Genomic DNA, 230,686 nt, shown 5'->3' with positions numbered 1-230,686 from the left:
AAATAAATTTCTCCAAAAAAGTTACGTTTGGAAAATGCAAATTCTGATGCCAAAATGACAAAGGTTCCAGCTTCTTCTTCTGTGCTTTTGCGCCCTCGCGAATAGGTGTAACCCATTTCATTCGCAGTATCGATAATTAATTGTCTCGTTTCCTCACTCACACCGTCTTTACCGGACAGAGCCTGAGAAACAGAGTTCTTCGATATATTCAATCGATCGGCGATATCTTGCATTGTTACCTTCACCTTCATGCGAAGATACGTCCTTTCTAATTAGAAGTGTAATGAATATTCTTCCATACTGTCTCTCATAATACTAAAGATTATGCTGTAAAACTACATTACAACTATAAATTATTTTAACATTACAAACTATTTAAGTAAAGTTAATTTGTAATGTGATTAATTGTGTCTTTTTCATTAATACTCGAATAACAGGTTGACATTTTCGCTGAAAACTATAATAATAGCAATTGTAACGCTTACAAAGTCGCTTACAGGTATATATTCATCTAATTTTGTAACGTTACAAAACTATATCTAGGAATTACAAAATGCTGCACTGATGTGCATCGATACTCAGGGAGGGTTTATTTTATGAAGAAGAAGCTTTCAGTAATGCTTGCACTTACGCTTGTATTCACGATTCTTGCCGGTTGTGGATCAAAGAGCAGTAATTCAGGCACGTCAGCAGATGGAGTAACAACTATTGAGTTCTGGGCTGCACCTAACCCGACTCAACAAGCATATTGGCAGAAAATCGCCAAAGAGTATGAGACTGTTAACCCTAAGGTGAAAATTAACGTAAGTGCCATCAAGGAGTCCCCTACTTCTGAGGCAAGTATCCAAGCCGCAATCGCAGGTGGAAGCGCTCCGACGATGACTGAGAATATTAGCCGTGGTTTTGCAGCACAACTTGCGAACAGCAAGGCGTTAGTTCCATTGGATACGATTGCTGGCTTCAATGATATTGTGACAAAACGTAATATGACCAAAACGATTGAGCCTTGGGAATTTGCCGATGGCCATCAATATGTTCTTCCAATCTACTCCAATGCAATGTTGTTCGGATGGAGAACGGATATTTTGAAAGAAGCTGGTGTGAACGAAGTTCCAAGAACATACAGTGAAGTGATTGAGGCAACGAAAAAATTAAAAGCAAAATACCCGGATAAATATCTTTGGGCGAAACCTGACTTAGCAGACCCTACCTCTTGGAAAAGATGGTTCGACTTCTTTATGCTGTACAATGCCGCTTCAGATGGCAACAAATTCATTGAAGGCAGCCAGTTTGTTGGCGATGAAAAAGCTGGTGTAGACGTTCTTACTTTCGTGGACAATCTTCGTAAGGAGAAAGGGCTGCTGTCTCAGAATGTAACAGAACCTTTTGAAAATGGAGTGGGCGTATTTACGGATGTAGGACCTTGGACATTCAGCACATGGGCTGAGAAATATCCAGAGCTTCAGTACAAGGAGAACTTTGAAGTAACATTGCCTCCTGTACCTGACGGTATGGATCCAGCGAATGCAAAAACATTTGCGGATGCTAAAGGAATTGTTATCTATGCATCGGCAAGTCCAGAGCAACAAGCTGCTGCAATAGAATTCATCAAGTGGGTATATTCGGATGACCAAAACGATGTTGCCTTTTTCCAAGAAACAAACTTGCCTCCAGCACGTGATGATGTAGGTACAAATGAAGTGTTTAAACCAGTATTTGAAAAAACGCCTGTATTGCAAGAGTATGCAAAAGCAATCCCGAATGCTGTTCCATCCATGGACAATCCAAAATTCAACGAATTGCAAACCTTTATTGGTCAAGAGGCCTTTAACAAAATCGTTCGTGGTGAGATTGATCCAAAAACGGGTTGGGACAATATGAAGAAGGCGATTGAAGGGGAACTTCAATAATGATTGAAAAAAATAATAATCGGTTAGGCTGGCTTTTTGCCAGCCCTTACCTTATTTTTTCGACTGTGTTTTTCTTGGGCCCGCTTATTTGGTCTCTATATTTGTCTTTTACTAACTGGGACTTGATTTCACCAACTTATGATTTTGTAGGGTTCAAGAACTTTACCAAAGCATTAGGCACACCAGGGGTAAGATCGGCATTTTGGGTAACGTACAAATTTATGATCGTATTTGTACCGATTGTCACAGCCATGTCGCTTTTTGTAGCGGTAATTGTAAAAGGCTTACCTAAATTAAAAACCGTATTTCTTATTGGATTCTTCTTGCCTTACCTATCCTCAGGGGTTGTTGCATCCCTTATTGTTAAAGGCTTTTTGTCACATACAAGTCCTGTTCAGACGTTTCTAAGGGATCGGTTAGGTCTTGATATTGATTGGCTCGGCGGATCTTTCTCGGCATTGTTCGTCGTTGCGATGATTATGGCTTGGAAATTTACAGGTTACTATGCGTTAATTCTTACTTCAGGTTTAGAAAGCATTGATCAGGAAGTATATGAAGCAGCGGCAATTGATGGCGTGAAGGACAGCCAAAGGTTCTGGAGAATTACGTTACCTTTGCTTTACCCTGCGATTTATACAACCTTAATTTTATCCTTTGGTGCAACATTCGGTATCTTTACTGAGGTCTACCAATTAACAGGCGGCGGACCGAACTATGCAACGAATACATGGCAAATGGAAATATACAGTCAAGCATTTAAGAACCTGCAGGCAGGTTACGCATCAGCTATCGCGATTATGGCTGCGGTTGCGACATTTATATCTATATTCGTAATCCGAAAAATTCTGGAAATGTGGGGTAAGCGCAATGGTTGGGTCTAATTCAAACATCAAGCTCCGGCTGTCGATCCGCTATCTGATTGCGATCGTACTGCTCGTGATTATGGTATTCCCCTATTTATATATGGTATTGAACTCACTTGCAGATTGGTCACAGGTAGACCGGAAGCTGATACCGACGAAATTTACGCTGCGCTCGTATCAATGGCTCTTTACAGGTGGTGAGACCGGGATTACAAGACCATGGATTCACGCCTTCTTTAACAGTGTGTTCGTTTCCCTGGTATCTACAGCCTTAATGATGATGTTCGCGATTATGGTCGCTTATGCGTTGGCGAAGCTGAAATTCCGCGGGAGAGACTCTATTAACAACTTTGTGTTGTTTCATATGTTCTTTCCGGCAATCATTCTGATCATCCCTAACTTTTTGATTATTCAAAAAGTAGGATTGTTCGATACGTATTGGGCGCTCATTATTCCCAAGGCAATGAGTTTATGGGGGATCTTCATGTACACCAACTTCTTTAAGGCGGTACCCGATGCCTTCATTGAAGCCGCCAAGCTGGATGGGGCATCCGATTTCAAAATCCTGTATAAGATTATGATGCCGATGTCGAAGTCCATTACGACCGTTGTATTCCTATTCCTTTTAATGGAACGCTGGACAGAGCTCTTATGGGATATGATCGTTGTCCGAAGTGACGGCATGTTAACATTGAACGTTTTATTATCTCAGATGTTCGGTCCGTATCAATCGTATCCGGGTCCGATGTATGCCGGTGCAGTGATGCTCACCTTGCCAATCATTATTTTGTTCATTATTTTCGGCAAGAAGTTCCAGGAAGGCATGCAATTTAACTTGAAATAGGTCTGCACAGGAGGGGTTATCGGTTGGAACAGCCGTGGTGGAAAGGGACGGTATTCTATGAAGTGTATATGCCAAGCTTCTGTGATAGTAACGGGGATGGGATTGGTGATTTCGGCGGTCTTACTTCCAAGCTGGATTATTTGCGGGAACTTGGTATCGGAGGGATTTGGCTGACGCCGTTCTATAAGTCTCCAAAAGTAGATAACGGGTATGACATTGCAGATTATTGTCAGATTGATCCAGACTTTGGAACGATGGAAGATTTCGAACGGTTTATTCAGGAAGCGAAGGCTCGCGGGATCAGAGTGATTGCCGATCTTGTCCTGAATCATACGTCTTCAGAGCATGCATGGTTCAAGGAATCCCGATCTTCAAGGACGAACCCGAAGCGGGATTGGTACATTTGGAAGGACGCTGTGAACGGCAGCGTACCTAATAACTGGGAATCGTTTTTTGGTGGAACCGCGTGGGAATGGGATGCTGCAACAGAACAGTATTACTATCATGGGTTTGCGAAAGAACAGGTCGATTTGAACTGGGCGAATCCCGAAGTTAAAGAAGCGATGAAGGATGTTATGGCTTATTGGCTGGGCAAAGGCGTAAGTGGCTTCCGGTTAGATGTTATCAACTTCTTATCGGTGTCCGATCAATTCCCGGATAACCCGATGGATGAAGTAACGGGTGAGCAGAAGCATGTACATGATCAGAATCAAGATGGAATTATGGATGCCATCGAGGAGATTAGCAGGTTTGTTCATGCGCATAGCGGAATGTTCATGGTAGGTGAAGTCGGCTCTGAAGATATGGATATGCTGAAGCGTTACAGCGGAACGGGTAAGTTTGATGTGGTCTTTAACTTTAATCTGGGAAGCCAGAAGGAATTTAGTCCAGAGAATTTGTTCGCCGAGCTTAAGACGATGGAGAAGGTGCACCGTGCAGATCAGGTTCCAACGTTATTCTTCGGTAGTCATGATATGGACCGCGTAATTTCGCGTTTTGGTGAAGGGGACGCGGAGATTGAGGAAGAACGGGCCCGCCTTATGGCAACGCTGGCCTTGACCGCAAAAGGGGTACCTTTCTTATATTTCGGTGAAGAGATTGGGATGCGGAATTTCGTAGCCCATAAGCTGGAAGATATGCGGGACATCCAAGGATTGAAGGCATATGAAATCGCACTACAGCGGGGGATAACCCGGGCGGAAGCCCTGAAAATTGCGAATGCAAAGGGAAGAGATGCGTCTCGCTCACCAATGCAATGGGACGCAAGTCCACATGGCGGGTTTACGTCAGGAACACCATGGATTGGCATGGGCCCAAATTATCAGCAATTAAACGTGGAGTTCGAATGCAATCAACCGAATTCATTATTACATTATTATAAAAAGCTTCTCCACTTGCGCAATACACAGGATGTATTTCAATTCGGGGATTATGACGTACTGGAACGCAGAGGCAATCTTATTTTATATGTAAGAACATTGAAAGAAACCAATACCAGAGCGCTCGTAGCCTTGAATTACGATAATCAGAGCATACAGATTGATCCTAGTGAGCTGCTGGATGGGCAAGCAACTAATATATTATCAAGCCGCCGAGACATAGTGAGCGGTACAGACTTGGTAACTCTGTTGCCGAATGAAGCCGCAATATGGATGCGTGCGCCGCTATTATTTGACTAGAGAGGAACTTTATTATTATGAAACTGCTCAAGAATGCTGTGAAGACATGTGAACAACTGCTCATGGAATACGCGATGAAAGACGTATCCGTAACCAATACACAGAAATTAACATTCACAGGTGTAGATCATAAAGATGTCTACAATATTACAGCTCCATTCCAAGATGAGGGTGAGTGGGTGATTGCGGGTCGGGTTGAATCCCGTGACAGCGAGCATTCCGATGTCGTTTTTTTTGTCGAACGTGATGGACAATGGGTACCCCGTGAAGGAGCGCCTACCCTTGAACTTCAAGATCCTTTTTTCACGAAAATTAATGGCGAATTGATAGTTGGAGGCGTTCAAATTTATCCACATCCAGTAAAGGCTGATGCCTTAATGTGGCGTACAGTATTCTACCGCGGGAAGAACATCGCGAGCTTAGAACCCTTCTTTAAAGGACCGGATGGCATGAAAGATCTACGCCTAGTGGATCTGAAAGATAGCATCGGAGTACTGACCCGCCCTCAAGGAGATAAAGGAGGACGCGGTAAAATCGGCTTTACCCGCATTGCATCGTTAGAAGCGTTATCCATTCCATTGATCGAAGAAACACCGTTATTGGATGGACAGTTTGTTGATGAAGAGTGGGGCGGTGCGAATGAAGCACACTTGCTAAAGAACGGACTGCTCGGTGTTCTTGGGCATATCGCATCTTTTGATGATTCGGGCGATCGTCACTATTACCCGATGGTATTCGCTATCGATCCGGCAACAGGTGAGTACTCGGATATTCAATTAATCGCTGTACGCAATCAGTTCTTGCCAGGCGTTGCCAAACGTCCTGATTTGGAGGATGTCGTGTTCAGCGGCGGGCTCGTACGTCATGAGGACGGTACAGCTAACATATATGCAGGAATCAGCGATGCGGAAGCACAACGAGCAACAATCCCTGATCCTTTTGCTCAATTTGAAATTTTATAAGTATGAAATCCATTTGGTTAAGGGAGTTATTACAACATGAAAATCTATCGTTATGAACAAAATCCACTTATTACACCGGCTGACGTTAAGCCGTATCACGATGACTTTGAAGTGATTGGTGCATTTAATGCCGGTATTGCTAGCTATAATGGTGAAATATTAATGTTTCTCCGTGTAGCAGAACGCCCAATTAGTAAGGATCCAAAAATTGTGAAAGCTCCGATTTATAATCCGGAGACCAATGAATTGGATATTTTGGATCTGAATACAGATGATGAGCGCTTCGACTTCTCTGATCCGCGTGTGATTAAGAATAAATCCGCTAGTGCTACATTTCAGTACTTGACTTCATTATCTTATATCCGAATCGCTCGAAGTAAGGATGGACATCATTTTACGGTGGATGAGAAGCCATTTGTGTACCCTTCCAATTCACTGGAGACCTTCGGGGTAGAAGATCCTCGGGTAACCCAAATTGGGGATACCTACTATATTTATTTCTCGGCAGTCTCCCCTGTGGGCGTTGGAGAATCGCTGGTATCAACTAAAGATTTCGTGAATGTAACTCACCACGGCATGATCTTTGGGCCGGATAATAAAGACGTATTGATTTTCCCAGAGAAAATTAACGGCAAATATTATGCATTGCACCGTCCAACAACGAAAAGTACGGGAGATCCGGAAATATGGATCGCAGAATCGGACAACTTATTATATTGGGGTAACCATAAGCATCTGATCGGTTTGCGTGAGGGGATGTGGGATAGCGGCCGGATTGGCGGCGGTGCGGTTCCATTCAAGACCGATAAAGGCTGGCTGGAGCTGTATCACGGAGCCACGCTGGAACATCGTTATTGCATGGGAGCAGTCTTGTTAGATCTAAATGATCCCTCGAAGGTGATTGCGCGCTCCAATGCTCCTATCATGGAGCCGGAAGCGGATTATGAGAAGAACGGATTCTTCGGCGATGTTGTATTCTCTTGCGGTGCACTCGTGGAAGGCGATGTTGTTAAAATGTATTACGGAGTCGCGGATACATCAATGGCTTGCGCAGAACTTAGTGTACAAGAAATTTTAGATAGCTTGATATACGTATAACAATAAAACGTCAAAACCGAAGTGGTTTTGGCGTTTTAATTTGGGAGAGAGGATGAAGAGAATGAACATTAAATTAACTGAAAACTGGAAACTTCGTGATTTTCATGTGGGGGAAGCCCGGGATCTTGAAGTTGCATCGCCAGAGTTTATTGATTATTTCTGGATGACCACCTCAGTGCCCGGTGACATCCATACGACGCTTCGGGAGAAAGGCATTATTGATGATCCTTTCTTTGGCCACCAAGATCAGAAATGCCGTTGGATTGAAGAAAAGGTATGGTGGTATCGTACGGTCTTTTCATACGATTCTGATCTTAAACCTGGTGAGAAGATGGAGCTATTATTCGAAGGGTTAGATACCTATGCAACCGTATATCTCAACGGTGTGGAGCTTGGATCGACAGATAATATGTTCATTAGCCATTCATTTGATGTAACCCGTGAATTAAATAAAGGGAAAAATACGCTTGCCGTAAAATTTGATCCTATTCATGTACACGCTGGCGATAAAGTCCAATATTATTGGTCGGGCTATAGTAAGAAGCGGATTTGGACACGTAAAGCGCAGAGTCATTTTGGCTGGGACTGGGGTCCGCGTCTGGTCTGTGCAGGCATATGGAAAGAGGTACAGTTGATCAAACGGCGTCATGCACATTTAGATCATGTGTTTGCCCGTACAACTTCGATAGAGGGTCAAGTAGGTGTTGTTGATGTGGATTTATGCGCACATGCCTTTGATCGCGGATGTTCGTATACGGCGCGTGTGGAACTATTAGACGGGACGGAACGTGTTGCGGAAGCGAATGTTGCTTTGGACAGAGCTTCAGGGATTACAGTTGACGGGGCGATTACTGCGCGTACGCTTCATCATTCAGTTACCTTGCAGGTGATGGATCCAAAGTTATGGTGGACCCATGATCTAGGAACGCCTTTCTTATATCATCTACGCGTTACGCTATTTGCTGATGGGGAGCTAATAGATACCTATGAGCAGCCATTTGGGATTCGAAAGATCGAATTGATGCAGCTGGATGAAGAAGGGCACCATGCTTTTACTTTTGTATTGAACGGCGTAAAAGTTTTTGCTAAAGGTGCAAATTGGATCCCTATTGATAGCTTTATTGCGACCGTGCCAGACAGCCGCTATACACATCTGCTTCAGATGGCCAAGGATGCCAATATGAATATGATTCGCGCTTGGGGTGGAGGCATTTATGAGCGGGATATTTTCTTTGATGAATGTGATCGGTTAGGAATTTTAATCTGGCAGGACTTCATGTTCGCTTGTGCACTGTATCCAGATTACAATCGTAATTTCATGAATAATGTTCACCGCGAAATTGAGCAGGTCGTAAAACGTCTTCGCAGTCGTACGAGCCTTGCTCTATGGTGTGGGAATAACGAGAATGATTGGTTGTATGAGGCACTGTCCTCTAACGGCGAGATTACACATCCCTTCTATGGAGAAAAAATTTATCATGAGCTCATGCCTGCAGTACTAGAGCAACTCGATCCCACACGAACGTTTTGGCCTAGCTCGCCTTTTGGCGGCAATGATCACAATTCACGTGATGTGGGCGATACCCATAACTGGCAAGTCTGGCATGGGAATAATGAGCCGCGTCAGTTTGGTGAACCGCAGACACAGGATTATAGTGTTGAAGGGATATCATTCAAACGATTCAAGTCAGACTTCACGAAATTCGCCAGTGAATTCGGGCTGCATGCCGCTTCCAATCGTTACACCCTAGCAAAGAACATGCCGGACAATCAGTTCTATTGGGATAGCGATGAAATGAAGTATCGTAATAAAGATGTCCATTATCCTAAGGGCATTATGCTCATGGAAGGTTATACAGGAGTTCCAAAGGATATCAATGAATATATTCAATTCTCGATGCTGACCCAGGCAGAGGGATTGAGGTATGGCATTGAGCATTACCGCCGTAATAAGCCGGATACAAGCGGGGCTTTATTCTGGCAGTTCAATGATTGCTGGCCGGGAACAAGCTGGTCTGTTATCGATTATTATGGTTTACCAAAGGCGAGCTACCACTATGCGCGTAAATTCTTTGCACCGGTACTCTTATGTGTGGATCATGATCCGAATGGACTGCTGCAGTTATGGGCTCTCAATGATCGCCGCGAAGCTTATCAGGATGAGGCGGAATTAACGATCTATCGGATGGATGGTACAATTGTATATCAGCGTGCATTCGACGTTACCGTTGATTCGAACAGTAAAGTTAATTTTGCCAAGTTAACTGAAGCTGAGGTACTGCAGCAACATAGCGCTTGCGAGGTTGTGGTCGTACTTCGTTCGAAGAAACGGTTAACAGAAGATTATGTACTCTATTTAAGAGACTATAAGGATATGGATTATCAACCCGCTCATGTTCAGATCTCCGTGGATGAAGCGAAAGGACATATCCACTTGATCTCAGATCGCGTTGCCCGGATGGTGATGATCGAACTAGATGCACCCTGGGTGATTATGGACGATAATTTCTTTGATCTGATTCCGGGTGAGGAGAAGACGGTTCGTGTGCATCATGTGGATGCCGGGGCACTGCCTTGGGAGACTTTACGTGTAACGGCAATGAATGATGCGGGTTAACAAAAACTTGGATTTAAGGAGATGAGTTAAGATGAAGGCGGCTGTATTTCAAGGAACTAAGCACATTGAATTTAAGGACTGGGAAGCTCCGGCTGTTGGCTCCAAAGAAGTTAAACTTCGTGTGAAATGCTGCGGGATCTGTGGTACAGATCAGCATATTTATCATGGATACCCAGGGTCTGCGGAGGTGACAGCTCCGATTGTGTTAGGACATGAGCTTGCGGGCGAAATAGTGGCTGTAGGTAATGAGGTTACGACCTTACAAGTGGGGGACCGTGTATCGGTTGATCCGAACATCTATTGTGGAAACTGTTATTTTTGCCGGAATGGAAAAGTACATTTATGCGATAACTTGCAGGCTGTTGGGGTGACTCGTGACGGTGGTATGGGCGAGTATTGTGTTGTTCCTGTAGCGAACTGTTACTTGCTACCTGATGAAATGAGCTGGATCGAAGGGGCGATGATTGAACCTTTAGGTTGTGTACTTCACGGTTATAAGAAGCTGGATATCCGTAAGGCACACCAAGTCCTGATTATCGGCGGAGGTTTTATTGGTCAATTGTTCTTGCAGCTCGTCAAGGCTGCGGGTGTTAAAGGGATTATTGTCAGTGAGCCAGAAGTGTTCAAACATGACCGATTAGTCGAATTAGGTGCGGATGAAGCCGTATCTCCTGCAGCAGAAGGTGTGATGGAAGCTCTCCATCATCAATTTGATATTGTGATCGAATGTGTAGGCCGGGCGGATTCCATGGAGCTGGCGGTTAAGGCATCGCGTAAGGGTGGACAAGTCTTAATGTTTGGAGTTGCTTCCCCGGACACGTTGATTCAAGTCTCACCATTCGAAATTTTTACAAAAGAGTTGAACATCATGGGCTCTTTCATTAATCCATATACACATGAGGAATCGATTGCGTTAATTGAGAAGGGAATCGTTCAAATTGAGTCGTTGATTAGCCATCAGTTTTCGCTGAAAGATATACCGGAAATCATGGGCGAATATCCGAAACTGCTTGTTTCTAAAGGGATTATTGTGCACGAGAAGTAGTATTTAATCATAGTAAGCGTACAACAACGATGACTATTGGCTATTTGCCATAGGTCATCGTTTTTTTGTGGGCAAAAACTGGCTGCGACGAGGTCTCTCTTTATAAAATATTGAAATTAATATTCAGTTAAGAATCCCTTTACTATCAGTTTACGATTCAGAGTTAGAGTTAAAGGAGGCCATGAGAAAAAGGAGCTTTGTCATGAACACAGATCCTAAAGTACTTATTGTTACGTCGGCATTTGGGGACGGGCATATGAAAGTGGCTGAGGCCATCGAACATTCATTTAGACGTCGGGGGATTAATCGGATTACAACTCTGGACCTATTCGCTGCAGTCCACCCTACCTTGAATGAGCTATCCCGAAGGTTCTATTTAAACAACACGGGGTATACGCAAGAATTTTATGGATTCTTGTACACAATGACGAGCAAGATGAGACCAGAACAGTTCATGGGTAGACTCATCCATTCTATGGGCAAACGAAAAGTACAAAGGATCATCGACGAGATACAGCCGGATATTATTATTCATACCTTTCCTTATTTGGCTGCTGCTGAACTAGCTTCAACAACAGGAAGTCGAATACCTCTGTTCACGGTTATGACGGATTATGTAGTTCATGGCAGGTGGCTTCACCCACGAACGACGAAATATTTTATCGCTTCAGAAAGCATGAAGGCGACTCTGATGTCAGCAGGGATCGCTGAAGAGAAGCTTGTGGTCAGTGGGATTCCCATTCGCGAGGCTTTTGAACAGTCTCAGGATCGTGAAGCGCTTTTGCGCAAACATGGGTTAAACGGAAATCGTCAAAATCTATTACTAGCGGCAGGAGCTTACGGCGTATTAAGTGACATTGGCGGTTTAATAAAACGAGTACTGCTTCAATCAAGCTTCGATGTCATCGTATTGTGCGGGAATAATCATAAGCTTCGAGAAGCTACGGGGGAGCTTTTTCAAGAGAACTCTCGAGTTCACATTTTGGGATATACCGAAGAAATGCAGGAGCTGATGTGCATAGCTTCCTGTCTATTGACCAAGGCTGGCGGGATTACCTTGACTGAGGCGATGGCTCAAACACTTCCAGTTATCGTCTACCGACCTCTCCCCGGTCAGGAGGCAGGCAATGCAGAATGGTTATCTGGGCAGCATTTGATAGAGATTGCACGAAATGAGGAGCAGGTAGTAGAGCAACTCCAGCGATTGGAGCATATGGCGTACAGAGATGAAAGGGAACAGCATATGAAGGTCTTTTCGCGGAAATCAGCCTCGGATGCTATCGTTACCGAAGCTTTAGAGGCTATTAAATTGCGTCAGCCCTCTGTTCCCGCAGCAAAATCCATGCTTGTTGAAGGGCAGGCGAAGACGATTCATGGATATTATTAGGAAGAAAGAAAGACAACAGCAGACGTTTACCCGCCTCGCAATGATTCTCTTTTTTATAGAGTGGATAAGAGGGGCTGTCCTAATCACGTTCTTACCCACTTATATATTGACGAGCTGGGGGCTTACAACGTCAGTAGTTGGCATTGCGGTCTCCGTACACTATTTAACGGACAGCTTGATCAAAAGCTTCATCGGCTATCTCTTGGATAGATATCCTGGGCGTACCGTGCTTCATGGAGGGTTCTTTCTTGGGTTCGTTGGACTGTTATTGATGGTGACAACGCATAGTCCGTGGATGCTTATTGTAGCCTCTGCTTGCTTAGGTGCTGGATTCTCACCGATCTGGATCCTATGTATGAGCCAGGTATCAGAGGAAAAACGAGCACAACAGATGGGAACCTTGTACGTATACTGGATGGCTGGTCTAGGTCTGGGTCCCGTTATGATGAATTTGTTAATTGGTGGTGGGCTGTCACTGTCCCTTGCTGTCATTGGATTATTTTTCGTAGCGGGCTGGATCATGGTAGGTCTTGTAAAGATGAACAAGGTCTCGGTGCAGAGTGTGAATATATCCGTAGGTGAGCAGTTTGTATCTCTATGGAACAAAGTAAAAAAGGGAGGATTTCTGGTCCCTGGCATGCTGCTGCAGACTACAGCGGGCGGGATACTAGTTCCTTTTCTAACAAGCTTTGCTATTTCGCATCTGGGTCTGTCTCATTCTCAGCTGTCTATCGTGTTATTTATGGGAGGAGCAGGCGTAGTTCTATTTCTTGTGCCCATGGGAAAATGGTTTGATCAAGTCGGAGGGAAGTGGTTCCTTGTCATTGGGTTCGGCGTATTTGCGGTTGCCTTGTTCGGCTTAACTTCTATTAATTCCTTCTCCGCCGCCATTGGGCTCTCGCTTCTGCTAGGGTGTGCTTATGCTGCTTTGCTTCCCTCTTGGAATGCTTTAATGGCCAGTTACATTCCTGAAGATTCTGTAGGGATCAGCTGGGGACTATTGTTTTCCATAGAGGGTTTAGGGGTGGTTATTGGTCCGCTAATTGGAGGCTGGCTGGGAAGCTCAGGAAATCAATTGCTGCCTTTTCAAGTCAGTGCCTGTTTGTTTGGATTGATTAGTGTTGTCTACTTGCTATCCCCAGCCCGATTATTTATTCACAGAAACAGAGGGATGGAGAAGCTTCCAAATGTATCGTAGTTAAGATTTATTTAATAGACTCTTCACAACGAATTTAGGAATTGCACCTAAGCTTAATATACAAGACTAAATAAGTAATGAAGGGAAGGAACAAAGAATTTCAATAAAATTATTAGTATATCTTCCTTAGGACAATCAAACAGACATTTTAGTAAAGTCGATAATACACTATAAAGTAAACCATTCCTTCCATAATGTAGAACTGATCTTTCTCAATACGCTCAATCACGCTTCAGTATTTATATAGGATTTTTATGTAAAGGGAACATGAACCGATACGAAATCGAATTCAAATTCTTTCGGAAAGGAGGGAATAAAGGAATGGTAATTTTGTCGACTGGTCCCATTTCCAATAATCTCATTGGTGGTGTTAGACCGTCCAGCTTCGTTACGATTAAAATAGATAATCGTAACGAGGCGGATTATTCAACGATCTTAATTGAGGGATTTTATTTAAACGGTACGAGAACTATATATGTTCAAGAATTGATGTTAGTACTAACAAACACTGTAATCACTCGTAACTATTCTGTAGAATTTGACGCTTTCGAATTTGTGTTTACGATCATAGGTCCAGCTGAAAATGAAACGCAGGTTTCCTTATGGGGTAAAGATGAATCCCGGGAATTGGTAGCAGCCCATCGTATTCTATCGGACGAACTTTTAGGTAGCGTTGAAGTTGTAACGGGAGCAACGGGAGCAACGGGAGCAACGGGAGTGACTGGAGCAACCGGAGTATCGGGAGCAACAGGAGCAACGGGAGCAACGGGGGCAACGGGAACGACTGGAGCGACAGGAGTAACGGGAGCAACGGGAGTGACGGGAGCGACAGGTGCAACGGGAACAACCGGAGTGACGGGAGTGACTGGAGCAACGGGAGTAACGGGGGCAACAGGAGCAACGGGAGTAACTGGAGCGACAGGAGCGACAGGAGCAACGGGAGCAACGGGAGTGACTGGAGCGACAGGAGCAACGGGAGCAACGGGAGTGACGGGAGCAACGGGAGCAACAGGAGCAACGGGAACAACCGGAGTAACGGGGCCTGTACCTGTATCGGCATTTAGAGTTAATAAAGATGATCAGCAACAATTAATTGGAGACACTGTTATCACCTTCCAAACTGTAGAATTTGATTTAAATGGTGAGTTTAACCCACTAACCTCAACGTTTACGCCTATTCAGAATGGTATATATTTAATTATCGGATCGATATTCTTCGTAAATAATCTAGTTGCTGATTTCAAAGCATCTGTTCGTATTGAGAAAAACGGAGTGGTTGTTGCTGAAGATTCAGAAGTAAGTCTCGGTTCCTTTGGTAACGCAATTTACGTGGAAGTCTCTTCTATACTTTTATTACAGGCTGGTGATCAAGTACGTATCAGGGCTAACGCGTTGTCTGGCACAATATTTGCACAAGGGGGTATCGGTCTACCAGAACGTTGCCACTTTGAAGCTGCGAGATTTCCCTCGCCCACATAGAATCTTTTCTGTATCCCACTACCTGCCCATCGGAAGATAATGCAATAGGGTACTTGCTTAACGCGGGGGATTTGCTCTCGCTTTTTTTGCGGTTCACTGAGAAATGTCTATTTATTGAAGGCAAAGTTAAGCAACATCTGAGGTAGTTCTATGGTTTTTGAAGTATAAAAAATGTATTCGACTCTTATCCGGATATGCGGGACTATTTGGAGTAATTAATCAATTTATCCTCTCCTGCAACTCCCCTGACTTCCGGCGCCGCCGACTCATGAATACCAAAGACAATGCAATGATCGTGAGAATAATCCCAAGTACTTGAAATCCCTCAAAGCTGAACTTGCCTCTCATTACGATGCCTATCAACAAGGAAGAGAGAATGGTTCCCAAATATCTTGAAGTATTAAATAAACCCGATGCTACGCCGATCATTTCCTTGGGTGAACTTTGGAACAAAGTTGCTTGCATACCTACATTATTCAACCCATTGCTAATCCCGAATGCAGCCAAAGCCAGGCACACGCTAATAACCGGTGAAGATTGATTCAAAGTCACGAGCCATACCGATCCCGCAGTCATCAATATTGCAGACACTAGTAGTGCCGGTCCTGGTCCGGATTTATCGATCCATCGTCCTGCTATTGGAGAAGTAACTAGAGAGCATAGGCCTAAGGTTAGCATAAGTATCCCTGTTTGATACTCGCTGACATGGCGAACCATTTGCAAGTAGGACGGAACTCCGAAAAAGAGTGAGTAAAAGAGTACATTAACGAGCATGAATTCCACATTAACCCACGTCATTGCAGGATATTTGGCGAATGTGCGTAAAGGGATAAAAGGCGAAGTCGCTTTTAACTCATGTCGTACGAATACCCCTAGCAGAGCGAGTCCTATCAGTGAAACAATGACATTTCCTACAGCGATGTGCCCGGATGATTTTGCTGAGAGTAATCCAATGAGCAGGGCAACCAGTCCCACTGTGAAGAGCAGGATCCCTGATCCATCTATCCAATTGAACCATTTGCGAAGGGACATGCCCGATGAAACGGTTAATGACGAGTTTTCCTTAGGGATATTTCTCCAAGACAATAGAAAGCTCACTACCACAAATGGAATATTAACGAAAAAGATAGCGGGCCAGCCCCACCAGTGTATAATAACCCCGCCAATAAAGGGTCCAATGGCTGCCGCACCAGATAGGAAGATGGATAAAACAGACAGCGCTGTCGCTTGTTTTTCCGTTACATGAATTCGCACTATAGCCATACCGACGGCAACCATCATGCTTGTTCCAATGGCTTGCACAATGCGGAACACGAGGAGCCATGCGAAGCTTGGTGTGAATGGAGCTAATAATGAGGCAATGAAGGCTACTACAAGCCCGGTAAGAAATATCTTCCTCCTACCAAATAAATCGCTGGCCTTTCCCATGACGGGTTGAGCGATGCTACTAGCGATGTAGAAAGAAAAAATAATCCAGGAAACACCTGTATAGTCAAGTTGGAATACATTTTGCAATCTTGGAATAGCAACAGAAACCATTGAAGAGTTTAATGGGTTCAATAGTATCCCTAGCCCCACTGAAATCATTAACCACCAATTCCGAGCACTCATTTTGTGTCCCCCTAAAGCGTATTAATGTCATCCTACTTGATTTTAATTATTCATTCCAACGCATTTTATGTTATATTCTCATTGACTTAAAGGAATGAATGGGGTGCGAAATGGAACTTCTACAGCTGCAATATTTTCTCGCGGTAGCTCGGTTGGAACATGTGACCGAAGCTGCGCGAAATCTGCACGTTACTCAATCATCACTTAGCAAAACAATACAGCGCTTGGAGGAGGATCTAGGGGTCCCTTTATTCGATCGAGTAGGGCGGAACCTTCGTCTGAATGAGTTCGGAAGCAGATTCCTTCGCCGTGCAGAAAGAGCTTTGTTTGAATTGGAGCAGGGGAAGCAGGAGCTTAGCGATTTATCTCACCCGGAACATAACACGCTTGAATTAGCAGTGACCACCGCCAGTACATTACCCAATATCCTTCGCGAGTTTCGAAAAAAGCGACCTGATATTCAATTTCATGTGCAGATGCTGACTACGAAGGAAATGGTTACACTTTTGGATAGAGGAGAGGTGGATTTCTGCTTGTCCTCACCCCCTTTAGAAGGGGACGACATCGAATGCCAAGTCGTATTTATCGACCCAATCCTTGTAGCCGTTCCTAAGGGGCATCGGTTGGCAGATCGAAGCAGCGTATCTTTGATAGAGCTGAGAGATGAATGGTTCGTCGGGGTTAAGAGTGGTTATGGAACTCGGGATTTAATAGACTCTGTGTGCCAATCGGTTGGATTTACGCCTAAATATGTGTATGAGGGGGATGAACCTGCAAGGTTAATCACGCTTGTGGAAGCTGAGATTGGTCTTGCCTTCATACCAAGTACAGCAAGAAATTCACGAGAAGACATCAAATATCTCCAAATAGAGAATCACGAATTGGTACGGGAAATTGCTTTAATATGGCACAAGAGTCGGTACATTTCTCGGGCTGCCTTGGAATTTCGTGAGGTAGTTGTAGAATATTTCGGATCGTTATCCAAAGAGGCTTAAGACAATTGGGGATGGATATCTAGAGGTATTTAACTGGATGCAAAAGAACAATTGCATCCAGCTCAAGGACGCATAGTCTATAGAAATATTTTATAATGAGGATGTAGAAAAATCTGGTAGTGTTTAGTTATCTGATGTTGGTTCTTCCATAAACCATGAGATATGGGTGCATCTCTTACAAATAAGTATAGCAGCGTTTTTATTCGCCCAGTCAAATCCTAGAAAGGATGCTCCGCTTGTGTTAAGCAGTTTATAATCCAGATGAAAGGTATCGTTTTGACAACAAGGACAGGTTATTCGCGCGCCTGCAGCACTGTATCTCATTTTAAAAACCTCCTGTGAATTTGTATAGTTCTTTAACGCATCTGAGGTTATTAAGGTTTCATGTACTCGAACTTACTAGTCAATTTGGGGTGGAATTATGAATAGCTGGGAAATAGCTTTGTCAAAGGTATGTGAGCTTTATTTTTCATCGAAAGTGAATTCGAAATTAGAATGGATCTTGGTTGGCTCGGTGGGTTCGGTTTTACAGGGCTGTGAAATGACTCCGGGAGACGTTGATATTTATACAAAAAATAAAGAAGGGATTGCACAATTTGCAGAACTTCTGAAGGAATATTCCTTGCTGGGTAAATGTGAATTCCCTCATGGAGAGAACTGGTTATCCTCTTTAGAAGAACCTACATACACTCAGACCTTTTCTTCAGGCTTTTCATGGACAAAAGGGAGTTGGATCATCGATGGGTTTAAAGTGGAAGTCGTTCATATCTCCAACTCAGCGGGAATTCCTGATTCTATGGATGGCGATGGGATATGGGAAGGTGGACAATTCATTTGGAATCATTTTAGGAATGTGACAATCGGACGGTACACTATTCCTACGGTTCCTCTAGAAATACAGCTAGAATCAAATTTAAGAAGACAACGATCAGACAGGACACAAGCGATTATTACTGCATTGCAAAAATATGGATACGATCAAGAACTAATGGAAAAAGCTCTATCAAAGAAACACTTACCTTATTTTTATTCTCAAATGAATTGAGCAAAGGATATTATTTTTAAAAAGGGAATTAACTGGTATAATATGGTTTATAATCGAGAAAGGTGTTGATTTCTATGTCTGACTTTTTTGATCCAGGACCTAATCCAAATGTGACGGACCCTGGCGGTCATAAAGCAAACCATGATGTCAATGCGCAAAAATATCATACACAAGGTGTTCCTGGATTTTGGAGCGAGGTAACCAATCTGTTCATCGTGGTGGCAATAATTGCAGTTATTTTCTTACTCATATGGATCTTCTAATGGCCTTGTAATGAAAAAAATGACAGCCCTCATTTAACTTGAGGGCTGTCATTATCGTTATTGAGCTGAGTATCCTCCATCGATGGAATTAATTTTCTGCCAATCCTCATCTGAGACAACATGCAATTTCATTCCATAAGCATTCTGTTTCTGGCTTACTTTCTCTAGCGCTACCTCATCAATGTCTGCGGCAATAACGATATGATCATTGTTAGTGTCAAAATAGCCCGCCTGCGGTCATAACGCCACTTTTTGCAACTCTAACCATTAAAGCAAGTCCTACTAATACCCACCACGCAAAATGGATTTTTTCTTGTTGTGATTCAAGTTGTCCGCCTCGTTTTCTATGATGAAATAACCTACATTTGCTCCATGCCGGACATTCACCCAGTGATTCTTAAAAATTGCGATATTTCCTATAGACTTATCATAGTTGTCGTCTATACAAATCTCATTCCTCAGACGGAGAAAGTATCCATCTGGAGCCAGTTATCTAAATTTAGATACTCAAATAAAATAAATTTAACAATGGAATCACTCTTTTAAATCGTACGGGAGAGGATGGTTATAAGGTGGAGAAAATTATAGAAGTACGAGGGATTAGCAAGGTATACGAGAAAAGAAAGACGAAAGAGAAGATCCATGCCGTTCGTGATGTTTCTTTTCATGTAAATCGTGGAGAGGTTCTCGGTTTACTAGGCCCCAACGGTGCTGGGAAAACATCAACAATAAAGATGCTCTGTGGTTTGTTAGAATCGGATGGGGGTTCTATATCCATTAATGGCTTAGATATTTGTAAGAAGAGACTCAAAGCGCTAGAGCATATTAGTGCTGTATTAGAAGGGAACCGGAATTTATATTGGCGTCTTACGGTTCGGGAAAATTTAGAATATTTTGCAGGTAACCGGGGGTACTCTCGGAAGCAAATTGCCGATCAGACAGATAAATTATTAGAGCAATTCAACCTTAAAGAAAAGGAGAATGAGCTGGTTAATGGATTATCTCGTGGGATGCAGCAAAAGCTGGCAATCGCTGTGGCGTTATTAGCTAATACGGATGTCATCTTGCTGGATGAGCCAACGCTCGGTTTGGATGTTGAGGTTAGTTATGAATTACGAAATATTCTAAAAACGATAGTGAGGGAAGAGAAACGTACGATCATTATTAGCTCACATGATATGCCCGTCGTTCAGGAGCTGTGTGACCGTGCCATTATCATTAACAAAGGTGAAGTTGTGATTGACGACAGGGTGGAGAATTTACTTAAGTTATTTGAAACAAGGGCATATTCCATTAAATTAGGTGAGCAATTAAGCCCTGAACAGGAGAATAAACTGTTGAGTATATTCCCTTTAAGTACTTATAAAGCAAGCTCTCATGAAACGATCGTGGAAGTGAATTTAGAGCATGGTCAGGATATCTACGAGTTGTTCGATCTTCTGAAAGAGGAAGGAACGATGGTGGAAAGTATTGATCGAATAACCATTGATTTTGAACAAGTGTTTATTCAGATTGTGAAGGGAGGTAAGACTCATGAAATGGCTCCATTTATTTAATGCTAATTTTCGTAAGGAATATATTGAGTTGAAACGATATTTACCGAACACGATTGCATTAGTAGTCACTTTTTATATTATATTTCTGGCTGCATTTTTTGGAATTATGTTCATAGGAGATCCAGCCAGTTTTGATACGAATGTTCAATATTCAATTGTAAGTGTGGTCTTTTGGAGCTTAACGATGATGACGATGAACTTTATTGGTTATTCGGTAATCACAGAAGCGACGCGTGGAACGTTAGAGCAGTTATATATGTCTCCCATGGGTGTGTGGAAAATTATGCTCACGCGGATCGTCAGTCAATTGGGCTTACAGTCCGTCATTATGATTCTCTTGCTGTTTGGAGCGATGCTAACCTCGGGACAATGGTTGAGTCTTAATCCCATGACAACGATCCCAATCATTATAGTTACTATGATAAGTATGGTAGGCGTTAGTTTTATGATTGCTGGTTTGGCTATTATTGTGAAACAAATTCAAGCATTTCTACAGATTTTTCAATTTGTCTTGATGGGACTTGTATTTGTTCCGATCACTGTAGCTCCGTTTTTAGCTTTTGCCCCATTCGTTAAAGGCGTGAATATGGTAAGAACGGTGATGCTTGAGAATCTAACGTTAACGGATCTATCTTTATCTGACTATGGCGTATTAATATTAAATTCGCTGGTTTATTTGATTCTAGGGCTCGTTGTGTTTGATCGCTGTGAGAAAATAGCCATGAAGAAAGGTCTTCTGGGGCAATACTAGCGTACACAATCGTTTATTTATTAGGTATAACTAATACTTATAACCTGCCATAACTCATTGGTGTAACGGTATAGGCAATCGGATATGCTATATTAATTTTAATAATTTGTTCACGAGGAGATTAATATATGAGCACTCAAACCGAACCTAAAAAGCGAACCGTTACTCCATTTCGATATGATATTGTTGGCAGCTTCCTGCGCCCTCAAGCGTTGAAAAAGGCTAGATTAAAATTCAAGAACAGCGAAATTACTGCCGAGCAGTTGAAGGAAGTAGAGAACGACGAGATCGTCAAGCTCGTGCAAAAACAAAAAGAGGTAGGTCTTCAAGCTGTAACCGACGGCGAATTCCGCCGCTCTTGGTGGCATCTCGACTTCTTCTGGGGTTTTGATGGTGTAGAGCGGACCATTATTGATCAAGGCTACCAATTTAATGGTGCAGAATCCAGACCAGAAACCGCACGACTGACCGGAAAAATAAGCTACAGCAGCCACCCTTTTGTAGCGCATTATGAATTCTTAAAAGGCGCTGCTGGTGAGGATGTTGTTGCGCGCCAATCGATTCCTGCAGCAGCGCAGTTCCTGTTTGAGCTGGATCGGGTAGAAAATAAGGAAAGCACGAATGAATTATACCCGAATCGTGAAGAGCTAATTTCGGATATTGCCAAAGCATACAAAGCGTCAATTCTTGCCTTTTATGCAGCGGGCTGCCGCAGCATTCAAATTGACGATTGCACGTGGGGAGCGCTGTGCGACGAACAGTTTATAGCATTTATGAATCAGGTTGGTGTGAATGTAGCTGAATATGCGAACGAGCTTGCGAAGTTGAACGAAGAAGTGGTATCCGGACTGCCGGAAGATCTCGTTGTAACGACACATGTATGCCGAGGCAATTATGTTTCTACTTATGCTGGTGTAGGCGGAGGTTATGAACCTATCGCGCAAACACTTCTGAACATCAATAACTACTCAGGTTACTATCTGGAGTTTGATACTGAACGTGCTGGTGACTTCAAACCATTACGCTTCCTAAAAGACAATCAGCAGGTCGTGCTTGGCCTGTTCTCTTCCAAATTTGGTGAGCTTGAAAGCAAGGAAGATATTCTGAAGCGTATTGAGGAAGCGAAGCAATATGTCGATCTAAACCGGATTTGCCTGAGCCCGCAATGCGGCTTTGCTTCCACGGAAGAAGGTAACCACCTTACAGAAGAGCAGCAATGGCGCAAGCTTGCTTATATCAAAGAGATTGCTGAAGAGATCTGGTATTAACTCTAATTAAAAAGTAGACAGAGACAATACACCTTTAACCATTCGGATGTTCATCCGTACGGTTAAAGGTGTATTTTGATTTAAAGAGTGTACATGGATTTACTTGGCGTGCTGACACTATACCAGTGGATTGTGAGTAATTAGGGAAAAGCTCCCTAATAAAAGCCGATAATTGCTTTAAATGAATGGAATCAGGGAATTCCTCCCTAAAAATCGGGCCGAAATATACTTTTACCGCTAAATTAGTTGAATTATAGGGAGGAATTCCCTAATTATTAGTCTGATGACCAGAATCCTCTGATAATAAGGGAGTAATTCCCTAATTATCTCCAGGGCGAGCATATGATTGAGCTTTACGGAGCAGAGAGACAGAGAATTAATTTGGAATTATTAACTAGCGGCACTTGTTGAGTTGCCCACGCTTGTGGTTGCAGTGGCAGAAAATTGTGAGTGTTCAGTAAGTAGAGGAAGCTTGGAATGCTCCTTCTGACCTTGGAGAACGAGTTGTTTTTGTACCATCCTCAGCATAAAAGAAATCACCCCCGTTTATTAAACAGGGGTGATTTAGTCTAAGTGGTATGAGGTGCCACTTATTAATTGTCTTTAGAATGTCTTTCCCCAACCTGAAATTCATCGGCATGTTCAAACATGTATTTCACGGTCAGTGGCTCTTGCCCCGTCAAATTTTTAAAGTCGTCTGTGAAAATATCCATTTTCCCTTCACGGATAGCCTGTCCAAAAGTAACCATGCCTTCGGAAGAAAAGGGTGCTTCGGAACCTTCTTTAAATGCACCGTCGGTAGTTCTAGGCACACCCATGGCTTCGAATACGGCATAATTCTCTTCATCCGTATTTTCTTTGTAGGTGATATGATTACCGGTTACTACATTCCCGATCTTAATGAAGTCAGTAATCGTCATTAATTCTTGTCCATTGATATCAAGGATCGCTTCATGATAATTTTTGGAGGCCAGGGCATGAGCAACGGCCTTTGCACAATCCTTCCGCGAAATATAAGCCATTTTACCGTCACCCTGATTGTTTGTTAATACCCCGTCACCCTTCACATAAGTGAAGTAATTGGTAATCATCGCTTCCGCGTATTGGGAATTACGAAGGAAAATATAATCGAGCCCTACGCTTTGAACATAACGTTCGGTATAAATATGATCGATTTTTTCAACGCTTGGATTGGTTTCATCAGCCGCGTTTACTAGAGAAGTATAAATGATCTGTTTGACTCCGGATTTTTTGGCAGCATCGACCACATTTCTGTGTGCATTTTGGCGTTTCTCCCCAACAAAAGGCATGGAGATCAGAGCTAGTTTATCAGCATGAGCAAAAGCTTCGGCAAGGCCTTCCTTGTTATTAAAGTTGGTCACATGTGTTTCAATCCCTTGTTCCGCATATTCTTTCAAACAGGCTGGATCGTAGGCGCAAAAAATGATTTGGTCTTTATCTACTAGCTCTAACAAATATTCCGCAGCTTGCTTCCCTAGATTTCCATCGACACCCGTCAACAATAATTTACCCATGATCATCGTCACTCCTTGTGGATATGATTTATACCCTTATAGTATGTGAAAAAATGAACATAGTCTAACGCATAAAACTTATGGTCGATTGCTAAAACCAATGTGGATCTGCTGAAGGAAGGAGGGCAAGGCAGGGTTTGTATTATTTCTGAGATAACCAGCTTCGATTGCAAAGGTATGATGTGAATCCTCTAATGGGATTAACCGGACTTTATCTTGAAGATAGGCGAGCTGATAGTTATCCGGAAAAAAACCAATTAAATTCTCCGTTATGATATAAAACAATTCTGTCTCCACATCGTCTGCGGTTCGAAGGATGTTAGGCTGATAGCCGTCTTCAATTGCATGCTGGATCATTAGATGATAAGAGTTTCCAATAGCTGTTGGATTCAACATGACTAGTGGATGTTCATATAACTCCTCTTTGGCGATCGATTCATGATGAAAAAGAGGATGGTGATGACTCACAGCCGCACAATAACGTCCCTTATATAAGGGATAGGTTACAATGTCCTCTTTTCCCTGAAACTCGGAGTCAAAGGCAATAGCTACGTCGTAGATCCCTTTTTGCAAGTATTCTGCAATATCTTTTAGCAATACTTTATTCAGTTCCAGCTTAATATTCGGATGATGATCCTGAAATGAGGGAATCAATTTCAACAAACTTTGGATATCCGTCATCGCCGCATATTCGATATTCAGGGATTGTGTATTATATTTTTGAAAGTTTTCCATGCTCATCTTCATATGGTTATATTGTTTCCAGAGAATGAGAGCTTCGCCATAGAAAAGCCATCCGGCTTTGGTTGGTTCGATAGGGATCTGCTTTCTGTCAATCAATTGAATGTTGAATTCCTCTTCAAGCGCGGCGATTTGTTGACTAATGGTGGTCTGCGATACATAGTTCTTTTTAGCTGTTTCGGTAAAATTTCTGCATTCAACGAGATCAATAAAATATTTAATCCTTCTTATGTTCATAGGATCCTCCGCTTACCGCTGTTTGCTTTATTATATCCCAGATAGCAAGAAGAGAGCCTCATTTACGAGACTCCCTGTTTGTACTCATCTTATTTTGTATAGTTATCGAAGTAACCTTGAATATAAATCATCGGTGTTCCTTTATCGCCACTACCAGAAGTCAAATCAGATAATGAACCAATCAAGTCCGTTAATCTACGAGGAGTAGTCCCTTGTGCTTCCATCGCACCAACCAGGTCATCATTTTTATTCTGGATGTATTTAGAAATGGCTTGTTTCAGCTCTTCACCACGAAGATGAGAGAAGTTGTTATCGGCCAAATATTTCAATTTCACTTCATTTGGTGTTCCATCAAGTCCGGCAGTGTAAGCAGGGGATACAACTGGATCTGCCAGTTCCCATATTTTACCGACTGGATCTTTGAATGCTCCATCGCCATAAACCATAACTTCTACAGTTTTACCTGTAATTTCTTTGATTTTTGCTTGGATACCATCTACGATAGGTTGGCAGTTGTTTGGAAATAGCTTTACACTTTCTTCTGTAGCTTTGTTTGATCCTAGCAGACCATAGGCTTCGTTAAAGCCGCTGCCATCGATTGATTGTGTAAGAATATCATCCAGACCAAACACTTTTTCAGCACCATTGCTCATGAGAATGCGTTTGGTTCTGAACCGTGTGTGAATATCGCAAGTTAATACATTTTTTGTATAGTTTAAAATGGTTTTTGGGTTGTTGGAGAAGATGACTTCGCAAGCCACACCTTCAGCTTCAATCAAACCTTTATAATATTCGATATAGTCAACACCTGTGAATGGGTGCTTAATATAGCCGAAAAGCTCACGGAATTGAGCCTCTGTTAACACATCCGTCCATGGATTAACGCCCTTAGCATCTAATTCGTCGATGTCTACAAGATGGTTGCCCACTTCATCAGCTGGATAGCTTAGCATTAAGACTACTTTTTTTGCCCCTTTGGCAATTCCACGCAAGCAGTTAGCAAATCGGTTACGGCTAAGGATTGGGAAGATGACACCCACGGTTTCCTCACCGAATTTTGCTTTAACATCAGCTGCAATATTATCAATTGTCGCATAGTTTCCTTGTGCCCGAGCTACAATGGATTCCGTTACGGTTACAATGTCACGATCCTCGATCGAGAAACCTTCGACTGTTGCTGCATTCAATACGGTCTGAACTACGATTTCTTCAATGTTATCCCCATTGTTAATGATAGGCCCGCGGAGTCCACGTACCACTGTTCCAACTACTCTTTCCAATATGATCTCTCCTCTAATAAGGGTATACTCTCTATATAAGTAATGGTTATAATCCCTATATTACTATACCCTTTTAGAGCGATATAAGTAAAATTAATGTTTATAATATCTAATATAAAAATGGTTTATAGATATAGAAGTTTTTAGAGGTTTTTTACATTGCCGTTTGAGATATTAAAACAATTTATCGGGGAGGGAGAGCCGTATGAACAAAATGGACCGTTTGTTAGCTATAGTGCTTGAACTGCAGCGTAACAAAATGTTACGGGCGGAGGATTTGGCTGCTACGTTTGAAACGAGCGTGAGAACTATTTATCGGGATATTCAGGCACTGAGTGAAGCAGGCGTATCCATAATAGGAGCGCCAGGGCAGGGCTACTCCTTGATTGAGGGGTATTTCCTGCCACCCGTTAGTTTCACGCTGGACGAAGCAGTGACATTGCTTATCGGGACTGACTTTATCGAGCAGTGGTTTGATGCCCATTATGGCAATAAGGCTAGAAGTTCTAAAGCAAAAATAGAAGCTATCCTGCCAGAAGCCATCCGCAGTGAAGCAGCACAGATCCGCAAAAGTTTTCGTTTATTTGCATCCGCAGCAGATATAGCACCAATACAAGAAAAGGCATGTCTGGAAGCCATTCGTCGAGCGATATTGGAGGAAAGGAAAATAAGATTTCGTTATTCCAAAAGAATCGCCGAAGCCGATGGGAACCGTCAAAGTATTCGTACGGTTGCTCCTTACGGACTTGTGCTTCATCAAGGATCATGGGTACTCGTCGCCTGGTGTGAATTGCGTCAAGACATCCGTCATTTCCGGTTATCCCGAATGAGGGAGCTTATTGAACTGGAAGATAAATTTATACGGCCAGCGGATTTTCAATTGGAGGTATACCAACCTCCTGATGATCGTAACGTTCATGTGGTTATCTTAGTCCATTCTGACATAGCTGATAAGGTAAGGGAATCGAACAATTTCTATATGGAAACTATAGAGGATCATGCGGAAGGCTTACGGGTTACTTTTCGAGTTCGAGAGCCAGCGGAATTGCTGCAATGGGTGCTGGGCTGGGGAGGCGGCATGGTTGTGCTAGAGCCGGAATCTTTTCGCCAGCAAGTTAGAAACGAACTAGAAATAATGTTAAAACGCTACTGACATAACGCTGTCAGTAGCGTTTTTGTATACTTGGATAATTAATGACTACAGGAGCTGATATATAATGATTACAACAAAAGAAGCCTTACAACGTTTTGAAGAAACTGCGACATACTATATTCATGAAGTAGGGCGATTCAATCTGGAGCAGCTGAAGCAAAAGCCAAGTGAAAACGAGTGGTCCATCGGACAGATGGTTCAACATCTCATTAACTCGGCACTGTATATGCAGCTTCGTAATATTGATCAATGTCTGGTGCTCAACCAAGATCCCTTGGTATCTCATGTGGGGAAAACCGAGGATGGTGTGGCTATATTTGCACAAGGCAGTTTTCCGCCCATTCGTATTCAGGTTCCGCCTTCCGCCCAATATACGCCGGAGCAGCCGGAGAGCAAAGAACAATTAATTCAAGGGTTACACACAGTCATCCAAAGGATGAGAGAAATCGAACCGTCTCTTGAAAAAGCGTCCAAACAAAATACCGTATCTCACCCACGATTCGGTGGACTATGCGCGGAGGAATGGTTCCTGCTTATTGAGATGCACTATCGTCATCATCTTCTGCAGCTGGAGCGATTAAACAATGAATTGTTTCGGAAAGTGCTGTAATACCAAAAAAGAGGCCGTTGCTGATCTACAGCAACGGCCTTTCGTCGTAAAAGAAAGGATCTTAATTTCCTGAGCCAAGCGTCGCTTGAACATAATCTTTATATTCACTCGGATTAACTCCAAAATGCTTCTTGAAAAGTCTGGTGAAATAAAATTGATCATGTATACCGATTTGCGTAGAAATCTCTTTGACATAAGGGTTGCCCTTTAGAATTAACTCTGCGGCTTTCTCCATTTTTACGGTGTTAATGTAATGAATGATACTTTGGCCGACTTCTTCTTTAAAGATTCTGGATAGATAGTTCTCACTTAAGTTGACCTGCTTGGCAATCAGAGATAAGGTCAGCTTTTTCTGATAATTTGCATTGATATAATCAATTGTTTGTTTAACATCCCTATTATGGGTAGTCACAATCTGTTGTTTTTGATGTGAGAATAATTGAAATAAAAGCTCCATCTGCGTTAGAATCTCAGCACTTCGTTTACTGTTTGCAATATTCTCAATAGTTGTTTTCAAAAGCTTTGGATCTTCAACGATAATGTGAGCATCGCATAATGGAAGATAGTGCAGACAATTGACGATGAATGTTTTGGCTTCAGCCGGCTTTATTTGTTTCGATCTGCAGGTTTCAAGGAAATTTTGAGTGGCTTGATTAACGGCTTCAACGCCCGAACGTTTCCAGGCCTGTATTAAATTCGTAGAGAACTCATGAACGTTTTCGAAATCGAGCGTATCATTTAAATGGACAATCTCGGGATCAATAATCGTTATTTCGTTGTAAAATTGGATTTCCAAGGATTCTTTACATCGCTCTAGCATTACTTTCGCCTCAGCGTATCCTCTAATGGGCTGGGAATAAACAATGGTAGGGGTAATGGAAATATACATTTTGATCAACTGAATGACTCTATGGATAAAGTCGGTACGGATAATCTGCTGATTGTCTAAGGTATCAGTGGAGATTAGCAGCAACAATGCATTCGATTCAAGCTGAATAATTTCGAATCGGTCTACGGTTTCCAGGATATCTAAGATGATGTTTTCAATGAAGGATACCGATAGCTGGTTTTTACGTGCGCTAGGGCTGGCGGTATTTTGCTCAAAGGTGATGTAGAACAAGTAGCAGCTATTTTCACTAAAAGCGAGTGTTATAGAATTTTGCTGCTCAAGCTGATTCATATCATAATATGGGTCGGTAAAATAATCTTTTAAAATCGCATTCTTCACACTCTTTAAATTGTGTTGCAATAGCTGAGATTGTGTCTCTAGCTGCTGCTTGGACTGAAGCTGTTCTTGGATTAGCTGCGCGGATTTCTCCAGCAACTGGATGAGGTCCGCAGTCTTCATACTAATCTTAAGCATATAATCTACAGCGCCAAGAACTAATGCTTCACGAACCAACTCATACTCCCCGTGGTTACTTGCCACCAGGATTTTCCCGGCAAATCCTCTGTTATTCAGTTCTTTTATCAGCTGCAAACCATCCATATTGGGCATTTTGAGATCTGTAATGATGATATGGGGATTAAACTTCTCAACAAGGGTTAAAGCTTCAACTCCGTCAGAGGCTGTAGCACAGATCATATATCCAAGCTCTTCCCATGGAATCATGGTTCTGAGCGCGACTTTTACAATAGGTTCATCATCCACCAGCATTACATTATACATTGGATACACTAGTATCACCCCTTATCTTCTTCGTAGGTTTGTTTGGGGATAATCAGGCGGCAACAGGTTCCTTGACCCACCAAGCTTGTGATGAATAGTCCGTAGCTCTCACCATATTGAAGCTTAATGCGATCGGCTACATTAGAAATTCCGATACCGGACAGCGTATCAGCCTTTTCCGATTTTTTCGTATCAAAGCCTTTTCCGTTATCAATGATTTCTATAACAAGTGTGTATTCATTTTTTGCGTAAGCCTTAATGCGGATAAGAACTTTTCCTCCAATATCCGTAACCCCATGGATGATAGCGTTCTCAGCGATCGGCTGCAGAATAAGTTTAGGGATCAGACTATGTAATACCGATTCATCTAGATCATATTCAACGTCAAATCGATCAGCATAACGTATTTTTTGAATAGCAAAGTAATTGTCCAGATTATTAAGCTCTTGTTTGATGGTTATTTCCTCATCTTGATCGATGATGGTACTGCGAAGTAATTCTGCGAGAGAGGAGATACCATCACTTAGCACCGGAACCTGGTTAATCATTGCGAGCCATCGCAAGGAATTTAGAGTGTTGAATAAAAAATGAGGGTTAATCTGTGATTGCAGCATTTGTAATTCAAGCGAACGCTGCCTCTTTTGATCTTTCTGCTGATCCTCTATCAGTTGCTCAATCCGGCTGACCATGCTATTAATCCTATTAGCCAGAACACCCATCTCATCGTTGCTGTGATCTTCTATACGATTGGATAAATTGCCATAAAAAATTTGATTACAGAAGACAATAATTTGTTTGATAGGCTTTAGGATACTTTTATACAAGACGATGATAATTAGGATACAAAGGATTACAATGATGCTGACGACGATAAGGAGTCCAGTGGTGATTTTACTTGTCTCAGAATTAATATAAGAGAAAGGAACCGTAGAAATCATGTACCAGCCTAATTGATTATTATTGATATAGGAGATCTGATGCATTTTGCCATTGACTAAGCCTTGAAAGGAATGGTTCTTCTGTGCCTCTTGTTCCTTGATTTGCTTAAACAGTTGACCTTTATCATACGCTTCTCCAAGTGTTGTACCCTTTAGGTTGGAGGACATCACTATTCCTTCTCTATTCATGATAAGCAGATTAGAACCTGTTCCTAAGTCCACACTGGAAAGAATGACTTTTGAGAATAACTCCCCGCCGATAAAAACAAACACATAACCTAATGGAACGCCAATGTCTTCTTGATCAAAAATTTTACGCCCCAGGACAATCGTATGGGAAGCACGATAGCTTTTTACATAATTAAGACTGTCATAAGGGGCATTCAGATCTACCTGTTTCATGATTTCCCCATACTTTGGATTGGGAATGCCATCATAGCCTAATTCATAAATAGGTTCGTTCTTGGAATCTATGATCCGAACGTTCTGAACATATCCCGGATAAATGGTTCTGTACACATTATCCATAGCGTGGTTAATGGTAGCATTGCTAGGAGCGGGTTCATTAGGTGCTGCCGTTAAACGCTCCTGAATAATAGGATTGGTAGAAACAGATCCGGCAAGATATTGATAGTTATTAAGCTCGCTTAACATCGTTCGATTGAGCAGTGTCAAAGCCTGAAAGGTAGATTTGCTTAATTTATTGTTAATGGATTTGGAGTAGATAGTATAGGAATAGAAACCTATAAAGATGATTGGAATCACGGAAACGATTAAGAAGATAACGGTTAAGCGATTTTGAATTTTAATTTTTCGTATGATTTGTGGGGGACTAGGAAAATACCGCTTCCCTTTGTTATGACTCAGGTGGATGACCTCCCATTCGATATCCTTTACTTACAAGTTAACATAAAAAGAAGAATGGAATATATATGCATGGGCGAAAAGCAAGAATAATCTATGGAATCGTTAGTATTATCCATTCCTTTAACCGCTAAGTTTACAGGTCATGTGATTCTGATGAATAAGCATATCTGAAGCCTGAATGATAGATGGATAAAATAATACATAGGTAAGTTTGTATTGTAAATGTAAATAAAACGTAAACACTTCTATACTTAATTTATCAGATAAAGCGTTTTCAATATTTAATCTGTGGTTGGGTCATTAGCAAGAACATCTTAAGGAGGGCGTTTATGAGAAAGACAATGAGTACGTTATTAGCAGTTACGCTGCTGGGTGTGGGGTTGATTGGTTGTGGGAATAGCACGAATACACCAGCTGCCTCAAAGGATTCGAATTCTACAAAAGCTACGAGTACGGCGGAAGCGACAAGTACAACGAACGCCGAGAATACTTCTAAAGAGGATGCTAAGAAGGATTTTGATAACAAGGAACTGAGTATTGCTGTATTCCAAGGTGGATATGGCGCCGATTATTGGAATGAAATTGTCAGTAAATTCGAGAGTACTTATCCAGGGGTAAAAGTGAATATGACGATCAACCCTAAGGTTGGTGAAGTGATCAGACCACAGATTGTTGCCGGTAATCCTCCTGACTTCCTATCTGTTACGGATACAGAGCAAAGTGGGATTATGCTTTCCCTGATTAAAGAAAAAGGACTTCTAGACATCACTGATGTATTCGAAAGCAAGGCCTTAGATAAAGATGAGACGCTAAAGGATATGATTCTTCCAGGAATGCTGGACAGCACAAGATTTCAGCCGTATCAAGACGGGAAGATCTATCTGGCACCTTTTAACGCTGGACCGATGGGCTTGATTTACAACAAAACTTTGTTCGCGGAAAAAGGCTGGAGTGTTCCTGAGACTTGGGACGAGTTCTTTGCATTAGGCGATGAGCTGAAAAAAGAAGAGAACTTCTTGGTCAATGCAGATGGAACGAAAACGAAAAGAGCGTTGTTCACTTATCAAGGTATCTATCCGGACTATTTGGAAGAAATTCTGTATCCTGCGATTGCTAGTGCGGGCGGTAAAGAAACGTTAGATAAAGTCTTTGCTTATGAGGAAGGTTCATTTAAGAACGACACGATCAAAAAAGTATTGGATATATTCTACAAAATATCTAAAGACGGATATCTGATGGATGGCACAGTTGCCTTGAACCATACCCAATCGCAGACTGATATGATGATGGGGAAAGCGTTGTTTATTGTAAACGGCAACTGGATGGAAAATGAAATGAAGGATTCACCAAGGGAGAATGGCTTTGAATTTGGGATGACAACCGTCCCTGTATTTAATAAAGGAGATCAGAAGTACGTACTTTCCAGCTATGAGCAATTCTCCATTCCAGCAAAAGCTAAAAATCCAGAGCTGGCTAAAGAATTCTTAAAGTTCCTGTATACGGATGAGTCCGTTAAATTATTCGCGGAAAAAGCTAATGGTGCGTACGCACTTAATGGTGCGAAGGAGCTGTCGAAGCCATACTTGACCAAAGGTGTATATGACATGTTTGAGGCTTACAATGGTTCCATTTCAATTCTGCAAGGCTGGCAATCCTTACCGAAGGGCTCCAAAGTTAGTGTAGTCACTGAAATGTTCAAGAATACGATGACGCCAGTCATGACAGGTCAAATGACCACTGACCAATGGATGGATAATGTTGAAAAAGCTTTTGCACAGATTCGTAAAGAGAAAGCAGCTAGTAAATAATTTATAGCATCTCATGCCAATGCATCCTGTTAAGAATGGATACAGACATCTATGAACAGGATGCATTTTGCATGAAGAGGAGTGAGAAAGATGTCTGAGATGCAACTAACGGAAGTAGCTCCTAGAAACAGAAAATTAAAGACTAAGTCAACGAAAACTAAAAATCCGAAGCTATTCATAGCCGTATGTACCATTCCTGCGCTCCTGTTGACTCTCGTATTTATGATCATTCCTACCTTTCGGGCATTCTTTATGTCTTTTACGGATGCAACCGGGATGAGTGATGAGAACAAGTTTATCTTTCTGGATAACTATAAATATATGTTCCAAGATGAGATGTTCCTCAAAGCGCTTAGTAATACGTTCAAGCTGATGCTGGTCGTGCCGGTGGTTACCTTAGCCTTTGGCTTAGTGCTTGCTTTTCTATTGACGCAGACGAAGCTGAAAGAGAGAGGCTTTTACCGGACGGTATTCTTTTTCCCCAGCATTATCTCTTTGACGGTAGTCGGGATCATATGGTCCTTTGTGTTTCATCCGAACATGGGGATCTTGAACAATATTCTCTCAAGTATTGGGCTGGATCAACTGACTATGACTTGGCTTGGGGATAGCCGAACTGCATTATGGTGCGTAGCGGTCACTCTGATCTGGCAGGCGGTTGGTTACTATATGGTGATGTATATCGCTGCAATAGATGGGATTTCTGCGGATGTGTTCGAGTCGGCGACCATTGATGGTGCAGGATATTTCCGGAAGCTTGTCAGCATTACGATCCCACTGTTAAAAGAAATCATTGGTATAACCTTCGTGCTGTCCCTGGCGGGTACGATCAATTTAAGCTTTATCGTCGTAACAATCATGACCGGGGGTGGGCCGGCAGGTGGTACTACTGTATTGCTCCATTACATGTACACTCAAGGGTTCCAAAATGCGAATTTTGGTTATGCCATGGCTATCGCAATCTTTACGCTTGCGTTTGCCTTTGTCCTTTCTTTTCTGTCTAGACTACTTACAAATCGAGCAGAAGGGTAGGGGAGAAGGGTGAATAGTAATCAACAGAGTCTTATAAAAATAAACATTATCAATTGGATCACTCGGCTGTTTCTGATTGTAGCTACTATTGTTTTGTTATATCCGTTTGTATGGAATCTTTTAGCCTCATTTAAGAGCAATACGGAATTTCTAACCGATCCTTTCTCCTTTCCACAAGCCTTACACTTGGATAACTATGTACGTGCTTTTCAGAAATCCAAGATGGGAAGTTATTTCCTGAATTCTATCTTTCTAGTGGTGCTTTCCACTGCGATTCTAGTTATTTTTGTGGTCCCTATAGCTTATGTATTAACGAGATTTAAGTTTTGGGGTTCCAAAATGATTCTTAATATTTATATGGCCTGTATCTTTCTCCAAGCTTCTTATATCATGGTTCCTTTATTTATTCAGGTGAATTCTTTCGGGATGCTGGACAATCGCGGGATGCTCGGTTTGATCTATGCTGTCCTTCAGTTTCCTTTTGCGATCTTTGTGTTAAGCGGATTTCTGCGATCTGTCCCTAGAGATTATGAAGAGGCCGCCAAGATTGACGGTTGCGGGAATACAGGGGTACTCGTCAGAATCATTGCGCCACTAGCTAAGCCGGGAATTGTAACGGTCTGTATGCTGGCAGCGATGGGCTTTTGGAATGAGTATCCACTGGCATTAGTTCTAATTCAAACGGATAGCAAAAAAACATTACCGGTGGGTTTAGCCAATCTGTTTGAGGTTCAAAGGTATGCTACAGATTGGAGCGCACTATTTGCCGCATTGATCTTGGTACTCATTCCAACGATTCTCCTATATGTGGTAGGACAAAAACAATTGCTCCAAGGAATAAGCGCTGGTGGAATTAAGGGCTGAACTACAAAGTCATGGAGGGAATTTGTGTGGACAAAGGAAGATTTACACTACCTGGTGAAACAGGAATGGAAGAGGTCATAGCCGATCTTGTAGAGAGATGGGGCGTAGATGCTGTACGTGACAGTGATGGCACGAGTCTATCGCAGGACATTCTTGATATGGGTCTGCAAATCTATTCAACGCTTTGTCTGGTACGTGAGGACAACGAGTGGGCAAAGCAGCATCCACAGTATAGACAGCAGATTTATCTGATGTCTGCACCATTGATTGTGACACCGAAGGTGAAGACCATCGATATTATGGCAGATTTTTTTGCAGATCAATTTGTTCCTAATACAGATGTGGATATTAAAAAGTATTGGCAGGTTGTAAACCGGACCACAGGAGAAATAGTACCTTCGGCACATTGGAGTTATGCAGAGGGGATCGTCACGCTTGAGCAGGCGGAACAGTTTCATAAATATACCGTCAGTTTCTTGGCCTATCAGATTTGGGAACCGGTCTCTATGTACAATCACATCACGAATAACTGGACGGAAGAGCATCGCTTACCACTGGATGTTCGCTATCCCGAGGCGCAAGAGCATGTATTGAAGGTGCTGAAAGATTGGCTAGCAAAGCATCCGAAGACTGATATCGTTCGTTTTACTACCTTCTTTTATAATTTCGACTTGATTTTTAATAAGGAAGGTAAGGAGAAGCAAGTTAATTGGTTTGGCTATCTAAGCTGCGTAAGTCCATTAGCTTTAGATCAGTTTGAACAAGCTTATGGATATCGTCTGACTGCGGAAGATTTTGTGGATCAAGGACGATATAACACACCGTTTATGAATCCGACGCCAAGGTATTTGGACTGGATGGAATTTAATCAGAAATTCATTGCAGGTTATGCCAAACAATGTGTTGATATGGTGCATGATTTCGGTAAGAAAGCCATTATGTTCTTTGGAGATCACTGGGCAGGGACAGAGCCTTATGGTAAATATTTTTCCGAGATTGGGCTAGATGCAGTGGTCGGGGCAGCCGGAGATGGGGTTACGACCCGTATGATCGCGGATATTCCTATTAAGGATACCGAAGCCCGGTTCTACCCGTACTTCTTCCCAGATGTATTCTTTGAAGGTGGAGATCCTGTTGGAGAGTCCATGCCGATCTGGATAAAATGTCGCCGGGCACTTATGCGTAAATCGGTTGGAAGAATGGGGTATGGTGGATATCTAAGTCTGGCGTACCAATTCCCTAATTTTATTGATCATGTGACGGAGATTGCGACTCAGTTTAAAGGAATTCATGCAAATGCTGAAGGGACTCAGCCGTATAAGGCATCGTTTAAAGTGGCGATTCTTAATACTTGGGGCTACATTCGCAGCTGGCAGACGCACCAAGTGGCTCACTCTTTATGGAATCAAAGATGTTATTCCTACATAGGGGCACTGGAGTCACTCGCAGGCTTGCCTTTCGACATTGAATTTATAAGCTTTGATGATATTAGACAACACGGGATTGATCCTAGTATCGGTGTGATCATTAACGCGGGTGATGTCCATACTTCTTGGAGTGGCGGAGATCATTGGAGCGATCCAAAAGTGGTGTCTAGCATTCGTGAATGGGTGCATCAAGGCGGCGGTTTTATTGGAATTGGTGATCCGACGGCATATGAGCATCAAGGGGTTCTTTTTCAACTAGCGGATATTTTAGGTGTTCAAAAGGAAATGGGTTTTACAGCAAGCGTTAATAAGCCTAAGGTAACGCCAGTAAAGGAGCATTTCATTACGGAAGATCTGGAAGGCGACATTGATTATGGTGAAGGGATGACCATGATTTATCAAGCGGAGATTGGAGCACAAGTCTTGGATATACACGACAATAGCTGCAATCTTGCAGTGAATTCATTTGGGCAGGGTCGAGGCGTTTATATTGCAGGGCTGCCGTATAGTATCCAGAATACTAGATTACTGAGCCGGGCGATCTTTTGGGCTGCACATCAAGAGGAACAATTGTATTCTTGGTTCTCATTGAATCCGAATGTAGAGTGTCATGCTTACCCTGAGACTGGCCGCTATTGTGCTGTAAATAACACAGCGGAGACCCAAAAGACGACAATCCTGATGGAGAACGATTTGAGAATAGAGCTGGAATTGAACGGAATGGAAAGTGTGTGGCTGGATATGAATATGTAACTTCACTTTAAGACATACATTTAAGGAGTCAGTCGTAACTACGGAGAATATTTGGACTTGCGGCCGCTGTTGTCTCAAACTTTCCTGAATTGTACCGCTTCGATAGAGTAATTGGGGGATTTCTCCCTGAAATTCCGGGATTTTTGGTCATTAGATTAAAAATCAGGGAAAACCTCCCTAAAGTTTTGCTGATTCGATAGCAATTAAAGGAATCCCCCTTATTATTAGGGAGGAATTCCCTGATTTCGTTCGTTTAGAGCGAATTTTGATTATTTTCAGGGAGTTTTTCCCTAATTAGTTTTAGAGCCGCCCCCTTCTTCGATTTTTCAGGGAAGATGAAGGGGGCTTTTGCTTTTTAATCATAAGCATGAATCCATCAACCGCAATGTTTTTGGCGAGTTCTTCTTACTTGGATTGAGATGTTCTGGGGTTTCCGTATCTAGAGAATCCGGGACAACTTGCGATACGCCCGCGGAGAAATCCCCTCATTCGACGTGAACACCCTGCTGAAATAATGGATATCGGGATAACCGACCTGATCTCCCACCCGTTCAATCGGCCAATCCGTTTCTCGCAGCAGCTTACGCGCTTCCCTATGCCGGATCGAGCGGAGGTATTCTCCGGGGGGCATACCTGCGACCTCACGAAAGAGCTTGGCAAAGTGGTCCTCATGCATATTCATGGATGTGGCCATGGATTTATTGGTCCAGCGTTCTGCTAACCGCTCTTCTATCTCGTCTATTAATGCCCTGATCCGCTCGGTGTGAACTGATGACTTAGCTGCATCTCGGGAGCTTTGCGTTCGAAGCAGCGAAGTCAGAATACCAAGTAGTAGCCCTCGACAGACCCACTCATAGCCGGCAGGCCGCATAGTGAATTCATGTACGAGCTGTTCCATGGCATGAACACATTCGGGTGGCGGGGAGTAGATCGGTTCTTGTGACAATGGCATGAAGGGGACAGTTACGGCTTCAAAGGCGAATTTATCGTGTATGACTTCATCCTCATTAACTACCATATCTTCATCATGTGTAATAATTGATTCCCCAAAGAAATCAAAATGGATTCCAATAAGCTTAGTATCTGAATCTGACAGGATAACATTCTGATGATATACCCCAGATGAGAGGAAAATTAGCTGCCCAGCGTTCAGTATATATTCTTCCGTATCCATCTTTGTTAATAATTTGCCCTGGCGAACATATAGTAGCTCGAAGTCATATAGCCTTCTTCTTTGGAAGGTGCAAGGCGGAAGTGTCTGCAATTGTGCATAGTGAATTCCGGGTGCCCAATCACGAGAGGGTACCTGCTTTCTCAGTGGGTAAGAGGGATCTTTGTCAGACATGTCACTGCCTCCTGAATGTTTAATAGAATAGACCGGAATAGTGCAAAAAGTCTCTTCTTCGCCTAAATAAATCGAATTTTCAATCTAGTATAATATAAATAATTAAAGGATACAAAGTTCATCTAAGCCTAGGAAGTGGAAAACGGAAAAGAACAAATAGGAGGAGGATTCAAATGAAAAAGGGAATAAACATCTGGTCGTTTCGCGAAGGAACTGAAATTAAAGAATGCGTACGTCTAGCCAAAGCGGCTGGATTTGAGGGGATCGAGCTGTCATTAAATGAGTCAGGTGAATTTGGCCTGCAAACCACTGAAAAAGAAGCGCGTATCCTTCGTGATTCTATTAATGAAACGGGTCTTGAGATCGCGGGTTTGGCAACAGGTCTATATTGGTCTTATGCGATGACTAGTGAATCTGAAGCGAATCGAACCAAGGCAATCGATGTATGCAAAAAGCAACTGGAGCTGGCGGCTGCGCTAGGTGTAGATACAATTCTTGTCATCCCTGGCGCTGTTGGTGTGGATTTCATCGAGGGCTGTGAGGTTGTTGATTATGAAAAAGCTTATGATAGAGCGCTGGAAGCGATTAGTCATTTAGCCAAGGATGCTGAGCAAGCAGGCGTTTCTATTGGTCTTGAAAATGTGTGGAATAAATTCTTGCTGTCTCCGCTTGAATTACGTACTTTTATTGATACGGTCGGTTCCAGTTATGTAGGTTCCTATCTTGATGTTGGGAATATCGTGCATTCCGGTTATCCAGAGCAGTGGATACGGATTCTAGGCCATAGAATTAAAAAGGTGCATTTCAAGGATTACCGTCGGACGGCTGGTGGGCTTCACGGATTTGTTGATCTGCTCGCTGGGGATGTGGATTATCCAGCAGTCATGAAAGCGCTTGAAGACATTGGATACAACAATTATGTTACCGGTGAAATGATACCGTCATACACACATTATACGGAGCAAATTATTTTTAATACTTCTGCAGCTATGGATGCCATTCTCGGACGTACCACTTTCAAAGCTTAAAGTATGGGGGAAGGCGATGCTCAGCCTATAGCAATCATTGAGGCTGAGATACAATCCGCTGGGCTGGAAGGTGCTTGGATAGAGCTTGTTTAATTATTAATCATTTAGCTGGGGAGGCTTCACTATGTTGAAAATAGGTTTGATTGGCTTTGGATTTATGGGCCGGATGCATTTTGATAATTATGTTCGCTTAACGGAAGAGGGGCATCCCATCGCCCTTAAAGCTATCTGTGACTTGCGAATTGAGGAATTGAAAGACGGTAAAGCGGACGGCAATATGAGTACCGCTCGAGAAGTGTATGATTTAACAGCTTACAGTCTCTATGATGATCTGGAGAAAATGATAGCGAATGAGGAACTGGATATGATCGATATCGCAGTTCCTACTTACCTGCATGCTGAAATGGCTTGTTCTTTGCTGGAACGAGGATATCATGTCTTTTGTGAGAAGCCGATGGCTAGAACTTCAGTAGAAGCACAGAAAATGGTAGAAGCAGCGGAGCGCAGTGGAAAGAAATTGATGATCGGACAGTGCCTGCGTTTTTGGCCAGGGTATGAATATTTGAAAGAAGTTGTGGAAACTGAGCAATTTGGTAAAGTGACAGAAGGATATTTCTACCGTGGTTCAGGGGCTCCTAAAGATTGGTTTCTGGATGAGAAGCTAAGCGGTGGATGCATTGTGGATATGCATATTCACGATACGGATATGATTAACTATCTGTTCGGCAGACCGGATAAAGTATCGACTTTGGGCCGGAATGTTCTACCGGGAAGTGGGTATGATATTGCTTCTACACACTATTTTTATAAGGATGCAAAGGTGATCAATGCTCAGGTGGACTGGACGCTGGAGGGCGACTTTGGATTCTACATGGGGTACAGGGTTAACTTCGAGCGAGGAAATGTTGTATTTGATGGTAGTGGAGTCAAGGTGAATCCCAATGATGGAGCAGGCTTTACGGTAGAGCTTTCCCCGGATGCGGGCTACTACAGAGAGCTGGTCTATTTCTTGGATGCGATTATTCAAGATAAGCCTATTATCATTTGTACGCCTGAGAGTGCAGCAGAATCTTTGGAAATCATAGAGGCGGAAGTACAGTCAGCAAATGCCGAAGGGGAATGGATTGTACTTAACTAGCAAGATATAGAGGATGCAAAGGCGTGACGAGAGGAAAGATCATTATAGATGATTTCTCCAGTCACGTCTTTTTGGTATGCATTCTCATCTAACCTTTATTGCGCTGGAATTTTGTGTTGTCCCTAGCATAGTGTGATACGGAGCCGTCATATCTTCTAAGGCGTACCTGTACATCGGAGAACTCTTCAACGATTCCTGAGGCAACCTCAGAATACATTCCATCAGGGTCAAGCTGTAGGGCAGTGATATAAGTTTGGGATAAAGCGGCTATGAAAAAATCAATATTTTTATTAAGTGTATGTGGCATGGTATTCCCTCCGGTGATATCTTCAACATGTATGAATATAAATAATCCTAAGGAACTATTTTAACACGATTTGCGGATGAATTTGAGGAGGAATTACTTGATTTCGGTCAAAAATATGCGAAATTTGGTTGTAATTGTATTAAAATCCGAAGATCATCCGAGGGCAGGTAGCGAAGTTGTTTCGCTGTCTGTCTTTTTTTTACTTTCTGGTTTGAAAAGAAACCTGCGGACGGATATGATTTGTGTAGTGAAAGGATGATCGTCAAATGACAGAACAGCTACAAAGAGCCAAGGAGTTATACACACGATTTCTGGGTCATTTTTTAGATATGCATAAGGCAGGTTTGCTTAAGGAGTATAAGAGTTTTGAAATTCCTAGAGAACAAGAGATAGAATGGCTCAATGAAATGGCCTTGGCGTACGCCGAGCAGTTGTCGATCCGAGATTGGGACGCAATTACTGCCCTAGACGCTTTATCGAGAAACTATCAAGACAGCTGGATTGTGGAGAAGGTATCTTCTTTTGCCTCGCGGAATATGATGAGTGCGGATAGTCTGGTTAGATTGATCTACGCAGAGAAACTGGTAGGGATTATTGGTTCTCATAAACAAGTGATCCCAAAAGAACTATTATTTGAGGCCTGTAAAGTTGCTGTGCAAATTCTCGAAAATGTAATCTCACAGCCGCTGGTCATTGACCCTGGACATGAGCTTAAGGAGCTTGGCCTTAAAGATAAGAGAGCTTTGAACAGTCGTGCAGAGCAAAGCTTAGGACAGGTGAAGGTGCTAATTAATTAACCGTTGGAGGGGAAATATGAGATTACTCGTAGCGCAACCTAATCACGAACCACATTTGCAGCATTTGCTCAAAGAAATGAGCAGACAGGATTCTTTTGACGCGGTGTTGTATCCAGAAGGTTATGTAGCAGATGAAGCCAGTGTAAAGACCTTAAGTGAAGTTGCCAAAACATATAAAAAGCTGATCATTACAGGATATAGGAACAGCAATAACAAGGATAGAGCGCTAATGATTCATCCTTCTGGGGACATCATTTTGGAACGAGCCAAATCGCCGATGGATGAACAGCTGTATCGCCCGTCAGTTGCGGAAGCGGATGGTCTCAGTATTGGTTATTTGCTGTGTGTTGAGCTTCTGCAAGGATACGTGGGTTTGGAAGGACAGGCTAAGTCGTTAGATTTCATCGCACATCCGATTGGGGTAGGCATGTTCAGCGAAGAACAATTTGAATTATGGATCGAGGAAGCCACTAGGATTGCTGTGAAATATAACACGATGATTATTGGGACAAGCCATGCTGACGGATCTTACCGAAATTGTGGAATTTCGATTCCCATCTCATATTGGATCGACTCTACCGGACAACCTATTTATATTTCGCGTAATGATACGAGAAGTCGAATGATTAATCTCGATACTAGGCAGGTTAATGTTCTAGATTAGGGAATAGCCGAAGTTGACACACTGTTGTCAAATTGGGTGTGCTACGATTTCATAACAGATTAACTTCTGATGATTTATAGAAGAAAATGAGGGATACACGATGGCTGAACCTTTAAAAGCGATGTACAATGAACAATTCCTGCTTGGTTTTGGCGAAAAGATTCGCAGTGTACATAGTGTTTTTGATACTGATGCATTTGTAATTTCGGCTATGGCGGAACCTTGGGATACGCTCGAACTGAAGGCAAGGATGCGGCGGATTACGGAGACACTGGGAAGTCATTTACAGCTTCCTTATGAGGAAGCGCTGGCGATTCTGTTCGCTATTACTGAGGATTGTGTGGGATTTCCATACTTGATCTTTCCAGATTTTGTAGAGGTATTTGGTCAAGGGGCTGAGCATTGGGAGTTGTCTATGCAGGCGCTGGAAAGGTTCACACCGAAATCATCAGCAGAGTTTGCGGTTAGACCGTTTCTCTTGCGTGAACCGGAGCGGATGATGGCGCAAATGCTAGTATGGTCGAAGCACCCCCATGAGCATGTGCGACGATTAGCAAGTGAGGGTTGTCGCCCTCGTCTACCATGGGGACAGGCGCTCCCAATGTTTAAGGTAGATCCAGCCCCTGTGTTACCTGTACTTGAGCAACTGAAGAAGGATTCCTCCTTATATGTGCGCAAAAGCGTGGCTAACAATCTGAACGATATTGCGAAGGATCACCCGGAGGTGGTACTTGAGACAGCTCGCCGCTGGATAGGTATAGATCCCCTCACAGACTGGATTGTGCGGCATGGTTGTCGTTCTTTAATCCGTAAAGCTAATCCGGAGATTATGGCTTTATTCGGATATGCGGAGCAAGCATACGAAGCAACACCACTCATAACGAGTGCTTCTATAACGATTGATCCTACCCAATTGCGAATTGGAGAAAACTCTGAATTACAATACGAACTTCAAGTTTGTGAAGGAACTCCTGCCCGTGTTCGAATAGAATATGGCATCTATTTCGTGAAGGCTACAGGTCGAACCTCTCGTAAATCTTTCTTACTATCGGATAAAACAGTACCTGGGGGTACAATTCTGTCAGGCAAACGGACGCATCGCTGGGCGGATTTAACCACTCGTCGTCATTATCCCGGGGAACATCGGATTGTCCTGTTGGTTAACGGGCGGGAAGTTGCAGATACGTTGTTGAAACTTGAGGGGGATCAGTAAATGAAAAAAGAAGTATTGATTTTTATTTCTAATGGATATGCAGATTGGGAAGCTGGCTATATAAGTGCCGAACTAAACAAGCCAGAAAGTGAATACAAAATTAAGACAGTTTCTTTAAATAACGACAATGTACAATCTATGGGCGGATTTACTGTTATTCCAGACTATACTATAGATAGTTTACCCGCCCAGTTTGAAATGTTAATTTTAATTGGAGGTACAGGCTGGAAAGATAATTCAGCGATTGCTCCAGTGATTGAAAGTTGTATACAGAATAGAACTCCTATAGCGGCTATATGTGACGCATCCACCTTTTTGGCAGAACATGGCTATTTAGATGAGATTCCTCACACTGGAAATTCATTAGATTACTTAAAAGAGTTCGCTCCTAATTATAAAGGACACGCAAATTTTTTAGAAAAACAGACCGTTTCGAGTGACAATATCATTACTGCTAATGGTACGGCTTCTTTGGAATTTACAAGGGAAGTCTTGAAGAAGTTAAAGGTTATGCCATTAGAACAAATCGATGGATGGTATACCTTTTTCAAAAATGGGTTTTATCAAGAATAATGAAGTCATGAAAAAAAGGTGTTCTCAGGTCTTATCGACTTGAGAGCACCTTTTTACTTATTTTTTCACTTCTGTAACACCCGTTACTTTTCCTTGATCCGAGGTATCGAAGGTGGATTGATACTTAGCATCTGCGAAGTAAACATTCCCTTCAACCGTTGCATTTACTAAACTGAAGCCATCTGCTTCGACGTATACATCACCAATAAATGTGCCGCCTTGAATACGGGCGTTTTTACTTTTGATCGTAAGTTTTGGTGCAGTTAGTTTAAAGGAGTTAGTAATATTGTGCTCTGCATCTTGTGTGTAGAGAGCGATTTTTCGAGCAGGTTCATCTTTATTCGTGAATTGTCCGTCCAGCACGAGATCCTCGGTGAAGGTTAAGTCTTTCAGCGTAGCAGCAATCCAAGTACCGTCCGCACTGATTGCCTTTTTAAAGGCCTCTTCATTATCCACTACCGACGCTGAGGTTACAGCATCAGTGGTGTTATTAGTGTTGCCAGCGTTATTGGTGTTACCAGGTGTAGTAGTGGCGGTAGGGGTAACGTTGGCATTGTTATTGGTTGAGTTTCCGCATCCGACTAAAAGCACAATTGCAAATACTGCGGCTACGCTTGCTATCTTTCTCATCTGTATAACCTCCCTGTGTAATTGTACTGATATCCTACGAGCTTAATATAGACTGATTAGTTAGTATTAATGTGTTGTAAGCACAAACGCTTACCGTCCTTGAGAGACGATGAAGACTTTTCTGCTTGAGTACACAATAATATTTACCGATCATTCTACAAATGGTAATATAGGCCTGGACATCTCTGGCGTATAGTATGACCTGGAAAATATGAATTATTCGAAGAAATTCACGAAAAATAACATTCTTCTTTTGATGAAGAAGCATTTTGGATTACAATAAGTTAAGGTGAAAAAAGGAGCTGTACCAATGGCTAAACAGAAATATTATGTAGTATGGGAAGGCAAGCAGCCGGGAGTCTATAGCACTTGGGCGGAATGCCAGGCGCAGACCGATCACTATACCGGAGCCAAATATAAATCGTATGAATCTAAAGCGGCGGCAGATGCGGCATACACAGCGGGCTGGAAAGGTAATTGGGGAACAGGGTCATCAGCATCCGGTGCGGCTAAGTCCAAGGGGACAAGTTCTTTTAAACGAAGCGCTACAGTGGAGACCTCAGCGGAGATCGATTACAACAGCATTTCTGTGGATGTTGGAACTCGTGGCAATCCGGGTTCAGTCGAATATAAGGGTGTGGATACGCAAACCGGAGATATTATCTTCTCTTGTGGGCCGATCAAGAAGGGCACTAATAATCTAGGTGAGTTTTTAGCGATTGTGCATGCCTTGGCGCTCCTGAAGAAAGAGGGAAGTAATAAGACAGTCTACAGCGACTCTGTGAATGCAATGAAGTGGGTAAAGCAGAAGAAAGTAGCGACAACCTTGCCACGCGATGCTTCAACAGAGGAAATATGGGTACTTATTGATCGGGCAGAACGTTGGTTGCAAACCAATACATATGACAATAAAGTGCTTAAGTGGCAGACTAAAGAGTGGGGCGAAATTAAAGCAGATTATGGTCGGAAATAGTTAGAGTAAGGTTCTGGGTTTCGGCTAGAGGAGGAGAATTGGGGATGTTCGGCAACGATTGGGATGAGATATTACAAGATGAAATGCAAAAGCCCTATTTTCTGGAGCTAATGGCTAATCTGGAAAGTGAATATAAGGAACATACAGTCTATCCGCCAAAAGAATTACTGTTCACGGCGTTAAAGCATACACCTTATAGTGAGACAAGGGTTGTTATTTTGGGACAGGACCCATACCATGGAGCGGGACAAGCACATGGTTTAAGCTTCTCGGTAAATCCGGGGGTGCGTATACCGCCTTCACTGCGTAATATTTATACGGAGCTATCGGAGGATATCGGTGTACCAATTCCAAACCACGGATCCTTACTGCGCTGGGCAGAACAGGGAGTGCTTATGCTCAACTCGGTACTAACGGTACGTGAGGGAGAGCCGAATTCTCATAAAGGTCTAGGCTGGGAGACATTCACAGACACCATAATGAAGAAGTTAAATGAAAGAACTACGCCGATGGTGTTTATTTTGTGGGGAAGTCATTCACAGAAAAAAGGTGCCTTCATAGACCAAAGTCGTCATGAGGTTATTCAGTCTCCACATCCGAGTCCGCTCTCGTCGTATCGTGGATTCTTTGGTAGCCGTCCTTTTTCGAAAGTCAATCAGTTTTTGGAGTCGAAGGGAATGAAAGGAATCGATTGGTTCATTTCGGACATATAACTAATGGGATGTTGGGAAGGGGGAGGGAGCAATGAAGCATTGGGTTGGTAAACCGGTTATCATGTACTGCGGGGACGAACCTTACACGATCATGAAAGGAATTCTTCGCAAATGGGATCTTTCCGCTTCTGTTGCGGTCATCGGTCATCAGGAAATTGCCGTGCCATTTCGGGATATTGTGGTCATCAAAGCTTTGGCTCCTAGAGAAAGAGCACTGCCTCCAGTCTTGCATTCTGTGGGTTATGTGATGAGGGAAAGGCAGCAATTTGATAATGCAGTATATTTTAAATCGGCTGTAAGTGTTTGGAAAGAAGATCGGCTGATTGCTCTGAATACGACCATCATTTCGCATACCAAAGGTTCAGTTACACTTCAGGATGGACAGAACCTTATGAAAGGCAATCACATATTTGTAGTTCGTTCTTTGCGAGGTTAATTTCAGTAATCCTATAAAGAAGCACGAAAAGGTACATCTCCAATTGGAGACGTACCTTTTTTTATTTATGGAACCTCATTCAGTTCGTAAGTGCTATAGATTCTCATGCTTGAGAGGCTCAGCCTCTTCCTCTCGATCTGCAACAATAATCTCATACACTCGTAAAAAAATAATTTTGGCAATCATATAGACGGGCAGCGCAATAAGCACACCAATAATACCGTAGAAATCCCCACCTATAAGAACAAGAAGGACCGTGGTCAGTGGATGCACATCTAATGATTTGCCGTAAATGATCGGTGAGAGTACATTATCTTGGATTTGCTGTGCAATGAATATGACGACCAGCGACCATATTGCCATCGTGGGTGATTCAATGAATCCAACAATAACTACGGGTACTCCCGCAAGGAAAGAACCCACATAAGGAATGAAATTGAGCGGTACTGAAATTACTGCGAGCAGCAGTGAATAAGGCAATCCGATAATAAGGAAACCGATATACAACATAATACCGAGTACGACGTTTAGCACCACACGTGTGACGATGAAACTGCTCAGTGCGCTGTCGATATCCCCGAACATTTCTTTGCCTTCTTTACGGTACTTTCTAGGGATTAAGCCCTGTAGTTTTGGTGACAGCTTATAGTCATCTTTTAGCATGTAATACAAAATGATGGGCAAGGTAGCGATTAGAATAACAATGCTGGAAACTACGCCGATCAAATTGGACATCGAATTGGTTACCCAAGTAATAGCCTCGCTAAGATATTCTGATATACGGGCAGCTATGTCGGAGTCCCCTTGGAAAAAGCGTGAGAGTGTCGGATTATCCCTTAATGCATTGAACTGATCCTGTAATCCCTGAACAAGGTAAGGCGTGTTATCAATGAAGTTCTGAATTTGTTCTTGCAGTGTCGGCCAGACTAGAACCCAGAAGAGAATAAACAATCCGGCAAACAAGAAATAAATGAGCAGGATGGAGAATGCCCGGTTTAATTTTCTTTTCTCAAGAACTCTTACTAACGGTCGTAACAAGTAGTACATGAAACCTGATAGTACCATGGGAACGAGTAATAATCTGATAATGGCAGCCAGTGGTGCGAATAGAAACATTACTTTGGAGCCCAAGTACAAAATAAGTAAAAAAGCGATAATAGCAAGACTTGTCCGAAAATACTTCTGTTGTTGCAATAGGAACATCCCCCAAGTTCAAAATATAATCTATGTAGTTTAATAACCCTAATTCACATGACTTGATTCAAAAGAATGGATTACTCTCCTATAGGTAGTTCTTGGCATATCCGTGGAGGATGACCCTATGACTGAGGCTACGCCAAGTAAGTTGTTCACAACACATAACCATAACATCATCATATAAATCGCTCGGGGGCTTTGTGGATCATCTTAACTTCCGTCTAGAAGGTTTCTTCGTGGAAAGGGTGAATATTTCTGGTACTTCAATCTTGCCTCCGGTTTCCTTCGTAACTTGTCTTGCCTTGACGAGAGATAAAAAAGCAAAAAATTCCCCTAAAGTGGCCAGTGCGGCAGCAATGATTTCATAATCTTCAGCACTTAATTCTGCTGTTTCCTCACTATTACCGTTCCCGTTGTTATTTCCATTACTATTTCCGTTACTTTTAGCATTGCTGTTACCGCCCATTTTTTTGTTATTTCTTCCGTTGGCCATTTCTGATCACCCGCTTTTTCCTATATGTAGTATTAATATGTTTTAAACATCAGTGAGGAGATAGGCAATTGGTATGTAATTTTCTTATGGGCTTGTTTCACCTTGAGCGAAGCATGAAATCATTCCATTTATTACATTTTGCCGGAGTATCCTTTTTAATGTTAAAGCGCTTTACAGATGATGAAAACGCTGTTAAAATCATAAACGAGCACAAATGTTCAATAACAGTCAGATATAATCAAATAATGGTCATGGATTTCCAAAGATAAGCGCATTTAATAAATGGGATAGCACTGTAACTTAAAGGAGCGAACCACGATGTTGTTTGAGGAAGAGAGAAAACAAAGAATCGTGCTTTTTGTGGAAAAGAATTCAAGAGCTTCGGTACAGGAGTTAGGTCAGGAACTGGGCGTGTCTGAGTCTACTGTGCGCCGTGACCTGAAAGAGCTTGAAGAAGCCAAGTTGCTGAAACGAACGCACGGCGGGGCAGTATCCCTGCAGAGTGTTAACTTTGAGGCGACTTATCCAGATAAGGAAGATCGATTGTTGGATGAGAAGCAGAGAATAGCACGCAAGGCCGTAGAGATGATTCAGGAAGGCGATGCTATTCTGCTGGATGCTGGAACCACAACGCTACAGATTGCCAAAGAGCTGAGGGCTTTTTCTAATATCAAAGTCATTACGAATTCGATTATGGCGCTTAATGAACTGCGGGATTGTCGTAATATAGAAGTCTCGATTACAGGCGGAATGTTGCGGCCGGATACATTGGCTTTTGTAGGACCGATGACAGAGCGCTCTTTAGAGATGGTAAGAGTTGATAAAACCTTTCTTGCAACCAACGGATTAGACTTACGAGAAGGAATCACTACACCTAATATGCTTGAAGCAGCGACCAAACGTAAGATGATCTCGGTTGCGAAGCAAGTAATTCTTCTGGCTGATCATAGCAAGCTCGGTCAAGTATCCTTCTGTAAGGTTGCCGACGTGACGGAAATGGATCACTGCATTATTGATTCTGGTGCGTCTGATAAGTTCATCCGTGAGATTACGCAAATGGGCGTAGATTTCTCGCTGGTATGACCTTAGGTGGAGGATGTTCTACGGTTAGAAAATGTCTTAATTTGAGTGGTATGGAATCATTGTAAGATCGTTTGGAGAAATTACATTTGCCGCATGTTTAGCCGGTAATCTATGGCTTAGAAAACCAAAATAATTGAGGGATAATTATGATCTATACAGTAACGCTTAATCCTTCCATCGATTACATCGTGGAAGTTGAAGATTTGAGACTAGGTGGCTTGAACCGGATGAAACGTGATTTGAAGCTTCCTGGAGGTAAAGGGATCAACGTATCACGCGTGTTAAATCAGCTTGAGGTTCAGAATAAAGCTATAGGCTTTCTTGGTGGATTCACTGGACGATATATTGAGGAATGGTTGCGGAAAGAGTCGATTTCAAGTGATTTCGTATTTGTTTCTGATGATACCCGAATTAATATCAAGCTTAAGCATGGAGAGGAAACGGAGATTAATGGTGCAGGGCCCGTCATCCGAGATACGGAGGCAGAGGCATTATTACAGAAGATGGCTGTTCTGAATGCAGGCGATGTTGTGATATTGTCCGGAAGTGTTCCTCCTTCACTGGGTGCTGATTTCTATGACAAGTTGATATCTGTATGCAAGCAAAGAGGGGCCGAGTTTGTCATTGATACTACAGGTTCAGCGCTGAAAAAGGCACTCCCTTGTCAGCCGTTGCTCGTTAAGCCTAATCATCATGAGCTTGCAGAGCTATTCGGCGTTACGATACAGACTAAGGAAGAAATTATAACTTATGGTCGCAAGCTGCTCGAAGCTGGCGCGAAGCATGTGTTAGTTTCAATGGCTGGTGAAGGTGCCTTGTTCATTACGGAACAGGGGGTATACCACGCCAATGCTCCAAAAGGAGCAGTAAAGAATTCTGTAGGCGCAGGCGATTCTATGATCGCTGGATTCGTTGGCACATTTTCTTTGACTGGAGATTTAATGGAAGCTTTCCGTGCAGGTGTTGCCTCAGGTAGCGCAACAGCTTTCTCTGATGACCTGGCAGATAGAGCATTCATTGAGCAGCTGAGACCGCTGATCAACATCTCAGAAGTGTAAGCTAACAGCATTCAAAGTACTCAAGGGAGTTGGAAGATATGAGAATTACGGATTTGATGATAAAAGATACAATGATTATGAATTTAAAAGCAACCACTAAAGAAGGTGCAATTGATGAATTGATTGCCAGTCTTGCCGCAAGTGGTCGTATCAATGATCCTGTTCTATTTAAAGAGATGATCCTGAAGCGTGAAGAGCAGTCCAGTACTGGGATTGGTGGCGGTATCGCAATGCCACATGCCAAGACTAAAGCGGTGAATGAAGCGACAGTTGTGTTTGCCAAGAGTGCGACGGGCGTCGAATTCGAATCGCTTGATGATGAGCCGGCTCGGATCTTCTTTATGATTGCCGCCCCAGAAGGAGCGGGTAACATGCATCTTCGAACATTGGCCTCGCTGTCCAGACTGTTGATCGATAGTGAATTCATTGAACAGCTGATGAATACCCGAACTCCAGATGAGGTATCCGCCTTGTTCGATGCGAAGCAGGCGGAAGGAGAAGCCAAGGAGAAAGAGAGCGAAGCTGCTGAAGCTGTCAAGAAGTCAGAACCTGAAAAGCTAATCGTCGGCAACCCGGATTCCCAAGCATTCGTCGTAGCTGTTACTGCTTGTCCTACTGGAATTGCGCATACCTTTATGGCTGAAGATGCGCTCAAGAAGAAGGCTCTGGAAATGGGAGTTAATATCCGTGTAGAGACAAATGGTTCAGAAGGTGCCAAAAATGTCTTAACACCCGACGAGATTCGGCGTGCAAGTGGTGTAATTGTGGCAGCGGATAAACAAGTGGAAATGGCCCGTTTTGATGGTAAGCCAGTACTGCAAAGACCGGTTAGTGACGGTATTCGCAAATCGGAAGAGCTCATTCGCAAAGCAATGAACGGCGATGCACCGATTTACCATAATGAAGGTCGTAGTGGTAATGAAGGAGAGTCGAAAGAGAAATCCGGCAGTATCGGCAGTAAAATATACAAGGACTTGATGAACGGTATCTCTCACATGCTGCCGTTTGTAGTCGGCGGTGGTATTCTGCTGGCGATCTCCTTCCTGATTGAACAAGTCGGTGGAGAGAATCACCCTCTATTTCAGCTGCTGCAGACGATTGGTGGCGGTGATGGTGCCTTCCATTTCCTAATTCCGGTTCTTGCTGGATTTATTGCGATTAGTATTGGTGACCGTCCAGCCCTGATGCCAGGTATGGTTGGCGGTTATATGGCCCTGAATTCCAACGCTGGATTCCTCGGCGGTCTGGCTGCAGGTTTCTTAGCTGGTTATGTTGTTATCGGTCTGCGCAAAGTGTTTGCAGGTCTGCCAAAAACGCTCGACGGATTAAAGCCGATTCTGTTATATCCGGTATTTGGTCTATTGATAACCGGTGGATTGATGTATTACCTGTTCGATCCAATCTTTAGCTGGATGAACGTAGGACTCATTAATTGGCTTAACGATCTTGGAACCGTTAATGCAGTAATTCTGGGTCTCGTTCTCGGTGGAATGATGGCTATTGATATGGGAGGTCCTTTCAATAAAGCGGCCTACACTTTTGCCATCGGGGTATTCACTACCAGTGGAAATACTAACGGATTCATGATGGCGGCTGTAATGGCAGGCGGTATGGTTCCTCCACTTGCAATAGCGCTTGCTACTACTTTCTTTAAGAACAAATTTACAGAATCAGAACGTAAGTCAGGGTTAACAAACTATGTATTGGGCTTATCGTTCATTACAGAAGGGGCGATTCCATTCGCCGCTGCCGATCCACTGCGTGTCCTGACTTCTTGTATCCTAGGTTCAGCCGTAGCAGGTGGCCTCACTCAGTTTTGGAATATCAACGTTCCAGCACCGCATGGTGGGATCTTTGTAGCCGCGCTTTCGAGTCATGCGTTGTTGTTCCTATTGGCCGTTCTGATCGGATCTGTTATTTCCGGATTAATGCTCGGATTATGGAAGAAACCTCTTGAGGCAAAGTAATAAAATAAATAATTTGAACTGCTGGGTGCCAGACGCTTCTTCTGGTGCTCGGCAGTTTTTTTGAAATATAAGAATTTTTATGCTTACGCTAAAAACTATCCTTCTATTTTTCGCAGAAGCGATCCATCGTCCCTAAGAGGAAGCCAAAGGCGTTTCTTCTTACCTAAACTTTGACCACGTATGCCCCTCTACCCTTACGAGAATAATCTCCTTCATTGAGGTTTATTTTTGTATAATTGAAAATATATATAACAAGAGGGCAAAGGAGCGAGCGAGATGATACTGCACAAGGGGGAGGTCTTGTTCCGTCAAGGGGACAGCTGCGAATTCTTATATAAGGTGAAAAGTGGGCTGTTCAAGGTAACAAGGCTTCATGAAAATGGGAACATGGTGTTATTCAACATCTTGTATCCTGGTGAGATGGTTCCCCATCATTCACTCATTTCGCCAAAGGAGGCGCATGGAACAGCGGTTGCGATGATGAAGAGCGAGGTGGAGGCAGTTCCTTCAGCGGAATGGTATCAACAGGTACGGGATGAGCCAGGTCGAGCGATGGAGATCGCTATCCTTCTTCAGGAGAAGGTACGGTTTATGCAGACTCGGCTAGATCACCTTACTGTTGGAACACCCGCAGAACGTATGGAGCTCTTAACCCGTTGGTTCAATGACTACTCTCATGGCGCAGCGCTAACAGAGCTTTTGACACAGGAAGAAATTGGACAATTGATCGGTGTGAGACGCGAAACAGTCAATCGTTTGTTGCGTACCGTGGAGTGATTCCTGCCTATTTTTATAGCGAAGTGTTTAGAGTGGGGGATCTCCGTGGTATAATGTATTCAGAACTTATTAAATTACAGAAAGGATCAGGATACCATGTGTCCCCGAAGGACGATTCCCCAAAGGACGATTTGGAAACGTTATGATCTGTCTTATACTTAGCTTCCCTGTAGAAGGTGCGTGAACCGTTGTTACTCGACGAACCGCCTCTGCGAGGGGAAGGAGTATATATATGCGAAGGAGCAATACCTCCGGTTTTACCCGTCGTAGAGGTTGGTGGGACGTTTAGCCGCCATATACGATAAGGGGAGACCTGTATGAGGAACCACAATTACGGAGTGAATGTACTGCTCCGGTTGACAGTCATTTTGTTTGGAACATTTTTGCTTGCATTTGCTTATTATCACATCAATTTTCAGAACCATTTGTCTGAGGGCGGATTCGTAGGATTATCGCTACTCGGCAAATATGTATTAGGAATTTCACCTTCAATTTCAACTCTGCTTCTAGACGTTCCAGTACTCTTGATTGCATGGATGTTCAAAGGGAAAGCGTTCGTGTGCAACACCTTTGTTTCTGTAGGAGCTTTTACAATCTTTTACGGACTCATGGAACGTTATTCCGGTTTGGTCATCAACTTGCAGAGCAACTTGGCATTAGCAGCTCTTTTGTCTGGCGTACTGACAGGTTTAGGCGCGGGAATTATTCTGCGAAGCGGCGGCGCAAGTGGTGGAGACGATATTTTGTCGCTGCTGATCAGTGAATGGAAGGGAATTAAAGTAGGTACAGTATTCATCATGTTGGACGTAGTCGTTCTGGCATTATCACTCTTCTATATGCCTGTTAGAGAAACGATGTATACGGTGATGGCGGTAGTTGTAGCTGGTTATGTGATCACCTTTACAACCTCTTTAGGTAAACCAAAGTTAGTGAAGGCGCCAAAGATTCAGTCTACGCTGCGTAAGCCACATGATGGTACGGTAATATGAATAAGACTGTATAAACAGCTTATTTCGGGGATATACTATATTTAAGGTCAGCCAGAATTTCTGGTTGACTTTTTTTGTTGTATAAGTGACGTGATTTAAAGGGTTGAAGATCTCAGTGGCGTTGCTTGGACGTTTCGCTCATAACAAAAGGTGGCGTACAGTGAAAATCCTGTACGCCACCTTTTAGTTAATTTAAGACTCTCTTGTGCTCGTCTTTGAATCGTGTAGAGACATTTGCGACCAGCTTGCCCTTTTATTTAGCCCACGGCATTCGTGATAGCTTCGCATTCGTCCGAGCAATGACCACTGTGCTGTGCTTCACAGTCCTCACAGCAAATATGCTGAAGGTGGCAAGCATCGTTGGCGCAGTTGATGTATTGGTCAGCTGGCTGACCGCAGTGATGGCAACGACCAACAATGATATCCTCGTCGGTATGATTAATCTGTACGGAGATCCGCTCATCGAAGACATAACATTTTCCATCGAACAGTTGGCCCTGTACCTCAGGGTCTTTACCATAAGTCACAATGCCGCCATCCAGCTGGTACACCTGCTGGAAGCCTTCCTTCATCATAAACCCGCTTAATTTCTCGCAGCGGATTCCGCCTGTACAGTAGGTTAGGATTGGTTTATCTTTTAGCTCGCTCATATTCTCGCGAATCCAGTCCGGGAATTCTTTGAAGCTGTCTACTTCAGGGCGGATGGAACCACGGAAATGACCAAGATCGAATTCGTAGCCGGTACGACCATCCAGAATTACCACATCATCGCGCTGCATCATTTCATAGAAATCTTTAGGCGCCAGATGCTCTCCGGTGATCACGTTAGGGTCCAGTTCATCCTCGACCCGGAACGTCACGAGTTCCTTTTTATAACGAACGAAGATTTTTTTGAAGGCATGACCTTCAGCCTCATCGATCTTGAAGACGATATCGCTAAACAGCGGATTTGCGCGCAAATCCTTCATGTATTGCTGGGTTTGGGCAATCGTACCGGACAGTGTCCCGTTAATGCCCTCATCTGAGATGAGAATGCGTCCCTTTACGTCAAGCTCTTTGCAGTAAGCCAAATGCTCCTGAGCGAATTGTTCGGCATCAGGCACTTTTACAAATTTATAGTATAGCAGAATTGCATATTCCGATTGTGGTTTCATTCTTTTCACCTTTATCATTAGAATTAGACTACTAAATAAACGTTTAAGTATAAAAAGTATTGTAACATATTATCAAGACTTGAAAAAGATACTCTTGATTCGGTAATGGTTAAAACTTGGCTATTAGTAAAAAAACAGCGCAATCAATGAATATGTCTGAATCATCACACCTATGGGGGAAGTCTGCGAAGTGGCGGCGCGAGTGGATGAGACGATATTCTGTCGCTGCTGATCAGTGGATGTAGGAGTCAAAGTGGGTTCTGTATTCATCCTGTTGGATGTAGTCGTTTTGTCGGCTGAGATAACCTGCATTTTTCGGGGATACTACGATTAAGGTCAGCCAGAATGTTGGTTGACTTTTTTTGCTGGATATAGGCGAATAACATGGATAGTTATGATTGGCGAAACCGTGAATCACAACGCGCGTATTAATTTTCATTCGAAGAGTCACATGGTGACTTTAATAATAAGGAGGAACTGCGGGATGAGTGCTCACGAGATTGATTATGTCATTATGGGCGAGGAAATTCAGTGTGTGGAGGTGCAGCTTGACCCCGGAGAGAGTGTAATTGCCGAAGCTGGAAGCTTCATGATGATGGATCAGGAAATTACGATGGAGACGATCTTTGGTGATGGTAGTGGGGGGACGCGCGGAAGCGGACTGATGGGTAAGCTGATGGGTGCGGGCAAGCGTCTGTTGACAGGGGAAAGCTTGTTCATGACCGTATTCACACATAGCGGTTCTTATGGACGAAAAAGTGTCACCTTTGCTGCCCCATATCCAGGGAAAATCATCCCGCTCGATCTTCAGCAATATGCTGGAAAAGTGATCTGTCAAAAGGATTCATTCCTCTGTGCGGCGAAGGGCGTCTCGATCGGTATTGAATTTCAGCGCAAGCTGGGCACCGGATTTTTTGGTGGAGAAGGCTTTATTATGCAAAAGCTGGAGGGCGACGGTCTTGCATTCGTACACTCTGGCGGCTATGTTATGGAACGCACACTGCAGCCGGGAGAGACGCTCAAGCTGGACACAGGTTGTCTTGTCGCTATGACGTCTTCCGTGGATTATAATATTGAGTTTGTAAAAGGTGTCAAAACCGCGCTATTCGGCGGAGAGGGCCTGTTCTTCGCCACACTGCGCGGACCCGGCAAGGTGTGGGTGCAGTCACTGCCATTCAGCCGTATGGCTGACCGCATTCTGTCCGCAGCTGGTAACAGCGGACGCAAAGAAGAAGGCAGCGTACTTGGGGGACTCGGCAATCTGCTGGATGGCAGATAGGTTTGGGCGAGGTTGATGGGTAGAACATTCGAGGCACAGAATAAGCGGTTTTAGCGAGTGGCTTATTAGGGGGAGACAAGGACAGAAATACCCTTCTTGTGCGTGTTGGCCCGAATAGCGCGAAAGAGGGGCAAAAATGCCCTAGATTTCTGGGAATTGGCCCAAATGGGGCGAAAGAGGGGCAAAAATGCCCTAGATTTGCACGGATTGAGCGAATCCAGCCAAAAGAACGGTATAAATCCCGTAGAATGGGCTGGATTGAGCGAATCCAGCCAAAAGAACGGTATAAATCCCGTAGAAATGGCCGGATCGAGCGAATCCAGCCAAAAGAACGGTATAAATCCCGTAGAAATGGCCGGATCCATTTCTAATTGCTTCAGCAAGACATTGGTTACTTATGTTCGATGTGATATCACTATTCGACGTTTGTATTATCGACTCTGTGATGTCCACCGCTACTGTATCTGCAACTAACTATATAGTGAGACCCGTGAATGATTATGCTCATTCACGGGTCTTTTTTTAGAGGTTGGGCTTGGGATAGTTTAATTCATAACCATCAAATACCTGCTTCGCGTTAGGCATGACGATTTGCCTCACGTTACGCATGATGATCTATCGCACAATCCCCCTAACAATTTGACTAACCCTGTCCGCGATGTATATATTATTTGGCAAAGCCCTTATAAGAGGTTGTTCAAAAAGTCCGCTTTTGATCACGAAGTATTCCAAGAAGATTATTCGACATCGAATATTGAATTCAGGCGAAACTTCCGGTGCTCACGTAGCTTCCACTACGCTCCGCTCCTCAGTTTCTACCTTCATCCAATCTTCTCGGTGCTGAAAACCGTACTTTTTGAACACGTACTATAATGTTAAAGCTGTTACCGGAGGCATGATATGTTCAAAATATTTATTATAGAAGATGACCGTGGACTGGTGGCTCTGCTGCAGGATTATTTACATAAGTTTGGATATGAAACACAGGCTGTGAATGATTTTGAGCGGGTTCGTGCTCAGTTTGAGACGTTCGCTCCGCACCTGGTTCTTTTAGATGTTAATTTGCCAAAATACGATGGGTATTATTGGTGCCGCCAGATTCGTGGGATTTCCACCTGCCCTATCCTTTTTATATCTGCCCGCGATGGCAAAATGGATCAGGTGATGGCGCTGGAGAACGGAGCCGACGATTATATTACGAAGCCCTTTGATTACGAAATTGCGATGGCCAAAATTAAAAGCCAGCTACGACGCGCCTACGGTACCTATGCGGGAAGCAACAATGAGCGTACCCTAACCGTTGCCGGAATGGCACTGGATGTGGAGCGACTAGTCCTTACCCGAGGAGAAGCCAAAGTGGATTTAAGTCACACGGAAGCCAAGATACTAGATGAGCTGATGCAAAAGTCGGGAACTATCGTTACCCGCGACAGACTGCTCGAAAAAATCTGGGATGATCAAGCCTTTGTGGATGAGAATACGCTTAATGTCTATGTCACCCGTGTACGTAAAAAGCTTGCCGCTCTTGAGATTACGGACGGTCTACAAACCGTTCGAGGTCAAGGCTACCGCTTGATTCCGAATTGGGGGGATGAGGATTGAAGCTATTTTTAAGGGAGCAGATCCCTTTAATTGTTGTCTATCTAGCACAGCTCATCTTGATCACACTAGTATATCGGCTGGATGGGGGCAGTGGTGTGAGTGTTAGTCTGTACGCTGCTCTTCTCAGCACTTGTCTGCTGCTTGGCTACCTCGCTTATCGGTATATCAGCAATCGTACGTTCTATGAACGTCTGGAGACTGTACCCACCTCTCTAGATGAAGCTGGCGGTCCATCACAGGATTCTCCGCTTGCCGTGAGTTTACGAGGACTACTAGGGTCACAATTCCGCCTCTACAAAAATGATTTACACAGCTACCGCCACAAGCTGGAGGAACATATTCACTTTATTAATCAGTGGGTGCATGGGATGAAGACGCCATTGTCTGTCATCCATTTGATGATTCAAGATAAAGACGGACCGCCTTTTACGGCGATAGGTGATGAATTGGATCGTCTGAAAAAAGGACTGGACACTGTACTTTATACGGCTCGGCTAGATACTTTTGAGCATGATTTTTACGTGGAACGTTTGGATTTGGAAACCCTCGTACGTAGCGTGACCTCAGAGCAGAAGCGTCTGTTCATACGTAACCGTATATTTCCTACTATTAAAATAGATGAACGAATCGCCGTAACCACAGATGAGAAATGGCTAAGCTTTGTGCTTACGCAAATTATTACGAATGCAATACGTTATACGACGGAAGTCGGCAAACATGTATATTTCCATGGGTACATACAAGAAGAAAAGAGAGCAGTACTGGAGATACGAGATGAAGGAGTTGGCATCCCAGCAGGTGATCTACCGCGTGTGTTTGATCCTTATTTTACAGGTGTGAATGGACGAATATTTCAAGAATCCACGGGGATGGGTCTATATCTTGTGAAACAGATCTGCGGAAAACTTGGTCACGAGGTGAGCATTTGCTCAGAAGAAGGTAAGGGCACAACCGTACGGATAGTGTTTAGGGAGTCCTACCTTACAAAAATGTAAGGTCATTGTAAGTTAGAGAAATGGCAGCCTGTGTATACACTTTGTATAATGAAGGCAATCCAGTCGAAAGAAGGAGAGGTAACACTTGCCCATTCTAGATGTTCATAATTTATCAAAAATATATGAGGGTAAAGTGTCCACTCAGGCATTGAATCATATCCGTTTTTCTGTTGAAAAAGGGGAGTTTGTTGGCATAATGGGACCTTCGGGGAGTGGGAAAACAACACTGCTCAACACGATCGCCACCATCGATCAGCCGACCTCCGGTCAGATTCTGATCAACGGCCGAGATCCCAATCTGCTTAGCAGAAAAGAAAAGGCACTCTTTCGCCGCCATGAGCTTGGTTTCGTCTTTCAGCATTTCAATCTGCTGGATACGCTCACTGTAGAGGAGAACATTGTGCTGCCTCTCACGCTTGCTGGTGTCCGTGTAACGGAAATGGAGAGCAGATTGAAAGAAGTAGCAAGTATGCTGGACATTGAGCATCTGCTGCAAAAAAGGACATATGAGATTTCAGGTGGACAGATGCAGCGGACCGCCATCGCCCGGGCGATGATTCATCGTCCTTCATTGATTTTAGCAGATGAGCCTACAGGGAATCTGGATTCCAAAGCTTCAGGTGAAGTCATGAATATGCTGACAGAGGTGAATCAGGAAGAAGGGGCAACCGTGCTGATGGTCACACATGACGCAGTGGCCGCGAGCTTTTGTAACCGAGTCATCTTTATTAAAGACGGACGTTTCTATAGTGAAATGTACAGGGGGAGCAGCCGAGGCGCCTTCTTCCAAAGTATCATTGATATGTTGTCTCTGCTTGGGGGAACTAGCCATGACCTTTCGGCAATTCGCTTATAGGAATGTTACACGTAACAAGCGTAAATATGCGGCTTATTTTGTCGTCAGTGCTTTTTCAGTGATGATCTTTTTTGTGTGCGCATTGTTTATTTACCATCCGGATATTTCTAAGAGCTTGGTTTATAGTACAGCTGCTCATACAATGATGGCGGCAGAAGCCATTATTTATGTGTTTTGCTCGTTGTTCGTTCTTGTATCGGTCGGATCATTCCTGCAGTCACGTAAGATGGAGTTTGGGATTTTATTGATGCATGGAATGACGAAGCGACAGCTGAACATGATGGTATTTTTGGAAAATATGATGATCGGCACCTCTGCCATCCTGACAGGTACTTTACTTGGGTTAATTCTAGGTAAGTTGTTTTTGATGATCGGATCTACTTTTCTAGGGATACCTCTTTTAACGTTTCATCTTCCATGGCAGGCGCTTGTACTAACGATATGTAGCTTTGCGCTGTTATTTATTCTAATCTCGCTAAGCACGTTCTTCTTTATTGGGAATGAATCACTGATGCGGCTGTTTCAGGGAGAACGAAAAGCAGAAGAGGAACCTAAAGTTTCCTTGGTGTTATCTATACTGTCTGCTTTATTGCTGTTAACGGGCTATTTTATGGCAGCTACAGCACAAGCGGCTTCGGTTGAAAAGGTGATGTTCCCCGTCGTTATAATTACGGTTGCGGGTACCTATCTCTTTTATACTCAGCTCAGTATTTACACTGTTAAACTACTTAAGACGATCCGGCGCCTGTATTGGAACCACACGAATATCATTACTTTATCGGGTTTGTCTTACCGCTGGAAAGAGAATGCCCGAATGTTCTTTATGGTGACGATTGTATCCGCAGTATCTTTTACTTCAGTGGGAGTATTCGCATCGATCCATACGCTTTCCAGAGAGTTGAAATTGGACTATCCCGCAGCAGTTGGTTATGTAGCCAAAGGCAATCAATTGCAGGATCCTTTTGATCAGCATTTGGACGAAATTAAGGAAGAGCTTACAACGCTCGGTTTACCCTATGAGACACTTAGTATTCCGATTAAATACGCAGAGGTGGAATCTCAGACCGGGCCAGATCGCACGTTAAGGCTTCCCTTGATTGCTTACAGTGATTATAAGCTTGCTCTGCTTCGTGCAGGGTTTACGACGGATGAGCAGCCTCTAAGTAGAGATGAAGGACTGGTGATGATCGGTTCGCAACGAGACCGGAGTCTGCAAGCGGGTAGAGTAAAGCCGGTATACAGCCTGAAGCAAGGTCTTTCCATTCGAGAAATGGGCTATACCCAGCATGTTCCGATTGCCGAATATCTATTGCCGGAGCTGGATGGAAGGGATGGGGGAGATTTCAGTGGTGTTGTGATTAGCGATGAGCTTTACAAGGCCATTCATCCCGTACAGACCGATTTGTATACAGGATTTTACATGGATGATTTCCCGCGAACAGTAGGTATAGCGGCGGATCTTGCTCATAAAGGGAAACGGTCCTATGAAAGTAACTCGCCATACGCGATTGTTGTTAGCGGCACGCTGTTTGAAATACAAAGAACATTGTACAACACGATGCTATTCGCTTCTTTACTGGTGGGCACTGTCTTTTTCATTGCAGCAGGCAGCTTCCTTTACTTCCGGCTGTATACAGATCTAGATCATGATCGCCATCAATATTCTACATTGTCCAAAATGGGACTTACAGATCAAGAGCTAAACCGAATTGTAACGATACAATTGTCGTTGTTGTTTTTTGTTCCGGTTGGGGTAGCCATTTTGCATAGTGTGTTTGCATTTATTGCGCTTCAGCGGTTGTTTTACTTATCTATTGCTGTGGAGACCGGGGCAGTGTTATTGGGATATTTGGCTGTCCAGGGACTTTACTTCTTTTTTATTCGCAGCCGTTATTTACGCAACTTGAAGAAGAACTTGATCTGAATAATGGGGGTTACGAAATGCAAGCATGGATTACAGATTTTATGGAGCAGTTTGGTTACTTTGGTATTTTCCTGATGCTCGCTTTTGAGAATATATTTCCACCGATTCCTTCCGAAGTGATCCTTCCTTTTGGCGGATTCATGACAACCACAACGAATTTGACCATTCCTGGTGTAATTATTGCTGCTACGCTTGGCTCACTGCTGGGTGCAGTAATTCTCTATTATATCGGTCGTTTGTTGGATGTAAATCGATTGGAAAAGATCGTTGAACGCTGGGGCGGCCTACTCCGGATTAGCAAAAAGGACATCCACAAGGCTGACGCTTGGTTTGACAAATATGGCTATTGGACCGTATTATTTTGTCGGATGGTTCCACTAGTGCGTAGTTTGATTTCGATCCCTGCAGGGATGTCGGGCATGAAATTTGGAGTGTTTATGATCTTCACAACGATTGGTACGCTGGGATGGAATCTATTGCTGGTGCTTATTGGTGCGGCATTGGGTGAGTCATGGGAAGACATCGCCATGTATATGGATATGTACTCCAACGTAGTGTACGTGCTTCTTGCAGGTGGAGTAGTGATCCTTGGGTATTTGTTCTTCCGCAAGCGCAGCCGGAAAATGAATACCGAAGGTTGAGCCGAGAAGGACTTATAGATAAAAGTTATGATTAAAAGGAGGAGAACAAATGGAGCTATTAACGATTATTAAAGCTATTATTTTGGGAATTGTTGAAGGATTGACTGAATTTGCTCCGGTATCCTCCACAGGTCATATGATTATTGTTGATGATATGTGGTTAAAATCGACAGAGTTATTTGGGCAATATACGGCCAATACGTTCAAAGTGGTTATACAGCTGGGGTCAATATTAGCAGTTGTAGTTATTTTTAGAAATAGGTTCATTGAATTGCTGGGCTTAAAGCGCTTCAGCCGCAAGCAGTTGGATCCTGTAACCGAGCAACAACCACAGCTTGAAAAAGGCGGCCACCTGAAGCTTACACAGGTGCTTGTAGGTTTAGTGCCAGCAGGCGTGCTGGGGGTTCTGTTTAATGATTATATTGACGAGCATTTATTCTCTACATCCACCGTGTTAATCGGTCTAGTAGTCGGTGCTGTATTAATGATTATTGCGGATCTATTCGGACCAAAGAAGATTCAAACGGAGAGTGTCGATCAGATTACATATAAGCAGGCGCTAGGTGTTGGTCTGGTCCAGTGCTTCTCCTTGTGGCCGGGATTTTCTCGTTCCGGGTCGACGATTTCTGGTGGTGTTCTTCTGGGTATGAGTCATCGCGCTGCTGCTGATTTCACGTTTATTATGGCTGTTCCAATCATGGCAGGCGCCAGTTTACTCTCACTGATGAAGAACTGGCAATATTTCACCATCGATGCCCTGCCGTTCTTCATTGCAGGCTTTATCAGTGCCTTTGTATTTGCACTATTATCGATGCGTTTCTTCTTGAAATTGATCAACCGGATTAAGCTTTTACCATTTGCTATATATCGCATAGTACTTGCTGCAGTAGTATATTTCGTGTTTTTCTAAATCCGTTATAAGGAATCGATATAACAAAAGCCCCCGTAATCTATTGCAGATGACGGGGGCTTTCACGTATGATGACATCAGATTTAAGACACTCACTTTATCCTTATAATTCTCGCATAAACGCTTAAGGTCTGTATAAGGCCACCGAAAGCGTTTCAGCTTATGGATGATAAGAAAGTATAAGTATCACGAAATCCTTTCTTATCATTCTCGCATAAACGCCTACCGTCCGTATAAGGACACTGAAGGCGTTTTAGCTTGACAATATCGGAGACAGGTGCTTGCCGGAAATTAGTAATTCGGTAGGCTTAATAGGGAAATTCGGTTTGAAGCCGATGCGGTCCCGCCACTGTAACGGAAGAGTCCATAGCAACATATGTCACTGGCAATTTACTACTGCTGGGAAGACTGCTAAGGATGCTGACACCGCTAGCCAGGAGACCTGCCTGTTTCAACAGCACTGCTTCACCTACGGAGGATAGGAAGGTGTTAGACGTTAACCATAGGTATATTATGGGCGTCTTTCCCTTTGACTTTTTTAGGGAAGGGCGCTCTTTTTTAAAGGAATGCAAGTGATATCGAGTCCAAAATAAGAAGATGGAGAAGGGGAGCTGCAAAGTGACGAACAAAGTAAAAGTAAGCAATCTTGGCTATCCAAGAATCGGAAAAAACCGCGAGTGGAAGAAAACGTTGGAAGCCTTCTGGGCGGGAAAAATAAATGAGGAAGCGTTCCGTACTGAAATGACAGGAATTCAGCTTCAGCATTTGAAGACTCAGCAGGAGGCAGGAATTGATTTAATTCCGGTAAATGATTTTACGTTCTACGATCATGTGCTAGATACAGCTGTAATGTTCGGGATCGTACCTCCACGTTATGCGTATGATGGTGGCGATATTGGGCTTGATCTTTATTTTGCGATGGCTAGAGGAAATGCTGAGGCTACTGCTTGCGAGATGACTAAATGGTTCAATACGAACTATCATTACATCGTTCCAGAGATCGGTGCACAAACGCCGCGTCTGACCGAGAATAAACCACTGGCTGCTTATCGTTTTGCCAAGTCCCAAGCGGGAATTGAGGGTAAACCTGTGGTTTTAGGCCTTTATACATTCCTTAAGTTGTCAAAAGGTTTTGCATCTGCGGATATTGCGAAGATTGCTGCTCGGTTTCTTCCGGTTTACGTTCAGCTGTTGCAGGAACTGAAGCAAGAAGGAGTAAGCTGGGTACAAATTGATGAACCAGCGATTGTTACAGGAATAAATGAATCAGAATTATCCTTACTTCACTCGATTTACACAGAAATTGCTGAATCCGTGCCTGGATTAAATATTATTCTGCAGACTTACTTTGAAGCTGCTGAACCGCTGGAGGCGCTGTTCAAACTTCCGGTACAAGGTTTAGGTCTTGATTTTGTCCATGATGGCGGGACGAACCTGGCATCGATTGAACGTCTTGGCTGGCCTGAGGATAAGTGGCTGGGAGCGGGTATTATTGACGGACGCAACATCTGGCGCTCAGATCTGGATGCTAAGCTGCAGCTAATCGAGAAGCTGAGTGTACATGTATCACTTGATCGTCTTATTATACAGCCTTCTTGCAGTTTGCTGCATGTTCCGGTTACTGTTCAGGGTGAGGTGAAGCTGAAGGCCACCGTTAAGGCTGCTTTAGCTTTTGCCGATGAGAAGCTTAGAGAGCTTGGCCTGCTTGCCGCAGCCTTAGAGGGTACAGCAGAAGCTGCTGCTGCGTTGACGGCCAGTCGTGAAGCCCTTACTGCCTTCCGTGCACTTCCTGAACGCGGTCGTAAGGATGTGGCCGAGCAAGTTCTCGGACTTACAGATTTACCAGACCAACGTAGCCTACCTTTTGCTGAACGCCTGAAGGTGCAGCAGGAGAAGTGGCAGCTGCCACTTCTGCCAACGACAACAATCGGAAGCTTTCCACAGACCGTAGAAGTGCGCCAGGCAAGGTTGAAATGGCGTAAAGGCGTATGGAATCAAGAGCGTTACGACGGGTTCGTTCGTGAGCAGATTGCAGATGCAATCACTTTCCAAGAAAAGCTGGGTCTGGATGTACTCGTGCATGGTGAGTTCGAAAGAACCGATATGGTGGAGTTTTTCGGGGAGAAGTTGGATGGTTACTTATTTACTAGTAATGGCTGGGTTCAATCCTACGGATCACGCTGCGTTAAGCCACCAGTTATTTATGCGGATATAGCTTTTATCCAGCCTATGACTGTAAAAGAAAGCGTCTATGCTCAGTCGTTAACTTCCCTTCCTGTTAAAGGTATGTTGACTGGTCCTGTTACGATTCTCAATTGGTCTTTCGTACGTGATGATCTTAGTCGGGAAGCAGTAGCGAATCAAATTGCCTTAGCGCTCCGTCATGAAGTTAAAGCATTGGAGGATGCAGGCATAGAGATGATTCAAGTAGATGAACCGGCTATCCGTGAAGGACTTCCTTTGAAGGCTGAAGATCATGAGGCATACTTGAATTGGGCGGTGAAGTCGTTCCGTATCGCGACGAATCATGTGAAGGCTACGACACAAATTCATACCCACATGTGCTATAGCGAATTTAATGACATGATAGACTCCATTTCAGCGATGGATGCGGATGTTATCTCTATTGAGACTTCACGTAGCCATGGGGAACTGATCGTTAGCTTTGAGGAGCAGGCGTATGATAAAGGAATTGGTCTTGGTGTATATGATATCCATAGTCCACGGGTTCCTGCAGTAGAAGAGATGACAGCTAATATTGATCGTGCGCTGCGGGTGCTTGATCCTGAACAGTTCTGGATTAATCCGGATTGCGGTCTTAAGACACGTGGCTGGCAGGAGACAGAAGATGCACTTCGTAACATGGTAAAGGCTGCCGCTATTGCAAGAGAAAATGCAGGAGTTAGTGCTTCCAAATAACATAAGAAGTATACAATAAATCATAGCCGGGGAATTTCTCCCTGGCTTTTTATTTCAGCCACTTGATAATAATTCTCATTCTTGATAGAATGAGAAAAGAAAAGAAGGAACCGTGGAGGGTCCCTTCAAATCATCACCTTATTTGCTTTCGAAAGTCTTGCAATCTGTTTCTTCTGCACGTGTAGGTTCTTGGGAGCTGTGGAAAGCTACAAAGATAGAATCAGCACTGCATTTGTTCTCTTCTGCCCAGTGGGTGCAGGAGTTAACTTCGCAAATTACGTCTTTTGCCATGAGGGTTCACCTCCCCTTTTAGTAATAGACAGCATTATTAAAAAACTTCTCTGTTCAACAAGGTGGAGCTTGTCCGAACAGAACCGTGTTCTGCCCTCATTCATTATGAATAGAGGGTTTTTGGTATTTTTTTACGTGTTTAGACGTGGTAATTGTACCAAATAAAGTGCGTGTAAGCAAATGAGTTATTCGAATGGTTATGGTGTCCCATATGTCACTAGAAGTGGTTTGACTAGAAGAATCTCTCAGCCTGTATACAACAGTGCTTCTGTAAATTCGTTGTTAAACATTAGCTTTTCAGTATCTCAAGGCTATATTGCGAATACAAGCTTTAGTGTAACCGCAAAACAAACAGTGGCAAGCTTATTAAGCGGTTTTATGCCATTAAACAAAGCACTTCTAACCCAGGTCGATTTTTGCTCGAAAAATAATAGCTTAAACTAAAAGAGTTGCAGAAATGCGACTCTTTTTTTATTTAGAGAGCATAATTCAAAAGAAACTGTTCACAATTCCATTTTTCAGTGCAACCTTCCAAGTTTTGGAACGTCTTAGTAAAGAGTGACGGAAGAGATCTGCTTAGAACAAGACATTCCGTAACGATATTATGATCCGTGCAAGCGGTATCTATTACATTTTTGGAGGAATGAGAATGCGCAAATGGGGTCTGCATTACTTATGTTTATTAATTCTTACGGTAGTCTTGGCGGGTTGTGGCTCAGCGGATAGAAATTCAGCGGCAGATAGTTTGGCAAAAGAAAATGGTAGTACGAGTAACGACGCAGCAGTAGAGGTACAATCGCAAAGCTCGATGGCCTCAACAGCGGATCAAAGCACTTCGGCAGCTCCTGAGGCAGAAGCAACTGGCAGCGAGAATATGGCTGTAAAGGGCTCCACATCAGAAAATACAGATCAAGCAAGTGCAGGATTTACTGGTAGCGATGTAGTAGCGGGCTTGAACAAGAAGCTGATCTATAAAGCGAATCTTAACATGGAAGTAGAAGACTATGGAAAAGCACAGACTGAAATACGTAATTTAGTAACCATGGCCAATGGATATATTATTGAGTTTAATGAAAATATGTCGCAGTACGAGCAAGGTGGGACGTTTATCCTTAAGGTGCCTGCCTCCGGATTCTCACCTTTTCTGAATAAATTAGAACAAGTAAAACACGAATCTCTACAGCGCAGCATTCAAGGTCAGGATGTCTCAGAAGAGTATGTTGATCTGGAGTCACGTTTGAAGGCAAAACAGCTAATGGAAGCACAATATACAGAGTTTATGAAAAAAGCGACGAAATCCACTGATCTGGTCGCCTTCGCGAACGAGCTTGGTTCGATTCAAGAAAGCATTGAGCAGATTAAAGGTAGAATGCGTTATATCAATCAGAATGTATCCTTTTCTACGGTAGAATTGAGAGTGTATCAGACGGATGAAAGCATTGCTGTCAAAGAGAAGAAGGAGCAAGGGCCGTTACTGGAACGTGCTTCAGATGCTCTTAAAGGAAGCTTAAATGCACTATCTGTGATGTTTCAGTGGATTGTCGTTATCCTTGCAGGAGCGTTACCGATACTTATCGGGGCTGCCATTATTTTAGCAATTGTATTAGTTTCCCGTAAAAATATTCGCGAGCGTCGGGAGCAGCAGACCGAGAGAATTCGTCAGCGAAATAAGGAGCTGAACAGAGAGCAAGCCATCCCTGCGGCAACAGAGCCTAAGGAGGCAGTTTCAGAGGATAATTCGAAGGCTAGTAAGGACTCAGAGGACTCAAAGAAAGAATAGCCCTACAAGCATAAGAATAATGTATAAGTGAAACTTATACTTTCTTATATTTTAAGAGAAAAAAACGGTTGTCATCCTAAAAGGACGACAACCGTTTTTTTATGTGCTGAGGATTGATGTTTAGGCAGGCTGGAAGAGTATGCGATACTCCCCGTATCCTTCCTTCTCCAAATCCTCTTTTGGTACAAATCGTAGCGCCGCCGAATTTATGCAGTAGCGTAATCCGTTTTCTCCGGGACCATCGTCAAAGACATGGCCTAGATGGGAATCCGCTACTTTGCTGCGAACTTCTGTCCGAACCATCAAATGGCTGAGATCCGTCTTTTCCTTCACAGCGTAGTCCCGGATCGGACGAGTGAAGCTTGGCCAGCCGCAACCGGAATCGTATTTATCCTGCGAGCTGAATAACGGTTCGCCAGATACGATGTCTACATAAATACCATCTCCATGGTGATCCCAAAAATCATTCCGGAAAGGAGATTCTGTTGCACTGTTCTGAGTGACTTCATATTGAAGAGGGGTTAAACGTTCTTTCAAACTTTGTTTGTCCTCTTTATGTGTCCAGTGGGTTTCGATAAAATCCTCTCGGCCAGAACCTTTGCGATAACGTTTGTAGTGGCCTGGATTCATATGATGGTAACCTTGATGATATTCTTCGGCAGGATAGAAGGTGGCTGCCGGGAGAATCGGGGTTACGATCGGACTAGAGAACCGACCGCTTGCTTGCAGAGCTGCCTTGGAAGCTTCTGCTTGTTCTTTTTGTTCCTCCGAATGGGTAAAGATTGCTGTTCCGTAAGAAGTCCCGCGATCATGGAATTGTCCACCTGCGTCGGTAGGGTCAATTTGCTGCCAGAACAGCTCAAGTAACTTACTATAAGGGAAAATATCTGGGTTGAACGTTATTTGTACAGCTTCAACATGTCCTGTCGTTTCAGAACAAACCTCTTCATAGGTTGGATTCACTGTATGACCGCCGGTATAGCCAGAGACGACACTAATGATACCTGGCAATTCTTCGAACGGCGAGACCATGCACCAGAAGCATCCACCTGCAAAGGTTGCTTTTTCTGTCTTGGTATTTATATGGTTAGTCTGATGTTCACTCATTGATATCCCTCCATTCACATAATGCAATTAAATAGATCACAATTTAATTATAAAGCAAATACTAACTGCCTGCCAGTTTGTAACCGATAAGTTCTTTCGCTATCGGTTATTCTTCGCTTCTTGAGAGCGCGGACGCAAGCTCAGTCCAGCGATAATTAGCACAGCGATATAGGCGATGATGGCAATAATCGCACTTACAGGGTCCTGGAACAGATGATCCCCGAGGAAAGCGTATAATGCAATCCCCGGTATTTTTCCTATGCCAGAAGCTGCAATATAGCTCCAAAAAGGCAGACCAGCTGCTCCAGCGTAGATGTTAACAGCTGTTTGGGGAATGATAGGCACGAGTCGTGCTAGGACAATCGAAGCGAAAGGTCGCCGCTCAATGCCTACTGTGAACTTTTCGAGTGCGGGAATGGAGGCTAAATAAGCTCTCGCTTGGCTTTGAAACAAGTACTTCACAACGCCAAAAAGGATTGCGGCAGCCAAATTTGTAGCTAGCCAGCAAATCAAGGCACCCGCTAAACTTCCGTATGCATAACCGAAGAATCCGATGACAGCTTTATAAGGAACAACTGGAAACAAAGCAAGTAAAGTTGCGATCCCTATAGAACTGAAAAGATTAGGATCCTCTTTCATCCAGCTTAGGATGTCATATCTGTAGATAAACGCAAGGATTGTACCCGAAACATAAAGAATAATCGAGAACCATTTCTTCATAGATAATATGCCCCTTCTTCCACTCATTCATCTCATCATACGGGATAAAGAATAAATATTGAAGTAAAGATCAATTGTCAGAGAATGAGAAGCAGGTATAATAGCATTTGTAGAGAACAAAGAGAAAAGAACGAGTTATTGAAGTGTATAAGAGGGGGAAAGATCAGTGATTGTACCTGAACGTAAAAGAGTCGCCATAATAGGAATCGGCAATATAGCCCGCAAAGTATATTTACCACTGCTCTCTCAGCATGATTATGCCGAGGTAGTTGGTGTTCTTAGTCATTCACCGACAACGGTAGAGCAGGCCGTTCATACCTACCGTTTTCCTAAAGGGACGACTAATCTGGAAGAGCTGCTATCTTGGGATCTGGATGCAGTATTTGTACATAGCCCAACAACTACTCATTATGATATAGTAACAAAATGTCTCGAACGTGGGATTTCGGTATATGTAGATAAACCACTTTCCTATGATCTAGAAGAGTCCAGAAGGATGGCAGAGCTAGCACAAGATAAGGGGCTTTTGCTAGGAGTGGGCTTTAATCGCCGTTTTGCCCCAATGTATGTCACCGCCAAGCAATGGCTTGAAGAAGTTGGCGGAATTAGCCATTGCAGTGCGATTAAACATCGAACGAAGCTACAGACAAGCACCAGCCGCGAAACCGTGCATGATGATCTTATCCATATGCTTGATTTGCTGTTGTGGTTGTGTGGAGATCAGTATGAACTGCTTCGTAGTCATCTTCACTCTAGTGGTGAAGGTCGTCTGCTGCAGGCATCTGGAATGCTAGGCTGGAAAGATAGTGCAGTTGGGATGTACAGTATGGTTCGTGAAGCTGGTGTGGATTTGGAGAAGCTTGAGCTGCACGGAAATGGCAGATCGGTGGAAGTAGTGGATCTAGAAAAAGCCATTCTTTTTGAAAAAGATACCTTACCGCATATTCAAGGCTTTGGAAGCTGGGATACTGTACTCGATAGAAGAGGTTTTAGTGGAGTAGTGAATAATTTTCTTAGCAACATAAATACACCGGAGCTATGCAGCATTGCTGCTTCAGCGGTACTGCCTAGTCATATGCTGGCGGCACAGCTTGCTGAATGAGGTCTCTGAGAAAGGAGAAGAATATATGGAGGATAACCGTAAATTAGTGGAGGAACAGATCATCGAAAGCTATAAGCGCGAAGAAGAGATGATGATTCTTGTATTCGCTCAGTGGTGTGTAAATAATGGACTCGATCCACATGCTCTATACTTGCAGGCTTATCCGCAGCAGGAAGGGAATGAAGCCTTGCGTCAGGCACTTGCCCTCACGGTTTCCGCGGAGGAAGCGGGGGACATTTCTGATGACACCGTTTTGGGTGTGCTTTCGCTTTTTGGAAATGATGACTTGGCACAAATCGTAACTGAAGCGATTGCTCTAAGGGGATCTAAAGGACCAATGGGGGATTGACATTGGGGATATAATAATAGAGTCAGATGAACTTTTTTCGGTAAACGATGTTCATCATGGTTAAAATGTGTTAATATTATATATACTAACTAATAGTAAGTTTCGCTAGTGAGAGGTGAGAACAATGGAAGAACATCAATTTGCGATGTGTCCCAGATTTGAAACAGCCTTCTCTTTCTTAGGCAAACGTTGGAATGGACTTATTATTCAGACATTGATGAGTGGACCGAAGCGTTTTAAAGATATCTCCGGCCTCATTCCTTCAATGAGCGATAAGATGCTGTCCGAGCGGATGAAGGATTTGGAAGGTGAGGGTATCCTGGTTAGGCATGTATACCCAGAAACACCCGTACGTATTGAGTACGAATTAACAGACAAAGGCCGTGCATTGCAGCCTGTTATGCAGCAGATTCAGTCTTGGGCTGAGAGCTGGGTAGACTAAAATTCACAGTGATGTTGTGGCCCTTTTTCCGGAATGGTGGAAAAGGGGCTTTTCAATTTCTAAATATTAAACAGTGACAGTTTTGTTCCAATCCTTTATGCTTGAAAAAAACTTGCACAGTTTAAAAATAATTGTAATATAATAGAAAAACATTGTATGATCCTTGAATGGAAACGCTCGCGTATTGGTTTTTGCTCAAATCTACTCAGCTGGAGTACAGGCATAGCAAAACTATTAGGAGGCGAGGGAGATGAAGACGAAGACGACCCTGTTTTCCCGGGAAATAACGTATGGAAAAAAGGATGTTGCTGAGCTAGAGAACGCTTCTATCAAAGTACAGCTCATCTATGACAAGACGTTGTTCATGCTGCATAGCCATCTTCCTGATTCCTTATGGGATGCGTGGATTGGCGTGCCTTACAGCATTATCTCTTCACTCTACAAAGGAAACAATGATAGTGGGACTATTTTTCAAAAATGGATTCAAAGTCCGACAGGTTGGAAGTGTATTGGTTGTGAACGGCACTGTCTGGAGTCCACGGAACCTCCACAAGATGTAAATGCGGCGAATCATGGGCGACAATATAAGTTTCATAACGGCATTCGCCAGAGTATGGTACTTCAAGCCTTAATTTGGTCCATGTACGAGAATACCGTATTATTCAAACCCTTTTTAGGCGACGAGCCTTTTTTTGACGATGATGATTTGCATACGATATCCTCTTATTTCGTTCCAACTTATCTTAATGAGTTCCACCTTATTGAGCGGTCTAAGCCATGTAAAGAATACAAAGATCAGAATATACGAGTCTTTCAGGAATGGATTTCCGCACCTGATCTTGTCCTTAAATGGAATGGTGGCTTGACGGAAGGCAGATGGATGACCGGTGTTTATATGGATCACTCCCGTTTTGCCGGATTGGGACCTTATTTGAAGGATTCAAAGGGACAGCGGACGTATATGCAGGCTTATGTGCAATAAATTGAGTTGAAAAAGCACCTTTGTAGGCAAAGGTGCTTTTTTGCGTTTACGTTGCATGTACAACAATCTCCAATTTCGTTCAAAAATAAGATACAATTTCCGTGCGTACAATCACAAGTCAAAGTTCCTTTCAGGGTTAAGGTGAACAAGTGGATAAGATTTATTCAGAACCTAATCCCATAACCCAAGGAGGAGCTATAATGGAAACTAAACAACTTAATGATAGTATTTCGGGTTCGAAGCAAGCACAACCGATCCAGGCTGGGTTTACCCCAGATGCACTAGTGAGGGATATTGTATTGCAGTTCCCTAAAGCGGCAGATTATTTCAAAGCAAACCGGATTGATTTCTGTTGCGGTGGAGCTAAACCTCTTGCTGAAGCAGCTGCTGAGCGTAGTCTGGATCACGAGATAATCATCGGCGATCTAAACAAGCTGTTCGAAGAGTATCCAGTACCCCAAGAGGAAATCGCTTGGAATACTGCACCTTCAGAAGAGTTAATTGACCATATTATTAACAAACATCACCGTTATCTTCGTGAAGAGCTACCCCTCATTAGCCAAAATGTAACTAAGGTATATCGAGTGCATGGCGGAGATTCTCCCCATTTGGTGGAGTTATATAACTTGTTCAACACACTTAAGGAAGATTTACTTGAGCATACGGCTAAAGAAGAAGAAGATGAATTTCCTAAGCTGTTGACATACGCTGCTAATCCTAGTGAAGAAGGCCTGACATCGCTTCGTGAGTCATTGTCTGAGCTGGAGAGTGAACATGATGGTGCGGGCGATATTTTGAGAAAAATACGTAGTATTACAGATGATTTCACTCCACCGGCGCATGCTTGCACGACCTATCGATTGACATATGCCCGGCTGGAAGAGCTGGAGAGTATGACTTTTGAACACGTACATTTGGAGAATAATATATTGTTCCCTAGGTTTCAGTGAAGATGAATAGTGTGCTAAAGAGTCCCTTAGGGGGCTTTTTTTATAGGGAATTATAGAATGTAAAGAAATGGGGATAACTCCGTTGAAAAAGATAGAAGAAATGATCGTAAAAAATATGGGTAAGATCGATTGATGGATAGATGGATGGCAGGCAGGCGGAAGGATTGCTTAAAAGCGGACTACGAGATAGGGCTGAACGAGCAGAAAGAGGGGGATAAATTCCCCAGAATATGCGAAATGACGCCGAATGAGCAGAAAGAAGGGGATAAATCCCCCAGAATATGCGAAATGAAGCCAGATGAGCAGAAAGAGGGGGATAAATCCCCCAGAATATGTGAAATGGCGCCGAGTGAGCAGAAAGAGGGGGATAAATCCCCCAGAATATGCGAGATAGCGCCGAATGAGCAAAAAGAGGGGGATAAATCCCCTAGAATATGCGAGATAGCGCCGAATGAGCAAAAAGAGGGGGATAGAGGTTAGCTTTTTAAAAAGTTTTTGTCAATTTTAGAAGTAAGCTTGTTATTACTTATTTGAGAACATGGCTTGTTTAAGTTATCCTTAAAAAGACAGTATACATAACTTTACAAGCCTGAGACGCTATATGGTCATTAGGCGGGACAAGGCGGTGCCAGGATGCCCATGCGATCTTTGTGGAAATTGATGCTAGGATTAGTCATTGTATTCATAATAGGTGGATGCTCTACTAACAATGACGGCAATAGTAATGCTAATAATGGTGTGGCAGGATCAGAGGGACCGACAATATCGATAAGGGTTGGAGATAATGAACTGCTTACTAAACCATCAGATAGGTTACTTAGTGGGAGTTATAGAAATGGAATATCGATCATGGAGCTACTGAAAGGTAGTAATGTTGCCACATTTGCTGAGGATAACTCAAGCATTGTTTCGGTAAAGGATTTTTCGCTAGAGGCGGGAATGGTTTGGGAGCTTCAGATGGGCGGTCAAATCATTGGGAATGCGGATTGGAATAATACTGTAGGGTATGATTCACAGCTAGTCTTCACCGCGAAGTCGAAGGACCATCAAGCACCACTTCAAACTGTAAGGCTGACCTTGAACGGTGGAAGTGTTGAAGTAGACTTGCATCATACGTATATTATGTTATTTGAAGAGGATTTAACTGTAAGAGATTTGCTCAAAAGCTGTAGTAGCGTACAGTTGGCCGATGACAATAAAAAGGTGCTTTCCGTCGACGATTATACTCCTCTTAGTAATGAAGAATGGAAGCTGAAGGTGAACGGAAAACAACTACTTGATGATGGAATGGATATGAAGCTCAGGGCTCATGATGAATTGGAGATTTTATTGACTTTACGCTAAAAAATCGTAAATTAAGCCAGATCAACGGTTGTTCAGAATCGTTAATCTGGCTTTTTATGTGGAAAATTTATCTAACAATTATCAGTAGACTAAAGTGTGAAAATATTCACAATTAAAGTGACTGCAATCACAATGACGACTTGAATTTGAACCGTATAATTCCAATATGTAGAAGAGAAATTGATCAGGTATTCATAAGCTTGAGGAGGCACCTAACCATGACAACGATAAGAGAAAAACTAGTATTAGTCGGCAACGGTATGGCAGGCATAGGTACGATTGAGCAGATATTGAAGCTGGGTGGAGCTTATGACATCACGGTTTTTGGAAGTGAACCTCATCCCAACTATAATCGGATCATGTTGTCTTATGTTCTTGAAGGAAGTAAGACCCTTAATGATATCATCCTAAACGACTGGAATTGGTATGAAGACAATAATATAACTCTACACACGGGAACAACGGTGACACGAATTGATGAAGGCTCGAAGCAAGTTGTTACGGATAATGGGATGATAGTCCCCTACGACAAAGTAATTATTGCGACAGGCTCGAATTCGTTTATTTTACCTGTACCTGGCAGTGATAAAGAGGGCGTTGTAGGATTCCGGGATATTTCAGACTGTGATGCGATGCTGGCAGCGGCCAAACAATACAGCAAAGCGGCTGTCATCGGCGGAGGTTTACTTGGGTTGGAAGCGGCAAAAGGTCTTGTGAACCTTGGTATGGATGTTACCGTAGTTCATTTGATGGAAGATCTGATGGAGCGTCAGCTTGATCGGAATGCCTCCTCGATGCTGCAAGCTGAGCTTGAGCGTCAAGGCGTGAAATTTGCTATGGGCAAACAAACGATAGAATTGAGCGGGGAACAGAGAGTAAGTGGATTGCGTTTTAGTGATGGCAGTACGCTTGCTGCAGATTTTGTGGTAATGGCTGTTGGAATCAAACCGAACGTGACATTGGCAAAAGATAGCGGAATCTCCGTAAATCGTGGGATCGTGGTGGATGATTATTTGCAAACTTCCATGCAGAATGTATATTCCATCGGCGAATGTGCTGAGCATCGTGGTATGTGTTACGGACTGGTGGCTCCACTATTTGAACAAGGCATGGTTCTAGCTAAACATTTATGTGGTAGCGATACCAAGCCTTATGAAGGTTCGATTGTTTCCACGAAGCTTAAAATATCTGGGGTGGATGTATTTTCTGCAGGTGAGTTTTTGGATTCTCCTGAACACACTGTGATTTCAAGCAAAGATGAATGGAAGAGAACTTATAAGAAAATTTTGCTCAAAAATAATGTGATTGTCGGTGCGGTTTTGTTCGGTGATGTAACGGAGTCCGCGAATCTGCAAAAGCTAGTAAAACAAGGCGCGGTAATGACCGATGAGATTTATACGGAGATTATGGGAACGGGCTGCTGCGGTGGCGGAGCTAAGAAGAGCACATCCGTAGAAGCAATGGCGGACGAAGAAATTGTCTGCGGCTGTAATGGTGTAACTAAAAAAGCGATCGTAGATGCTGTTACTGAACATGGTTTTACTAATGTGGATGAGATCAAAGCATGCACTGGCGCTACTCGCTCTTGTGGTGGTTGTAAACCCGTAGTAGAACAAATCCTGCAATTTGTCTTAGGTGACAGTTTCCAGCAAGCTGCTAAGCAAGGTATTTGTGGGTGCACAACGCTTAGCCGTGATGAAATTGTTGCTGAAATTACAGCTAAAGGTCTTAAAACAACAAAAGAGGTCATGAATGTACTCGGTTGGAAACAAGAGGAAGGCTGCTCCAAGTGTCGTCCGGCGATTAACTATTATCTAGGGATGATGAACCCTGATACCCATCAAGATGAGAAAGAATCCCGATTTGTAAATGAAAGAATGGGTGCCAATATTCAAAAAGATGGAACCTACACCGTGATACCACGCATGTATGGTGGGGTAACTACGCCGGAGGATTTGAAGAAAATCGCCGACGTCTCCCTTAAATATGACGTGAAAGTTGTGAAGGTAACTGGAGGGCAACGCCTGGATCTAATCGGTGTGAAGAAGGAAGATTTGCCTAAGGTATGGGAAGAGCTGGATATGCCTTCAGGCTACGGTTATGCCAAATCCCTGCGTACGGTTAAGACTTGTGTGGGCTCCCAGTTCTGCCGCTTTGGCACACAAGATTCACTGGGAATGGGCGCGCTCATAGAACGTAAGTATGAACGTCTTGATTTTCCTGCCAAGTTTAAAATAGCTGTCAACGGCTGTCCACGTAACTGTGCGGAATCCTGCACGAAGGATATTGGGATCGTTGGAAATGATGGTGGTTGGGAAGTGTTTATCGGTGGTAACGGTGGGATTAAGCCACGGATCGCAGACTCCTTCTGCAAAATTAAGACCGATGAAGAGTTGATCGAAGTGTGCTCCGCTGTGATGCAATATTACCGTGAGACCGGCAATTATTTGGAGAGAACTTCCGAGTGGGTTGAGCGTATGGGACTTGAGCAGATTCAAATGGTTATTTTGAATAATGAAGATAACCGCAAAGAGCTGGCCGCACGGATTGACTTTGCTCTGACTCAGGTTACGGATCCTTGGAAAAAAATGCTCAATGACAGCAGCACTCGTGCTGCGCTTTTTGAAGAAACAAGAGTCTAGCGGATATAACGCACACAGAAGGGGAGAGACCAATGAATAAGACAACACAAACGTATCCAATAGGATCAGTACAGGATTTCCTGCTGCAGATTGGCCGTGTGGTGATTGCTGGAAATGTGGAGCTGGCTGTATTTCGTACCTCTGACGGAGCGATCTTTGCACTTGAGAATCGGAGCCCTCATCCAAAAGGGGGGCCGCTTGCGGAAGGGATCGTTTCGGGTCACTTTCTTTACGATCCACTGTATGATTGGAAAATAGATCTTCGCACGGGTGAAGTTCAGGCACCGGATCAAGGTATCGTTATGACTTATCCAGTCTCTCTTGTCGGAGACATTGTGACAGTGAGCTTGTAGACACCGAAGCTTGTAGTAAAGGATGAAATAGAAAACGGTGGGGTGGAGTACTATGTTTACTCAAAGTGTGGAAAACATTGTCGAGGCGGCAGTCAGCAAGCGAGACCAAATGAATGAAAGTTTACCAAGATATTTTCTAGCAGCCCTTTTGGCAGGAGCATATGTAGGCATTGGGATTATCCTTATTTTTTCGCTGGGAGCGCCTCTAGCGGCTGCCAAATCGCCTTTCCAACCCCTCATTATGGGTGTATCCTTCGGTATTGCCTTGACTCTTGTTGTGTTTGCAGGCTCAGAGCTGTTTACCGGAAATAATATGTTCTTTACGGTTAGTACACTAGCTGGTAGAACAAGTATCTGGGATACTGTAAAGAACTGGGTGCTTGTGTTTGTAGGGAATGTGGTAGGGGCAGTGATTTTAGCACTTTTGATTCGAGGAACTGGACTATTCAGTGCGGCTCCCCCAGAGCATCTGATCTTTGCGGCTGCAGCCAAGAAAATGAGCCTTCCGTTTTCGGAGCTATTTTTCCGTGGAATTCTATGTAACTGGCTGGTCTGTCTAGCGCTATGGATGGCCTCACGCGCTAAAAGTGAAACTGCGAAGCTGGTTCTAATCTGGTGGTGTTTGTTTGCCTTTATTGCGAGTGGATATGAGCACAGTGTGGCTAATATGACGCTGCTGAGTGTTGCTGTGTTGCTCCCGAATCACCCGGACACCGTTACAATTGCCGGATGGGTACACAATATGATACCCGTTACGTTAGGGAATATAATTGGCGGTGGCGTATTCGTTGGCATGGCCTACTGGATGATCTCTCCCGTGCGTGGTACTCAGACCAAGCGTTAAGAGTATATTTATAGTTATAGGGTTGACCCAATTTCGGGTTCAGCTCTTTTTCTAAATATAAGAAAGTATAAGTTTCACGCTATAAATTATCCTTATATTTCTCGCATAAACGCTTACCGTCCATTAGGGACGCCGAAGGCGTTTTTGCTTGTCTTGTGGGATAAAAAAAGACGCCTATGTTAGGCGCCTTTGACCACTCTATTTTATAATGTGCAGAATAATTGGGTCATGTATGTTTCATTGAGGAGAATAGAGGGTACATTATAATGGAATTAAATTCGGCAGATCTCGTTTGGACACATTTCGCAGTGGCAAATTTCCTGCAGCATGCCAAGATCCTTGATGACAATCATACCGTTCTCGTACTCAACCGCGTCTTTTTTACGCAAGTCACTCAGCATCCGGTTTACACTCTCACGAGTGGCACCGATCATGTTGGACAGATCTGTATGCGTAATTTTTTTGTTGATGAGGATGTTCTCACCATCGCTGCTCTTCTCACCATAAGTATTACCAAGTCGAATGAGAGTGGAGCAAAGTGCGCCTGGTTTGCCATACATCATCAGATCACGGAATTTCGTTTGAGTTAGACGGTGATGAATGCCCATCCATTTCATAAAGTCGATGGCAAAATCACAATGTTGGCAAATGAGAATTTCTAAATCCTTTTGCTCGATAACGCCAACTTCACTTTCTTCAATCACTTCTGCAGTAAAGCTGTGCTTGGTGCTGAAGAATGGGTCTGCTTGACCTACCATATCGCCGGCTTGGTACATATAAAGAATAAGTTCTTTACCTTCATCCGTTGATTTAGTTAATTTCACACGTCCACGTTTGATATAAAACAATTTATCCGAGTAGTCGCCTTCCCAGAAAAGATGTGAACCCTCTGGAACAACGCGTTCTTTCATAGTAACAAGAAGTCTGTTGAAATTCTGTTCGGAGAAACAGTTTGTATTTCCGTGGGCTTCGATGACATTGTAATGTTCTTTTAGCATAATCGACATCCCCTTTATTCCCTCAGTTTTTCAGTAAATTTTAAATTAATTATACCTCTAAAATCTTCGATTTGGTTAAGAAAAACCATTTAAAAGTGTCGAATTTTCAACATTGTGATTATTTTCACTTCAAAAGTGCTAGATGTAATATGATTTTTAACTAAAAAGGAGTAAGAAGTATATGTTCTTTATATATCAGCAGTGGCAATCCATTATTCTCAAATAATGGGTCTGTTGCTGTTTTTTTTGCTCTTATTAGATTCTACATATTATACTGCAAAAATTCATGATATAGAAATCCGTTCGATTTCAACTCCGTATAAATGCACACATCTTCATTAAGGTCAGACATTGGCGCAACGGGTATGGAACGATATCCTGAGAATGGAGCAAAAACCAGGAGAAGGGGAAATCATACATGGCTAAAGTGGCTGACAAATATCTTAAGGTAGATCCTTGGGCAATTATTGAAGAGGGCTTTGATCCAGAACGAAATCGGACCTCGGAATCTATTTTTTCACTGGGAAATGAGTATATGGGTGTGCGGGGGTATGCTGAGGAAGGTTACTCTGGGGATTCCCTGCAAGGCAGTTATTTCAACGGGCTAAATGAACAATTGGACATTGGCAATCATTATAAAGGGATTATTCGCTCGCTGAGATATATGGTAAATGCGGTGGACTGGCTGTATACGCGGATCACTGTGAATGGTGAACAGCTTGATCTGGCAAAAAGTAAGATATCAGATTATGTGCGCAAACTGGATCTTCGTAGTGGGACCTATCGGCGGGAGCTAATCTGGCACCTAGATGATGGGAAAAGCTTAAAAGTTGTCTTTACACGCTTGGTAAGTATGACGATGTCTCATCTGGGATTACAGCGGGTGGAATTTGAGCCCCTTAATTTCTCGGGCAGCGTGGACATTTGTGCAGGTCTTGATTTCAGCATTATTCATGAGGAACGCGGCGAATGTATGTGGAGTAGTCTCCGCAGTGGAGAACAAGGATCTACCACAGCTATTATGGCGAGAACAGTGAATACAGCTAACAAGCTATTCTCTAGCTTTTCGTTACAATCTTCACAGCCGCTTCAGCTTACGCGAGTTGAACATGATAAATTTATTGGACAAAGCTTTACTATGGATCTTGCTCAGGGAGAAGCGACCCATTTTACAAAGCTGGTTATCAACTGTTCGGATAGTGAATCTGCCCATACAGCTGAAGAGCTGTGGAGCAAAGGGATAGCTCTTGCTGAAAGTGCAAGCCAACTGAGCGATACTCAAATATTCGCGGATCAGACGGCATATTGGAATGGAATCTGGGAGACAAGTGATATTCGGATCGAGGGCGATCCTGAGAATCAGCAGGGCATTCGTTTTTGCATTTTCCAGCTTTATCAGACTTATCATGGTGATCATCCAGGGTTCAACATCGGCGCTAAAGGATTGACCGGGGAAGTGTATCGTGGTTTGGCGTTCTGGGATACAGAGTCGTATTGCTTACCATTCTATATGTTTAATAACCCTAAGGCTGCACGGAGTTTACTGGACTTTAGATATAAGACATTACCTCAGGCTATGCAACGTGCTAAAGATGTTGATTGCGATGGCGCTTGCTACCCTATTGCTACAATAGACGGAACTGAAAGCTGTGATCTCTGGCAGCATTCGAATCTTCAGCTTCATGTAGGGACTGCTATTTCCTATGGTATATGGCATTATGTTAAAAATACTGGTGATAAAGAATTCCTGCACAGTAAAGGTGCTGAAATGCTGATCCAGATCAGTAGATTCTATGCTACACGCGGTCAATGGGGTCAACAGAGTGGGAAATATGGATATTTTGGCGTAATGGGTCCTGATGAGTTCCAATTGATGGTGAATAATAACTGCTATATTAATTTGATGGCCCAAAAATCATTTGAATACACGCTAGACACCCTGAGTGAAATGAAAAAACAGGCACCAGAGGCTTTTGCATTGGTTGCGGAAAAGTCGGGGCTCCGTGACGAAGAGTTTACCGATTGGAAAAATAAAGCAGACAATATGAAGATTCCGGTTGACGAAGTGACAGGAGTATTTGAGGAGCATGATGGATTCTTCGATATGCCACATATTGATATTCATTCCATTCCTGTAACAGAGTTTCCGCTCTACTCGAACTGGTCGTATGATCGATTGTACCGTTATGACATGATTAAGCAACCGGATGTTCTCATGTTTATGTTCTTATATAATGGACAATTCTCTAAAGAAGCGAAGCTGGCTAACTATGAATATTACGAGTCTAGATGTATTCATGAGTCTTCACTTTCACCTTCGATCCATTCGATACTGGCAAGCGAAATCGGCAAGCCAGAAGAAGCCTATTCGTTCTTTGAATTTGCGACAAGACTGGATTTAGACAATTACAACCGTAACACACGCGAAGGATTGCACACGACTTCGATTGCAGCCGCTTGGATGAATATTGTGTATGGCTTTGGAGGTATGCGTTCAGATGGGGATCGTTTGTCCTTCCAGCCTTCATTGCCGGAGCGCTGGAACGAGTATAGCTTCCAAGTGATGTATGAAGGGGTATTACTACGTATTTTGGTCAACAAGACTTCAGTAACGCTCACCGCAATTAATGGGGGTAGCACTGATATTACAGTGTATGGGCAGTCAATTACGGTGGACGCTTCCGGGACGACGCTTCCGCTAGGTGAAGGGATGTTGGTAGGGTGAGCTGGGCGGTTAGGGATAGCTGTTTTGACAAGCAACTTGTGACGACGAACGGGAACAAATATATGTTAGGCAATGGCTATATGGGATATCGCGGGACACTAGAGGAATTCGGTAAAACTGAGTTAGTTGCCGTAACTTTAGCTGGTCTATATGACAAAGCGGGAGAGAAGTGGAGAGAACCTGTCAATGCTCCAAATGGATTATGGACCAAGATTGTCTGCAACGGTCAACCTTTAAGTGTGCTAGAGCGTGAACCGAGCTCTCATGTTCAGGAGCTGAATATTCGTAGTGCCATTCATCATCGGAGCACTGGCTATAGTCTATCTGATGGTGGGATGTTGACATTTACAGCAGATCGTTTCGTAAGCCAGGACAATCTTCACCTGCTCGTTAGTAAATACTCTATCCATAGCACACAGGACTGCCAAATTGTGATTGAGACCGGGATTGACGTAGATGTATGGGATATCAATGGTCCCCACCTCTATGGTCAAAAAGTACAGTCACAGGGTGAGGTACTAGTCTCTTCCTCCACTAGTGGAGAATTGAACATTCCGGTAGTTGTGGCGGAGAGAGCCGTATTTAATTTCGGAGATCAGCAACTGGATGAGGGCGCTAGTATTCGCCGGATTTCTTTTGAAGCGCATGCGGGTGAGACCTATGAATGGTTTAAGTACGTTGCGGTATATACTGGACTTGATGTTAGTGTACCGGAGTCAGAAGCAGTAAAGTCTGTCCTAGCTGCTGAATCGCTCGGTTATGACGAGTTATTACAGGCTCATCGCCAGCAGTGGGAAGAAAGATGGTCACTTAGCGATGTCATTATCGAAGGTGATGAGGATGCCCAGTTTGCTCTAAGATACAGTATTTATCAGCTGTTAATTATTGCACCTACAGTTTCGGAAAAGGTTTCTATCCCGGCTCGAGGTTTATCGGGTCAGGTCTATAAAGGGGCCGTATTCTGGGATACGGAGATGTTTATGCTGCCTTTCTTCCTGCATACTGATCCAACGGTTGCTCGCAACCTGATGATGTACCGGATTCATACCTTGGACGGAGCTCGCCGGAAGGCCGCGGAATATGGTTTTTTGGGAGCATTCTATGCTTGGGAAAGTCAGGATACAGGAGACGATGCTTGTACTCTGTTTAATGTGAATGATGTATTTACCGGTCGACCAATGCGGACTTATTTCCGCGATAAGCAGGTTCATATCAGTGGAGATGTTGTACATGGGATCTGGAAATACGTTCAATTTACAGGTGACGAGAGTCTGCTGACTAGCGGAGGGGCGGAAGTGATCTGGGAATGTGCCCGGTTCTTCTACTCTTATGCTTACTATAATTCAGTAAAAGAACGCTTCGAGATTCTAGATGTAACAGGTCCAGACGAATATCATGAGCGTGTGAACAATAATGCTTTTACGAATGCTCTGGTTAAGGAGACACTGGAGATTGCCTTGCGCACAGCAGAATTGCTGCAAGATAAGTATCCGGAAGTGTACAATCAACTCTCTACAGAGTTTAGCGAAGGTCCGTTTCTGACAGAGTTCAAAGCTATGCTGGATAGCTTCTATGTTCCGCAGCCAGACCCTGCCAGTCTTGTCATCGAACAATTCGACCGTTACTTCACCTTAGAAGATGTTAGGCTGCCAGATTTGAAATCCCTTGTACTTAACAAAAATGAGTATTTGGGTGGCGGTAATGGATTAGCCACAACCACAACAATACTGAAGCAAGCGGATGTCGTACTGATGTTAAATCTATTCAAACATTCCTTCACCAAGGAAGTGAAACAAGCGAACTGGGAATTCTACGAACCGCGCACCGAGCATGGGTCAAGTCTTAGTCCTTGTATCTACGCTTTGGTAGCTGCCGATATTGGTTCGCCGGATTGGGGATATCCATATTTTATGCGCACGGCTACTGTTGATCTCACGGGAGAATCTAAGCAGTACGTAGGCGATCTTTATATCGGTGGTACCCACCCAGCCGCTAACGGTGGTGCTTGGATGGCTGCGGTGCTTGGTTTTGCAGGGTTGGATTATGATGGGGGAACTGTCCATATCAAACCTTCACTGCCTAAACATTGGCAGTCTGTTGAGCTTCCGGTTACGCTTCGGGGAGATCCCTTTAAACTACGGATCAGCAAGGATGAAGTTACAGTTACCACAGCAGCTGACTACAGCGGGACTCTGGTGTTCTCGGTACAAGGGGGAGAAGGAAAGTCCTGTGGTGCAGGTGAGAGCTTGCGGCTAACCTTGGCTGAAGCAACAGTATAGACATTAACTAACAACGGAGAGGAAGTAAATCCATGTTGCAAAATATGAAGGGTGCCATTTTCGATCTGGACGGCGTTATCGTAGATACGGCCAAATATCATTATTTGGCTTGGGCGAGTCTTGCTGACGAGCTAGGCTTTACATTTACAGAGGAGGATAACGAACGCCTTAAGGGCGTGAGCCGGATGAGATCGCTCGATATTCTTCTGGAAGTTGGTGGCCTACAATTTGAAGAAGCGGAGAAGCTTGCGATGGCGGAGAAGAAGAATCGCCTATATGTAGAGTACATCTCTAAGCTTGAGGAGTCGGAACTGCTTCCTGGGGTCAAAGAATACTTAACTGGACTGAGAACGCGCGGGATTGGAATTGCGTTAGGTTCAGCTAGTAAGAATGCAGAGTTTATTTTGAATAAGCTGAACATTACGGATCTGTTCGATGCCGTAGTTGACGGTAACAAAGTGTCACTTGCCAAACCGGACCCGGAGGTATTCTTGATCGCTGGTCAGGAGCTAGGCTTACAGCCGGACGAATGTGTCGTGTTTGAGGATGCGGAAGCGGGCGTTCAAGCAGGTAAGGCTGCAGCTATGAAGGTAGTAGGCATAGGTAAGCCCGAAGTGCTGAAGGAAGCCGATATGGTTGTAAAAGGATTGTATGAGTTGTTGAGTTAAATAAAAAGGTGACCGACTCCAAAGTAGCTGATGCTACTGTGGGGTCGGTCTTTTTTTGCTTTAAATTCCTGTGCTCATGCTGTGTATTCAGCTATCAAGTACAACTGCGCACACCAAGTAGTAATGTCGCTCATTGGGTAATCCAATCGCTCATCCAAAGGCTCAACAAATGTGAAGCCCACAACAGTGTAAAGCAGAGGCGAATAATACCTCTCATAGCCCCACGCAGTGGCCTTCACTCTCCCGCCCTATTTTTCTATTTTTGTTTTTTAAGAATCGCGGCGATGGAGTTGCGGAGTGGAGGTTTGGAGCTGGAGAAACGAAGTGGTCGCCTTTATCCTCATATTTCTACCGCCAAGCGGTATAAAATCAGGAAATCTGAGGATAACAGCGATCGTAAGCCCAAACGCTCCACGCAGTGACGTCTATATCACCATGCTCTTATAATCCGCACAACAGAAAAAAACTACATACAAATGACCATAAAAAACTTTAAAATGAACATATGTAAGCGTTTATCCCTTTGATATAGTTATTTAACCCGGAGGTGTGACTATAGTGTTGTCTAGGCTGATTAGATTGATTCGAAAGCTGAGCGTCAAGCAGCAGCTCATCCTACTATTCCTGATTATGATTTCTCCTATTTTCTTTTTGAACATATATGGGAATTTGAAGGCAGAACAAATACTGAAGCGCCATGTTACGAATGCATATGTGGAATTGAACAAGCAGAACTTTACGATCATTAATCGGGATATCGATACAGTTAATAAAATCACTACCACCGTGATTCAAAATCCTCTGATTCAGCAAATGAATATGACTGGCTCGGATACCATACTGGAGCGAGTCAAACGATATGAGACAATAGAGAAGCTGTTGGTCAGTTACTCTCAGGGGGCTGAACGTGGTGATGGCATCTATTACTCCCTTTATATATACGATCCGAATGATTATTACTTTTTCGCTCCCAATTTTCCACAGGTTAAGAAGGCGGGAGTTTATTTCTTTTCTAAAGCTGAAGAGCCTTACTGGTTTGAGGAGGTTGTTCAGAAGAAAGGACGCGGCTCGCTGAAGTTCACGGAGAGGCTAAGCGCTCAAGCGGAGAATTTAAAGACACTTACTTACATGAGAGCTGTAAACAACATTTCCAGAAAAGCGGAGACTATAGGGGTTTTAGTCATCACCAAAATGGACTCTAAAATTGGAGAATCTCTCAAATCGATCTCTTTGCCTGACGGCGAAATTTACTTAACAGACTTAAACAACCGTGTTCTCGCCTCTACTACGAATAATACTGGAGAAGTAATTGCGTTGCCGGAGACGGTTGTTGCCGAGGATCTGGAAGGTACAGTGGATGTGATTACCTCCGATTTTATCTATGTGGTTAACAATAACCATGCGCTTGGACAAAAACTGGTTTACAAAGTTCCGGTGAAGGCGCTACTGCAGCAACAGAACGAAATGAAAAGTGTTATTCAATACATCACCGTGGCTTATGCAGTATTTGGACTAATTATGATTACGTACTTCTGGCGTTCATTAATGACACCTTTGCAAAAGCTGGCTTTTTTCGTGCGAAAATACGAGCCGGGTAATCGAGTTCCAGAGACACCACGGAGGGGGAGTAACGATGAGGTCAGTGTGCTGATTGCTTCTACCTATGATATGGCCCGAAGGCTGAACGGATTAATCACATACAAATATCAGATGGAGCTTAAACAGAAGGAATCCCAGCTTCAACTTCTATATCAACAAATCAACCCTCATTTGCTTTACAACACCCTAGAGAGCATTTATTGGAAAAGCTCTTTAGAAGGAAATGTCGAATCCGCCGAGATGATCAAGGAATTGTCCAAACTAATGAAGATCAGTCTTAGTCGGGGAAGGGAGCTGATCAGCCTTGAAGAAGAGCTGGAGCATGCAACGGCCTATATCAAGCTACAGCAGCACCGTTATGATTATGTATTTCAAGTTGTGATGAATATTCACCCGGATACGAAAAGCAACCTAATTCCAAAAATCACGCTGCAGCCATTAATAGAAAATGCTATTATTCATGGGGTTAAAAATATGGGCGAGGATGGTGAGATCACCATCACAGCAGTATGTGAGGATGAAACCGTTAGGATCTCTATTGAAGATAACGGCTATAAGTCTGTTGACTATGAAGCCATAGAAGCTGTATTGAATGATGAAAGCCCCAATCCCACTAGCGGTTATGGTATCCGCAATATTAACCAGCGTATTCATTTACATTTTGGCTCTGATTATGGCATCAGCTATACCCCTCGTACAGAAGGCGGAACGCTAGTAACAGTTAAGCTTCCGAAATCGGAGAATCAGGACTAAGGAAGGGGAGCATGCAGATATGTTCAATATATTGGTTGTGGATGACGAACCATTGATTTGTAAAGGATTGAGCAATTTATTAGCTTCATCCGGGCTGGATATTTCTAATATCTATACAGCTAATAGCGGATTTGAAGCACTAGACTGTATCCGTATGGAGGAAATTGATCTGCTCGTTACGGACATACAGATGGGTGCGATGAGTGGAATTGATCTGATGCAGCATGCCAAACTAGCCAAACCATGGGTACAGACCATCGTAATTTCTGCTCATGAGACGTTTCAATATGCTCAAATGGCTGTTAGGCTCGGGGCAAAGGACTATTTAATCAAGCCTTTGAATAGTGAGCAGTTTTTGGATTCGGTTCGAAATGTGCTCCTTAAGATGGGGAAGCCCTCACCAGAACTAGATGTCTTCATGTCTGGAATTAACGAAAGCTTTCGACTGGAAGAGCCGTTGCCGGAATATAGCAAGCTCTTGAACGAATTGCTCATTGACCCTGGAGTTGTACTAGCTGAGGGAGATAACCTCCTGAAGCTGGATAACCTGAAGCTACAAGGGCCGTATTTTTCCGTCTTAAAACTTAAGGTGCCACTGTCTGGAGTGAATCAGGAGAAGCAGTATACTATGCGGGACAGACGGCTTCTTTGTTATGCTGCGCTGAACATTGCCAAAGAATTAATGGATCAGGAATGGAACTCGATAGCCTTTTATGCGCCGGATGGAGAAATTACGATCATTATTCAATGGGATGAAAAAAGCTATGAAGATTCTTCTGCCGGCCAAATCAACAGGCTAGATATACTTGGTCGTAGTCTACATTTTAATATCCATAAATATTTACATCTGAACGTAGTCATTGGCATTAGCCAGATTTTAAAGGGGCTTTCGTTTATGGCCGTGTTGAACCGTCAGGCCTCTAATGCAATTCTTTGGAATAATGAGCATAGTGACCATTACGTGTTCTATTATGGGGATTTCAACTGGAACAGTTACACGAGTGATCCTTCTGTAGAAGAACTTCATACGCATAGCAATCTGATCGTACAAAAAGCAAAAGAATATATTGACGAGAACTATGCTCAAAAAGGACTTACTATTCACGATGTGGCTAAAAAGAATCATGTTAGCCCCAATTATTTGAGCTACCTATTTAAGAAAAATACAGGTTATAACCTGTGGGAATATGTAATTAAGCTCCGGATGGAAGAAAGTCGGGAGATGATTTTGAATACCGATCTTCGCAGATACGAAATTGCGGAACGTGTGGGTTATGAATCGCCCGAGCATTTTAGTAAAATTTTCAAAAAATATTATGGGATTAGCCCCAGTGAATTGAAGAAGTAAAAACACTCATGACTTCGGTAGATATAGACATGTTCAGTACAACCCTCATTTCCTACAATTTAAGGTAGGAAGCATTTTGCGAAAAATGCTGATAGAACAATGGAATGAGGGAGCCTGATGAATCAAACCGCAGTAGTAACCGAAAACCCGGCGACGCTGAAGGGGACACCGTACAAGCAAAACCGCTGGAAGAAAAACTTTTGGGGATATATGTTCCTCGTACCTGCCGTAATTATTTTTATTATGTTCTTGTGGGTTCCAATTTTTAAAGGCTTACTGTACAGCTTTTACCATGTTGATTTTGTGAAAGGTAATAGCTTTGTAGGCTTTGAGAACTACAGTAGAGCACTTAGTGATCCAGATGTTTTGACCGCATTAAAGAACACTGGGTATTACATGTTTCTATGTCTTATTATCGGTTTTTGGGTTCCGATTGCTTTTGCCATCATGATCTCGGAGCTGAGAAAGTTTGGGGGCTTTGTACGTGTAGCGGCTTACCTTCCTTTCGTAATGCCTGGTGTGGTTCTCTATGGACTGTGGAGATGGCTTTATGATCCGGTGGGCCCGATTAATGCGTTACTAGGCACAATGGGTGTGGATCAGGTTGCCTTCTTAACAGATACAAGATGGTCGATGATTTCCCTTGTGTTTATGGAAACATGGCAGCAGTTCGGATCAGGGATGCTAATATACTTAGCTGCTGTACTCAGCATTCCAAGAGATTGGTATGAAGCCGCTGAGATTGATGGAGCAGGTATATGGGCACGTATAAAGTACATCACATTGCCTTCACTGCGTAATTTAATCTTTTTGATGCTGATCCTGCAAATTATTGGTACTTCACAAGGGTATCAGTCACAGATGGCGCTGCTTGATGGCGGTCCAAATAATACTACGCTTACCTATGCGCTGTTGATCGTGAAATATGCATTTACAAGACTCGATTATGGAACAGCTACTGCGCTTGGCATGTTAATGTTCATTGTCCTAGGTGGTTTGGGCATTTTACAGTTCAAGCTTAACAAGGAGGACTACTAAGATGAAGAGCGCAGATAGAGGAATTCTTTCAGAACACGATTTGAAAAAAACAAGTAATAAGATCGTTTATGGTTTGATGTGCGTCGTTATTTTGGTTATGGTTTTTAGCATGCTGTACCCGATTTGTATGACGTTATTCAACGGGTTGAAGTCGAATCAAGAAGTGAATTCATTCCCGCCGCATTTTTTCCCTCAGGAATGGCACTTCAGTAATCTTAAAGATGCGATGAATTACATTGATCTACCCATGTTCCTTAGAAACACCATTTATATCTTTTTAGGGAATATGGTCGTGACGCTTGTCGTATTGGGAATGTCGGCTTTTAGTATTTCTCGTATGAATGTTCCTTACAAAAGAGCTATTTACTTCTTCTTCCTGATGACATTGTTTATTCCGGCGACCAGTTACATGATCCCGAACTTTGTCAATTTGAAAGAGCTCGGATTGCTGAATCAGTATGCGGCCTTCTGGTTGCCAGCGGGAGCGAACACGTTCTACTTTCTATTGTTAAAGAACTTTTTTGACGGGATTCATCCAGAAATCTTTGAAGCAGCACGAATTGATGGGGCCTCTGAGCCGAGAAGCTTTTTCTCCATTGCCGTGCCACTATCCATTCCGATTTTTGCTACATTAGCGATCTTTATCTTTTCTACTGCATGGAATGACTGGTTCTGGCCATCTCTGGTTATGCACAGTGAAGAGAAATATACGCTTGCGACAGCCATTTATAAATACGTTATTAATGTGAAGGCACTCAATACTAATATTAAATTTGCAATCCTGTTTATAGTATCCTTGCCTCCAATCATTGTCTTCTTGATTTTCCAGAAATTCATTATGCGTGGGGTTGCTTTGTCGGCAGTGAAAGGATAAGCAATTATCGACGAATTTAACCATGGATCGTAAACATGCACATGAAAGGAATATAAATGCACCTCGTTTGTAAACGGTTTCTAATTTATGATCGATATGTAAGATAATTATGAATTGAAAAGGGGAGTTTCAATGCGTAAGTACTCTAGCGTTCTACTAAGCGTACTTGTAGCCGGATCGTTGCTATCTGCTTGCAGCGGCAACAATAACGGAAACACAGCGGGGAACAAAGGCGGGGAAGCATCTGCTGCGCCAACAAATGCGGTAACGGATAATACAGCAACCGCTACGGATGCGCCAGTGGATGACATTACTCAAAGAAAAGTGACGATCAAGATTCACTATCCAACACCTGATTTGACTGAAATACGAGCACAGGAAGACGACAAAATCAAACGTTTCCAAGAGGTATATCCGAACGTAGAAATCGTTAAAGACGACTGGCAGTACAATGTAAGTGAAATCGGAATTAAAATGGCTGCGAATGAAGCACCAACCTTCTTTAATACTTTTGCTACAGAAGCTAAATTCCTGGTTGAAAAGGGCTGGGTTGCTGACATCACAGATCTGTGGAACAAATATGAATTTAAAGATCAAATTAACACAGTGCTTCAAAATCAATTTATTATCGACGGCAAAGTTTTCGGAGTAACACAAAAAGGTTATGTAACAACCACTATGATCAACAAAAAAATGCTGGATGAAAAAGGCGTAGCCATTCCACCTATGGATTGGACTTGGGATGATATGCTGAATACGGCTAAAGGTGTAGCTGATGCCAAAAAAGGTATTTCCGGTATTGCTCCAATGGGTAAGGGGAACGAATCAGGTTGGAACTGGACCAACTTCCTGTTTGAAGCTGGCGGAGAGATTCAAAAGATTGAAGGCGGTAAGGTTATAGCTACATTTAATTCCGATGCTGGCGTTAAAGCACTGGATTTCTACAAGAAACTTAGATGGGAAGCTAACGCGATTCCTCAGGACTGGGCACTTGGTTGGGGCGATGCTGTAGGTGCGTTCCAACAAAGTCGTACAGCAATGGTAATGGCCGGATCTGATGGCGTTATCGAGCAAGCGTTGAACCAAGGTGGACTGAAACCTGAGGATGTGCTTACGTATCCTATGCCAGCTATGGAAAAAGGCGGTAAGCACACAGGGGTACTTGGTGGTGACTATCTAGTAATCAATCCAAATGCTACGCCAGATGAACAAGAAATGGCATTCCGCTACATTACTTTTGATTATTTCTCTGACAAAGGTTTGGATGCACTGGATGCAATTCTTCAACAACGGACAACCGATGGCAAATACTTTATCCCGCCGCTCTTAGACTACTACTCAGCTGATTCTGAGTTTGGTAAGAAGACCAAAGCGGTTTATGACAAGTACACAAATGTATACCAATATAGCCCTGACATTATGGGACTTTTGGATGGTAAACCTGAAGCTCAATACAACACACAGGACTATTACGCAACCATGTCCAATGTTATTCAAGAGCTGTTCTCCAAAAAAGGAACGGATTCCAAGAGCCAGTTAGAAGCAGCAGCTAAAACAGTGCAAGAGAAATTCTTTGATACGATTAAAGCGGAATAGTTTAATGCAAAAACCGGCTCCTTTGGGGCCGGTTTTTTTGTTGTGAAGATTTATAAATTTATAAATCTTCAGAAATAGTGATAATCAATTGGAAATTATGACGGTGTAGAAAAATCGTAATTGACTGTGATGAAGAGTATACATTTTTGTGCACTGATTTTAGATATATGGAATAAAAAGGAACTAAAATTTTGCTTATTAAAGTATAATTCTAAGATTTAAAGGGTTTTATAGCACATAATATGGTAAAAAGACTATAATATGATCGAATGAAAGCGCTTTGAAAACAAATCAAAAAAACTTTATACTTTGTGAAAGATTTCACTATACAAGGTGGAAATCATGTGATAAGATAAATGTGTAGAGAAAAACAACTAAAAATTGACAGGAGGACGAGGGAGATGGCAGTTAAGAACGAAGTCGCCGCCCAAGTTAAACAAGTTACCGCTGAAGAGTATATTCAGAATTTAGTGGATAAAGCAAAAAAAGCGCATGAGGCGTTCATGGCGCTAGACCAAGAGCAAGTTGACACAATCGTTCATGCAATGGCGTTGGCTGGACTCGACAAACATATGTACCTCGCAAAATTGGCCGTAGAAGAAACTGGACGCGGCGTATACGAAGACAAAATTACGAAGAACATCTTCTCAACTGAATATATCTGGCACGGAATTAAATACGATAAAACAGTAGGCGTTATTGAAGACAACGCTTATGATAGCTTCCAAAAAATTGCTGAACCCGTCGGAATTGTTATGGGTATCACACCGGTAACCAACCCTACATCCACCACGATGTTTAAAGCGTTGATTTCGATTAAGACACGGAACCCTATTATATTCGGTTTCCACCCATCTGCGCAAGAGTGTAGTGCAGCTGCTGCAAAAATTCTTCATGATGCTGCCGTGAAAGCTGGCGCTCCTGAGAACTGTATCCAATGGATTGAAATGCCAACAATGGACAAGACAAACGCATTGATGAACAACCCAGACGTTGCTCTTATCTTGGCAACTGGTGGTTCTGCAATGGTAAAAGCAGCTTACAGCTGTGGTAAACCAGCACTTGGCGTAGGCCCTGGTAACGTACCTGCTTTTATTGAAAAGAGCGCGGATATTGATCAAGCCGTAACGGACATCATTCTTTCTAAAACATTTGATAATGGTATGATCTGTGCTTCCGAGCAAGCTGTTATTATCGAAGAACCAATCTTCGATCAAGTGAAGAAAAAGATGATTGCTAATGGCTGCTACTTTGTGAATAAAGAAGAAGCTGCCAAACTGACTAGTGGAGCAATGAACGTAGATAAATGTGCGGTTAACCCAGCAATCGTAGGTCAATCCGCAGTGAAGATTGCTGAAATGTGTGGCATTCAAGTCCCTGCCGGCACAAAGATTCTGGTAGCAGAACTTGAAGGTGTAGGCACTAAATATCCACTTTCCGCTGAAAAATTAAGCCCGGTTCTTGCTTGCTACAAAGTTAAGAATGCAGATCAAGGTATCGAACGCGCAGCTCAAATTGTTGAATTTGGTGGTATGGGACATAGCTCGGCTATCCACTCCAACAATGAAGAAGTAATCATGAAGTTCTCTAACCGTCTGCAAACAGGACGTATTCTCGTTAACTCGCCTTCCACACATGGTGCGATCGGCGATATCTACAACACTAATATCCCTTCGTTGACTCTGGGCTGCGGATCTTATGGACGTAACTCCGTGTCGCAAAACGTTACAGCAATCAATTTGATCAACGTGAAAAGGGTGAATCGTCGTACCGTGAATATGCAATGGTTTAAAGTACCTGACAAGATCTATTTCGAAAAAGGCGCTACTCAGTACCTGACCAAAATGCCTGATATCACACGTGTCGCAATTATCACTGACCCAATGATGGTTAAGCTTGGATATGTTGAAAGAGTTGAACATTACCTGCGTCAACGTCAAACTCCTGTAGCTATCGAAGTGTTCTCTGAAGTTGAACCAGATCCATCGACAACTACAGTTGAAAAAGGTACTGCAATGATGAACAGATTCCAACCGGACTGCATTATCGCACTTGGCGGCGGTTCCCCAATGGATGCTGCAAAAGGAATGTGGTTATTCTATGAACATCCAGACGCAGACTTTAATGGTCTGAAACAAAAATTCATGGATATCCGTAAACGGGTATATAAATTCCCTAAACTTGGTAACAAAGCTAAATTTGTAGCTATTCCAACTACTTCGGGTACAGGTTCGGAAGTAACATCTTTCGCAGTTATTACCGATAAAACAACTGAACAGCACACTAAATATCCTTTGGCTGACTACGAGTTAACTCCAGATGTAGCTATCATTGATCCAGAGTTCGTATACAGCTTGCCAAAAACTGCTGTTGCTGATACAGGTATGGACGTATTGACACATGCTATCGAAGCTTATGTATCAGTTATGGCGAGTGACTACACTGATGGTCTAGCTATTAAAGCCATCCAACTGGTATTCCAATACCTTGAAAAATCGGCGCTGGAAGGCGACAGAGTAGCACGTGAGAAAATGCATAACGCATCAACACTTGCTGGTATGGCCTTTGCCAATGCATTCTTGGGTATTAACCACAGTTTGGCACATAAATGGGGTGGACAGTACCACACTGCTCACGGTCGTACTAACGCGATCCTTATGCCACACGTTATCCGCTACAATGCTAAAAAACCTACGAAGTTCGCTTCGTTCCCTAAATATTCGCACTTCGTAGCTGATGAGCGTTATGCTGAAATTGCCCGTATTCTGGGATTGCCAGCTCGCACAACTGAAGAAGGTGTAACTAGCCTGATCAATGCTATTCGCGATATGAATAAAAAATTGGGCATCGAAGAATCGTTCCAACAACTGGGCTTTGATCCTAAGGACTTCGAATCCCGCGTAGATTACTTGGCTGACCGTGCGTTTGAAGATCAATGTACAACTGCCAATCCTAAGCTGCCACTGGTTTCTGAGCTTGCTGATGTATACCGTAATGCGTTCTACGGAAGATTTGATAATTAATAAATGGTTAAATAGAGAATAGGATAGTTGTGGACTTAGATAAAGGTGACAAATATCACTCGAAAGGTGATATTTGTCACAGTGTTTTTATAGAAAATAAACTAGAATGTTTATATAAACAACGGTCCCACATATGAAATGTTGATTGTGAAATTTGGAACAACCACATCTTTTGGGGATCACGAGACACGGGATCAACCTTCAAGCCCGCGATCTCTACAAATATAATAAATATAGATGGAGGGATTTAGCATGTCGGTGATTGAAAAAGAAGTAAATGAAGTGAAATCCGGTTGGAGAAGTTTTACAAAAGGTAAATGGTCCAAGAAAGTTGATGTTAACAACTTTATCGCTAGTAACATTAAGCCTTATGAAGGTAACGAAGAGTTCCTCGTAGGTCCTACTAGTAACACAACTGAACTGTGGAAGATTATTTCCCAGCTGAGTAAGGAAGAAAGAGAAAGAGGCGGCGTATGGGATGTTTCCCTAGATACTGTCTCCACAATCACTTCACATGCTCCAGGCTACATTGACAAGGACAAGGAACAAATTGTAGGCGTGCAGACTGACGCTCCTTTCAGACGTTCCATCCAGCCGTTCGGCGGGATCAAGATGATGGTTGATGCTACGAAGGCTTATGGCTTCGAGCTTCCACAAAACATCGTTGACATGTTCACGAACATTCGCAAAACGCATAACCAAGGCGTATTTGATGCATATACACCAGACATGAGAGCAGTGCGTAAATCCGGCGTTATCACAGGTCTTCCTGATGCTTACGGCCGTGGACGTATTATCGGCGACTACCGCCGCATAGCTCTGTACGGTATTGATTTCTTGATTAAAGACAAAAAGCAACAACTAGCTGAGCTTGAAGTTGACTCCATGACAGAAGAAGTAATTCGTTTACGTGAAGAGCTGTCCGAGCAAATTCGTGCACTGGGCGAATTGAAAGAAATGGCAGCTGCTCACGGCATGGATATTTCCAAACCAGCGATGAACTTTAAAGAAGCTACTCAATGGGTATACTTTGGATATCTGGCAGCAGTTAAAGAACAAAATGGTGCAGCGATGTCCCTGGGACGTGTTTCTTCCTTCCTAGACATCTATGCAGAACGCGATATTGAAGAAGGTACTTTGACTGAAGAACAAGTCCAAGAAATTGTCGATCATTTCGTAATGAAACTGCGTATCGTGAAATTCTTGCGTACACCTGACTATAATGACCTGTTCTCTGGAGACCCTACTTGGGTAACTGAATCCATCGGTGGTATGGCTGAAGATGGAACCACTCGTGTTACCAAGAACAGCTTCCGTTTCCTGAACACCCTGTACAACTTGGGTCCAGCTCCGGAACCAAACTTAACTGTACTTTGGTCCGAAAGATTGCCTGAAGGCTTCAAAAAATATTGTGCTAAGGTTTCTATCGAAACTAGTGCAATTCAGTATGAAAACGACGATCTAATGCGTCCATACTGGGGTGAAGATTATGCGATTGCATGCTGCGTATCTCCAATGCGTATCGGTAAACAAATGCAGTTCTTCGGCGCTCGTGCCAACCTGGCAAAAGCTTTACTGTATGCTATTAATGGTGGTAAAGACGAAAAATCCGGAGCACAAGTTGGACCGGAATTCCCAGCTATCACTTCTGAATATCTAGATTATGACGAAGTAATGAAACGCTTCAAACCGATGATGGAGTGGTTGGCTAAGACTTATGTTAACACTTTGAACATCATTCACTATATGCATGACAAATATTCTTACGAACGTATCGAAATGGCACTGCATGATCGCGACATTCTGCGTACAATGGCTTGCGGTATCGCTGGTCTGTCCGTTGCAGCTGACTCACTGAGTGCTATTAAATACGCGAAGGTTAAACCAATCCGTAACGAACAAGGTATTGCAATTGACTTCGAAACTGAAGGCGAATTCCCTTGCTACGGTAACAATGACGATGCTGTAGACAACATCGCAGTAGAATTGGTTGAAACCTTCATGTCTATGATCCGTAAACACAAAACATATCGTGATGCTGTACCGACTCAATCGGTATTGACCATTACTTCGAATGTAGTGTACGGTAAGAAGACAGGTACAACACCTGACGGACGTAAAAAAGGCGAACCATTCGCACCAGGTGCTAACCCAATGCACGGACGCGACAAGAAAGGTGCTCTGGCTTCACTGAACTCTGTAGCCAAACTGCCTTACTCCGATGCACAAGATGGTATCTCCAATACGTTCTCTATCGTACCTAAGGCACTAGGTAAAGACGATGAATCCTGTAAGTCTAACCTGGTACACATGATGGACGGATACTTCCATAATAACGCTCAGCATTTGAACGTTAACGTATTTAACCGTGAACAGCTGATGGACGCTATGGATCACCCAGAGAACTATCCACAATTGACTATCCGCGTATCCGGTTATGCAGTTAACTTCATCAAGTTGACTCGCGAACAACAAATGGACGTAATTAACCGTACTTTCCACGGTTCAATGTAATTTGTTTATATTTATAAAGATCTTTCATTGAGATATGCACTAAAATATTTGCAAGGAATTACCGCTCTTGTTTCAAGGGCGGTAATATCTTGTTCAAGAATCATTAAAATTTTAAATTTTACGGTCGCGATTAAGGAGAACACAGTCTTAAGGGCAGGGATTCTTCTTCGTGAAAGATGGACTGTTAGTCAGTCCTGGAGAAAGGATGACATCCTATGATTAAAGGTCGCATACACTCCTTGGAAACCTTTGGAACCGTTGACGGACCTGGTATTCGATTTGTCTTATTTATGCAAGGGTGCTTGCTGAAATGCCAGTATTGCCATAACCCTGATACTTGGGCTTTAGATGAAGGTAAGGAAATGACTCTAGAAGAAGTGCTTTCGGAGATCGAGCCATATTTAAACTACTATCGTTCATCCGGTGGTGGGTTAACTGTATCCGGCGGAGAACCAACTTTGCAGGCACAATTTGTAAAACAGTTATTTACGGAAGTTAAGAAGCGTTGGAATCTGCACACCACATTAGATAGTAATGGTTATAACGAAGGTGACAAGATTAATGACTTATTGGATGTTACAGACTTGGTGATGCTCGATTTGAAGCATATTGATGAAGAAGCACACATTAAGTTAACTGGTAAATCTAATGATCGGACCTTGAAGCTTGCACGTTGGCTGTCAGACCATAACCGTAAGATGTGGATTAGACATGTATATGTTCCAGGCATTCATGACCGTGAAGAGGACCTTATCAATCTAGGTCGTTATATTGGAACCTTAAATGGCGTTGAGAAATTTGAAATCTTACCTTATCATCAAATGGGTATCTATAAATGGGAAATGCTCGGTAAGGCTTATGAATTGGATGGAGTGCCATCCCCTACGGATGAAGAAGTTCAGCGGGCATACCGCTTAGTCGAAGAAGGTCGTAAGCAGACAGCGTTGGTATAATTTATACCTACATTAAGTGGAGCCGTTCCTTCAGTGATTTACTGCTGAAGGAACGGTTTTTTTGTTATGAGGGACGTCTGATGTCATTTAAAGGGGTAATTTTGTATTTTCGCTTTAAAAAAATGATATATTTACAGCTGTTAATTAACGAGTTGGAAATACGTTATGATATATATTGTATCATTACATTGAGTTTTTATGATTATTTTCAAAGTATATGTATGGTTAAATCACGCTATAAAGCTTTTAATCGTAATTATTACTGAAATAAAGTTATATTATATTACATTTCATGTAGTTGATTCCGCTTTCATTAGAGATTTTTATCCCTATAGTGGATGAATCTTAACCTTACGAGAATGGAATCTGTTTTCTATAATAAGAAGTGTAAAGCACAACATTATATGGGGGGTCACAAGAAATGAAAAAAGGTATGACTTTGCTATTGTCCCTGATTTTTGTATCATCAGCTTTACTGGCAGGTTGCGGAGGCAACAACAATGCATCTTCTAACAAAGGAGATGGAAACGCTACCGCGACGAATTCAGCGGATGCTACAAATGCTCCAGCAACAGAAGAACCGGTTAGTAGCGAGCCGTTCGAAATGACGATTCGTCACACTCAAATCGGTGCCGACAAACAGAAACGTTTAGCTATTCTGCAAGAAGTAGTGAAAAAGGTAGAAGGTGATGTACCGGGTCTGACCTTTAAGCTTGATGGAGTAGATTCAGATGTAAACCGTAAAGAAAAATTACGTGGTGAAATGGCTGCAGGTAATCCACCAGAGATCTTCGATCTTTTCGGAAGCCCTGACTCTAAGATCTATGCTAAAGAAGGTAAATTACTCGATCTGACTCCAATCCTAGAGGAACTTGGAATTAAGGATAAATTCTCAAATCTTGATCCTTTCACTTATGAAGGAAAAATTTACGGATTGCCTATCGGTGGATCTGGTGAAGGGTTCTTCTACAACAAAGAATACTACAATAGCAAGGGTTGGAAAGCTCCAACAACATTTGCTGAATTGGAACAACAATTGGCTGACATCAAGGCTGACGGAAAAGTACCTTTGGCTGGTGCATCTAAGGCTGGCTGGGTACCACTTATGCTAGCTAACCACTTGTGGTCACGTTATGCAGGTCCAGATGTAACCGCTAAGTTTGCAACAGGCGAAGCTAAATGGACTGATCCAAACGTTGTAAAAGGTTTTGCGAAGTACAAAGAATGGGTTGACAAAGGATACTTCAAAAAAGGCGAACTTGGTTTCGAGTATGCTGAATATACAACACAATTCACTAGTAGTGAAGCAATCCTCTTGTATGATGGTACTTGGAAATCTTCCGTATTTAAAGAAGGACAATCTGGCGAAGGTTTGATCGGTAAAGTTGGGTTCTTCAATATTCCTCCAGTTGATGGTGGCGTAGGCGACCAAACTGCATTGATGCGCGATGTAAACAATGGCTACGGTTTCTCTGCTTCTGCTGAGAAAGATCCACGTCAATTGGCTGCTGTGAAATCTTTCATCAAAAACTTGTTTAACGAAGAAATGCAATTACGTGGTCTTGTTGAAGATGGCGTACTGCCAGCAATGAAAATTGATCAAAACGTGCTGAATGAAAATATTACGGATGATCTGATGAGCGAAATCGTAGGTGTACTTAATAACTCACAATCTTCGTTCCCAGCATTTGACTCACTTGTTCAAGCTGATGTAACTACAGAAATCAGTAACATTCAAATTCAAAAGCTAATTGGTGGTCAGACAACTCCAGAGAAAATGGGCGAAGCTTTACAGAAGGTACAAGAAGAAGCAAACGCAGCAGTTGAATAAGTAGCTGCAAATTGAATGTACCCTGGTGCCAGAACCAGGGTACATTTTTAAACTCAAAGAAATTATGTGTTTGCAAAGATCTAAAACATTCATTGTTCGCCAGATGTCAAAGCAACCGGAGGTAGTCATGAATAAAGCACTAAGAAATCCATTGGTATTTTTCCTTTTTATTCTTCCAGCACTGATCTTGTTCACGATGTTCTTCATCTATCCCATCTTTAGTTCAATCTATTACAGCTTTACTAGCTGGAATGGGGTATCTGACACAGTCAAGTCTGCCGGAATCAGTAATTTTGAGAAGGCATTAGGAGACGAACGATTCTGGATATCTGTCAAAAATAACGGTTTCTTTATTCTTTTCTCCTGTTTTGTACAGGTACCGTTAATCATATTCTTCTCGTTATTGATATCGAATGTAAAGAAGCTAAAAGGCTTGTATAAGACAGCGGTCTTCATGCCTTCTATTATGTCTACAGCAGTTATCGGTATTCTATGGGGCTTCATTTATGAGCCCAACATTGGACTTTTAAATAAGGTTCTAGGCTTAGTTGGTATTGATCCACTTTACTGGCTGTCGGATGAAAGATTCGCAATGTTATCCATCCTGATCACGAATGCTTGGCAATGGACCGGATTCTACATTGTAATGGTACTTGCAGCTATTCTGTCGATACCAGGTGAATTGGATGAAGCAGCTGCCATTGATGGCGCAACTGGATTCCAACGTGCTACACGTATCACGCTTCCTTTAATTGTTCCGATCATTTCTGTTGTAATCATGTTGTCCATTGCTGGAGCAATGAAAGCGGCGGATATCGTCATTGTAATGACTAAGGGTGGACCTGCTGGTTCAACCGATGTAATGGCAACTTACATGATTAAATATGCTATCACTAACTTTAAGTACGGGTACGGTAATGCCATTGCAGTCCTGATCTTTGTATTTACATTGGTGGTTACAGCTATTTATCAGCTGCTGATAGCCCGACGCACAGAAAGGATTGAATACTGATGCCACGCGCCCTGAAAAAAAGTCTGCCACACGTCGCACTATTGTCCTATCTACTAGTTATTCTATTTCCTTTCCTGTTCGTGTTATTCTCCTCTGTGAAAAAGGATAACAATGCAATAGCACTTAACCCTTTTGGGATTCCAAAGGAGTTCGTCTTCAATAACTACGTTGAAGCTTGGGTAAATGCCAAGATCAGCACCTACTTTTTTAACAGTTTGTACATTTCCATATTGGCTTCTGTAGTATCTATCATTCTAGCGTCTATGTTTGCTTTTGCAGTTACTCGGATGCGCCAAGGCAAATGGAATACGATTTTGTTCACCTTAGTTATGGTGGGAATGCTCATTCCAAACAACGCATTGATGCTTCCTATTTATACGATTGTACGTAAGATGGGAATTCTGAATACACACTGGGCATTGATTATCCCTTATATCGCGAATGCAATTCCGTTTACGATAATTATATTGGCTGCATTTATGCGCTCGTTGCCTAGAGAAATTGAAGAGGCAGCGGTCATGGATGGGTTGAAGGCACCAGGTATCTTTGCTAAAATTATTGTACCTCTAACCGTACCTGCCATGGTTACTGTATTCATTGTTAATTTCCTGGGCAATTGGAACGAATTCTTGCTGGCAAACTACTTCCTATCAAATGATGAACTACGTACGCTCCCAGTGGGTATGGTTCAATTCCGTGATCAATATCAGATGAACTATGCACAAATGTCAGCGGGTATCGTCTTCAGCGTTCTGCCAGTAATTGTGATTTATGCGATTTTACAGGAAAAAATTATTGAAGGCGTAACTGCGGGTGGCGTAAAAGGATAACTTTTTTTCTCAGTCAGGAGCACTAGCCGATGAATTTGCGCTATAAATTATTTACGGCATTTTTGGGCCTGATAATCATTCCCTTATTTATTCTAGGCATGCTTATGTTTTTCGTGACTTATAACTCTATTGAGAAGAAGTACAGTCAACAGTCGGAATACTCACTCAAAGCAATTAGTTACAGTATTTCAAATGTGTTAAAAGATATGGATAACGTTACAGACAACGGAATTGCTACCTCGGTTTTTCATATGGCACTTAGCGCAGAAGATCCTTCTAATCAAGATTTGACTGATGCTGAGCAACTCAATTTGAATGCAAGCCAGCGCAATTTCCGTAGTCTGTTGTTTAACCATCCATCGATTAGCTATGCTTTTTTATACAATTTTAACGGTAGAGGTAACTCTGAAATCGTGTCGCTTTTTAATAAGGAAAATTTCCGAACGCTACCCTATGATACTTTCAAAAAAAGTGATTTGTACCAGGAAGTAATGGATTTGAATGGCGTGCCAAAATGGCTGGCTCCTCATGAGTATCCCGAACTTACAGGAACTGAACCTGTGTTTACACAAATTCGACTCGTGAAGGAACTGAGCTTCTTTCAGAACATAGGTATCCTTGTTGTACAGATCAAAAATTGGGAGCTCGAATCGATATTTCGCAATTTAAAAATTGGGGATAGTAATCAGGATGTATCGTTTATGCTAGTAAATGATGACGGAATGATTTTATTTGACCCAGATCAAAAGCTGGATGGGCAGGATATTCAGTCATTCGCGAATAAAGAGATTACCTTCAAAAAAGGGTTTCAGAGTTTTAAAACAGAGTATAACGGGGAGAAAAGTATTCTCTCCATGTATCATTTAAAAGATTATCCCTGGAGTCTAGTGTCTGTAACCTCATGGGACTCTTTATCTCGAGAAGTTACAGTATTTGCACGCTGGTTTGTAGGGGTTATCTTCCTTTGCTTTTTGGCAGCGGTGATCTTCAATCTATTCTTTATGAATCGCATTACTGGTGCAATCGCCGTAATTGTTCGTTTTATGCGACGAGTTGAGGATGGAGATCTAACTTCGCGGGTAGAAGTGAAGGGGAATGATGAGTTAACGCTTCTTGGTAAGGGCTTTAATGATCTTATGGATAAAATTAACCGATTGTTTAACAGAATCCATTTGGAACAGCGTCGCAAGAATCAAGCCGAGATGCGTGTTCTACAGGCTCAGATTAAACCGCATTTTTTATTTAATACGTTAGAGTCGATTAATGTTCTGGCTATACAGAATGAAGGCAAGAAAGTCAGTGAGATGGTCTACCGACTGGCAAGTATTTTACGTATTAGCATTCAGGATCGAGAAGAAATTACACTGGATGAAGAGATTAAACATCTGCGCAATTATTTGGATATTCAAAAATTTAGATTTGAGGATTTATTTGAATACGATATTGATATCCCACAAGAATTGATGAGTTGCGGCATTTTAAAGCTTACTTTGCAACCGCTTGTAGAGAATAGCATTCAACATGGATTTGAGGGTATTGATTACAAAGGTCAAGTTTCTGTGAAAGTTTGGGAGAAGCAAGGGGACTTAATTTTACGAATTGAAGATAACGGTATTGGAATTACACCATCTCAGTTGTCTATTTTCCAATATATTGTGAATGATCCTGTGGAGCAAGAGGTTGAAGTTGAACGGGAAAACCGGATGAATCTTGAACGTAGAGGCCTTGGCATTCGCAGTGTAGCGGATCGCATCCGCATTGAATACGGTGACAGATATGGAATATTTATTTGTTCCAGTCCAGGATATGGTACTATTATTCAATGTGTCATACCTAAATACGAGCAGGGGGAAGATCATTATGCTAAAAGTATTATTGGTAGATGACGAAGCCCCAATTCTGAATAATCTGAAGAGAGTGTTGCCATGGCAGGAGATGGGAATGGAGGTCGTCGGTATGGCGCGAAGCGGTATGGACGCCTTGCGCATTGCTGAAGAGGAGCAACCCGATCTTGTGTTGAGTGACATTCGTATGCCAGTGATGGACGGGTTAACTTTTGTAGGAAAGCTGCGGGAATTGGGATTGGATAGTGAGGTACTGCTTCTTACCGGGTATCAGGAATTTGACTATGCACGGGAAGCGATCCGTCTTGGGGTAAAAGAATACATTTGTAAGCCGATACATTATGAGGAGCTTGGCAATAAGGTACGTGAGATCGGAGCTAATATCCGTAGTAAACAGTTTAAGAATAAACTGTATAATAGCATCCCTTTGTTTCAAGAGATTCCTGAAGTTGACAATGGCAAAAAAACGCCGGATCAGCTAATGAACTTGGCCGCTCAATACATCACTGAACATCTTCATTCAGATATCGGGATTGAGGAAGTGGCGAATAAGATCGGCATCAGTGGCAGTTACTTCTGCCTCTTGTTTAAGAACCGTTTTGCAATGACTTTCGTGGAATACGTAACACAACAGCGAATTGAAGCTGCCAAGTTTATGCTTACTAACAGCGATAAGAGCATTACGGTGATTGGTTCCGGAGTCGGTTATCAGGAACGACGTTATTTCACGAAGGTATTTCAGAAGCAGACGGGGATGTCTCCTAAGGAGTATCGTGACCGGTGCCGGGCAGAAGTGTTATGAGGTCGGCGGCGTATGGTGATGTTTAGCGTCACTGCAAGGAATGTCTGTTACTCAGCATGGTGAGGTAAGCGTCACTACGGAGGAATGTTTGGACTTTCGGTCGCTGTTATCCTCGGATTTCTGGATTGGAAACCGCTGCTCGCGGTTGAAATCCGAGGATAGCATATGCTTCCGAGGTAGCTTTCCAAGGAAAGCTTTTAGGCGAACGCTCCGCTCCTACAGTTCCAAACTTCCTCTCCGCTCCTTCTCCCTCACCACACTTCGTTGTGGGTATGGAGTCGTCCCACTCCTGCGGTTGTGGGGACTCCTTAGGGGAAAGAAGGGATTATCGATCAGCCTGCGGCTGTGATAAAGGTACATAAGTTATAACCAATTTAATGATTTTAAACATTAGAGATGATTATCCTTAGTTATTGAGGATAATCATCTCTTTTTTTATAGAAATATAATATGCTCCCTATACTCCCAAAATTTATCATATGTTTTAATTAGAGTGTAAGAAGGTAGTGCAAGGCGATAGTCAAGCAAGCGTGAAAAAGGCTCTAGATTGGGACGATGGGGAAATGGGGGAACAGAACATGAGTGTGACGAATCCTTCCGTCAGCTTATCAGAAGTAAAAAAACGCGGCAGGGGGAGAGTGCCGAATTTTCTGAGAGTGATGAAGAAATATTGGGTGTTCTATTTGATGATGCTCCCAGCCATTATTATTCTGATCATCAATAACTACATACCGATGTTAGGGACGGTAATTGCTTTTAAGGATATCAATTACCAGAAGGGCATTCTAGGCAGTGATTGGGTCGGGTTCTCGAATTTCAAATATTTATTCTCGACAGAGACGGCGTGGATCATTACAAGAAATACCCTATTGTACAACACTGCGTTTATTGTACTTACACTATTTTTTTCACTGGCTTTTGCGATTATGTTTAACGAAATGCGCAGCAGATGGCTATCAAAATTCCATCAGAGTGCGATGTTTCTCCCATATTTTCTCTCATGGGTCGTCGTCAGTTATTTAGTATACGGCTTTCTAAGTGCTGAGCACGGGTTCATGAACAAGACACTGCTTCCGTTCTTTGGGGTTGATCCAATTGAATGGTATTCGCAGTCGCAATATTGGCCGGGGATTCTAGTGATAGTAAAGCTGTGGAAAGAGATTGGCTATACGACGGTCATTTATATGGCTGCGATCATCGGCATAGATCACGAATATTATGAGGCTGCGCTGATTGACGGTGCTTCTAAATGGAAGCAGATTCGCAAAATCACGCTGCCGCTGATCAGTCCGGTTATCATCGTAATGACGCTACTGCAGATTGGTAGGATTTTTAACGCAGACTTCGGATTGTTCTTTCAGGTGACTAGAAACGCAGGAGCATTATACTCCACTACGCAAGTTATCGACACCTATGTATATCAGACCTTCCTGGCGATTGGTGATATTGGGATGTCCTCTGCCGCGGGTCTCGTGCAATCTATTGTAGGATTTCTACTGATATTCTTAGCAAATCTAGCAGTACGACGAATAAGTAAAGATGATGCGTTATTTTAGAGGGAGGTGGGCGTGTTGAGCCAGACAGAAACTGCAATCGGGCCGTCGGGTCGTACAGGAAAGAGAGCTAAACGGCAAAGACAACCCAATGAAATTTCTAATATCTCCAATTTGTTAATTAATATATTCTTCTGGATCTATACGGCGATTTGTGTGGTCCCACTGATCCTCGTGATTATCGTATCGTTCTCAGATGAACAATCGGTTGTGCAGCACGGCTACAGCTTTTTCCCGAACAAGTGGGATATCTCGTCATATGAATTTCTGTTAAAAGATTATTGGCAAATCATAGATGCGGCTGCCGTTTCCTTATTTGTGACGGTGGTTGGAACGATTCTGAGTCTCGTAATTATGGCAATGTATGCCTATCCTATCTCGCGTGGGGATTTTCCACATCGTAATTTCTTTTCGTTCTTTATGTTTTTTACACTTTTGTTTAATGGAGGCTTAGTGCCTTGGTATCTAGTTTATACTCAAATGATGCATTTGAAAGATACGCTATGGATTCTGATTATGCCACTGCTGGTTTCAGCATTCTTTGTCATCATTTTACGAACCTTTTTTGCAAACACAATCCCGCCGGCACTAGTTGAATCCGCTAAAATTGACGGGGCACCGGAGTTTCGGATCTTCGTTCAAATCATTCTGCCTTTGTCGTTACCGGTGCTAGCTACAGTGGGATTATTTCAAACCTTGGCGTATTGGAATGACTGGTATCTAAGCTTGATCTTTATTTCACCCGAAGGGCATGTCAATCTGCAATATCTAATGTATAAGACGATGTTGAACGTTCAGTTCCTGACTGCAAGCCCTCAAGCGATGGCTGCCTTAGCTGCACAAGGTGTAGAAATCAATCTGCCGACAGAGACAGTAAGAATGGCAATGGCTGTTATTGGGATCGGTCCTATCGTATTCGTTTACTCCTTCTTCCAAAAGTATTTTATCAAAGGACTTACCGTTGGTGCTGTTAAAGGCTAATGAGGATTGGAATGGCTTAATTCGGCGTTCCATGCAAGTGTGTGAACGTCCGATTCAGCATATATAAATATTTTGAGGGAGGTTATGGTGTACATGAAGGCTATTCGAACAAGCACACTTTTAACGCTGATGCTTATCGTAGTACTCAGTCTTAGCTTAGCTGGATGCGGAGGGAATAACGGGAATAATGAAGGAGCCTCACCAGCGCCAAGTGAAAATGCAACCGCTACCAATGCTGTGGCAACAGATGAGCCCGCTGCAGATCCTACAGCTGAACCGGAGAAGAAATTAGATCCTTATACTGTTAAGTTAATCTATGTCGGTGCCGTTCAAAAGGATGAGCAGGTTGTAGAAGACGCTATCAATAAGCTTCTGGAACCTAAAATTAACGCCAAATTGGATATCGCACCGATCGACTGGGGTCCATGGGACAATGATGTTAATCTGAAGATTGCCAGTCAGGAAAAATTCGATATTATTTTTACAGCCCAATGGAAAAATTATGTAACCAATTCAGCTAAAGGTGCTTACCTCCCACTTAATGATGATAACGGCAAGTACGGTAATCTATTGAACGAATATGGCCAAGGGATTCTTAAAAATCTCGACCCGCAATTCTTAAAAGGTTCTGCGATCAATGGTGTGAATTATGCCGTTCCTACAAATAAGGAGCTAGCAGCACAAGGCGGGATCGTTTATCGCTCCGATATTGCTGATGAACTGGGTATTGATATGTCGAATGTAAAGACCATTCAAGATTTGGATGCCGTGCTCAAAGTCGTAAAGGAGAAGAGACCTGACCTAACTCCACTGTACTTCAAGCAAGGAGAGACCTTTAACTCCCAGTACATGGCGCAGTACGATACGCTTGGTGATGCTTCAATTCCGGGCGTTCTGCTTAAGGATTCATCGGATACTAAAATTCAATCCATGATTGAACTGGATCGTTATAAAGAAATCATCAAGCTTACTCGTGAATATATGAAGAAAGGTTATATTAACAAAGATGCGGCCGTGGCTACAAATTCTACACAAGATGCAATGAAGGCCGGTAATGTCTTTATGACAGTACAATCACTTAAACCTGGTAAAGATAGTGAATTGGCTAATGCTACAGGTTTGGTTGGAAAACTGAAACAAATTGCTTTTAACGAACCGACGATTTCTACTAGTGATGCAGCAGGATCAATGTTAGCGATCTCCGCTTCCTCGGGTGATCCAGCTCGTGCCATGATGGTATTAGATCTTTTGCACACGGATAAAGAAATCAATAATCTGCTCGTATTTGGTGTAAAAGGTGTCCATTATGATGTCGTTAGCGGTGATACGATTAAAGCTACAGACAAAACGGGTGACTATAATACCGCTGCTGCCTGGATGCTTGGAAGCCAATTCCTGAATCCTGTATGGGAAAGTGAAGCTCCAGACAAATGGGAGCAATTCAAGGCCTTCAACTCCAAAGGTAAAGCTTCCGTTGCGCTCGGTTTTAACTTCGACGCATCCTCTATGAAGACTGAAATGGCAGCTTGTAAAGCTGTTATGGATGAATATGACATCAGTTTGGATACGGGTTCTGTTGATCCCGATACCGTATTGACTAAGTACGCCGACAAGCTGAAGAAAGCCGGACTTGATAAGATTATTGCAGAGAAACAAAAACAACTAGATGCTTTCTTGGCTGCTCAAAAATAAATACTTTAAATGAAACTAAAAGGCTATCCCCGGCATGATTAATGCGCTGGGGATAGCCTTTATTGTACGCTTGGTGAATAGGTTAGCGGAAAGAAGTATCTATTTTTTGCACTACCTGAATGGCAAGTGACCAAGCCTGCTCGGGATCTAGCTTACCTTGCTCGGCTTTGGTTAAATACTCGAGCATATTTGTTTCTACATCGGCGTGGTGCGGACCGTAGTAGGTGGGAACTACTTCTTGTGCTGCTGTAGAGAGGACACGTCCAACCTCAGAATTAGGAAAATAGGGATCAGACAGGTCATGGATCTCGGGATCGTCATAAATTTCGGGCGTGGAGGGAAATGCCCCTTCTGACTTAAATGAAATTAGCTGTTGTGCGGGCTCGGTTAACCATTTGATAAGCGCGAATGACTCCTCTGGATGACTGCCTGTTCTAGGCAAGGTAAGGACGGAACCTCCTCGATTAGCGCTATTTCCTGGGATGGTCGTTACATTCCATAATCCGCTGGCTGTTGGAGCACTACTCTTGATATGATCAATCATCCAAGCCGGACAGAGCATCACTGCAAAGTCGCCGTTTAGCAGACCTGCGCCCCAGCGCTGTGTATCTACAGCAATACCTGCGGATAGATTCAGCTTCAAAGCTTGAATTGCAAAGTCCCAAGCCCCTTTTACTGCTGGATTATTTCCAATGATCAGCTCTTGGGAAGTGGGGCTGTAATATTGAAGCTTGGACTGACGCAGAAGGGTTAGATAAAGATTCTCTAAGTCATTGACAAAGGCTTTGCCTGTTGCCTCATGGACTCTAGTGCCGGCTTTGAGGAATTGGTCCCAAGTTTGGATTCGCTTTGCTACTTCTTCAGGTTTGGTAGGGAGTCCAGATAACGCGAAGATGTCAGTCCGATACAACATAGCATAGGGACCAATATCAGTCGGTAATCCGAAGATAAAATCATTACCGAGCACCTCCTGCCATTTCCAACTCAGAAATTGATTCTTTAGATCATTCGCTCCAAATGTTGTTAGATTATAAAAATAATCGGGGAACTGCTTGAAACGATCCAAATAGCTAATATCAATGGCCGCCACATCAGGGGAACTATATCCTGCTGCGAATGAAGTTTGCAGCTTGGCGGGAAGCTGCGTGGAGGTTGAGGTCTGAATATGGATTTCTAGCTCGGGATGCTGCAATTGATACTCTGCTATAAGCGGCTCAAGACCTGATCCAGCCGTAAGCCAGATGTTCAGCTGGATCGGGTCTTGAAGGTCGATATCTTCCTTAGAAGGAGAGATCTGGCAACCGCTTGTATGAAGCAGCAATCCAAAGCTTAACAGGATAGTCAACAACTTAGCATTCACATGCAAGAGAACACACCTCGTCTTTATTTGTTGTGCTTCTGAAATTCCTGAGGAGTCATACCCATGTATTTCTTGAATATGAGGCTGAAGTACGCAGGATCTTTAAAGCCAACTAATTCGCTAACTTCGTAAACTTTGAGCGTAACATTATTTAGCAGTTCTATCGCTTTTTGAATACGAAGCTTGGTAAGAAAACTAGAGAAGCATTCTCCTACATCGTCTTTGAACAGACGGCCCAGATAGGTTGGATTCATGTATAATTCATCTGCAATCATTTTGAGAGAGAGGTTCTCTTGGAGTCGCGAATTCATAGCCTCAATCATCATAGAGATTACCCTGCGTGTAGCCTTCACCTGTAGTTGTTCCGTAAGCTGAGGAGAAGCTGAGCACATGGATACATCACTATAATAGATAACGGGTCGGGTACTATCCTTTTTGAGCTGTTGGCATGCCTGCAGGCTCTCATGATAAGCTGTTGCGAGGGCTCCAAGATCATAGTGAGGGTTGGAGACACCCGCGCTGAAAGGCGATTTCAAGAGGCTAGACAGCTTAATCATCATTTCCTGAGTTAGCGCCTCATCGATTCTTTCGGATTGTTCATCGGGATAAAACAACATGATTATCGCTTCTTGCTCCTCTTGAATGCCGACAACATTAGCGTAAAGCGAAAAACACTCTTCTAATATATTGATTACGGCCGCATACATCGCTTGTTCAGACCAGTACTGTGGCATAACATCACCTAGGTGATTTACAGTAATGATGACAAAAGAATGAAAGGGAGGTATGAGCTGTTCTTCAAAGTAGGGTAATGGAATGCCATAAAGTAGATCAGAAAGGCGTTTCTCCCGAAGATTCTTTTCTCGCAGCTGCGAGACTTGCCTGTGTTGCTTCTTCAATTCCAGACGTTCATACACACTTGTTACGACTTCGAGGATATTTTCAACTGAGTTTGGCTTGACCAGATATTCTCGTACACCGTACCTTATGGCTTGGCTGGCATAGGAGAAATCCTGATAACCAGTGAGCAGTATCGTCTCGGTGTCAGGGTAACATTCATGGATATGCTTAGAAAGCTCGAGTCCATCCATGCCAGGCATACGTATGTCTGATATTACGAGGTCAATTGCCTGCTCTTTTAACAGTTGTATCGCTTCTAATCCGTTCTCTACTGAACCAATGATGCTAAAATTATGGTTCGCACTTCCCAGCATTTCTGACAGGGATCGTCGGACAAAACTTTCGTCGTCAACAATTAACACTTTCATCACTTCGCCCCCTACCCTTGATCGAACTGTAATGGAACAGTGACTTTTACGAGTAAGCCTCCGAGCTCGCTGGTTGATAAATGAAGGCCAAATCCATGTCCATAGATTAGTTCTATACGATGATTCAGATTGGAGAGACCGATACCCGTGTGGAGCAGCTTCTCCGGATTAACCTCGCCGCTGATTAAGGCCTCTTCCATTCTTGCCTCGCTCATGCCTTCTCCGTTATCTTCTACTGTTAGCACAAGTGAGTTGCCTTCACTATAGGCCCGAATACGTATAAGCCATACTTCGCGTAGTGTAGGTTCAAGTCCATGCGTGATAGCATTCTCTACAAGGGGCTGAAGGGTTAGTTTCATAAGCTGCCTATTCATGACCTCAGGATTCACGTGCAGATCTACCTGTAGTTTGTCCTCGTAGCGTAGTTTTTGCAGGTAAATGAACCTTTCTAGTTGTTGTAAATCCTCATCAACCGTAACAAATTCCGATCCACGATCAATGCTGTATCGAAGCAAATCGCTTAGTGCAATAACCATCTGTGACTCTTCTCGCATATGTTTATTAGCCAGTGACCAATAGATGGTGTTCAATGTATTGTAGAGAAAATGAGGGCGAAACTGTGCTTTAAGAGCTACGATCTGAGCTTGTTTTTCACTGATTTGTTTGCTTGAGAGGTCAGCAATCGTATGGTCTAGGTTTTGAAGCATGGAATTATAGCTTGAGTATAGGATAGCCATTTCTTTATTCATGGTTGTTTTTACAAACGGTAGCGTGGTTCCGCGTTCAACGTTGCTTAGCTTGGTTGCGAGATTACGAAGCGGCTTAGACAGTGTCCACGAGAAAAAGAAGGTAAATAATAACGCTGCGGCCATCCCGAGCAGGCCAATTAAAATAATATTTCTGCGAATGCCATTTAAATCTTTAACAGCTTCTTTAGAATCAATGTAAGCAAAAATGCTCCACTCGCTGTAGGGGGAATAAGCGTAGGATACGAACATATTGCGGGAGTTTATGGTATTTGGGATGATTCGTGCTTTATGATTACTGAATTGACTTAGAATTCTATCATCCATATACAGCCCTATCTCATCTGGATCGGTGGAATAAACAATGGTGTTGAAGGAATCAACAATTTGAATTTTCTCATTCTTACCAAGATGAAATTGGCTGACAGCGTTATGGATAACCTCCACAGGAAGGACGAGAAATAGGGTTCCTAGCCGATTTAAATCATTCCAATCATTAATTTGCCTAGCTCCCATGACCACAGGGATCGTGCCGTTCTGCCATACATCTACACCAAACCAGAGCATACGGCCGTTATTCTGGGCTATAGCTGGAAACCAATAGGCGCCGCGGATTTCTCTCTCGCTGTCCCAGATTACTTTTAAGGAGCTGCTATTGGTATATACCTGATTATCTGAAAGTCCGAGCAGCTTGAACTGGATGTCATAATTGATGGAACGTGTCTGTTGATCGATGTAGCGGGTGATATCCATAGCGTCAGTAGGAGGTGTGCGGGATTCTGCTAAGTCTCCTAGTGTTTCTTGAATCAAGGGACTGAACATGATCGTAGAAGAGAGTTTGTCGTTATCTTGAAGGATAGCGTCCATTTTACCTTGAAGCTGTTTGACGGACTCCAGAATATATTGGTTCGACCGGTTAAGAACGGCTTGGGATGACGATCGGTAGGACAAAAAAATCGTAAAGGCTACGATAGTGAAAATGATCAGTGAGAAACCCATGATTAATTGAACGAGGATGGAGATTTTCTTGGACATGTCATCACCCGCATGAAAAGATATTCTTCCATACATTGTAACAAAAGCAAATGAAAGCGAATATACCTTGCCGTAAAATACACATATTTATATGGATAATCTCATATTTTTCGGGTAGCGGATGAAAGGTTGTTTTTGCTTGTTTTAATACTGGGTTAATCTTTCTTTACTTTAAAATGAAACTTTTTGCGGTCGGATGCGTCTAATACTATGTTTTGTTATAACGAACGTGGCAAAAAGCAATTCTTCCGCTCCGCTGAGAGCGGTTGCGTTTTTGCGGGGAATATAAGAGGAGTATGAAAAAAGACAGAGACCTACTTATATTTACAAATAGGAGCAGAGGAGTCATATCATGGATTTGAAGAAATTAACGTTAGTTGCTGTTTTGGCCATATCTCAGGCCGCCTCGGCAGTGCCGGCTTTTGCTGAATCTGTCAATAGTACCTCAGGTAATACCAATGCAGTAGGAGCAGCTGCCACATCTGCGACGGATGTAATGCCAGAAGCTACTGACCCATTGCCGCCAATGCCAACTGAGGTACCAGGGGGAGTCGTATCACCTACACCAACTCCAATGCCTGGGGCAACAGCTGAACCGACGACTGAGCCTACGACAACACCTGAACCTACAGCAACACCTGAATCAACGGCTACACCGATCCCTACAGCAACACCTGAAACCACTACACAACCTACACCAACGGATGGTGTTCGTGCTGCAGCTAGTAATCAGCTTGTACTTATGATGAACAGCAACAAAATGTACCAAAACGGCGTTGAGTATTTGGCTAATCAGCCAATGGCCGTGAAGAATGGCGTCTCATACGTTTCGATCCGAGCTATGGTAGAACGCGTAGGTGTGAAATACATTTACGATTATAAAACGAAAGAGACCATTGTTACCAAAGGAAGCGACGTAATGCGCTTTAAAACGGACAGTAAGATCTATTCCGTTAATGGTAAAAATGTGACGATGAAAGGTCCAGCTTACCAAACTAATGGTACATTCATGGTTCCTTTGACGTCCATCACCGGGGCATTAGGCATTCCTTATACCGTTGATAATGTGCAAAAACGAGTAATTCTTACGCTGAACACGAAGCCAAAAGCTTCTTTTACAGTGCCAACTGAAATTTATGCTGGTGATCCTGTGAATTTTGTGACTTCCAGCTCTTCACCGAATGGTACGGCCATTGTCGATGAACGCTGGGAAGGAAATAAGCAAGATATCTATGATACACCAGGATTTTATGTAGTATCCTATTCCGTTATGGATGCGAATGGACAGTGGAGTGATCCTTACTCTGTGACCATCAACGTACTAAAACCAAATACACCACCAGTCGCTAATTTCACGACAGACAAAGATTCTTACAAGATGGGTGAAATGATCACTTATTCGGATCTAAGCAGCGACCCAGACGGTGATCCAATTGAAGTGACTTGGACGAATAAAGCAGAAGCTTTCTTTACACCAGGTCCAGCAACAGTCGCTATTCAAGTTAAAGATTCACATGGCGCAATCAGCACTTTTGAGAAAACCATTAATATTTCAGATGAAATCTTGTACAGTAAAGAAGATTTCTATAGATTATTCGGTGCTCCTGGTAGCGTATTTAACATCGACGGATCGATGGTTCCAACTTGGCAGAAGGTAGCCTATAATCTTTCTTCTGAGCCATATAACCTTATTCGCAGTAATAGTCCAGAAACAGTGAATACGGAAGGAATCACATATAAAGAAACATCATTCGGCGGAACTCGCTTCTTGGTCCACCATAAGAATAATATGAATATTAAAACGAAGGTGTATGTGATTGCTAAGAATAACAATCTGTACCCTACGACAATTACAACAGAGTATGTAGGCTTTGGCGGTCCAAGTTCATTTCCAGAAGGCACTGGTAAAATGTCTGTGGAACGTTACTGGAAGTCTATGATTACTAGGGAACATTATAAGACAACGGTCCTTCAACCAGGAGAAAGCGTCTCGATTCTTACGGATCTAAACAAAATTGCAATGAAACCAGGCGAGATTGTATCCCTCCAAGCGGATTTGTTTAGCGATTATCCTATTGAATATAATGTCATGATGATCGAAGCGAATAAAGATCCTCTAACTACACTTCCTACACTTCCAATATTGGATCGTGATGGGGTGCATAACCGAGGAACTTATGCTGATTCTACACGCATCATCACGGTTACCGACGAAGTAGGAACAACTCCTGCGAGACTTCTTCTCGGTGACAATTCGAGTGATTTGAATTTGACCGGTGTAGACCCAATGAATGGTACTGAAGCATCCAATGCAGGTAACTTTGGTGTGTTATACAAAATCAAATTCGACCGTGTTGCACCTAATTCATTGATTACGTTTAATCCACGTGGCGGTAATTACATGGGACCAGTCATGGTTAATGGTCAAATCGTACAAATGCCGAATTCAGGAAGTCTCTCTAGTGCTGATATGAACAGTGTGATTTATCGTACTGGCGATTATGGCGGCTCGGTGGAGATTTTGTTCACAGCAGCTTCTGGTAGTAACTTGCCGGTGAATTTCCTGGTTACACCGCTGCCAGCGAAGAAATAACAAAATAGGTCCATCCTTTAAGTTATTTGGGATTCACCTGAAATAAAAGTCCGGCTGAATATTCCGCAAAGGAATACTCAGCTGGACTTTTTGTATTTAAATGTATGATTTTACTCTGATGAACGCTCATGCACTTGGTTGTTTCATTGACGGGGCATTTATTTTGGGGCATTATTAAGAGAGTGAAGCATAAATGAAATGAACTGAAATGTAATGGGAGATGAGCGTATGCTGTCGACAGAACAAATATTAGAGGTCATGTCGGGGCAAGGTCTGCGAATCACCGACCAACGCAAAACGCTTGCCAAGTTATTCGGCGAGAATAAGGGTTATTTGTCAGCGAAGGATGTCTATGAGCATATGGGCCGCAAGTATAGCGGACTTAGCTTTGATACCGTGTACCGCAATCTGCGTGTAATGGAAGAGCTTGGTGTACTTGAACAAATCGTCTTTGAAGACGGCGTGAAATTCAAGGGAAGCTGCAATCATCAGGATCACCATCATCATATGATCTGCCTTCAATGCGAGAAAACCTACCCGATTAATTTCTGCCCGATGAATTTAACGGATACACCTGATCAATTCCGGGTAGTCAAGCATAAATTTGAGGTGTTCGGTTATTGCAAGGAATGTGAAGAGAACCGGGAAGAAGAACTAGTCGCAGCAGCTAATCGCAAAAAAGGGGTCTAAGAATGGCGACCCTTCGTAGAACGATCCAGGCTCCCATTCGGGTGTACCGCAAGTACATTTCCCCGATTAAGCCTGCCACTTGTCGCTTCTATCCAACCTGCTCTGCCTATGCACTAGAAGCTATTGAAGTCCATGGTCCACTTAAAGGTTCATGGCTTGCTGCCAAGCGGATTGCTAGATGCCATCCCTTCAATCCAGGGGGACTTGATCCGGTTCCGCCTCTTGAGGAACACCCCACGAAGAAGGATTCTGCTCGCGCGACTTGACACGAGCCCTTGCCATTGGGTATATTCACAGGTAATAGTATGAATTCCGAGGAACGGATGAGTAAATCGGTACGCCCATTACAGAGAGCCGGAACGAGCTGAAAGCCGGTATGGAGCGTTAGATTGAATATGGTCCGGGAGGAACTGTGTTCGAGCGGGAACTGCAATTGAGGTTCACGTAAGATAACGGCGTGTTCCAGCGTTAATGGACAGTTCCCGAGAGGGAACTGGCGAAGCCTGATCTCTGTGAAGAGACAGGAAATTTGGGTGGTATCGCGTGAGTTATACTCTCGCCCCATTAAAGGGGCGGGAGTTTTTTGTCTTTTGATGAAAGAAAGGATGATTAATCAATGAGCGAAAAGAAAACTTTTTACTTAACTACACCTATCTACTATCCGAGTGATAAGCTGCATATCGGACATGCTTATTCTACCGTAGCTGGAGATGCAATGGCCCGCTACAAACGTCTACGCGGCTATGATGTAAGGTATCTTACAGGTACAGACGAGCATGGTCAAAAGATTGAACGGAAGGCAGAGGAAGCAGGCAAAACCCCTCAGCAGTTCGTTGATGACATCGTTGTTGGCATTAAGGAATTATGGCGCAAGCTAGACATCTCCAATGATGACTTTATCCGCACAACGGAAGAACGTCATAAGAAGGTAGTTCAGGATATTTTTGATCGACTGCTCAAGCAAGGTGACATCTATAAAGGCGAATATGAAGGCTGGTACAGTATTCCGGATGAAACCTTCTATACAGAAACACAATTGGTCGATATCGTTCGAGATGACAATGGCGTAATCATTGGTGCAAAAAGCCCTGATAGCGGTCATCCGGTTGAACTGGTGAAGGAAGCGAGTTATTTCTTCCGGATGAGTAAATATGCAGATCGATTGCTGCAATTTTATGAGGAGAATCCGGAGTTTATTTTGCCGGAATCCCGTAAAAACGAAATGATTAACAACTTTATCAAGCCTGGTCTGGAGGATCTTGCGGTTTCCCGTACGACTTTCGATTGGGGTGTTAAGGTTAAAGGCGATGAAAAGCATGTAGTGTACGTATGGATCGATGCATTGACAAATTACATTACTGCTTTGGGTTACGGTTCCGAGGATCGCAGTTTGTACGATAATTTCTGGCCTGCTGATGTGCATATTGTCGGCAAAGAAATCGTCCGTTTCCATACGATTTACTGGCCGATCATTCTAATGGCGCTGGGTGAGCCTCTTCCGAAAAAGGTATTTGCTCATGGCTGGCTGCTCATGAAGGATGGCAAAATGTCAAAATCCAAAGGGAACGTAGTAGATCCAGTTACATTAATTGATCGTTACGGCCTGGATGCACTTCGTTATTACCTGCTACGGGAAGTACCGTTTGGTTCGGATGGTACATTCACACCGGAAAGCTTTGTAGATCGGGTTAACTATGATCTTGCTAATGACCTTGGTAACCTGTTGAACCGGACAGGTGCGATGGTAGAGAAGTATTTCGGTGGAGAGCTTCCAGCGTATGAAGGAAATGTAACAGCATTTGATGGTGAGCTTCAAGCTGCGGCAGAGAATACTTATGCCAAAGTAGAAGAAGCGATGGAAAAAATGGAGTTCTCCGTAGCGCTAACAGCGATCGGGATCTTTATCAGCCGCACCAATAAATATATTGATGAGACACAGCCTTGGGTGCTTGCTAAGGATGAGAGCAGAACAGCTGAGTTGGCTTCCGTAATGAGACATCTTGTGGAAGGTCTTCGCACCGCTTCCATTCTACTGCAGCCGTTCTTGACGCAAACCCCAGCGAAAATTTGGGAACAGCTTGGCATCGAAGTTGGTGAATTAACGACATGGGACAGCGGCAAGACCTTTGGTCTGATTCCGGCAGGAACAAAACTGGTGAAAGGCAATCCAATCTTTCCACGCCTGGATGTGGAGCAAGAGGTAGCTTATATCGCCGAAGCCATGGGCGCTGGTAAACCGGCTGCTGAAGCGACCGAAGCAGCACCTGCGGCTCCTGCGGTATCCGAGCCTGAGGAAGAGCATAAAGAAGAGATCGGCATCGACGATTTCGCCAAGGCTGAGCTTCGGGTAGCTCAGGTCATTGCAGCTGAGCCTGTGAAGAAAGCGGACAAGCTGCTGAAGCTGCAGCTGGATCTAGGTTATGAGCAGCGTCAAGTCGTTTCTGGTATCGCGAAGTTTTACACACCGGAAGAGCTGGTAGGCCAAAAAGTGATTTGTATTGTGAACCTGAAGCCAGTGAAACTGCGCGGAGAATTGTCCCAAGGGATGATTTTAGCGGCTTCTAAAGGTGATCAGTTAACCATCGCCACAGTTCCAGATAGCATGCCAAATGGAGCTATTGTGAAGTAAGATTCGTTATGTAGAATCTATATATGTAATTGTTATATAAGAAAGGGAATGCTCCTTCAGCCAGCTAGGCTGTGGGAACATTCCTTTTTTCAACGTATAAGCAGGGATAAAATTCAGAATCATCTTATTAGGATTTATTGTTGACTTATCGTAATGATTACTATTATACTTCTAATAGTAAAGATTACGATTTGAGAGGGAGATCAATTTAATGGTTGCTATGAAGTCACGAATAAGTCTGCTTATACTTGCATTGGTGCTTGTATTTACACTCACTGCATGTGGACCTAAGAGCAGTGGAAGTATAGTTGAAGGGAAAGTAAATGTTGTAACTACTTTTTATCCTATTTATGAGTTTACTCGGGAAATTGGTGGAGATGATATAAATGCTATTAATCTTCTTCCGGTTGGTGTAGAGCCGCATGATTGGACACCACGCAGTCAGGATATTGTCAATACCTCCAAAGCGCAATTGTTCTTGTACAATGGAGCAGGGCTTGAGGGATGGGTTCCTAATTTTCTAAAAGGACTTGATAGCAGCAGTAAAGTGGAAGCTGTTGAAGTAAGTAAAGGTATTGATTTAATAATGACCGATGAAGATGACGGACATGATCATGGGGGAAGCGGCGAAGAGGATCATCACGAAGATGATGCTGATCATAATAGCCATTCTTCTGAGGACAGCCTTCATACGGACCCACATACCTGGGTAAGTCCGAAATCAGCGATCATCATGGCGCGCAATATAAAAGAAAGCCTTCAATCTGTGGACCCTGAGCATAAAGATGGTTATGAAGAGCGTTACAATAAGCTTGCTGAACGTTTACAGGCTTTGGATAGTAAATTTGAACAGGAGCTTACCAAGCTGCCTAACCACAAAATTGTAGTTTCACACCAAGCTTTTGCCTACCTTGCCCGTGACTATAAGCTTGAGCAGCATGCGATTATGGGATTATCCCCAGACGCTGAGCCGCGTGGACAGGATTTAGTAAACCTGGCGAAGATGGTTAAAGAGGAGAAAATTCAATACATCTTTTTTGAAGAGCTTGTCTCCGATAAACTGGCTAAGACCTTAGCGGCTGAAGCTGGTGTGTCTACTATGGTTCTTAATCCGGTAGAGGGTCTTACTGCGGAGCAAGAAAAGAACGGGGATAACTACTTCACCTTGATGGAGAAAAATTTGCAAAATCTGATTATGGCTTTACAATAAAAAGGAAAGTATAAGGAAAAGGCGGTGCTAAAGCATGCAATCGGTATCCTTGGACTGCCATCAGCATATCATCGATATACAGGATCTTTCTTTTTCATATGGTGAACAGAAGGTGATCTCGAATCTTAACTATAGTGTAAGAGAACGAGACTTCCTTGGTATCATTGGTTCTAATGGCGCTGGTAAAACAACACTGATGAAGATGATCGTCGGTTTGCTACCGGCAAGCAGTGGTGAAATCAAACTATTTGGAACGCCTGTCCGCAAGTTTAAAGACTGGGAACGGATAGGTTATGTTCCACAAAAGAACGCCTTCAACCCGCTGTTTCCAGCAACGGTGCGTGAAGTAGTGCTATCTGGTTTGTACAATAACAAGAATCTTATTCGAAGAGTATCTAAGGCTCAGCATCGTCAGTGCGAAGATGCACTTGAAGTGATGCGGATACAGGATATTGCGGAGAAAAGAGTAGGCCAGCTGTCAGGCGGTCAGCAGCAGCGTGTATTTCTAGCACGTGCGTTGATCAACCATCCGGATCTGCTGATTTTGGATGAGCCTACAGTCGGTATTGATGCTGAATCACAAGCAGGATTCTTTGAATTAATTACACATATGCATGCCCATCATCATATGACATTCCTAATGGTGTCGCATGATATTGACATGATTAAGAATTACTTAGGGAATGAACCTGTGCAAACGAACGGTAAGATTAACTTTTTCTCCCGTCATTCTCATGATTTGCAGAATTGTACAGAGGAGAACCTGCAGCACACGCTCTCTTAGGTCATAGTTAAACTCTGGTAGAAAAAGGGAACCCTCGATTATTGGGGGCGTACATAGAGCATCGGAGCAGGGTTTCCCTCATCTTTAATCCTTTCCGTATACTAAATACCGCGACGCTGTAAGCGTGCCCCGTTAGGGGCGAAAGCGATCCTTCTTCGTCCTAACTATGTTCAGTAACCCCACCTCCTACGCCAGTTGCACTTGACGGGTGTCCAGAGGGCAGAGCCCTTGAGGCCCTCCCTTAGGAGGGAGGGTTTGGGAGGAATCGAAAAAAGATTTTAATAAAAGCTTTTAAAAATGTTTCAATTGTTCTACGGAGGAGAGTTAAAGTTGGAAATTCTATTTAGCGATTTTTTTCAGCGAGCGCTTGCGGGCGGTCTTCTGATAGGCATTACAGCGCCGCTTATAGGCGTTTTTCTTGTGCTCAGACGTTTATCTATGATTGGGGATACGCTGGCTCATGTTACGATTGCCGGTGTGGCACTTGGTTTTTTGACAGGATTTTACCCGCTGGGAGCAGGTCTTATTTTTGCAGTGGTGGCTTCCTTCGCGATAGAGAAGCTGCGCAAGGCTTATAAGAGTTATGCAGAGCTCTCGATAGCCATAATTATGTCGGGCGGAGTGGCTTTAGCCTCACTCTTTTTCACTTTAGGAAAAGGTTATAATGCAGATGTTATGAGTTACTTGTTCGGTAGCATTTATACGTTAGACAATACCGATTTAATCGTAGTAGGGATCGTAACGATAGCAGTTGTAGTAGTAGTATCTCTGTTTTTTAAGGAGTTCTTCTTACTTAGCTTTGAAGAGGATGCTGCGAGTGTCAGCGGACTCCCAGTGAAGCTGCTTAACATGTTGATTACCATTCTGACGGCGCTTGTAATCAGTACTGCGATTAAAATTGTTGGATCTTTGCTAGTATCAGCTCTACTGACCATTCCTGTGGCCATCAGCTTATTGTTATCTCGAAGCTTTAAATCCTCGGTCATTCTATCCGTCATCATTTCGGAAATTGCTGTTGTAGGCGGACTAGTGGTTGCAGGAGTTTGGAATCTGGCCCCTGGTGCAACCATTGTGCTTTTACTCATATCACTATTAGTGTTGACTTTGATCGGTAAAAAGGGTTTGCCAGCATAAACAGCGAATAAAATATAGGGTATGCCCTGAAGTGATTCGAATGCTGGAAGGAGAGCCGCTACCTTGTCTAATATCAATGCAGGAATAGCCTTAGCAGCAGGGGTAGCATCATTTATATCACCCTGCTGCTTACCGCTTTATCCCTCTTATTTATCGTATATTACCGGATTATCCGTTCAGCAATTGAAGTCAGGCAGCAATACCAAAGAGGTCCGTATACGCACAATAACCCATACATTGGCATTTATTTTAGGTTTTTCAGCGGTTTTTTACACCTTAGGATTTGGTGCAGGACTATTTGGACAATTTTTTAATGGACAGCGTGATCTGATCCGGCAATTATCGGCGATTTTGATTATTGTGATGGGATTATTTTTGCTTGGGATCTTTCAGCCGCAATTTCTACTTCGCGAACGTAAGCTTGATTTAAAATGGAAGCCGGCGGGTTATGTGGGATCCTTTATTTTTGGTATCGGTTTTTCAGCGGGCTGGTCTCCATGTATTGGACCGATTCTGACTGCGATTATCGCACTTTCCGCCAGTGAGCCTGGCACGTGGTTTACGTTAATTACGGCTTATAGCATAGGGTTCGCCTTGCCATTCTTTGTCTTAGCCTTCTTTCTTGGAGGAGCCAGACGTATCCTTAAATATTCAAATGTGCTCATGAAGATTGGTGGCGTTCTCATGGTATTTATGGGTGTTCTGCTCTTTACAGATCAAATGTTTCGGATCACAGTTTGGCTACAGGGAATTACACCAGATTGGCTCATTTTTTAAGTGAAATAATCAATTCCTGCTTCTGGAAAATGTTCGAATATCCGCTCTGTGATAAACTCTCGCAGGGCGGTTTGCTGTTCATCTGGATAGACATATTTATTTTGTCCCCAGCGTCCCCATTTCTTCTTACGCTTCTCCATGTCCATTTCTAGCTTGGATTTGGGGTAGCGCTTCTCTATAACCGTCTTAGCGGTTTTGGTGAATCGATGCTGAATCATTTCGAAGGTTAGTCCTTTTCCGATTTCAGGGGGAAGGGTCTGGGCTAACTTGGCCAGTAGCTCAGCATAACCTTCTTGCCAGCCGTCATACCAAATAATTGGAGCAATGATAAAGCCAAGTGGATAACCCGCCCGTGCTACCTTTCCAGCGGCTTCAATACGCTCCTCAAAGCGGGAGGTGGCAGGCTCGAAATTTTTGATTACATAATCTGCGTTGACGCTGAAGCGAACTCGGGTATGTCCGTTATGCTCCAAAGCAAGCAGTGGTTCAACATGTTGGTATTTGGTCACAAAGCGCAGACGGCCAAGGGGTTCTTTTGCCATAAATGTAATTAGTTCTGCCAGAGAGCCGGTAATATGCTCAAGTCCTAAAGGATCTGATGTGCAGGCAGCTTCAAAAGTGGTGATTTCTGGATTGCGCTCCTCAATATATTTTTTGGCAGCATCTATAATGTCACCTGTGTTTACATATACGCGAATGTAGGGCTTTGCTCCTAAGGTAGTCTGCAAATAGCAATAATGGCAGTGCCCCATACAGCCGGTGGCAATGGGAATAGCATAATCAGCCGATGGCTTGGATTGGTCAAATTTCAAAGTTTTGCGTAGGCCGACAACAAGCGTTCTTTTGGCAATTTTATATTGCTCGACCTCAGTTTCACCAGGGAAATTCATAATACGATTATGTGATGTGGTCATACGATAAGGGATATTGTTAGCCTTTACCCATTCCATTATTTTTTCACCTTTAGGGTAATTTAAAGCATTCGGTTCGAAGAAAACAAGCTCTGGAAGAAAAAGTGCAGTAGGTTTTCTGGGTCTTTTTACAGTAGAGGGCTCTGGCGTCACTATAGTCATAAATTCACGCTCCTTTTGAATGACGAGTATGTTTATTATGTCTAACTCAGCCCCAATAGAAGCATGGTAAACATGTGCAACTCATCTGTAAGTTCCTTTGAAGGACTTGCCAAGGTGCGTTAGAAACATGTATCATTGTTAGAGCAAGGTTTGGCCCGGCGCCATGCTCATTATAGAAAAGAGGTAAAGTTTAATGCCAACACCCAGCATGGAGGATTATTTGGAGCGCATATACAAGCTCATAGATGAGAAAGGTTATGCGCGGGTCTCGGATATTGCCGAGGGACTGGAAGTACACCCCTCCTCTGTGACCAAGATGATCCAAAAACTGGATAAGGACGAATATCTCATCTATGAGAAATATCGTGGGCTTGTCCTAACCAACAAAGGGAAAAAAGTAGGAAAACGTCTGGTTGATCGCCATCAACTATTGGAGGAATTCCTCGGATTGATCGGAGTACAGCAGGAATACATTTATAATGATGTTGAAGGAATCGAGCATCACTTAAGTTGGGATTCGATTACGCGTATTGAAACATTGGTAGAATATTTCCGCCGCGATGAAGAACGTGTACAGACTTTATATGCGATTCACAACGAACTGACAAGCGATTCTTGAAATGTTTTTCCCGAAACGGATACTGTCCTAAAAGTTATGCGCAGCAAGGCTTTCGTGAGCATAATCAGTGGATAGTATAGCCGTTTCTATTTTGTTTAGTGCAACCTTTCCCAGTTTTTAGCGTCAAAACGGATACAGTCCTTTTAAAAATATAAGAGAGTATGAGTTTTATTCGGTACTTCTTATATTTTTTGCAGAGACAGATACCCCCTTTTTAGAAGGAGGCATTCTCTCATCTGCTTGAAGGATTTATCCGTTTTTTCTTATTTTTTGGATACATATTTTTTAGATTTGGGGAGGAATTATGAATTATCGTAAATGGATGTTGAGCTTGTTAGTACTTATGTTGTTTCTGCCTTTATGGTCTCCTGGTGCACGCGCGGCAGCGGTGCAAATTACGATTGAACTGGATGGAGAGGCGCTGGTTAGTGATGTGCCTCCGTATATCACAACTTCCAATGTAACGATGGTGCCAATAAGTGTGATCAGTAAAGGATTAAATGCCGGCGTAGTATGGAATCAAAATAGTAAGACTGTAACGATCACTCAAGGAGATACGGTTCTCAAGCTGACCAGTGGCCTGAAAAACGCATGGGTAAACGATACTTCGGTAGCGCTGGATACATCCGTGCAGATTAAGCAGGGGCGGGTAATGGTACCCATTCGTTTTGTAAGTGAGCAATTGGGACTGCAGGTGTTATGGGATCAGGTTAATAAGCATATTTCCTTGATCTCCAACACTGAACCACCACAATCTGTCGATCCAGAAAAACCAACGACACCAACGACACCAACAGTGCCGACGTTACCGACTATCCCTGGTGGATCGACTGGTAAGGAGATGAAGGGGGCTTGGATCTCTACCGTATTCAACCTGGACTGGCCTTCAACGTCTTCGGCAGGAAATGAAGCGAAACAAAAGCAGGAGTTTGATAATTTGTTAGACAAGCTAAAGGCTGTTGGCTTTAATGCTGTATTTGTTCAGGTTAGACCTTCAGCAGATAGTCTGTATCCATCGACTTTAGTTCCTTGGTCTAAGGTATTGACGGGTACACAAGGAAAGAATCCGGGATATGATCCTCTAAGCTATATGGTCAGTGCTGCGCATTCCCGCGGCATGCAGTTTCATGCTTGGTTCAACCCATTCCGTGCAACGACGGATGCTTCCACCTCAGCGTTAGCAAGTAACCATGTGGCAAAAGAACATCCAGAATGGATTGTGAATGCCGATGGTAAGAAATACATTAATCCAGGTATTCCGGAGGCTCGCCAACATATCATCGACACGGTGATGGAAGTGGTTAAAGGTTACGATATCGATGGTGTCCATTTGGATGATTACTTTTATCCTTCAAATGTTACTTTTGCCGATGATGCTGCTTATTCTACCTATAATACGAAAAAGCTTTCTAAAGCTGATTGGCGCCGAGATAATATTAATGAATTTGTCCGTCAGTTGGGAGAACAGATTCATAAGGTGAAGCCAAAGGCTTCTTATGGAATCAGTCCTTTTGGAGTATGGCGAAATATTAAAAATGATAGTACAGGTTCGGACACGACTGCAGGGGTATCTGCTTATGACAGCATGTATGCGGATGTTCGGACATGGATTAAGCAGGGCTGGATTGATTATGTCGCTCCGCAAATTTATTGGAGTTTGTCCTTTAGCACAGCTCGTTATGACAAGTTAGTAGATTGGTGGGTAAAAGAAGTCGAGAATACGAATGTTAAACTCTACATCGGGTTAGCTGGTTATAAGGTCGGAGCCAGTGATCAAAAGGCTGAATGGCAAAGTGGAGATCAAATTATTAATCAGCTCAAATATAATGAGAAGTACGAAGAGGTTGCAGGTAGTATTATGTTTAGAGCGAATGACGTCGTAGTCCGCAATCCGTTCGGATTGTCGAGCTTACTGACCTTTTATTTTAAATCCTAATAGTTTAGCTGTTATTCATAAGGAGTCATGAATGTTCCCCTGTGCTCATAGATAAGCAATAGAATCTATGGGAAACGGGGGATTTTTGTGTATGGAGATTAACGCAGTATTTGAAGGAGGAGGCGTAAAGGGGATTTCTCTTGCGGGAGCAGTTGAAGCTACAGAAAGGGCAGGCTGGACTTTTAAAAGGGTAGCAGGAACCTCCTCAGGTTCGATTGTAGCCACTTTACTAGCAGCGGGCTATGAAGGGGAGGAAATGTGTCGGATAATCCAAGGAACATCCTTTTCATCGTTTCTGAAGCGAGGTCCCGTTTATAATACGGCTATCGTTGGTCCTGCGCTGCGAGTGTTATTGAAGAAAGGATTATATTCTGGAGAAGCCTTGGAATCCTGGATAAGAGCATTATTACTGAAAAAGGGGATCATCACCTTCCGTGATCTGCCTGCCGGTAAATTATCTATCATCGCATCCGATATCACAAATGGAAGGATATTGGTCTTGCCAGATGGCTTGGAGCAGTATGGGATCTCTCCGGAGCATTTTGAAGTGGCCAAGGCAGTGCGAATGAGCTGCAGCATTCCTTATTTTTTTGATCCTGTGATGTTAAGACTAAACGGGCAGGCAGCAAGAGGGAAATCCTTTGCCGAGCAGTTTGTGTATGTTGTAGATGGTGGGCTCTTGAGTAATTTTCCTTTGTGGCTATTTGACAGCAAGAATAATGGGAGCAAACAACCTGGGAGCAGAATTCCTACGGTAGGTTATCAAACGGTAGGTAAGACCGATCCACAGCCGCATAAAATTAGAGGGCCATTCAGTATGCTCCAAGCTATGGTAACCACCATGCTCTCTGCTCATGATGAGAAGTTTATTGAAGGGGATAAATTTGTTCGTACGGTAAAAATTCCTACGCTTGGGATTGGGACGACTCAATTTGAAATTACAAAAGCGCAAAGCGATGAAATGTATGCTGCTGGACTTAAAGCAGGAGAAGATTTCTTTAAGGAGTGGCGACCAAGATAACGAATATGATAATAACCATATGAGAAAAAAGCATCCCGCACGTTACTTAAAACGTGGAGATGCTTTTTGGAGTTCTTATGAAGTTAGTGATACTTCGGAAGCTGATCGTCATTTTTCCCTTTACTTCCTTCGATCACTTGGAAAGGATAGCTTTTGCGTTTGCCTGGTGCAGATTGAGTCTTGCGAATTCCTGCTACCTTTGACATGGTTTTCTGGGAAGGCTTCACTTTAACCTTAGATCCACTGCTGCTACGAGCGTATTTGCCTGGTCCCATTTTTTTGTAAGCATAATAAATGATTGCTAACAGTACTAGGGGGAGAATCAGCTTCGACAGCGTAAAGAAGGGCTCAGTCAAGACTCCAATCACAAAACCGAAAATCGCAAGCGTAACCGTAATCCAAAAAATTAAAGCATGCCTGATCATAGATCACTCATCCTTTCGCAGGATCCAATATGCCGCCTGACACACTTGCCTCCGAATATCCTCTTGCTTCAATCGCAGCATCAAGCTCACGCATACGGTTAAAAGAGGCAATAGATACTTCTACCTGATCGTCTTTTGGCTCTTTGGTTGTAAGGAGTTGCAGCCACAATCCAGGGTAACCCAGATATTTAAGGCCTGGTACTTCTCTTACCGCATTGGTTCCCTTTAGAACTTCGAACGATACACCAATTACGACTGGCAACAAGATAATCCGCTGGATCACTCGTTCCCAAAGATTATCCCATGGGACTACGGAGTAAATAATCACACCGAGGATAATCGTCAGCATCATAAAGCTACTTCCACAGCGGTAATGCAGACGGCTGTATTTCTGAACGTTCTGAACAGTCAGTTCTTCGCCTGCTTCAAAAGCGCTGATGACTTTATGTTCGGCGCCGTGATACTGGAACAGTCGCTTGATCACAGGTGTTTGAGAAATCGCCCATAAATAGACCAGCAAGAGAATCATTTTGATGCCGCCTTCTATGAGGTTGTGCAGTACGTAGTTATCAAATACATTTTTAAATAAAAAATCCTCTACAAATACCGGAACAAGCGTAAAAATGAGCTTTCCGAACAAGAAGGAGAGAATACCCATTACAGCAACCCCAAAAATCATTCCAAGGCTCCAGCCCTCATCCTTTTTCTTCGGCTTCGCTTTTTCCTTCTCAATATCTTCTGGTTCCAACTCATCTTCAGCGTAGGATTCGGCTGAATAGTTCAAGTGCTTAGAGCCTTTAGCGCTGGCATCTATTATACTGACAAGGCCGCGAAGCAGCGGAATCTTGCGCAGTTTCGTGACCCAGCTCTTATCGCTTTTGGGTACTTCTAAAAATGTGATTTCCTGATTCTTGCGTCGCACGGCTGTTACATTGATATGCTTACCGCCGAACATGACGCCTTCAATGACGGCTTGGCCGCCGTAACTGGGAGTTTCCTGGGACAACCAATTCACCTTCTCGTATTTAATATGATTTATATAATACATTGTAACTAATTTTTGAAGACATTACTAGTTGGATCGCCTTTTGCTGTACATACTATCTTCTAGAGAGAACGAGAGATAAATTGGCATTGAAAATAAAGAAAGCGAGGCAATTTCATGAGCAAATCTCATCAACAACAATCGGGGCATACAAATATTTGGCTTTTTGCACTCGAATTAGGTTTTTTTGCAGGATTAATTTGGGGTGGACTTCATTGGCTAGTCTATTGGTTCAGTTTTACCAAAGTAAGCCCTGGCTTTATCGCAGAGCCTTTTTTCAGGCATGCGTTTTTGACAACAGCATTTGGACATTTCGTGGGATATATGATGTTTATTGTATTTTCGGTCATCGCCTCCATGCTGTATGTACTGCTTCTCCGCAAGCTGAAGGGACCTTGGCCAGGCCTGGTCTACGGCGTTTTATGGTGGGCGATTATATTTATTCCTGGTTCGCAGATGTTTCTTATGCAGCCCCCATTCAAGCTGCCGTGGAACACTGTCATTAGTGAGTTCTGCATTTTTCTGCTATGGGGAATGTTCATTGGATATACAGCAGCGATCGAGTATACGGACGAACGGAAGCGTGAGCAAAGTACAGCGCTTGCCTAACGGCGCGAAAAAACTTCTCAAGGGGATATCCCTATGTTAAAATACAATGTGGCTATTTCGAGAGGAGAATGAAAATGGGTAACAAGCGTGTCTCCAAGCTGCGTAAGGTTTTGCAGGATCAAGGATTGGATGCAATGTTGATAACTAGCGGTTATAACCGCCGCTATTTAAGTGGATTTACCGGATCGTCCGGTTATGTACTGGTGACAAGTGATGATTGTTATCTGCTGACTGACTTCAGGTATATGACACAGGCCGCGGACCAAGCAATGGGGGTTAAAGTTGTAGAACATACAACTAAGTTCATTGATACAGTTCGCGAGCTTCTGCCTTCTGGTAAAGAGGTACGTATCGGTTTCGAACAGGATGATGTTTCATTCAGCGCGTACACCTCATATGCAGAAGCACTTAAGCCGGCAGTGTTAGTTCCAATTTCCAAAGCTGTGGAAGACCTTCGTATGTTCAAGGATGAGGAAGAGCTTGCCGTTATGCAACGTGCAGCAGATCTTGCCGATGCTACATTCAGTCATATTCTGAACGTGATCAAGCCGGGCATGACTGAGCGCGATGTTGATTTGGAAATGGAATTTTATATGCGTACCCATGGTGCAACTTCTTCATCGTTTGATACGATTGTTGCTTCAGGTGAACGCTCGTCCATGCCACACGGCGTAGCAAGCAGCCGTGTAATTCAAGGCAATGAATTCATTACCCTTGATTTCGGTGCATTACTTGATGGCTATTGCTCAGATGTGACAAGAACTATCGCACTCGGAGCACCGGATCCGAAGCTGAAAGAGATCTATGATATTGTGCTGGAAGCTCAGCTACATACTTTAGCACATATCAAGCCGGGTATGACTGGACGGGAATGTGATGCCTTGGCACGTGATATCATTGCTAGCTACGGATATGGTGAACAATTTGGACACAGCACAGGCCATGGACTTGGAATGGAAGTTCATGAGTGGCCGCGTTTGTCCAAACTTAGCGACGATATTATGCAGCCGGGGATGGTAGTAACTGTGGAGCCTGGTATTTATTTGCCGGGAATTGGCGGAGTACGTATTGAAGACGACATTGTGATCACGGAGAGCGGAATATCACTGCTGACCCATTCGTCTAAAGAATATACAGTACTGTAAGTAAGTTTGATGTATTAGATTGATTATAAATTTTGGAGGGATTTTTAGTGATTTCAGTAAATGATTTTAAAACAGGTTTGACCGTAGAGGTAGAGGGAGATATTTTTACCGTTATTGATTTCCAACACGTTAAGCCAGGTAAAGGCGCAGCATTTGTTCGTTCCAAGCTTAAGAACTTGCGTAACGGTAATACAGTAGAGCGTACATTCCGTGCAGGTGAAACGATTGGCCGTGCTATTATCGAAAACCGTGGTGTACAATATCTCTATGCCAGTGGATCGGACCACGTTTTCATGGATAACGAAACTTATGACCAATTCGAATTGTCCGAAAAGCAATTGGAATGGGAATTGAATTTCCTTAAAGAGAACATGACTGTAAACATCGTTAGTTACAAAGGTGAGATTCTTGGGATCAACCTTCCTACCAGCGTAGAGTTGAAGGTTGTTGAAACTGAGCCTGGCGTTAAAGGAAACACGGCTCAAGGTGCCACGAAATCGGCCAAGCTTGAAACCGGACATAGTGTTCAGGTTCCATTGTTCATCAACGAAGAAGACATCTTGCTGGTTGATACTCGTGAAGGTAAATATATCTCCCGCGCGTAGGAAACAGAACAATAACCTAGATATTACCAGAAGAGCCTCCCCGTTTATACGGTGGAGGTTTTTTTATGAACAGTAACGGATAAAGATGCTGTGGAAGCCTACATTAAAATACTGGAAGTTGAGTAAAATAAGCACAGCTGAAGGGTTGATGCTGACCTTATCTTTTTTTTCACAGCGGGGAAATTTAATAAATTTTTTATGAAACCATTAACGCAAGGCACTGTTTTCGTATTATACTGATTTAAAGCGGGAAACCGATTAGAAGCAACTACATAGACCGATATGGGGAGTGAATGGGACTTTGTCACTTTATGTTATGAAATTCGGAGGCAGCTCCGTCGGCGACACTGAACGAATGAAACGCGTCGCCAAGCGCATCGCAGACAAGCAAGATGAGGGACATCGCTGCGTTGTGGTTGTATCTGCAATGGGGGATACAACAGATGATTTGATCGATACGGCGAAGCAACTAAACGGGCAGCCGCCCGCACGTGAAATGGATATGTTGATGACGACAGGTGAACAAATCTCCGTCGCTCTATTGTCCATTGCCCTGCATGGGATCGGGCGGAATGCAGTTTCTTATACAGGATGGCAGGCTGGATTCCGAACAGACGAAACTCACGGCAGAGCTCGTATCAATGAAATTGACCCGCGTCGTGTATTAGCGTCTTTGGAGCGTGAACAGATCGTGATCGTTGCAGGCTTTCAGGGAATGACTGTGGACGGTGAGATCACCACATTAGGCCGCGGTGGTTCGGACACTACAGCCGTAGCATTGGCTGCTGCTATTCAAGCAGATGTATGCGAGATCTATACCGATGTAGATGGTATTTACTCCACTGACCCACGTATCGTGAAGACGGCACGTAAGCTGAAGGAAATCTCTTACGATGAAATGCTGGAGCTTGCCAATCTGGGAGCAGCTGTATTACATCCACGTGCAGTGGAGTACGCTAAGCGTCATCAAGTTAAGCTGGTCGTTAGATCGAGCTTTAATCATAATGAAGGTACTGTTGTGAAGGAGGAAACAAGCATGGAGCAGGGAATCGTAGTTAGTGGTATTGCATTTGATAAGAATGTAGCACGTGTCAGTATTCTTGGAGTTCCTGATGTACCAGGTGTACTCGCTCAGGTCTTCGGCAAGCTTGCTGAAGAGGGCGTTAACGTAGATATCATCGTACAAAGTGGTGTACAGAATGAGCAGGCTGACTTCTCATTTACAGTTTCTCTTGATGAGCTGGATCGGGCGAAGGAAGTTATTAAAGAAATTCATAAAACTTTGCCTTATCGTGAAGTTACCTCCGAGGATAACCTGGTGAAGGTATCCATCGTTGGTGCTGGTATGGTCAGCCATCCAGGGGTAGCGGCTCAAATGTTTGATGTACTCTCCCAAGAGGGTGTAAGCATCAAGATGGTCAGCACTTCTGAGATCAAAGTATCTTGCGTCATTGAATCAGGCAATTTGCCATCAATCATACAGGCGCTTCATACCGCCTACAATCTTGATACAACTGAGCAAGCTTTCGTCGGAGGTCCTAAGGATCGCCGATAGGAGCTGCTGGGGAAATAAAAAGGGATGTTTACAGCTAAATGGCTGTAAGCATCTTTTTTTTATTGTTTAGGAAATTATACAATACAAAAAAATGTGGATAACTCCGAAGAAAGAGGAAGGAGGGGTGAACGTGAAGAAGCAGGAAACATGGAATAAACGAGGAGTCATCCGTCAGTTTCTAAAAACCGAGCGGACCTTATATCCTCCGAAATGCATGTTTTAGCCGAGCCTACGGACAAATGTATGCGAATAATCGAATACAATATGCCGCCGGTAACGTAAATGTGCCAATTGTATGCGAAAAATCGAATACAATGTGCCGTCGGTAGCGTAAACGAGCCAAATGTATGCGAAAAATCGAATACAATGTGCTGCCGGTAGCGTAAACGAGCCAAATGTATGCGAAAAATCGAATACAATGTGCCGCCGGTAACGTAAACGAGCCAAATGTATGCGAAAAATCGAATACAATGTGCCGCCGGTAACATAAACGAGCCAAATGTATGCGAAAAATCGAATACAATGTGCCGCCGGTAACATAAACGAGCCAAATGTATGCGAAAAATCGAATACAATGTGCCGCCGGTAAAGTAAACGAGCCAGCGCTGTTATTCGCCCCAGATCACCGGGAAGGGGTTTGTTATTAGGAATAAGTGCAATACGGTCCGTCCCTAATATATGTGCTCATTTCATCGAAATAAAGCCATTCGGTCCGTAAGCGGAACCTCACTACGAAGGTGCATATGGATACGAGTATGGAATTACGGATGTACTCAGCTTGTAACTCTACTCCAAGGACGACGTCAGGCGTTTTTCTTGTTAAGACTTATAAACCGAGTTTGTTGCGGTATTCCTGCGGTGTTATGCCATAATGCTTCTTGAATAGATGAATGAAATAGCTAGGTTTTTGATAGCCAAGCAAGGTTGAAATTTCATAGATTTTTTCAGGCGACTGCTCTAGCAAGAGAATTGCCTTCTCCATACGAATACGAAGCGTATATTCACTGATTCCTTCACCAGTTTCAAGCTTGTAAATCTTCGAGAGATATGAAGGATTCAGATATACGCTTGAAGATATAGTCTGTAGTGAAGCTGTACCAGGGTTCTGCGCGATGTAATCCTGTACCTTGCGGATAATGGAGTTTCGGGAATCCTTCTCCACACTGCTAACCGAGCGTCGGTAGCTGGCGATGACCCGTTCACTCCAGTTGCGTAGCTCATCGACTGTTTGCATAGGCTGCCCGCTAGTTACGGTATAGAAATCTTCACCGATCGTGTCAGCCAGCCATTTTTTGGTGCGATGAATAAGAGAAGAAATGGAGGAGGCAATGGCGAAATAAGCTTCAAGGATATGCTCCTGTGAGTCTCGCCATTCTTCTTCTAGCTCTTTCAGGATTGCTGCCAGCTTATCGTTGGCTGCTTCCCATTGGCCCATTTCCAGCAGCAATCCGAGAGTCGGCGTTAGGTAGAGTTCATTTAGCTGCTGCATTTCACCGCGGTTTGGTTCCTTGGCTAGTGAAATGAACAATTCGGTATCCCTTCCGATGAAATGCCTGAAACTCGCCAGTGAGGACTGATACATGGTCCGGATATCTTGCGGAAATTGGCCTCTTTTACTCGTTAGAACGGATATGCCTACCTTTAAGTAGGATTTAGCCGCACGTTGGAGCTGAAAGGCCTGTGTTTCAATCCAGACATCGAGTTCCTCTTCCTCGCTTATCTTTGTTGATTCAATCGTATTTGGAAGGGACTTGTCTGACAGCAAGCAGACGATAAATCCGTGCATATCTGTACAATGCCATAACGCCATACGGGGGCCGAACAGCTCAGCAGCAATGTTAGTCAGTGCATATTCAATGAGTGTCTCATCACTTTGATCGTACTCACCTTCTGTTGTGTCTATCCTCAGCAGCATCATGCTGTAGGAAGTGCCTCTGGCAATGGGAACTTCATACATTTGAAGTTTTTTGGAAAGTGGACCAATGGCCGGGTCCTGCTTGCCGGTAATCAGATCCCGCAGGAGATATTCCCGTAGCTTAGGCAGCTGTTCTCTAAGCGTATAATTAATTTTTTGAATCGAAATGATTTCTTGCCACTCTTGTTCAAGCTCGTCTAGTGCTTTGCGAACGGCGCTCATTAATTCTTCGTCTTCAACGGGTTTAAGGAGATAATCGCTGGATCTCAGCTTCAGCGCCTGCTTGGTATATTCAAAATCGGCAAAACCAGTGAGCAGAATGCATTTAGTATGTTTCCAGTTACGTCTGATTTCGGCAATGAGATCGAGCCCTGACATTCCCGGCATGCAGATATCAGTTACAACGACGTCGATCGAATGTTCATAGAGTAGTTCTAGTGCTTCACGTCCAGAGTAGGCTTTATGAACAATGTCGATGCCTATTTCGTGCCAGGGAAGCATATCAGCTAAATCATCTGCAAGGGCTGTCTGATCATCTATGATTAACAGTTGGTGCATTTCATGTTCCTCCTTGATGTAAGCCAGTTATGAAGCACTATCGTAATCTGACTGATTAGGCCAGTATAGCTGGGTTTCAACTCCGCCTTCCTCCCGCCTGATAATACGCAGCCCGGCTTCTTTCCCGAACTGCAGCTGTATTCGTTGCCTTGTATTCCATAAAGCACAGCCCTTATCTTCGACAGGAGGAAACGCAATCTGCCGCTGCAATGAGATAAGCTTTTCTTCCGTAAGACCAATCCCGTCATCCTGAACTGCGATAATATTATACTCTTCGGTGACATAGGCACTGATATGAATACTTCCGCAGCCTACCGGCTCTATCCCGTGCAATACGGCATTTTCAACTAGTGGCTGAAGGATAAGACGCGGCAGCTTAAGCCCTGCAAAGTCACTGGGGATATCAATCTCGTATTTTAAATCCTGAACTTTGATCGCCTGAATGGCGAGGTAGCTTTGAACCAAATCGATTTCCTCTTTCAGCTCGGCGGTTTGCCGCTCTGAGTAGGTCGTGTAGCGATAATATTTACTTAGATGCATCGTTAGCTGCATAACCGTCTCTTTCTCACCTAGACGTGTCAGACTGCGAATGAGTGTGAAGCAATTGTATAGGAAATGCGGATTAATCTGCGATTGCAGCTGCTTCAGGTTGGCGTCTCTTGAAGCTATCTGCTCCAGGTAAACATTCTGTATAAGCTGTTCAATCTGCGTGGCCATATCATTAAAGCTGACCAGTAGGAAGTGAAATTCATTATTTGGATGCAAGACATTGATCGTTGAGTAATCTCCACGTTTGACTCTGCGCACTCCACGAATAAGTTCACGAATAGGTACTTGAACGGTGTTGTATAGGAAGTACGCTGCGATAGTACTACCTACAAGCAAGAAGAAAATCGAGCTGTAGAATAAATAGCTGTTTGTTGTAATCGGCCGTACTACATCCTGAATTGGCAAATAATCCACCAGATATTGTCTGAGCTCCGGCATCCAGACGCAACTGACGGCGTATTCGCTTCCAGAGAGTGTAAGCCGTGTGAACGGATGTTTAGCGAGAACCTTCAGATCGATCTTTTCAATTAGCTCTTTCTGTAGCTTCTGATCCGCATCTATGGCTTGTATCACACTATGATCGGATGAAATAAAAAAAGGATCACCTTTGCCTCCTTTTTTAAAACGATCCAGTGCCTTGATCAAATCCGTGGCAGGAAAGCTCATTTCTACAATCAGCTTCGCCTGATCCAAGGAGGAATTAAATGGCTCGGTAATATGACGAACAAAGCGTTGCTGCCCACGATAGAAGGAGGGCACATCGGTCGTTATTTTCCAAGTCCGAGAAAAGTTGCGCCGTAGTTGGTTGTTGTCAAACACATTGGAAACATTGGAGGAAACAAAAGTTCGTGTGTCGGGGGCATAGATGCTAAGTGTTGTGTCCCAGGTTGAGGAAGCGATTACAAGTTTCAGCTTGTCATCAATTTTGAGCTTTTCATTAGTCTGCTCATACAGTGTCATAATTTCGATGAATTCGAGCGCGCGTACATTGATATCTTCGCTGAGGATGAGTCCGCCTTTTGAGAGTTGCGCAGCGACATTGTCAGTCTGCACGGCAAAGTATGTAAGGTCCTTATACATCGATTTCTCAATTTCGTCCGAGACCACACGCAGACTTGTCTGGTTGGAGAACCAATATAGTCCCACGAGCGGAATTAGCAGGATCAGGACCAAAGAGATGATTTTTGTAAATGTATTAAAGCGTGTGTTCATGCTTGCGACTCCTTCGCTTCATGAAAGTAAGGAAACAAAAAATCAGGCATTGTTCCAAAATTCTCGGCGCAGACGACCTTATAAGGCGATTGTATACTTACTATTGCAGGATGATGTTGCAGATGTCAATCCTAAAAAATGATGGTAGAGAGGATTATGGGGATGGAAACAGCAAAAAAGATGAATGTAAAAGGCACACTGGTCTCGCGGCCCTGGCTGAAAGGATTCCTAAAACGAACATGGCCACTGCATGTAATGTTGATACCTGCTGTTGTGCTACAGTTCATCTTCGGTTATTTGCCACTTGGGGGACTTGTGATCGCTTTCAAAGACTTCAAGCCTTATGACGGAATATGGGGATCAAAGTGGGTTGGACTTGAACATTTTCGCTTTATGTTTGAATACCCGGACAGTAAGAAAGTTATTGTTAATACCGTTCTGATCGCTGGTTTGAAAATTATATTGAATGTCATCGTGCCGTTTACATTTGCGCTTCTGTTGAATGAAGTCCGGCGAAATTCGGTCAAAAGAACGGTGCAAACGCTCGTATACTTACCTTATTTCATCTCTTGGGTATTTCTCGGAGGCATCTTGACGGATATGTTATCCGCTGACGGGATGATTAATTCCGTATTACAGAATTGGTTTGGCATTGAGCCTATCCTATTTCTAGCCAGCGGCAACTGGTTCCGTTTTATCGTAGTGGTGACCGATGTGTGGCAACAATTTGGGTATGGTACGATCGTCTATTTGGCAGCGTTAGCGGGTGTGAATCCGTCGCTATATGAAGCAGCTGAGGTAGATGGCGCGAACCGTTGGAGACAAACTTTAAGCGTAACGATTCCGTCGCTGGTACCTATCATCATTGTCGTTGCTACTTTGGCTATTGGTAATATACTTAACGCTGGTTTTGACCAAATCTTTAATATGTATAACCCGCTTGTATACGATAAAGGCGATATCATTGATACGTTTGTGTACCGAACCGGTATCTTAAATGGCCAGTATAGCTTTGCTACTGCTGTTGGCGTGTTTAAATCATTGGTTGGTTTTTTACTCATAGTGGTTGGTTACAGAGTGGCCTATAAATTGGCTGACTATAAAATATTCTAGGAGGTTCAGGGATGTATTACAAAACAAGAGGATACCAGTTGTTCACAATACTTAACTATTGCATTCTTGTCATAGCTGGACTGCTCTGTATCCTGCCGATTATTCATATTTTAGCGATTAGCTTCAGTGCAAGCGCACCGGCTAATGCTCATCTGGTCGGACTTTGGCCAGTCGATTTTAATATCGAATCCTACACCAAAACCTTGAACAATCCCAATTTCTTACGGGCATTTTTTATTTCAGTGGGTCGGACGATTCTTGGCACATTTATGACGATGAGCGTGATTACCCTTGCTGCTTATTCCTTATCGAAGGATTCGTCAGTACTCAAAAGCCGTAACATCTACGCTTGGTATTTTGTCTTCACGATGCTGTTCACAGGCGGGATGATCCCTTTATATATGGTCGTGCGGAATTTACACATGATGGACACGATCTGGGCGCTTGTGTTACCGGGTGCAGTGCAAGTATTTAATATGATTCTGCTCATGAATTTCTTCAAGGCGACGCCAAAAGAGCTGGAGGAGGCTGCGTTGATTGATGGAGCAGGACACTTTACCGTACTGTTCCGTGTGTATCTCCCATTGGCTATGGCTTCCATTGCCACATTGTCGTTGTTCTCAGTTGTCGGTAGCTGGAATGCATGGTTTGATGGTTTACTATATATAAATAATTACCGTAACTATCCGCTTGCCACATTTCTACAGACGGTTATTGTATCGCAGGACTTCAGTAAGTTGACAGCGAATCCTCGTGATCTGCTGAATATCTCTCAGCGGACAGTGAAAGCTGCACAGATTTTCATAGGCATGTTGCCAGTACTGTTGATTTATCCATTCCTACAGCGGTTTTTCGTGAAGGGGATAGTATTAGGAGCGATTAAAGAGTAATAGTAAAAAGATAAAAAAATTAGTATCAGCACCAAATATCGGGTATTTCCAAATTTTTCATCGAGAATTATAGTTTGATATGTAGAGCAGGGGGAAGCGCTCTCTCAATACGATCTAGGGGGAAAAGAAGAAAATGCAATACAAACGGATAAGCAACATATTACTGGCTTCGGTAATGGCGCTAAGTCTGGCGGCTTGCTCAAGTAATAATAACAACAGTCCGGCAGCTTCAAACGATGCGACAAAGAAAGAAAACAGCACTACTGATAATGCAGCACAGCCAAAAAGTAATGTTGACGAAACCGGTTGGGATGGCAGCAAATATGTTGAGCCAATCACACTTACGACGGTTAAGGCCATCGGTAATAACTATTACTATAAAACCGGCGAGAGTATGGAGAACAACGTTCTTAACACTTATATGAAAGATAATCTGGGCATTGATGTGAAATATGATTGGGTTGTCACCGACACCAACCAAGCCTATCAGACGAAGATTAGACTTATGTTGTCTTCAGGTGATAAAATGCCGGACGTGATTACTTACCGCGGCGATATGGAAACGGTCAATATGCTGATTGACTCCGGACAGTTCACAGATGTTGGTGGCTTGATCGACAAGTATGCTGGCGATGTATACAAGAAGGGTATGGAGCTGAATCCGGATACCTTGTTACCAGTAACACGCGATGGCAAAGTTATGGCGCTTCCGGTTCTGGATTACGCTTATAATGACGACATGGTTCTCTGGCTGCGTCAAGATTGGATGGATAAGCTGGGTCTGCAGGCTCCTAAGACACTTGCTGATTTTGAGAACATCATGGACGCTTTTGTAAACAAAGATCCTGATGGCAACGGTAAGAAAGACACTCTTGGTCTCGCAACCGGTTTTAAAAATACTTACTTGAACTGGATCGCTGATATCAGCTGGTTGTTCGGTGATTTCGGCACCATGCCAGAACAATGGAACAAAGGTGCAGATGGTACGCTGAGCTATGGCTCGATCGATCCAGGTGCGAAGCAAGCACTGTCTACACTGAAGACATGGATGGAAAAAGGCTATATCACTAAAGATGCAGGTCTTGTCGATGAAAATGGTGGTTACGAACAATTCACTAAAGGTCAAGCGGGTGCAATTGTAGGCCGCAACTGGCTTCCAGACTGGCCGTTTGGTGATCTGCTGAACAACGTACCTGGTGCAAAATACAAAGCTTATGCAATTCCTGCCGGTCCTGATGGCAAAATTGGTACACAAAGTGGTAACCCGTCTGTTAACGGATGGATGCTGATCAATAAAGATTCGAAGCATCAAGAAGCACTGCTGCGTTATTATAACTTCTTATTCGATAACTGGGCGAATCCACAAAAAGGTGGCATTTTCGAAAATGGCTTTGCTGAAGGTTATGACTATGCCAAGCAAGCAGATGGTACTGTAGTTAAAGACCCGGCGAAATATCCGGATCTATTCCCTGGCTATGGCGACCGGACACATTTAGTTGAACCGATCTACTACTCTCTTACCTTTGACGGTGCCCGTGAGCCGGGATTGTACGCAGAGACGATGAACAAACTGGCAAACGGTGGTACGCCTGAAACACCGTACGAGATCGCTACAGCTGCGGTTCGTAAACCGGAGAATATTGAAGCCATGAAGATCGTCTTGGAGCAAAAGGATATTCGTATGAAGAATTACTTCCAGGGACCTCTGACTGAAACCATGAAATCCAAAAATGAGCTATTAAAGAAATTGGTACTTCAAACGTACTCCAAGATCATTTACGGTCAATCCCCTATCGAAGAGTTCGATACGATGGTGGCCAACTGGAAGAAATCCGGCGGCGATGAAATTACTAAGGAAGTGAATGACTGGTATATTTCCGCTAGTAAAAAATAAGCAAATAGCATCACTAATAAATGAAAAGGAACGCTGCAGATTTGAATGCAGCGTTCCTTTTCATTTATATAACAGCAAGGGAGGTAGGTCCCTGAATTTATCCTAATCGTTTGAACCGGCCCTGAATCTCTACAGTCTCCACAACGTTGACGAAGGAGCTTGGGTCTGCCTCAAGAATAGTTCTCCGCAGATTTGCAAGTTCATACCGAGTCGTTACAGTCATTAGCATGGTATTTCCCTCATGACTGTATCCACCCTCTGCATTGACGACAGTGATGCCATGAGGTAACTCTCTTAGACGGGTTAACATCATCTCCCGTTCTTTGGTAACGATAAAGCAGGTCAGCTTCACATGGCGAATATGGATCATATCGACTACTCTACTCTTTACAAAAATACAGAGCATAGCGTATAAGGCGGAATCCCAGCTTTTAAAGAAGCCTAAACTCAGAATAACTAATCCATCCATTAAGAACATGATATTCCCCATGGGAATATCCCGTTTACGTGAAATAATCGAGCCTAATATATCAAATCCCCCAGAAGAGCCCCCAGTACGGAGAGAAAACCCAACGCCCCCAGCAATAATTACTCCGCCGAAAATACTTGCAAGAATGGGGTCCTTGGTCATTTGCACCTCAGGAATAATGGTAATGAACCAGGTGGTGGCCACGACGGAAAGCAAGCTTAGTAAGATGTACTTTTTCCCCACTGCAATAAATCCCCAGACAATTAAAGGAAGGTTTATTACAAAATAAAGTTTAGAAATGTACTTCGGATCCGTTAAATAACCGACGACCGAAGCCACCCCTGCTACCCCACCGCTCAGAAGCTGATGAGGAATTAGAAACAATCGCATCCCGCTTGCAATTAAAAAGGCTGAAAAAATAATGATAGCTACTTCCTTGAGTGGTCTGACTACGGTCCGCATGTTTTGCGGTAACCCGTAACTTCGAACTTGCATGACACAAATCCCCTCTTTTTCTTATGTCTTTATAGTCTGCTCTTTTTGAAAATATAAACCCACTATATTTCCAATTAACAAGGATACCACAGATGGAAGTGTTCGTAAAAAATAATTTTATCGTACTGATTATATTTATTTATATAGGTGTGTACTATGAACTCTTTCACAGTTGGACTTGCAATTCTGTCATTTCTCCTTGTCTAAAGTGAGTAATTATCGCATATCCATGGATAAGAGAAGGACAAACAAGCCCTGAATATCATTCTGTGTGAAATAGTAAAAGTTAGGAGTGGAGTGGATTGGACAAGTATGTAAGCTGGATGGCGACTCTTCGGCTGTTCTCGGGTAGTGCGGAGATTATAGCTGCACTGATTATGCTGCGGTTGAATCAGGTAGACAAGGCGCTTGCAGTCAATTCTGGACTAGCTTTGGTAGGCCCGACGATCTTGATATTGACGACAGCGATCGGACTTACAGGGATGGCTCAGCAGTTGTCCTGGAGCAAACTGGGCTGGGTCGGTTGCGGTGTAGCCTTTCTCTTAATCGGGATTCTAAAAAAATGATAGATGATAGGCATATTGAGCGCGTACAAGCATAAATATGGAATAAAGCAATTAGATAGAGGACAACTTGGGGGTACTTTGTATGGCAGATGATTGGTTGCAATTGTTTCCTGAAAAAGTAAGAGCACTATTAAAGTGCCTTCCCCTTCCGCTACTTGGAATGGTGGAAGAGATTCGGGTCCGTGAAGGTCGTCCGCTGGAGATTAACTATTCAGGTAAATATCACTTTCTTAGAGCAAATGGCAGCGTAACGCAAAGGCCGGAAGAAGCCTATAGGCCGGATCGGGAGGACACTCATAGACTGCTAGATCTGATCAGCAACCATTCACTATATACGATGGAAGAAGAGCTGAGAAAGGGATTTATTACGATTCCTGGCGGCCATCGAATAGGACTTGCTGGTCGGACGGTGCTGAGTGGTGGTGGTGTGGAGCATCTACGCGATATTACAAGCTTCAATGTTCGCATAGCCCGTGAGGTTCCCGGAGTCGCGGATAAAGTGCTACCTTATCTGCTGGACAAGGGGAGGCAGCGAATGATGCACACCTTGATCCTCTCGCCTCCACAGCACGGGAAGACAACACTTCTTCGCGATATCGCAAGACAAATCTCCTTAGGAGATTTGGGGAAACGTGAAGGCGGAAGACCCGGTATGAAGGTGGGGATTGTCGATGAACGTTCTGAAATTGCCGGAAGCAGACGCGGGATTCCCGCCTTTGATGTTGGTCCGCGCACAGATATCCTCGACGGCTGTCCCAAAGCTGAAGGCATGATGATGATGATTCGTTCCTTGTCACCGGATGTATTGATCGCTGATGAGATTGGTCGTCCAGAAGACGCTGAAGCAGTCACCGAAGCGCTGCATGCTGGAATATCAGTCGTTGCTTCGGCTCACGGTAAAGAAGTAATAGAACTGGCTCGTAGGCCCGGGCTTGGCGGGCTATTGGAACAAAAGATGTTCGAAAGATACGTCATTCTGCATCGCTCAGAAGCAGGGCTCTCCTTTCGTGTTCTGGACGGACAGAAACGCGGATTACTTCTTATCTCACCCGGGGATCGATTAGGTGGTGATTTACATGCTTAAGCTATTCGGTGCCGTTCTGATTGTGCTGGCTGGTACGCTAGCAGGGCTCCAATTTGCAAAACAATATGCAGACAGGCCAAGACATATCAGAGGCTTGATAGCAGCGCTACAGCGGCTGGAAACAGAAATTATGTACGGCTTTACCCCATTGCCTGAAGCTATGCGGCGTATTGGGATTCAGTCTAAGGAACCGCTCAAAACGTTGTTTATTAAAACAGCTGAGGAGATGAGCCCACCCCTTGATCGAAGTGCCCAGGATGCCATTCAGAGGGCTATGGACTCGCATTGGAAGTCTACCGCATTGAAGGGGACAGAAAAAGAGATTCTCCGCCAGCTCAGTTGTACTCTCGGTACAAGCGATAGGTCCAATCAGAGCACTCATATCGCGTTAGCATTGCAGCAATTGAAGCAGGAGGAGTCGGTGGCCAGAGAGGATCAAGGCAAATATGAAAAATTGAGTAAAAGCCTGGGTCTGCTGCTTGGAGCATTGATCGTCATTTTGATCTTTTAGCGAGGTGCCAGGAATGAATATTGAAGTCAATGCGATTTTTCAAATTGCCGGCATTGGCATAATTATCGCCATGATACACACGGTGCTTAAACAGATGGGAAAAGAAGATTTCGCACATTGGGTTACCGTAATCGGGTTCGTCGTTGTGCTATTTATGGTTATTCGAATGCTGGACGGACTGTTGCAGGAAATAAAAACGATCTTTCTTTTTCAATAGGCGTGCTATGGAGATCATTCAAGTTGTTGGAATAGGGCTGATATCGACCATATTGATTCTCGTGCTGAAGGAACAAAAACCGATGTTTGCCTTTCTCCTCGCTACTGCCACAGGGATTCTGATCTTCCTGTTTCTAATCGGCAAGATTGGAATGATACTTTCCACACTGGAGCGGGTGGCAGAGTCATCGGGGATGGAAATGATCTATTTGAAGACCGTGTTCAAAATCATCGGAATTTCATATATCGCTGAATTTGGAGCACAGATTGTGCGTGATGCAGGGCAGGAATCGATTGCTTCCAAAATAGAGCTCGCCGGAAAAGTCCTCATTATGGTACTAGCTGTACCCATTATCAGCATCATTATTGAAACGGTCATGAAGCTGCTACCTGCTTAAAGCAATTGAAGGAAGCTAAGCAACGATTAGGGAGGAGAAGTTATGCAAAAGTGCAGTGTTTTTCGTCCTCCAAAATTAAAAATAATACTGCTGCTGCTCCCATGCTTCTTCATTCTATGGTTTGCAGGTACAGCTCAGGTGGCCATAGCTTCTCCAGCAACTCCAGCACCTGGATCGGGGAACGCCTCCCCAGTAGACCAGTGGGTCAAGGGTCAGGTGAACAATCTGCCAACAGATAAGGTGGAGTCGTACTGGGATCAACTGATGAAGGATTACGGAGGTTTTTTTCCAGACGGGGCAACACCATCACTTATGGACATGCTGCTTCCAGGGGATAAGGGACTCAGCTTACAAGGTGTATTATCCGGGCTTCTTGGATTTATGTGGCATGAGGTGCTGTACAACGGAAGGCTGCTGGTCACGATTGTCATGGTCAGTGTGCTCAGCATGATACTGGAGACGCTGCAAACCGCTTTTGAGCGAAAAACGGTCAGCAAGGTGGCTTATACGCTCTGTTATATGGTAGTGCTCGTTATTGCCGTGAACAGCTTCAATATCGCTATAGGTTATGCGAAGGATGCTATCGACCGGATGATTGATTTTATGATGGCCATGATTCCGCTACTGTTCGCGTTACTAGCTTCCATGGGGAACATTGTTACCGTCTCGGTCACACATCCACTAATTGTTTTTATGATTCATACCGTTGGCACACTGATCCACACCATTGTCTTTCCACTATTATTCTTCTCGGCGGTGCTGCATCTCGTAAGTGCATTGTCGGAGAAATACAAGCTGACCCAGTTGGCGAATCTGCTAAGAAATATCGGAGCCGGATTACTAGGAGTACTGCTCACTGTGTTCCTCGGTGTGATTTCAGTCAGGGGAATTACGAGTTCAGTGACAGATGGTGTTACGATCCGGGCCGCTAAATATATTACAGGCAACTTTGTTCCGGTCATCGGAAAAATGTTCGCAGATGCAACAGACACAGTGATCTCAGCTTCACTCCTGGTGAAGAACGCTATTGGGCTATCCGGAGTGATCATCATTTTGTTCCTTTGCGCTTTTCCGGCGATCAAAATTCTGGTGCTTGCTCTGATCTACAATGTAGCTGCTGCTGTAATGCAGCCATTAGGAGAGACGCCGATTGTGGTCTGCCTCCAGACGATCGGAAAAAGCATGGTGTACGTATTCGCTGCTTTGGCAGCTGTATCGTTAATGTTTTTTATGGCTGTCACGATCATGCTAACCGCTGGCAATTTAACCGTCATGATGAGGTGAGCTTGATGGCTATGCTAACAAAACTTAGCGGGTGCTTACGAAGCTAGTTTTGTACGAAGAAATTCTCTGAAGGCTATGCTAACAAAACTTTTAGGAGGGAAACGATGAGCTGGTTGGGCGATTGGCTACGAGAGATCATACTTGTCGTGCTGCTAGCATCATTCGTTGAATTACTGCTCCCAAGCAAATCCATGGAGCGTTATGCAAGGCTGGTGCTGAGCCTCCTGATCTTACTTACCATGCTTAGCCCGATCGTTTCTCTCCTTAAAGGTGACGCAATAGCCGAGCTGAGTATAGCCATGGGGCGTCAGGAGAAAGAGGGAGGCTTATTCACAGGAGGGGGAAGTGGAGATCCCTCTTTGGAAAAGATTCTGGCAGATGGTCAAAAGCTTGCACAAGGGCGACAGGATCAAAGCCTAAAGCTGGCCGCAGAAGAGGTTGCTGAGCAAATGAGGGAGCAGATCATCAGCGAGACCGGCAAACGCGGGGTTAATGTCACTGTAACGCTCGGCATGGGGAAATCCGGCGGCTCCGGTAATGAAGATATCCCTGTCATTTCTGCAGTGAAGGTCTCAATGTCCCAAGCAACAGCTAATTCCATAGGGGCTTCCGGTAATTCCAGCGCAGCCGCTGCTCCGCCGATTGCAATCGCTCCTGTAGAGCCTGTAGAAGTAAAGATCGGTACGAATCCAGAGAATGGATCAGCTTCTGCAGATGAGCCCAAAGCAGTGAACGGAAATGTAACAGAAAATAACACGACTTCAAGTGAAACGGAGTCCATCGTAAAGCTGTTGGAACAAAAATGGGATTTGGATCCCGAAGTAATCCAAGTGGATGGCGGCGTTGTGAATAACGTCAAGTTATGAGTCTGTAGCTTCTAAACTATCAATGTTAGGAGGGATAGGAGTGGGCAATTGGCTGAAAAAGCTGGAGCAATGGGCTGGGGGTGGGGCTGGCAGTCCGAAGAGAAGTCATACTTTTCGCTGGCTAATCATTCTGGGTCTGCTGGGCGCAGCAATTATGCTGTTTAATTCCTTCGTCAATGTGAAGAAGATTGATAACGAGAATACGGGGCGTGAGCCACCGCTGAATCAGTCCTCCCAAACGGCGCTGGTACAGAGTGATCCTGGAGCTACTAACTCGTTCGAGAGTATTGAACAGACACTGGAGAACCGGACGAAGGAGATTTTGGAAAAAATCGTTGGTGTCGGTACCGTTGATATCATGGTCACTGTGGAATCCACGGAAGAAATTGTCGTGGTGCGAAATATGAACGACTCCCAGCAGCTTAGTGAGGAGACGGATGCCAGTGGTGGAAAACGTCACACGACACAATATACGAGGGATGGCGAAATCGTAACCTACTCGCAATCGGGTGATGAAACACCTATTGTGACGAAGCGGATTAAGCCTCAGGTACGCGGCGTACTGGTAGTTGCCAAAGGTGCAGAGAACAAAGTCGTTCGTGGACTTATCGAGCAGGCTATCGAAAAAGGCTTGAATGTCCCAATTCAGCGCATTTCAGTAGTACCACGCAAACAAGAGTAGCAGGAGAAAGTCAAGAAGTGAGTGCTTCCGAAGCAGCCACTAGATTAAATTTTAGGAGGAATTAAGAATGAACGGCAAAAGACAAACAATATGGTTGGTTTCTATGCTCAGTTTGATGGTTGTACTCTCGGCATACTATTTATTTACTGAAGATTCCGGTGCATCGGTTCCAAAAGACACAGCAGGAACTATGCAGGTAGACTCCTTGAAAAAAGATACAGCAAACGCAGCATTACCAACGGTTGGCGACAAAGGTATCGTTGTGAACGAAGTGGTCAATCAAGGAGATGTTGTTGCTGATGGAGGCGTTGTAGATAACGCTACAGCCACTGACGATAGTGTAGCTACTGCAACTACTGATGACAGTGCAACTACAGCGGTTAAGGATGATAGCAGTAAAGCTGCAGCAGACAGCGGTAACTCTGAGAAAGCTTCGACGGACACTGCTGCAAAAGACTCCAGTAAAACTTCTGACACGGCAGCTAAGGACACAGTAGCTAAGGACACAGCAGCTAAGGATACAGCAACTAAGGATACGGCAGCTAAGGATACAGCGGCTACTACAACATCCAAAACCCCTGCTAAGAATGATAAAGAAATCCTGGATGAAGTAGCTTCACAAAGTGTATCGGCGAGCAGCATGTTCACTAACTACCTGTATGAACGTGAGCAAAAGAATCTAAAGAGCCAACAAGACTTACTCGCTTTGATTAACGATATGGAGAAGACGCCTGCTGATAACGCAGTTGCTCAAGAACAGCTCCTTAACCTTGAAGAAAAAGAATCTAAAATTACGGGCATCGAAGAACAGCTTCAACAAAAATATGGGGAAGCCATCGTGAAGGAAGAAGCTGGGGACAGCTATAAAGTAGTCGTACTGAGTGACAAGCTGGATGTAAAACAAGCGGTTAGCATCGTTGATCTCGTAATGAAGGAACTGAGTGTGTCTCAGGATAAAGTTAGTGTTCAATACGTTTCCGAGAAATAATAAGACGTGAAATTATAGGAAAAATGACGAAAGAGCTCGGGTTCTCCCGGGCTCTTTCCATTTCTAGCGTTTATGATATAATACATAAAGTTATCTTGTCCGCTTAAGAAGTGGCTTCGAGAGAAAGCTGAAGGAGTGAACTAATGTATGTTCAAGTTGAGCGAAATTAAGGAATTAATTAAATTGCTGGACCAGACCTCCTCTGTACATGAGTTGGAGATCGAAAGCGAAGGAATGAAGCTTGCAATTCGCAAACCGGATCGCCCTGAAGCTGATGGAACAGCAGTACTGGCGACTCCTTATAATGCCTATCCCTTTACGCCTGCCCCGCAGCCGCAGAGCGTGCAGCAAGTGTCCTATCCAGTAATCAGTGAGGTTCCTCCAGCGCAGCAGCCACAAGCCGTCGCAGAAGGCAAACTACATAAAATTGTATCTCCAATGGTGGGAACATTTTATAGTGCCGCTTCTCCGGAAATGCCATCGTTCGTTAATGTTGGAGACCGTGTTGGTGAGAAAACAACGGTATGCATTATCGAAGCGATGAAGCTGATGAATGAGCTGGAAGCGGAGATTAAAGGTGAAATCGTGTCCGTACTGGCCGAGAATGGTCAGCTTGTAGAATACGGTCAACCACTATTCTTGGTTAAACCGGAATAAATACCGCAGATTACTTATGGAGCGGAAGCTTCGCAAAACTTTGGGAGGAAACGCATGAACATTCAAAAAGTGTTGATTGCCAACCGCGGCGAAATCGCGGTCCGCATTATTAGGGCCTGCCGAGAACTGGGCATTTCCACCGTCGCGGTCTATTCGGAACCCGACCGGGATTCACTGCATGTCCGGTTGGCTGATGAAGCTTACTGCATCGGTCCGATGCCGTCCAAGGACAGCTATCTGAACTTTACAAATATTATGAGTGTAGCCACCTTAACAGAATGTGATGCCATCCATCCTGGTTATGGATTTTTAGCTGAGAATGCAGATTTTGCAGAAATTTGTGAATCTTGCAATATTATCTTCATTGGGCCATCTCCAGATGCAATCAACCGTATGGGTGATAAAGCTGTGGCGAAGGAAACCATGAAGCTGGCTGGAGTTCCGATCATCCCGGGCTCAGATGGCCTTGTAGGTGATGTTGAGGAAGCCGTCATGCTGGGTCGTGATATCGGATACCCGATTATCATTAAGGCTACCGCAGGTGGCGGGGGTAAGGGCATTCGGATTGCTGAGGACGAGGAATCATTGGTGAAGCAGATTACTGCTGCACAACAGGAAGCGCAGAAGGCGTTCGGCAACGCTGGTGTATATTTGGAAAAGTACCTTACAGGTATGAAGCACGTAGAAATTCAAATTATTGCAGATAAGCATGGTAATGTAGTGCATTTAGGTGAACGCGACTGTTCCGTACAGCGTCGTCGCCAAAAGCTGATTGAAGAGGCACCTTGTTCTGTACTTACACCGGATATCCGTGAAGCGATGGGGAATGCAGCAGTTCGTGCAGCACTCGCTGTGAATTATTCGGGAGCGGGAACGCTTGAATTCTTGCTTGGACCGGATGGACAGTTCTACTTCATGGAGATGAATACTCGTATTCAGGTAGAGCATCCGGTAACGGAAATGGTTACGGGTGTGGATTTGATCAAGGAAATGATTTCGGTTGCAGAAGGAAATCCTTTGTCATTTACACAGGAAGATATCGTGATTAATGGCTGGTCGATTGAATGCCGTATCAATGCGGAAGATCCAGAACGTAATTTTATGCCTTCACCAGGTAAAATCGGCTTTTATTTGCCGCCTGGAGGTCTCGGTGTTCGTGTAGACAGTGCGGCGTACCCTGGTTATACGATTTCCCCTTTCTATGATTCTATGATTGCAAAGCTGATTGTATGGGCACCCACACGTCAGGAAGCGATTGCAAAGATGAAGCGCGCCTTGGCTGAATTTGCCGTGGAGGGAATCCATACTACGATCCCTTTCCATCAGAAACTGTTGGAGCATCCTGTATTTCTGGATGGTAATTTTGACATCAAGTTTCTGGAAGAGTATGAAATTTAGGACGACTTCGCTTTGTTTGTCATAAAGTTCGTCAAATGATATAGTATGTTTAATAAGAGACGTGCTTTACGCTTGAATTTATGAGAATCTTTGTTGAAAGGTGTGAAGTCTAAAATGAGTACATTGCCGACAGAATACGAACGGACAGAAATCGGTGAGATCCAGATTGCTCCTGAAGTGATCGAGGTGATCGCAGGTTTAGCGACCGTTGAGGTTAAAGGTGTAGCTGGCATGAGCGGTGGTTTCGCCGGTGGTATTGTTGAGCTTCTCGGACGTAAGAACTTGTCTAAAGGAGTTAAAGTAGAGGTTGGACAACGCGAAGCTGCAGTGGATGTTTCTGTAATCATTGAATATGGTAACCGTCTTCCTGAAGTGGCTGCTGAAATTCAGCGTAATGTTAAGCGTTCCATCGAGACTATGACTGGTCTGACTGTTGTGGAAGTGAATGTGCATATTCATGATGTACAATTCAAGAACAACAACACTGTAGACAAGAACGAGGAAGCTGAAACGGTTCTTCGCGTGAAATAACAGTCGTCGTTCTTCCATAAACCCCCGACAGTAAAGTCGAGGGTTTACTCTAATTTAAGGAGGTTATGAGACTCGTGGCAAAAATTTTGGACAGACTTTTGCTGTTTGTCTACAGCTTAAGTATCGGAATATTATCTGTTATTGCCATCCTCCTCTTGAGCGGTGCTATTCCTAAAACTTTGGAGATTGAGAATGGACCAGCAGCTTATATTACTGCAATTGTAGTAGCAGTTGTCTTGTTCCTTCTGAGCATCCGATTTTTCTACATCTCTTTGCGTCGTGATCGCGCTTCTTTACCTTCTGTTGATCAGCGTACAGAGTATGGGGATATCCAGATTTCAGTGGAGACCATTGAGAATCTGAGTCTGAAGGCTGCCGGTAAAGTGAAGGGAATCAGAGATCTCAAATCGCGTATTCGCGTTTCTCAGGCGGGCCTTGAAATTACAATTCGCGCAGTAGTGGATGGTGAACATTCATTGCCGCTACTAACTACAGAAGTGCAACGTCAGGTGCATGATTTTGTGCAGGAGACAACCGGTATTCCGGTTGCTGATGTGTCTGTATACATTGCTAACCTCACGCAGTCTCCAAGCTTCAAAAGTCGAGTGGAATAGAGGTGAATTTCCCTTATGTCTTGGAAAGAAGTATGGGAAAGTCACGGGGGTAGAATCGCCGGAGTGACTTTCGGCATTGGTCTAGGTTTGATATATTTAATTTGCGGTTTTTGGGATATGTTGTTCTTTGCACTGGTAGTGTTCATCGGATATACGTTCGGCAAAAGAAAGGATAACGCAGAGGCTCCCCTGTTTCAGTGGCAGGAGCTGATTACGCGTCTATCCGGACGCTGGCGTCCCTTCAAGTGAACCGCGATAGTCTTTTTCCCGGAGCAGGAAGCCGTAAGTTTGTGTTGTCCAATGCCCCTGGAAGAAAGACTTTGCGGTTTTTTTAATTGTGAAAGATATCTTTAACGGACATCGGACAATAATCCTCTAAGGATTAGGGATAGAATTCGAAGGATTTGGGCTTAAAATAATTATAGGCGATGTCATTAAAGTCTGAATTATTATCACACTTGAGGTGTGAAGTTATATTTATGGTTGCCCGACGTTATAGAAGTTTGAGTAAAGATGTTAATGCGATATAAGATTTTAGGAGGAACACATGAAAAGACGTATAGCGAGAGAGATTATTGTCCAAAGCCTGTATCAGATGGAAATGAACGATGTAGAGAGCGCGGAAGCTGTAGAAATGCTGCTGGAGGAAGCTTCAGAGGAGAATGAAACCGAGCGAGTAATTACGGACGAAATTCAGCTTAAGCACTATGTGGTGGAGCATGTAAACGGTGTGTGGGAGCACAAGGTTGCAATTGACGATATGCTTGAGCATTACTTGAAAGGCTGGCAAATGAGCCGTCTGTCACGTGTGGATCGTCAAATTTTACGTCTTGCGGCGTATGAAATGGTGTTCGCGAATGATGTTCCGGCTAAGGTTGCTGTGAATGAGGCTATAGATTTGGCCAAGCATTTTGGAACGGATGATTCCGGTAAGTTTGTAAACGGTGTGCTTGGTAAGATGATCCAAGAGATAGATACAATTAAAGCTGACCATTCTTAATTTTAAAAAATATAAGCAAGTATAAGTTATTCACCTATTCTTTATGTTTTATATTTCTCGCATAAACGCTTACCGTCCACGTAAGGACGCCGAAGGCGTTTATGCTTGTACAATAGTAAAGTATATAAAAGGGGAGAGACTATCATGACAGCAGCAATCATCAGTGGTAAACAAGTATCTGAGGAAATTCGTATTGGTATTGCCCAGGAGGTTGCTGAACTGGCGAAACGTGGCGTGAAGCCCGGTCTGGCAGTAATTCTAGTAGGTGAAGATCCAGGATCACAAGTTTATGTTCGCAACAAGGAAAAATCTTGTATCAGCCTTGGTTTCCATTCGGAAGTGCATAAACTGGATGAGTCTACTACACAAGAAGAATTGCTGGCTCTCGTAGCGCAGCTTAATGGACGCGATGATATTGATGGGATTCTAGTTCAACTTCCATTGCCTAAGCATATTGAGGAAAAAGCTGTTATTGATGCGATCTCCGTGGAGAAAGACGTTGACGGCTTCCACCCTGTAAATGTAGGTAACCTAGTGATTGGTGCTGACAGTCTGCTTCCTTGTACACCTGCAGGTGTAATTGAACTAATCAAACGTACAGGAACAGGAATGGCTGGTAAACATGCTGTGGTCATTGGCCGCAGTAATATTGTAGGTAAGCCAGTGTCTTTGTTATTGCAACGTGAGAATGCTACTGTGACGATGTGCCATTCCCGTACAGCAAATATGCAAGAGATTAGTCGTCAAGCAGATATTCTGGTTGTTGCGATCGGACGCGCGAATTTCATTGACGCTTCGTACGTGAAGCCGGGTGCTGTTGTCATTGATGTGGGTATGAACCGTCTGGATAACGGTAAGCTTGCGGGTGACGTTGATTATGATAGTGCAAAAGAAGTTGCCGGATACATCACACCTGTTCCGGGTGGGGTTGGACCGATGACGATTACAATGCTGATGAGCAATACGCTGATTGCGGCTAAACGCCGTCACGGCTTGGAATAGGGGTAGGAATTCATGGCGGCAGAGCGGCAGGTCTATTCGATAAAAGAACTCAACCGTTACATCCGCATGAAGCTAGACTCGGATAATTTACTTTCGGATGTATGGATTCGCGGAGAGATTTCCAACTTTACGCATCATGGTAGCGGTCATATGTATTTCACGCTAAAGGATGAGAGCAGTCGGATCAAGGCGATTATGTTTGCTTCTCATAACCAGCGCCTACCCTTTATTCCGAAGGAAGGTGCTCGGGTAATTGCTAGAGGTAATGTGACCGTATATGAACGGGACGGGCAGTACCAGTTCTATGCCACACACATGCAGCCGGATGGAATTGGTAGTCTATATTTAGCCTATGAGCAGCTGAAGAGCAAGCTTGAGCAAGAGGGGCTGTTTGCAGAAGCACGTAAACGCCCTTTGCCTCGCTTTCCAAAGTGCATTGGCGTGATTACTTCGCCAACGGGGGCAGCTGTGCGGGATATCGTGATTACACTCCAGCGGCGGTTTCCGCAGGTGGCTATTGTAATCTATCCCGTACTGGTGCAAGGCAAAGGCGCCGCGCCATCGATCGTGAAGGCGATTGGAGCGCTGAACCGCATGGGTGAGGCCGACGTGCTTATCGTCGGCCGCGGCGGCGGTTCGCTCGAGGAGCTGTGGGCGTTTAACGAGGAGGAAGTCGCGCGAGCGATATCGGCATCAAGGATTCCGGTCATCTCAGCCGTTGGCCACGAGACCGATTTCACGATTGCCGATTTCGCCGCCGACCTCCGCGCGGCTACGCCCACAGCGGCCGCGGAGCTGGCCGTGCCACACGCCGGCGAGCTAGCTGCGCAGCTTCGCCAGCAACAGCAGCGGCTCCGCCAAGCGCTGCAAAGACGCGCCCAGCGCGGACGCGAGCGTCACGCGGGGCTGGAACGCTCGTTGGCGCTGGCAGGCCCGCGCCGCTCGCTGATGCAGCACACGCAGCGGCTGGATCAGCTGCGTGAGCGGCTCCAGCGCTCAGCGGATGCACGGCTCAGCCGTTCCCGCGAGCGCAAAGCAGTGCTGCATCATAGTCTGCAGCGGTTCCATCCGCACGGCAGTGTTGCCGCTGCGCGTCAGCGCACCGAAAGCATGCGCCGTGAGCTGATGGGTGCTATGCAGGCCCGCCTGCAGGAGAAGCGAGCTCGCTATGTAGCGGAGATTCGTCATCTGGATGCACTGAGCCCTCTTAAAGTTATGTCGAGAGGCTACAGCTTAGTCTATGACGAAGCGGAAGAACATTTAATCAAATCGCTCACTGAAGTACAGCTTGGCGATCTTGTAGTGATAAAGATGAATGACGGACAGCTGAACTGCCAGGTATGGGGAATGAAGGAGGATGGCAAAGACGATGACGAAGGAAGCGGAACTTGATTTTGAAGGCGCCATGGACCGGCTGGAGGAAATCGTACGTGAGCTTGAACACGGCGACGTTCCCCTGGAGAAGGCCATCGATTTATTTCAGCAAGGTATGAAGTTATCTCAGCTTTGCGGCAGCAAGCTTGAGCAGGTAGAGCGTAAGATCGAAATGATTACCCTAGAGGACGGAGAACTGCGAAAGAAGCCGTTTGGTGCACGTCTGGAAGGGGACGCCGATGACTCGCTTTGAGCATGAGCTTGAGAGAAACTCTGAAGGAGAAACAGTGCGTCAGCCACTGGGGGATTACATCGCGTCCTTAAGCGATCTAGTCTCACATGAACTAGAGGTTATTCTCCCCACACAATGGATGGTTCCAGAGAATTTGCAGCAAGCCATGAAGTATTCACTTATGGCTGGGGGCAAACGCCTCCGGCCACTGCTGGTGATTATCGCATGTGAAGCACTAGGAGGAAATCGAGAGGCTGCCCTGCCTGTCGCTGCTGCTATAGAGATGGTACATACCTATTCGTTAGTTCATGATGATTTGCCTGCCATGGATAATGATGATTATCGGCGCGGGAAGCTGACGAATCATAAAGTCTTCGGGGAAGCGACCGCTATTCTTGCGGGTGATGCCCTTCTGACCCATGCTTTCTACAGTGTGGTACAAGCCTCGCGTAAATTTGGCGTCCCTGCGGAAAGTGTACTATCCATCGTGGAGGATTTGGCGGAAATGGCAGGCCCTCGTGGTATGGTTGGCGGTCAGATTGCAGATATGGAAGGCGAGCAGGGTCTAACCGATCTTGCACAGCTAAAGTACATTCATCTGCATAAGACAGGAGATTTGATTATCTTTTCGCTACTAGCTGGCGGTCGTATTGCAGGTGCTAACGAGCAGCAGCTTGAGGCTTTGCATAAATTTGGAACAGCCATTGGACTCGCTTTTCAAATCCAGGATGACATTCTAGATTTGGTTGGAGACGAAGGTAAACTTGGCAAAAAAACAGGCAGTGATGTTAAGCAGCATAAAGTAACCTATCCTTATTTTATCGGTCTCGAAGCATCGCGAGAAGAAGTGAAGCAGCTTACAGAAACAGCCCGAAATGCTGTTCTGAACGGTGGTTTTCATGACAGCCAGCGCCTGCTGGAAATTGCAGATTACTTAATGGCACGTGATCACTAATTATGAACTTTCGAAACGGCTGTATTTCGACAGCCGTTTCGTTTGTGTTATAATGGGTTTTATATAATTTACAACATCTAGGAAAGCGGGGAACTATACGTGCTGCTTCCACAAATAAATGATCCTAAGCAACTAAAATCATTGTCAGTCGATGAATTAACTACCTTAGCGGAGGAAATTCGTCGATTTCTGATTGAGAAGCTTACAGCAACTGGGGGGCACCTCGGATCCAATCTGGGAGTCGTGGAGCTCACTTTGGCTTTGCATTATTGTTATAACAGCCCTCGTGACAAAATGATTTACGACGTAGGGCACCAGGCTTATGTCCACAAGATTCTGACTGGTCGTCAAGACCGCTTCGATACCCTTCGTAAATATCAGGGCTTGTGCGGCTTCGTTAAGCGCTCCGAGAGTGAGCATGATGTATGGGAAGCTGGACATAGCAGTACCTCATTATCGGCAGCAATGGGGATGGCGATGGCTCGCGATCTCAAGGGTGAAGACAATAAGGTTATTGCCGTGATTGGTGACGGTGCTCTTACTGGCGGTATGGCGTTTGAAGCACTTAACCATATTGGCCATGAGAAGCGTAAGCTGATGGTTATTTTGAACGATAATGAAATGTCAATTGCTCCTAATGTAGGAGCGATGCATAATTATCTAAGCAAAATACGTTCAGATCGCCACTATTTGCGTGCCAAAGACGAGGTAGAAGGACTGCTTAAAAAGATTCCGGCCATCGGAGGACGATTAGCAAAGACAGCTGAACAGTTAAAAAATAGTCTCAAATATATGATGGTACCTGGAGTATTGTTTGAAGAGCTCGGCTTTACGTATCTCGGTCCTGTAGACGGACATGATCTGGAGAAGATGATTGATACCTTCCACCAAGCAGATAACGTGGCTGGACCTGTGTTGGTACATGTATTAACAACTAAAGGTAAGGGCTACAAACCCGCTGAGACCGATTTCTATAAATCACATGCCATTTCCCCATACAAAATTGAGTCGGGTCAGGCGCTTAAAGCTGTGGGTCCTCCAATGTACACGGAAGTATTTGGCGAGACGCTGATCGAACTGGGTCGGGAAGATTCCCGTCTGATTGCAGTTACACCTGCGATGCCAGGAGGTTCGGGCTTGTTTCCTTTTGCTAAGGAATTTCCGGATCGTATGATTGATGTCGGGATTGCGGAGCAGCATGCGGCTACTCTGTGTGCAGCTTTGGCTATGGAAGGGATGAAGCCGGTATATGCGGTGTATTCTACCTTCATGCAGCGTGCCTATGATCAGATCGTCCATGATATTTGCCGGCATAACGCGAATGTTATGTTCGCCATTGACCGCGCGGGGTTTGTAGGTGCGGATGGTGAGACTCATCAGGGTGTGTACGATGTTGCTTTTATGCGCCATATTCCGAATATGGTGATGATGATGCCAAAAGACGAAAATGAGCTGCGTCATATGATGAAGACGGCGCTTGAATATAATGACGGTCCGATTGCTTATCGCTATCCGCGTATTAACGGTACAGGTGTAGCAATGGATCCTGAGCTGCGTACTATTCCAATCGGATCATGGGAACGACTGCGTACAGGCGAAGGTTATGCTGTTGTAGCCTGTGGACCTATGGTTCAAGTGGCTGAAGAAGCCGCTGATTTACTCAAGCGGGAAGGGATTCAGGTAGGCGTCGTGAATGCGCGGTTCCTGAAGCCACTCGACAACTCCATGCTGCTTGATTTGGCTCATGCTGGAACCAACATGGTTGTTATTGAAGAGGCTTGCCAAGCGGGAAGCCTCGGCAGCTCGGTATTAGAATTCTACGCAGAGAATGAAATTTATGACGCTCGTGTGCATCTGATGGGTGTACCTGACATCTTTGTGGAGCACGGCTCTATTAAAGAACAGCGCCAGGAAACAGGTCTTACTGTAGAAGCGCTATGTGCACGTATCAAGTCCATGATGGCTTTGAGTGCATATAACTACAAAACAACTTCGTCTTCCTAAATGGAAGCCGGAAATTAGCAACCCTTTGAACGATCGGGAGATGACCATGGAACACCGTAAAGAACGGATAGATGTACTACTTGTTGAGCAAGGGTTTTATGAAAGCCGTGAGAAGGCTAAAGCAGCCATTATGGCAGGACTGGTGCTCGCGGATGAAGAACGCATTGAAAAGGCTGGTATGAAGGTGTCACGGGAGGCTACCCTTAAGGTTAAAGGCTCTGTGCATCCTTATGTCAGTCGTGGGGGCCTAAAGCTGGAGAAGGCTCTACGCCAATTTAATATTGATCTTACGGGACGGACCATGCTGGACATCGGTGCTTCTACTGGAGGCTTTACGGATTGTGCACTTCAGAATGGGGTAAGCCATGTGTACGCGATTGATGTTGGCTATAATCAGCTGGATTGGTCGCTGCGTAATGATGAACGCGTTAGTGTGATGGAACGAACGAATTTCCGATATATGACGCCTCCAGATTTGGTGGGTCCGATTCCAGATTTTGCGAGTATTGATGTTTCATTTATCTCCTTAAAAATAATTCTTCCACCGCTCAAAGCTTTGCTTAAGCGCCCGGCGGATATTGCTGCGCTGATCAAGCCACAGTTTGAGGCAGGACGGGAGAAGGTTGGTAAATCAGGTGTAATTCGTGATTCTGCTGTTCATAAAGAGGTATTAATTAATGTACTGACCATGGCGGCAGAGCTGGGTTACCAGCTGCAGGGATTAACCTTTTCACCGATTACAGGTGGGGAGGGCAATATTGAGTTTCTTGCTCACTGGAGACTAACGCCTGAATTGGCGGAAGCTGAAGAAGGTACATTACAGCCTTCAGATGCTGTATCATCAGTCATTCCAGTGGAGGATTTTCCATCCCTAGCGGATGAAGTGATTAAGCAGGCTACGGGTACTTTTAATGTAAATTCGACTCATGGAAACTCATCGCGCCGGTGAGTTTCTTTTTCCATATGGAAAATAACAATTATTCGGAAAGCTTCTAAAAAGGCAGCTCTGAAGAAGGAATTGGCATGGCTTCACGCGAATAAATCACCGAGGTGATTGATAGTGGCGGGTAGCTCTGACAAGGTCGTCATGGCGTTTATTGGAGTAGCATTATCGATTTTTATAATTTATCGGATATATATATGGCTGCAAAGTTCTCCGCGTTCTTTCATGAAGGATCAGATCCCGTTTAATAAAGTGATTATTCCTCACCCATCTATAGACATACTAGAGGATGAAGGGTACGAGGTCGTTGGAGGGAAGCTCAAAATCCCGTTGTCCTTCAACGTAAACGGGGCGCAGATGTATAGCCGGTTATTTATAGATTATGTGGCGACTAAAGAGGAAGGATCAATATATTTGGTTATTCTTTCTAGACCACGCAAACCTTTGGATTTCACAGGCAGTGGCTTACGAGATACCTTGCTTCCGTACTTGCTGATTTATCCGGAATGTAGCGGAGTTTTGTATGTTAATACTGCAGCGGGATCTATTCAAGTGATTAAGCTTGGCAGAGATGACGGAGAATCAAACTGAGTCCATATTTATCTAGGTGTATGCTTCCGAAGTAGTTTTGCCGAAGCAATTCGGGGAGCATCGCTTACAAAACTAAGTCCATGCTTCCGATGTAGTTTTGTCGCTGCTAATCTGGAAGTGTCGCTTACAAAACTTTTAGGAGGCAACAATGAAGGGTCAACGACATATTAAGATACGTGAGATTATTACGCAAAAGGATATCGAGACACAGGACGAGCTGGTAGAAGCCTTGCGTGAATCTGGTTTTCAGGTTACTCAAGCTACAGTATCTCGAGACATTAAAGAGCTATTGCTCATCAAGGTGCCTATGGATGATGGAAGATACAAATATTCGCTTCCAACTGACCAACGGTACAATCCAATACAGAAGCTGAAGCGCGTTTTGGTGGATAATTTTGTGCAGATCGATTCATCGGCTAATCTTGTGGTGATGAAATGCTTACCGGGGACGGCTAACTCAGTCGCTGCTTTGATTGATAATATTGACTGGCCACAAATTATGGGGACCATCTCTGGTGATGATACCATTCTAATTATTTGCCGCCAGCCTGAGGACAGTAAGACTGTAATTTCACAAATCATGGGTTACATTTCTTAAATTATAAGAAAGTATAAATTTCATTATATTCTTATCATCTTCTCGGAGGTGCTCTATTAGTGTTAGAAACCTTGTCTATCCGCAATCTAGCCGTCGTTGAGGCGGTAGATGTGCATTTTTATCCTGGCTTCCATGTGCTCACAGGGGAGACTGGGGCAGGTAAATCCATTATTATTGATGCGCTTGGACTGATTGCCGGAGGGCGCGGCTCCGCGGATTCTATTCGTTACGGTTGTGAAAAGGCAGAGATGGAAGCGCTCTTCAGCCTCCCAAGCGGTCATCCCGTCTGGGATACTTTAGAGCGTCTTGGCATTGAGGCTCAGCGTGAGGAGCATCTTATAATACGCCGTGAGCTCACCTCTCAGGGTAAAAGTACATCACGAGTAAACGGACAGATGGTCAATCTTACTATGCTACGTGAAATTGGCGAGCAGCTGGTTAATATTCATGGACAGCATGAACACCAAAACTTATTGAAGGCAGAACGACATTTGGGACTTTTAGATACATACGGAGAACCCATTATCGGGCCGCTAAAAGCGGTATATCAGGAAAAGTATTCAGCCTTTGCAAAAGTGGAGAAAGAGCTCCGAGAGCTGCAGGAATCCAGCCAAAAGGCTTATCAAATGCTTGATTTGTACCGTTTTCAGTTAGAAGAAATTTCATCTGCAGCATTAAAACCGGGAGAAGATGAATTACTTGCCGAAGAACGGGTCAAACTATCCCACAGTGAGAAAATGATGGATTCCGTATCCGGTGCATATGAGCTTCTCTACGATAGACAAGGCTTAGAATCCATAGGTAATGTCATTTCCAGACTCGAGGATGCGGTTCGTTATGATGAAAAGGGTCTTAAATCCGTGCTTGAGCAGCTGCAATCTTCTTATTATCAACTAGAGGATGCTGCATTTCAGCTTCGTGATTACCGAGAAGAGATCGAATTCAATCCACAGCGACTCGAAGAAATCGAGAATCGTCTCGATTTAATTACCGGCCTTCGCCGTAAATACGGAGATAGTGTAGAACAGATCTTGGCTTATTATGAACAAATCCATCGGGAAACCGATCTGCTTGAGAATAAAGATGAATATCTGGAGAAACTGACGACCAAACGCGATGCATTGCTGTCTGTATTGATGGAAGCAGCTACTGAATTAAGTGAAGCACGGAAGCTGTGTGCGTCTGATTTAGCCACGCAAGTGGAGAGTGAGCTTAAAGATCTTCAGATGGAAAGAACTTCGCTACAGGTTAAATTAGACACGTTGGAGGACCCACGTGGAGTTGATTATAAGGGTCGGCGTATTCGTCTTACAAGACAAGGGATCGACAGTGCGGAATTTATGATTTCCCCTAACCCTGGCGAGCCGTTAAGACCTCTTGGCAAAATTGCCTCGGGTGGTGAGTTGTCGCGAATTATGTTGGCAATGAAGAGTATTTTTGCGCGTCATGATGCGATTCCAGTTCTGATTTTTGATGAGGTAGATACCGGTGTGAGTGGTCGGGCTGCTCAATCCATTGCAGATAAACTGTATAAGCTGTCCTCCACTTGTCAGGTGTTCTCCATTACGCACTTACCGCAGGTGGCTTGTATGGCTGATCATCAGTACTTAATCCGCAAAAAGGTTGAGGACGGAAGAACCATGACAGAAGTGGAATCACTCTCGAATGATGGACGTGTAATGGAGCTGGCCCGAATGCTGGGTGGGGTGGAAATTACCGAAAAAACATTGCACCATTCGCAGGAAATGCTTAATTTGGCCGAGGCAAGTAAGGCTGCAACAAGCTAAGCGGAACAATGATTGACAGTAATAAAAGCCTGGGGGCAAGGTTATCTTATAGGTACGCAATTGGCGACCACCTTTTTCGTCAAGCGAAAGAAGCAAAAGGGAGCGTGACAGCCATTGAAGCCTAACCTCAGGAAGTTAATGCCAGGCCTTTTATTTGCCTTCTTTCTTAGTTTATCGGGCATAACGGGAACCCACCAAAGTTTTGCCTCACCACTGAACAGTGAACCTGCCAAGGTGACTGCGCATGGAATGAAACCGGAACTGAAGGTGATCCCGGGAGGTCAAACGATCGGAGTAAAGGTGAAATCAGCAGGTGTTCTGGTTGTTGGACATCATCTGATTGAAGTATCCGAGAAATCCAAGCTTTCCCCAGGTGAGGTCAGCGGTTTGGTGCCAGGTGATTTGATGATCTCCATTGATGGAGAGAAGTTGGACGAGTTATCTAAGGTGGCCAAGCTTGTGGATCGTGCTGGAAAAGCGAATAATTCTCTGACGATTGTCTTTAAACGCGCTGGGAAAGAGCATACAGCCAAGCTGAAACCCGCGTATGATATTAATGACAAAGTCTGGAGGTTAGGCCTGTACATTCGAGATTCTGCAGCGGGTGTCGGCACGTTAACTTTTTATGCCCCGAAACAGGGGGTTTATGGAGCTTTAGGACATGTGATTACGGACATGAATACAGGAACACCAATTGTTGTTGGCAGCGGTCATATTGTTCAGTCCAGTGTAACTTCGATTTCTAAAAGCCAGGATGGCGATCCGGGTGAGAAACGAGCCCATTTCTTAAAAGAAAGCCAAGTGCTTGGTAATGTGGAGAGTAACACAGATTTTGGCATCTTCGGTAAAATGAGTCGTAATCCCGAGCATAGTCTTTATAAAGAACCTATTCCTGTGGCAATGAGCAATCAAGTCAAGGAAGGTCCAGCTGAAATTCTTACCGTTGTAGATGGGCAGCAGGTAGAACGATTTAAGGTTGAGATCATTCATGTGGCACATCAGCAGACGCCGGCGACAAAGGGTATGGTCATTCGTATCACAGATCCGCGACTGATCGATAAGACAGGTGGTATCGTTCAGGGGATGAGCGGAAGTCCAATCGTTCAAAGTGGACGGCTTATCGGCGCTGTAACTCATGTGTTTGTAAATGATCCTAAGTCCGGCTACGGTTGCTTCATCGAATGGATGCTTAAGGATTCTGGTGTAACCATGCAGGAGAATAGGTATCCATTAAATCTTAAGGCGGTTTAGCCTTAAGATTTTTTTGTCGAAGGATTACGAAGATCATCGAACTTTGAAATAAAATATTTAATTATAATCCATGCCAGAAAAAAAATAAAGAAAAATAATTTTCGACAGAAGGGAATTCAATCTCCATGTCGAAAATGTTAAGAGACAAGAAAAAAATGTTATTTTCGAATAGCAGATATAATTAAGGAGGAAGCAGCCAGTGCAGAATATTGAAGTGTTGTTGGCCGATGATAACAGGGAGTTTACGAATTTGCTTTCCGAATACATTTCTGAACAAGAAGATATGACGGTAACGGGTATCGCCTACAATGGTGAAGAAGTGCTTCAAATGCTAAGCGAAGCACGCAAAGTTCCCGATGTCCTTATTCTTGATATCATCATGCCACATTTAGACGGTCTGGGTGTCTTGGAACGTCTGCGTGATATGGATCTGAATCCTCAACCGAAGATCATCATGCTGACCGCTTTTGGTCAGGAGAACATCACTCAAAGAGCTGTACAGCTTGGTGCATCCTATTATATTTTGAAACCGTTCGATATGGAGGTCCTGGCAAATCGTGTACGTCAGCTTGTAGGGGTCCAAGGCAGCATGAGCTCATCCTCTAACATGTACAACTATTCGTCGACGTCCAGATCGAATGTAGTGCCGCTTACGAAGGGCAAGAATCTTGATGCTAACATTACCTCGATCATCCACGAGATCGGTGTTCCAGCACATATTAAGGGCTATCAGTACCTGCGCGAAGCGATCACCATGGTATATAACAATATCGAGATCCTTGGTGCGATTACAAAAACACTCTATCCAGCCATAGCAGAGAAATTCAAGACTACGCCTTCACGCGTAGAACGTGCGATTCGCCATGCAATTGAAGTGGCTTGGACCCGTGGCAACATTGACTCCATCAGCCATTTATTCGGCTACACCATTAATATCTCCAAATCTAAGCCTACTAACTCGGAATTTATTGCCATGGTAGCCGACAAGCTACGGATTGAGCATAAGGTTAGTTGAAAGGGTTAGGGGCAGTGTGTGGTAAGGGATTGTGGGTTGCTGGTAGGTGCTTAGGCTGAAACGATTTTGCCTATAAACTTCTTTTTGGGTAATTTAAAGCTAATCAAATTCTTATTTGTATATGTATAAATTTCACTCCTTTATTGGGTTGGTAAATCCAATGGAGGAGTGTTTGTTTATGACTGATTTTTAATTTCAGATTGATAATTTTATGTTGTACTGTACTTCACAGGGAATATCTTATAAAACATCTTGTGCAAAATGAATTAGAAGCAGATGAACAGTTAACTTTCTTCAATAGAGTTGATTATAGAGATTATCTAATGGAACAATTTAGCATCTGATAAAACAAATATTTTATCTAAAAGGAGACATATGAACTTGGAAAAATAGTGGGAGTGTGAAATATGAAAAAAATATTATTGGTTTGTATTATGATAATGTTGATGCTTGCATCGGCTTGTGCAAATGTTGAAGTGACATCAAAGCCAAATACTTCTAGTGAGCCTAAATCTGAAACGGATGAGTCTATTATTCCAAAAAACACATCCGTATATTGTGCTCAAGAAAGTATAAATTTGAATAGTGAAACTGAAAAAGATTTCTATGGAACTTGGAAAGTTGAGAAGCTTTTAGGATTTTCAAATTCATATAATGATGCTTCTGAATATCCAACAGGGCAAAAATTTATTGGAGATGAAATTATCATCAAAAAAGACTTTTTTTCATCAAAAGGACTTAAAAACTATAGTGTTTATCAATATGAACTAAAAAACCCATTATATGAGATTACAGCGACATGTTATAGCTCTGACTCTTTTTATAGATTATATAAAATAGATATCCCAGACTTAAATATAAATGATGTAGTAAAAGTAATAAATATAAGTGACCCTTCTACAAACCTTGGAATACCTTTAAGTTTTTTTGTTGTTAATAACGATAGGCTTATCTTGTTATCAGAGGCAACTATTTTTGAGCTTAAAAAATACTGATTAAATGAATGCGATTCTGAAAATGCCTGTGAAAATTAAAGGTTTACTTAAAAGAGTTAAAGGGGAATTGAGTCTTTGTAGAATATTAGGTCATTCCTCAGTGGAGGTTACTCAAAATGCATATCTTGATTTTTCAGACGAAGAGATTGGGAAATATCAACTACATAGTCCTCTGGCTAGTATGGATATATAATTATTCAAAAAGACAGCTAACTCTATTGTTTAGAATTAGCTGTCTTTTTGTTGTTTTATATTCCATTCCATTCCATTCCATTCCATTCCATCTGAAACCAAACTTACATACTCTCGAACTATTCATGTGGTGAAATAATGAAAATATTCTATAATATAACTATTATTTACTCAAAATAATAGTTAAATATTAATGGCTTCTTAACAAAATTGGAGGGTGTAAACGTGAATCGATATGTAGTTGGTGAAAATGTTACAACGCCAGATGGTAAAGGAAAGGTTTATGCCTATAGTAATAACTGGTATACAGTAAAGTTAGAAAAGCATGGTGAAATTAAATATTACACAGAACTGCAATTAAACAAAGTATAGTAACACTGCTAATTAAAAAATGAATCCGAAGGAGATTACATAAAATGGGCCTATTTAAAGCGAACCCTGAAAAGGAAGCAAAGAAACGAGAGGCAAAAGAGCTGCGTAAGGCACTTGAAGCCGCTGGTCGCACCAATTACGTTATGATTCATCACATTTCTAGGTTCCCCAAGTCTGAAGCAAATGTAGTAATGAGGATTGGGCAGGGAGTCGAAAAGAACACACTTAGAATAAACGGTGAAACTGTAACTGTCACAGGTTTGGAGTGGCGTATAACGAACTATGACAAGCATTTAGAAAGCGTAAGGAAACACGATTCTCAAGAAAAAATAAGAAAAAGAATTAGTTCGAAAACAGAAGGATTAATGGAAAGTTTAAGAAATGGACAAAGGAAAACAAGGATAGGTTAAGGGTATATAGAGATAAAAGGACTGCTAAAAATTATAATATTACTGACATAGAGTGGACTAATTGTAAAAATTATTTTGATAATTCGTGTGCTTACTCTGGATTAAAAGCAGATGATCATTATATTCCAAGAGGCGCTACCATGCAAAAACATGATCTACACAAAGAACATGTGAACGACGATGGAGCAAACGATTTATCCAACTGTGTACCAGCTTGTTATAGTTGCAACAGCCAAAAATGGAAATTCTGTTTTGGGGACTGGTACAATGAAAGCAACAAAAGCTATACTGAGGATCGGATTAATAAGATACATATTTGGTTAAAAATTGACTTTAGAAGATATCTGGAAAGTTAATAAATTTTTGTTTTACTAAGATATATATAAACATGGTTAAGTTGAAAAAGCTAAAGATAATTAAACTTGAGAGAGCATTAAACATACATAAAAAATCAGGCGCGTTACAGAATTTACTGTATAGTGCCTGATTTTTTCCATAAAATTAACTACTCCATAGAATTCCATTAGTATTAATTAATTCTTTTATTTCTTTTCTGTATTAAGTAGAGAATTCCGCCAAATACGAATCCACAAATTACTCCAGCCAATAATGATTTAAGTACAGCGAGAGCAATTTCTTCAGTTGATGAATCAGTTACTGCAATATTAATAATAAATATTAAACTGAATAGTACTGTCGATACAAGGAAAGACTTTGATTTTAGAAAATTAATCATTTTTTCTCCTCTATTGTTTTTTAGTTGACAGTTTTATCCCAAAGTACTCCTCCACTTTTATCGCCTTCTTGGAATACATTATAAAATTTATCCTGAACAGTTAGTCCATAACCTGCGATTTCAAAGTCCGAAATGAAATTTACCCTTTCCGAAAATTCTCACTTTTCCAGTCATTTCATAGGTAACTCCTTCTTCCCAATCGTCAACCTGCCAAATTGACAAAGTGCCTTTGTTATACCAAGCATCGACTAGATGAGGATTAACTGCTGTACCATTATAGGTAAAGTACCCTTGTACACTAATTGAAAAAATTGTGTTTCCCAGTATACTTTTAACATCGAGAGTATATGTTTTTGTTGGTGTTGCTTGACTTGCTGCTAATTTAGCCATATCGCTCGATAATAAAGCACTATCAATGACTTGTTCATCATCAGTTACTGTCTCGACAATAAAGAATGGGGAATCAGTTAATGTAATTTTAACATTATCTGAGATAATATGTTCTTTGAAATTTCCATTCTCAATGTTAGTTCTTAAATAACTTTTGAGATCCATGTCGCTATCAGCTTCAGTTTCTGGAAGAACAGTTTTTTGGTTTGTATTAACAAAGTAATCCGTTATTAAGGATTCATTCACAGGATTATTTTGAAAAAAATGAATTGATTGCTTGATTTGCTTCTTTCGTATTGTCAACATCAGCCTGTTCCAAATTCTTGATAAGATTATCTTGAATACTTTGTATTTCTTCAAGATATTGAGTGTTCACTGCTGTAGCACCCACAGTAGCTGAGAATAAACTGAACAATAGTAAACAAGAGAATAAAGACATTAAACATTTCTCCATAACATAATCTCCTTTGTGGTATATTTGGAATAATATGGAGTGTTTTGATTGTAACATGAAACGCTAAAATATAGAAAATGTTTACAAAAAAACTATATTTATATAAATAACTCAATTGTTTATTTTTAATATTTAATATTTGTTCTTTAAAGATTGATGATATTTGGAGTATAGTTGTCCCTTTCATTGTTGGTGGGGTTATTCTTGAGTTTAAGATATTTTATGAGGATAATACATCTATTACGGCAGCAGTTTATGGTATCTAAATTCAAGATAAAACCCCCCTTTTATCACCATTGATCACAAATACACAGGCACAATACGCCTTACTTACGCGATTCTGTTCGATATTTTACTGATGGAATTAGATGGTATTTCAAATTCGTAAGTGGTATTATGGAAGCCAAATCTAAAACTAAAGAGTAATATTAAAGCCCTTGAGGATTATCTCAGGGGCTTTAATATATGTGTCTATTTCATATACTTTATTGATTAGTTCTCAGTAATCACCACAGTTTAGATTTTAATCTCCTGGCTATAATTGTTATATGCAATTACGAGGGAGAACGTTTCATATGACTAAAAAAACCAACAAGAACGAATATAAACTTGTTATTCATTACGCCACTCCTTAAGAGTCTATCTCTAAGAGCAATTAGAACAAGAAGTTTGTGATTGGATTGAAAAAATGTTAAAAATTCATTCCTCAAAAGTTCCTCCTGAAGCACATGATAAAAAGATCGGTAAAAATCAGATGAGCAAAAGGAACTATAAAATGAATTTAAGTTAGTTATTCACTATGCTAGCGAGGAAGAATCTAAGTCTATTGAATACTTTGAGGAAGAACTGATAAAGCGGTACTGATGAGGCAAAAAAGTTGGGTTTCGAATGGGGCGGAGATTGGACTTCGTTTAAAGATTATCCACATTTTCAATTGACGTTTGGACTGTCTACAGCAGATTATCGTAATTGTAAACAGCCAACTCAAACACAAATAGTTTTTGCCTATGCTCTTATTAGTCCGAAACCAGATAAATCATTTCAAAAAGAGGATGATAATGTGGAAGCAGTTAAGGACGTTCTAACTAAAGATAATAGTGTACATAACGGATTTATTAAAGATAATGAGAACTATGTTCCAATTAGTGTATTGAAAGCACTAGGTCATAAGGTAAGCTGGGACAATGTTAATAAAAAGCTGTATATCAGCTAATTTATAGGTGTGATGCGAAAATGCATTGCACCTATTTTTTTTATTTATATCTGGCTACGTAGTATAGTCACAATGTAATGTCATTGTTAACTCTAGATGCTTACGACATAATAAAATATGTAAACAATTTTGCGTACTAATGTCTAACCGTATGCCAATAAAGTCTATGAACAATTAACATAACCAAGATGTGAAATCCCTTACCCCATAAGGGCTACACCATTAATATCTCCAAATCTAAGCCTACTAACTCGGAATTTATTGCCTTGGTAGCTGACAAGCTGCGGATTGAGCATAAGGTTAGTTGAAAGGGTTAGGGGCAGTGCGTGGTAAGGAATTGTAGGTTGCTGGTAGGTGTTTACAGTCAGTATTTAAAAACCGATAAACTTTTTCCATCTCACCCGATAAACCTATATGGTTTATTGGGTTTTGTTATTATATTAGGCAGTATGTTGCTTCAAGAGCTACCAACAAATCAATGCAGTAAAAAGACACTGAGATCTTATTCATCAGTGTCTTTTTAATAGACATTTTCCCGCCAGAGGGTTTGTAGTTTAAAGCAGCTTAATCAGCTCTTCTAGCTCGTCAACCATACCTTTTGCAAGTTCAAAATTATTGTCTTTTAAAGCTAATTCTATTTTCATTTCAACTGCTTTTTTATTTTGTTCATTTTCTAAATAATCTTTATCAAAATGACTGGCATAAATCATCTTTCTGAATTTTCGCATACTCATTTTTCTAATCGTCTTATCGTCAATGATTAATACATAATCCATACCATTTACTACAGAATAGAAATCATGAGAAATCATGAGAATCGCACCTTTATAGTCTTCAATGGCTTTCTCCAGTGCGATTTGTGTATAGGTGTCTAAATGGCTTGTCGGTTCATCAAGAAGCAATAAGTTTGCTTTGCTAGCAGAAACTTTTGCCAATTGCAGTATATTTTTTTCGCCACCAGATAAAGATTCTATCTTTTGATTAAGAATTTCTCCTTCAAAGCCATAGTTTGAAAGATGTGCTCTAATCTCGTCATAAGTTGCAAACCCAGCATCGATGAAGTCTTCTAGTATGGTATTAGAATCCTTTAGCACTTCGTCTTGAAGCTGAGAAAGATATGCCACTTTAATATCAGCATTTATTTCAATTGAATCATGATTATTTTTAAAGATATCTCGGAGTAAAGTCGTTTTCCCGGTACCGTTTGGACCGATAAGGGCTACTTTATCTGTAGGTTTCATCTCAAAGTTAACATTTTCTAAAATCAACTCATCAAAGGAAACACTATAATTATTCACATTTAAAACAGTGATATCTTCTTCAATTTCATTGTCCACACCAAAACTGATTTTCGGTTGCTTAATATCAACGAATGGCGCTTTAATTTTTCGCGCTTCCAATCTTTCTTGAAACTTAACCCTAGCTTTTAACGCTCTCCCTCTAGATGCTTCTGAATTATAGGTTGCGATCGCTCTAAGATTATCAATAATGTTATCGTATCTCTCAATTTCTTCTTGTTCAGCGACTGCGATTTCTTGTAACTCAATTTTCGTCTGAAGTAATGAGAAGTTATACTCAATATATCGCCCATCGAACTCTTGGATCTCCATGTTTTCAAGGTGTATAATTTTGTTAAAACAATGATTCAATAGATAACGGTTATGCGTAACAACTAGCAATATTCCTTTGTGAGCATTAATAAGATTTTTAAGTGCATTTAGGTTTTCAAAATCTAAAAATACATCGGGCTCATCCATAATCATTAAGTCTGGACTAGTCAGCATTTCCTTCATCACTTGAATAAGCTTGAATTCCCCACCACTTAGATCGGATACCCTAGCATCTTTTAGCTTCAAGAGGTTGGCTAAATTTAGTTTCTTATTAATATTGCTTTCAAAATCATTTCCATCCATTGAATCAAAGGCATCTAGAGCTAATTGATACTTTTCGAGTAATGAATCAATATCTGATGATGTTTCCATTTCAGTGAGAATAGCTGTTATTTCATTTTGTATCTTAATAAATTCTTCTCCTATATATTCAAAAACGGTTATTTCTTTAGTTCTGTCTACTTGTGAGAACTGACTTACATATCCAATTTTGCAGGTTGGGTCAATTTCTAACTTGCCTTCGAACAAATATTTTTCTGGATCCATCAGTATATCGATCAGTGTACTTTTACCACTGCCACTTGTTCCTATAAAAGCGCAATGTTGTGCCTCTTCAAGCGTAAATGAAATGTTTTTATATAGCTCTTTTTGCGGGAATGCGAAGGATAAGTTATCAACTTTTATCATAGTGTTACCTTTCTTTATAACTAAAATAGTGACTACTAATAGAGGTATTGAGGAGCATAAGATTTTGAGTTTACCGTTGATAGAGTAACATTGTTTACAACTAACATCAATCATTTCGAAATAAAGTTGTTCGTGAAATCGAAAAATCCGACTTAGAACAATAGGATCAAGCTTACTCAGATGGCTTCTTATAGCTAGATTACATATGGTCAGTAGTTGAGTTGGCTGTGGCAGAGTCTCTTAGTATATCTTTCATGTTACGAATTCATTGGTTATAATTGGAAGAATAATAAGCTCAGGAGGTTCGTAGATATGAAGAAGAAAATAGTAGGGATTGTAGCAGCGGCGTTGTTACTTGGTGGTTCAATAGGATTCGCAGCGAGCTCGTCTTTAATTGGCGCTAAAGTTTCCGGAATGTATACGATAAAACAAGACGGAAAGAAGATTGCAGATGCGATTGTAGTAAATAACTCGGCCTACGTACCTGTGCGCACGATGTCCGAAGCGACCGGAGCAGGGTTGACGGTTGAAGGAAAGACGATAATATTGGAGAGTAAGGAGACTGAGAAGGCAGCGCTAAAAGCAAGTATTGCAGCGGCTAAACTCCGGGAAAGATTAGCAGGGGCAGAATCAAGCGTTCAAGTTCTCAAAGAAGCCATCCAACTGGCGGAAACTACTGCGGCCGACCGAACAAGCGCAGCAGACCAAGAGGCTCGAAGAAACTATATCGCGGAGTTGAATAAACGTGTGGATTTCATGGAAACAGAAATTGTGCAGCTCAAGGAGCAGCTCGGCGAATAATAAATGAATAATGATGAAGAGTCTCGCCATTACTGGTGCGGCACGTTCGACGATGAAATTGGCCGTGCACTTGCGGATTAACGCGCAGTGAAATGTCCGACATAGGCGTAGATAGTGGCTGAAACAGCAACAAGTAAATAAATTCTCTTAGCGATTCTTCTATGATCTGAAGAATCGTTGTTTTGTAATGACGGGAGAGTTTGTTTTCTTCGAACAAATGGATGATAATAAAGGAATGAGCTAGGCTAATCGCATGACATCGTTTTTATAAACTACATAACTTTATACCCTAAAAGCGAGGCGTAACGAAATGAATACATCTGAGTTTCAACAGTATGTGAAGAAGTTCAGTGAAACCAAAGGTTTTGACACGAGCTCCATTGAGCAGAGAATGCTGTACTTAATGACTGAAGTAGGGGAATTGTCCAAAGAGGTGCTATCCGTATCCTTCGACCCTGGTGCAGAGAAGAAAGAAAACTTGGGATTTGAGATGTACGACGTGGTGTGGAATATTTTTGATCTAGCCAATAAACTGGATATTGATCTAGAGCAGGCATTTAAACGTAAGCTGGAAATCAATGAACAGAGATCATGGGAGTAATACAAAAAAATCCAAGGACTACCCGCTCGGGAAGCCTTGGATTTTTTGATTTATAATTATTTATTTAAATGAAGCATAACCTTCATCAGCCATTACAACACTACCGTTAATTGCACTAGCTTCTGGTAAGGAGAGCAAGTATACAGTGTCTGCAACTTGTTCAGGCAATGTTAATTTGTTACCCATTACTTTGCTCTTCATCTGGTCGACCATTCCTTGATCTTTATATCCTTGGATAATTGGCGTATCTACAGCGCCTGGAGCAACGGCAAGCACGCGGATGCCATGAATGGACATTTCAAGTGCTGCGGATTTAGTCATCATAATGACCGCACCTTTGGAAGCGTGATATGCGAATGTACCTGGGGAAGCTAGGAATCCAAATACAGAAGCTGTATTAATGATGACCCCCTTGATGCCGAGCTCACGCATTTTTTTACCTGCTGCGATAATACCGTGGGCAACACCATGCTGATTGACATTAATAACACTATGATAATCCTTAAGGTCTTGGTCTAGTACAGGAGTGACGCGGCCGATCCCGGCATTGTTGAACATAACGTCAATTCTGCCATATGTGGCAACAGTTTTCTCAACCAGTGCTTCTACCTCTTCGTATTTTGAAACATCCGTTTTGACGAAAATAGCTTCGCCACCATCCTTGATAATCTGTGCGACCGTTTCCTCACCTAATTGTTGATTGAAATCGGCAACGACCACTTGATCACCTTTACTAGCAAATTTAATTGCGGTTTGTTTCCCGATTCCACTGGCTCCACCTGTAATTACGGCTACTCTTTTGTCTGTCATTTGGGACTCCTCCTCGAGAAATATAGTTATACTAGAAATATAGGTTCATAAGGTGAAAAGGTTATTTACTAACTTATTTACATTGTAGCACTTGTCTAAATTAATTAAAATTTAAGTAAATTTAATAGGTGTTAAGTAAATATTAACTTAGGGAGTGATTCAAATGAATTTAGAGCAATGCGAGAATATCGTAGAAGTCGCAAAGATTGGTTCACTAACCAAAGCTGCTCAGAATCGTCATATCACCCTGTCTGCCATAAGCCAGTCCATAACACTGCTGGAAGCGGAGCTTGGAGTTACTTTGTTCATTCGTTCGCGAGGCCAACGAGCAGTTCCCACAGCAGAGGGACAAGCCATTATCGGCAAAGCAAATGAAGTCTTGATGAAAGTAAATGAATTAAAAGCTGAAGCACAGATCTACAGCGATGCGCTTAGTGGTCATTTGAAGATTGCTACGATTCCGGGACCCATGCATCTAATCGTGAAGGTCATATCCGGTTTTAAAGCGGATTTTCCAAATGTGAAAATAGAGATTTTTGAAAAGGGGCCTAAAGAAATTCTGGATAATGTGCTTCAGGATGAAATGGATATCGGACTGATGGTCTCGCCAGAGGGCTTATCAGAGAAACATAAAGGGGTCGTATTCGAGGAATTAATGGAAGGTAAGATTGTTGTAGGCGTACATCCTCAATCACCACTAGCTTTAAATACAATAATTACACCCGAACAGTTAGTAGGCCAGACGTTGGTTTTATACGATGATCATTACATACAGGACTTTGTGGAGCGTTATTTACTGAAAGTTGGGCCGATGAATATTCTTTTTACAAGCAATAACACCCGTGCCATTGATAATGCAGTTGCGTCAGGACTCGCGATCACGATTGGGATGGATTATTCTTTTCTAAAAACATTTGAGGGTTCTCAGAAGATCATGAAGACGATCGAGCTACGATCACCAGATCGTAATACTCCGGGGTCCATTGTTTCAGCTTCTAAACAAGGATCGAAAACGGTCAGAAGATTTATCAACAGGTTGAAACATGAATTTGAGGAGGGGATTAGAAGAAGTTAACAGTATGCCTTGGTAGATTTTATCTAACCTTTACGCTTCCTAGTTAATATGAACCCTATGATGTTGTCCATTTCAGATCGTAATAAGGACAGCCAAGTGGGGAGGATGTCAACATAGTGAGAAGGTATCTAAGGCAAATTAATGTGGCAGTTATTTTTGTTTTGTTGATTTCGTTGTTGCAGCCGGGAGTATTTGTTCACGCTTCCATTTCTGATCTACCAGCAACAAACTACGGAACCGTTATTGATGTACGGCAAACAGAGCTTGCACCTGGGGCGATGTACACCTGGATGGATCTTCAGAATGAACGTGGTTTACAAAAGATTCATGCAGTAGAGTTCAACCCAGGGCAAGGCCATTTAGAACTGCGGGCAGGTACGAAGGATGGAAAGGTATACGGTATGAAGGGTGTTACAGAAATGGCCGCTTATGCGGATTCGCCTGGAAACCGGGTGATCGCAGGGATTAACGGTGATTTTTATGAAATCTCCGGTTTTGCCACGGGTGTTCCAAATGGATTATTTATGGATGATGGTGTAATCCTGAACAGTTCGATTTCAGCTTTTACTTTCGGTTTAAAAGAAGATGGCAGCTCGATTTATGGGGTGCCGAAGCTGACCAAGAACGTAACGATTAATGGAAAAACAACTAATCTAACCAGCATCAACCGTTATCGAAATACGAATGAGCTGGTTCTTTATACGGAAGATTATAATACAACTACAAAGTCGACCAATGAGGGTGACGAGGTTGTTCTAGATATTGTCGAGGGAGAAGTGAAGAGCGGTCAGACCTTGAAGCTGAAGGTATCTGAGATTCGCAACAATCAAGGCAATACGCCGCTTACCAAAGGAAAAGTAGTTTTGTCTGCTAACGGAACGTCTCGTGCTGTTCTGCAGGGGTTATCGGTTGGCGATAACGTTACTGCGACCTTTGCGCTTAGCGGAGAATGGAATGATGTGAAGGTAGCCATTGGCGGCGAAGGGCCGCTGGTAAAAGACGGAGTAGTTCAACAAGGTGTTGGACCTTTAGGAATTCATCCGCGTACAGCCATTGGGACAAAAGCGGACGGAAGTCTCGTTTTATTCGAAGTGGATGGAAGATCGCCAGGTTTTAGTGAGGGCGTAGATACCGATGAGCTTGGCAACATTCTGAAGGATATGGGCGTAGTGAACGCCATGAATCTGGATGGTGGCGGCTCTTCTACTTTTGTGGCCAGAATGCCGGGTGCATCTGGTGTCAAAATGGTGAATCAGGGCTCTGATGGCTATGAACGTAAAACCGGCAACGGTTTGCTGGTCGTCAACACAGCCCCAGAGCAATCTACAGCTTCTAAGCTGGTTGTGCAGCCGAATGCGGAACGTATTTTGCAAGGCTCCAGCTTTATGTTCAAAGCAGCAGGAGTGGACGAGAACGGCCATCCGGCACCTTATTCGGGTACGCTGAATTGGCAGGTGGACGCTGACCTTGGTACTGTCGATGCGAATGGAGTCTTCACCGCAGGAACCACTGCCGGCACAGGAACGGTAATTGTAGAGGCTGGGACAGTCAAAGGCAGTGGGGAAATCGAAGTCGTGGATAAGCTCACAGACCTTAGGTTTCCTGATGAGATCAAAACTTATTCTTCAGGTGCTGCTGCGCAATTAACTGTGAAGGCGCTACGTAATGGACAGGTAATTCAAGCTGACAACCATAGTTTTGAATGGCGGGTTGAGGGCGAGATCGGAAGTGTGGACGAGAAGGGTTTGTTTCAAGCGACGAGTGAAAACGGGAAGAACGGGAAGATTTATGCTAAGTACGGGGACGCCCAGACCTCATTTGAAGTAAATGTGGGGTTGCCGCCTGTAATGCTGGAGGATTTTGAGAATGGCATTGATAAATATATAGCCTCCAGTGCAGCAGCTAACAGTGTAGCGATTCAGGAAGTGACGGATCAGGATTTTGTCCGCAACGGGGATAAAGCCTTGAAGCTGGAATATGATTTTGTTAATAAAACAGGCACATCCGGTGCTTATTTAGCCGCAAGCTCAACCGCCAATCGGATTCAGATTCCGGGGTATCCTGAGAAGATCAGTATGTGGATCTACGGAGATGGCAAAAAGCACTGGCTGCGGGGACAGATTCGTGATGGCAATAATGCGGCAGTGCCTGTGGATTTTACAGATCAGGTGAATGGAGTGAACTGGACGGGGTGGAAATACGTCGAAGTATCCGTTCCTAAGGGAAAAACCACCCCGTTAACGATGGATATGCCTGTCCGCTATATGGAGACAAGCAATCTTAACAAGAGTGCGGGAGCTATTTACGTTGATGATATTCGTGCCATTTATGGTCCGATAGAGGAGGATAGAACACCTCCTGTGCTTGAAGATGCCTATCCTGGCGTGAACGAAATTGTCAAAACAGCTACACCGACCCTTTCCGTCAATGGTGAGGATGATGGTTATGATCCTGTGGTGCATCCGGGAACGACCTTAATCGATCCGGACAAAACACGTGTGTATGTTGACGATCAATTAGTGGAGCATGGCTTTTATCCTCCAAAAGGTCAAATCACCTATAAACCAAAGGTTCCGCTTACAGAAGGCCGTCATAAAGTAAAAGTTGCCATCCGCGATTTGAGCGGTAACCAGACGATAAAAGAATGGTATTTTACAGTGAATTTGGGCTCTCCGTTCTATGTATACAAAACACCAGAAGTAGTATATGCCGGCAACACCTACACTTTGGACGTAACGGCAGAGAAAGCGGGCAAGCTGAAGGAAGGAAATATTACTTTTTCTTTTAATCCGGCTGCAGTTAAAGATTTGCAGGTAATTCGTGGGGATAAGGTATCAGAAACGCAAATGGAGTCAATCATTGATCCAGCTTTGGGCATTGTGCGTCTTAACCTAACGAATATCAATTCCTCCAATCTACGAGATACGGATCTCATCGGACAAATTCAATATACGGTTCGAAATGATTATGTGGGTCCCTTTACTCAGGAGCAGCTCGCTGGGGATACAAGCAAACCTTTTGTAATTGAAAATACATCCGGATCTGTAACTTCGACAGAAGGTACCGGGGTTCCTATTTCTTTTATTGGAGCGGCTGTTGAATCTGTTGTAAAGACACAGTTGATGCTCACTTGGAACCATTATGATCTTGCGAAGGGCTTTGATGCGTCTTTTGCGGTAAAAGATCTGAATGGAAGTGTTGTTGAAGGTGCGAAACTACTTTTCGATGGATTGGAGGTACAAGGCGCAACTTCAGGGGGAAGTGGGACACTTACTACTGGCCTTGTCACTTCAGCAGAAGGAACTTTTAAATTGCAGGCGGTAAAAGGAAATACCTATAGTCCTGTAATGACGTTCAAGGTTGCTCCATATGACGGTACTGCTGCCCCGCGTAATGTTAATGTTACGATGGGCCAAGATGCAGCGACTTCTCGCCAATTCACTTGGCAGACAGAACCGCTAACCGTGAATACTGTAGTAGAACTTGTGAAAAAAGCAGAGTTCACAAGCTTTCAAGCCCTGAATGTAACAAAAATTACCGGCAACAGTTCAATTTACAACACCAACAATGATGGAACGATGCGAGTTCATAAAGCGGAGGCAGTAGGGCTTATCCCTGGAACCGAATATGTATATCGTGTGGGGGATGGGGAGTCAAATGTAAGTGAGCAAGGAACCTTCGTTACAAGCGGAGGGGAGAGCGCTTCTACAAAATTCCTGTTTATCGGAGATTCTCAAGCAGATTCTAAAGCGGGATTTGGTCTTTGGGGCAATACGATAGAGGCTGCTTTTGCCTATATGCCGGATGCTGAAATGTTGGTTCACGCTGGAGATATGGTGGATAAAGGCTTTGAACAAGAGCAGTGGAACTGGTGGTTTGATGCAGCCCAAAAGCAGCTGATGAATACCACGCTTGTTCCGGTTATTGGAAACCATGAAGTGATGGGAACCAATGGCGATGGGGATTACCTGGCGCAATTCAATAACCCGCAAAACGGTGCGGCGAGCGTAAAAGGTACGAATTATTCTTTTGACATTCAGGATACACATTTTGTGGTTATGAATACAGAGCATTCAGGTGCTCCATTCACTGAACAGGCAGAGTGGCTGGATCAGGATCTATCAGCTACAGATAAAAAGTGGAAGGTGATTTTTTTCCATCAAGGGCCCTATGGCAGCATCTATTCGAATGAACAGGTGCAAGCAAAGTGGGTGCCGGTGTTTGATAAGCATAATGTGGATCTAGTGATGAACGGCCATGATCATATTTACTTGCGAACTTTTCCAATGAAGGATGGTAAGCAGGTAGCAGAAGGCGAAGGCACACGATATGTTATCGGCGGTTCCTCCGGTCCTAAGTTCTATGCGCTGACGCCACGTTTTTGGCAGGAAAAAATATATGACGAAGATGAGCAAATCTATACGGCTGTTGAAATTGGGAAGAACGAGATTACGGTTACGGCAAGAACGGTAGACGGTGTAGAAATTGACCGTTTAGTGATCGGAAATTTTGTTCCAAAATCCATTACGCTAGATCAAACAGCTGTTGAGCTTGAGCCTGGTGCTAGTCTGCAATTGCAAGCTAAGGTAGTGCCGGATGAGGCTAATCATCTGACAAAACTTTGGTCCATCGTTCCTGAAAGGGCAGAATCAGTAGTTACCGTAGATGGAAATGGCTTGGTTACTGCGCTAAAACCAGGGACAGCTAAGGTGAGAGTCACAGTGGCAGGTTACCCGAATATTTTTGCGGAAAGTAAGATAACTGTAGATGCGCTGCAAGCGATTAAGCTTCAGGGCAAAGGACAACTTAAACCAGCAGAGGTCAACCAGACAGTCACCGAAGCTGTCTATGCATCCGGTAAACGAATCCCAATATTGGATGGACTTCATTATTCCAGCTCGAATGAGCATATTGCTACAATCAATGAACAGGGCTTGGTCCAGGCTCATCAGGAAGGCTCTACTGTGATCTCAGTAACCTACAGGGAGTTCACCTCGGAGTATAGTCTCGTCGTAACAAATGATGAGGCTCCTATTCTTACAGAAATAACGATAAAAGGGCCGGATTCGCTGGAACAAGGAAATAAAGGCTCCGTTGTTGTTCAAGCGGTATATAGTGACGGAAGCAAGCAAGAATTGGTCGAGGGCGTAAGGTATGATACATCGGATCATTCCATTGCAATGATTAGTGAGAATGGGGAGCTTCACGCATTGAGTGCTGGTATAACAAAAGTCAGCGCTGTTTATAAGGGGTTCAGCCCTGAATATATTTTGACAGTGACTGAGAGCACGCCAGGTACGACTCCGACACCAAGCCCAGAGCCAACACCGGAACCAACACCAAGTCCAGAGCCAACACCAACACCAGGAGGCTGGGTGCCGGGACCTGCGGTGACAACAACGCCGACTGCTACACCGACTCCGTCGGCATCTGCACAAGCGGGTGTAGTAACCATAACAGCCTCTCAACTGTCAGAGAACAAGAATGCTCAAGGTGAAGTTGTGCTTTCTGTTGACGGAGCGGTTACGGAGTTGCTTTTACCAGGCAATGCTGCAGAGCTGCTTGGACGCGCACCGCTTAGAGTGGTTATGCAGGATTTATCCGTTACGCTTCCTGCTACAGTACTGGCTGAACTAAGTAAGCTAATCTCAGCTGAGGCTCTTGCCAAGAGTACGATTTCACTACGGTTGAACACGTTAGCTAGTAACACAGCCGTGGATCTGTTAGATCGTGCAGGTACACTAGCTGGAGCACAATTGAGAGCGAAAAGTGATCTGCGAGATTGGTCGCTCAGCATCCTCATAGAAAATGGCCAGTCCTTCTCATTAAGACAGTTTGCAGAGCCAATCACGATTTCATATAAGGTCGGTGCGACTGTAGAGCAAAGCTTATTGGGTATTTATTTTATGTATGATGCCGGTAAGTTGGAGTATATGAGCAGTACATGGATGAATGGTTATCTATCTGCTGCTGTCAGTCATTTTAGTAAATATGTTGTATTAGAATATGACAAAACATTCAATGATCTGAAGCCGGATCACTGGGCTTACCTTGCTGTGAAGCAGCTTGCGGCAAAACAGCTTGTACAGGGGGTAGCTGTGGATCGTTTTGATCCAAACCGTGCGGTTACACGTGCGGAGTTTACAGCGATGTTAGTCCGTGCGCTTGGCTTAAAAGGTCAAGCAGTAGCTGGTTTCACTGATGTACCTGCTGATAAATGGTATGCAGAAGCAGTAGGGTTAGCAAAACAAGCTGGAATTGTTAACGGTCAGACCGCTTTACTGTTTGAACCGGATGCCAGGATCTCTCGTCAAGAGATGGCAGCGATGCTGGCTCGTGCATATGCATACGCCAATAACAGCGTATCTGTAGCTAGTCTTAACGTTTCAGCATTTAATGATATTGGCACTGCACCACAATGGGCTCAAGAGGCTATCAGCGAGGTGTACAGACTTGGATTGATGCAGGGACGTGCTGTAGCGCAATTTGCTCCGAAGCAAAACGGCACACGTGCCGAAAGTGCACAGATGATCCTCAATCTGTTGAATGTTATGGAGTAACGATTATGGCCAGTTCCAGGTTGTTGGGACTGGCTGTTTTTTTACAAATTGGATTAGCTGGAAGCACACAATGGTTTGCATACAGTAGATGGTTTGGGATCGTTATGGACTGTATTGCAGCGATTTCAACTTTTTGGTCTCTTTTTCCAAATTTTCGGACATCACAACTCTTATTGTCATACTTTTGCACCGAACCGTAGTATATTTTAATGAACAGTTGCATTTGAGTCCGATAGCTGAGTGAAATGGCATAAATCAGCTTAATAAGATCTCCTCGGTCCGATACACTGTAATTCCCAACCAACGATTACATTCCAGAGCCTGGCAGATAAGTATCAAATTTTCTCCGATCTTTTGGAAATGTAGTATTATATTGGGTTTTTGGTACTGAGAATCACCCTTCAGAAGCAAGTAATTACTAGTATTAATTGTTATAAGCCAACACAAATTGTTATGTTGTGTTATGATAGTAGGGAGGTGACTCCCATGAATGATTTTGAGAACTATCCCGATGAGCTGGGTAATTTCATTCGGCACATCAGAAAGACGAGAGGGTTAACCTTAAGAGGACTGGAAGAAAAGAGCGGCATAAGTTACTCACAGCTTAGCAAGATCGAGCGTGGAGAGAGCATTCCGCTAAAAGACAATCTGGACAAGATCATCGAAGCACTTGGAACAGATCTGAAGAATCGGATGTATCATTTGGCAGACTATATGCCAGATATTGAATATATCAAGACCTTAAAGCATGGTTATGAGCTGCCACAGCTTAAACAGTCTCAGGACTACATTTATGAGACGGCATTTAACAAGCTTAAGGAATTCAGGGCAAAGGAAGGTAAAGAAACATCTTACGTTTCCTTTGATTCTAATGAAGTCATAGTTTATGAAACGGAATATGGGGCAGGAATGGTAATAGAGAAGATTGAGAAATACAATCTTACCGACGTCCTGAACGATAAGTTTGAGGGTTGCCTCGACTCCTTAAGAAAGAGCCCTCGGAAAGGGCGTCAAGCCTTTCTATTTGGCGAGTGGTTACGGGAGTGCGTTTATGAGCTGAAGGAAGAAGAACAGGATCAGGTCATACAAGCGCTCAAAGAATTTACGCAGTTTAAAGTACAACAGATAAAGGGTGCTTATAAATAATGTGTGTTTCATAAATGATCTCAAAAATGAATAATGTTGCCCTTTCTTGCAGCCATCTATTCATCTTGATCCATAAACTAACAACTAAAAATGGTTTGACAGAAAAGGGGATATTAATAATGAAAATTAACATGAAGTTTACCAGCAAGGGAAAAGTCGCTATAGAGAATTTTAATAACGAGGAATTGCTGGAGATCTTCGCACGATACATCAAGACATTATCCAAAAAGTATGATATCGAAGTTGATGTTCCTCTTGAAGAGAATCAAAATATTGTTGGTGATGGCGCTGTAATTGCGACTGCACAAAATGTGAAATGCGATGTAGAAACATTTTTCAAAGAGCTGGGTAGAGATATTAAAGTTCCTTTGAAGAAAAGACTTGGCGGAAAATTGGAAAATGTATTTAAAACGGAAATTACGGAGTAGAAGATTACTCTATTTCAGGGAGTAGTCCTTACTGAATATAAAGAAGGTAGGGCCTTCAGGAGGCTCTACCTTCTTTATGTTGATGATGTTAACATGAAGACAATCTAGAGAACACTCGCAGTGAAGCCATAGGAAGTTATATGATTATGTCATAATTTTCTAATTAATTTGTGTATGGGGATGTTATGATTTTTCAGTTTGTATGAGATCTCTACTGTCTAAGATCTCTCTAACAATCTCTATGAAATCTGGTAAAGCTTGTGCCTCAAGCGCTAATTTATAGATGTTAAGTAATTCTTCATCAGATATTGATTCAAGAGATGAGGGGCGTGGTGAGGGATGAAAATAGTAATTCATTTGGTTCCTCCATCATATATTTGTTTTTATTACACATTTATATATATGGTATCATTTGGAATACAATCCGTCTCCTGTCATTCATCCTACGAATTTTCCTTTACATCTTAGGGGAATTATGGCATAATCACTATTTTTATGTGATAATAGATTGGTTTACTTTGAATTTTAATAAACAAAAACAATCCCGACATGTTTAGTACATGTCGGGATTGTTTTAATCAGAATCTTTCTTATGAGTAGATAAGTACTTCTTTAGGCGAGGTTCATTGGATTCCGAAACGGTAGTGAACTGCTTACCTTGATTAAAGCATACAATCTTGCGTCCGGGATCATAGCCTTCTATGTTGTTGATATTAACGACGTTGCTGCGGTCAAGGCGTTCGAATCCCTTACCCTCATACGCTACGGAAAGATCGGAAAGCGTGGTGGGGAGAATAAATTCGCCTTCTTTCGTATGGACGAATATTGTATTCTTATAATTGGAGAAATACAATATATCTTCCTCTAGAATATCACTAGAGGAACCGTCTTTCTGTAAGACACGCATCTTTTCCCCATCCTTGTTTGATTACTTGCGCAGTTCTTTTGGAATCTCAGGGCTGTTAGCAAGTGGTTTCAGAATTGTTGCAAAAACAACAGCAGAAATACCTAATAGGTTAGAAGCATAACGAGCTAAATTTTTCTTCATTTGATTGGCCTCCTTTGTAATGGAATTATAACTGTAAAGGATTGAACTAAAAATGCCAATCCAATGACAGACGAATGGATCCAAAAATTCAAAGAAACCAGAATTATGGAAATGATCTTTAAACCCAAATACCATTCTTTGGGGATTTGCGCATTAGCATCAGGATTTGGAGCACATAAGATCATTACAAGCAAAGAAAAAAGATTAATCCAAAGGATATGGTTATGTATTAAATAAGTGATATGAGGGATCAGTGAACAGATAAAGATAGATACAATATTGCAGGACCTTGCGGATTTTAAATGCACTCCACCAGAAGACATTCTTAGGAGCATGCAGCTAAATAAGGCTAAGAATGTTTCCTTTAGCTGTCCAGTGAGCCCGCCGATGCATAACGAAGTTATAATAATGAATAAAGTATTTAAAATAATGCTAAGGGCATAATGCATGATTTCAATGGAATGCGTTTGCTCTGGATTACTTTTCTTAATGAGCTCAACAATTTTAAAAGTTAAATGACTCATAGTTATTTCTATCCTTTTTGTGTGAGAAATATAGATATCCCCATAATAGTACTCCATAAAAAATTGGGATGAAGAAAGAGAAAAAAGATTCAAAAAAGTAGGTGAGTAAAGTAACGACAATTACTGTAGGAAGATTAAGAGCAAATAATAATTTTTCGCTAGTCGTTGGTTTAATTCTTACATCGGGTTTGTCAGGTACAAAGTCAAATCCAATACGTTTATGACCCACATACATACCAATGAGAACCGCGGCTAATGCTGATAATATCTGCATTGTCATTATGTTTTTTGTAATCGGTTCCGAAGTATTTAGAGGCATGTTGATTACAGAGTCTAATAGATACATAATTATGGTTTGAATCACCGAGTAAGCTTGATAAGCCATTCCGGTTAATATGGAAGCGTAGAAGGGATGAATCCGGAATAACATCCACATAAAACAAAACATTAGTGCATATTGTGAGAAAGTATCTAATGAAGCTATCCCATAGTTGATTCTAAGGGTATAAGAAAAAAAGCCCATAATAAAACTAGCAAACAACATCTCTTTATGATATAAGTCAATTTTGAAAATTTTGAAAGCCAGAAAGAACATTGCATAGGTCTCTAGTATTGAAAATATCATAAAAAGCATAAAATCTATCATGCCGACACTCCCGATGACTTCTAGTTTAACTAACCCTATTATTGCAAGTATCGTATAAAATGGACTAAAATACAACAACTACAGTATAATTTTCCTCCTATTTTTTCAAAAAAATTCAAAATGAGAGGGGTTTAGACATGGATCGACGTCCAGAAAGCAGTGAGTATCTTGAAGAATTATCAAAGTATGTCGATTTAGTGCCAGTTGAAGGGGACATTTGTACTGTTTTTAGAGCGCAGACGGATGAGATTTGTAGCTTTATTTCGAACCTTACGGAAGAACAAGGAGAGCATCGTTACGCTCCTGATAAATGGAGTATTAAGCAAATGGTTGGCCATCTAGCGGATACTGGAAGAATTATGTCTTATCGTTTGTTGCGCGTTGCAAGAGGAGATAAGACCCCGCTGGCGGGCTTTGATGAAAAGGACTATGTGCCTACCGCAAATTTTGAAGCACACACTCTAGAAAAACTACTGGCTCATTACAAGCTTGTCCGAGAGTCAACGCAAGCTCTGTTGGACACTTTGCCGGAAGATGCATGGACTCGTAAGGGAACGGTTAACAATGCAACCATCTCCGCGAGAGCAGTGGCGTACGTAATGATTGGGCATGATCATCATCATTTGAATATTCTTAAAGAAAGATATCTGGTTTAATCGAGTTTTATTTTTAAAAAAGCATTCCTGAGGCCATTGCGGCTTCGGAATGCTTTTTTAGCTAAAGGTATATATTTTGGGCTCCCCCGCAATGTACCTGAGTAAGCATCGAAGCAAAGCCTCACTTTGTGGGTATATTTTATAGTGGAGGATTCTTGTGACATTTACGGCACACTGGATAGTAGGCTTCATTGCCGCCAATTTGAATTTGCTTGCCGCTGTATACAGGCTTACCATTTTCTACTCTTAGAGCCATCGTTGCTTTGCGCTCGCAGAACCAGCAAATGGTCTTCATTTCCTCGATTTTATCAGCGTAAATCAGCATGTATTTGCTGCCTTCAAATAGCTGGTTCTGGAAATCATTTTTAAGTCCAAATGCCATAACGGGAATGCCTAGTTCATCTACAATCCGTACTAGCTGTAGAATGCAGTCCTTGCTTAGAAATTGACATTCATCAATTAGTACACAGTGGGGTTTGGGCTGGTTACTGCTGACGATATTATAAATATCGGTATTCTCGTCGACGGGTATGGCCTGTTTCCGCAGCCCAATACGGGAGGAGATAAAACCAACTTCGTCCCGATCGTCTATGGATGGAGTGAAAATGAGCACCGATTTCCCTTGCTCTTCATAATTATGCGCAACCTTGAGTATCTCAATAGATTTACCGCTGTTCATTGCTCCGTATTTGAAAAACAATTGTGCCACTTCCATCTATCCTTTCGTATAAGCCAATTATCTAATCTTAAAAATGCGACCTTATTAGAGTATCATATTCGTGTCAGCTGTATCCAGTGAAAACATTACGATAGAATTGAATGTGGTATGATAAAAGGAATCATGTGATTGGAAAGGAAGTAATATGTGTGACTGAAAAAATAGACGAATACAAGGAACGGTTAGCTCTGATACAGCAGAATGGAAATCTTTCTATCGAGGCTGAGGCTTTGCTGGAAGAGATGATGGCAGATTTGGTGGAATTGAATCGAAGCAATAAAGCGCTGCGGCGGGCAATAATGAAAACTGGGCAGGCTTCCACAATGTCGACTCGTTTAAGGGATGCACTGTACGAATAGAAAAAGAGGGTATGCGAATGGGTTTGATTTTCTCTTTTCTCAAAAAATATAAAGTCGCTGCAATAGCTGCCCTAGTGATGATGCTTATTGAACTAGCGGTGGAATTGTCACAGCCTTTACTCATTTCCAAAATTATTGACCAGGGCATTAAAGAACAAAATTCCTCTGTAGTATGGCTCTGGGGCGGTGTATTGATCGGCAGCGCGGTAGTTGCGTTTATAGCTGGGGTATTAAGTTCTTTTTTTGCTGCCCATGCGAGTCAGAGCTTTGCGTTTGATCTTAGGGACAAGTTATATGAAAAGGTACAATCGTTTACATATGAAGTATTCAATCGGTTTGCCACCTCGTCGCTGATCACGCGTCTGACCGGCGATGTATCGCAGCTGCAGGACACTATATTTATGAGCCTCCGCTTTATGACACGGGTGCCACTGGTTGTGGTGGGCAGTGTGATTATGGCATTGGTTGTTCATGTGAAGCTGGGGTTATTTCTCACTGTAGCTCTACCTTTGTTGCTTCTCTTCCTTTACTTCATCATGAGAAAAGCTTCTTTGTTATTTCGCAACGTACAAAATCGGCTAGACGGTGTGAATGGTGTAATCCAGGAGAATTTAACGGGAATTCGCTTAATCCGTGTGTTCGTGCGCATGGGACATGAGATTGGACGTTTCACGGTCTTTAGCGGGAATTTGATGAAATCCACGGTATCTGCGCTACGTTTGACAGAGACAACGATGCCATTTGTTATGCTTATTGTGAATGCAGCGATTATGTCGATCCTATGGTTTGGACGGATTGAGATTGCAAATGGGGATGCTACACTAGGAGAAACTGTTGCAGTTATTAACTACTCTTTACGAACCATAGGAGCGTTGTCAGCTATATCTGGACTTGTCGTTACAATTTCCCGAGCACGTGCCTCCTCACAGCGTATTACAGAAGTGATGTCAGCTGGCGCTGGAGTTAAGGAAGGCGGAGCTGCAAAGGGCGAACCGATACAGGGTCACGTCCAATTTGAAGGCATCAGCTTCAAGTATCCTGAGAGTGATATTTCGGTGCTAGAGGATATTAATTTTGAAGTTGCTGCTGGTGAGCAGGTAGCGATTATGGGAGCCACCGGATCAGGAAAGTCTTCTCTTGTCGGTCTAATCCCACGTTTATATGAAGAGACAGAAGGTACCATTCGCATTGATGGGCAAAAGAGCACCGATATCGATATTTCAAGATTGCGGCGATCGATCGGTTACGTTCCTCAAGAACTGCAGCTCTTCAGCGGATCGATTCGCGATAATATCGCGTGGGGCAATGAACATGCCACACAGGAACAAATCGAACACGCAGCAGCTGCCGCACAAATTCACGCAACAGTGATGGATCTGCCCAATGGCTATGATACAATGCTTGGTCAGCGAGGGGTAAATCTGTCTGGTGGACAAAAGCAACGCTTGACCATTGCTCGGGCGCTTGTGAGGAAACCTGCTATTTTGATCCTCGATGACAGTACGAGTGCGCTTGATGCTGTGACAGAAGGACTTTTGCTGGAGGCACTGAAAGAGATTTCATGTACAACCTTCCTGATTACTCAGAAGATCAGTTCTACTGCATCTGCAGATTTGATTCTGCTGTTGGATGAAGGACGCTTAATCGGTAAGGGAACACATGAGGAGCTTATGACAAGCTCTGCGCTGTACCGCAAGATTTATGAATCACAGGTAGAGGAGGCGAAGCAGCATGTTCAAAGCAATTCTTGAACCCTTTCGTCACCCAAAACCTGTCATTGAGCTTGGAGCAGGAAGAAGCCTTGGTTCAGCTGCTGGAGGGAAGCCAAAAGCAAAGGCGAAGGATTGGGGCGGCACGCTCATGCGGATTTGGAGCTACCTTGCCGAGCGTAAAGCTAAGCTTTTTCTCGTTCTCTTAATGGTAGTCTTCAGCTCGGCTTTAGCACTGCTCGGGCCTTATATGATTGGTAAAGCTGTGGATGATTATCTGGAAGGCACTGGCGGACGATCGTGGACGATTTTTCTGATCAGCTTAGCTAGTGTTTATATCTTCTATTCATTAACTTCTTGGCTGCAAAATATATGGATGATTGAAATTGCCCAGGAGACCGTATTTCGGATGCGCACGGAGTTGTTTTCCCATCTTCATCGCTTGCCCATCTCATTTTTTAATCGGAGACAGCAGGGCGAAATTATGAGTCGCCTCACCAACGATATTGAGAATGTCAGCTCTACGCTGAATAGCTCAGCTATTCAGATCTTTTCCAGTGTTTTGACATTGCTCGGCACGGTGGGGGTAATGCTCTGGCTCAGTCCTCTACTGACGCTGCTCACGTTCCTGGTTGTGCCGTTAATGTTATTAGGCATGCGCTGGATTACTCGGCGTACGGGTCCGCTTTTTAAGGAACGTCAGCGCAATGTGGGTGAGTTAAACGGTTATATAGAAGAGACGTTATCCGGTCAACGGATTATCAAAGCTTTTTCACAAGAGGAACGGGTCATCGCTGGTTTTCATGAACGCAATGAGCGAATTATGCTCTCTGGATACTGGGCACAGTCGATTTCTGGCTTCATTCCTAAGCTGATGAATGGACTTAATAATTTGAGCTTCGCTATTGTGGCTGGAGTCGGTGGTTTGTTAGCGATTCGCGGAGCGATTACGGTCGGTGTGATTATTGTGTTTGTAGAATATACGCGTCAATTTACTCGCCCTCTTAATGACTTAGCGAATCAGTGGAATACACTACTGTCAGCGGTTGCGGGAGCGGAAAGAGTGTTTGAAGTGCTGGACGAAGAGACGGAAGCTAAAGATGAAGGTGCAGCCACTTCGCTGGTTAAAGTTGAAGGTGCAGTGAAGTTCGAAAAGGTATCTTTTTCATATGACGGAAGTTCTAACACACTGCATGATATTAGCTTTGAAGCGAAGCCTGGTGAGATGATTGCCTTAGTAGGACCTACCGGTGCCGGCAAAACAACACTTATCGGGCTGTTATCTCGTTTCTATGATCCTAATCAGGGTAAGATTACGCTGGATGGCTTAGATGTCACTTCGATTCGGCGTGAAAGCCTGAGGAGCCATATGGCGTTTGTATTGCAGGACTCCTTTTTATTCAAGGGCAGCATCCGCGATAATATTCGTTACGGTAGACTGGATGCTTCCGATGAAGAGGTCGAGGCGGCGGCCAAGCTGGCTAACGCTCATTCTTTTATTATCCGAATGCCGGAAGGTTATGATCGAATGCTCTCTGCAGATGGTAGCGGTATAAGCCAAGGACAGAAGCAATTGCTATCCATTGCAAGAGCCATTCTTGCCAATCCTTCGATGCTTGTTCTTGATGAAGCCACTAGCAGTATCGATACGGTGACCGAAATCAAGATTCAGGAAGGACTTCAGGTGCTAATGAAGGGACGGACCAGCTTCGTTATTGCCCATAGACTGGGCACTATCCGTGCAGCTGATCGAATTCTTGTTCTTCAAGGGGGCAGATTGCTGCAGCAGGGCTCCCATGAGGAGTTGTTGAAGCAAGGTGGCTTGTACAGCGAGTTGGTGCAAGGCGGTCGTAGGGAAGTGCTTGATAAGGCTAGGCTTTAAGCTGTGCATAAAAAGGCGGGAGTTTTCAAGGAAGCGCAGGTCGCGTCCATGAAAACTCTCGCCTTTATGTAATGTGTGGATATTCATTATACATATGAAGTGAGCTGTTGGATGGTTTAATTGCAGAATGTGCAATAGATTTCGGTTGTACAATGAGGGGATGATTAAGCTGCTTATGAGATCGTTTCTTGCGCGGCAGCTTGTTTCGCTTTTTGTTTCTCCTTGAACCGAGGGCCAACATAATTACGTTTGCGGTCTCTTGTTAGAATCCAGCCGCCAAGGAAAGTCATACCTGCTGCAAAGAGAAGAAACCCTCCGCCGAAATGCAGCCAAGCGAAATCTGGAACAACGGAGTCATCGCCATGCATAGAGATATAATCAAAAATATCGTCCTTCATCATTAAGAAGCCCTTCATTGCGATTAAACCAGGAAACACAAGAATAAGGATGGCAATGAAGCGTGAAATTAATAGTTTCATAAGTGTCTCCTACCCCTCTTAGCCCATTAGATTCAACCATATGATAACGCTTTAGTAAGAAAAAGTCCATTTGGATATGACGTTTATAAGTTTTGTAATACGCTAAAAAGAGAGTACAATATACAATGTAAAATGAACTTACGTGTAATGACTGGAGGATACATATCATGACAATTTCATGTGACGTGGCCATACTTGGCGGAGGAACCGGGGGATATGTGGCAGCCATTCGCGCTGCACAGCTTGGAAAGTCCGTCGTCGTCATCGAAATGGACAAACTGGGAGGAACCTGCCTGCACCGTGGCTGCATTCCTAGCAAATCGCTGCTCAGAAGCGCAGAGGTATATGCTGAAATCAATGAGAGCGAGAGCTATGGCATTGAGACAAGCGGTGTACAGCTTGTATTCCCAAAAGTACAAAAGCGCAAGGAAGCGGTAGTTGAACAACTTCATCAGGGCGTACAATATTTGATGCGCAAAAATAAAATACAAGTTATTAAAGGCAAGGGGCGCGTGACGGGTCCCTCTATTTTTTCCCCGCGTAGTGGTGCTGTTGCTGTGGAACTAGAAGACGGTGAAATGGAAACAGTGGTCTCTAACCATCTTATTATTGCTACAGGATCTCGTCCGCGTGTATTACCTGGTCTGGAACCAGACGGGAAAGTTATTCTTAGCAGTGACGAAGCGCTGACCCTCGACGAGTTACCCTCTTCCATCATTATTGTTGGAGGCGGAGTAATAGGGGTGGAATGGGCCTCTATGCTGGTTGATTTCGGAGTGCAGGTAACGGTAGTTGAAGCTGCTGGTCAGTTACTGCCACAAGAGGATGAAGAGGTAGCTAAAGAGCTGCAACGCTTAATGAAAAAACGTGGGGTTAAAATACTGACTGAAACTACAGTGGATGCTGCAACCTGCAAGGTAACGGACGATGGAATTGCGATTGATGCCCGCAAGGGAGAGCAAACTCAAAGTCTATCTGCAGAAAAGCTGCTTGTATCCGTAGGTAGAGTAGCGAATGTAGAGAATATTGGTCTGGAAAATACAGATATTCGCTTTGATAAAGGAATTATTGCTGTAAATGCTAGTATGCAGACGGCTGAGCCACATATTTATGCGATTGGTGACTGTATTGGTGGACTACAACTAGCTCATGCAGCCAGCCATGAAGGCATTATGGCGGTTAACCATCTCGCTGGTGAGAAACTTCACCCTTATCATACACATCTTGTACCGCGTTGTGTCTACACACGTCCTGAAGTTGCGAGTGTGGGTCACACTGAGAAGGAAGCTAAAGCATTGGGACATGATGCAGTAACTGGTAAATTCCCCTTCTCGGCCATTGGCAAGGCGATTGTGTACGGTCAGAAGGACGGGTTTGTTAAAGTTGTGGCGGACCGAAGCAGTGGAGATATTCTCGGTGTGCAGATGATAGGTCCGCATGTTACCGATCTAATCGGGGAAGCTGCATTGGCTCAACTGCTGGATGCAACACCTTGGGAGGTTGGCGAGGCTATTCATGCTCACCCTACACTTTCGGAGATCGTTGGAGAAGCAATGTTAGCTGTAGATGGAAGATCTATCGGGATTTAGCTTTTCTTTTTGGGTAAAAAGGGATTATAATAAACTCAAGCCAAGTCTTAGTACCAGGTTTTAAGATCAGGATACAATTGGTCTTAAATCCTGTAAGACTCAGGCTTTATGAATAAGGAGGTATCTCTTTATGGAATCCCAAGATACTGTAGAAACGATTAACAGACATAAGCAGCTTGGACTAAGTGACGGCCAGGTCATCGATATGTACAGATATATGCTGCTCGCACGTAAATACGACGAGCGCAGTCTGCTGCTTCAGCGCGCTGGCAAGATTAACTTTCATGTCTCCGGCATTGGCCAGGAGGCGGGTCAGGTAGCAGCAGCATTTGCGCTGGACCGGCAGAATGATTATTTTTTACCTTATTACCGTGATTATGCTTTCGTACTCTCCGTGGGTATGACTACTCGTGAATTGATGCTGTCTGTGTTCGCAAAGGCAGAAGATCCAAACAGTGGTGGGCGGCAAATGCCAGGTCACTTTGGTAGTAAGCGTCTGCGTATTGTGACAGGCTCAAGTCCTGTAACCACGCAGGTCCCTCATGCGGTTGGTTTTGCTTTGGCAGCCAAAATGCAAAAGAAAAAATTCGTCTCATTTGTAACCTTCGGGGAAGGCTCTAGCAACCAAGGTGATTTTCATGAAGCTTGTAACTTTGCCGGAGTGAATAAGCTGCCGGTTATTATCATGTGTCAGAATAATCAGTACGCGATCTCTATTCCTGCTCACAAACAGCTTGGCGGTAAGGTCAGCGATCGTGCTCTGGGTTATGGGTTTCCAGGTGTGCGTGTAGACGGCAATGATCCACTGGAAGTATATCGTGTCGTTAAGGAAGCTCGGGAAAGAGCACTTGCGGGTGAAGGTCCTACGTTAATCGAAGCCATGATGTACCGTTTATCTCCACACTCCACCTCGGACAATGATTTGGCTTATCGGACCAAAGAAGAGGTTGATGAGAATTGGAAGAAGGACGGCGTAGCAGGATTCCGTAATTACCTGATTGGTCTGGGACTTTGGAGTGACGAGCAAGAACAAGATCTTATTGCCGAATGCAATCTTGAGCTTAAAGCAGCAATCGAATATGCTGACAACGCTCCGTTCCCGAAACCGGAAGATACACTGCTGCATGTTTACAGTGATTCCGACCTGAAAGGAGGAGCATAAATCATGGCTATAATGGAATATATCGATGCCATTCGGCTCGCGATGAAGGAAGAAATGGAACGCGATGAATCCGTGTTTGTGCTTGGTGAGGACGTGGGGCTCAAAGGTGGCGTATTTACCACAACAAAAGGCCTGCAAGAACAGTTCGGAGAAGAACGTGTACTAGATACACCGTTAGCGGAATCAGCTATAGCTGGTGTGGCGATTGGTGCAGCTATGTATGGTATGAAGCCGATTGCTGAAATGCAGTACTCTGACTTCATGCTTCCAGCAACGAATCAAATCATTAGCGAAGCGGCCAAAATCCGCTATCGTTCAAATAACGATTGGAATTGCCCGGTTGTCATACGTGCGCCTATCGGCGGCGGTGTATTCGGCGGTCTGTACCATTCTCAGTGTCCGGAATCGATTTTCTTCGGTACACCAGGATTGAAGATTGTCGCACCTTACTCTGCTTACGATGCAAAAGGACTTTTGAAGGCAGCCGTACGTGATCCTGATCCGGTTTTATTCTTCGAGAACAAAAAGTGCTATAAGCTGATCAAGGAAGAAGTGCCAGAAGGTGATTACACCGTTCCAATTGGCGAAGCTAATCTGCTGCGTAAGGGAACAGATATTACGGTTATTGGTTATAGTTTGCCATTGCATTTTGCGATGCAAGCAGCAGAAGAATTGGAGCGCGAAGAAGGCATTACAGCGCATATTCTGGATCTGCGGACCTTGCAGCCTCTTGATCGTGAGGCGATCATAGCTGCTGCTCGTGAGACAGGAAAGGTTCTTATTGTGCACGAGGACAATAAAACGGGTGGTATTGGTGGCGAAGTGGCGGCGATTATCGCTGAGCATTGTCTATTTGAACTAGACGCGCCGATCTTCCGTCTTTGTGGTCCCGATGTTCCAGCGATGCCAATCAGCCCGCCAATGGAGAAGTTCTTCATGCTTAGCAAAGAAAAAGTGAAGGCGGAAATGCTTCGACTGGCGCAATATTAAAATAGTTGAGTGGACGCGAAGCTTCGTACAACTTAAAGATTATGCTTACGATGCAAGTTTTACTGCGAAGTATTTCTAAGAAGCGAAGCTTCGTAAAACTTTTAAGATTATGCTTACGAAGTGAGTTTTACTTCGTAAAACATTTGAGGAGTGAAAAGATGTCTGACAACCAAAAGTTGACTGACGTGATCATGCCGCAGCTGGCGGAATCGCTAGTATCGGCGACGATCGGCAAATGGCTGAAGAAACCGGGCGATCCGGTAGAGCAATACGAACCAATATGTGAGCTTATTACAGATAAAGTAAATGCTGAATTGCCTTCAACGATAGATGGAGTTATGGGTGAACTATTGGCGGAAGAAGGTCAGGTTGTCAATGTCGGCGAAGTCATTTGTCGTATTGCCGTGCCTGTGACTGCATCTGCTGCTGCAAACGTGACTAACACTAACACAGTTGCAGCTAATTCCTCTAATAATGTTGCAGGACAAAGTGCGACTTCAACTGCTAACGATACGATGCGTGCACGCTATTCTCCTGCGGTACAGACTTTGGCGGCTGAGCATAACATCGACCTGACTTTAGTTATGGGTACTGGTATGGGTGGCCGAATTACCCGTAAGGATGTGCTGACCTTCATCGATAGTGGCGGAGCTACATCTCCAGCTTCGATTTCTGCTAGTCAACCAACCCCAGTGGTGTCACAACCGCCTGCTCCACAGTTCGTTCAAGCCCAAGAGAAGAAGGCGGAAGAGCCTCTTCGCCATTCGGGTCTACATTTGAGCGAATCTCCTCGTATTCCAACAATTGAAGTCGAGGGTGGCCGAGGCAGCAGTTCGGAATACCTGATTGATGTAACACCAATCCGGAATACAATCGCTACAAGAATGCGCCAAAGTGTCTCGGAGATTCCGCATGCTTGGACAATGATTGAGGTAGATGTGACTAATCTGGTCGCACTGCGCAATAAACATAAGGATGAGTTCAAGCGTAAGGAAGGTATCAATCTAACCTATCTGGCTTTCATGATGAAGGCTGTTGTGAGTGCGATTAAGGATTACCCGATTATGAACTCTGTCTGGGCTGTAGACAAAATTATTGTCAAACGTGATATCAATATCTCGTTAGCGGTAGGTACTGAAGATTCGGTTATCACTCCTGTAATTAAGAAGGCGGATCAGAAAAACGTTGCCGGGCTGGCACGTGAGATTGATGAATTGGCACAAAAAACCCGCGAAGGCAAACTGAGTCTGGAAGATTTGCAGGGAGGGACTTTCACTGTAAATAATACCGGCTCATTTGGCTCCATTCTTTCTTATCCAATCATTAACTATCCACAGGCAGCGATTTTAACGTTTGAATCGATTGTAAAAAGACCTGTGGTCATTAACGATATGATAGGTGTACGGTCAATGGCTAATATTTGTCTGTCGCTGGATCATCGGATTCTGGACGGAGTGATTTGCGGTCGTTTCTTGCAACGCGTCAAGGATAACATTGAAGGATATACCCCAGATACGAAACTTTACTAAAAAATAATAACGAGCCAAACTGTGCAGGCATGAGACTGAAAAAGGGGACCTGACGGTATGAATAATTCGGATATTCGTAAGCTGCAGATTTCATATGACCCTATTATGGAGTATGGGGAGGCTTGGGATCTGCAAAAGGAAAGTGTGCACGCCATTGATGCTGGTGAGCAACCGGAACGATTGATTCTTTTGCAGCATCCGCCTACCTATACTATTGGTTCACAGAATCATCCCGAACATCTTCTTCTAGATGAAGAGCAGCTCAAAGAAAAAGGAATTGCGCTGTTTGAAATCGACCGGGGAGGAGATATTACATATCACGGACCGGGTCAGCTTGTAGGTTATCCGATCCTTATGCTCGGTGAAGAAGGTAAGGTGGATTTACGCGGGTACTTGCGCAGTCTGGAAGCTGTGATTATTGATTATTTGGCATCCTACGGAATTGTAGGAGAACGGAAGCCGGAGTATACAGGGGTATGGGTTGGCGACGAGAAGATCTGTGCCATTGGTGTTAAGTTTAACAAAAGCAAATTCCGAAGAGGGTTTGTTACTAGCCATGGTTTTGCTTTTAACATTTCTGAAGGAATATCTGGATACGGCTTTCAAGGGATTATTCCATGCGGTATCACTGAATTTGGAGTAACTTCCCTAGAGGAGTGTGCAGGTCGTCATTTTGAACTACAAGATGTGGCCAAAGAATTGGTTCCATATTTCCTAAGACACTTTCCTTATGAAGAGCAGGATGAGTTCTTTGGCACTATGGCTTAAGGTTTAATAACGAACTAACAGGCAAGCCAAATAGCGGCAAGGGGGTCCCTAGCCGCTATTATCAATGTTCCTTGTGAAGAGATTATCCTGCAAGGAAAGGCTCGATAACCATAAAGAGCGTAGAGGCAATCATGGCGAACAACATGACGTAGATGAAGATTTTGAACCACTTATTACGTTGCATGAGTAACTCCTTTAGATTTAGTTTAAGTTAATAGCATGAAGATGGATGGTCTTTCTGTACAACCATTGTAACGTATTCACGAAAGAGAGGGAAGTCCAGTGATTTCACAAGACAGATTGATTCAAGAATTTATGGAGCTTGTCCAAGTTGATAGTGAAACAAGAAATGAGCGGCAGATTGCCGATGTGCTCAAGAGCAAATTTAACGCTCTTGGCTTAGAGGTTACCGAAGATGATTCCCAGGAAAGAACTGGACATGGAGCGGGTAATCTGTTCATTACCTGGCCGGCTGAGAACGGTGGATCTGCGCCAAAGCTTCTGTTCACTTGCCATATGGATACAGTTGTTCCTGGACAAAATATCAAGCCTACGCTCGGCGCGGATGGATGGATTACAAGTGACGGCACTACGATCCTTGGAGCAGATGACAAAGCTGGGCTAGCTGCACTGTTCGAAGCGATCAGAGTGATTCAAGAGCAAAAATTGCCACATGGTCAGATTCAGTTCGTAATTACTGCGGGTGAAGAATCTGGATTGCTAGGTGCACGTTCGATGGATCCGAGCAATTTGGATGCAGACTTCGGTTTCGCACTCGATTCCAATGGTGAAGTCGGTGCGATTGCAGTTGCGGCACCTACACAAGCTAAGATTACGATGCAAATCTTCGGAAAATCAGCTCATGCAGGTGTTAATCCAGAAGACGGCATCAGTGCGATTCAAGTAGCCAGCAAAGCGATTGCTGCCATGAAGCTTGGTCGGATCGACAACGAAACGACTGCGAATATCGGTAAATTCGCTGGCGGCGGACCTACGAATGTGGTGTGCGATCACGTTCAATTGGACGCAGAAGCACGTAGTATCGTGCAGGAAAAAGTTGGCGATCAAATCGCTTCGATGCGTGAGGCACTGGAGACCACTGTCCGCGAATACGGTGCAGAATGCGAATTCCGCAGTGAAATTATTTATCCAGCGTTCAGCTTTAATGAAAATGATCCAGTGGTACAGCTTGCACAGCGGGCTATCACTTCTATGGGTCTTACGCCGCGTCTGTTCCACTCTGGTGGAGGAAGTGACGCTAACGTATTCAATGGCTTAGATGTTCCGACCATTAATCTCGCAGTAGGATACGAGCATATCCATACCACTAAGGAACGGATTAAAGCCGAAGATATCGTTAAAGTGGCTGAGCTTGTAGTAAATATTGTTAAAGAGAGTGTGAAGGGCTAACCTTCTTATAAAATAACAGAGCAGCGATCCTACCGTAACGGTGGATTGCTGCTCTGTATTTTTTTATGGGGAGTTTAATGCAGCCAGATTTAGGGGCATCCAAAAAAGTTATTTGAGGCTAAAGGACCCAGATGACGCTATAAGCAAATTTATCGCCTTTTGGGACACCTCTATATTCGGATGCACATGTATGATTAAATCCTAAAGGAGAGAGTGAATTTAACCTGCTTTGGTTGGAATGATCTTGGATTGATCCTTTAGGGAGAGAATGTATGAGAGAGGCATATCGGGCCCATACCGCTCTATCCACCTAGCTAAAATGGCCTTGATTTCCTCCGGTTTACCTACCATTGTAACTGCGGATGAGCTTGTACGGCTGAAGATTTCGTTCATCTGAAATTCCTTCTTTCCCTTTAAGTTTGCTATAATACACCGTATGCACAATAGAGAAAAAGGAGACCAGAAACTTTATGGGAGAACAACATTTGCACAGCAAACCCGAGCTTGATGAAGTGACATTGTCTACGCAGCCTGTTTTTGATGGGAAGATTATATCTTTACAGGTGGACACAGTGAGACTGCCTGATGGAAATACTGCGACACGTGAAGTTGTGAAGCATCCCGGCGCAGTAGCGGTGCTTGCTTTAAACAACAACAAAATGCTTGTTGTAGAGCAATACCGTCAGCCCATGCAACGCACAGAAGTAGAAATTCCGGCTGGGAAGCTGGATAAAGGTGAAGATCCATTAGTTGCGGCTGGTCGTGAACTTCAAGAAGAGACTGGATTTCACAGTGGAGATCTGAAATTGCTTAAATCCTTCTATACTTCTCCCGGCTTCGCCGATGAGATTATTCATTTGTATGTGACTACTAATGCAAAGCCAGGGGATATGTCCCTGGACGAGGACGAATTTCTAGAAGTTTCAGAGCTTACCCTGGAGGAAGCGTATCAATATATGGCTGACGGGCGCATCGCGGACGCGAAGACGATGATGGCAGTGTATGCTTGGCATCTATACACGCTGACAGGCCAATGGAATTAACAACTGAATTGAAAAGTTTCTATTGCGATCTGCATGTTCATATTGGACGAACGTCGGAAGGACAAGCGGTCAAAATCAGCGGCAGCCGCGAGCTTACCTTTGCGGGCATTGCCAAAGAGGCTGCAGAGCGCAAGGGACTAGAAATGATCGGTATTATTGATAGTCATTCACCAGGCGTTCTACGTGATATTCAGCGTTCCTTGGAATCTGGAGAGATGACGTTAGCTGAAGGTGGAGGGATTGCTTACCGAGGGACTACGATCATTCTGGGAACAGAGATTGAAATCCGCGAGCCTGGGCGAAAAGAGTGCCATGTGCTCGCCTACATGCCGGACGTGGAGCGCATGACCGATTTTAGTGCGTGGATGAGCCGCTATATGCGGAATGTGAATCTAAGTTCCCAGCGCCTGTATGCTCCGGCTAGGGAGCTTCAGGATGAGATTTATGGGCGGGGAGGCATTCTTATCCCTGCACATATATTCACGCCTCACAAGGGCTTGTACGGCTGTGCAGCGGAGCGTATGGCAGACATCTTTGATCTGGATCGCATAGCAGCAGTTGAGCTAGGGCTGAGTGCAGATTCGGAAATGGCGGGTTATCTTTCTGAGCTGGATGACTTCACATTCCTAACGAACTCTGATGCGCATTCACTGGGCAAACTAGGTCGCGAGTATAATGTAATGGCGTTGGCACGACCTTCTTTTGCTGAACTACGACTCGCACTAGAACGTAAGGAAGGGCGGAAGGTAACAGCCAATTTCGGTCTTAACCCCCGGCTTGGTAAATACCACCGAACCTACTGCGGAGGTTGTGGCAGTATTATTGACGAAGCTTATGTCACATCGGAACGCTGCCAGTATTGTGGCAGTCTTAAATTGGTGAGAGGTGTATTCGACAGGATCCTAGATATCGCAGACCGCAAGACGCCTCTAGTACCCGCAAACCGTCCGCCTTATCACTATCAGGTTCCACTTGAATTTATTCCAGGCCTCGGGAAGGCTAAGATGAACGCGTTACTGCAAGCTTTTGGCACGGAGATGAACATTTTACATGGTTGTGGTGAAGCGGAAATTGCTAGCGTAGTAGGAGTGGATTTGGCGGCTATGATCGTTCGGGCCCGCTCAGGCATATTGGAATTATCAGCAGGCGGTGGGGGAACATACGGTAAAGTCGTACAACCTGGAAAGTAGAGTTATTGTCCTAAGGACAAGTCATATCGCGGGACGTTTTCTCATATGGTGTAACATGTAACCGGAAAGGGGAACGTCTCGATGCGTAATTTAAGGCTGATGATGAAGGAACAGACGCCTCTGTATATTTTTGTCGGCGTATTATTTCTGGTAGGTGTTGTATTTGGAGCTCTTATCGTTAGTGCGCTTACGATGGATCAGCAACAGGAGCTGGGGGATTATCTAGGAAATTTCTTTGTAACGGTTGATCAGCAGGGTCTACCCGCAGCACCTGATTCGTACTGGAGTATAGCGGCCTTAAATCTGAAATGGATTGGGCTGATCTGGATCCTTGGATTATCAGTCATCGGGCTGCCGGGAATCTTGATTCTTGATTTTCTTAAAGGAGTATTGATCGGCTTTACGGTCGGTTGTCTAGTAAGTCAATATTCATGGCATGGAATGCTGTTCGCATTAGTCTCCGTGGCTCCGCACAATCTGGTACTGATTCCTGTGTTGTTAGTAAGTAGTGCAGCGGCGATCGCCTTTTCCTTACAGATGATTCGTAGCCGAGTGCTAGGACAACGTCGGACGCCAGTGACTCGACCTTTTACTATGTACACCATATTGTCACTTGTAATGGCACTGTTGATTCTGGGCATTTCTAGTTTTGAGACCTATGTTACGCCGATCATGATGCGCTGGGTTACGCCTTCACTTGTACAAGCAGTGACTACCTTGGGCTTGCAGTAAAAGCGTTTGACTTCTCAAAGCGACACCCCCTATAATGGAAGAAGTGGTTTGAAGACCGGTGAGGTTATTTTCCAAGGGGGAGGGAGACAATGGAAGCTCGGATAGACAAAATTAAGCAACAGTTACAATCCCAAGGATACAAGCTTACACCCCAACGGGAAGCGACCTTAAGAGTGCTGCTGGAGAATGAGGAAGATCATCTTAGCGCAGAAGATGTTTTTATGCTCGTGAAAGAGAAAGCTCCCGAGATCGGTCTTGCGACTGTATATCGTACCCTGGAACTTCTTAGCGAGCTTCATGTCGTAGAAAAGATTAACTTCGGTGACGGTGTCGCCCGTTATGATCTGCGAACAGATACTGCGAAGCACCATCATCATCATTTAATTTGTGTGCAATGCGGTAGTATGGATGAGATTCGCGAGGATTGGTTAGGTCCGCTAGAAGAGCGACTGGAGAAAGAATTTAATTTCACAGTGCTTGATCATAGACTTGATTTTCATGGGATATGCTATCGGTGTAGCGATAAGAATAATTCAAACGGAAATCCGTCCTAAGTCATCTTATAATGAAATTCACTTCATAAGCTCTCCCCGGTTTTTTTACCGGAGAGAGCTTTTTAAATGATTGGTCTATTGGAGATATACATATCAGTCCGTTTTGGTGCATAAGGTGAAGGACGAGCAGATCTTAACTGTATGTAGAGGGAGGCGTCCATATGATCGTTTCTGTGCCCAAAACAGTTCGAAAGCTGTATTTTATGATCATGTTTGTGGCTCTAAGCTATTTGCTATACAGTGCTATGAGCTGGCTTGGTGAATGGATCAGTCCGATAGAGAATTATGGAATTCCTGAAGGCTCCGCTGTTCGGGCTTTTGATCATGCCGATCGTGGTGATGATGGTCTGGATACAAGACAGCGTTTGCGCTTCTATTACTGGTATGGAGAATGAAAGCTTCGCAGGAAGCAGGAACAAGCGAGAAGAATGTCGAAGAAAACAAGGTGGATTCATGCAGCGTATACTAAATGTACACATCTGCAGAACCCTCATGCTGAATGTGCTGCAGGAAGTCACTATGAGTAGCTGCGCCAGGACAGGAGCGTGAAATAATGAAGTCACACTTGCAGCCGTTTTTACATTATTTGTCCGGAGATAAAGGCTTGTCCCCGAATACACTGGAATCTTACGGTAGGGATGTATCGCAGTTTCTGGAGTTCGCTGAAGAGCGGGGGGCTAGTCAGCCTGATGAGATCCGAAGATCGCATGTGATATTATATCTTGGCTCATTACGCGGAGCTGGTCGAGCAACAGCAACGTTGAACAGGAGCGCAGTGTCCCTCCGTGCTTTTTTTCATTATTTGCTGAAGGAACGTTTGATTGAGCAGGATCCAACACTGGACATGGAGACCATGAAGCCTGATAAGAAACCTCCTATGGTGCTTACCATTTCGGAAATAGAGCAGTTATTGGCTGCGCCGGATGTAAGTACGCCACAAGGGATGCGCGATAAGGCTATGCTGGAATTACTCTATGCAACAGGCATTAAGGTCTCTGAATTAATCTCACTTAACGTGGATGATGTGCACACGGATATGAAATTTGCGCGTTGTACAGGAACTTCTGGCAAGGAGCGGGTAGTTCCCATTGGAACTCTTGCAGCTGAGAGTGTAGCGGCTTACACTTCACTTATGCGGGACAAGCTGCTTCGTGATCACCAGGAGGAACCAGCCATGTTCCTGAATAGTCTAGGCGGAAGATTAACCCGGCAAGGCTTTTGGAAAATCATAAAAAAATATGCACGGGAAGCAAACATTGAGCAGGATATTACCCCGCATACACTTAGGCATTCCTTCGCAGCCCATTTACTGGAAGGCGGAGCAGATTTGCGTTCCGTACAACAAATGCTGGGTCATGCCGATATTTCGACGACTCAGATTTATAACGGTATAGCCCGTAAGAATATGAAGGAAGTATATGAGAGCCACCATCCTAGAGCTCGATAATTCTGCTTTAAAGATGCTTTTTGTGAGTAAGATGGTTATGATGGAATCATACTGAAAGGATAGACTGGGGAATGATCCGCAGGTTATCTTTTAGCAGAAACGGATACCTGATAAGCGGTACATTGTATCGCTAGCTTCGGAAGCGTATGTCTTCTGGAAGACGGTACAGCCGTTTCTTCTTGTTGGTACGAAAGAATATCTACATTAAAAAAGGAGTGAAGACAACAATGTCCTCATTTAAACGAATTGGTTTTATTGTTCTAGATAGTGTTGGTATCGGTGAAGCGCCAGATGCTGCGAATTTCGGTGATGCTGGGTCGCACACGCTTGGTCATATATTGGATCGTGTTCCTGGTTTGAAGCTTCCTAATCTCCAGAAGCTCGGGTTAGCTAATATTGCTCCGCTGCCACCGCTAGAGCCTGTAGCTTCACCAACAGGTTACTACGGAAAAATGCAGGAAGTATCTGTAGGCAAGGATACGATGACCGGACACTGGGAGCTAATGGGGCTGAAGATTGAGGTTCCTTTCAATACGTATCCTGACGGTTTTCCAGCAGAATTGATTGAGAAGTTCGAAGCGGCAACTGGTCGTAAGGTAATCGGGAATAAACCGGCTTCCGGAACGGAGATTCTTGTTGAATACGGCGAAGAGCAAATGAAAACCGGTGCTTGGATTGTCTATACCTCTGCGGACAGCGTATTCCAGCTTGCTGCACATGAAGATATCATTCCACTCGAAGAGCTGTACAGCGCTTGTAAAATAGCCCGTGAGCTGACGATGGCTCCAGAATTCTCGGTTGGTCGCGTGATTGCTCGTCCATATGTTGGCGAACCAGGGAAATTCGTTCGGACGCCAAACCGGCATGACTATGCTGTGAAGCCGCCAGAACCAACGGTAATGAACGCGCTGACTGATATCGGTAAAGATGTTATCGCGGTTGGTAAGATCAACGATATCTTTACAGGAGAAGGAGTTAGGGCTTCTTATCCAACGAAGAGCAATGAACATGGAATCGAAGTTACTATTGAGCAGCTTCGTCAACCGTTTGACGGTTTCCTGTTTACGAATCTGGTGGATTTTGATTCTTTGTATGGACATCGTCGTGACCCAGAAGGATACGGCCGTGCACTGGAAGTGTTCGATCAGGCCCTGCCTGAAATTCTATCTACGCTCGGTGAAGATGATCTATTGATTATTTCTGCAGACCATGGTAACGATCCGATCCATAGTGGAACTGATCATACCCGTGAATATGTACCGCTCTTAATCTATAGCCCGCGGTTTAAACATCCAGAAAGTTTGGGCATTCGTGAAACCTTCTCTGATGTAGCTGCAACCATTGCAGATAACTTTGGTGCGAAGGCGCCGCAGTATGGGACAAGCTTTTTAGCGAAACTGCAATAAAAGGGTTGTGGGTTGCTCCACAACATCAATGAAGGAGGATCATCCATGAGCGCATTAACTCAAAAAGAAATTCAAGAAGCAGCCATATATATAAAAGATAAATGTCCGGTGGCTCCGGAAATTGGATTGATCCTTGGTTCAGGCCTCGGTGTGCTTGCAGACCTTATTACTGATGGAGTAAGCATTCCATATGATGAGATTCCTCACTTTCCTGTTTCTACTGTAGAAGGACATGAGGGCGAGCTATTAATTGGTATGATCGAAGGCCGCCGAGTCGTGATGATGAAGGGCCGCTTTCATATGTATGAGGGTTATGGACCGGAGGTAACGGCATTCCCTGTACGGGTTATGAAAGAGCTTGGTATAGCCAGTTTACTAGTAACGAATGCAGCTGGTGGAGTGAACACTGATTTCAAGCCGGGTGATCTTATGCTTCTTACGGATCATCTTAATATGACTGGACGGAATCCTTTAATAGGACCTAATGATCCTGCACTTGGTGTGCGCTTCCCAGATATGTCGACCGCCTACAGTCGCCGCCTGATCCAGGTAGCGAAGGAAACGGCAGCTCAGCAGAATTTCGAGTTCAAAGAAGGCGTATATGCAGGTCTATTGGGACCTTGCTACGAAACGCCTGCTGAAATCGTAATGCTTCGTACGCTAGGTGCCGATGCTGTGGGCATGTCTACTGTATCGGAGACCATTGTTGCTCGTCATGCAGGTATCGAGGTATTGGGCATCTCCTGTATTACTAACATGGCCGCGGGAATCCTGGATCAACCTCTCAATCATGAAGAGGTGATGGAAACTGCAGAACGTGTGCGTGAGCGTTTCTTGAAACTGGTCTTAGGCTTTATTCCGAAAATGTAATTTCGGGCACTGCATTTTGAATTACTGGGAGGTCATATTTATGACACAAGTGATTAAATTTAAGCCATTGACGCATGAACAGGTAGTTAATTTAACTAAACCAAAATATATCGGATTTGCTCGCGCAAATGTCCGTGAAATGCAGGTGTAAAATGAGAGCTGTCGACATTATTCAGAAAAAAAGAGACGGTGGAGAGCTGAGCCGTGAGGAAATATCCTTTCTAATTCAAGGCTATAGTAAAGGTGAAGTTCCTGATTATCAACTTGCCGCTTGGGCCATGGCGGTTTATTTTCAAGGCATGAACGCACGGGAGACCGGCGATCTAACGATGGAAATGGCGATGTCCGGTGATCAAGTGGATCTGAGCCCAATCGCAGGCATTAAGGTTGATAAGCACTCCACAGGTGGAGTGGGAGATAAAACCACCGTGGTGCTTGCACCGTTGGTAGCCTCTGCTGGAGTACCGGTAGCGAAGATGTCCGGCCGCGGACTTGGGCATACAGGAGGTACACTTGATAAGCTGGAGTCGATCACTGGCTTTTCTATAGAGATGGATCGCGAGCGTTTCTTTGATCAAGTAGGGGAGATCGGAGCTGCCGTGATCGGCCAGTCGGGCAACATTACACCCGCTGACAAAAAGCTGTATGCCCTTCGGGATGTAACAGCAACTGTTGAATCCATCCCTCTTATTGCAAGCTCAGTGATGAGCAAGAAGATTGCAGCGGGTGCAGACGCCATTGTACTGGATGTCAAAACCGGCAGCGGTGCTTTTATGAAGACGCTTGATGATTCTATTGCGCTTGCCCAGGCTATGGTGGATATCGGCACTCATTTGGGTCGTAATACCGTTGCCATCATCAGTGATATGGATCAGCCACTGGGTTACGGGATCGGAAATGCGCTGGAAATTAAGGAAGGAATCGAGACCTTGAAGGGTCACGGTCCTAAAGATTTGCAGGAAGTCTGCCTTATTCTGGGCAGTCAGATGCTTGTTCTTGGCGGTAAAGCCAAGGATGAAGCGGAGGCTCGTTCAATTCTGATGACACATATTGAAGATGGCACAGCGCTGGAGAAATTCAAACAGATCGTGAGTGCGCAAGGCGGAGATGTTTCACAAATCGATGATCCGGGGAAACTCCCTGCTGCTAAACGATTCATTGAAGTGAAAGCGAAGACTAAGGGTTTCATTGAGGGGATTCAAGCAGAAGAAATCGGCATTGCTGCTATGCTGCTTGGTGCAGGACGTGAAACTAAGGAATCTGTAATAGATTTGGCTGTAGGTATTCAACTCTCTAAAAAAGTTGGAGATGCTGTAGAGATTGGGGATACACTTGCAGTATTGCATATCAATGATGCCAGTGATAAGAAAGTGGAGGAAGCTGAGGGCAAGGTGTTAGAAGCTTACCGTATTACTTCTGAATCGGTTCCACCATTGCCATTGGTGTTCGCGCTTGTTACGAAGGATGGAGTAACACGGTACTAGCCAAGGAAATGTAATTATTGTCATGACAAAGACCTGAAATAGACAGTAAAACAGCGAGCCTCGTTAATAGGAGGCTCGCTGTTTTACGTTTTTGACGGAGCAGCTACAAATGCTTATCGATAAGATTGAAAATCTGAGAAGCCCCGCTGCTTGTATTACATAATACGACCACAGTCTCTCCACTAGCCGGATAGAAAGCCGATCGGAAGGAAACACCGGGATCGTAGCCCATAATGTGAAATTTGAACACTTTTTCTTCTCGGAGGGTTATCCATACACCATAACCATAATAGCCTTCACCATCCACATGTATGTGGGGAGTAAGCAACAATGAAGTGAGTACTGGACTCAAAAGGGTATGGTTCATTAGCCCGTTCCAGAATAACTGCATGTCAGGAGCGGTTACGAAAGCTCCACCGTCAGCGCCTCCTTTTACCGGGATTGAATAGATGTTGCTTCTCCAGCTACCGTTCTCTTCTTCTATGTATCCTAGTGCACAGTTGGCTGGTAAGGCATCTAACGTAAAGTAACCGGATTGCTCCATTCCGCAAGGCTTAAAGATGTGAAGCTCCACATAATCGGAAAAGGACATTCCACTCAATTCCTCCACCAGAAGACCTAGCACGATATATCCGGCATTGTTGTAGTGGAAACGTTCACCAGGGGTCCACATCATGGGGAGGTTTCTAAACATCGGTATAAAATCTTCCAGTTGCCGTAAAGTGTACATAGGTTGTGTCTTCCACAGTTCTTCGAAGTCATCCATGATTGTTTCATCAAAATAATCTGGAATCCCAGAGCTATGCGTAAGTAACTGATGTATGGTGATTTCAGAACTAAAGAGAGGGAACTCTACCTTCTTCAGATAGTCTGATAATCTGCTTTCGAAAGAAATCAATCCCCTTTCGACGAGTTGACAGACGGCAATTGCTGTGAATATTTTACACCCGGAAGCGATCCCGAACCGAGTATGAATATTGTTTTCGCGCTTATCCGACTTATTGGCATAACCGTGACAGCTGCTGGCGATTTCTTTATCATATTGTTTTGCTAGTACTACGCCTGAGAAATCGTTCTGTTTTGCTTCTGTCTCAATATAAGTTTCTAGTGGGTTCATTCGTATATTCACTCCTCTGTAAGACAGTATAGGTTCTTAGTTAGCATTCGTTGAAAGTCTACGATTTACCTTTAAAAGTCCTAAAATGAGAGCTAAAAAAATGGAAATACTTTAAATTTGAAATATTATTTAATCTCCCCTATAATAAAAATGCTCTGCAACTGCTGCTGGGCTTTTTTTAATTGATGACATCCTTACTTCTTGAGATAAATAATTGTGGTTATTTCCTTAAAAATGGAATAATTTTCACCCTTTCTGACGAAACTGGAACACAGTACCTGTGATATGAAGGTTAACGTTCAGGAGGGGAACCATTGTGAGAAAAATGCGTTTTGCTGTGCTTGTGCTCTGTATCGCTGTATCGGTTCTAGGACCTATGTCAGGCGCTTATGCAGAAGAAAAAACCAAGGACTCTGGCAGTAATGCTGCCGCTGTAGACCTCGCACCGGGAGCACGTTCTGCTATTTTGATGGACGCTGGTACCGGAACTGTTATTTATGAGAAGAACAGCCATGATAAGCTGCCTCCCGCAAGTATTACGAAGATTATGACGATGTTACTAACGGTGGAAGCGCTGGATGAAGGAAGGCTGCAGCTGACTGATAAGGTGCGAACAAGTGAATATGCGGCTTCTATGGGCGGATCGCAGATTTTTCTGGAGCCTGGTGAAGAAATGTCGGTAGACGATATGCTCAAAGGTATCGCTATGGCTTCTGGTAATGATGCTTCTGTGGCGATGGCGGAGAAAATTGCTGGTTCAGAGAGTGCGTTTGTCGATCTGATGAATAAACGTGCAGAGGAACTGGGTCTAAAAGATACCCATTTTGCCAACTGCAACGGTCTTCCAGCCGCCAATCACTATTCCTCAGCTTACGATATTGCGGTCATCAGTCGTGAGCTTTTGAAGCATGATCAAATTATCAAATATACCGGTTCCTATCAGGATTACTTACGTAAGGATTCAACCAAACCGTTCTGGTTGGTGAACACGAACAAGCTAGTGCGTTTTTACACTGGTGCTGATGGTTTGAAGACTGGTTATACTGCTGAAGCAAAATTCTGTTTGTCCGCTACTGCAGCAAGAGATGGCCTACGTGCTGTCGCTGTTGTGCTAGGCGAGCCGAACACAAAGACACGCAATAGCGAAGTGTCAGGCATGTTCGATTACCTGTTCTCGCAATATAAAGTACACACGATCCACAAAGAAGGAGATGCCATCGGCACCCTAAAGATTGAAAAGGGCGTAAAATCTGAGTTGCCGATAACAGCCAAAGAGACGTACAGTGTTCTTTTGAAAAAAGGTGTGACTCAAGAAGGCATTCGCCACGAACTAGTATTGCCGGAAAGCGTGAAGGCTCCAGTAGCTGAAGGTCAATCTGTGGGCAAGCTAGTGGTCTACCAAGGAACCCAAGTGATTAAGGAGTATGAATTAAAAGCAGGGGAAGCTGTGCCGAAAGCAGGCTGGTGGAAGCTCTTTAAGCGCACAACAGGCTCGATGTTCGGCGTAGATTAAAAACAGTTTTTTTGTAGATTACCCCCATGTACTCTGTAGATTCATAGGGGTTTTCTTCTAGTTTTGTCGTGAGGCAGGATTCCTGATTTGCCGCGTAGAAAACCTTGTCCTTGAAGGGAATAGGTACTGTCTTTCAAGGTCAGTTTTCAAAGCAACGAAGAGGAGAGTGGCAAGCATGAATTCTCATGTGGAGATGGAGCATCACAGGGGTGTGTTGATTGTCCGTTTATCAGGGGAGTTGGATCATCACGCAGCCGATTTTGTAAGAATGGATATGGATGAAGCGATTATGCGTGGTCAGGTATCGCATTTGGTTCTTAGTCTTAAGCATCTGCAGTTTATGGACAGTTCAGGCCTAGGCGTGATTCTGGGAAGGTATAAACTGATCCACAGTAAAGGTGGAAAAATGGTTGTGTGTGACGCAACGGCACCTGTGAAGCGGCTGCTGGAAATGTCAGGCCTGTTCAAAATCATGCCCCTATATGACGACGAGAGTACTGCACTCTCGGATTTGGAGGTTGCGTTATGACAAATAGTAAGGCTGGTAACTTCATGAACGTGCAGTTCGCTGCACGCTCGGAGAACGAATCGTTCGCACGTGTAGTCGTAGCGGCGTTCGTTTCCCGGCTTGATCCTACGATGGACGAGCTGAATGATCTGAAGACAGTCGTGTCGGAAGCGGTCACCAACTGTATTATTCATGGGTATGATAGTGATCCGGAAGGTATTGTGACCATTTCGGCATCGCTGGACAACGAAACGGTACATCTAACCATTGAGGATCAAGGACGGGGCATTGAGGATTTGGAGCTGGCGCAACAGCCGCTGTATACCTCTAAGCCAGAGCTGGAGCGGTCGGGCATGGGCTTTACTATTATGGAGAATTTCATGGATGAATTTGAAGTCACTAGTGAACCGGGACACGGTACTTCTATCTCAATGAAGAAAACCATCGTCTCGAAAAAAGCTTTATACAATTAGGGGTTGGAGCCATGGATGCAGAGTCAAAAAAAGCTCCGCCGACCTATTTGGACGATGCGGAGGTCAAACGTCTTATCGCGCTCAGTCAGGCCGGAGATAGTCTTGCCCGCGACACGCTTGTAAGCTGTAATATCCGACTGGTCTGGTCGGTAGTACAGCGGTTTATGAACCGCGGGTATGAGCCTGACGATTTGTTCCAGATCGGTTGCATTGGACTCCTGAAGTCCGTTGATAAGTTTGACCTCAGCTATGAGGTCAAGTTCTCCACTTATGCGGTGCCGATGATTATCGGTGAGATTCAGCGTTTCCTTCGTGACGATGGCACCTTGAAGGTCAGTCGTTCCCTTAAGGAAATGGCTAATAAAGTTCGTAAGATGAAGGACGAAATGTCTAAAACGCTTGATCGTCTGCCTACGATTGGTGAAGTTGCGGAAGCGCTAGGGGTTACACCCGAAGAAGTGGTATTCGCTCAAGAAGCCAATAAACCACCGACCTCTATCCATGAGACGGTGTTTGAGAATGATGGAGATCCGATCACGCTGATTGATCAAATCGCTGACGAATCACAGGAGCGTTGGTTCGATAAGCTGGCATTAAATGAAGCTATCGGAGGCCTCAGTGAACGTGAACGTCTGATTGTCTATCTACGCTACTATCGTGATCAAACGCAGTCGGAGGTCGCCAGTCGTCTAGGGATCTCTCAAGTGCAGGTATCCCGGCTGGAGAAGAAAATATTGCAGAATATCCGTGAGCAGATTGCTCAGTAGGATAAAGTTATTCATGTAATGACGCTTGTAAAATAGCGAATTAGAACAAAAAGCCGCCCCGAAAAGGGGGGGCTTTTTATGTGGAGGTGATCTTAATATGCATTCACTCGGTGACGAGAATGTGATCACATGGTCTATGGATATGGAAGAAAATCTGCTGACGATGTCGAGAATTTTAGAGGAATGGGCTGGTTGCACAAGTAAGACTAAACCGCACAGCCCTAGTTTTTTACGGGAACTTGTAAATGTAGTGGATCGTGATCGATATGATGCTTACATGGAAAGATTAAATGCTGGTCATATCAGTAGTCTTGAGTATCGGATGCAATTACCTACTGCAGGACTGAAGTGGGTTCAAAATATCGGCACGCCTATCCTAAATAAGGAGAACAAGATCTGCCGAATAGATGGAATTATGCTGGACATTACTGAACAAAAAACGGCTCAGATTCAATTAGAGAGCACATTTTCTTTGTATCAACAGATGTTCTCTAATCTAGATGTGGCGGTTTGGTCTTACGATTACGTATCTAAGAAAGTGTTATTTATATCGGATGCCATTCTCAATATCACCGGTTATTCCGTTGAGCAGGCGAAAGAGGATGATTTTTGGCTTCGTATTGCTTATAAGGAAGAAAATCCCTTGATTCAAGAGATCATATCATCAGTTGGTCAAGGGATTCCACAACTTAGTGAATATCGAATTATCCACGCAAGTGGTGAGCCTCGATGGCTACAGGTCAGAATCATACCCAGTCTAGATGAATCCCAAGCGGTAGTTCGGCTTGATGGGATCTTGGCAGATATTACTGAAAGAAAGTTAATGAAGGAGGCTTTACTCAAAAGTGAACAGCGCTATAAATCCTTATTTGACTATAACTCAGACGTCGTATGTGAGGTGAATCTGCAAGGTAATATTTTGGCAATCAATTCTGCGGCACAGCAAATTACTGGAGAAGCTTTAAGTATGGTCGGAGAGAACTTGTCCATCATGAATCTATTTGGAGTAGAAAATATAACGAGGATGTCGGATTATTTCGGAAGAACAGTACGGGGATCTGCTCAGCATTATGTTGTTGCCTCTTCGCGTAAGGATGGATCAGTGAGCCACTGGACTATGAAAAACATCCCAATTTATGTGAATAGTCGTATTGTGGGTGCTTTTGTTGTCGCTAAAGATATAACATCAACAGTAGAAGTAGAACAAAAGCTGGCACAGCGAGAAGCAGAGTACAGACTAATTATTAATAACATGAAGGATATGATGGGGGTTCTGGATCAGAAAGGAAATTTCATTGTAGCCTCCCCCTCCTGTGAGACCCTAATCGGTATTCCTGTAGGTTTAATCAAGGACACTACCATCTTAGAGTATATCGATCCAGATGAGCAAGAAAGCTTGCGTGAACAAATAACAAATATTTTTCGGACAAAAGCAAGTAAGATGTTTTACAATCGTTTTATTCACACAAAAGGTTATATCTTAAATTTAGAATGTCTTGCTACTCCCGTTCTAGGTGAGGATGGAGAAGTAATGAGTATCGTAATTGTAGCAAGAGACATTACCAAGAGAGTCCAAATGGAACAAGAATTAAGGGAAAGCGAGGAATTCAATCAGCAGCTGATCAAGATGTCGCCTGAAGCGGTCGTTCTGCATAGCGATTATAAGTTTGTTTATGTAAATTTCTCTTGTCTTGGATTATTTGGAGTTAGCGATGAGAGTCAATTGATCGGTAAAAATATTTTCAATTGGGCGCATCCGGAGTATCTGCCGCTGGCGAAAGAACGCATGCGTGAGATCTATAAAGAACCCTATAAGGTCTTAGTTCCTATTGAACAAAAGGTCGTACGTTCAGATGGGACGATTATCGATGTAGAGGTAACAGCTAGCTCCATTTTGCACAAAGGAAAAGTCGCATGTATCTCTATATTTAGGGATATAAGTGATCGAAAAAAAGCAGATGAGGATAGACAACATACAGAGCAGATTATTCGAGAGAGTGAGGAACGGTATTTTCGCCTGCAAACGAGTCTCGATCAGTTCTCCCAAGATCTTTTTGGTGTGATGAAGATTAGTCATATGGAGCAGCGGTTACTTAGAGAAGTCCGAGAAACTCTGCAGATAACAAATATAAAATTTATCGCAGTTGAATCTAACCATGATAAATTATGTGAAATTATCGAGACGGAGCAAGGGTATTCACTCAAGATCGGGGAGTCCCGAGGAAAGAGTTACTTGCTGTCGATTAACGAGAAGACGCTTTTACTAGAAATCGGTTCTATTCGAGTGTGGCTGGAGACGATTACCCGTTATGTCAGTGTTCTCTTTGATCATTTTTTGCTTATCGAAGATTTAACGAAGGATCTTGAGCTAGCAGCTTCCAAGCAAGTGGCGCCTACATGGCTTCTTCGCTTTATGTTTAATTTATCCGAGAATGAGCGAAAAAGACTTGCTCAGGACTTACACGACTCAGCGCTCCAAGAACAGATTATCTGGTATCGTAAGCTGGATTTTCTTTTGGGTGAAAGGTCCATTAATGGGGAACTTAGAGAACAACTAGAACAGATCTCAGAAGGTTTACTTGATGTTATTTATCAACTGCGGATTATTTGTAACGAGCTCCGACCTCCTGCATTAATCAATGAAGGTCTTATCTCCTCGCTGGAGACGTTGTTTGAATTTACGCAGCTACGTACCAACTATCAGATTTATTTCGAGTCTGAAGGATTCACGCATAAGTTAGATGATGAAGTGCTTATAGGTCTGTACCGTATTGTGCAAGAGCTTTTAGCTAATGCAGCAAAGCACTCTTTTGCGACAGAAGTCCACATCACCTTAGCTAGTGAAGACAATCATATTCATTTGGATTATAAAGATAACGGAATCGGAATGAATTTATTTGGTGAGGATTCACTTACAAGTATGGGGATTTATGGGATGAAGGAAAGGGTTCGAAGTATGGATGGGTCAATAGTATTCCGATCGCCAGATAAAAAGGGATTAGCGGTCAATATATCTATACCTGCAGATTAATCATGCGGCATAACAATTGGATAGAGGGGTAGTCATAGGCATGATTCAAATATTGTTAGTGGATGATCATCCATCTGTTATGGAAGGGACTAAAATGATATTAGAGCAAGAGGGAGACATGAAGGTTACTCTAGCTAATTCAGCGGATGAAGTGCTTGAAATGGTGAGTAGTCATTCCTTTGACGTAATGTTATTTGATCTTCATATCGCGGATGTGAATGGGATTGATTTGGCGAAGCAAGTATTAACAATGAACGCGGATGCGATTATCTTAATCTACACCGGATATGAATTTACTAACAAATTTAACCTGATGATAGAATCGGGGATCTTTGGGTTTATCTCAAAAACAACCAATAGAGAGCAGTTGATTACAGCGGTACGATGTGCATTAAGAGGGGAAGTCATTCTACCGCGGACCTTAGTCAAGCAGTTAAGAAAAGTACCGCCTAAAGGATTAGAAATCAATGATGAACAAGCAACCTCCATGATTAGCAAAAGGGAACATGAAATGCTGACGGAAATCGCAAAAGGAAAAAGTAATAAGGAAATAGCGGAGATTGTGCTTATGAGTCAGCGGTCACTAGAATATAGTTTAACGAATTTGTTCCAAAAGCTAAATGTGAAATCTAGAATTGAAGCGGCTATAAAAGCTAAACGGCTCGGAATATTGAAGGAATCAGATTTTACTAATTCATTGTGAAAATACGTAACAACCCTATAGATTGAAATCCCGATCACTAGATAGTGAGGCGGGATTTTTTGTTTTGCGCGTCATTGCGGAGGTACGCAATAATTTTGCGTGATCACGCTATTTATTTTCGGTTACCATATTCTTCTTACCGTTTATGATGAAATAGTTCCTAAGAATTACTAAAAATTGACTAACGTAATGAGGTGCAGAAGGATGAAATGGTTTTATAATTTGAGAACAGCAGTGAAGCTAATCTCAGCATTTGTGTTGGTATCAGTCATTTTATGCTTTGTAGGATTCTATGGAATAAGTAATTTGAGTAAGATGGATGAGTCCATCGAGGATATGTATAAAAATCGCTTAACACCGATTGCCTATCTCGGTGAAGCGAATGAACTTTTTTTAACGAATAGAATAAACATCCGGGATATAAATACGATGGCCCAAACCGAGGTGAAGAAAAAAGAATATCGGGATAAATTACATAAGAATGTCCAAAGCATTGAAGACATCATGAGTAAATATAGTAAGACAAGATTGAGAGAAGAAGAATTAGAGAAAATGAAGGATTATCCTGAGATCTGGCAACGCTATACCACCAGCGTGGATCATGCAATTGAATTGGATAAGAAGATCATTAGTAATGAAGAATATACGAATTATTTGCTAACAGGAGATTTACAGCTGGCCACTACGGAGATGACGGATTTCTTGCAAGGTTTAATTGACATCAATATGAAGCAGGCACAGGAATCCAGTGATAACGCCAATGAATTATATCAATCCTCTCGGTTGATTACCTTTAGTGTTACTATCATTGCACTTTTAATCAGCGTGGGTTTTGGCTATCTAATCTCGCAAATTATAGCACGGCCTCTTAATCAAGTGATGCGCCTGCTAGGTAAAGTAGCCAATGGAGACTTAAGCGAAACTTCGAATCTAAATTCTAAGGATGAGATCGGAAAACTTGCGAATTCTGTGAATGAAATGGTTCTGAACTTAAGGCATACTGTGGGGGGGATTTTGTCCTCTGCGGAAAGTGTCTCGGCGGCAGCACAGCAAATATCAGCAAGTACTGAGGAAGTAGCTAGCGGCAGTATGAGTCAAGCCACTGCAGCGCAAACGATGAATGAGTTGTTCCGAGAATTGTCTGAAGCGATTAATTCAGTAGCTCAGAGTGCAGAGCAAGCCTCAGAGCTGTCAGATCATACGATGCGTATTGCTCAGGATGGAGGTGCGGTGGTTACTGACTCCATTCAAGGGATGACGTTACTTAACAACCAAATGTCTAGACTAGAAGAAGGCTCAGATAAAATTGGCGAGATCATTGCGGTCATTGATGATATTGCAAAACAGACAAATCTGCTGGCTCTTAACGCAGCTATAGAAGCGGCTCGTGCAGGTGAACAGGGCCGAGGTTTTGCCGTTGTAGCGAATGAAGTAAGAAAGCTAGCAGAGCGGAGCAGTGAGGCTACTAAGCAAGTCACGGACATTATTAAAGAAATGCAGAAGAATACGCAGCATAGCGTGAAGGCTGTAGTCGAAGGCGTAGCATTTTCACAAAAAAATGGGGAAGCCTTTGATCATATTCTCTCTATGGTGAACGATACCGCTCATAAAGTAACAGAAATTGCTGCTGCCAGTGAAGAACAGGCCGCGCAGTCATCAGAAGTGTTGTACTCGATCGAGAGCATATCGGCAGCAACGGAAGAAATGGCGGCAAGCAGTAGTGAAACGGCAACAACGGCTAATGCATTAGCACAGCTTGCGGAGGAACTAAATGCACTCGTATCTATTTTTAAAGTTAAATAAGCCGTGTCATGGGGATCATCATTGATAGGAGAGGAGAAGTAGTGCAAAAGTTAAAGGTGCTCGTTGTAGCTACTTCAGTAATGATGCGTAAACAGATCTCGAACCTTATTGCGGAGGATTCAATTATCGAGGTCATTGGAGCAGCTCGAAATGCATCCGAAGCGGTTAGCATGGTTCAAGAACTCAGGCCTGATGTCGTGACGATTGATATAGAAGTGCCAGAATTGAATAGTTTAGTAGCGCTCTCTAGTATTATGTCGCAACGTCCAACCCCTATCCTTATCCTAAGCTCGGGATCAAAGGATGGAATAACAGCAACTATCACAGGTCTACAGAACGGAGCTGTAGATTTTATATCCAAGCCCACTCAAATCCATGGACCTGATTTGTCCCAAATAAAAGACGAGCTAATATTCAAAATTAAACAAGCTGCTCAAATTCCTTTGAGAACCCTTATCCTTAACAATATTACTGTTTCGAAAGTGATGACAGGACTACAGGCAGAAGACAATTCTAAGAACGGATGTACGGAAGAATTCGATCAAATCGTAGCCATAGGATGTGGAGTTGGTGGTCCGAAGGCGCTTGAAATCGTAATTAGCTCGCTCCCGGCAAACTTCCCATATCCTTTATTAATCGTTCAGCATATGCCACCCAAGTATACGAAAGTACTAGCAGAACGATTGAATCGATTCTCAAGTGTACGGGTGGTTGAGGCGAAAGATGATCAATTGGTACATGGCGGAACGGCATATATTGCACCTGGTAATTGTCATATGACCGTAGTTCAGCAAGGGCAAGTATGTAGAATCAAACTTCACAAGAAAGCTTCAGTGAACGGATACCGTCCATCCATTGATGTATTGTTCGAATCGATTTCTGGACTGAAAATCTTGAAGCAGCATTTGATTCTAATGACCGGAAGGGGAAACGATGGCGCGAGAGGCATGCTGATTGCCAAACAAGCTGGCGCCCAATCTACCCTTGTAGAGTCGCAAGAGACTTCGATTGTAAATGAAATGCCTGAAGCGGCGGTTGAGCTCAAGTGCGTGGATTATGAAGTTCCTTCATTTTTGTTAGCCTCGAAGATTATGGAGGTTACGGGGATGTTGGACGAACAAATTTGATGAATAATCATTACCATAGGCGTTGGTAGGAGGAAAATCCACCAACGCTTTTTTATGTAAACCTAGGGTTTCATCCCAAGTGGGGATAAAATTCCTATAGATTATTCCATGTTGACACCTCCAAATGATAACGATTATCATTTGAGTTGTGAATGGCTTTAATTGTATTGGCGAAGAAGGAGAGGCTTTCGATGGCTTTAAAAATATTGAATTTGGAGATTCATGATCTTTTTGAACAATTTACAGAGCGGATAGAAGGGCATGTTGAGCACAACCAGTGGGAACAACGTCTTACCATACCCTCGCATATCGGTCAGGGAAGCATTACACGTACGCGGATTCGTCCAGGTATGGAGATCATGTATACGGATATAACTTACGAACAAGATATGAAGCTCTACATTCAGGAAGCTTGTCCGTTATTCGAACTAAGCTATAACGTGAGTGGAGAAATCTATTGCGAATGGAACGGCAAGGAAAGTCACACGGAGAAACAAACAGGCAATGTTCTTTTTTTAGAGGATGTTCAGGTGTATGAAGAGAAAAAAGCTGGTGTCTCCAATCAATTGTTAGAAATACGGCTAGCTCCTAGCGAACTGCTGTATTATGCCGGAGATCTAGCGGAGAAACAGCAGATGGAGACCTGGCTTAAACATCATCATGGAAATATTGACCGTTATCCTGACACTGCGGCGATTCGAAAATGTGTCTTTGAAATGATCCATTGTACTTATCATGGAACATTGAGACGATTATATATGGAGAGCAAAGCGCTTGAATTTATCGCTTTATTTGGGGAGTCCGATGGTTACGGCTCTATGAGCGGGAGTATGACGTTCCGGCCTGATGATATTATAAATCTAAAGCGGGTACATGAGTTGGTGCAAATCCATTTCGAACAACCGCTGTCCATACGTGAGTTAGCCAAGCGGGTAGGCATCAATGAATTCAAGCTAAAAAAGGGTTTCCGTGAGTTATTTGGCATGACGATCTTCGAGCTTGTTCGTATAAAGCGGATGGAGAAGGCACTTTGGTACATGGAGGTAGAAGGTTTGAATATAGGAAAAACAGCCGTTTCGGTCGGATATAGTAATGTCAGCAATTTCACGACAACCTTCCGTAAGCACTACGGCTGCAATCCAAGCGAGTACTTAAAACGTATCGAACAACAGACTTTGGAGCGAAATAGGATCTAGAATGATTTGTACTTACAGATGGCTTCATGCAGTAGGACATAGGGTTCGGAATCGAACACTATATTCTGCCTGTTTGAGGTTTTTTTGTGTTTGCTCCCTTATCAAGGAGTAAACCTCCCTTAACAGGTAGAGAAAAAGACTATTATAATTGATAATCATTATCATAGATTTCATGAAGAGGTGGTCATACAATGCAAGAAGTTGATTCGCGACGTTGGTATGCGCTATGGGTTATTCTACTTCCAACATTACTCATTTCATTGAATACTTATATGATTCAAGTCGCCCTTCCATTAATGCAACATCGCTTGAATGCGAGCTTCTCTGAAGCACAGCTTATCGTCACCGGATTTTCGCTAGGATTAGCTGTGGCGTTGATCATTAGTGGTAAGCTTGGGGATATATACGGCAGAAAACGAATGCTGATTATCGGAGTGAGTGGATTTACGATTATGGCAGTGTTGGGTGGTTTGACCTCAGATCCGACACTTCTGATTGTTATTCGAATCGTACAAGGTATGGCAGCTGCGCTTATCCAGCCTCAGGTTTTGTCTACACTTCAGGTCAGCTTTCTGCCAAAGGAAAAAGGGCTTGTTTTCGGTATTTATGGTGCAATGATTGGCATTGGATTCGCTTTCGGATTCATTCTCGGAGGCACTATTGTGAATTGGAATCCGTTCGATCTCGGTTGGCGGACGGTATTTTTTTTCAATGTGCCGTTCGGACTTCTCGTCTTGCTGTTAATGCCGATTGTTCCTGAAACACGAGCCGAGCAGACGCACAGTATTGATTGGACGGGAAGCTTCCTACTGCTGATCAGTTTGTTTCTGCTGATCTATCCGTTATCTGAGGGACAAAAACAAGGGTGGCCCTTGTGGATCTCAGGCTGTCTAATTATAGCTTTATTCGTGTTGTTTACTTTTATCTGGGTTGAAAATCGGAAAGGAAAGCAGGGGAATTGTCCATTAGTCGATCTGTCTATTTTCAGACATAGAACATTTAGTATAGGTCTGGCGACCGTGCTTGTCCTTTATCTAGGCATGTTCTCCTTCTTTTTTGTTTTAAGCTACTATATGCAATTTGGCTTGCACTATAATGTTCAAGATACAAGTTTGGTTTTTTTGGCTATAGGTATAGGCTTTTTTCTGACTTCCCTAATCTCGTCTCGAATGGTCAAAAGATGGGGGATGAGTGTACTTAAAATAGGAGCGCTGATGATGGGATGCTCTAGTTTATTGCTTATATGGGAGCTAAATGTGGATGCGACGCATCTGCTGGGCGCACGAAATATTTTAATAATATTGATATATGGCTTCGGTCTCGGCATGGCTACTACACCATTAGTCAACGTCACGCTCAGTTCAGTACCAGCAAGGATTACGGGCACAGGATCAGGTCTGATCACTACATTTATGTATTTAGCAAACACGTTAGGGGTGGCTCTAATCGGTATTTTGTTCTCCACTTCGTTGAAACATTCTCTTTTGGAAGCAGATTTATCGGATTATGTAAGGGCGTTTTCCTTCTCACTGGCAGCTATCGGAGGACTTGCTTTTACTGGTTTTGTTTGTCTTTGTTTCTTGCGAGAGCGGAAATGATAGAGGAGGAATCAAGTTTTCTTGTTCTGTGAGCAATCTAACAACCGTTCTCTTCACTTAGTTTTATAGTATTTACAGGAATAACATAATTCCATTTAATGTTAATCCGCCAAGCTATGAAGGGGACGGTGCGAGCATGCCTATTCTAGAGGTAGAGAATCTCTCAAAAGAATATAAAGGCAAGGGCAAAATGAATGTGTTTCGGGCGCTAAACGGCATAAGCCTGAGTGTGGATAGCGGAGAGCTTGTTGCGATTATGGGGCCTTCGGGGAGTGGTAAAACGACGCTGCTAAACATCCTTAGCGGGATCGACACGGAATATAGTGGGGTAGTCCGGATTGCAGAGACTAGTATAAGCGAGATGTCTAAGAATGAGCTTGCACTGTTTCGCCGGCAGCGAATGGGGTTCGTTTTTCAAGATTACAATCTGCTGGATAGCCTGACCCTACGGGAAAATATAATGGTGCCCATGGTTCTGGATGACCAAGAGGTAGACGACATCAATACCAAGACAGATGAGACGTTATTGCTCTTTGATCTGGGCGAGGTGAAGGATAAATATCCGTATATGGTTTCAGGAGGACAGCAACAACGAGCGGCGATTAGCAGAGCGATTATTAATGATCCGGAGGTGATCTTTGCGGATGAGCCGACGGGGAATTTGGATTCCAAATCCTCAAGTATAGTAATGAAGACCTTCGCCAAACTGAATGCTCTGAAAGGAGTAACAATTGTGATGGTCACGCATGATCCTTTTGCGGCCAGCTATTGTAATCGCGTGCTCTTTATCAAGGATGGGAAGGCTCTATTAGAGATTACTAGGGACAATAAAGAACGGAGAGCATTTTTTGATAGGATTCTGGAGAGTCTGGCCTTCATTGGAGGGGGAGAAGATGACCTTTAGGAGAATGGTTATTCAGATGTTTAAGGCAAACCTTAGAAGGTACTTGTTATTTTTCCTATGCAGCAGCTTTACGATTATGGTCTTTTTCGCCTTTTACTCCCTGTATACCAACCCTGATTTTAATGACCCCTATCAAGTGAATGGAATGGTGTCCGGTAATTTATATGCTCCTTTCTTGGTTATGAGAGTGTTTGCTGTTCTATTTATTGTATATGCGCAAATGGCCTTTTTGAAATTTAGAAAAAGCGACTTTGGGCTGTTAATGGTGCTTGGAATGACAAGCCACAATATCCGTAAAATTATTTTGTTAGAAAATAGCTTGATTGCATTAGCTTCGATTCTCACGGGTTTAGGTGCAGGGACGGTCTTCTCCGGTCTTTTCTTCTTCATTATCTCGTTGTTTGTTAATATAGGGGGCAGTTCTTTTTCACTTACGCTGGAAAGTTATCTGTATACCATTAAATTCTTCGGGATTATTTACATAGCTGTGATTGGAATCCAATTAATATTAACGCTGAGATACAACATTGTACGCCTTCTAAAAGAATCCAGAACCGCAGAACGTAGCCTTCTTCATGGTAAAATCACAGGGATCATCGGAGTCGTACTACTTGGGATCTCCGTTTATGATATGATTACTCATTACAGTCCTGATGATGCCCGTATGATGTTAATCAATCTGGGAGTAAGTATGGTGGGTGTCTATTTGCTGCTGTCAGGACTTGGGGACTGGATGAAACTTTTTATATCGCGATCAAGCAGAGCCTATCACAAGCATTTAATGTTTAGCTCCGATTTGAACTATACCCTTGGTCGCTCCAAAATAGTGCTTTCTCTTATCACCTTCCTCATCTTCATAACAATTTCTCTAAGCGGTATTATCTTTTATATTACCTGGGATGCTGAGAATATTCCTGTAAAAAACAACCCTTATGATATTGCCTATGCAGAAGTATTCGGGAAAAATAGCCTTCCATCTGAGACACTCAGCGAAATCACGGATCATGGTGCTACACCGCTGATTTCACACCAAACGCTTGAATACATTGATTTGTTCAATTTCAAGGTATTTTTGGATCAAAACATCAACACATTAATCGGCAGTGATTATCATGTGGAGAAAGAACACTTTCTTAATCTTGCCTTAGTTGCTCGAGGAGAAGAATGGAAGAATCAAAGACCAGAGATGCCCAGCTTCGAAATGAAGCTTTCTTCCGGGAATCATACGTTGTACTCACAAGGACTTATATTTAAAATGCTATTTAACCCTGTGCCGAATCTTATGAATGGTCTTCATGTCATTGTTAACGAAGAGGATTATATGGTGCTGAAAGCGGAAAATAAAAAAGCGATCGGTAACCTTCAGCTCCTGAATTTTAAGGATTGGAAAAAAACTGTGAATATAGATGCTAAGTTAAATGCCGCTTTAGCCAAATATAACAAAGACAATACAGAGTCCTGGTATGGCAATGAACGGCACGAAGCTCTCGTATTCTCTACGAAGTCTAGAATAAGTGACTATCTACAGTTACAGGAGTCTGGCCGATTTGGAATCTTCGTAATTTCATTTGTTGGTTTAATATTTTTCGGCGCCTCCGGGATAGTGCTGCATTTCAGTATTCAGACCGATTTAGAGCGTGAGAGGATCAAATTCAGGAAGCTGAACAAGATTGGAATTACTTCTAAGGACGTGGCTCGCATTATAGGCGGCCCTTTAAAAGTGCTGTTTTTTCTCCCGTATGCATTAGGTATTGCATTGTCTTCTTTTTATGTTGTTAGTTCTTCCAGGGTTGAAATGTTTACAGCTCTGGAGCCGATGTGGTTTTGTTTGTTGGTAGGTGGAGCGTATCTTTTATTACAAGTCCTCATTTATCGTATATACACCAAAATATACACACGCAATATGCTAGCACATATCGAACTGCTTGATGTTCCCACAACGAATAATACAAGATGTAAATTTAATTCCAATTATGATAATATTAACAAATAAAACGTAGGGGGATTCCATTTGAAAAAGATTTTTTCCAGAATTGCAGTCGCATTAATGATCTTGATCCTTGTTGCGATAGTCACTTGCTTTTATATTGGTGAATTCACCTATGCGTATGGATTAATTTTGGTGCTGTTTTTCGTATTTGCGGGGATGGGGCAGCTCTATAAGCTTAAAAATGATGAGTATATGTACAAAAAATTAAATAACACTGATGAGTATAATGAATATACTAGATGATATAAATTTAATAGAAACTTCTTATGTATAACCAAAACACCCCACTTTAGGCGATGCCTAATAAGTGGGGTGTTTCTTTATGTGTCTATTCTTATTTCTTACCGTTGCGCTCAAGAATCATATCAACGAACAGATCGATTTGTGCGGTAATGGCAATAGGATCATAGCGATAAAAAGTATCAAAATCGTTGTAGAACAGATGGTCGTTCTTCGCAGCAGCAAGTCCGTTCCAAACGGGCGATTCCTTCAGCTCTTTCAGCTTATCACCTTTTTTATCAGGATCATAAGTAGTTAGGAACATGTAATCCGCTGCATATTCTGGCAACAGCTCCATGGATAGCTGCAGTGTTTGGTTGTCATTGCTGTTCTTAGTAGGCATTTTCAGCTTAAGTGCATTATAGAGGGCTTGTCCACCACGGCCAGCATTGTTACCGAAGGTCCATAGCTCACCTTTGTCAGTCAGCTCATAAATTCCGAATGTATCATTTTCATTCACGACACCTTTAAGCTTTTCGCGGCCTTCAGCAGCCTTTTTCTCAAAGTCAGCAATGAATTGCTCAGCTTTATCAGGTGCTCCTACAATATCTCCAAACAGTTTTACGGTTTCATAGATGTTCGTAGCAGTTCCGTATGGAATATGAATGGTTGGAGCGATTTTGGATAAAGCATCATAGTTGTCATCGTACATAACTACAATTAGATCAGGTGCAAGTTCTAGTGCTTTCTCAGCATTGACTGGAGCACCAACATCTTGTGTGTTTTTGAGCAGGTCTTTCAAGAAGGGGTTATCAAAAGTACTAGGTTCAACGCCAATGACGTTAGCTCCAACGGAGAGTAATTCCCCACCATAATAATCTGTAACGATACGCTGAGGTTTAACTGGGATTTGAACAGTACCTTTAGTAGTTTCATAGCTGCGCATTTCGGCAGCGGAAGCATCAGGAACAGCTGTTGCCTCTGCACTCGGGGCTGTTGTTGCTTCAGTTGTCGCTGTTGGTGTATTAGATGAAGCCTTGTTGTTTCCCCCGCAAGCCGTCACAAATACAGACAATAACATTACGAGTGCCAGGATGGGGAAAAGGGTCTTTCTTTTTAGCATGGTAAACCTCCCTAAGTATATGTACCAAATAATAATAATGAGAATCATTATCAATATTATTTTCAATTTGAACTGTATCAAAGCTTAGAATTTCTGTCAATGCAATAAATTAAATGGTTCCAATTAAATCTATCTATTGCCAAACCTAGGAAATGTAATTTACAATAGTCTAATGATAATGAGAATCAATTTCACAGAAATAGGGTGGCATTCATGAATCAACAGATAACTACCAGGATAGGAGCCGATAAAGGAGTAGTTAAACGAGAATTTCGTTCACGTCCTTGGGCGGCAACATTGATCTTGGTCGGCGGTCTGGCGCTATTATTATTAGGAATCGCTGTTTCCGTCTCCTTCGGTGCAGCAGATATTAAGCTGTCTGTGGTATGGTCAGCTGTGTTTCACTTTGATCCGGAGATCATGGATCATCAGATTATTAGAGAATTAAGATTACCTCGTGTACTTGGCGGAGCAATGATAGGGGCTAGCTTTGCAGTTGCAGGTGCCATTATGCAAGGGATGACGCGAAATCCATTGGCTGATTCAGGTCTGATGGGTATCAACTCAGGCGCAGGATTTGCCCTCGCATTATGTTTTGCTTTTTTTCCAAATTTATCGTTTATGTATTTGATTCTATATTCTTTCGTGGGTGCCGGCGTAGGCGCGGGTGTCGTATACGGAATAGGATCACTTGCTAAGGGAGGATTAACTCCTGCTCGTTTGGTGCTGGCCGGTGCTGCTTTTAGTGCACTTTTGTCTGCGCTGAGTGAAGGGGTAGCTTTATATTTTCACATCGGTCAAGATTTAGCCTTCTGGTATGCGGGAGGTGTGGCTGGAACGAAATGGATCCAACTCAAAATCATGTTCCCTTGGATAGGGGCCGCTTTAATTGGTGCAATGGTAATCTCTCGATCGATCACGATGCTCAGTTTAGGTGACGATGTTGCGAAAGGTCTAGGTCAGCGTACAGGGCTTGTGAAGTTGGCAGGTGCATTAATCGTATTGATTTTGGCTGGATCATCGGTTGCAGTAGTTGGTGCAGTTGGTTTCATTGGACTAATTATTCCGCATTTGACACGATTTTTTGTGGGTGTTGATTACAGATGGATTATTCCTTGTTCAGCGATCCTCGGCAGTCTACTTGCTGTATTTGCAGATTTAACTGCGCGGATGATTAATCCACCTAATGAAACGCCACTTGGCGCTATTATTGCACTGATTGGTGTACCATTCTTCCTTTATCTTGCACGTAAAGAAAGGAGGGAGCTGTAATGATGGAAAAGACGACATTCGGTTCCTTCGAAGCCGCCAAAAACAAACGGGGCTTAATTATCATGATTTCGTTGGCTGTACTAATTGTGATTGCTTTTATTATTAGTATGAATACAGGTTACATACGTTTGACTCCTATGGAGTTGATTAATACATTGTTCGGTAAAGGAACCGACAAGCAGGAGTTAATCTTGTTTCAGTTTCGGCTGCCACGTATTGTGATTTCCGTTCTAATTGGGGCAGGTCTGGCTGTATCCGGTGCTGTGATGCAGGGCGTCTTTCGTAATGCGTTGGCGGACCCTGGTATCTTAGGGATTAATGCTGGTGCAGGAATTATGGTTATGCTGTTGATCTCTTTTTACCCTACGGCAACCGCGGCTCCAGTGTATCTGCTGCCAATGGTAGCGTTCGTCGGTGCGGGGCTTACAGCTGCCTTAATCTATGCTCTAGCTTATAAACGGCACCAAGGAATATCGCCTATGCGTCTACTGTTGACTGGTGTAGCTGTCGCAGCTGGGATGAGTGCAGCTATGATCGTGCTTACGCTAAGGCTTGATCCAGAAAAATACCAATTCGTCGCTACTTGGCTAGCAGGCAGCATTTGGGGAACAAGCTGGAAGTTTGTACTTTCACTCCTACCGTGGATTCTTATTCTGGTGCCTTATGTCATCTATAAGGCAAGGGTGATGAACGTACTGAATCTAGGGGAGCAGACCGCTGTGGGACTTGGTGCCGCAGTAACGAAGGAACAATTTCGGCTTCTTGCGGCTGCGGTAGGATTAGCAGCGGCGAGTGTCGCTGTCAGCGGTGGAATTGGTTTTGTGGGATTGGTCGGACCCCATTTGGCGAGACGGTTAGTTGGGCCGAAGCATCAACTCATGCTTCCGACTTCGGCACTGCTTGGGTCACTACTCGTTATTACAGCGGATACCATTGGACGCTGGATCCTCCAGCCGTCTGAGATTCCTACGGGTATCGTTGTAGCTGTAATTGGAGCACCATACTTTTTGTATTTGTTAGCCCGTACGAAATCTTGATGAAAGTAGGCTGATCTCTCACCAGAAGGAGCGAATTATTAACATGTTGCGTCGTTTTTTTGCTTACTATAGGCCCTATAAGGGATTGTTTATTCTTGATTTTTCTTGTGCGATTGCTGCTGCACTACTTGAACTGGTCTTTCCGTTAGCCGTTAACCGGGTAGTAGATGATCTGCTGCCAAGCGGCAATTGGAGATGGATACTCTATTCATGCCTCGGCTTGCTGGGGATATATATTGTCAGTGCCTTTATGCATTTTGTCGTCACTTACTGGGGGCATAAGCTGGGGATTAATATCGAATCGGATATGAGAAAAAAGCTTTTTGACCGAGTTCAGAAGTTATCTTTCAATTTCTTTGACAACAACAAGACCGGCCATCTAGTATCCCGGATGACAAATGATTTGATGGACATCGGTGAGATTGCCCACCACGGGCCAGAGGATCTCTTTATAGCAGTAATGACGCTGCTCGGTGTGTTCGGCATTATGCTCAGTATCAATTGGCAATTAGCTATTCTGACGTTTGTGATCGTTCCGCTTATGATTTATTTATCCATGTACTTCAGCCGGAAAATGTCTAAAGCCTTCCACATTATGTTCGCGGATATTGCTGACTATAACGCACGCGTGGAGAACAATGTAAGCGGGATCCGCGTTGTGCAAGCTTTTGCTAATGAGAATCATGAAATTTCCCGTTTTGCGGTCAATAACGAACGCTTCCGTATAACAAAGCTGATGACCTATCGAATTATGGCTTGGAATT

General features: G+C 43.3%; 206 protein-coding genes, 3 pseudogenes, 1 riboswitch and 1 other annotated feature (2 of these 211 cut by a window edge). Of the genes and pseudogenes, 167 read left to right on the top strand and 42 right to left on the bottom strand.

Annotated features, from left to right (window positions below):
- Positions 1-251 carry the start of a LacI family DNA-binding transcriptional regulator gene (locus MKY99_RS22525; RefSeq protein ID WP_339266441.1) on the bottom strand. The gene continues 760 nt to the left of window position 1, outside the view, so only the first 251 of its 1,011 coding nucleotides appear in the window; it begins with the start codon at positions 249-251; its stop codon lies beyond the left edge, outside the window.
- 345 nt (positions 252-596) lie between these two features.
- Between MKY99_RS22525 and MKY99_RS22520 the strand changes: the two genes are divergently transcribed.
- The 11 genes from MKY99_RS22520 to MKY99_RS22470 all read left to right on the top strand — a co-directional run bounded on the left by MKY99_RS22520 (position 597) and on the right by MKY99_RS22470 (position 15,082).
- Positions 597-1,910, top strand: coding sequence for an ABC transporter substrate-binding protein (locus tag MKY99_RS22520; protein ID WP_339266439.1), 1,314 nt, complete (start codon positions 597-599; stop codon positions 1,908-1,910).
- Positions 1,911-1,912: 2 nt separating this feature from the next.
- Positions 1,913-2,791, top strand: coding sequence for a sugar ABC transporter permease (locus tag MKY99_RS22515; RefSeq protein WP_179085781.1), 879 nt, complete (start codon positions 1,913-1,915; stop codon positions 2,789-2,791).
- Entirely contained in the window at positions 2,778-3,617 is an 840-nt protein-coding gene (locus MKY99_RS22510) for a carbohydrate ABC transporter permease (RefSeq protein WP_076284699.1), read from the top strand. Before MKY99_RS22515 ends, MKY99_RS22510 begins: the two co-directional genes overlap by 14 nt.
- Before the next feature lie 23 nt (positions 3,618-3,640).
- Entirely contained in the window at positions 3,641-5,296 is a 1,656-nt protein-coding gene (locus MKY99_RS22505; RefSeq protein WP_339266436.1) for an alpha-glucosidase, read from the top strand.
- A 62-nt stretch (positions 5,297-5,358) separates the two neighbouring features.
- Complete coding sequence (locus MKY99_RS22500) at positions 5,359-6,258, top strand: DUF1861 family protein (RefSeq protein WP_256716407.1); 900 nt, start codon at positions 5,359-5,361, stop codon at positions 6,256-6,258.
- A 36-nt stretch (positions 6,259-6,294) separates the two neighbouring features.
- Entirely contained in the window at positions 6,295-7,356 is a 1,062-nt protein-coding gene (locus tag MKY99_RS22495) for a glycoside hydrolase family 130 protein (protein WP_339266434.1), read from the top strand.
- A gap of 67 nt (positions 7,357-7,423) precedes the next feature.
- Complete coding sequence (locus MKY99_RS22490) at positions 7,424-9,973, top strand: glycoside hydrolase family 2 protein (protein WP_339271751.1); 2,550 nt, start codon at positions 7,424-7,426, stop codon at positions 9,971-9,973.
- A gap of 31 nt (positions 9,974-10,004) precedes the next feature.
- Positions 10,005-11,018: a zinc-dependent alcohol dehydrogenase family protein gene (locus MKY99_RS22485; protein WP_339266433.1), complete on the top strand. Its 1,014-nt coding sequence runs from the start codon at positions 10,005-10,007 to the stop codon at positions 11,016-11,018.
- 202 nt (positions 11,019-11,220) lie between these two features.
- Positions 11,221-12,405 (top strand): glycosyltransferase, encoded by a 1,185-nt coding sequence (locus MKY99_RS22480; protein WP_339266431.1) that lies wholly within the window; start codon positions 11,221-11,223, stop codon positions 12,403-12,405.
- Positions 12,392-13,603: an MFS transporter gene (locus MKY99_RS22475; protein ID WP_076284695.1), complete on the top strand. Its 1,212-nt coding sequence runs from the start codon at positions 12,392-12,394 to the stop codon at positions 13,601-13,603. The genes MKY99_RS22480 and MKY99_RS22475 overlap by 14 nt, the downstream gene beginning before the upstream one ends.
- A gap of 321 nt (positions 13,604-13,924) precedes the next feature.
- Positions 13,925-15,082 carry a hypothetical protein gene (locus tag MKY99_RS22470; RefSeq protein ID WP_339266428.1) on the top strand — a complete coding sequence of 386 codons (1,158 nt, stop codon included), beginning with the start codon at positions 13,925-13,927 and terminating at the stop codon, positions 15,080-15,082.
- Positions 15,083-15,301: 219 nt separating this feature from the next.
- On the opposite strand, the gene MKY99_RS22465 is transcribed toward MKY99_RS22470, so the two are convergent.
- Positions 15,302-16,693: an MFS transporter gene (locus MKY99_RS22465; protein WP_339266426.1), complete on the bottom strand. Its 1,392-nt coding sequence runs from the start codon at positions 16,691-16,693 to the stop codon at positions 15,302-15,304.
- Between the two features lie 110 nt (positions 16,694-16,803).
- Here MKY99_RS22465 and MKY99_RS22460 point away from each other — a divergent pair, with 110 nt between their 5' ends.
- The 6 genes from MKY99_RS22460 to MKY99_RS22435 all read left to right on the top strand — a co-directional run bounded on the left by MKY99_RS22460 (position 16,804) and on the right by MKY99_RS22435 (position 22,571).
- Positions 16,804-17,688 carry a LysR substrate-binding domain-containing protein gene (locus tag MKY99_RS22460; RefSeq protein WP_339266424.1) on the top strand — a complete coding sequence of 295 codons (885 nt, stop codon included), beginning with the start codon at positions 16,804-16,806 and terminating at the stop codon, positions 17,686-17,688.
- Between the two features lie 421 nt (positions 17,689-18,109).
- The gene (locus tag MKY99_RS22455; RefSeq protein WP_339266422.1) at positions 18,110-18,733 is read left to right on the top strand and encodes a hypothetical protein; all 624 of its coding nucleotides are present in this window, start codon (positions 18,110-18,112) and stop codon (positions 18,731-18,733) included.
- Between the two features lie 74 nt (positions 18,734-18,807).
- The gene (locus MKY99_RS22450) at positions 18,808-18,996 is read left to right on the top strand and encodes a hypothetical protein (RefSeq protein WP_042190658.1); all 189 of its coding nucleotides are present in this window, start codon (positions 18,808-18,810) and stop codon (positions 18,994-18,996) included.
- A gap of 572 nt (positions 18,997-19,568) precedes the next feature.
- Positions 19,569-20,552: an ABC transporter ATP-binding protein gene (locus MKY99_RS22445; protein ID WP_042190654.1), complete on the top strand. Its 984-nt coding sequence runs from the start codon at positions 19,569-19,571 to the stop codon at positions 20,550-20,552.
- Complete coding sequence (locus tag MKY99_RS22440; RefSeq protein WP_076284690.1) at positions 20,530-21,303, top strand: ABC transporter permease; 774 nt, start codon at positions 20,530-20,532, stop codon at positions 21,301-21,303. The genes MKY99_RS22445 and MKY99_RS22440 overlap by 23 nt, the downstream gene beginning before the upstream one ends.
- A 128-nt stretch (positions 21,304-21,431) precedes the next feature.
- Positions 21,432-22,571 (top strand): 5-methyltetrahydropteroyltriglutamate--homocysteine S-methyltransferase, encoded by a 1,140-nt coding sequence (locus MKY99_RS22435; RefSeq protein WP_339266420.1) that lies wholly within the window; start codon positions 21,432-21,434, stop codon positions 22,569-22,571.
- Between the two features lie 390 nt (positions 22,572-22,961).
- Here the strand turns inward: MKY99_RS22435 and MKY99_RS22430 are convergent, their stop codons facing one another.
- The 4 genes from MKY99_RS22430 to MKY99_RS22415 form a co-directional block, all read right to left on the bottom strand.
- Positions 22,962-23,090 carry a hypothetical protein gene (locus MKY99_RS22430; RefSeq protein ID WP_339266418.1) on the bottom strand — a complete coding sequence of 43 codons (129 nt, stop codon included), beginning with the start codon at positions 23,088-23,090 and terminating at the stop codon, positions 22,962-22,964.
- A 74-nt stretch (positions 23,091-23,164) separates the two neighbouring features.
- Positions 23,165-24,106: an NAD(P)H-binding protein gene (locus MKY99_RS22425; RefSeq protein WP_339266417.1), complete on the bottom strand. Its 942-nt coding sequence runs from the start codon at positions 24,104-24,106 to the stop codon at positions 23,165-23,167.
- A 78-nt stretch (positions 24,107-24,184) separates the two neighbouring features.
- Entirely contained in the window at positions 24,185-25,084 is a 900-nt protein-coding gene (locus MKY99_RS22420) for a LysR family transcriptional regulator (RefSeq protein ID WP_339266416.1), read from the bottom strand.
- 89 nt (positions 25,085-25,173) lie between these two features.
- Complete coding sequence (locus MKY99_RS22415) at positions 25,174-26,364, bottom strand: coenzyme F420-0:L-glutamate ligase (RefSeq protein ID WP_339266414.1); 1,191 nt, start codon at positions 26,362-26,364, stop codon at positions 25,174-25,176.
- Positions 26,365-26,569: 205 nt separating this feature from the next.
- Between MKY99_RS22415 and MKY99_RS22410 the strand changes: the two genes are divergently transcribed.
- On the top strand, positions 26,570-27,517 hold the full coding sequence (locus MKY99_RS22410) for a YafY family protein (RefSeq protein ID WP_339266412.1): 948 nt from the start codon (positions 26,570-26,572) through the stop codon (positions 27,515-27,517).
- A gap of 67 nt (positions 27,518-27,584) precedes the next feature.
- Entirely contained in the window at positions 27,585-28,127 is a 543-nt protein-coding gene (locus MKY99_RS22405) for a DinB family protein (RefSeq protein WP_339271749.1), read from the top strand.
- 61 nt (positions 28,128-28,188) lie between these two features.
- Here MKY99_RS22405 and MKY99_RS22400 read toward each other — a convergent pair whose 3' ends face one another.
- Positions 28,189-29,796 carry a response regulator gene (locus tag MKY99_RS22400; protein ID WP_339271747.1) on the bottom strand — a complete coding sequence of 536 codons (1,608 nt, stop codon included), beginning with the start codon at positions 29,794-29,796 and terminating at the stop codon, positions 28,189-28,191.
- Between the two features lie 14 nt (positions 29,797-29,810).
- The gene (locus tag MKY99_RS22395; protein WP_042190641.1) at positions 29,811-31,499 is read right to left on the bottom strand and encodes a sensor histidine kinase; all 1,689 of its coding nucleotides are present in this window, start codon (positions 31,497-31,499) and stop codon (positions 29,811-29,813) included.
- A gap of 431 nt (positions 31,500-31,930) precedes the next feature.
- Here MKY99_RS22395 and MKY99_RS22390 point away from each other — a divergent pair, with 431 nt between their 5' ends.
- From MKY99_RS22390 to gnpA, 4 genes are all read left to right on the top strand, one after another.
- Positions 31,931-33,409: a carbohydrate ABC transporter substrate-binding protein gene (locus MKY99_RS22390; protein ID WP_042190639.1), complete on the top strand. Its 1,479-nt coding sequence runs from the start codon at positions 31,931-31,933 to the stop codon at positions 33,407-33,409.
- Positions 33,410-33,499: 90 nt separating this feature from the next.
- Positions 33,500-34,441: a sugar ABC transporter permease gene (locus tag MKY99_RS22385; protein WP_339242973.1), complete on the top strand. Its 942-nt coding sequence runs from the start codon at positions 33,500-33,502 to the stop codon at positions 34,439-34,441.
- Positions 34,442-34,450: 9 nt separating this feature from the next.
- Positions 34,451-35,305 (top strand): carbohydrate ABC transporter permease, encoded by an 855-nt coding sequence (locus tag MKY99_RS22380; RefSeq protein ID WP_231573328.1) that lies wholly within the window; start codon positions 34,451-34,453, stop codon positions 35,303-35,305.
- Positions 35,306-35,331: 26 nt separating this feature from the next.
- Positions 35,332-37,485, top strand: coding sequence for a 1,3-beta-galactosyl-N-acetylhexosamine phosphorylase (gene gnpA / locus MKY99_RS22375; RefSeq protein ID WP_339266410.1), 2,154 nt, complete (start codon positions 35,332-35,334; stop codon positions 37,483-37,485).
- 439 nt (positions 37,486-37,924) lie between these two features.
- Here gnpA and MKY99_RS22370 read toward each other — a convergent pair whose 3' ends face one another.
- Positions 37,925-38,830: an AraC family transcriptional regulator gene (locus MKY99_RS22370; RefSeq protein ID WP_339266408.1), complete on the bottom strand. Its 906-nt coding sequence runs from the start codon at positions 38,828-38,830 to the stop codon at positions 37,925-37,927.
- Positions 38,831-39,003: 173 nt separating this feature from the next.
- Between MKY99_RS22370 and MKY99_RS22365 the strand changes: the two genes are divergently transcribed.
- Positions 39,004-39,858: a sugar phosphate isomerase/epimerase family protein gene (locus MKY99_RS22365; protein ID WP_339266406.1), complete on the top strand. Its 855-nt coding sequence runs from the start codon at positions 39,004-39,006 to the stop codon at positions 39,856-39,858.
- 124 nt (positions 39,859-39,982) lie between these two features.
- A complete protein-coding gene (locus MKY99_RS22360; protein ID WP_339266404.1) occupies positions 39,983-40,996 on the top strand; it encodes a Gfo/Idh/MocA family oxidoreductase in 1,014 nt (337 codons plus the stop codon).
- Between the two features lie 88 nt (positions 40,997-41,084).
- Here the strand turns inward: MKY99_RS22360 and MKY99_RS22355 are convergent, their stop codons facing one another.
- Positions 41,085-41,303 carry a hypothetical protein gene (locus tag MKY99_RS22355; RefSeq protein WP_042190628.1) on the bottom strand — a complete coding sequence of 73 codons (219 nt, stop codon included), beginning with the start codon at positions 41,301-41,303 and terminating at the stop codon, positions 41,085-41,087.
- A gap of 266 nt (positions 41,304-41,569) precedes the next feature.
- On the opposite strand from MKY99_RS22355, the gene MKY99_RS22350 reads away from it, so the two are divergent.
- From MKY99_RS22350 to MKY99_RS22335, 4 genes are all read left to right on the top strand, one after another.
- Positions 41,570-42,100 (top strand): hypothetical protein, encoded by a 531-nt coding sequence (locus tag MKY99_RS22350; protein ID WP_339266401.1) that lies wholly within the window; start codon positions 41,570-41,572, stop codon positions 42,098-42,100.
- A gap of 16 nt (positions 42,101-42,116) precedes the next feature.
- Entirely contained in the window at positions 42,117-42,764 is a 648-nt protein-coding gene (locus tag MKY99_RS22345; protein WP_339266400.1) for a hypothetical protein, read from the top strand.
- Positions 42,765-42,864: 100 nt separating this feature from the next.
- Positions 42,865-43,977, top strand: coding sequence for a hypothetical protein (locus MKY99_RS22340; protein ID WP_339266398.1), 1,113 nt, complete (start codon positions 42,865-42,867; stop codon positions 43,975-43,977).
- The gene (locus tag MKY99_RS22335; RefSeq protein WP_339266396.1) at positions 43,978-44,550 is read left to right on the top strand and encodes a type 1 glutamine amidotransferase family protein; all 573 of its coding nucleotides are present in this window, start codon (positions 43,978-43,980) and stop codon (positions 44,548-44,550) included.
- A 57-nt stretch (positions 44,551-44,607) separates the two neighbouring features.
- Here the strand turns inward: MKY99_RS22335 and MKY99_RS22330 are convergent, their stop codons facing one another.
- Positions 44,608-45,180 (bottom strand): hypothetical protein, encoded by a 573-nt coding sequence (locus MKY99_RS22330; protein ID WP_339266394.1) that lies wholly within the window; start codon positions 45,178-45,180, stop codon positions 44,608-44,610.
- Between the two features lie 310 nt (positions 45,181-45,490).
- On the opposite strand from MKY99_RS22330, the gene MKY99_RS22325 reads away from it, so the two are divergent.
- Genes MKY99_RS22325 through MKY99_RS22315 form a run of 3 tightly spaced genes read left to right on the top strand, consistent with a single transcriptional unit; the run spans position 45,491 to position 47,302 of the window.
- Complete coding sequence (locus tag MKY99_RS22325) at positions 45,491-46,153, top strand: ribonuclease H family protein (RefSeq protein WP_339266392.1); 663 nt, start codon at positions 45,491-45,493, stop codon at positions 46,151-46,153.
- A 44-nt stretch (positions 46,154-46,197) separates the two neighbouring features.
- The gene (gene ung, locus MKY99_RS22320; RefSeq protein ID WP_076284675.1) at positions 46,198-46,866 is read left to right on the top strand and encodes a uracil-DNA glycosylase; all 669 of its coding nucleotides are present in this window, start codon (positions 46,198-46,200) and stop codon (positions 46,864-46,866) included.
- 31 nt (positions 46,867-46,897) lie between these two features.
- On the top strand, positions 46,898-47,302 hold the full coding sequence (locus tag MKY99_RS22315) for a hypothetical protein (RefSeq protein WP_042190609.1): 405 nt from the start codon (positions 46,898-46,900) through the stop codon (positions 47,300-47,302).
- A gap of 93 nt (positions 47,303-47,395) precedes the next feature.
- Here MKY99_RS22315 and MKY99_RS22310 read toward each other — a convergent pair whose 3' ends face one another.
- Together MKY99_RS22310 and MKY99_RS22305 are read right to left on the bottom strand one after the other, a co-directional pair.
- Positions 47,396-48,505: an AI-2E family transporter gene (locus MKY99_RS22310; RefSeq protein ID WP_339242945.1), complete on the bottom strand. Its 1,110-nt coding sequence runs from the start codon at positions 48,503-48,505 to the stop codon at positions 47,396-47,398.
- Positions 48,506-48,704: 199 nt separating this feature from the next.
- Positions 48,705-48,992: a hypothetical protein gene (locus tag MKY99_RS22305; RefSeq protein ID WP_339266389.1), complete on the bottom strand. Its 288-nt coding sequence runs from the start codon at positions 48,990-48,992 to the stop codon at positions 48,705-48,707.
- Positions 48,993-49,301: 309 nt separating this feature from the next.
- On the opposite strand from MKY99_RS22305, the pseudogene MKY99_RS22300 reads away from it, so the two are divergent.
- The 6 genes and pseudogenes from MKY99_RS22300 to MKY99_RS22275 all read left to right on the top strand — a co-directional run.
- Positions 49,302-49,484 (top strand): annotated as a pseudogene (locus tag MKY99_RS22300) (DeoR family transcriptional regulator); the annotation flags it as partial.
- Positions 49,485-49,535: 51 nt separating this feature from the next.
- Entirely contained in the window at positions 49,536-50,075 is a 540-nt protein-coding gene (locus tag MKY99_RS22295; RefSeq protein WP_331281445.1) for a hypothetical protein, read from the top strand.
- A 146-nt stretch (positions 50,076-50,221) separates the two neighbouring features.
- Positions 50,222-51,133, top strand: a complete 912-nt coding sequence (gene pfkB, locus MKY99_RS22290) for a 1-phosphofructokinase (RefSeq protein WP_339266387.1) — start codon at positions 50,222-50,224, stop codon at positions 51,131-51,133.
- A 38-nt stretch (positions 51,134-51,171) separates the two neighbouring features.
- Positions 51,172-53,100 carry a fructose-specific PTS transporter subunit EIIC gene (locus tag MKY99_RS22285; RefSeq protein WP_339266385.1) on the top strand — a complete coding sequence of 643 codons (1,929 nt, stop codon included), beginning with the start codon at positions 51,172-51,174 and terminating at the stop codon, positions 53,098-53,100.
- A 276-nt stretch (positions 53,101-53,376) separates the two neighbouring features.
- Entirely contained in the window at positions 53,377-53,877 is a 501-nt protein-coding gene (locus tag MKY99_RS22280; protein ID WP_076284669.1) for a Crp/Fnr family transcriptional regulator, read from the top strand.
- 317 nt (positions 53,878-54,194) lie between these two features.
- A complete protein-coding gene (locus MKY99_RS22275; RefSeq protein ID WP_076284668.1) occupies positions 54,195-54,866 on the top strand; it encodes a YitT family protein in 672 nt (223 codons plus the stop codon).
- 257 nt (positions 54,867-55,123) lie between these two features.
- On the opposite strand, the gene MKY99_RS22270 is transcribed toward MKY99_RS22275, so the two are convergent.
- Positions 55,124-56,020, bottom strand: coding sequence for a rhodanese-related sulfurtransferase (locus MKY99_RS22270; protein ID WP_339266383.1), 897 nt, complete (start codon positions 56,018-56,020; stop codon positions 55,124-55,126).
- 484 nt (positions 56,021-56,504) lie between these two features.
- On the opposite strand from MKY99_RS22270, the gene MKY99_RS22265 reads away from it, so the two are divergent.
- The gene (locus MKY99_RS22265; protein WP_042190589.1) at positions 56,505-57,299 is read left to right on the top strand and encodes a TIGR00266 family protein; all 795 of its coding nucleotides are present in this window, start codon (positions 56,505-56,507) and stop codon (positions 57,297-57,299) included.
- A gap of 192 nt (positions 57,300-57,491) precedes the next feature.
- Here the strand turns inward: MKY99_RS22265 and MKY99_RS22260 are convergent, their stop codons facing one another.
- Positions 57,492-57,752 (bottom strand): hypothetical protein, encoded by a 261-nt coding sequence (locus MKY99_RS22260; protein ID WP_339266381.1) that lies wholly within the window; start codon positions 57,750-57,752, stop codon positions 57,492-57,494.
- 447 nt (positions 57,753-58,199) lie between these two features.
- On the opposite strand from MKY99_RS22260, the gene MKY99_RS22255 reads away from it, so the two are divergent.
- The 7 genes from MKY99_RS22255 (at position 58,200) to metE (ending at position 67,146) form a co-directional block, all read left to right on the top strand.
- Entirely contained in the window at positions 58,200-58,901 is a 702-nt protein-coding gene (locus MKY99_RS22255) for a response regulator transcription factor (RefSeq protein WP_149646713.1), read from the top strand.
- Positions 58,898-59,896, top strand: coding sequence for a sensor histidine kinase (locus MKY99_RS22250; protein WP_339242934.1), 999 nt, complete (start codon positions 58,898-58,900; stop codon positions 59,894-59,896). The genes MKY99_RS22255 and MKY99_RS22250 overlap by 4 nt, the downstream gene beginning before the upstream one ends.
- Positions 59,897-59,981: 85 nt before the next feature.
- Entirely contained in the window at positions 59,982-60,752 is a 771-nt protein-coding gene (locus MKY99_RS22245; RefSeq protein WP_076300832.1) for an ABC transporter ATP-binding protein, read from the top strand.
- Positions 60,727-62,676, top strand: a complete 1,950-nt coding sequence (locus MKY99_RS22240; RefSeq protein WP_339266377.1) for an FtsX-like permease family protein — start codon at positions 60,727-60,729, stop codon at positions 62,674-62,676. Before MKY99_RS22245 ends, MKY99_RS22240 begins: the two co-directional genes overlap by 26 nt.
- Positions 62,677-62,693: 17 nt before the next feature.
- Complete coding sequence (locus MKY99_RS22235; protein ID WP_042190577.1) at positions 62,694-63,317, top strand: DedA family protein; 624 nt, start codon at positions 62,694-62,696, stop codon at positions 63,315-63,317.
- A gap of 49 nt (positions 63,318-63,366) precedes the next feature.
- The gene (locus tag MKY99_RS22230; protein ID WP_042190575.1) at positions 63,367-64,227 is read left to right on the top strand and encodes an undecaprenyl-diphosphate phosphatase; all 861 of its coding nucleotides are present in this window, start codon (positions 63,367-63,369) and stop codon (positions 64,225-64,227) included.
- Between the two features lie 258 nt (positions 64,228-64,485).
- Positions 64,486-64,692, top strand: a riboswitch (cobalamin riboswitch).
- Between the two features lie 153 nt (positions 64,693-64,845).
- A complete protein-coding gene (gene metE / locus MKY99_RS22225) occupies positions 64,846-67,146 on the top strand; it encodes a 5-methyltetrahydropteroyltriglutamate--homocysteine S-methyltransferase (protein WP_339266375.1) in 2,301 nt (766 codons plus the stop codon).
- A gap of 138 nt (positions 67,147-67,284) precedes the next feature.
- Here the strand turns inward: metE and MKY99_RS22220 are convergent, their stop codons facing one another.
- A complete protein-coding gene (locus tag MKY99_RS22220; protein WP_076120659.1) occupies positions 67,285-67,437 on the bottom strand; it encodes a DUF1540 domain-containing protein in 153 nt (50 codons plus the stop codon).
- Positions 67,438-68,086: 649 nt separating this feature from the next.
- On the opposite strand from MKY99_RS22220, the gene MKY99_RS22215 reads away from it, so the two are divergent.
- On the top strand, positions 68,087-69,217 hold the full coding sequence (locus MKY99_RS22215) for a DUF4349 domain-containing protein (protein WP_339266372.1): 1,131 nt from the start codon (positions 68,087-68,089) through the stop codon (positions 69,215-69,217).
- A gap of 120 nt (positions 69,218-69,337) precedes the next feature.
- On the opposite strand, the gene msrB is transcribed toward MKY99_RS22215, so the two are convergent.
- Both msrB and MKY99_RS22205 read right to left on the bottom strand, forming a co-directional pair.
- Positions 69,338-70,324, bottom strand: coding sequence for a peptide-methionine (R)-S-oxide reductase MsrB (gene msrB / locus MKY99_RS22210; protein WP_339266370.1), 987 nt, complete (start codon positions 70,322-70,324; stop codon positions 69,338-69,340).
- Between the two features lie 99 nt (positions 70,325-70,423).
- A complete protein-coding gene (locus MKY99_RS22205) occupies positions 70,424-71,044 on the bottom strand; it encodes a VTT domain-containing protein (RefSeq protein ID WP_339266368.1) in 621 nt (206 codons plus the stop codon).
- Positions 71,045-71,210: 166 nt separating this feature from the next.
- Here MKY99_RS22205 and MKY99_RS22200 point away from each other — a divergent pair, with 166 nt between their 5' ends.
- The 10 genes from MKY99_RS22200 to MKY99_RS22155 all read left to right on the top strand — a co-directional run bounded on the left by MKY99_RS22200 (position 71,211) and on the right by MKY99_RS22155 (position 80,052).
- Entirely contained in the window at positions 71,211-72,146 is a 936-nt protein-coding gene (locus MKY99_RS22200) for a Gfo/Idh/MocA family oxidoreductase (RefSeq protein ID WP_076284446.1), read from the top strand.
- A 25-nt stretch (positions 72,147-72,171) separates the two neighbouring features.
- The gene (locus tag MKY99_RS22195; protein ID WP_042190561.1) at positions 72,172-72,495 is read left to right on the top strand and encodes a hypothetical protein; all 324 of its coding nucleotides are present in this window, start codon (positions 72,172-72,174) and stop codon (positions 72,493-72,495) included.
- Between the two features lie 124 nt (positions 72,496-72,619).
- Complete coding sequence (locus MKY99_RS22190) at positions 72,620-72,937, top strand: helix-turn-helix domain-containing protein (RefSeq protein WP_042129916.1); 318 nt, start codon at positions 72,620-72,622, stop codon at positions 72,935-72,937.
- A gap of 250 nt (positions 72,938-73,187) precedes the next feature.
- A complete protein-coding gene (locus tag MKY99_RS22185) occupies positions 73,188-73,919 on the top strand; it encodes a hypothetical protein (RefSeq protein ID WP_076300835.1) in 732 nt (243 codons plus the stop codon).
- Between the two features lie 254 nt (positions 73,920-74,173).
- Positions 74,174-74,869 (top strand): iron-sulfur cluster repair di-iron protein, encoded by a 696-nt coding sequence (gene ric / locus MKY99_RS22180; protein WP_339271745.1) that lies wholly within the window; start codon positions 74,174-74,176, stop codon positions 74,867-74,869.
- 132 nt (positions 74,870-75,001) lie between these two features.
- Entirely contained in the window at positions 75,002-75,349 is a 348-nt protein-coding gene (locus tag MKY99_RS22175) for a hypothetical protein (RefSeq protein ID WP_339266365.1), read from the top strand.
- Positions 75,350-75,502: 153 nt separating this feature from the next.
- Complete coding sequence (locus tag MKY99_RS22170; protein ID WP_339266364.1) at positions 75,503-76,213, top strand: hypothetical protein; 711 nt, start codon at positions 75,503-75,505, stop codon at positions 76,211-76,213.
- Positions 76,214-76,431: 218 nt separating this feature from the next.
- Positions 76,432-78,855 (top strand): nitrite reductase large subunit NirB, encoded by a 2,424-nt coding sequence (nirB, locus tag MKY99_RS22165; protein WP_339266362.1) that lies wholly within the window; start codon positions 76,432-76,434, stop codon positions 78,853-78,855.
- Positions 78,856-78,887: 32 nt separating this feature from the next.
- Positions 78,888-79,208: a nitrite reductase (NAD(P)H) small subunit gene (locus MKY99_RS22160; RefSeq protein ID WP_339266360.1), complete on the top strand. Its 321-nt coding sequence runs from the start codon at positions 78,888-78,890 to the stop codon at positions 79,206-79,208.
- A 52-nt stretch (positions 79,209-79,260) separates the two neighbouring features.
- Positions 79,261-80,052 carry a formate/nitrite transporter family protein gene (locus MKY99_RS22155; RefSeq protein ID WP_339266358.1) on the top strand — a complete coding sequence of 264 codons (792 nt, stop codon included), beginning with the start codon at positions 79,261-79,263 and terminating at the stop codon, positions 80,050-80,052.
- 272 nt (positions 80,053-80,324) lie between these two features.
- Here MKY99_RS22155 and MKY99_RS22150 read toward each other — a convergent pair whose 3' ends face one another.
- On the bottom strand, positions 80,325-81,050 hold the full coding sequence (locus MKY99_RS22150; RefSeq protein ID WP_042129903.1) for a Crp/Fnr family transcriptional regulator: 726 nt from the start codon (positions 81,048-81,050) through the stop codon (positions 80,325-80,327).
- Positions 81,051-81,468: 418 nt separating this feature from the next.
- Here MKY99_RS22150 and MKY99_RS22145 point away from each other — a divergent pair, with 418 nt between their 5' ends.
- The 19 genes from MKY99_RS22145 (at position 81,469) to MKY99_RS22055 (ending at position 110,965) form a co-directional block, all read left to right on the top strand.
- Entirely contained in the window at positions 81,469-83,775 is a 2,307-nt protein-coding gene (locus MKY99_RS22145) for a glycosyl hydrolase family 65 protein (RefSeq protein WP_339266355.1), read from the top strand.
- Complete coding sequence (locus tag MKY99_RS22140) at positions 83,772-86,054, top strand: glycosyl hydrolase family 65 protein (RefSeq protein ID WP_339266353.1); 2,283 nt, start codon at positions 83,772-83,774, stop codon at positions 86,052-86,054. Before MKY99_RS22145 ends, MKY99_RS22140 begins: the two co-directional genes overlap by 4 nt.
- A gap of 32 nt (positions 86,055-86,086) precedes the next feature.
- Positions 86,087-86,722: a beta-phosphoglucomutase gene (pgmB, locus tag MKY99_RS22135; protein WP_339266351.1), complete on the top strand. Its 636-nt coding sequence runs from the start codon at positions 86,087-86,089 to the stop codon at positions 86,720-86,722.
- A gap of 630 nt (positions 86,723-87,352) precedes the next feature.
- Positions 87,353-89,074: a histidine kinase gene (locus MKY99_RS22130; RefSeq protein ID WP_339271743.1), complete on the top strand. Its 1,722-nt coding sequence runs from the start codon at positions 87,353-87,355 to the stop codon at positions 89,072-89,074.
- A gap of 19 nt (positions 89,075-89,093) precedes the next feature.
- Positions 89,094-90,422 (top strand): response regulator, encoded by a 1,329-nt coding sequence (locus MKY99_RS22125; protein ID WP_076300845.1) that lies wholly within the window; start codon positions 89,094-89,096, stop codon positions 90,420-90,422.
- Positions 90,423-90,539: 117 nt separating this feature from the next.
- The gene (locus tag MKY99_RS22120; protein WP_042129891.1) at positions 90,540-91,460 is read left to right on the top strand and encodes a sugar ABC transporter permease; all 921 of its coding nucleotides are present in this window, start codon (positions 90,540-90,542) and stop codon (positions 91,458-91,460) included.
- A 1-nt stretch (position 91,461) separates the two neighbouring features.
- Positions 91,462-92,334 carry a carbohydrate ABC transporter permease gene (locus tag MKY99_RS22115; RefSeq protein WP_042190530.1) on the top strand — a complete coding sequence of 291 codons (873 nt, stop codon included), beginning with the start codon at positions 91,462-91,464 and terminating at the stop codon, positions 92,332-92,334.
- Positions 92,335-92,466: 132 nt separating this feature from the next.
- Complete coding sequence (locus MKY99_RS22110) at positions 92,467-93,930, top strand: extracellular solute-binding protein (RefSeq protein ID WP_339266348.1); 1,464 nt, start codon at positions 92,467-92,469, stop codon at positions 93,928-93,930.
- Between the two features lie 401 nt (positions 93,931-94,331).
- The gene (adhE, locus tag MKY99_RS22105; RefSeq protein ID WP_042129885.1) at positions 94,332-96,953 is read left to right on the top strand and encodes a bifunctional acetaldehyde-CoA/alcohol dehydrogenase; all 2,622 of its coding nucleotides are present in this window, start codon (positions 94,332-94,334) and stop codon (positions 96,951-96,953) included.
- Positions 96,954-97,205: 252 nt separating this feature from the next.
- Positions 97,206-99,467: a formate C-acetyltransferase gene (gene pflB / locus MKY99_RS22100; RefSeq protein ID WP_042190525.1), complete on the top strand. Its 2,262-nt coding sequence runs from the start codon at positions 97,206-97,208 to the stop codon at positions 99,465-99,467.
- Positions 99,468-99,682: 215 nt separating this feature from the next.
- Complete coding sequence (pflA, locus tag MKY99_RS22095; RefSeq protein WP_042190523.1) at positions 99,683-100,420, top strand: pyruvate formate-lyase-activating protein; 738 nt, start codon at positions 99,683-99,685, stop codon at positions 100,418-100,420.
- Positions 100,421-100,841: 421 nt separating this feature from the next.
- The gene (locus MKY99_RS22090; RefSeq protein WP_042190521.1) at positions 100,842-102,251 is read left to right on the top strand and encodes an extracellular solute-binding protein; all 1,410 of its coding nucleotides are present in this window, start codon (positions 100,842-100,844) and stop codon (positions 102,249-102,251) included.
- 127 nt (positions 102,252-102,378) lie between these two features.
- Complete coding sequence (locus MKY99_RS22085) at positions 102,379-103,263, top strand: sugar ABC transporter permease (protein WP_042190519.1); 885 nt, start codon at positions 102,379-102,381, stop codon at positions 103,261-103,263.
- On the top strand, positions 103,263-104,093 hold the full coding sequence (locus MKY99_RS22080; RefSeq protein WP_042129876.1) for a carbohydrate ABC transporter permease: 831 nt from the start codon (positions 103,263-103,265) through the stop codon (positions 104,091-104,093). The genes MKY99_RS22085 and MKY99_RS22080 overlap by 1 nt, the downstream gene beginning before the upstream one ends.
- Positions 104,094-104,122: 29 nt before the next feature.
- Positions 104,123-105,979, top strand: coding sequence for a sensor histidine kinase (locus tag MKY99_RS22075; RefSeq protein WP_076284461.1), 1,857 nt, complete (start codon positions 104,123-104,125; stop codon positions 105,977-105,979).
- Positions 105,954-106,739 carry a response regulator gene (locus MKY99_RS22070; RefSeq protein ID WP_076284462.1) on the top strand — a complete coding sequence of 262 codons (786 nt, stop codon included), beginning with the start codon at positions 105,954-105,956 and terminating at the stop codon, positions 106,737-106,739. The genes MKY99_RS22075 and MKY99_RS22070 overlap by 26 nt, the downstream gene beginning before the upstream one ends.
- 530 nt (positions 106,740-107,269) lie before the next feature.
- Positions 107,270-108,295, top strand: coding sequence for an ABC transporter permease subunit (locus MKY99_RS22065; protein WP_339266345.1), 1,026 nt, complete (start codon positions 107,270-107,272; stop codon positions 108,293-108,295).
- 15 nt (positions 108,296-108,310) lie between these two features.
- Positions 108,311-109,273, top strand: coding sequence for a carbohydrate ABC transporter permease (locus MKY99_RS22060; protein WP_231573325.1), 963 nt, complete (start codon positions 108,311-108,313; stop codon positions 109,271-109,273).
- A gap of 93 nt (positions 109,274-109,366) precedes the next feature.
- Positions 109,367-110,965: an ABC transporter substrate-binding protein gene (locus MKY99_RS22055; protein WP_339266343.1), complete on the top strand. Its 1,599-nt coding sequence runs from the start codon at positions 109,367-109,369 to the stop codon at positions 110,963-110,965.
- A gap of 82 nt (positions 110,966-111,047) precedes the next feature.
- On the opposite strand, the gene MKY99_RS22050 is transcribed toward MKY99_RS22055, so the two are convergent.
- From MKY99_RS22050 to MKY99_RS22040, 3 genes are read right to left on the bottom strand one after another with little or no spacing between them, the layout of a single operon-like run.
- Complete coding sequence (locus tag MKY99_RS22050; protein ID WP_339266341.1) at positions 111,048-112,325, bottom strand: extracellular solute-binding protein; 1,278 nt, start codon at positions 112,323-112,325, stop codon at positions 111,048-111,050.
- A gap of 23 nt (positions 112,326-112,348) precedes the next feature.
- Positions 112,349-113,593 carry a response regulator gene (locus tag MKY99_RS22045; protein ID WP_076300850.1) on the bottom strand — a complete coding sequence of 415 codons (1,245 nt, stop codon included), beginning with the start codon at positions 113,591-113,593 and terminating at the stop codon, positions 112,349-112,351.
- An 11-nt stretch (positions 113,594-113,604) separates the two neighbouring features.
- Positions 113,605-115,374 carry a sensor histidine kinase gene (locus MKY99_RS22040; protein WP_042190508.1) on the bottom strand — a complete coding sequence of 590 codons (1,770 nt, stop codon included), beginning with the start codon at positions 115,372-115,374 and terminating at the stop codon, positions 113,605-113,607.
- A gap of 352 nt (positions 115,375-115,726) precedes the next feature.
- On the opposite strand from MKY99_RS22040, the gene MKY99_RS22035 reads away from it, so the two are divergent.
- The 8 genes from MKY99_RS22035 (at position 115,727) to MKY99_RS22000 (ending at position 125,191) form a co-directional block, all read left to right on the top strand.
- Positions 115,727-117,967 carry a stalk domain-containing protein gene (locus MKY99_RS22035; protein WP_339266339.1) on the top strand — a complete coding sequence of 747 codons (2,241 nt, stop codon included), beginning with the start codon at positions 115,727-115,729 and terminating at the stop codon, positions 117,965-117,967.
- 228 nt (positions 117,968-118,195) lie between these two features.
- Positions 118,196-118,657, top strand: a complete 462-nt coding sequence (locus MKY99_RS22030; RefSeq protein ID WP_042190503.1) for a Fur family transcriptional regulator — start codon at positions 118,196-118,198, stop codon at positions 118,655-118,657.
- 2 nt (positions 118,658-118,659) lie between these two features.
- The gene (yidD, locus tag MKY99_RS22025; protein WP_042190501.1) at positions 118,660-118,923 is read left to right on the top strand and encodes a membrane protein insertion efficiency factor YidD; all 264 of its coding nucleotides are present in this window, start codon (positions 118,660-118,662) and stop codon (positions 118,921-118,923) included.
- 40 nt (positions 118,924-118,963) lie between these two features.
- Positions 118,964-119,224 (top strand) — a binding site (T-box leader).
- Positions 119,225-119,273: 49 nt separating this feature from the next.
- Entirely contained in the window at positions 119,274-121,286 is a 2,013-nt protein-coding gene (metG, locus tag MKY99_RS22020) for a methionine--tRNA ligase (RefSeq protein WP_149646734.1), read from the top strand.
- Between the two features lie 220 nt (positions 121,287-121,506).
- Entirely contained in the window at positions 121,507-122,496 is a 990-nt protein-coding gene (locus tag MKY99_RS22015) for a zinc ABC transporter substrate-binding protein (protein WP_339266336.1), read from the top strand.
- A 34-nt stretch (positions 122,497-122,530) separates the two neighbouring features.
- Positions 122,531-123,280 (top strand): metal ABC transporter ATP-binding protein, encoded by a 750-nt coding sequence (locus tag MKY99_RS22010; protein WP_042190495.1) that lies wholly within the window; start codon positions 122,531-122,533, stop codon positions 123,278-123,280.
- Positions 123,281-123,610: 330 nt separating this feature from the next.
- A complete protein-coding gene (locus MKY99_RS22005) occupies positions 123,611-124,414 on the top strand; it encodes a metal ABC transporter permease (RefSeq protein WP_042194307.1) in 804 nt (267 codons plus the stop codon).
- A 63-nt stretch (positions 124,415-124,477) separates the two neighbouring features.
- Complete coding sequence (locus MKY99_RS22000) at positions 124,478-125,191, top strand: cytochrome c biogenesis protein CcdA (RefSeq protein WP_042129852.1); 714 nt, start codon at positions 124,478-124,480, stop codon at positions 125,189-125,191.
- Here the strand turns inward: MKY99_RS22000 and splB are convergent.
- Positions 125,188-126,264: a spore photoproduct lyase gene (splB, locus tag MKY99_RS21995; RefSeq protein WP_339266333.1), complete on the bottom strand. Its 1,077-nt coding sequence runs from the start codon at positions 126,262-126,264 to the stop codon at positions 125,188-125,190. The two genes, MKY99_RS22000 and splB, sit on opposite strands and share 4 nt — an antisense overlap.
- Positions 126,265-126,457: 193 nt before the next feature.
- Between splB and mntR the strand changes: the two genes are divergently transcribed.
- From mntR to MKY99_RS21980, 3 genes are all read left to right on the top strand, one after another.
- On the top strand, positions 126,458-126,883 hold the full coding sequence (gene mntR, locus MKY99_RS21990; RefSeq protein WP_042190488.1) for a transcriptional regulator MntR: 426 nt from the start codon (positions 126,458-126,460) through the stop codon (positions 126,881-126,883).
- Positions 126,884-127,187: 304 nt separating this feature from the next.
- A complete protein-coding gene (locus MKY99_RS21985; protein ID WP_339266331.1) occupies positions 127,188-128,819 on the top strand; it encodes a family 10 glycosylhydrolase in 1,632 nt (543 codons plus the stop codon).
- A 91-nt stretch (positions 128,820-128,910) separates the two neighbouring features.
- Entirely contained in the window at positions 128,911-129,840 is a 930-nt protein-coding gene (locus MKY99_RS21980) for a patatin-like phospholipase family protein (RefSeq protein WP_339266329.1), read from the top strand.
- An 83-nt stretch (positions 129,841-129,923) separates the two neighbouring features.
- Here MKY99_RS21980 and MKY99_RS21975 read toward each other — a convergent pair whose 3' ends face one another.
- Positions 129,924-130,265 (bottom strand): hypothetical protein, encoded by a 342-nt coding sequence (locus MKY99_RS21975; protein ID WP_339266327.1) that lies wholly within the window; start codon positions 130,263-130,265, stop codon positions 129,924-129,926.
- A 7-nt stretch (positions 130,266-130,272) separates the two neighbouring features.
- The gene (locus tag MKY99_RS21970; protein WP_076300854.1) at positions 130,273-131,271 is read right to left on the bottom strand and encodes a DUF1385 domain-containing protein; all 999 of its coding nucleotides are present in this window, start codon (positions 131,269-131,271) and stop codon (positions 130,273-130,275) included.
- Between the two features lie 156 nt (positions 131,272-131,427).
- Between MKY99_RS21970 and MKY99_RS21965 the strand changes: the two genes are divergently transcribed.
- The 4 genes from MKY99_RS21965 (at position 131,428) to MKY99_RS21950 (ending at position 135,224) form a co-directional block, all read left to right on the top strand.
- Positions 131,428-131,919 carry a YqhR family membrane protein gene (locus MKY99_RS21965; RefSeq protein ID WP_076284474.1) on the top strand — a complete coding sequence of 164 codons (492 nt, stop codon included), beginning with the start codon at positions 131,428-131,430 and terminating at the stop codon, positions 131,917-131,919.
- Positions 131,920-131,993: 74 nt separating this feature from the next.
- Positions 131,994-133,064, top strand: a complete 1,071-nt coding sequence (locus MKY99_RS21960) for a Xaa-Pro peptidase family protein (protein WP_076300855.1) — start codon at positions 131,994-131,996, stop codon at positions 133,062-133,064.
- A 47-nt stretch (positions 133,065-133,111) separates the two neighbouring features.
- Positions 133,112-133,669, top strand: coding sequence for an elongation factor P (gene efp, locus MKY99_RS21955; protein ID WP_042190473.1), 558 nt, complete (start codon positions 133,112-133,114; stop codon positions 133,667-133,669).
- Between the two features lie 301 nt (positions 133,670-133,970).
- Positions 133,971-135,224, top strand: a complete 1,254-nt coding sequence (locus MKY99_RS21950) for an aspartate kinase (protein ID WP_042190470.1) — start codon at positions 133,971-133,973, stop codon at positions 135,222-135,224.
- Positions 135,225-136,050: 826 nt separating this feature from the next.
- On the opposite strand, the gene MKY99_RS21945 is transcribed toward MKY99_RS21950, so the two are convergent.
- Both MKY99_RS21945 and MKY99_RS21940 read right to left on the bottom strand, forming a co-directional pair.
- Complete coding sequence (locus tag MKY99_RS21945) at positions 136,051-137,697, bottom strand: response regulator (protein ID WP_339266324.1); 1,647 nt, start codon at positions 137,695-137,697, stop codon at positions 136,051-136,053.
- 27 nt (positions 137,698-137,724) lie between these two features.
- Positions 137,725-139,458 (bottom strand): histidine kinase, encoded by a 1,734-nt coding sequence (locus MKY99_RS21940; RefSeq protein WP_339266322.1) that lies wholly within the window; start codon positions 139,456-139,458, stop codon positions 137,725-137,727.
- A gap of 180 nt (positions 139,459-139,638) precedes the next feature.
- Here MKY99_RS21940 and MKY99_RS21935 point away from each other — a divergent pair, with 180 nt between their 5' ends.
- The 3 genes from MKY99_RS21935 to MKY99_RS21925 all read left to right on the top strand — a co-directional run bounded on the left by MKY99_RS21935 (position 139,639) and on the right by MKY99_RS21925 (position 143,355).
- Positions 139,639-140,571: an ABC transporter permease subunit gene (locus tag MKY99_RS21935; protein ID WP_339271741.1), complete on the top strand. Its 933-nt coding sequence runs from the start codon at positions 139,639-139,641 to the stop codon at positions 140,569-140,571.
- Positions 140,572-140,582: 11 nt separating this feature from the next.
- The gene (locus MKY99_RS21930; protein WP_283908428.1) at positions 140,583-141,461 is read left to right on the top strand and encodes a carbohydrate ABC transporter permease; all 879 of its coding nucleotides are present in this window, start codon (positions 140,583-140,585) and stop codon (positions 141,459-141,461) included.
- Positions 141,462-141,594: 133 nt separating this feature from the next.
- Positions 141,595-143,355: an extracellular solute-binding protein gene (locus MKY99_RS21925; RefSeq protein WP_339266319.1), complete on the top strand. Its 1,761-nt coding sequence runs from the start codon at positions 141,595-141,597 to the stop codon at positions 143,353-143,355.
- Between the two features lie 97 nt (positions 143,356-143,452).
- Here MKY99_RS21925 and MKY99_RS21920 read toward each other — a convergent pair whose 3' ends face one another.
- Positions 143,453-144,319, bottom strand: a complete 867-nt coding sequence (locus MKY99_RS21920; RefSeq protein ID WP_081382878.1) for a YitT family protein — start codon at positions 144,317-144,319, stop codon at positions 143,453-143,455.
- A gap of 323 nt (positions 144,320-144,642) precedes the next feature.
- Here MKY99_RS21920 and MKY99_RS21915 point away from each other — a divergent pair, with 323 nt between their 5' ends.
- The 30 genes and pseudogenes from MKY99_RS21915 (at position 144,643) to MKY99_RS21770 (ending at position 168,835) form a co-directional block, all read left to right on the top strand.
- A complete protein-coding gene (locus tag MKY99_RS21915; RefSeq protein WP_036683194.1) occupies positions 144,643-144,885 on the top strand; it encodes a YqhV family protein in 243 nt (80 codons plus the stop codon).
- 82 nt (positions 144,886-144,967) lie between these two features.
- Positions 144,968-145,969 carry a stage III sporulation protein AA gene (gene spoIIIAA / locus MKY99_RS21910; RefSeq protein ID WP_339266316.1) on the top strand — a complete coding sequence of 334 codons (1,002 nt, stop codon included), beginning with the start codon at positions 144,968-144,970 and terminating at the stop codon, positions 145,967-145,969.
- Positions 145,962-146,480 (top strand): stage III sporulation protein SpoIIIAB, encoded by a 519-nt coding sequence (gene spoIIIAB, locus MKY99_RS21905; protein ID WP_076284477.1) that lies wholly within the window; start codon positions 145,962-145,964, stop codon positions 146,478-146,480. Before spoIIIAA ends, spoIIIAB begins: the two co-directional genes overlap by 8 nt.
- Positions 146,481-146,493: 13 nt before the next feature.
- The gene (gene spoIIIAC, locus MKY99_RS21900; protein ID WP_036682849.1) at positions 146,494-146,697 is read left to right on the top strand and encodes a stage III sporulation protein AC; all 204 of its coding nucleotides are present in this window, start codon (positions 146,494-146,496) and stop codon (positions 146,695-146,697) included.
- A gap of 7 nt (positions 146,698-146,704) precedes the next feature.
- Positions 146,705-147,094, top strand: a complete 390-nt coding sequence (spoIIIAD, locus tag MKY99_RS21895) for a stage III sporulation protein AD (RefSeq protein ID WP_042129828.1) — start codon at positions 146,705-146,707, stop codon at positions 147,092-147,094.
- Between the two features lie 42 nt (positions 147,095-147,136).
- Positions 147,137-148,378 (top strand): stage III sporulation protein AE, encoded by a 1,242-nt coding sequence (spoIIIAE, locus tag MKY99_RS21890; protein ID WP_339266312.1) that lies wholly within the window; start codon positions 147,137-147,139, stop codon positions 148,376-148,378.
- 104 nt (positions 148,379-148,482) lie between these two features.
- Positions 148,483-149,244, top strand: a complete 762-nt coding sequence (gene spoIIIAF / locus MKY99_RS21885; protein ID WP_339266310.1) for a stage III sporulation protein AF — start codon at positions 148,483-148,485, stop codon at positions 149,242-149,244.
- A 40-nt stretch (positions 149,245-149,284) separates the two neighbouring features.
- The gene (gene spoIIIAG / locus MKY99_RS21880; protein WP_042190462.1) at positions 149,285-149,926 is read left to right on the top strand and encodes a stage III sporulation protein AG; all 642 of its coding nucleotides are present in this window, start codon (positions 149,285-149,287) and stop codon (positions 149,924-149,926) included.
- 67 nt (positions 149,927-149,993) lie between these two features.
- On the top strand, positions 149,994-150,914 hold the full coding sequence (locus tag MKY99_RS21875; RefSeq protein WP_339266308.1) for a SpoIIIAH-like family protein: 921 nt from the start codon (positions 149,994-149,996) through the stop codon (positions 150,912-150,914).
- 147 nt (positions 150,915-151,061) lie between these two features.
- Complete coding sequence (gene accB / locus MKY99_RS21870; protein ID WP_149646747.1) at positions 151,062-151,571, top strand: acetyl-CoA carboxylase biotin carboxyl carrier protein; 510 nt, start codon at positions 151,062-151,064, stop codon at positions 151,569-151,571.
- Positions 151,572-151,625: 54 nt separating this feature from the next.
- Entirely contained in the window at positions 151,626-152,969 is a 1,344-nt protein-coding gene (gene accC / locus MKY99_RS21865; RefSeq protein WP_042190455.1) for an acetyl-CoA carboxylase biotin carboxylase subunit, read from the top strand.
- A 114-nt stretch (positions 152,970-153,083) separates the two neighbouring features.
- Positions 153,084-153,500, top strand: a complete 417-nt coding sequence (locus MKY99_RS21860) for an Asp23/Gls24 family envelope stress response protein (protein ID WP_042132343.1) — start codon at positions 153,084-153,086, stop codon at positions 153,498-153,500.
- Positions 153,501-153,574: 74 nt separating this feature from the next.
- Complete coding sequence (gene amaP / locus MKY99_RS21855) at positions 153,575-154,114, top strand: alkaline shock response membrane anchor protein AmaP (RefSeq protein ID WP_042129814.1); 540 nt, start codon at positions 153,575-153,577, stop codon at positions 154,112-154,114.
- A gap of 15 nt (positions 154,115-154,129) precedes the next feature.
- Positions 154,130-154,363, top strand: a complete 234-nt coding sequence (locus tag MKY99_RS21850; protein ID WP_042190453.1) for a DUF2273 domain-containing protein — start codon at positions 154,130-154,132, stop codon at positions 154,361-154,363.
- A 298-nt stretch (positions 154,364-154,661) separates the two neighbouring features.
- The gene (gene nusB / locus MKY99_RS21845) at positions 154,662-155,114 is read left to right on the top strand and encodes a transcription antitermination factor NusB (RefSeq protein ID WP_042190451.1); all 453 of its coding nucleotides are present in this window, start codon (positions 154,662-154,664) and stop codon (positions 155,112-155,114) included.
- 144 nt (positions 155,115-155,258) lie between these two features.
- Positions 155,259-156,116, top strand: coding sequence for a bifunctional methylenetetrahydrofolate dehydrogenase/methenyltetrahydrofolate cyclohydrolase FolD (gene folD, locus MKY99_RS21840; RefSeq protein ID WP_042129810.1), 858 nt, complete (start codon positions 155,259-155,261; stop codon positions 156,114-156,116).
- Positions 156,117-156,128: 12 nt separating this feature from the next.
- Complete coding sequence (xseA, locus tag MKY99_RS21835; protein ID WP_042190449.1) at positions 156,129-157,508, top strand: exodeoxyribonuclease VII large subunit; 1,380 nt, start codon at positions 156,129-156,131, stop codon at positions 157,506-157,508.
- Positions 157,486-157,743 (top strand): exodeoxyribonuclease VII small subunit, encoded by a 258-nt coding sequence (gene xseB, locus MKY99_RS21830; protein WP_042129807.1) that lies wholly within the window; start codon positions 157,486-157,488, stop codon positions 157,741-157,743. The genes xseA and xseB overlap by 23 nt, the downstream gene beginning before the upstream one ends.
- Positions 157,730-158,677 (top strand): polyprenyl synthetase family protein, encoded by a 948-nt coding sequence (locus MKY99_RS21825; protein WP_339266304.1) that lies wholly within the window; start codon positions 157,730-157,732, stop codon positions 158,675-158,677. The genes xseB and MKY99_RS21825 overlap by 14 nt, the downstream gene beginning before the upstream one ends.
- A 99-nt stretch (positions 158,678-158,776) precedes the next feature.
- Positions 158,777-160,681, top strand: coding sequence for a 1-deoxy-D-xylulose-5-phosphate synthase (gene dxs / locus MKY99_RS21820; protein WP_076284485.1), 1,905 nt, complete (start codon positions 158,777-158,779; stop codon positions 160,679-160,681).
- A 46-nt stretch (positions 160,682-160,727) separates the two neighbouring features.
- On the top strand, positions 160,728-161,630 hold the full coding sequence (locus MKY99_RS21815; RefSeq protein ID WP_042190442.1) for a TlyA family RNA methyltransferase: 903 nt from the start codon (positions 160,728-160,730) through the stop codon (positions 161,628-161,630).
- 219 nt (positions 161,631-161,849) lie between these two features.
- The gene (locus MKY99_RS21810; RefSeq protein WP_262495691.1) at positions 161,850-162,215 is read left to right on the top strand and encodes a hypothetical protein; all 366 of its coding nucleotides are present in this window, start codon (positions 161,850-161,852) and stop codon (positions 162,213-162,215) included.
- Between the two features lie 148 nt (positions 162,216-162,363).
- Positions 162,364-162,813 (top strand): transcriptional regulator ArgR, encoded by a 450-nt coding sequence (gene argR / locus MKY99_RS21805; RefSeq protein ID WP_042190440.1) that lies wholly within the window; start codon positions 162,364-162,366, stop codon positions 162,811-162,813.
- A gap of 59 nt (positions 162,814-162,872) precedes the next feature.
- Entirely contained in the window at positions 162,873-164,600 is a 1,728-nt protein-coding gene (gene recN / locus MKY99_RS21800) for a DNA repair protein RecN (protein ID WP_339266301.1), read from the top strand.
- A 138-nt stretch (positions 164,601-164,738) separates the two neighbouring features.
- Complete coding sequence (gene spoIVB, locus MKY99_RS21795; RefSeq protein WP_339266299.1) at positions 164,739-165,851, top strand: SpoIVB peptidase; 1,113 nt, start codon at positions 164,739-164,741, stop codon at positions 165,849-165,851.
- A gap of 199 nt (positions 165,852-166,050) precedes the next feature.
- Positions 166,051-166,866 carry a sporulation transcription factor Spo0A gene (gene spo0A / locus MKY99_RS21790; RefSeq protein WP_042129795.1) on the top strand — a complete coding sequence of 272 codons (816 nt, stop codon included), beginning with the start codon at positions 166,051-166,053 and terminating at the stop codon, positions 166,864-166,866.
- Positions 166,867-167,273: 407 nt separating this feature from the next.
- Entirely contained in the window at positions 167,274-167,861 is a 588-nt protein-coding gene (locus tag MKY99_RS21785) for a hypothetical protein (protein WP_339266297.1), read from the top strand.
- Positions 167,862-167,922: 61 nt separating this feature from the next.
- A pseudogene (locus MKY99_RS21780) lies at positions 167,923-168,054 on the top strand (site-specific integrase); the annotation flags it as partial.
- 224 nt (positions 168,055-168,278) lie between these two features.
- Positions 168,279-168,425, top strand: coding sequence for a hypothetical protein (locus MKY99_RS21775; protein WP_339266295.1), 147 nt, complete (start codon positions 168,279-168,281; stop codon positions 168,423-168,425).
- Positions 168,426-168,469: 44 nt separating this feature from the next.
- Positions 168,470-168,835 (top strand): hypothetical protein, encoded by a 366-nt coding sequence (locus MKY99_RS21770; RefSeq protein WP_339266294.1) that lies wholly within the window; start codon positions 168,470-168,472, stop codon positions 168,833-168,835.
- Positions 168,836-169,691: 856 nt separating this feature from the next.
- Here MKY99_RS21770 and MKY99_RS21765 read toward each other — a convergent pair.
- The gene (locus MKY99_RS21765; RefSeq protein ID WP_339266292.1) at positions 169,692-170,207 is read right to left on the bottom strand and encodes a hypothetical protein; all 516 of its coding nucleotides are present in this window, start codon (positions 170,205-170,207) and stop codon (positions 169,692-169,694) included.
- A 4-nt stretch (positions 170,208-170,211) separates the two neighbouring features.
- The gene (locus tag MKY99_RS21760; RefSeq protein ID WP_339266291.1) at positions 170,212-170,415 is read right to left on the bottom strand and encodes a hypothetical protein; all 204 of its coding nucleotides are present in this window, start codon (positions 170,413-170,415) and stop codon (positions 170,212-170,214) included.
- A gap of 877 nt (positions 170,416-171,292) precedes the next feature.
- Here MKY99_RS21760 and MKY99_RS21755 point away from each other — a divergent pair.
- Both MKY99_RS21755 and MKY99_RS21750 read left to right on the top strand, forming a co-directional pair.
- Complete coding sequence (locus tag MKY99_RS21755) at positions 171,293-171,628, top strand: M15 family metallopeptidase (protein WP_339266289.1); 336 nt, start codon at positions 171,293-171,295, stop codon at positions 171,626-171,628.
- 212 nt (positions 171,629-171,840) lie between these two features.
- Positions 171,841-171,936: pseudogene (locus MKY99_RS21750) on the top strand (sporulation transcription factor Spo0A); the annotation flags it as partial.
- A 246-nt stretch (positions 171,937-172,182) separates the two neighbouring features.
- Here the strand turns inward: MKY99_RS21750 and MKY99_RS21745 are convergent.
- The gene (locus tag MKY99_RS21745; protein ID WP_339266287.1) at positions 172,183-173,925 is read right to left on the bottom strand and encodes an ATP-binding cassette domain-containing protein; all 1,743 of its coding nucleotides are present in this window, start codon (positions 173,923-173,925) and stop codon (positions 172,183-172,185) included.
- A gap of 312 nt (positions 173,926-174,237) precedes the next feature.
- On the opposite strand from MKY99_RS21745, the gene MKY99_RS21740 reads away from it, so the two are divergent.
- A complete protein-coding gene (locus tag MKY99_RS21740; protein ID WP_339266286.1) occupies positions 174,238-174,726 on the top strand; it encodes a hypothetical protein in 489 nt (162 codons plus the stop codon).
- 310 nt (positions 174,727-175,036) lie between these two features.
- A complete protein-coding gene (locus MKY99_RS21735) occupies positions 175,037-175,327 on the top strand; it encodes a MazG nucleotide pyrophosphohydrolase domain-containing protein (RefSeq protein WP_042190426.1) in 291 nt (96 codons plus the stop codon).
- 60 nt (positions 175,328-175,387) lie between these two features.
- On the opposite strand, the gene MKY99_RS21730 is transcribed toward MKY99_RS21735, so the two are convergent.
- On the bottom strand, positions 175,388-176,137 hold the full coding sequence (locus MKY99_RS21730) for an SDR family oxidoreductase (protein ID WP_339266284.1): 750 nt from the start codon (positions 176,135-176,137) through the stop codon (positions 175,388-175,390).
- A 163-nt stretch (positions 176,138-176,300) separates the two neighbouring features.
- Between MKY99_RS21730 and MKY99_RS21725 the strand changes: the two genes are divergently transcribed.
- The 4 genes from MKY99_RS21725 to MKY99_RS21710 all read left to right on the top strand — a co-directional run bounded on the left by MKY99_RS21725 (position 176,301) and on the right by MKY99_RS21710 (position 185,346).
- Positions 176,301-177,212, top strand: a complete 912-nt coding sequence (locus MKY99_RS21725; RefSeq protein ID WP_339266282.1) for a LysR family transcriptional regulator — start codon at positions 176,301-176,303, stop codon at positions 177,210-177,212.
- A gap of 116 nt (positions 177,213-177,328) precedes the next feature.
- Positions 177,329-183,772 carry a phosphodiester glycosidase family protein gene (locus MKY99_RS21720; protein WP_339266280.1) on the top strand — a complete coding sequence of 2,148 codons (6,444 nt, stop codon included), beginning with the start codon at positions 177,329-177,331 and terminating at the stop codon, positions 183,770-183,772.
- Positions 183,773-184,258: 486 nt separating this feature from the next.
- Positions 184,259-184,918: a helix-turn-helix transcriptional regulator gene (locus tag MKY99_RS21715; RefSeq protein WP_042190416.1), complete on the top strand. Its 660-nt coding sequence runs from the start codon at positions 184,259-184,261 to the stop codon at positions 184,916-184,918.
- Positions 184,919-185,037: 119 nt separating this feature from the next.
- The gene (locus MKY99_RS21710) at positions 185,038-185,346 is read left to right on the top strand and encodes a hypothetical protein (RefSeq protein WP_042190413.1); all 309 of its coding nucleotides are present in this window, start codon (positions 185,038-185,040) and stop codon (positions 185,344-185,346) included.
- 183 nt (positions 185,347-185,529) lie between these two features.
- Here MKY99_RS21710 and sda read toward each other — a convergent pair whose 3' ends face one another.
- From sda to MKY99_RS21690, 4 genes are all read right to left on the bottom strand, one after another.
- Positions 185,530-185,703, bottom strand: a complete 174-nt coding sequence (sda, locus tag MKY99_RS21705) for a sporulation histidine kinase inhibitor Sda (protein ID WP_081382883.1) — start codon at positions 185,701-185,703, stop codon at positions 185,530-185,532.
- Positions 185,704-185,920: 217 nt separating this feature from the next.
- Positions 185,921-186,253: a LytTR family DNA-binding domain-containing protein gene (locus tag MKY99_RS21700; protein ID WP_042190411.1), complete on the bottom strand. Its 333-nt coding sequence runs from the start codon at positions 186,251-186,253 to the stop codon at positions 185,921-185,923.
- A gap of 21 nt (positions 186,254-186,274) precedes the next feature.
- Positions 186,275-186,394 (bottom strand): cyclic lactone autoinducer peptide, encoded by a 120-nt coding sequence (locus tag MKY99_RS21695; RefSeq protein WP_143764066.1) that lies wholly within the window; start codon positions 186,392-186,394, stop codon positions 186,275-186,277.
- Between the two features lie 504 nt (positions 186,395-186,898).
- Positions 186,899-187,564, bottom strand: a complete 666-nt coding sequence (locus MKY99_RS21690) for a hypothetical protein (RefSeq protein WP_143764067.1) — start codon at positions 187,562-187,564, stop codon at positions 186,899-186,901.
- A gap of 137 nt (positions 187,565-187,701) precedes the next feature.
- On the opposite strand from MKY99_RS21690, the gene MKY99_RS21685 reads away from it, so the two are divergent.
- On the top strand, positions 187,702-188,220 hold the full coding sequence (locus MKY99_RS21685) for a DinB family protein (protein WP_339266278.1): 519 nt from the start codon (positions 187,702-187,704) through the stop codon (positions 188,218-188,220).
- A gap of 139 nt (positions 188,221-188,359) precedes the next feature.
- On the opposite strand, the gene MKY99_RS21680 is transcribed toward MKY99_RS21685, so the two are convergent.
- On the bottom strand, positions 188,360-188,929 hold the full coding sequence (locus tag MKY99_RS21680; protein ID WP_042129772.1) for a thymidine kinase: 570 nt from the start codon (positions 188,927-188,929) through the stop codon (positions 188,360-188,362).
- Positions 188,930-189,087: 158 nt separating this feature from the next.
- Here MKY99_RS21680 and MKY99_RS21675 point away from each other — a divergent pair, with 158 nt between their 5' ends.
- From MKY99_RS21675 to MKY99_RS21665, 3 genes are read left to right on the top strand one after another with little or no spacing between them, the layout of a single operon-like run.
- A complete protein-coding gene (locus MKY99_RS21675; protein WP_042129770.1) occupies positions 189,088-189,297 on the top strand; it encodes a hypothetical protein in 210 nt (69 codons plus the stop codon).
- A gap of 17 nt (positions 189,298-189,314) precedes the next feature.
- The gene (locus tag MKY99_RS21670; RefSeq protein ID WP_339266277.1) at positions 189,315-191,048 is read left to right on the top strand and encodes an ABC transporter ATP-binding protein; all 1,734 of its coding nucleotides are present in this window, start codon (positions 189,315-189,317) and stop codon (positions 191,046-191,048) included.
- Positions 191,029-192,888, top strand: a complete 1,860-nt coding sequence (locus MKY99_RS21665; RefSeq protein ID WP_339266276.1) for an ABC transporter ATP-binding protein — start codon at positions 191,029-191,031, stop codon at positions 192,886-192,888. The genes MKY99_RS21670 and MKY99_RS21665 overlap by 20 nt, the downstream gene beginning before the upstream one ends.
- A gap of 173 nt (positions 192,889-193,061) precedes the next feature.
- Here MKY99_RS21665 and MKY99_RS21660 read toward each other — a convergent pair whose 3' ends face one another.
- Positions 193,062-193,367, bottom strand: a complete 306-nt coding sequence (locus tag MKY99_RS21660) for a DUF2627 domain-containing protein (protein WP_060622617.1) — start codon at positions 193,365-193,367, stop codon at positions 193,062-193,064.
- A 167-nt stretch (positions 193,368-193,534) separates the two neighbouring features.
- On the opposite strand from MKY99_RS21660, the gene lpdA reads away from it, so the two are divergent.
- The 5 genes from lpdA (at position 193,535) to lipB (ending at position 199,405) form a co-directional block, all read left to right on the top strand.
- The gene (lpdA, locus tag MKY99_RS21655) at positions 193,535-194,956 is read left to right on the top strand and encodes a dihydrolipoyl dehydrogenase (protein ID WP_339266274.1); all 1,422 of its coding nucleotides are present in this window, start codon (positions 193,535-193,537) and stop codon (positions 194,954-194,956) included.
- Between the two features lie 130 nt (positions 194,957-195,086).
- A complete protein-coding gene (locus tag MKY99_RS21650) occupies positions 195,087-196,118 on the top strand; it encodes a thiamine pyrophosphate-dependent dehydrogenase E1 component subunit alpha (protein ID WP_042190387.1) in 1,032 nt (343 codons plus the stop codon).
- 3 nt (positions 196,119-196,121) lie between these two features.
- Positions 196,122-197,108, top strand: coding sequence for an alpha-ketoacid dehydrogenase subunit beta (locus MKY99_RS21645; protein WP_042190385.1), 987 nt, complete (start codon positions 196,122-196,124; stop codon positions 197,106-197,108).
- Positions 197,109-197,266: 158 nt separating this feature from the next.
- The gene (locus MKY99_RS21640) at positions 197,267-198,637 is read left to right on the top strand and encodes a dihydrolipoamide acetyltransferase family protein (protein ID WP_339266272.1); all 1,371 of its coding nucleotides are present in this window, start codon (positions 197,267-197,269) and stop codon (positions 198,635-198,637) included.
- 57 nt (positions 198,638-198,694) lie between these two features.
- On the top strand, positions 198,695-199,405 hold the full coding sequence (gene lipB / locus MKY99_RS21635; protein WP_076284505.1) for a lipoyl(octanoyl) transferase LipB: 711 nt from the start codon (positions 198,695-198,697) through the stop codon (positions 199,403-199,405).
- Positions 199,406-199,487: 82 nt separating this feature from the next.
- Here the strand turns inward: lipB and prli42 are convergent, their stop codons facing one another.
- Positions 199,488-199,589 carry a stressosome-associated protein Prli42 gene (gene prli42, locus MKY99_RS21630; RefSeq protein ID WP_094872112.1) on the bottom strand — a complete coding sequence of 34 codons (102 nt, stop codon included), beginning with the start codon at positions 199,587-199,589 and terminating at the stop codon, positions 199,488-199,490.
- Positions 199,590-199,687: 98 nt separating this feature from the next.
- On the opposite strand from prli42, the gene MKY99_RS21625 reads away from it, so the two are divergent.
- Positions 199,688-200,815 carry a tripeptidase T gene (locus MKY99_RS21625; protein ID WP_339266270.1) on the top strand — a complete coding sequence of 376 codons (1,128 nt, stop codon included), beginning with the start codon at positions 199,688-199,690 and terminating at the stop codon, positions 200,813-200,815.
- A gap of 219 nt (positions 200,816-201,034) precedes the next feature.
- On the opposite strand, the gene MKY99_RS21620 is transcribed toward MKY99_RS21625, so the two are convergent.
- The gene (locus tag MKY99_RS21620; protein ID WP_179085764.1) at positions 201,035-201,208 is read right to left on the bottom strand and encodes a hypothetical protein; all 174 of its coding nucleotides are present in this window, start codon (positions 201,206-201,208) and stop codon (positions 201,035-201,037) included.
- A gap of 77 nt (positions 201,209-201,285) precedes the next feature.
- On the opposite strand from MKY99_RS21620, the gene MKY99_RS21615 reads away from it, so the two are divergent.
- The 9 genes from MKY99_RS21615 (at position 201,286) to MKY99_RS21575 (ending at position 209,541) form a co-directional block, all read left to right on the top strand.
- Positions 201,286-201,858, top strand: a complete 573-nt coding sequence (locus MKY99_RS21615) for an NUDIX hydrolase (RefSeq protein WP_076299537.1) — start codon at positions 201,286-201,288, stop codon at positions 201,856-201,858.
- Positions 201,849-203,048: an endonuclease Q family protein gene (locus MKY99_RS21610; RefSeq protein WP_076284508.1), complete on the top strand. Its 1,200-nt coding sequence runs from the start codon at positions 201,849-201,851 to the stop codon at positions 203,046-203,048. Before MKY99_RS21615 ends, MKY99_RS21610 begins: the two co-directional genes overlap by 10 nt.
- An 81-nt stretch (positions 203,049-203,129) precedes the next feature.
- Entirely contained in the window at positions 203,130-203,780 is a 651-nt protein-coding gene (gene spoIIM, locus MKY99_RS21605) for a stage II sporulation protein M (protein WP_076284509.1), read from the top strand.
- Between the two features lie 89 nt (positions 203,781-203,869).
- On the top strand, positions 203,870-204,334 hold the full coding sequence (locus MKY99_RS21600; protein ID WP_042129744.1) for a Fur family transcriptional regulator: 465 nt from the start codon (positions 203,870-203,872) through the stop codon (positions 204,332-204,334).
- Positions 204,335-204,495: 161 nt separating this feature from the next.
- Positions 204,496-204,729, top strand: coding sequence for a DUF4227 family protein (locus tag MKY99_RS21595; protein WP_188114651.1), 234 nt, complete (start codon positions 204,496-204,498; stop codon positions 204,727-204,729).
- Between the two features lie 158 nt (positions 204,730-204,887).
- Complete coding sequence (gene xerD, locus MKY99_RS21590) at positions 204,888-205,781, top strand: site-specific tyrosine recombinase XerD (protein ID WP_042190365.1); 894 nt, start codon at positions 204,888-204,890, stop codon at positions 205,779-205,781.
- Between the two features lie 227 nt (positions 205,782-206,008).
- Positions 206,009-207,187 carry a phosphopentomutase gene (deoB, locus tag MKY99_RS21585; protein ID WP_339266268.1) on the top strand — a complete coding sequence of 393 codons (1,179 nt, stop codon included), beginning with the start codon at positions 206,009-206,011 and terminating at the stop codon, positions 207,185-207,187.
- 45 nt (positions 207,188-207,232) lie between these two features.
- Positions 207,233-208,057: a purine-nucleoside phosphorylase gene (locus tag MKY99_RS21580; protein ID WP_042190359.1), complete on the top strand. Its 825-nt coding sequence runs from the start codon at positions 207,233-207,235 to the stop codon at positions 208,055-208,057.
- 152 nt (positions 208,058-208,209) lie between these two features.
- On the top strand, positions 208,210-209,541 hold the full coding sequence (locus MKY99_RS21575; protein WP_339266265.1) for a pyrimidine-nucleoside phosphorylase: 1,332 nt from the start codon (positions 208,210-208,212) through the stop codon (positions 209,539-209,541).
- A gap of 103 nt (positions 209,542-209,644) precedes the next feature.
- Here the strand turns inward: MKY99_RS21575 and MKY99_RS21570 are convergent, their stop codons facing one another.
- The gene (locus tag MKY99_RS21570; RefSeq protein ID WP_339266263.1) at positions 209,645-210,658 is read right to left on the bottom strand and encodes a serine hydrolase; all 1,014 of its coding nucleotides are present in this window, start codon (positions 210,656-210,658) and stop codon (positions 209,645-209,647) included.
- A gap of 376 nt (positions 210,659-211,034) precedes the next feature.
- Here MKY99_RS21570 and MKY99_RS21565 point away from each other — a divergent pair, with 376 nt between their 5' ends.
- The 13 genes from MKY99_RS21565 to MKY99_RS21505 all read left to right on the top strand — a co-directional run bounded on the left by MKY99_RS21565 (position 211,035) and on the right by MKY99_RS21505 (position 226,514).
- Complete coding sequence (locus MKY99_RS21565; RefSeq protein WP_231573502.1) at positions 211,035-212,171, top strand: D-alanyl-D-alanine carboxypeptidase family protein; 1,137 nt, start codon at positions 211,035-211,037, stop codon at positions 212,169-212,171.
- Positions 212,172-212,346: 175 nt separating this feature from the next.
- Positions 212,347-212,700 (top strand): anti-sigma F factor antagonist, encoded by a 354-nt coding sequence (gene spoIIAA, locus MKY99_RS21560; RefSeq protein ID WP_042129729.1) that lies wholly within the window; start codon positions 212,347-212,349, stop codon positions 212,698-212,700.
- Positions 212,697-213,152 carry an anti-sigma F factor gene (gene spoIIAB / locus MKY99_RS21555; protein ID WP_042129726.1) on the top strand — a complete coding sequence of 152 codons (456 nt, stop codon included), beginning with the start codon at positions 212,697-212,699 and terminating at the stop codon, positions 213,150-213,152. Before spoIIAA ends, spoIIAB begins: the two co-directional genes overlap by 4 nt.
- A gap of 11 nt (positions 213,153-213,163) precedes the next feature.
- Entirely contained in the window at positions 213,164-213,919 is a 756-nt protein-coding gene (sigF, locus tag MKY99_RS21550; RefSeq protein ID WP_042129724.1) for an RNA polymerase sporulation sigma factor SigF, read from the top strand.
- A gap of 97 nt (positions 213,920-214,016) precedes the next feature.
- Positions 214,017-216,950 carry a PAS domain S-box protein gene (locus MKY99_RS21545; RefSeq protein WP_339266262.1) on the top strand — a complete coding sequence of 978 codons (2,934 nt, stop codon included), beginning with the start codon at positions 214,017-214,019 and terminating at the stop codon, positions 216,948-216,950.
- Positions 216,951-216,990: 40 nt separating this feature from the next.
- A complete protein-coding gene (locus MKY99_RS21540; protein WP_076284516.1) occupies positions 216,991-217,653 on the top strand; it encodes a response regulator transcription factor in 663 nt (220 codons plus the stop codon).
- Positions 217,654-217,857: 204 nt separating this feature from the next.
- The gene (locus tag MKY99_RS21535; RefSeq protein ID WP_076284517.1) at positions 217,858-219,456 is read left to right on the top strand and encodes a methyl-accepting chemotaxis protein; all 1,599 of its coding nucleotides are present in this window, start codon (positions 217,858-217,860) and stop codon (positions 219,454-219,456) included.
- Positions 219,457-219,497: 41 nt separating this feature from the next.
- Positions 219,498-220,583, top strand: coding sequence for a chemotaxis-specific protein-glutamate methyltransferase CheB (cheB, locus tag MKY99_RS21530; RefSeq protein ID WP_339266259.1), 1,086 nt, complete (start codon positions 219,498-219,500; stop codon positions 220,581-220,583).
- A gap of 191 nt (positions 220,584-220,774) precedes the next feature.
- Positions 220,775-221,779, top strand: a complete 1,005-nt coding sequence (locus MKY99_RS21525; RefSeq protein ID WP_339266258.1) for an AraC family transcriptional regulator — start codon at positions 220,775-220,777, stop codon at positions 221,777-221,779.
- Between the two features lie 191 nt (positions 221,780-221,970).
- On the top strand, positions 221,971-223,377 hold the full coding sequence (locus MKY99_RS21520; protein ID WP_339266257.1) for an MFS transporter: 1,407 nt from the start codon (positions 221,971-221,973) through the stop codon (positions 223,375-223,377).
- A gap of 136 nt (positions 223,378-223,513) precedes the next feature.
- Positions 223,514-224,281 (top strand): ABC transporter ATP-binding protein, encoded by a 768-nt coding sequence (locus MKY99_RS21515; RefSeq protein ID WP_339266255.1) that lies wholly within the window; start codon positions 223,514-223,516, stop codon positions 224,279-224,281.
- Positions 224,271-226,274 carry an ABC transporter permease gene (locus MKY99_RS21510; RefSeq protein ID WP_339266254.1) on the top strand — a complete coding sequence of 668 codons (2,004 nt, stop codon included), beginning with the start codon at positions 224,271-224,273 and terminating at the stop codon, positions 226,272-226,274. Before MKY99_RS21515 ends, MKY99_RS21510 begins: the two co-directional genes overlap by 11 nt.
- An 18-nt stretch (positions 226,275-226,292) precedes the next feature.
- Complete coding sequence (locus MKY99_RS21505; RefSeq protein WP_339266252.1) at positions 226,293-226,514, top strand: hypothetical protein; 222 nt, start codon at positions 226,293-226,295, stop codon at positions 226,512-226,514.
- Between the two features lie 91 nt (positions 226,515-226,605).
- Here MKY99_RS21505 and MKY99_RS21500 read toward each other — a convergent pair whose 3' ends face one another.
- Positions 226,606-227,613 carry an ABC transporter substrate-binding protein gene (locus tag MKY99_RS21500; protein ID WP_339266250.1) on the bottom strand — a complete coding sequence of 336 codons (1,008 nt, stop codon included), beginning with the start codon at positions 227,611-227,613 and terminating at the stop codon, positions 226,606-226,608.
- Positions 227,614-227,826: 213 nt separating this feature from the next.
- Here MKY99_RS21500 and MKY99_RS21495 point away from each other — a divergent pair, with 213 nt between their 5' ends.
- The 3 genes in view from MKY99_RS21495 to MKY99_RS21485 are tightly spaced (at most 43 nt apart) and all read left to right on the top strand, a layout consistent with a single transcriptional unit that may run on beyond the window.
- On the top strand, positions 227,827-228,885 hold the full coding sequence (locus tag MKY99_RS21495; protein ID WP_042190334.1) for an iron ABC transporter permease: 1,059 nt from the start codon (positions 227,827-227,829) through the stop codon (positions 228,883-228,885).
- Positions 228,885-229,922 (top strand): iron ABC transporter permease, encoded by a 1,038-nt coding sequence (locus tag MKY99_RS21490; protein WP_143759452.1) that lies wholly within the window; start codon positions 228,885-228,887, stop codon positions 229,920-229,922. Before MKY99_RS21495 ends, MKY99_RS21490 begins: the two co-directional genes overlap by 1 nt.
- A 43-nt stretch (positions 229,923-229,965) precedes the next feature.
- On the top strand, positions 229,966-230,686 hold the 5' portion of the coding sequence (locus tag MKY99_RS21485; protein WP_042190332.1) for an ABC transporter ATP-binding protein. It continues 995 nt past the right edge of the window; only the first 721 of its 1,716 coding nucleotides appear in the window; the start codon lies at positions 229,966-229,968; its stop codon lies beyond the right edge, outside the window.

It is taken from the genome of Paenibacillus sp. FSL R5-0470 (assembly GCF_037975205.1).
Taxonomy (GTDB): domain Bacteria; phylum Bacillota; class Bacilli; order Paenibacillales; family Paenibacillaceae; genus Paenibacillus_AQ.
This window is presented reverse-complemented; position numbering and strand designations above follow the sequence as displayed.

Bases quoted from the DNA above. Each gene is read 5' to 3' on its own strand.
- MKY99_RS22520 (WP_339266439.1), top strand. From the start codon at position 597: ATGAAGAAGAAGCTTTCAGTAATGCTTGCACTTACGCTTGTATTCACG.
- MKY99_RS22510 (WP_076284699.1), top strand. From the start codon at position 2,778: ATGGTTGGGTCTAATTCAAACATCAAGCTCCGGCTGTCGATCCGCTAT.
- MKY99_RS22500 (WP_256716407.1), top strand. From the start codon at position 5,359: ATGGAATACGCGATGAAAGACGTATCCGTAACCAATACACAGAAATTA.
- MKY99_RS22495 (WP_339266434.1), top strand. From the start codon at position 6,295: ATGAAAATCTATCGTTATGAACAAAATCCACTTATTACACCGGCTGAC.
- MKY99_RS22485 (WP_339266433.1), top strand. From the start codon at position 10,005: ATGAAGGCGGCTGTATTTCAAGGAACTAAGCACATTGAATTTAAGGAC.
- MKY99_RS22480 (WP_339266431.1), top strand. From the start codon at position 11,221: ATGAACACAGATCCTAAAGTACTTATTGTTACGTCGGCATTTGGGGAC.
- MKY99_RS22475 (WP_076284695.1), top strand. From the start codon at position 12,392: ATGGATATTATTAGGAAGAAAGAAAGACAACAGCAGACGTTTACCCGC.
- MKY99_RS22470 (WP_339266428.1), top strand. From the start codon at position 13,925: ATGGTAATTTTGTCGACTGGTCCCATTTCCAATAATCTCATTGGTGGT.
- MKY99_RS22465 (WP_339266426.1), bottom strand. From the start codon at position 16,693: ATGAGTGCTCGGAATTGGTGGTTAATGATTTCAGTGGGGCTAGGGATA.
- MKY99_RS22460 (WP_339266424.1), top strand. From the start codon at position 16,804: ATGGAACTTCTACAGCTGCAATATTTTCTCGCGGTAGCTCGGTTGGAA.
- MKY99_RS22455 (WP_339266422.1), top strand. From the start codon at position 18,110: ATGAATAGCTGGGAAATAGCTTTGTCAAAGGTATGTGAGCTTTATTTT.
- MKY99_RS22450 (WP_042190658.1), top strand. From the start codon at position 18,808: ATGTCTGACTTTTTTGATCCAGGACCTAATCCAAATGTGACGGACCCT.
- MKY99_RS22440 (WP_076284690.1), top strand. From the start codon at position 20,530: ATGAAATGGCTCCATTTATTTAATGCTAATTTTCGTAAGGAATATATT.
- MKY99_RS22435 (WP_339266420.1), top strand. From the start codon at position 21,432: ATGAGCACTCAAACCGAACCTAAAAAGCGAACCGTTACTCCATTTCGA.
- MKY99_RS22430 (WP_339266418.1), bottom strand. From the start codon at position 23,090: ATGGTACAAAAACAACTCGTTCTCCAAGGTCAGAAGGAGCATTCCAAG.
- MKY99_RS22425 (WP_339266417.1), bottom strand. From the start codon at position 24,106: ATGGGTAAATTATTGTTGACGGGTGTCGATGGAAATCTAGGGAAGCAA.
- MKY99_RS22420 (WP_339266416.1), bottom strand. From the start codon at position 25,084: ATGAACATAAGAAGGATTAAATATTTTATTGATCTCGTTGAATGCAGA.
- MKY99_RS22410 (WP_339266412.1), top strand. From the start codon at position 26,570: ATGAACAAAATGGACCGTTTGTTAGCTATAGTGCTTGAACTGCAGCGT.
- MKY99_RS22400 (WP_339271747.1), bottom strand. From the start codon at position 29,796: ATGTATAATGTAATGCTGGTGGATGATGAACCTATTGTAAAAGTCGCG.
- MKY99_RS22390 (WP_042190639.1), top strand. From the start codon at position 31,931: ATGAGAAAGACAATGAGTACGTTATTAGCAGTTACGCTGCTGGGTGTG.
- MKY99_RS22385 (WP_339242973.1), top strand. From the start codon at position 33,500: ATGTCTGAGATGCAACTAACGGAAGTAGCTCCTAGAAACAGAAAATTA.
- MKY99_RS22370 (WP_339266408.1), bottom strand. From the start codon at position 38,830: ATGTCTGACAAAGATCCCTCTTACCCACTGAGAAAGCAGGTACCCTCT.
- MKY99_RS22365 (WP_339266406.1), top strand. From the start codon at position 39,004: ATGAAAAAGGGAATAAACATCTGGTCGTTTCGCGAAGGAACTGAAATT.
- MKY99_RS22360 (WP_339266404.1), top strand. From the start codon at position 39,983: ATGTTGAAAATAGGTTTGATTGGCTTTGGATTTATGGGCCGGATGCAT.
- MKY99_RS22355 (WP_042190628.1), bottom strand. From the start codon at position 41,303: ATGCCACATACACTTAATAAAAATATTGATTTTTTCATAGCCGCTTTA.
- MKY99_RS22350 (WP_339266401.1), top strand. From the start codon at position 41,570: ATGACAGAACAGCTACAAAGAGCCAAGGAGTTATACACACGATTTCTG.
- MKY99_RS22345 (WP_339266400.1), top strand. From the start codon at position 42,117: ATGAGATTACTCGTAGCGCAACCTAATCACGAACCACATTTGCAGCAT.
- MKY99_RS22340 (WP_339266398.1), top strand. From the start codon at position 42,865: ATGGCTGAACCTTTAAAAGCGATGTACAATGAACAATTCCTGCTTGGT.
- MKY99_RS22335 (WP_339266396.1), top strand. From the start codon at position 43,978: ATGAAAAAAGAAGTATTGATTTTTATTTCTAATGGATATGCAGATTGG.
- MKY99_RS22330 (WP_339266394.1), bottom strand. From the start codon at position 45,180: ATGAGAAAGATAGCAAGCGTAGCCGCAGTATTTGCAATTGTGCTTTTA.
- MKY99_RS22325 (WP_339266392.1), top strand. From the start codon at position 45,491: ATGGCTAAACAGAAATATTATGTAGTATGGGAAGGCAAGCAGCCGGGA.
- ung (WP_076284675.1), top strand. From the start codon at position 46,198: ATGTTCGGCAACGATTGGGATGAGATATTACAAGATGAAATGCAAAAG.
- MKY99_RS22315 (WP_042190609.1), top strand. From the start codon at position 46,898: ATGAAGCATTGGGTTGGTAAACCGGTTATCATGTACTGCGGGGACGAA.
- MKY99_RS22310 (WP_339242945.1), bottom strand. From the start codon at position 48,505: ATGTTCCTATTGCAACAACAGAAGTATTTTCGGACAAGTCTTGCTATT.
- MKY99_RS22305 (WP_339266389.1), bottom strand. From the start codon at position 48,992: ATGGCCAACGGAAGAAATAACAAAAAAATGGGCGGTAACAGCAATGCT.
- pfkB (WP_339266387.1), top strand. From the start codon at position 50,222: ATGATCTATACAGTAACGCTTAATCCTTCCATCGATTACATCGTGGAA.
- MKY99_RS22285 (WP_339266385.1), top strand. From the start codon at position 51,172: ATGAGAATTACGGATTTGATGATAAAAGATACAATGATTATGAATTTA.
- MKY99_RS22280 (WP_076284669.1), top strand. From the start codon at position 53,377: ATGATACTGCACAAGGGGGAGGTCTTGTTCCGTCAAGGGGACAGCTGC.
- MKY99_RS22275 (WP_076284668.1), top strand. From the start codon at position 54,195: ATGAGGAACCACAATTACGGAGTGAATGTACTGCTCCGGTTGACAGTC.
- MKY99_RS22270 (WP_339266383.1), bottom strand. From the start codon at position 56,020: ATGAAACCACAATCGGAATATGCAATTCTGCTATACTATAAATTTGTA.
- MKY99_RS22265 (WP_042190589.1), top strand. From the start codon at position 56,505: ATGAGTGCTCACGAGATTGATTATGTCATTATGGGCGAGGAAATTCAG.
- MKY99_RS22255 (WP_149646713.1), top strand. From the start codon at position 58,200: ATGTTCAAAATATTTATTATAGAAGATGACCGTGGACTGGTGGCTCTG.
- MKY99_RS22240 (WP_339266377.1), top strand. From the start codon at position 60,727: ATGACCTTTCGGCAATTCGCTTATAGGAATGTTACACGTAACAAGCGT.
- MKY99_RS22235 (WP_042190577.1), top strand. From the start codon at position 62,694: ATGCAAGCATGGATTACAGATTTTATGGAGCAGTTTGGTTACTTTGGT.
- MKY99_RS22230 (WP_042190575.1), top strand. From the start codon at position 63,367: ATGGAGCTATTAACGATTATTAAAGCTATTATTTTGGGAATTGTTGAA.
- MKY99_RS22220 (WP_076120659.1), bottom strand. From the start codon at position 67,437: ATGGCAAAAGACGTAATTTGCGAAGTTAACTCCTGCACCCACTGGGCA.
- MKY99_RS22215 (WP_339266372.1), top strand. From the start codon at position 68,087: ATGCGCAAATGGGGTCTGCATTACTTATGTTTATTAATTCTTACGGTA.
- msrB (WP_339266370.1), bottom strand. From the start codon at position 70,324: ATGAGTGAACATCAGACTAACCATATAAATACCAAGACAGAAAAAGCA.
- MKY99_RS22205 (WP_339266368.1), bottom strand. From the start codon at position 71,044: ATGAAGAAATGGTTCTCGATTATTCTTTATGTTTCGGGTACAATCCTT.
- MKY99_RS22195 (WP_042190561.1), top strand. From the start codon at position 72,172: ATGGAGGATAACCGTAAATTAGTGGAGGAACAGATCATCGAAAGCTAT.
- MKY99_RS22190 (WP_042129916.1), top strand. From the start codon at position 72,620: ATGGAAGAACATCAATTTGCGATGTGTCCCAGATTTGAAACAGCCTTC.
- MKY99_RS22185 (WP_076300835.1), top strand. From the start codon at position 73,188: ATGAAGACGAAGACGACCCTGTTTTCCCGGGAAATAACGTATGGAAAA.
- MKY99_RS22175 (WP_339266365.1), top strand. From the start codon at position 75,002: ATGGATAGATGGATGGCAGGCAGGCGGAAGGATTGCTTAAAAGCGGAC.
- MKY99_RS22170 (WP_339266364.1), top strand. From the start codon at position 75,503: ATGCCCATGCGATCTTTGTGGAAATTGATGCTAGGATTAGTCATTGTA.
- nirB (WP_339266362.1), top strand. From the start codon at position 76,432: ATGACAACGATAAGAGAAAAACTAGTATTAGTCGGCAACGGTATGGCA.
- MKY99_RS22160 (WP_339266360.1), top strand. From the start codon at position 78,888: ATGAATAAGACAACACAAACGTATCCAATAGGATCAGTACAGGATTTC.
- MKY99_RS22155 (WP_339266358.1), top strand. From the start codon at position 79,261: ATGTTTACTCAAAGTGTGGAAAACATTGTCGAGGCGGCAGTCAGCAAG.
- MKY99_RS22150 (WP_042129903.1), bottom strand. From the start codon at position 81,050: ATGCTAAAAGAACATTACAATGTCATCGAAGCCCACGGAAATACAAAC.
- MKY99_RS22145 (WP_339266355.1), top strand. From the start codon at position 81,469: ATGGCTAAAGTGGCTGACAAATATCTTAAGGTAGATCCTTGGGCAATT.
- pgmB (WP_339266351.1), top strand. From the start codon at position 86,087: ATGTTGCAAAATATGAAGGGTGCCATTTTCGATCTGGACGGCGTTATC.
- MKY99_RS22130 (WP_339271743.1), top strand. From the start codon at position 87,353: ATGATTTCTCCTATTTTCTTTTTGAACATATATGGGAATTTGAAGGCA.
- MKY99_RS22125 (WP_076300845.1), top strand. From the start codon at position 89,094: ATGTTCAATATATTGGTTGTGGATGACGAACCATTGATTTGTAAAGGA.
- MKY99_RS22120 (WP_042129891.1), top strand. From the start codon at position 90,540: ATGAATCAAACCGCAGTAGTAACCGAAAACCCGGCGACGCTGAAGGGG.
- MKY99_RS22115 (WP_042190530.1), top strand. From the start codon at position 91,462: ATGAAGAGCGCAGATAGAGGAATTCTTTCAGAACACGATTTGAAAAAA.
- MKY99_RS22110 (WP_339266348.1), top strand. From the start codon at position 92,467: ATGCGTAAGTACTCTAGCGTTCTACTAAGCGTACTTGTAGCCGGATCG.
- adhE (WP_042129885.1), top strand. From the start codon at position 94,332: ATGGCAGTTAAGAACGAAGTCGCCGCCCAAGTTAAACAAGTTACCGCT.
- pflB (WP_042190525.1), top strand. From the start codon at position 97,206: ATGTCGGTGATTGAAAAAGAAGTAAATGAAGTGAAATCCGGTTGGAGA.
- pflA (WP_042190523.1), top strand. From the start codon at position 99,683: ATGATTAAAGGTCGCATACACTCCTTGGAAACCTTTGGAACCGTTGAC.
- MKY99_RS22090 (WP_042190521.1), top strand. From the start codon at position 100,842: ATGAAAAAAGGTATGACTTTGCTATTGTCCCTGATTTTTGTATCATCA.
- MKY99_RS22085 (WP_042190519.1), top strand. From the start codon at position 102,379: ATGAATAAAGCACTAAGAAATCCATTGGTATTTTTCCTTTTTATTCTT.
- MKY99_RS22080 (WP_042129876.1), top strand. From the start codon at position 103,263: ATGCCACGCGCCCTGAAAAAAAGTCTGCCACACGTCGCACTATTGTCC.
- MKY99_RS22075 (WP_076284461.1), top strand. From the start codon at position 104,123: ATGAATTTGCGCTATAAATTATTTACGGCATTTTTGGGCCTGATAATC.
- MKY99_RS22070 (WP_076284462.1), top strand. From the start codon at position 105,954: ATGCTAAAAGTATTATTGGTAGATGACGAAGCCCCAATTCTGAATAAT.
- MKY99_RS22055 (WP_339266343.1), top strand. From the start codon at position 109,367: ATGAAGGCTATTCGAACAAGCACACTTTTAACGCTGATGCTTATCGTA.
- MKY99_RS22045 (WP_076300850.1), bottom strand. From the start codon at position 113,593: ATGAAAGTGTTAATTGTTGACGACGAAAGTTTTGTCCGACGATCCCTG.
- MKY99_RS22040 (WP_042190508.1), bottom strand. From the start codon at position 115,374: ATGTCCAAGAAAATCTCCATCCTCGTTCAATTAATCATGGGTTTCTCA.
- MKY99_RS22035 (WP_339266339.1), top strand. From the start codon at position 115,727: ATGGATTTGAAGAAATTAACGTTAGTTGCTGTTTTGGCCATATCTCAG.
- MKY99_RS22030 (WP_042190503.1), top strand. From the start codon at position 118,196: ATGCTGTCGACAGAACAAATATTAGAGGTCATGTCGGGGCAAGGTCTG.
- yidD (WP_042190501.1), top strand. From the start codon at position 118,660: ATGGCGACCCTTCGTAGAACGATCCAGGCTCCCATTCGGGTGTACCGC.
- metG (WP_149646734.1), top strand. From the start codon at position 119,274: ATGAGCGAAAAGAAAACTTTTTACTTAACTACACCTATCTACTATCCG.
- MKY99_RS22015 (WP_339266336.1), top strand. From the start codon at position 121,507: ATGAAGTCACGAATAAGTCTGCTTATACTTGCATTGGTGCTTGTATTT.
- MKY99_RS22010 (WP_042190495.1), top strand. From the start codon at position 122,531: ATGCAATCGGTATCCTTGGACTGCCATCAGCATATCATCGATATACAG.
- splB (WP_339266333.1), bottom strand. From the start codon at position 126,264: ATGACTATAGTGACGCCAGAGCCCTCTACTGTAAAAAGACCCAGAAAA.
- mntR (WP_042190488.1), top strand. From the start codon at position 126,458: ATGCCAACACCCAGCATGGAGGATTATTTGGAGCGCATATACAAGCTC.
- MKY99_RS21985 (WP_339266331.1), top strand. From the start codon at position 127,188: ATGAATTATCGTAAATGGATGTTGAGCTTGTTAGTACTTATGTTGTTT.
- MKY99_RS21980 (WP_339266329.1), top strand. From the start codon at position 128,911: ATGGAGATTAACGCAGTATTTGAAGGAGGAGGCGTAAAGGGGATTTCT.
- MKY99_RS21975 (WP_339266327.1), bottom strand. From the start codon at position 130,265: ATGATCAGGCATGCTTTAATTTTTTGGATTACGGTTACGCTTGCGATT.
- MKY99_RS21965 (WP_076284474.1), top strand. From the start codon at position 131,428: ATGAGCAAATCTCATCAACAACAATCGGGGCATACAAATATTTGGCTT.
- MKY99_RS21960 (WP_076300855.1), top strand. From the start codon at position 131,994: ATGGGTAACAAGCGTGTCTCCAAGCTGCGTAAGGTTTTGCAGGATCAA.
- MKY99_RS21945 (WP_339266324.1), bottom strand. From the start codon at position 137,697: ATGCACCAACTGTTAATCATAGATGATCAGACAGCCCTTGCAGATGAT.
- MKY99_RS21940 (WP_339266322.1), bottom strand. From the start codon at position 139,458: ATGAACACACGCTTTAATACATTTACAAAAATCATCTCTTTGGTCCTG.
- MKY99_RS21935 (WP_339271741.1), top strand. From the start codon at position 139,639: ATGAATGTAAAAGGCACACTGGTCTCGCGGCCCTGGCTGAAAGGATTC.
- MKY99_RS21930 (WP_283908428.1), top strand. From the start codon at position 140,583: ATGTATTACAAAACAAGAGGATACCAGTTGTTCACAATACTTAACTAT.
- MKY99_RS21925 (WP_339266319.1), top strand. From the start codon at position 141,595: ATGCAATACAAACGGATAAGCAACATATTACTGGCTTCGGTAATGGCG.
- MKY99_RS21920 (WP_081382878.1), bottom strand. From the start codon at position 144,319: ATGCAAGTTCGAAGTTACGGGTTACCGCAAAACATGCGGACCGTAGTC.
- MKY99_RS21915 (WP_036683194.1), top strand. From the start codon at position 144,643: ATGGCGACTCTTCGGCTGTTCTCGGGTAGTGCGGAGATTATAGCTGCA.
- spoIIIAA (WP_339266316.1), top strand. From the start codon at position 144,968: ATGGCAGATGATTGGTTGCAATTGTTTCCTGAAAAAGTAAGAGCACTA.
- spoIIIAB (WP_076284477.1), top strand. From the start codon at position 145,962: ATGCTTAAGCTATTCGGTGCCGTTCTGATTGTGCTGGCTGGTACGCTA.
- spoIIIAC (WP_036682849.1), top strand. From the start codon at position 146,494: ATGAATATTGAAGTCAATGCGATTTTTCAAATTGCCGGCATTGGCATA.
- spoIIIAD (WP_042129828.1), top strand. From the start codon at position 146,705: ATGGAGATCATTCAAGTTGTTGGAATAGGGCTGATATCGACCATATTG.
- spoIIIAE (WP_339266312.1), top strand. From the start codon at position 147,137: ATGCAAAAGTGCAGTGTTTTTCGTCCTCCAAAATTAAAAATAATACTG.
- spoIIIAF (WP_339266310.1), top strand. From the start codon at position 148,483: ATGAGCTGGTTGGGCGATTGGCTACGAGAGATCATACTTGTCGTGCTG.
- MKY99_RS21875 (WP_339266308.1), top strand. From the start codon at position 149,994: ATGAACGGCAAAAGACAAACAATATGGTTGGTTTCTATGCTCAGTTTG.
- accB (WP_149646747.1), top strand. From the start codon at position 151,062: ATGTTCAAGTTGAGCGAAATTAAGGAATTAATTAAATTGCTGGACCAG.
- accC (WP_042190455.1), top strand. From the start codon at position 151,626: ATGAACATTCAAAAAGTGTTGATTGCCAACCGCGGCGAAATCGCGGTC.
- MKY99_RS21860 (WP_042132343.1), top strand. From the start codon at position 153,084: ATGAGTACATTGCCGACAGAATACGAACGGACAGAAATCGGTGAGATC.
- MKY99_RS21850 (WP_042190453.1), top strand. From the start codon at position 154,130: ATGTCTTGGAAAGAAGTATGGGAAAGTCACGGGGGTAGAATCGCCGGA.
- nusB (WP_042190451.1), top strand. From the start codon at position 154,662: ATGAAAAGACGTATAGCGAGAGAGATTATTGTCCAAAGCCTGTATCAG.
- folD (WP_042129810.1), top strand. From the start codon at position 155,259: ATGACAGCAGCAATCATCAGTGGTAAACAAGTATCTGAGGAAATTCGT.
- xseA (WP_042190449.1), top strand. From the start codon at position 156,129: ATGGCGGCAGAGCGGCAGGTCTATTCGATAAAAGAACTCAACCGTTAC.
- xseB (WP_042129807.1), top strand. From the start codon at position 157,486: ATGACGAAGGAAGCGGAACTTGATTTTGAAGGCGCCATGGACCGGCTG.
- MKY99_RS21825 (WP_339266304.1), top strand. From the start codon at position 157,730: ATGACTCGCTTTGAGCATGAGCTTGAGAGAAACTCTGAAGGAGAAACA.
- MKY99_RS21815 (WP_042190442.1), top strand. From the start codon at position 160,728: ATGGAACACCGTAAAGAACGGATAGATGTACTACTTGTTGAGCAAGGG.
- MKY99_RS21810 (WP_262495691.1), top strand. From the start codon at position 161,850: ATGAAGGATCAGATCCCGTTTAATAAAGTGATTATTCCTCACCCATCT.
- argR (WP_042190440.1), top strand. From the start codon at position 162,364: ATGAAGGGTCAACGACATATTAAGATACGTGAGATTATTACGCAAAAG.
- spoIVB (WP_339266299.1), top strand. From the start codon at position 164,739: ATGCCAGGCCTTTTATTTGCCTTCTTTCTTAGTTTATCGGGCATAACG.
- MKY99_RS21785 (WP_339266297.1), top strand. From the start codon at position 167,274: ATGAAAAAAATATTATTGGTTTGTATTATGATAATGTTGATGCTTGCA.
- MKY99_RS21770 (WP_339266294.1), top strand. From the start codon at position 168,470: ATGGGCCTATTTAAAGCGAACCCTGAAAAGGAAGCAAAGAAACGAGAG.
- MKY99_RS21760 (WP_339266291.1), bottom strand. From the start codon at position 170,415: ATGGAGAAATGTTTAATGTCTTTATTCTCTTGTTTACTATTGTTCAGT.
- MKY99_RS21745 (WP_339266287.1), bottom strand. From the start codon at position 173,925: ATGATAAAAGTTGATAACTTATCCTTCGCATTCCCGCAAAAAGAGCTA.
- MKY99_RS21740 (WP_339266286.1), top strand. From the start codon at position 174,238: ATGAAGAAGAAAATAGTAGGGATTGTAGCAGCGGCGTTGTTACTTGGT.
- MKY99_RS21735 (WP_042190426.1), top strand. From the start codon at position 175,037: ATGAATACATCTGAGTTTCAACAGTATGTGAAGAAGTTCAGTGAAACC.
- MKY99_RS21730 (WP_339266284.1), bottom strand. From the start codon at position 176,137: ATGACAGACAAAAGAGTAGCCGTAATTACAGGTGGAGCCAGTGGAATC.
- MKY99_RS21725 (WP_339266282.1), top strand. From the start codon at position 176,301: ATGAATTTAGAGCAATGCGAGAATATCGTAGAAGTCGCAAAGATTGGT.
- MKY99_RS21715 (WP_042190416.1), top strand. From the start codon at position 184,259: ATGAATGATTTTGAGAACTATCCCGATGAGCTGGGTAATTTCATTCGG.
- MKY99_RS21710 (WP_042190413.1), top strand. From the start codon at position 185,038: ATGAAAATTAACATGAAGTTTACCAGCAAGGGAAAAGTCGCTATAGAG.
- sda (WP_081382883.1), bottom strand. From the start codon at position 185,703: ATGAATTACTATTTTCATCCCTCACCACGCCCCTCATCTCTTGAATCA.
- MKY99_RS21700 (WP_042190411.1), bottom strand. From the start codon at position 186,253: ATGCGTGTCTTACAGAAAGACGGTTCCTCTAGTGATATTCTAGAGGAA.
- MKY99_RS21695 (WP_143764066.1), bottom strand. From the start codon at position 186,394: ATGAAGAAAAATTTAGCTCGTTATGCTTCTAACCTATTAGGTATTTCT.
- MKY99_RS21690 (WP_143764067.1), bottom strand. From the start codon at position 187,564: ATGATAGATTTTATGCTTTTTATGATATTTTCAATACTAGAGACCTAT.
- MKY99_RS21685 (WP_339266278.1), top strand. From the start codon at position 187,702: ATGGATCGACGTCCAGAAAGCAGTGAGTATCTTGAAGAATTATCAAAG.
- MKY99_RS21670 (WP_339266277.1), top strand. From the start codon at position 189,315: ATGGGTTTGATTTTCTCTTTTCTCAAAAAATATAAAGTCGCTGCAATA.
- MKY99_RS21665 (WP_339266276.1), top strand. From the start codon at position 191,029: ATGTTCAAAGCAATTCTTGAACCCTTTCGTCACCCAAAACCTGTCATT.
- MKY99_RS21660 (WP_060622617.1), bottom strand. From the start codon at position 193,367: ATGAAACTATTAATTTCACGCTTCATTGCCATCCTTATTCTTGTGTTT.
- lpdA (WP_339266274.1), top strand. From the start codon at position 193,535: ATGACAATTTCATGTGACGTGGCCATACTTGGCGGAGGAACCGGGGGA.
- MKY99_RS21650 (WP_042190387.1), top strand. From the start codon at position 195,087: ATGGAATCCCAAGATACTGTAGAAACGATTAACAGACATAAGCAGCTT.
- MKY99_RS21645 (WP_042190385.1), top strand. From the start codon at position 196,122: ATGGCTATAATGGAATATATCGATGCCATTCGGCTCGCGATGAAGGAA.
- MKY99_RS21640 (WP_339266272.1), top strand. From the start codon at position 197,267: ATGTCTGACAACCAAAAGTTGACTGACGTGATCATGCCGCAGCTGGCG.
- lipB (WP_076284505.1), top strand. From the start codon at position 198,695: ATGAATAATTCGGATATTCGTAAGCTGCAGATTTCATATGACCCTATT.
- prli42 (WP_094872112.1), bottom strand. From the start codon at position 199,589: ATGCAACGTAATAAGTGGTTCAAAATCTTCATCTACGTCATGTTGTTC.
- MKY99_RS21620 (WP_179085764.1), bottom strand. From the start codon at position 201,208: ATGAACGAAATCTTCAGCCGTACAAGCTCATCCGCAGTTACAATGGTA.
- MKY99_RS21615 (WP_076299537.1), top strand. From the start codon at position 201,286: ATGGGAGAACAACATTTGCACAGCAAACCCGAGCTTGATGAAGTGACA.
- MKY99_RS21610 (WP_076284508.1), top strand. From the start codon at position 201,849: ATGGAATTAACAACTGAATTGAAAAGTTTCTATTGCGATCTGCATGTT.
- spoIIM (WP_076284509.1), top strand. From the start codon at position 203,130: ATGCGTAATTTAAGGCTGATGATGAAGGAACAGACGCCTCTGTATATT.
- MKY99_RS21600 (WP_042129744.1), top strand. From the start codon at position 203,870: ATGGAAGCTCGGATAGACAAAATTAAGCAACAGTTACAATCCCAAGGA.
- MKY99_RS21595 (WP_188114651.1), top strand. From the start codon at position 204,496: ATGATCGTTTCTGTGCCCAAAACAGTTCGAAAGCTGTATTTTATGATC.
- xerD (WP_042190365.1), top strand. From the start codon at position 204,888: ATGAAGTCACACTTGCAGCCGTTTTTACATTATTTGTCCGGAGATAAA.
- deoB (WP_339266268.1), top strand. From the start codon at position 206,009: ATGTCCTCATTTAAACGAATTGGTTTTATTGTTCTAGATAGTGTTGGT.
- MKY99_RS21580 (WP_042190359.1), top strand. From the start codon at position 207,233: ATGAGCGCATTAACTCAAAAAGAAATTCAAGAAGCAGCCATATATATA.
- MKY99_RS21575 (WP_339266265.1), top strand. From the start codon at position 208,210: ATGAGAGCTGTCGACATTATTCAGAAAAAAAGAGACGGTGGAGAGCTG.
- MKY99_RS21570 (WP_339266263.1), bottom strand. From the start codon at position 210,658: ATGAACCCACTAGAAACTTATATTGAGACAGAAGCAAAACAGAACGAT.
- MKY99_RS21565 (WP_231573502.1), top strand. From the start codon at position 211,035: ATGTCAGGCGCTTATGCAGAAGAAAAAACCAAGGACTCTGGCAGTAAT.
- spoIIAA (WP_042129729.1), top strand. From the start codon at position 212,347: ATGAATTCTCATGTGGAGATGGAGCATCACAGGGGTGTGTTGATTGTC.
- spoIIAB (WP_042129726.1), top strand. From the start codon at position 212,697: ATGACAAATAGTAAGGCTGGTAACTTCATGAACGTGCAGTTCGCTGCA.
- sigF (WP_042129724.1), top strand. From the start codon at position 213,164: ATGGATGCAGAGTCAAAAAAAGCTCCGCCGACCTATTTGGACGATGCG.
- MKY99_RS21545 (WP_339266262.1), top strand. From the start codon at position 214,017: ATGCATTCACTCGGTGACGAGAATGTGATCACATGGTCTATGGATATG.
- MKY99_RS21540 (WP_076284516.1), top strand. From the start codon at position 216,991: ATGATTCAAATATTGTTAGTGGATGATCATCCATCTGTTATGGAAGGG.
- MKY99_RS21535 (WP_076284517.1), top strand. From the start codon at position 217,858: ATGAAATGGTTTTATAATTTGAGAACAGCAGTGAAGCTAATCTCAGCA.
- MKY99_RS21525 (WP_339266258.1), top strand. From the start codon at position 220,775: ATGGCTTTAAAAATATTGAATTTGGAGATTCATGATCTTTTTGAACAA.
- MKY99_RS21520 (WP_339266257.1), top strand. From the start codon at position 221,971: ATGCAAGAAGTTGATTCGCGACGTTGGTATGCGCTATGGGTTATTCTA.
- MKY99_RS21515 (WP_339266255.1), top strand. From the start codon at position 223,514: ATGCCTATTCTAGAGGTAGAGAATCTCTCAAAAGAATATAAAGGCAAG.
- MKY99_RS21510 (WP_339266254.1), top strand. From the start codon at position 224,271: ATGACCTTTAGGAGAATGGTTATTCAGATGTTTAAGGCAAACCTTAGA.
- MKY99_RS21500 (WP_339266250.1), bottom strand. From the start codon at position 227,613: ATGCTAAAAAGAAAGACCCTTTTCCCCATCCTGGCACTCGTAATGTTA.
- MKY99_RS21495 (WP_042190334.1), top strand. From the start codon at position 227,827: ATGAATCAACAGATAACTACCAGGATAGGAGCCGATAAAGGAGTAGTT.
- MKY99_RS21490 (WP_143759452.1), top strand. From the start codon at position 228,885: ATGATGGAAAAGACGACATTCGGTTCCTTCGAAGCCGCCAAAAACAAA.